Annotated in this window: 204 protein-coding genes, 9 tRNA genes and 6 pseudogenes (2 of these 219 cut by a window edge); 135 read left to right on the forward strand and 84 right to left on the reverse strand. The window is 55.4% G+C overall.

What is annotated here, in order from left to right:
* From pepP to QE396_RS21125, 7 genes are all read left to right on the forward strand, one after another.
* A protein-coding gene (gene pepP / locus QE396_RS21095) for a Xaa-Pro aminopeptidase (RefSeq protein ID WP_108648580.1) crosses the window boundary here: on the forward strand, window positions 1–56 show its 3' end. Its footprint begins 1,258 nt before the window's first position; the window shows 56 of its 1,314 coding nt (coding positions 1,259–1,314); its start codon lies off the left edge, out of view; its stop codon occupies window positions 54–56.
* Window positions 53–1,231 carry a 2-octaprenyl-6-methoxyphenyl hydroxylase gene (gene ubiH, locus QE396_RS21100; RefSeq protein ID WP_020883722.1) on the forward strand — a complete coding sequence of 393 codons (1,179 nt, stop codon included), beginning with the start codon at window positions 53–55 and terminating at the stop codon, window positions 1,229–1,231. Before pepP ends, ubiH begins: the two co-directional genes overlap by 4 nt.
* A 12-nt stretch (window positions 1,232–1,243) precedes the next feature.
* Entirely contained in the window at window positions 1,244–2,446 is a 1,203-nt protein-coding gene (ubiI, locus tag QE396_RS21105) for an FAD-dependent 2-octaprenylphenol hydroxylase (protein ID WP_020883723.1), read from the forward strand.
* Window positions 2,447–2,876: 430 nt separating this feature from the next.
* Window positions 2,877–3,971 carry a glycine cleavage system aminomethyltransferase GcvT gene (gene gcvT / locus QE396_RS21110; RefSeq protein WP_020883724.1) on the forward strand — a complete coding sequence of 365 codons (1,095 nt, stop codon included), beginning with the start codon at window positions 2,877–2,879 and terminating at the stop codon, window positions 3,969–3,971.
* Window positions 3,972–3,994: 23 nt separating this feature from the next.
* Entirely contained in the window at window positions 3,995–4,384 is a 390-nt protein-coding gene (gene gcvH, locus QE396_RS21115; RefSeq protein ID WP_020883725.1) for a glycine cleavage system protein GcvH, read from the forward strand.
* 124 nt (window positions 4,385–4,508) lie between these two features.
* Window positions 4,509–7,382 (forward strand): aminomethyl-transferring glycine dehydrogenase, encoded by a 2,874-nt coding sequence (gcvP, locus tag QE396_RS21120; RefSeq protein ID WP_309952369.1) that lies wholly within the window; start codon window positions 4,509–4,511, stop codon window positions 7,380–7,382.
* A 75-nt stretch (window positions 7,383–7,457) separates the two neighbouring features.
* Complete coding sequence (locus QE396_RS21125) at window positions 7,458–8,201, forward strand: SDR family oxidoreductase (protein WP_014171520.1); 744 nt, start codon at window positions 7,458–7,460, stop codon at window positions 8,199–8,201.
* 36 nt (window positions 8,202–8,237) lie between these two features.
* On the opposite strand, the gene bglA is transcribed toward QE396_RS21125, so the two are convergent.
* Both bglA and QE396_RS21135 read right to left on the reverse strand, forming a co-directional pair.
* Window positions 8,238–9,671 (reverse strand): 6-phospho-beta-glucosidase BglA, encoded by a 1,434-nt coding sequence (gene bglA / locus QE396_RS21130; RefSeq protein WP_032678925.1) that lies wholly within the window; start codon window positions 9,669–9,671, stop codon window positions 8,238–8,240.
* A 116-nt stretch (window positions 9,672–9,787) separates the two neighbouring features.
* Window positions 9,788–10,519, reverse strand: coding sequence for a MurR/RpiR family transcriptional regulator (locus QE396_RS21135; protein WP_020883729.1), 732 nt, complete (start codon window positions 10,517–10,519; stop codon window positions 9,788–9,790).
* Window positions 10,520–10,785: 266 nt separating this feature from the next.
* Between QE396_RS21135 and QE396_RS21140 the strand changes: the two genes are divergently transcribed.
* Window positions 10,786–11,445, forward strand: a complete 660-nt coding sequence (locus QE396_RS21140; protein ID WP_014171517.1) for a hemolysin III family protein — start codon at window positions 10,786–10,788, stop codon at window positions 11,443–11,445.
* Window positions 11,446–11,555: 110 nt separating this feature from the next.
* Here the strand turns inward: QE396_RS21140 and ygfZ are convergent, their stop codons facing one another.
* Entirely contained in the window at window positions 11,556–12,536 is a 981-nt protein-coding gene (ygfZ, locus tag QE396_RS21145) for a tRNA-modifying protein YgfZ (RefSeq protein ID WP_020883730.1), read from the reverse strand.
* Window positions 12,537–12,830: 294 nt separating this feature from the next.
* Between ygfZ and sdhE the strand changes: the two genes are divergently transcribed.
* Both sdhE and QE396_RS21155 read left to right on the forward strand, forming a co-directional pair.
* Window positions 12,831–13,097, forward strand: a complete 267-nt coding sequence (gene sdhE, locus QE396_RS21150) for an FAD assembly factor SdhE (protein WP_003863437.1) — start codon at window positions 12,831–12,833, stop codon at window positions 13,095–13,097.
* Window positions 13,078–13,488, forward strand: a complete 411-nt coding sequence (locus tag QE396_RS21155; RefSeq protein ID WP_014171514.1) for a protein YgfX — start codon at window positions 13,078–13,080, stop codon at window positions 13,486–13,488. Before sdhE ends, QE396_RS21155 begins: the two co-directional genes overlap by 20 nt.
* 6 nt (window positions 13,489–13,494) lie before the next feature.
* Here the strand turns inward: QE396_RS21155 and fldB are convergent, their stop codons facing one another.
* Window positions 13,495–14,016, reverse strand: a complete 522-nt coding sequence (gene fldB / locus QE396_RS21160) for a flavodoxin FldB (protein ID WP_014171513.1) — start codon at window positions 14,014–14,016, stop codon at window positions 13,495–13,497.
* Window positions 14,017–14,117: 101 nt separating this feature from the next.
* Here fldB and xerD point away from each other — a divergent pair, with 101 nt between their 5' ends.
* The 5 genes from xerD to lysS all read left to right on the forward strand — a co-directional run bounded on the left by xerD (window position 14,118) and on the right by lysS (window position 20,206).
* On the forward strand, window positions 14,118–15,014 hold the full coding sequence (gene xerD / locus QE396_RS21165) for a site-specific tyrosine recombinase XerD (protein ID WP_050737268.1): 897 nt from the start codon (window positions 14,118–14,120) through the stop codon (window positions 15,012–15,014).
* A 23-nt stretch (window positions 15,015–15,037) separates the two neighbouring features.
* Window positions 15,038–15,751, forward strand: a complete 714-nt coding sequence (gene dsbC, locus QE396_RS21170; RefSeq protein ID WP_020883731.1) for a bifunctional protein-disulfide isomerase/oxidoreductase DsbC — start codon at window positions 15,038–15,040, stop codon at window positions 15,749–15,751.
* Between the two features lie 5 nt (window positions 15,752–15,756).
* Entirely contained in the window at window positions 15,757–17,490 is a 1,734-nt protein-coding gene (gene recJ, locus QE396_RS21175) for a single-stranded-DNA-specific exonuclease RecJ (protein ID WP_020883732.1), read from the forward strand.
* Between the two features lie 90 nt (window positions 17,491–17,580).
* Window positions 17,581–18,679 (forward strand): peptide chain release factor 2 gene (gene prfB / locus QE396_RS21180; RefSeq protein WP_104440355.1). Its coding sequence is split into 2 segments (ribosomal slippage): window positions 17,581–17,655 and window positions 17,657–18,679, totalling 1,098 coding nucleotides; the frame shifts between segments, so codons are not numbered across the junction.
* A 9-nt stretch (window positions 18,680–18,688) separates the two neighbouring features.
* Window positions 18,689–20,206 carry a lysine--tRNA ligase gene (gene lysS, locus QE396_RS21185; protein WP_020883733.1) on the forward strand — a complete coding sequence of 506 codons (1,518 nt, stop codon included), beginning with the start codon at window positions 18,689–18,691 and terminating at the stop codon, window positions 20,204–20,206.
* A 39-nt stretch (window positions 20,207–20,245) separates the two neighbouring features.
* On the opposite strand, the gene idi is transcribed toward lysS, so the two are convergent.
* Window positions 20,246–20,788 (reverse strand): isopentenyl-diphosphate Delta-isomerase, encoded by a 543-nt coding sequence (idi, locus tag QE396_RS21190; protein WP_020883734.1) that lies wholly within the window; start codon window positions 20,786–20,788, stop codon window positions 20,246–20,248.
* A gap of 162 nt (window positions 20,789–20,950) precedes the next feature.
* Here idi and actS point away from each other — a divergent pair, with 162 nt between their 5' ends.
* From actS to QE396_RS21215, 6 genes and pseudogenes are all read left to right on the forward strand, one after another.
* The gene (actS, locus tag QE396_RS21195) at window positions 20,951–21,691 is read left to right on the forward strand and encodes an amidase activator ActS (RefSeq protein WP_020883735.1); all 741 of its coding nucleotides are present in this window, start codon (window positions 20,951–20,953) and stop codon (window positions 21,689–21,691) included.
* Window positions 21,692–21,771: 80 nt separating this feature from the next.
* A tRNA-Gly gene (locus tag QE396_RS21200) sits at window positions 21,772–21,845 on the forward strand.
* A gap of 395 nt (window positions 21,846–22,240) precedes the next feature.
* Window positions 22,241–22,602, forward strand: a pseudogene (locus QE396_RS23530) (hypothetical protein); the annotation flags it as partial.
* A 566-nt stretch (window positions 22,603–23,168) separates the two neighbouring features.
* Window positions 23,169–23,606, forward strand: a complete 438-nt coding sequence (locus QE396_RS21205) for a DcrB-related protein (RefSeq protein WP_020883737.1) — start codon at window positions 23,169–23,171, stop codon at window positions 23,604–23,606.
* Between the two features lie 17 nt (window positions 23,607–23,623).
* Window positions 23,624–27,886: an RHS repeat-associated core domain-containing protein gene (locus tag QE396_RS21210; protein WP_020883738.1), complete on the forward strand. Its 4,263-nt coding sequence runs from the start codon at window positions 23,624–23,626 to the stop codon at window positions 27,884–27,886.
* 33 nt (window positions 27,887–27,919) lie between these two features.
* On the forward strand, window positions 27,920–28,483 hold the full coding sequence (locus QE396_RS21215) for a hypothetical protein (protein ID WP_020883739.1): 564 nt from the start codon (window positions 27,920–27,922) through the stop codon (window positions 28,481–28,483).
* 536 nt (window positions 28,484–29,019) lie between these two features.
* Here QE396_RS21215 and QE396_RS21220 read toward each other — a convergent pair.
* The 6 genes from QE396_RS21220 to QE396_RS21245 all read right to left on the reverse strand — a co-directional run bounded on the left by QE396_RS21220 (window position 29,020) and on the right by QE396_RS21245 (window position 33,266).
* Window positions 29,020–29,232, reverse strand: coding sequence for a hypothetical protein (locus QE396_RS21220; RefSeq protein WP_014171502.1), 213 nt, complete (start codon window positions 29,230–29,232; stop codon window positions 29,020–29,022).
* A 69-nt stretch (window positions 29,233–29,301) separates the two neighbouring features.
* On the reverse strand, window positions 29,302–30,261 hold the full coding sequence (locus QE396_RS21225; RefSeq protein WP_025203317.1) for a LacI family DNA-binding transcriptional regulator: 960 nt from the start codon (window positions 30,259–30,261) through the stop codon (window positions 29,302–29,304).
* 77 nt (window positions 30,262–30,338) lie between these two features.
* Window positions 30,339–31,244 carry an ROK family protein gene (locus QE396_RS21230; RefSeq protein WP_020883742.1) on the reverse strand — a complete coding sequence of 302 codons (906 nt, stop codon included), beginning with the start codon at window positions 31,242–31,244 and terminating at the stop codon, window positions 30,339–30,341.
* Between the two features lie 41 nt (window positions 31,245–31,285).
* Window positions 31,286–31,615 carry a PTS lactose/cellobiose transporter subunit IIA gene (locus QE396_RS21235; protein ID WP_074148033.1) on the reverse strand — a complete coding sequence of 110 codons (330 nt, stop codon included), beginning with the start codon at window positions 31,613–31,615 and terminating at the stop codon, window positions 31,286–31,288.
* A gap of 2 nt (window positions 31,616–31,617) precedes the next feature.
* The gene (locus QE396_RS21240; RefSeq protein WP_014171498.1) at window positions 31,618–32,940 is read right to left on the reverse strand and encodes a PTS sugar transporter subunit IIC; all 1,323 of its coding nucleotides are present in this window, start codon (window positions 32,938–32,940) and stop codon (window positions 31,618–31,620) included.
* 14 nt (window positions 32,941–32,954) lie between these two features.
* Complete coding sequence (locus QE396_RS21245; protein ID WP_020883744.1) at window positions 32,955–33,266, reverse strand: PTS sugar transporter subunit IIB; 312 nt, start codon at window positions 33,264–33,266, stop codon at window positions 32,955–32,957.
* Window positions 33,267–33,437: 171 nt separating this feature from the next.
* Here QE396_RS21245 and QE396_RS21250 point away from each other — a divergent pair, with 171 nt between their 5' ends.
* The 5 genes from QE396_RS21250 (at window position 33,438) to manA (ending at window position 41,095) form a co-directional block, all read left to right on the forward strand.
* Complete coding sequence (locus tag QE396_RS21250) at window positions 33,438–34,709, forward strand: PTS sugar transporter subunit IIC (protein WP_020883745.1); 1,272 nt, start codon at window positions 33,438–33,440, stop codon at window positions 34,707–34,709.
* A 208-nt stretch (window positions 34,710–34,917) separates the two neighbouring features.
* A complete protein-coding gene (locus QE396_RS21255) occupies window positions 34,918–36,255 on the forward strand; it encodes a carbohydrate porin (RefSeq protein ID WP_025203318.1) in 1,338 nt (445 codons plus the stop codon).
* Between the two features lie 11 nt (window positions 36,256–36,266).
* Window positions 36,267–38,462 (forward strand): CBM35 domain-containing protein, encoded by a 2,196-nt coding sequence (locus QE396_RS21260; RefSeq protein ID WP_020883748.1) that lies wholly within the window; start codon window positions 36,267–36,269, stop codon window positions 38,460–38,462.
* A gap of 51 nt (window positions 38,463–38,513) precedes the next feature.
* Window positions 38,514–39,932 carry a glycoside hydrolase family 1 protein gene (locus tag QE396_RS21265; protein ID WP_020883749.1) on the forward strand — a complete coding sequence of 473 codons (1,419 nt, stop codon included), beginning with the start codon at window positions 38,514–38,516 and terminating at the stop codon, window positions 39,930–39,932.
* Window positions 39,929–41,095, forward strand: a complete 1,167-nt coding sequence (manA, locus tag QE396_RS21270) for a mannose-6-phosphate isomerase, class I (protein WP_020883750.1) — start codon at window positions 39,929–39,931, stop codon at window positions 41,093–41,095. The genes QE396_RS21265 and manA overlap by 4 nt, the downstream gene beginning before the upstream one ends.
* Before the next feature lie 77 nt (window positions 41,096–41,172).
* On the opposite strand, the gene QE396_RS21275 is transcribed toward manA, so the two are convergent.
* The 5 genes from QE396_RS21275 to QE396_RS21295 form a co-directional block, all read right to left on the reverse strand.
* Window positions 41,173–42,243 (reverse strand): ABC transporter ATP-binding protein, encoded by a 1,071-nt coding sequence (locus tag QE396_RS21275; protein WP_020883751.1) that lies wholly within the window; start codon window positions 42,241–42,243, stop codon window positions 41,173–41,175.
* The gene (locus tag QE396_RS21280) at window positions 42,236–44,005 is read right to left on the reverse strand and encodes an iron ABC transporter permease (RefSeq protein ID WP_020883752.1); all 1,770 of its coding nucleotides are present in this window, start codon (window positions 44,003–44,005) and stop codon (window positions 42,236–42,238) included. The genes QE396_RS21275 and QE396_RS21280 overlap by 8 nt, the downstream gene beginning before the upstream one ends.
* Window positions 44,006–44,083: 78 nt before the next feature.
* Entirely contained in the window at window positions 44,084–45,172 is a 1,089-nt protein-coding gene (locus QE396_RS21285; RefSeq protein ID WP_020883753.1) for an ABC transporter substrate-binding protein, read from the reverse strand.
* Window positions 45,173–45,340: 168 nt separating this feature from the next.
* Window positions 45,341–46,042 (reverse strand): response regulator, encoded by a 702-nt coding sequence (locus QE396_RS21290; RefSeq protein ID WP_020883754.1) that lies wholly within the window; start codon window positions 46,040–46,042, stop codon window positions 45,341–45,343.
* A gap of 3 nt (window positions 46,043–46,045) precedes the next feature.
* Complete coding sequence (locus tag QE396_RS21295; RefSeq protein ID WP_020883755.1) at window positions 46,046–47,683, reverse strand: sensor histidine kinase; 1,638 nt, start codon at window positions 47,681–47,683, stop codon at window positions 46,046–46,048.
* A gap of 178 nt (window positions 47,684–47,861) precedes the next feature.
* Here QE396_RS21295 and yjdI point away from each other — a divergent pair, with 178 nt between their 5' ends.
* A complete protein-coding gene (gene yjdI, locus QE396_RS21300; RefSeq protein WP_020883756.1) occupies window positions 47,862–48,092 on the forward strand; it encodes a 4Fe-4S mono-cluster protein YjdI in 231 nt (76 codons plus the stop codon).
* Window positions 48,093–48,102: 10 nt separating this feature from the next.
* Window positions 48,103–48,375, forward strand: a complete 273-nt coding sequence (locus QE396_RS21305; RefSeq protein WP_014171484.1) for a GNAT family N-acetyltransferase — start codon at window positions 48,103–48,105, stop codon at window positions 48,373–48,375.
* Between the two features lie 28 nt (window positions 48,376–48,403).
* Here the strand turns inward: QE396_RS21305 and QE396_RS21310 are convergent, their stop codons facing one another.
* Complete coding sequence (locus QE396_RS21310; protein ID WP_020883757.1) at window positions 48,404–49,015, reverse strand: LysE family translocator; 612 nt, start codon at window positions 49,013–49,015, stop codon at window positions 48,404–48,406.
* 116 nt (window positions 49,016–49,131) lie between these two features.
* Here QE396_RS21310 and QE396_RS21315 point away from each other — a divergent pair, with 116 nt between their 5' ends.
* Window positions 49,132–49,605 carry an Lrp/AsnC family transcriptional regulator gene (locus QE396_RS21315; protein WP_032670215.1) on the forward strand — a complete coding sequence of 158 codons (474 nt, stop codon included), beginning with the start codon at window positions 49,132–49,134 and terminating at the stop codon, window positions 49,603–49,605.
* Between the two features lie 32 nt (window positions 49,606–49,637).
* Here QE396_RS21315 and QE396_RS21320 read toward each other — a convergent pair whose 3' ends face one another.
* Both QE396_RS21320 and QE396_RS21325 read right to left on the reverse strand, forming a co-directional pair.
* Complete coding sequence (locus QE396_RS21320; RefSeq protein WP_020883758.1) at window positions 49,638–50,867, reverse strand: amino acid permease; 1,230 nt, start codon at window positions 50,865–50,867, stop codon at window positions 49,638–49,640.
* Between the two features lie 118 nt (window positions 50,868–50,985).
* A complete protein-coding gene (locus tag QE396_RS21325; protein ID WP_014171480.1) occupies window positions 50,986–51,447 on the reverse strand; it encodes a multidrug/biocide efflux PACE transporter in 462 nt (153 codons plus the stop codon).
* Window positions 51,448–51,550: 103 nt separating this feature from the next.
* Here QE396_RS21325 and QE396_RS21330 point away from each other — a divergent pair, with 103 nt between their 5' ends.
* The 3 genes from QE396_RS21330 (at window position 51,551) to QE396_RS21340 (ending at window position 54,690) form a co-directional block, all read left to right on the forward strand.
* Window positions 51,551–52,417, forward strand: a complete 867-nt coding sequence (locus QE396_RS21330) for a LysR family transcriptional regulator (RefSeq protein WP_014171479.1) — start codon at window positions 51,551–51,553, stop codon at window positions 52,415–52,417.
* Between the two features lie 93 nt (window positions 52,418–52,510).
* Entirely contained in the window at window positions 52,511–53,689 is a 1,179-nt protein-coding gene (locus QE396_RS21335) for an acetyl-CoA C-acetyltransferase (RefSeq protein ID WP_020883759.1), read from the forward strand.
* A gap of 317 nt (window positions 53,690–54,006) precedes the next feature.
* The gene (locus tag QE396_RS21340; RefSeq protein WP_014171477.1) at window positions 54,007–54,690 is read left to right on the forward strand and encodes a porin; all 684 of its coding nucleotides are present in this window, start codon (window positions 54,007–54,009) and stop codon (window positions 54,688–54,690) included.
* 152 nt (window positions 54,691–54,842) lie between these two features.
* Here the strand turns inward: QE396_RS21340 and QE396_RS21345 are convergent, their stop codons facing one another.
* Window positions 54,843–56,018, reverse strand: a complete 1,176-nt coding sequence (locus QE396_RS21345; protein WP_020883760.1) for an oligogalacturonate lyase family protein — start codon at window positions 56,016–56,018, stop codon at window positions 54,843–54,845.
* Between the two features lie 298 nt (window positions 56,019–56,316).
* On the opposite strand from QE396_RS21345, the gene kduI reads away from it, so the two are divergent.
* The 3 genes from kduI to QE396_RS21360 all read left to right on the forward strand — a co-directional run bounded on the left by kduI (window position 56,317) and on the right by QE396_RS21360 (window position 59,707).
* A complete protein-coding gene (gene kduI, locus QE396_RS21350; RefSeq protein ID WP_020883761.1) occupies window positions 56,317–57,153 on the forward strand; it encodes a 5-dehydro-4-deoxy-D-glucuronate isomerase in 837 nt (278 codons plus the stop codon).
* Window positions 57,154–57,216: 63 nt separating this feature from the next.
* Window positions 57,217–57,978: a 2-dehydro-3-deoxy-D-gluconate 5-dehydrogenase KduD gene (gene kduD, locus QE396_RS21355; protein ID WP_014171473.1), complete on the forward strand. Its 762-nt coding sequence runs from the start codon at window positions 57,217–57,219 to the stop codon at window positions 57,976–57,978.
* A gap of 295 nt (window positions 57,979–58,273) precedes the next feature.
* Window positions 58,274–59,707 (forward strand): sugar porter family MFS transporter, encoded by a 1,434-nt coding sequence (locus QE396_RS21360; protein WP_226777985.1) that lies wholly within the window; start codon window positions 58,274–58,276, stop codon window positions 59,705–59,707.
* Between the two features lie 38 nt (window positions 59,708–59,745).
* On the opposite strand, the gene QE396_RS21365 is transcribed toward QE396_RS21360, so the two are convergent.
* From QE396_RS21365 to QE396_RS21380, 4 genes are read right to left on the reverse strand one after another with little or no spacing between them, the layout of a single operon-like run.
* A complete protein-coding gene (locus tag QE396_RS21365) occupies window positions 59,746–61,032 on the reverse strand; it encodes an ABC transporter substrate-binding protein (protein WP_020883762.1) in 1,287 nt (428 codons plus the stop codon).
* 14 nt (window positions 61,033–61,046) lie between these two features.
* The gene (locus QE396_RS21370; protein WP_020883763.1) at window positions 61,047–62,174 is read right to left on the reverse strand and encodes an ABC transporter ATP-binding protein; all 1,128 of its coding nucleotides are present in this window, start codon (window positions 62,172–62,174) and stop codon (window positions 61,047–61,049) included.
* A gap of 12 nt (window positions 62,175–62,186) precedes the next feature.
* Window positions 62,187–63,089 carry a carbohydrate ABC transporter permease gene (locus tag QE396_RS21375; RefSeq protein ID WP_020883764.1) on the reverse strand — a complete coding sequence of 301 codons (903 nt, stop codon included), beginning with the start codon at window positions 63,087–63,089 and terminating at the stop codon, window positions 62,187–62,189.
* Window positions 63,082–63,972: a carbohydrate ABC transporter permease gene (locus QE396_RS21380; RefSeq protein WP_014171468.1), complete on the reverse strand. Its 891-nt coding sequence runs from the start codon at window positions 63,970–63,972 to the stop codon at window positions 63,082–63,084. The genes QE396_RS21375 and QE396_RS21380 overlap by 8 nt, the downstream gene beginning before the upstream one ends.
* A gap of 540 nt (window positions 63,973–64,512) precedes the next feature.
* Between QE396_RS21380 and wzz(fepE) the strand changes: the two genes are divergently transcribed.
* Window positions 64,513–65,637 (forward strand): LPS O-antigen length regulator Wzz(fepE), encoded by a 1,125-nt coding sequence (gene wzz(fepE) / locus QE396_RS21385; RefSeq protein ID WP_032670189.1) that lies wholly within the window; start codon window positions 64,513–64,515, stop codon window positions 65,635–65,637.
* 40 nt (window positions 65,638–65,677) lie between these two features.
* On the opposite strand, the gene QE396_RS21390 is transcribed toward wzz(fepE), so the two are convergent.
* Window positions 65,678–66,001 (reverse strand): cupin domain-containing protein, encoded by a 324-nt coding sequence (locus QE396_RS21390; RefSeq protein ID WP_020883766.1) that lies wholly within the window; start codon window positions 65,999–66,001, stop codon window positions 65,678–65,680.
* Window positions 66,002–66,137: 136 nt separating this feature from the next.
* On the opposite strand from QE396_RS21390, the gene QE396_RS21395 reads away from it, so the two are divergent.
* Window positions 66,138–66,830 (forward strand): aspartate/glutamate racemase, encoded by a 693-nt coding sequence (locus QE396_RS21395; RefSeq protein WP_020883767.1) that lies wholly within the window; start codon window positions 66,138–66,140, stop codon window positions 66,828–66,830.
* Here the strand turns inward: QE396_RS21395 and QE396_RS21400 are convergent.
* The gene (locus tag QE396_RS21400) at window positions 66,825–67,748 is read right to left on the reverse strand and encodes a LysR family transcriptional regulator (protein ID WP_014171464.1); all 924 of its coding nucleotides are present in this window, start codon (window positions 67,746–67,748) and stop codon (window positions 66,825–66,827) included. The two genes, QE396_RS21395 and QE396_RS21400, sit on opposite strands and share 6 nt — an antisense overlap.
* Window positions 67,749–67,870: 122 nt before the next feature.
* On the opposite strand from QE396_RS21400, the gene lysA reads away from it, so the two are divergent.
* The gene (gene lysA, locus QE396_RS21405; RefSeq protein WP_020883768.1) at window positions 67,871–69,133 is read left to right on the forward strand and encodes a diaminopimelate decarboxylase; all 1,263 of its coding nucleotides are present in this window, start codon (window positions 67,871–67,873) and stop codon (window positions 69,131–69,133) included.
* On the opposite strand, the gene QE396_RS21410 is transcribed toward lysA, so the two are convergent.
* Window positions 69,103–70,140 (reverse strand): LacI family DNA-binding transcriptional regulator, encoded by a 1,038-nt coding sequence (locus tag QE396_RS21410; protein WP_020883769.1) that lies wholly within the window; start codon window positions 70,138–70,140, stop codon window positions 69,103–69,105. The genes lysA and QE396_RS21410 overlap by 31 nt on opposite strands.
* A gap of 300 nt (window positions 70,141–70,440) precedes the next feature.
* On the opposite strand from QE396_RS21410, the gene QE396_RS21415 reads away from it, so the two are divergent.
* From QE396_RS21415 to QE396_RS21430, 4 genes are all read left to right on the forward strand, one after another.
* Window positions 70,441–71,766, forward strand: coding sequence for a PTS sugar transporter subunit IIC (locus QE396_RS21415; RefSeq protein WP_020883770.1), 1,326 nt, complete (start codon window positions 70,441–70,443; stop codon window positions 71,764–71,766).
* Between the two features lie 7 nt (window positions 71,767–71,773).
* Window positions 71,774–73,201: a glycoside hydrolase family 1 protein gene (locus QE396_RS21420; RefSeq protein ID WP_020883771.1), complete on the forward strand. Its 1,428-nt coding sequence runs from the start codon at window positions 71,774–71,776 to the stop codon at window positions 73,199–73,201.
* Between the two features lie 90 nt (window positions 73,202–73,291).
* Window positions 73,292–74,065: a GntR family transcriptional regulator gene (locus QE396_RS21425; protein WP_014171459.1), complete on the forward strand. Its 774-nt coding sequence runs from the start codon at window positions 73,292–73,294 to the stop codon at window positions 74,063–74,065.
* On the forward strand, window positions 74,062–74,538 hold the full coding sequence (locus tag QE396_RS21430; RefSeq protein ID WP_014171458.1) for a GNAT family N-acetyltransferase: 477 nt from the start codon (window positions 74,062–74,064) through the stop codon (window positions 74,536–74,538). Before QE396_RS21425 ends, QE396_RS21430 begins: the two co-directional genes overlap by 4 nt.
* On the opposite strand, the gene galR is transcribed toward QE396_RS21430, so the two are convergent.
* Entirely contained in the window at window positions 74,499–75,515 is a 1,017-nt protein-coding gene (gene galR / locus QE396_RS21435) for an HTH-type transcriptional regulator GalR (RefSeq protein WP_020883772.1), read from the reverse strand. The two genes, QE396_RS21430 and galR, sit on opposite strands and share 40 nt — an antisense overlap.
* 424 nt (window positions 75,516–75,939) lie before the next feature.
* Here galR and aas point away from each other — a divergent pair, with 424 nt between their 5' ends.
* A complete protein-coding gene (gene aas, locus QE396_RS21440; RefSeq protein ID WP_020883773.1) occupies window positions 75,940–78,099 on the forward strand; it encodes a bifunctional acyl-ACP--phospholipid O-acyltransferase/long-chain-fatty-acid--ACP ligase in 2,160 nt (719 codons plus the stop codon).
* Complete coding sequence (lplT, locus tag QE396_RS21445; RefSeq protein ID WP_025203340.1) at window positions 78,092–79,285, forward strand: lysophospholipid transporter LplT; 1,194 nt, start codon at window positions 78,092–78,094, stop codon at window positions 79,283–79,285. The genes aas and lplT overlap by 8 nt, the downstream gene beginning before the upstream one ends.
* Before the next feature lie 78 nt (window positions 79,286–79,363).
* Here lplT and QE396_RS21450 read toward each other — a convergent pair whose 3' ends face one another.
* The 4 genes and pseudogenes from QE396_RS21450 to QE396_RS21465 all read right to left on the reverse strand — a co-directional run.
* The gene (locus QE396_RS21450) at window positions 79,364–80,404 is read right to left on the reverse strand and encodes an NADP(H)-dependent aldo-keto reductase (RefSeq protein WP_309952397.1); all 1,041 of its coding nucleotides are present in this window, start codon (window positions 80,402–80,404) and stop codon (window positions 79,364–79,366) included.
* A 132-nt stretch (window positions 80,405–80,536) separates the two neighbouring features.
* Complete coding sequence (locus tag QE396_RS21455) at window positions 80,537–80,755, reverse strand: YgdI/YgdR family lipoprotein (protein ID WP_020883776.1); 219 nt, start codon at window positions 80,753–80,755, stop codon at window positions 80,537–80,539.
* A gap of 128 nt (window positions 80,756–80,883) precedes the next feature.
* The gene (gene mutH, locus QE396_RS21460; protein WP_032678891.1) at window positions 80,884–81,576 is read right to left on the reverse strand and encodes a DNA mismatch repair endonuclease MutH; all 693 of its coding nucleotides are present in this window, start codon (window positions 81,574–81,576) and stop codon (window positions 80,884–80,886) included.
* Window positions 81,577–81,730: 154 nt separating this feature from the next.
* Window positions 81,731–81,796 (reverse strand): annotated as a pseudogene (locus QE396_RS21465) (hypothetical protein); the annotation flags it as partial.
* Between the two features lie 463 nt (window positions 81,797–82,259).
* On the opposite strand from QE396_RS21465, the gene rppH reads away from it, so the two are divergent.
* The 12 genes from rppH to recD all read left to right on the forward strand — a co-directional run bounded on the left by rppH (window position 82,260) and on the right by recD (window position 100,610).
* Window positions 82,260–82,790 (forward strand): RNA pyrophosphohydrolase, encoded by a 531-nt coding sequence (gene rppH, locus QE396_RS21470; protein WP_013098553.1) that lies wholly within the window; start codon window positions 82,260–82,262, stop codon window positions 82,788–82,790.
* Window positions 82,791–82,802: 12 nt separating this feature from the next.
* Window positions 82,803–85,049, forward strand: a complete 2,247-nt coding sequence (gene ptsP / locus QE396_RS21475; protein ID WP_014171450.1) for a phosphoenolpyruvate--protein phosphotransferase — start codon at window positions 82,803–82,805, stop codon at window positions 85,047–85,049.
* Between the two features lie 213 nt (window positions 85,050–85,262).
* Window positions 85,263–86,138, forward strand: a complete 876-nt coding sequence (gene lgt / locus QE396_RS21480; protein ID WP_014171449.1) for a prolipoprotein diacylglyceryl transferase — start codon at window positions 85,263–85,265, stop codon at window positions 86,136–86,138.
* 6 nt (window positions 86,139–86,144) lie between these two features.
* Window positions 86,145–86,939, forward strand: coding sequence for a thymidylate synthase (thyA, locus tag QE396_RS21485; protein WP_020883778.1), 795 nt, complete (start codon window positions 86,145–86,147; stop codon window positions 86,937–86,939).
* A gap of 184 nt (window positions 86,940–87,123) precedes the next feature.
* Window positions 87,124–87,588, forward strand: a complete 465-nt coding sequence (locus QE396_RS21490) for a prepilin peptidase-dependent protein (protein WP_020883779.1) — start codon at window positions 87,124–87,126, stop codon at window positions 87,586–87,588.
* The gene (locus QE396_RS21495) at window positions 87,579–88,139 is read left to right on the forward strand and encodes a prepilin peptidase-dependent protein (RefSeq protein WP_020883780.1); all 561 of its coding nucleotides are present in this window, start codon (window positions 87,579–87,581) and stop codon (window positions 88,137–88,139) included. The genes QE396_RS21490 and QE396_RS21495 overlap by 10 nt, the downstream gene beginning before the upstream one ends.
* Entirely contained in the window at window positions 88,136–88,537 is a 402-nt protein-coding gene (locus QE396_RS21500) for a DUF2509 family protein (protein ID WP_020883781.1), read from the forward strand. The genes QE396_RS21495 and QE396_RS21500 overlap by 4 nt, the downstream gene beginning before the upstream one ends.
* The gene (locus QE396_RS21505; protein ID WP_014171443.1) at window positions 88,522–88,845 is read left to right on the forward strand and encodes a prepilin-type N-terminal cleavage/methylation domain-containing protein; all 324 of its coding nucleotides are present in this window, start codon (window positions 88,522–88,524) and stop codon (window positions 88,843–88,845) included. The genes QE396_RS21500 and QE396_RS21505 overlap by 16 nt, the downstream gene beginning before the upstream one ends.
* A gap of 12 nt (window positions 88,846–88,857) precedes the next feature.
* Window positions 88,858–92,232, forward strand: a complete 3,375-nt coding sequence (gene recC, locus QE396_RS21510) for an exodeoxyribonuclease V subunit gamma (RefSeq protein ID WP_047366609.1) — start codon at window positions 88,858–88,860, stop codon at window positions 92,230–92,232.
* 139 nt (window positions 92,233–92,371) lie between these two features.
* Window positions 92,372–95,254 (forward strand): pitrilysin, encoded by a 2,883-nt coding sequence (gene ptrA, locus QE396_RS21515; RefSeq protein ID WP_020883783.1) that lies wholly within the window; start codon window positions 92,372–92,374, stop codon window positions 95,252–95,254.
* Window positions 95,251–98,793, forward strand: a complete 3,543-nt coding sequence (gene recB, locus QE396_RS21520; protein ID WP_020883784.1) for an exodeoxyribonuclease V subunit beta — start codon at window positions 95,251–95,253, stop codon at window positions 98,791–98,793. The genes ptrA and recB overlap by 4 nt, the downstream gene beginning before the upstream one ends.
* Complete coding sequence (gene recD / locus QE396_RS21525; protein WP_020883785.1) at window positions 98,790–100,610, forward strand: exodeoxyribonuclease V subunit alpha; 1,821 nt, start codon at window positions 98,790–98,792, stop codon at window positions 100,608–100,610. The genes recB and recD overlap by 4 nt, the downstream gene beginning before the upstream one ends.
* 34 nt (window positions 100,611–100,644) lie before the next feature.
* Here recD and argA read toward each other — a convergent pair whose 3' ends face one another.
* A complete protein-coding gene (argA, locus tag QE396_RS21530; RefSeq protein ID WP_020883786.1) occupies window positions 100,645–101,976 on the reverse strand; it encodes an amino-acid N-acetyltransferase in 1,332 nt (443 codons plus the stop codon).
* A gap of 227 nt (window positions 101,977–102,203) precedes the next feature.
* Here argA and amiC point away from each other — a divergent pair, with 227 nt between their 5' ends.
* A complete protein-coding gene (gene amiC, locus QE396_RS21535) occupies window positions 102,204–103,457 on the forward strand; it encodes an N-acetylmuramoyl-L-alanine amidase AmiC (RefSeq protein WP_020883787.1) in 1,254 nt (417 codons plus the stop codon).
* Window positions 103,458–103,544: 87 nt separating this feature from the next.
* On the opposite strand, the gene QE396_RS21540 is transcribed toward amiC, so the two are convergent.
* The 3 genes from QE396_RS21540 to QE396_RS21550 all read right to left on the reverse strand — a co-directional run bounded on the left by QE396_RS21540 (window position 103,545) and on the right by QE396_RS21550 (window position 103,863).
* Window positions 103,545–103,621: transfer RNA gene (locus tag QE396_RS21540), tRNA-Met, on the reverse strand.
* Window positions 103,622–103,665: 44 nt separating this feature from the next.
* Window positions 103,666–103,742, reverse strand: a tRNA-Met gene (locus QE396_RS21545).
* Between the two features lie 44 nt (window positions 103,743–103,786).
* Window positions 103,787–103,863, reverse strand: a tRNA-Met gene (locus QE396_RS21550).
* A 209-nt stretch (window positions 103,864–104,072) separates the two neighbouring features.
* Here QE396_RS21550 and mltA point away from each other — a divergent pair.
* Both mltA and tcdA read left to right on the forward strand, forming a co-directional pair.
* Window positions 104,073–105,172, forward strand: a pseudogene (gene mltA / locus QE396_RS21555) (murein transglycosylase A).
* A gap of 76 nt (window positions 105,173–105,248) precedes the next feature.
* A pseudogene (gene tcdA / locus QE396_RS21560) lies at window positions 105,249–106,056 on the forward strand (tRNA cyclic N6-threonylcarbamoyladenosine(37) synthase TcdA).
* On the opposite strand, the gene csdE reads toward tcdA, so the two are convergent.
* Complete coding sequence (gene csdE, locus QE396_RS21565; RefSeq protein ID WP_020883789.1) at window positions 106,047–106,493, reverse strand: cysteine desulfurase sulfur acceptor subunit CsdE; 447 nt, start codon at window positions 106,491–106,493, stop codon at window positions 106,047–106,049. The pseudogene tcdA and the gene csdE overlap by 10 nt on opposite strands.
* Window positions 106,493–107,698 (reverse strand): cysteine desulfurase CsdA, encoded by a 1,206-nt coding sequence (gene csdA, locus QE396_RS21570; RefSeq protein WP_020883790.1) that lies wholly within the window; start codon window positions 107,696–107,698, stop codon window positions 106,493–106,495. Before csdA ends, csdE begins: the two co-directional genes overlap by 1 nt.
* Window positions 107,699–107,900: 202 nt before the next feature.
* Between csdA and QE396_RS21575 the strand changes: the two genes are divergently transcribed.
* The 4 genes from QE396_RS21575 (at window position 107,901) to rlmM (ending at window position 110,923) form a co-directional block, all read left to right on the forward strand.
* Window positions 107,901–108,128 carry a YgdI/YgdR family lipoprotein gene (locus tag QE396_RS21575; RefSeq protein ID WP_003862759.1) on the forward strand — a complete coding sequence of 76 codons (228 nt, stop codon included), beginning with the start codon at window positions 107,901–107,903 and terminating at the stop codon, window positions 108,126–108,128.
* Window positions 108,129–108,477: 349 nt separating this feature from the next.
* On the forward strand, window positions 108,478–109,395 hold the full coding sequence (gcvA, locus tag QE396_RS21580) for a glycine cleavage system transcriptional regulator GcvA (protein WP_014171433.1): 918 nt from the start codon (window positions 108,478–108,480) through the stop codon (window positions 109,393–109,395).
* Window positions 109,396–109,434: 39 nt separating this feature from the next.
* The gene (locus QE396_RS21585) at window positions 109,435–109,830 is read left to right on the forward strand and encodes a DUF423 domain-containing protein (RefSeq protein WP_008499646.1); all 396 of its coding nucleotides are present in this window, start codon (window positions 109,435–109,437) and stop codon (window positions 109,828–109,830) included.
* Window positions 109,823–110,923, forward strand: a complete 1,101-nt coding sequence (gene rlmM, locus QE396_RS21590) for a 23S rRNA (cytidine(2498)-2'-O)-methyltransferase RlmM (RefSeq protein WP_020883791.1) — start codon at window positions 109,823–109,825, stop codon at window positions 110,921–110,923. The genes QE396_RS21585 and rlmM overlap by 8 nt, the downstream gene beginning before the upstream one ends.
* Before the next feature lie 57 nt (window positions 110,924–110,980).
* Here the strand turns inward: rlmM and xni are convergent, their stop codons facing one another.
* The 5 genes from xni to queF form a co-directional block, all read right to left on the reverse strand.
* Window positions 110,981–111,736 carry a flap endonuclease Xni gene (gene xni / locus QE396_RS21595; RefSeq protein WP_020883792.1) on the reverse strand — a complete coding sequence of 252 codons (756 nt, stop codon included), beginning with the start codon at window positions 111,734–111,736 and terminating at the stop codon, window positions 110,981–110,983.
* A gap of 112 nt (window positions 111,737–111,848) precedes the next feature.
* Window positions 111,849–113,216, reverse strand: a complete 1,368-nt coding sequence (locus tag QE396_RS21600; RefSeq protein ID WP_020883793.1) for an L-serine ammonia-lyase — start codon at window positions 113,214–113,216, stop codon at window positions 111,849–111,851.
* Window positions 113,217–113,281: 65 nt separating this feature from the next.
* Complete coding sequence (locus QE396_RS21605; RefSeq protein ID WP_020883794.1) at window positions 113,282–114,577, reverse strand: HAAAP family serine/threonine permease; 1,296 nt, start codon at window positions 114,575–114,577, stop codon at window positions 113,282–113,284.
* A gap of 514 nt (window positions 114,578–115,091) precedes the next feature.
* A complete protein-coding gene (ppnN, locus tag QE396_RS21610; protein WP_014171428.1) occupies window positions 115,092–116,456 on the reverse strand; it encodes a nucleotide 5'-monophosphate nucleosidase PpnN in 1,365 nt (454 codons plus the stop codon).
* 116 nt (window positions 116,457–116,572) lie between these two features.
* Window positions 116,573–117,415, reverse strand: coding sequence for an NADPH-dependent 7-cyano-7-deazaguanine reductase QueF (gene queF, locus QE396_RS21615; protein WP_020883795.1), 843 nt, complete (start codon window positions 117,413–117,415; stop codon window positions 116,573–116,575).
* A gap of 69 nt (window positions 117,416–117,484) precedes the next feature.
* Between queF and syd the strand changes: the two genes are divergently transcribed.
* From syd to QE396_RS21655, 8 genes are all read left to right on the forward strand, one after another.
* A complete protein-coding gene (syd, locus tag QE396_RS21620; RefSeq protein ID WP_020883796.1) occupies window positions 117,485–118,030 on the forward strand; it encodes a SecY-interacting protein in 546 nt (181 codons plus the stop codon).
* Window positions 118,031–118,660: 630 nt separating this feature from the next.
* Window positions 118,661–118,990: a YqcC family protein gene (locus tag QE396_RS21625; protein WP_020883797.1), complete on the forward strand. Its 330-nt coding sequence runs from the start codon at window positions 118,661–118,663 to the stop codon at window positions 118,988–118,990.
* Window positions 118,987–119,772: a tRNA pseudouridine(65) synthase TruC gene (truC, locus tag QE396_RS21630; RefSeq protein ID WP_047366611.1), complete on the forward strand. Its 786-nt coding sequence runs from the start codon at window positions 118,987–118,989 to the stop codon at window positions 119,770–119,772. Before QE396_RS21625 ends, truC begins: the two co-directional genes overlap by 4 nt.
* 15 nt (window positions 119,773–119,787) lie before the next feature.
* Window positions 119,788–120,237, forward strand: a complete 450-nt coding sequence (locus tag QE396_RS21635; RefSeq protein ID WP_014171421.1) for a flavodoxin — start codon at window positions 119,788–119,790, stop codon at window positions 120,235–120,237.
* Window positions 120,238–120,609: 372 nt separating this feature from the next.
* Window positions 120,610–121,965, forward strand: a complete 1,356-nt coding sequence (locus QE396_RS21640; protein WP_020883799.1) for an MFS transporter — start codon at window positions 120,610–120,612, stop codon at window positions 121,963–121,965.
* Window positions 121,965–123,305, forward strand: a complete 1,341-nt coding sequence (locus tag QE396_RS21645) for an enolase C-terminal domain-like protein (protein WP_020883800.1) — start codon at window positions 121,965–121,967, stop codon at window positions 123,303–123,305. The genes QE396_RS21640 and QE396_RS21645 overlap by 1 nt, the downstream gene beginning before the upstream one ends.
* A gap of 15 nt (window positions 123,306–123,320) precedes the next feature.
* Window positions 123,321–124,658: a glucarate dehydratase gene (gudD, locus tag QE396_RS21650; RefSeq protein WP_309952414.1), complete on the forward strand. Its 1,338-nt coding sequence runs from the start codon at window positions 123,321–123,323 to the stop codon at window positions 124,656–124,658.
* Between the two features lie 77 nt (window positions 124,659–124,735).
* Window positions 124,736–125,881 (forward strand): glycerate kinase, encoded by a 1,146-nt coding sequence (locus QE396_RS21655; protein ID WP_020883802.1) that lies wholly within the window; start codon window positions 124,736–124,738, stop codon window positions 125,879–125,881.
* 46 nt (window positions 125,882–125,927) lie between these two features.
* Here the strand turns inward: QE396_RS21655 and barA are convergent, their stop codons facing one another.
* The gene (gene barA / locus QE396_RS21660; RefSeq protein ID WP_020883803.1) at window positions 125,928–128,687 is read right to left on the reverse strand and encodes a two-component sensor histidine kinase BarA; all 2,760 of its coding nucleotides are present in this window, start codon (window positions 128,685–128,687) and stop codon (window positions 125,928–125,930) included.
* A 57-nt stretch (window positions 128,688–128,744) separates the two neighbouring features.
* On the opposite strand from barA, the gene rlmD reads away from it, so the two are divergent.
* The 5 genes and pseudogenes from rlmD (at window position 128,745) to eno (ending at window position 136,430) form a co-directional block, all read left to right on the forward strand.
* The gene (rlmD, locus tag QE396_RS21665) at window positions 128,745–130,043 is read left to right on the forward strand and encodes a 23S rRNA (uracil(1939)-C(5))-methyltransferase RlmD (protein WP_020883804.1); all 1,299 of its coding nucleotides are present in this window, start codon (window positions 128,745–128,747) and stop codon (window positions 130,041–130,043) included.
* Window positions 130,044–130,094: 51 nt separating this feature from the next.
* Window positions 130,095–132,327, forward strand: a pseudogene (relA, locus tag QE396_RS21670) (GTP diphosphokinase).
* Window positions 132,328–132,396: 69 nt separating this feature from the next.
* The gene (gene mazG / locus QE396_RS21675) at window positions 132,397–133,188 is read left to right on the forward strand and encodes a nucleoside triphosphate pyrophosphohydrolase (protein ID WP_020883805.1); all 792 of its coding nucleotides are present in this window, start codon (window positions 132,397–132,399) and stop codon (window positions 133,186–133,188) included.
* Window positions 133,189–133,411: 223 nt separating this feature from the next.
* Window positions 133,412–135,049 carry a glutamine hydrolyzing CTP synthase gene (gene pyrG, locus QE396_RS21680; RefSeq protein WP_014171412.1) on the forward strand — a complete coding sequence of 546 codons (1,638 nt, stop codon included), beginning with the start codon at window positions 133,412–133,414 and terminating at the stop codon, window positions 135,047–135,049.
* An 82-nt stretch (window positions 135,050–135,131) separates the two neighbouring features.
* A complete protein-coding gene (gene eno, locus QE396_RS21685) occupies window positions 135,132–136,430 on the forward strand; it encodes a phosphopyruvate hydratase (protein ID WP_014885045.1) in 1,299 nt (432 codons plus the stop codon).
* Between the two features lie 51 nt (window positions 136,431–136,481).
* Here the strand turns inward: eno and QE396_RS21690 are convergent, their stop codons facing one another.
* Both QE396_RS21690 and QE396_RS21695 read right to left on the reverse strand, forming a co-directional pair.
* Complete coding sequence (locus QE396_RS21690; protein WP_020883806.1) at window positions 136,482–137,591, reverse strand: SDR family oxidoreductase; 1,110 nt, start codon at window positions 137,589–137,591, stop codon at window positions 136,482–136,484.
* 359 nt (window positions 137,592–137,950) lie between these two features.
* Complete coding sequence (locus QE396_RS21695) at window positions 137,951–138,775, reverse strand: MurR/RpiR family transcriptional regulator (RefSeq protein WP_020883807.1); 825 nt, start codon at window positions 138,773–138,775, stop codon at window positions 137,951–137,953.
* A 166-nt stretch (window positions 138,776–138,941) separates the two neighbouring features.
* On the opposite strand from QE396_RS21695, the gene QE396_RS21700 reads away from it, so the two are divergent.
* From QE396_RS21700 to queE, 3 genes are read left to right on the forward strand one after another with little or no spacing between them, the layout of a single operon-like run.
* Complete coding sequence (locus QE396_RS21700) at window positions 138,942–140,501, forward strand: maltose/glucose-specific PTS transporter subunit IIC (RefSeq protein WP_020883808.1); 1,560 nt, start codon at window positions 138,942–138,944, stop codon at window positions 140,499–140,501.
* Complete coding sequence (locus QE396_RS21705) at window positions 140,501–141,208, forward strand: N-acetylmannosamine-6-phosphate 2-epimerase (RefSeq protein ID WP_020883809.1); 708 nt, start codon at window positions 140,501–140,503, stop codon at window positions 141,206–141,208. Before QE396_RS21700 ends, QE396_RS21705 begins: the two co-directional genes overlap by 1 nt.
* A 54-nt stretch (window positions 141,209–141,262) precedes the next feature.
* Complete coding sequence (queE, locus tag QE396_RS21710) at window positions 141,263–141,934, forward strand: 7-carboxy-7-deazaguanine synthase QueE (RefSeq protein ID WP_020883810.1); 672 nt, start codon at window positions 141,263–141,265, stop codon at window positions 141,932–141,934.
* Window positions 141,935–141,962: 28 nt separating this feature from the next.
* On the opposite strand, the gene queD is transcribed toward queE, so the two are convergent.
* The gene (gene queD, locus QE396_RS21715; RefSeq protein WP_014171404.1) at window positions 141,963–142,325 is read right to left on the reverse strand and encodes a 6-carboxytetrahydropterin synthase QueD; all 363 of its coding nucleotides are present in this window, start codon (window positions 142,323–142,325) and stop codon (window positions 141,963–141,965) included.
* Window positions 142,326–142,631: 306 nt separating this feature from the next.
* Here queD and cysJ point away from each other — a divergent pair, with 306 nt between their 5' ends.
* The 3 genes from cysJ to cysH are packed head-to-tail and all read left to right on the forward strand — an operon-like array spanning window position 142,632 to window position 146,899.
* Complete coding sequence (cysJ, locus tag QE396_RS21720; RefSeq protein WP_020883811.1) at window positions 142,632–144,437, forward strand: NADPH-dependent assimilatory sulfite reductase flavoprotein subunit; 1,806 nt, start codon at window positions 142,632–142,634, stop codon at window positions 144,435–144,437.
* Complete coding sequence (cysI, locus tag QE396_RS21725) at window positions 144,437–146,149, forward strand: assimilatory sulfite reductase (NADPH) hemoprotein subunit (RefSeq protein ID WP_020883812.1); 1,713 nt, start codon at window positions 144,437–144,439, stop codon at window positions 146,147–146,149. The genes cysJ and cysI overlap by 1 nt, the downstream gene beginning before the upstream one ends.
* Window positions 146,150–146,164: 15 nt before the next feature.
* The gene (gene cysH / locus QE396_RS21730; protein ID WP_014171401.1) at window positions 146,165–146,899 is read left to right on the forward strand and encodes a phosphoadenosine phosphosulfate reductase; all 735 of its coding nucleotides are present in this window, start codon (window positions 146,165–146,167) and stop codon (window positions 146,897–146,899) included.
* 54 nt (window positions 146,900–146,953) lie between these two features.
* Here the strand turns inward: cysH and QE396_RS21735 are convergent, their stop codons facing one another.
* On the reverse strand, window positions 146,954–147,997 hold the full coding sequence (locus QE396_RS21735; protein ID WP_020883813.1) for an aminopeptidase: 1,044 nt from the start codon (window positions 147,995–147,997) through the stop codon (window positions 146,954–146,956).
* A gap of 246 nt (window positions 147,998–148,243) precedes the next feature.
* On the opposite strand from QE396_RS21735, the gene cysG reads away from it, so the two are divergent.
* From cysG to rpoS, 13 genes are all read left to right on the forward strand, one after another.
* Window positions 148,244–149,593, forward strand: a complete 1,350-nt coding sequence (gene cysG / locus QE396_RS21740; protein ID WP_217193211.1) for a siroheme synthase CysG — start codon at window positions 148,244–148,246, stop codon at window positions 149,591–149,593.
* Window positions 149,594–149,602: 9 nt separating this feature from the next.
* Complete coding sequence (cysD, locus tag QE396_RS21745) at window positions 149,603–150,511, forward strand: sulfate adenylyltransferase subunit CysD (protein ID WP_006811770.1); 909 nt, start codon at window positions 149,603–149,605, stop codon at window positions 150,509–150,511.
* A 9-nt stretch (window positions 150,512–150,520) separates the two neighbouring features.
* Complete coding sequence (gene cysN / locus QE396_RS21750) at window positions 150,521–151,945, forward strand: sulfate adenylyltransferase subunit CysN (RefSeq protein WP_020883815.1); 1,425 nt, start codon at window positions 150,521–150,523, stop codon at window positions 151,943–151,945.
* Window positions 151,945–152,550 carry an adenylyl-sulfate kinase gene (gene cysC / locus QE396_RS21755; protein ID WP_014171397.1) on the forward strand — a complete coding sequence of 202 codons (606 nt, stop codon included), beginning with the start codon at window positions 151,945–151,947 and terminating at the stop codon, window positions 152,548–152,550. Before cysN ends, cysC begins: the two co-directional genes overlap by 1 nt.
* A 58-nt stretch (window positions 152,551–152,608) precedes the next feature.
* Complete coding sequence (locus QE396_RS21760; protein ID WP_014171396.1) at window positions 152,609–152,935, forward strand: DUF3561 family protein; 327 nt, start codon at window positions 152,609–152,611, stop codon at window positions 152,933–152,935.
* A gap of 166 nt (window positions 152,936–153,101) precedes the next feature.
* Window positions 153,102–153,413, forward strand: coding sequence for a cell division protein FtsB (gene ftsB / locus QE396_RS21765; protein WP_008499609.1), 312 nt, complete (start codon window positions 153,102–153,104; stop codon window positions 153,411–153,413).
* A gap of 19 nt (window positions 153,414–153,432) precedes the next feature.
* On the forward strand, window positions 153,433–154,143 hold the full coding sequence (gene ispD / locus QE396_RS21770) for a 2-C-methyl-D-erythritol 4-phosphate cytidylyltransferase (protein WP_050737225.1): 711 nt from the start codon (window positions 153,433–153,435) through the stop codon (window positions 154,141–154,143).
* Window positions 154,143–154,622 carry a 2-C-methyl-D-erythritol 2,4-cyclodiphosphate synthase gene (ispF, locus tag QE396_RS21775; RefSeq protein WP_014171394.1) on the forward strand — a complete coding sequence of 160 codons (480 nt, stop codon included), beginning with the start codon at window positions 154,143–154,145 and terminating at the stop codon, window positions 154,620–154,622. Before ispD ends, ispF begins: the two co-directional genes overlap by 1 nt.
* Window positions 154,619–155,668 (forward strand): tRNA pseudouridine(13) synthase TruD, encoded by a 1,050-nt coding sequence (gene truD / locus QE396_RS21780; RefSeq protein ID WP_014171393.1) that lies wholly within the window; start codon window positions 154,619–154,621, stop codon window positions 155,666–155,668. Before ispF ends, truD begins: the two co-directional genes overlap by 4 nt.
* Window positions 155,649–156,410, forward strand: coding sequence for a 5'/3'-nucleotidase SurE (gene surE, locus QE396_RS21785; RefSeq protein ID WP_020883819.1), 762 nt, complete (start codon window positions 155,649–155,651; stop codon window positions 156,408–156,410). Before truD ends, surE begins: the two co-directional genes overlap by 20 nt.
* Entirely contained in the window at window positions 156,404–157,030 is a 627-nt protein-coding gene (locus tag QE396_RS21790) for a protein-L-isoaspartate(D-aspartate) O-methyltransferase (protein ID WP_020883820.1), read from the forward strand. Before surE ends, QE396_RS21790 begins: the two co-directional genes overlap by 7 nt.
* Window positions 157,031–157,146: 116 nt before the next feature.
* Complete coding sequence (gene nlpD, locus QE396_RS21795) at window positions 157,147–158,271, forward strand: murein hydrolase activator NlpD (protein WP_020883821.1); 1,125 nt, start codon at window positions 157,147–157,149, stop codon at window positions 158,269–158,271.
* A 59-nt stretch (window positions 158,272–158,330) separates the two neighbouring features.
* Entirely contained in the window at window positions 158,331–159,323 is a 993-nt protein-coding gene (gene rpoS / locus QE396_RS21800) for an RNA polymerase sigma factor RpoS (RefSeq protein ID WP_013098493.1), read from the forward strand.
* A gap of 52 nt (window positions 159,324–159,375) precedes the next feature.
* Here the strand turns inward: rpoS and QE396_RS21805 are convergent, their stop codons facing one another.
* On the reverse strand, window positions 159,376–159,753 hold the full coding sequence (locus tag QE396_RS21805) for a DUF4440 domain-containing protein (RefSeq protein ID WP_014171387.1): 378 nt from the start codon (window positions 159,751–159,753) through the stop codon (window positions 159,376–159,378).
* The gene (locus QE396_RS21810; protein WP_047366617.1) at window positions 159,750–160,958 is read right to left on the reverse strand and encodes an MFS transporter; all 1,209 of its coding nucleotides are present in this window, start codon (window positions 160,956–160,958) and stop codon (window positions 159,750–159,752) included. Before QE396_RS21810 ends, QE396_RS21805 begins: the two co-directional genes overlap by 4 nt.
* Before the next feature lie 107 nt (window positions 160,959–161,065).
* On the opposite strand from QE396_RS21810, the gene QE396_RS21815 reads away from it, so the two are divergent.
* A complete protein-coding gene (locus QE396_RS21815; RefSeq protein WP_020883823.1) occupies window positions 161,066–161,953 on the forward strand; it encodes a LysR family transcriptional regulator in 888 nt (295 codons plus the stop codon).
* On the opposite strand, the gene QE396_RS21820 is transcribed toward QE396_RS21815, so the two are convergent.
* Window positions 161,950–162,357, reverse strand: coding sequence for a MarR family winged helix-turn-helix transcriptional regulator (locus QE396_RS21820; protein ID WP_020883824.1), 408 nt, complete (start codon window positions 162,355–162,357; stop codon window positions 161,950–161,952). The genes QE396_RS21815 and QE396_RS21820 overlap by 4 nt on opposite strands.
* A 171-nt stretch (window positions 162,358–162,528) precedes the next feature.
* On the opposite strand from QE396_RS21820, the gene QE396_RS21825 reads away from it, so the two are divergent.
* From QE396_RS21825 to QE396_RS21835, 3 genes are read left to right on the forward strand one after another with little or no spacing between them, the layout of a single operon-like run.
* On the forward strand, window positions 162,529–163,131 hold the full coding sequence (locus tag QE396_RS21825) for a non-oxidative hydroxyarylic acid decarboxylases subunit B (protein WP_020883825.1): 603 nt from the start codon (window positions 162,529–162,531) through the stop codon (window positions 163,129–163,131).
* Window positions 163,121–164,548 carry a non-oxidative hydroxyarylic acid decarboxylases subunit C gene (locus tag QE396_RS21830; protein ID WP_014171382.1) on the forward strand — a complete coding sequence of 476 codons (1,428 nt, stop codon included), beginning with the start codon at window positions 163,121–163,123 and terminating at the stop codon, window positions 164,546–164,548. Before QE396_RS21825 ends, QE396_RS21830 begins: the two co-directional genes overlap by 11 nt.
* A 10-nt stretch (window positions 164,549–164,558) precedes the next feature.
* Window positions 164,559–164,795 carry a non-oxidative hydroxyarylic acid decarboxylases subunit D gene (locus tag QE396_RS21835; RefSeq protein ID WP_014171381.1) on the forward strand — a complete coding sequence of 79 codons (237 nt, stop codon included), beginning with the start codon at window positions 164,559–164,561 and terminating at the stop codon, window positions 164,793–164,795.
* 98 nt (window positions 164,796–164,893) lie between these two features.
* Here the strand turns inward: QE396_RS21835 and mutS are convergent, their stop codons facing one another.
* Together mutS and QE396_RS21845 are read right to left on the reverse strand one after the other, a co-directional pair.
* Window positions 164,894–167,455: a DNA mismatch repair protein MutS gene (gene mutS, locus QE396_RS21840; protein WP_014171380.1), complete on the reverse strand. Its 2,562-nt coding sequence runs from the start codon at window positions 167,453–167,455 to the stop codon at window positions 164,894–164,896.
* Between the two features lie 113 nt (window positions 167,456–167,568).
* Window positions 167,569–167,799, reverse strand: coding sequence for a SymE family type I addiction module toxin (locus tag QE396_RS21845; protein ID WP_020883826.1), 231 nt, complete (start codon window positions 167,797–167,799; stop codon window positions 167,569–167,571).
* 174 nt (window positions 167,800–167,973) lie between these two features.
* Here QE396_RS21845 and QE396_RS21850 point away from each other — a divergent pair, with 174 nt between their 5' ends.
* Entirely contained in the window at window positions 167,974–168,318 is a 345-nt protein-coding gene (locus QE396_RS21850) for a nitrous oxide-stimulated promoter family protein (protein ID WP_014171377.1), read from the forward strand.
* 66 nt (window positions 168,319–168,384) lie between these two features.
* Here the strand turns inward: QE396_RS21850 and flhA are convergent, their stop codons facing one another.
* The 6 genes from flhA to hypA form a co-directional block, all read right to left on the reverse strand.
* Window positions 168,385–170,457 (reverse strand): formate hydrogenlyase transcriptional activator FlhA, encoded by a 2,073-nt coding sequence (flhA, locus tag QE396_RS21855; protein WP_020883827.1) that lies wholly within the window; start codon window positions 170,455–170,457, stop codon window positions 168,385–168,387.
* 63 nt (window positions 170,458–170,520) lie between these two features.
* Window positions 170,521–171,531, reverse strand: a complete 1,011-nt coding sequence (gene hypE / locus QE396_RS21860; protein ID WP_020883828.1) for a hydrogenase expression/formation protein HypE — start codon at window positions 171,529–171,531, stop codon at window positions 170,521–170,523.
* Window positions 171,528–172,649: a hydrogenase formation protein HypD gene (hypD, locus tag QE396_RS21865; RefSeq protein WP_020883829.1), complete on the reverse strand. Its 1,122-nt coding sequence runs from the start codon at window positions 172,647–172,649 to the stop codon at window positions 171,528–171,530. The genes hypE and hypD overlap by 4 nt, the downstream gene beginning before the upstream one ends.
* Window positions 172,650–172,652: 3 nt before the next feature.
* Window positions 172,653–172,925 (reverse strand): HypC/HybG/HupF family hydrogenase formation chaperone, encoded by a 273-nt coding sequence (locus QE396_RS21870; RefSeq protein WP_014171373.1) that lies wholly within the window; start codon window positions 172,923–172,925, stop codon window positions 172,653–172,655.
* On the reverse strand, window positions 172,916–173,779 hold the full coding sequence (hypB, locus tag QE396_RS21875) for a hydrogenase nickel incorporation protein HypB (RefSeq protein ID WP_020883830.1): 864 nt from the start codon (window positions 173,777–173,779) through the stop codon (window positions 172,916–172,918). Before hypB ends, QE396_RS21870 begins: the two co-directional genes overlap by 10 nt.
* Before the next feature lie 3 nt (window positions 173,780–173,782).
* Window positions 173,783–174,133: a hydrogenase maturation nickel metallochaperone HypA gene (gene hypA, locus QE396_RS21880; RefSeq protein WP_014171370.1), complete on the reverse strand. Its 351-nt coding sequence runs from the start codon at window positions 174,131–174,133 to the stop codon at window positions 173,783–173,785.
* 210 nt (window positions 174,134–174,343) lie between these two features.
* On the opposite strand from hypA, the gene hycA reads away from it, so the two are divergent.
* From hycA to hycI, 9 genes are all read left to right on the forward strand, one after another.
* Window positions 174,344–174,808 (forward strand): formate hydrogenlyase regulator HycA, encoded by a 465-nt coding sequence (hycA, locus tag QE396_RS21885; protein ID WP_020883831.1) that lies wholly within the window; start codon window positions 174,344–174,346, stop codon window positions 174,806–174,808.
* A 70-nt stretch (window positions 174,809–174,878) separates the two neighbouring features.
* Entirely contained in the window at window positions 174,879–175,487 is a 609-nt protein-coding gene (locus QE396_RS21890; protein ID WP_014171368.1) for a 4Fe-4S dicluster domain-containing protein, read from the forward strand.
* Window positions 175,484–177,298, forward strand: coding sequence for a formate hydrogenlyase subunit 3 (gene hycC, locus QE396_RS21895; RefSeq protein WP_020883832.1), 1,815 nt, complete (start codon window positions 175,484–175,486; stop codon window positions 177,296–177,298). Before QE396_RS21890 ends, hycC begins: the two co-directional genes overlap by 4 nt.
* A 1-nt stretch (window position 177,299) precedes the next feature.
* Window positions 177,300–178,223: a respiratory chain complex I subunit 1 family protein gene (locus QE396_RS21900; protein WP_020883833.1), complete on the forward strand. Its 924-nt coding sequence runs from the start codon at window positions 177,300–177,302 to the stop codon at window positions 178,221–178,223.
* A gap of 15 nt (window positions 178,224–178,238) precedes the next feature.
* Entirely contained in the window at window positions 178,239–179,948 is a 1,710-nt protein-coding gene (hycE, locus tag QE396_RS21905; protein WP_020883834.1) for a formate hydrogenlyase subunit HycE, read from the forward strand.
* A 94-nt stretch (window positions 179,949–180,042) separates the two neighbouring features.
* Window positions 180,043–180,585 carry a formate hydrogenlyase complex iron-sulfur subunit gene (locus QE396_RS21910; protein ID WP_020883835.1) on the forward strand — a complete coding sequence of 181 codons (543 nt, stop codon included), beginning with the start codon at window positions 180,043–180,045 and terminating at the stop codon, window positions 180,583–180,585.
* Window positions 180,585–181,352: an NADH-quinone oxidoreductase subunit B family protein gene (locus tag QE396_RS21915; protein WP_020883836.1), complete on the forward strand. Its 768-nt coding sequence runs from the start codon at window positions 180,585–180,587 to the stop codon at window positions 181,350–181,352. Before QE396_RS21910 ends, QE396_RS21915 begins: the two co-directional genes overlap by 1 nt.
* Window positions 181,349–181,759 carry a formate hydrogenlyase maturation HycH family protein gene (locus QE396_RS21920; protein WP_020883837.1) on the forward strand — a complete coding sequence of 137 codons (411 nt, stop codon included), beginning with the start codon at window positions 181,349–181,351 and terminating at the stop codon, window positions 181,757–181,759. Before QE396_RS21915 ends, QE396_RS21920 begins: the two co-directional genes overlap by 4 nt.
* Complete coding sequence (gene hycI / locus QE396_RS21925; protein WP_014171360.1) at window positions 181,752–182,207, forward strand: hydrogenase maturation peptidase HycI; 456 nt, start codon at window positions 181,752–181,754, stop codon at window positions 182,205–182,207. Before QE396_RS21920 ends, hycI begins: the two co-directional genes overlap by 8 nt.
* An 87-nt stretch (window positions 182,208–182,294) precedes the next feature.
* On the opposite strand, the gene QE396_RS21930 is transcribed toward hycI, so the two are convergent.
* Together QE396_RS21930 and ascF are read right to left on the reverse strand one after the other, a co-directional pair.
* A complete protein-coding gene (locus QE396_RS21930; protein WP_020883838.1) occupies window positions 182,295–183,719 on the reverse strand; it encodes a 6-phospho-beta-glucosidase in 1,425 nt (474 codons plus the stop codon).
* A gap of 18 nt (window positions 183,720–183,737) precedes the next feature.
* Window positions 183,738–185,189 (reverse strand): PTS cellobiose/arbutin/salicin transporter subunit IIBC, encoded by a 1,452-nt coding sequence (gene ascF / locus QE396_RS21935; RefSeq protein ID WP_020883839.1) that lies wholly within the window; start codon window positions 185,187–185,189, stop codon window positions 183,738–183,740.
* A gap of 214 nt (window positions 185,190–185,403) precedes the next feature.
* Here ascF and QE396_RS21940 point away from each other — a divergent pair, with 214 nt between their 5' ends.
* From QE396_RS21940 to QE396_RS21955, 4 genes are all read left to right on the forward strand, one after another.
* Window positions 185,404–186,417 carry a LacI family DNA-binding transcriptional regulator gene (locus QE396_RS21940; protein ID WP_020883840.1) on the forward strand — a complete coding sequence of 338 codons (1,014 nt, stop codon included), beginning with the start codon at window positions 185,404–185,406 and terminating at the stop codon, window positions 186,415–186,417.
* 134 nt (window positions 186,418–186,551) lie between these two features.
* Window positions 186,552–187,097, forward strand: coding sequence for an electron transport protein HydN (gene hydN, locus QE396_RS21945; protein WP_023308960.1), 546 nt, complete (start codon window positions 186,552–186,554; stop codon window positions 187,095–187,097).
* A 6-nt stretch (window positions 187,098–187,103) separates the two neighbouring features.
* A complete protein-coding gene (gene hypF, locus QE396_RS21950; protein WP_020883841.1) occupies window positions 187,104–189,326 on the forward strand; it encodes a carbamoyltransferase HypF in 2,223 nt (740 codons plus the stop codon).
* A 1-nt stretch (window position 189,327) separates the two neighbouring features.
* On the forward strand, window positions 189,328–190,350 hold the full coding sequence (locus tag QE396_RS21955) for a HoxN/HupN/NixA family nickel/cobalt transporter (protein WP_020883842.1): 1,023 nt from the start codon (window positions 189,328–189,330) through the stop codon (window positions 190,348–190,350).
* A gap of 121 nt (window positions 190,351–190,471) precedes the next feature.
* Here QE396_RS21955 and norW read toward each other — a convergent pair whose 3' ends face one another.
* Together norW and norV are read right to left on the reverse strand one after the other, a co-directional pair.
* Window positions 190,472–191,605, reverse strand: coding sequence for an NADH:flavorubredoxin reductase NorW (norW, locus tag QE396_RS21960; protein ID WP_020883843.1), 1,134 nt, complete (start codon window positions 191,603–191,605; stop codon window positions 190,472–190,474).
* The gene (norV, locus tag QE396_RS21965; protein WP_020883844.1) at window positions 191,602–193,041 is read right to left on the reverse strand and encodes an anaerobic nitric oxide reductase flavorubredoxin; all 1,440 of its coding nucleotides are present in this window, start codon (window positions 193,039–193,041) and stop codon (window positions 191,602–191,604) included. Before norV ends, norW begins: the two co-directional genes overlap by 4 nt.
* A gap of 187 nt (window positions 193,042–193,228) precedes the next feature.
* Between norV and norR the strand changes: the two genes are divergently transcribed.
* On the forward strand, window positions 193,229–194,743 hold the full coding sequence (norR, locus tag QE396_RS21970; protein WP_020883845.1) for a nitric oxide reductase transcriptional regulator NorR: 1,515 nt from the start codon (window positions 193,229–193,231) through the stop codon (window positions 194,741–194,743).
* Here norR and gutQ read toward each other — a convergent pair.
* The 7 genes from gutQ to srlA form a co-directional block, all read right to left on the reverse strand.
* Window positions 194,740–195,705 (reverse strand): arabinose-5-phosphate isomerase GutQ, encoded by a 966-nt coding sequence (gutQ, locus tag QE396_RS21975; protein ID WP_020883846.1) that lies wholly within the window; start codon window positions 195,703–195,705, stop codon window positions 194,740–194,742. The two genes, norR and gutQ, sit on opposite strands and share 4 nt — an antisense overlap.
* On the reverse strand, window positions 195,698–196,471 hold the full coding sequence (locus QE396_RS21980) for a DNA-binding transcriptional repressor (protein ID WP_014171348.1): 774 nt from the start codon (window positions 196,469–196,471) through the stop codon (window positions 195,698–195,700). The genes gutQ and QE396_RS21980 overlap by 8 nt, the downstream gene beginning before the upstream one ends.
* A gap of 63 nt (window positions 196,472–196,534) precedes the next feature.
* The gene (gene gutM, locus QE396_RS21985) at window positions 196,535–196,894 is read right to left on the reverse strand and encodes a transcriptional regulator GutM (RefSeq protein WP_047366619.1); all 360 of its coding nucleotides are present in this window, start codon (window positions 196,892–196,894) and stop codon (window positions 196,535–196,537) included.
* A gap of 61 nt (window positions 196,895–196,955) precedes the next feature.
* Window positions 196,956–197,735: a sorbitol-6-phosphate dehydrogenase gene (gene srlD, locus QE396_RS21990; protein ID WP_014171346.1), complete on the reverse strand. Its 780-nt coding sequence runs from the start codon at window positions 197,733–197,735 to the stop codon at window positions 196,956–196,958.
* Window positions 197,736–197,750: 15 nt separating this feature from the next.
* Complete coding sequence (gene srlB / locus QE396_RS21995; RefSeq protein WP_032678837.1) at window positions 197,751–198,113, reverse strand: PTS glucitol/sorbitol transporter subunit IIA; 363 nt, start codon at window positions 198,111–198,113, stop codon at window positions 197,751–197,753.
* A gap of 12 nt (window positions 198,114–198,125) precedes the next feature.
* On the reverse strand, window positions 198,126–199,085 hold the full coding sequence (locus tag QE396_RS22000) for a PTS glucitol/sorbitol transporter subunit IIB (RefSeq protein ID WP_014171344.1): 960 nt from the start codon (window positions 199,083–199,085) through the stop codon (window positions 198,126–198,128).
* Window positions 199,082–199,645 carry a PTS glucitol/sorbitol transporter subunit IIC gene (srlA, locus tag QE396_RS22005; RefSeq protein ID WP_014171343.1) on the reverse strand — a complete coding sequence of 188 codons (564 nt, stop codon included), beginning with the start codon at window positions 199,643–199,645 and terminating at the stop codon, window positions 199,082–199,084. Before srlA ends, QE396_RS22000 begins: the two co-directional genes overlap by 4 nt.
* 274 nt (window positions 199,646–199,919) lie before the next feature.
* Here srlA and mltB point away from each other — a divergent pair, with 274 nt between their 5' ends.
* From mltB to QE396_RS22100, 19 genes are all read left to right on the forward strand, one after another.
* Window positions 199,920–201,020: a lytic murein transglycosylase B gene (gene mltB, locus QE396_RS22010; RefSeq protein ID WP_025203388.1), complete on the forward strand. Its 1,101-nt coding sequence runs from the start codon at window positions 199,920–199,922 to the stop codon at window positions 201,018–201,020.
* Window positions 201,021–201,268: 248 nt separating this feature from the next.
* A complete protein-coding gene (locus tag QE396_RS22015; protein ID WP_032678836.1) occupies window positions 201,269–201,922 on the forward strand; it encodes a metal ABC transporter ATP-binding protein in 654 nt (217 codons plus the stop codon).
* Window positions 201,919–202,779, forward strand: coding sequence for a metal ABC transporter permease (locus QE396_RS22020; RefSeq protein ID WP_047366620.1), 861 nt, complete (start codon window positions 201,919–201,921; stop codon window positions 202,777–202,779). The genes QE396_RS22015 and QE396_RS22020 overlap by 4 nt, the downstream gene beginning before the upstream one ends.
* Before the next feature lie 14 nt (window positions 202,780–202,793).
* A complete protein-coding gene (locus QE396_RS22025; RefSeq protein WP_047366621.1) occupies window positions 202,794–203,672 on the forward strand; it encodes a metal ABC transporter substrate-binding protein in 879 nt (292 codons plus the stop codon).
* Window positions 203,673–203,802: 130 nt separating this feature from the next.
* Window positions 203,803–204,300, forward strand: a complete 498-nt coding sequence (gene pncC / locus QE396_RS22030) for a nicotinamide-nucleotide amidase (RefSeq protein WP_020883854.1) — start codon at window positions 203,803–203,805, stop codon at window positions 204,298–204,300.
* A gap of 89 nt (window positions 204,301–204,389) precedes the next feature.
* Window positions 204,390–205,448 (forward strand): recombinase RecA, encoded by a 1,059-nt coding sequence (recA, locus tag QE396_RS22035; RefSeq protein ID WP_047366622.1) that lies wholly within the window; start codon window positions 204,390–204,392, stop codon window positions 205,446–205,448.
* Between the two features lie 68 nt (window positions 205,449–205,516).
* Window positions 205,517–206,017: a recombination regulator RecX gene (recX, locus tag QE396_RS22040; protein WP_014171334.1), complete on the forward strand. Its 501-nt coding sequence runs from the start codon at window positions 205,517–205,519 to the stop codon at window positions 206,015–206,017.
* A gap of 131 nt (window positions 206,018–206,148) precedes the next feature.
* The gene (gene alaS / locus QE396_RS22045) at window positions 206,149–208,776 is read left to right on the forward strand and encodes an alanine--tRNA ligase (RefSeq protein ID WP_014171332.1); all 2,628 of its coding nucleotides are present in this window, start codon (window positions 206,149–206,151) and stop codon (window positions 208,774–208,776) included.
* A 241-nt stretch (window positions 208,777–209,017) separates the two neighbouring features.
* Window positions 209,018–209,203 carry a carbon storage regulator CsrA gene (gene csrA, locus QE396_RS22050; protein WP_000906486.1) on the forward strand — a complete coding sequence of 62 codons (186 nt, stop codon included), beginning with the start codon at window positions 209,018–209,020 and terminating at the stop codon, window positions 209,201–209,203.
* A gap of 343 nt (window positions 209,204–209,546) precedes the next feature.
* Window positions 209,547–209,639, forward strand: a tRNA-Ser gene (locus tag QE396_RS22055).
* Between the two features lie 4 nt (window positions 209,640–209,643).
* Window positions 209,644–209,720, forward strand: a tRNA-Arg gene (locus QE396_RS22060).
* A gap of 64 nt (window positions 209,721–209,784) precedes the next feature.
* Window positions 209,785–209,861, forward strand: a tRNA-Arg gene (locus QE396_RS22065).
* A 29-nt stretch (window positions 209,862–209,890) separates the two neighbouring features.
* Window positions 209,891–209,967 (forward strand) — tRNA-Arg (locus tag QE396_RS22070).
* A 27-nt stretch (window positions 209,968–209,994) separates the two neighbouring features.
* A tRNA-Arg gene (locus QE396_RS22075) sits at window positions 209,995–210,071 on the forward strand.
* Between the two features lie 133 nt (window positions 210,072–210,204).
* A complete protein-coding gene (gene yqaB / locus QE396_RS22080; RefSeq protein WP_014171331.1) occupies window positions 210,205–210,771 on the forward strand; it encodes a fructose-1-phosphate/6-phosphogluconate phosphatase in 567 nt (188 codons plus the stop codon).
* A complete protein-coding gene (locus tag QE396_RS22085; RefSeq protein ID WP_032678833.1) occupies window positions 210,768–211,196 on the forward strand; it encodes a YqaA family protein in 429 nt (142 codons plus the stop codon). The genes yqaB and QE396_RS22085 overlap by 4 nt, the downstream gene beginning before the upstream one ends.
* A gap of 83 nt (window positions 211,197–211,279) precedes the next feature.
* On the forward strand, window positions 211,280–212,824 hold the full coding sequence (gene gshA / locus QE396_RS22090; protein ID WP_014171329.1) for a glutamate--cysteine ligase: 1,545 nt from the start codon (window positions 211,280–211,282) through the stop codon (window positions 212,822–212,824).
* A 152-nt stretch (window positions 212,825–212,976) separates the two neighbouring features.
* Window positions 212,977–213,492, forward strand: coding sequence for an S-ribosylhomocysteine lyase (gene luxS / locus QE396_RS22095; RefSeq protein ID WP_047366132.1), 516 nt, complete (start codon window positions 212,977–212,979; stop codon window positions 213,490–213,492).
* Window positions 213,493–213,546: 54 nt separating this feature from the next.
* Window positions 213,547–214,311 (forward strand): helix-turn-helix domain-containing protein, encoded by a 765-nt coding sequence (locus tag QE396_RS22100; RefSeq protein ID WP_032678832.1) that lies wholly within the window; start codon window positions 213,547–213,549, stop codon window positions 214,309–214,311.
* Here QE396_RS22100 and leuA read toward each other — a convergent pair.
* The 13 genes and pseudogenes from leuA to QE396_RS22165 all read right to left on the reverse strand — a co-directional run bounded on the left by leuA (window position 214,308) and on the right by QE396_RS22165 (window position 229,010).
* The gene (leuA, locus tag QE396_RS22105; protein ID WP_025203397.1) at window positions 214,308–215,957 is read right to left on the reverse strand and encodes a 2-isopropylmalate synthase; all 1,650 of its coding nucleotides are present in this window, start codon (window positions 215,955–215,957) and stop codon (window positions 214,308–214,310) included. The genes QE396_RS22100 and leuA overlap by 4 nt on opposite strands.
* 96 nt (window positions 215,958–216,053) lie before the next feature.
* On the reverse strand, window positions 216,054–217,601 hold the full coding sequence (gene emrB, locus QE396_RS22110; protein WP_020883860.1) for a multidrug efflux MFS transporter permease subunit EmrB: 1,548 nt from the start codon (window positions 217,599–217,601) through the stop codon (window positions 216,054–216,056).
* Window positions 217,602–217,617: 16 nt separating this feature from the next.
* A complete protein-coding gene (gene emrA / locus QE396_RS22115) occupies window positions 217,618–218,790 on the reverse strand; it encodes a multidrug efflux MFS transporter periplasmic adaptor subunit EmrA (RefSeq protein ID WP_020883861.1) in 1,173 nt (390 codons plus the stop codon).
* A 127-nt stretch (window positions 218,791–218,917) separates the two neighbouring features.
* Complete coding sequence (gene emrR, locus QE396_RS22120; protein WP_014171323.1) at window positions 218,918–219,448, reverse strand: multidrug efflux transporter EmrAB transcriptional repressor EmrR; 531 nt, start codon at window positions 219,446–219,448, stop codon at window positions 218,918–218,920.
* Between the two features lie 314 nt (window positions 219,449–219,762).
* Window positions 219,763–220,947, reverse strand: a complete 1,185-nt coding sequence (locus QE396_RS22125) for an MFS transporter (protein WP_047366131.1) — start codon at window positions 220,945–220,947, stop codon at window positions 219,763–219,765.
* 149 nt (window positions 220,948–221,096) lie between these two features.
* A complete protein-coding gene (gene proX / locus QE396_RS22130; RefSeq protein ID WP_047366130.1) occupies window positions 221,097–222,095 on the reverse strand; it encodes a glycine betaine/L-proline ABC transporter substrate-binding protein ProX in 999 nt (332 codons plus the stop codon).
* 9 nt (window positions 222,096–222,104) lie between these two features.
* A complete protein-coding gene (proW, locus tag QE396_RS22135) occupies window positions 222,105–223,169 on the reverse strand; it encodes a glycine betaine/L-proline ABC transporter permease ProW (protein WP_309952478.1) in 1,065 nt (354 codons plus the stop codon).
* Entirely contained in the window at window positions 223,162–224,364 is a 1,203-nt protein-coding gene (gene proV / locus QE396_RS22140) for a glycine betaine/L-proline ABC transporter ATP-binding protein ProV (protein WP_020883862.1), read from the reverse strand. The genes proW and proV overlap by 8 nt, the downstream gene beginning before the upstream one ends.
* A 333-nt stretch (window positions 224,365–224,697) precedes the next feature.
* Window positions 224,698–225,657 (reverse strand): class 1b ribonucleoside-diphosphate reductase subunit beta, encoded by a 960-nt coding sequence (nrdF, locus tag QE396_RS22145; RefSeq protein ID WP_020883863.1) that lies wholly within the window; start codon window positions 225,655–225,657, stop codon window positions 224,698–224,700.
* A gap of 9 nt (window positions 225,658–225,666) precedes the next feature.
* Window positions 225,667–227,811 (reverse strand): class 1b ribonucleoside-diphosphate reductase subunit alpha, encoded by a 2,145-nt coding sequence (gene nrdE, locus QE396_RS22150; RefSeq protein WP_047366129.1) that lies wholly within the window; start codon window positions 227,809–227,811, stop codon window positions 225,667–225,669.
* Window positions 227,784–228,195, reverse strand: a pseudogene (gene nrdI / locus QE396_RS22155) (class Ib ribonucleoside-diphosphate reductase assembly flavoprotein NrdI). The gene nrdE and the pseudogene nrdI overlap by 28 nt, the downstream one beginning before the upstream one ends.
* Window positions 228,192–228,431, reverse strand: a complete 240-nt coding sequence (nrdH, locus tag QE396_RS22160; RefSeq protein WP_047366127.1) for a glutaredoxin-like protein NrdH — start codon at window positions 228,429–228,431, stop codon at window positions 228,192–228,194. The pseudogene nrdI and the gene nrdH overlap by 4 nt, the downstream one beginning before the upstream one ends.
* 252 nt (window positions 228,432–228,683) lie before the next feature.
* The gene (locus QE396_RS22165) at window positions 228,684–229,010 is read right to left on the reverse strand and encodes a DUF883 domain-containing protein (RefSeq protein WP_014171314.1); all 327 of its coding nucleotides are present in this window, start codon (window positions 229,008–229,010) and stop codon (window positions 228,684–228,686) included.
* A 160-nt stretch (window positions 229,011–229,170) separates the two neighbouring features.
* On the opposite strand from QE396_RS22165, the gene QE396_RS22170 reads away from it, so the two are divergent.
* The gene (locus tag QE396_RS22170) at window positions 229,171–229,515 is read left to right on the forward strand and encodes a DUF2002 family protein (RefSeq protein ID WP_006811693.1); all 345 of its coding nucleotides are present in this window, start codon (window positions 229,171–229,173) and stop codon (window positions 229,513–229,515) included.
* A gap of 32 nt (window positions 229,516–229,547) precedes the next feature.
* Here the strand turns inward: QE396_RS22170 and alaE are convergent, their stop codons facing one another.
* Window positions 229,548–229,997 carry an L-alanine exporter AlaE gene (alaE, locus tag QE396_RS22175; protein ID WP_020883866.1) on the reverse strand — a complete coding sequence of 150 codons (450 nt, stop codon included), beginning with the start codon at window positions 229,995–229,997 and terminating at the stop codon, window positions 229,548–229,550.
* 493 nt (window positions 229,998–230,490) lie between these two features.
* Here alaE and stpA point away from each other — a divergent pair, with 493 nt between their 5' ends.
* Window positions 230,491–230,686, forward strand: the beginning of a protein-coding gene (gene stpA, locus QE396_RS22180) for a DNA-binding protein StpA (RefSeq protein ID WP_044858472.1). 209 nt of this gene lie beyond the right edge of the window; 196 of the gene's 405 nt are visible here — the first part of the coding sequence; it begins with the start codon at window positions 230,491–230,493; its stop codon lies off the right edge, out of view.

Raw genomic sequence — 230,686 nt, forward strand, 5'->3', positions numbered from 1 at the left:
GCGTCGTGAAAAATGCTGACGATATCGAGGCGCTGATGGCAGCGGCACGCGTATGAGCGTGATTATCGTTGGCGGCGGGATGACCGGAGCCACGCTGGCACTGGCCATCTCGCATTTTACGCAGGGAAAACTGCCGGTGCATCTGGTGGAGGCCGTTGCGCCAGAGGCCTCTGATCACCCCGGTTTTGATGCCCGCGCCATTGCACTGGCGCAGGGTACCTGTCAGCAACTCTCACGCATTGGCATCTGGCAGGAGATAGCCGACTGTGCGACGGCGATTAAAACCGTTCACGTCAGCGATCGCGGTCATGCCGGTTTCGTTACCCTGGATGCGCATGATTACCGTATAGATGCGCTGGGCCGGGTCGTGGAGCTGCACGACGTCGGGTTACGCCTGTTCCGCCTGCTTAAGGATGCGCCAGGCGTGACCCTGCATTGCCCGGCGCGTGTGGCCAGCTTTAGCCGCAGTGACGCGTCGGTCAACGTGGTGCTGGATAACGGTACCGTCCTTGAAGGCCAGCTTCTGGTAGCGGCAAACGGTTCGCGCTCTTCGCTCGGCACGCAGTGCGGCATGGAGTGGCGACAACAGCCCTACGGGCAGGTGGCCGTCATTGCTAACGTTTCGACAGCGGGCGCTCACAACGGCCGCGCTTTTGAGCGTTTTACCCAGCATGGCCCGCTGGCGATGCTGCCCATGTCCCACGATCGCAGTTCGCTGGTGTGGTGCCATCCGCAGGACAACGCGGCTGAGATACAGACCTGGTCTGACGAACGTTTTTGTACCGAGCTGCAAAAAGCCTTTGGCTGGCGGCTGGGACGTATTACCCACGCGGGAAAGCGGAGCGTATACCCGTTGTCGCTGACCACCGCCTCGCAGTCCATCTCCCATCGCATGGCGCTGGTCGGCAATGCTGCGCAGACATTGCATCCCATCGCCGGGCAGGGGTTTAACCTCGGGCTTCGCGACGTGATGAGCCTGGCAGAAACGCTTTCGCAGGCGTGGAGCGAGCAAAAAGACTGTGGTGCCTGGTCGGTGCTCAGCCATTACCAGAAGCGACGCCGGGCAGATAAAGAGGCGACGATTGGTGTGACGGATGGTCTGGTGCACCTGTTTGCCAATCGCTGGGCACCCCTGGTTGCAGGCCGCAATCTTGGGCTAATGGCGATGGAATTATTCATTCCGGCACGTGACGTGCTGGCGCAGCGGACTCTTGGTTGGGTCGCGCGTTAAGGAGTTATCACCGTGCAAAATGTTGATGTCGCCATTGTTGGCGGCGGAATGGTAGGACTGGCGCTGGCCTGTGGTTTACAGGGCAGCGGCCTGCGCGTTGCGGTACTGGAGCAAAACGTGCCTCAGCCTGTCGCGCAGGACGCGCCGCCGGAACTGCGCGTCTCGGCAATCAATGCGGCCAGTGAAAAGTTGCTGACGCACCTTGGCGTCTGGTCAGAGATCGTGGCGCAGCGTGCCAGCTGTTATCACGGCATGGAAGTGTGGGACAAAGACAGCTTTGGTCATATCGCGTTTGATGATGAAAGCATGGGCTACAGCCATCTGGGACACATCATCGAAAATGCCGTTATCCACCATGCTCTGTGGCAAAAGGCGCAGTCCTGCAGCGATGTCACGCTGCTGGCACCGGCGCAAATCCAGCAGGTCGCCTGGGGAGAAAACGACGCCTTTATCACCCTGCAAAGCGGTGACATGCTGACCGCGCGACTGGTCGTGGGCGCTGACGGTGCCAACTCCTGGCTGCGTAACAAGGCGGATATTCCGCTGACGTTCTGGGACTATCGCCATCATGCTCTGGTGGCAACGATTCGCACTGAAGAGCCGCACGGTGGGGTGGCGCGCCAAATCTTCCACAATGACGGCATTCTGGCATTCCTGCCGTTGAGCGATCCGCACCTGTGTTCGATTGTCTGGTCTCTGGTTCCTGATAAAGCGCAACAGATGCAGGAAGCGACTCCCGAGGCATTCAACCAGGCGCTGTGCGTCGCGTTTGATAACCGTCTTGGGCTATGCACCCTTGAGAGCGAGCGGCTGATGTTCCCGTTAACCGGACGCTATGCGCGTCAGTTTGCGGCGCACCGTCTGGCGCTGGTGGGTGACGCGGCACATACGATCCATCCGCTGGCCGGGCAGGGCGTGAACCTTGGCTTTATGGACGCGGCAGAGCTGGTAGAAGAGTTGCGTCGCCTGCATCGCGAAGGCAAAGATATCGGCCAGCATCTCTATCTGCGTCGCTACGAACGTAGCCGTAAGCACAGTGCAGCGGTGATGCTGGCAGGCATGCAGGGTTTCCGTGAGCTGTTTGCCGGCGCGAATCCAGCGAAAAAACTGCTGCGCGACCTCGGCCTTAAACTTGCCGATACCCTTCCGGGCGTAAAACCTCAACTCCTTCGCCAGGCGATGGGTCTTAACGACCTGCCGGACTGGCTGCGCTAATATAGACCCCCGTCACACTTTGTTTTCCCGGCCTCTGCGCCGGGGAAATTCGCTCGTTTGAAATAATCTAATTTCACCGCATTTTTCGCATTAGAAAATCTAATCTTACTATTTTTTTGTTACGGAAATTCCGCCCGTTTTTCCGCATGAAATATCACCATCTGCTAAATCCTGTTAGAGCAATGTTAATTTTATGCGGGTTTAATCGCAGTTTGCCAGTGAATAACTCTGTAAGCTTTTTCGTGTTTTTAGGTCATAAGCTAATGTGATGACCCGTTTTACCTTATGGTTAATCGCCGGTTTCGGTGGTAAGTTCAGGTAAAAGAGAACGTTTGCGTCGGGGTCCAGAAAGCGATCGCGGCGCCGGGTTTCGTGGCACTGTTCAGGTGTGCGAAACGCAAGACAGCCCTGCTTATTCAACGAGGAAAAGATGGCTCAACAGACTCCTTTGTACGAACAACACGTGTTATGCGGCGCACGCATGGTGGACTTCCATGGCTGGATGATGCCGCTGCACTACGGCTCGCAGATTGATGAGCACCACGCGGTGCGCACCGATGCCGGTATGTTCGACGTGTCACACATGACGATTGTCGACCTGCATGGCAGCCGCACCCGGGAGTTTTTACGTTATCTGCTGGCAAACGACGTCGCCAAACTGAAGACGCCAGGCAAAGCGCTCTACACCGGCATGCTGAATGCCTCCGGCGGCGTAATTGATGACCTCATCGTCTATTACTTCTCTGAAGATTTCTTCCGCCTCGTTGTAAACTCCGCCACCCGCGAAAAAGACCTCTCCTGGATTACCCAACACGCTGAACCTTACGCCATCGACATCACCGTCCGCGATGATCTGTCGCTGATCGCCGTACAGGGGCCGAACGCGCAGTCTAAAGCCGCCTCTCTGTTCAGCGATGAGCAGCGTAAAGCCACCGACGGCATGAAGCCGTTCTTCGGCGTACAGGCGGGCGATCTGTTTATCGCGACCACCGGCTACACCGGTGAAGCGGGCTATGAAATTGCCATGCCGAATGAGAAAGCCGCCGATTTCTGGCGTGCGCTGGTGGAAGCTGGCGTTAAGCCGGCAGGTCTGGGCGCGCGCGATACGCTGCGTCTGGAAGCCGGTATGAACCTCTACGGGCAAGAGATGGATGAAGGCGTGTCACCGCTGGCGGCCAACATGGGCTGGACCATCGCCTGGGAACCGGCTGACCGTGAGTTTATTGGCCGTGAAGCGCTGGAAATGCAGCGTGAAAAGGGCACTGAACAACTGGTAGGCCTGGTGATGACCGAGAAAGGCGTGCTGCGCGGCGAGCTGCCGGTGCGTTTTACAGATGCTGACGGCAACCCGCGTGAAGGCGTGATCACCAGCGGTACCTTCTCCCCGACGCTGGGCTACAGTATTGCACTGGCGCGTGTTCCGGCGGGCATTGGCGAAACGGCAGTGGTGCAAATCCGCAACCGTGAAATGCCGGTCAACGTGACCAAACCGATTTTTGTTCGCGCCGGTAAGCCGGTCGCCTAATCATTTTTATCAGGAGAACTTCAATGAGCAATGTGCCAGCAGAACTGAAATACAGCAAAGAACATGAGTGGCTGCGCAAAGAGGCGGACGGCACTTACACCGTAGGGATCACCGAGCATGCGCAGGAGCTGCTGGGCGACATGGTGTTTGTCGACCTGCCTGAAGTCGGCGCATCCGTGGAAGCAGGCGATGACTGCGCCGTGGCCGAGTCCGTTAAAGCGGCTTCTGATATCTACGCCCCGGTAAGCGGTGAAATTGTTGCCGTGAACGACGCCCTGAGCGACTCCCCGGAGCTGGTGAACAGCGAGCCTTATGAAGGCGGCTGGATCTTCAAGATCAAAGCCAGCGACGAATCGCAGGTCACCGCGCTGCTGGATGCCACCGCGTACGAAGCGCTGTTAGAAAACGAGTAAGCCTTAACCCTCTCCCCTTTGGGGGAGGGTAGGGTGAGGGGAACAGACGACACCCTCACCCCAGCCCTTTCCCTCCGGGAGAGGGAGAAAACACATTCACTGCACGTTTCAGGAACCATCGCTCATGACACAGACTTTAAGCCAGCTTGAAAACCGTGGCGCCTTCATTGAACGTCACATTGGGCCGGATGCTCAGCAACAGCAGGAGATGCTGAAGACAGTTGGCGCGGATTCATTAAATGCACTGATCGGCCAGATTGTGCCAAAAGACATCCAGCTTGCCACGCCGCCTCAGGTGGGTGAAGCCACCACTGAATTCGCCGCTCTGGCGGAGCTGAAGGCGATTGCCGGCCTGAACAAGCGCTATAAGTCTTACATTGGCATGGGCTACACCAACGTGCAGTTACCCCCGGTTATTCTGCGTAATATGCTGGAAAATCCGGGCTGGTACACCGCCTACACCCCGTATCAGCCAGAAGTTTCTCAGGGCCGTCTGGAAGCGCTGCTGAACTTCCAGCAGGTTACGCTGGATTTGACCGGCCTGGATATCGCGTCCGCTTCACTGCTGGATGAAGCCACCGCCGCCGCCGAAGCAATGGCAATGGCGAAGCGCGTGAGCAAACTGAAAAATGCCAACCGCTTCTTCGTGGCAGCGGACGTGCATCCGCAAACGCTTGATGTGGTTCGTACCCGTGCCGAAACCTTTGGTTTTGACGTGATTGTCGACGACGCCGACAAAGTCCTCGATCATCAGGATGTGTTTGGTGTGCTGCTGCAACAGGTCGGCACCACCGGCGACGTTCACGACTACAGCGCACTGATTGCTGAGCTGAAAGCCCGCAAAGTGGTTGTCAGCGTCGCGGCTGATTTTATGGCGCTGGTCCTGCTGACGGCTCCAGGTAAACAGGGCGCGGACATTGTTTTCGGTTCTGCACAACGCTTTGGTGTCCCGATGGGCTACGGTGGCCCACATGCGGCGTTCTTTGCCGCAAAAGATGAATTCAAACGCTCCATGCCTGGCCGTATCATCGGCGTTTCAAAAGATGCCGCCGGTAACACCGCGCTGCGCATGGCAATGCAGACTCGCGAGCAGCATATTCGTCGCGAGAAAGCGAACTCCAACATCTGTACCTCGCAGGTCCTGCTGGCCAATATCGCCAGCCTGTACGCTGTCTTCCACGGTCCGGTTGGCCTGAAACGCATTGCCAGCCGTATTCACCGTCTGGCGGATATTCTGGCCTGTGGTCTGCAGCAGAAAGGCCTGAAACTGCGCCACGCCCATTACTTTGACACGCTGTGCGTTGAAGTGGCTGACAAAGCCGCGGTGCTGGCTCGTGCTGACGTGGCAGAGATCAACCTGCGTAGCGACATCCATAACGCGGTAGGCATTACACTGGATGAAAGCACTACCCGCGAAGATATCGTTAACCTGTTTAACGTCTTGCTGGGCGATGCGCACGGCCTGGACATTGATACGCTCGATAAAGATGTCGCGCTCGACAGCCGCTCTATCCAGGAAAGCATGCTGCGTGATGATGCGATCCTGACTCACCCGGTGTTCAATCGCTACCACAGCGAAACCGAGATGATGCGCTATATGCACTCTCTGGAGCGCAAAGACCTGGCACTGAACCAGGCGATGATCCCGCTGGGCTCCTGCACCATGAAGCTGAACGCTGCGGCAGAGATGATTCCAATCACCTGGCCTGAATTTTCCGAGCTGCACCCGTTCTGCCCACCAGAGCAGGCGGAAGGTTACCATCTGATGATCAACCAGCTCTCCGACTGGCTGGTGAAGCTGACCGGTTACGATGCACTCTGCATGCAGCCAAACTCCGGGGCGCAGGGGGAATACGCGGGCCTGCTGGCAATTCGTCACTATCACGAAAGCCGCAATGAAGGGCATCGCGATATCTGTCTGATCCCAAGTTCTGCGCACGGCACCAACCCGGCGTCTGCCCAGATGGCGGGTATGGAAGTGGTGGTGGTGGCCTGCGACAAGAACGGCAACATTGACCTGGCCGATCTGCGTGCGAAAGCCGAGCAGGCGGGCGAAAAACTCTCCTGCATCATGGTGACCTACCCGTCCACCCACGGTGTGTACGAAGAGACCATCCGTGAAGTATGTGAAGTGGTCCATCAGTTCGGCGGTCAGGTTTATCTCGACGGTGCGAACATGAACGCACAGGTTGGCATTACCTCTCCGGGCTTTATCGGCGCGGATGTGTCGCACCTGAACCTGCATAAAACCTTCTGTATTCCGCACGGCGGTGGTGGTCCAGGTATGGGCCCAATCGGTGTGAAAGCACACCTGGCGCCGTTTGTCCCAGGCCACAGCGTAGTGCAGATTGAAGGCATGTTAACCCGTCAGGGCGCGGTCTCTGCGGCACCGTTCGGTAGCGCCTCAATCCTGCCAATCAGCTGGATGTATATCCGCATGATGGGCGCGGAAGGGCTGAAGCAGGCAAGCCAGGTGGCTATCCTCAATGCTAACTACATCGCAACGCGTCTGAAAGAAGCGTATCCGGTGCTCTACACGGGCCGTGATGGTCGCGTGGCGCACGAGTGCATCCTCGATATCCGTCCTTTGAAAGAAGAGACCGGTATCAGCGAGCTGGATATTGCTAAGCGTCTGATTGACTACGGATTCCATGCGCCAACCATGTCGTTCCCGGTGGCGGGTACGCTGATGGTTGAACCCACCGAGTCTGAAAGCAAAGTTGAGCTGGACCGCTTTATTGACGCGATGCTGGCTATCCGCACTGAAATCGAGCGCGTGAAAGCCGGTGAGTGGACGCTGGCTGATAACCCGCTGGTTAACGCACCGCACACCCAGAATGAGCTGGTCTCCGGGTGGGAGCACGGTTATACCCGTGAGCAGGCGGTGTTCCCGGCTGGCATAGCAAACAAATACTGGCCGACCGTGAAACGTCTCGATGACGTCTACGGTGACCGTAATCTGTTCTGCTCTTGTGTGCCAATGAGCGAATACCAGTAATCGTTCCGCGGTTATAACGTGTTACAGGCCGGGTCAGCGTTAACGCTACCCGGCTTTTTTTATAAGGAGACATAGATGGCAATTGCACTGGTCACCGGCGCCAGCCGCGGTATTGGTAAAGCCACCGCGCTGCAGCTGGCGCGCGAAGGCTACACCGTGGCGGTGAACTATCACCACAACATTAAAGCCGCGACGGATGTGATCACGATGATTACCGACGCGGGGGGTAACGCGTTTGCCGTACGTGCAGATATCAGTGATGAAGCTCAGGTGCTGGCGATGTTCGACAGTATCGATCGTGAAGCCGGACCGCTTACCGCACTGGTGAACAACGCCGGGATCCTGTTTGAACAATCCACGATTGAACACCTCTCCGCTGAACGGATCAACCGCGTGTTAGCCACGAACGTGACCGGTTATTTCCTCTGCTGCCGCGAAGCGGTAAAACGCATGTCGTTCAGACATGGTGGCAAAGGCGGCGCGATCGTGAACGTGTCATCCGCGGCATCGCGCCTCGGTGCTCCGGGTGAATATGTGGATTACGCCGCGTCCAAAGGTGCTGTCGATTCGTTGACGACGGGATTATCGCTGGAAGTGGCAGCGCAAGGGATCCGCGTAAACTGCGTGCGTCCCGGGCTGATTTACACCGAGATTCATGCATCTGGCGGTGAGCCGGGCCGGGTGGATAGGGTCAAATCCATGCTGCCTATGCAGCGTGGCGGTCAGCCGGAAGAGGTGGCGCAGGCGATTGTCTGGCTGCTGAGCGAGAAAGCCTCGTATGTGACGGGAAGTTTTATTGAGCTGGCGGGTGGGAAATAAACATCTCCTCTCCCCGTCGGGGAGAGGAGGGAAGCGTTAAAGCGTCTCGCCGTTGCTGGCAATCACGTCTTTGTACCAGTTAAAGCTCTTTTTCCGCGAGCGTGACATATCGCCGGTACCGTCGTCGTGCTTGTTCACATAAATAAAGCCGTAGCGCTTGCTGTACTGACCGGTAGTGAACGACACGCAGTCGATGCAGCCCCACGGGGTATAACCCATCAGATCCACACCATCATACGTGACGGCTTTCATCATCTCTTCCACGTGCGCACGCAGGTAGTCGATGCGGTAGTCATCATTGATGCTGCCGTCTTCTTCTACTTTGTCGTAGGCGCCAAAGCCGTTTTCCACGATAAACAGCGGTTTCTGATAACGCTCGTACAGTTCGCACAGGGAATAGCGCAGACCCACCGGGTCAATCTGCCAGCCCCAGTCAGAGGCTTTCACATGCGGGTTCGGTACGCTGCCTTCAAAGCCTGAGATAGCATCGCCAGTACCGCCTTCCGCTTTCACGGCGTTGGTCATGTAATAGCTGAAGCCCAGATAGTCACAGGTGCCTTCACGCAGGATCTGCTCGTCACCCGCTTCCATATGGATGGTGAAGCCACGGCGTTCCCATTCATTAAGCACATAGGATGGGTAGTAACCGCGCAGCTGGACATCGGTAAAGACATAGCGTTCACGCATGGATTCCTGTGCAAACATCACGTCCTCTGGTTTACAGGAGAACGGGTAGAGCGCCACCATTGCCAGCATACAACCGACTTTCATTTCCGGGTTAATGCGACGCGCCGCTTTCACCGCCAGCGCGCTGGCAACGAACTGGTGGTGCAGCACCTGGTACATGGTCTCTTCCGGATTGTCATGCTCGGTATAAACCACGCCTGAGCAGCAGTAGCCAAACAGCGGCGCACGCCAGTTACGCTGGTTGTTGATCTCGTTAAAGGTCATCCAGTATTTGACCTTATTTTTGTAGCGCTCAAACACCACTTCCGCGAAGCGCACAAAGAAATCCACCACTTTACGGTTGGTCCAGCCGCCGTACTCCTGCACCAGGTGCAGCGGCATTTCGAAGTGGGAGAGGGTAATGACCGGTTCAATATTGTATTTCAGCAGCTCATCGAACATGTCGTCGTAGAACTTCAGGCCTTCTTCATTCGGCTGTGTTTCATCCCCTTTCGGGAAGATACGCGTCCAGGCGATAGAGGTGCGGAAACATTTGAAGCCCATCTCAGCAAACAGCTTGATGTCTTCTTTGTAATGGCCATGGAAGTCGATAGCTTCGTGGTTAGGATAGTATTTCCCCGGCACGACTTCCTGCGTGATTTCGCGCGGCACGCCGTGCGCACCGCCCGTTAAGACATCACAGATGCTCGGCCCTTTACCGCCTTTGTTCCAGCCGCCTTCAACCTGGTGAGCGGCCACTGCACCGCCCCATAAAAAGTCTTTTGGTAGGGTAAGTTTTTTCATCGCTGCTATTCTCAGTAAATGACATATTGCGTTCGAGTCTAGCAAAGCGGAATTAAATGTCACGATATAACAATTCGCTGAAAATGTAATTTGTCACATCGAAAAAACAGGGTGTTTTATTCTGTCAGTTTCTTTGCCAGTTTCCGGCCAAGCGATTCGAGAATATAGATGACGGGTATTTGTGTGGTGATATCGTACACGCCGCCTATCCGCATCTGAGGGACATGCCAGGAGAGGTTAAAGTCCGCGAGCTTTGCCAGGCGCGAGTGCTCGTGGCTGGTAATGGAGAGCACTTTGCAGCGATGCAGGCTAAACTGGCTGGCAAAGCGCAGGATCTCTTCGGTTTCACCGGATACTGACAGCACAATCGCCAGTGCGTTTTTAGCCATATCATTGGTGACCGGGAAATAAGGATCGTCGATGTGGTTACTGAATTTACCGATATTCGAAAAGAAGCGTGCGCCATATTTTGCCAGCGAGCCAGACGTGCCCGCGCCGACAAATATAATACGTTCGGAAGATAAAATAATATCGACCGCCTCATCTAATAAAGCATCGAACTCTTCGTTATTAACGCCTTTAAAGAAGCTGATAATTTCACTGGCACCAAAATTTGCCTGCTGAGGTTCGTTCTGCTCTAAATAGAGCTTAAAGCGCACGCGGAATTCAGAGTAGCCTTCGCAGTTGAGTTTGCGGCAAAAGCGCAGGATAGTGGTCGTTGAGACGCCAGCCGCATCCGCCAGCTCGCGGATGGTCATGTACATGACTTTGTCACGATTTTTAATGACATAGTTGTAGACCATCATTTCCAGATTATTGAGACTGGCAATGGCGGCGTGGGTGAACATACTCACAATGGCGAAACTCTCATTCAGACATCATTTATCCATCATAACATGCAGCAAGTCGGCAGGATCCAATTTTATGCCCTTGATTCTTAATGATTAAATTTTAATGTGAACAAATGTTAGGTGAATAATTTGTTTATGTTCATGATTTATAGATAAAAATTATGTTTGTGAAATTATTTTAGCTAACAGGTGTTCACTGGAATCATTCTCAGTTAGCATAGACAGGTGATGAATATTCATCGTTAGTTTTCCCGGAGTTTTGTATGGTGAGCAGACCATTAATTGCACAGGGATATTCGCTGGCTGAGGAAATAGCCAACAGTATTAGCCACGGTATTGGCCTGGTTTTTGGGATTGTCGGTTTAGTGTTATTGCTGGTGCAGGCGGTGGATACGAATGCCAGCGCAATGGCCATTACCAGCTACAGTCTGTATGGCGGGAGTATGATCCTGCTGTTCCTGGCGTCGACGCTGTACCACGCTATCCCGCATCAACGGGCCAAGATCTGGCTCAAGAAATTCGACCACTGCGCTATCTATCTTCTTATTGCAGGTACCTACACGCCTTTCCTGCTGGTGGGTCTTAACTCGCCGCTGTCGCGTGGCCTGATGATTGTTATCTGGAGCCTGGCGCTGCTGGGGATCCTGTTTAAGCTGACCATTGCGCACCGGTTTAAGGTGCTGTCGCTGGTGACCTATCTCACGATGGGCTGGCTTTCGCTGATTGTGGTTTATCAACTGGCGATCAAGCTGGCGGTAGGGGGCGTGACGCTTCTGGCCGTTGGGGGCATCGTCTACTCGCTGGGCGTCATTTTCTATGTCTGCAAGCGTATCCCGTACAATCATGCTATCTGGCATGGGTTTGTGCTGGGCGGTAGCGTGTGCCACTTTTTAGCGATTTATCTCTATGTGGGGCAGGTTTAATTTCAGAACGTTGATCTTCTTGCCTCAGCCCTCTCTTTGTGAGAGTAAGCAAAAAAAAACGGTAACCGTCAGGTTACCGTTTTTTTATCTCGTCGCCGGGCAATGACGCCTTACTCTTCCAGCGAATACGGCAGTGGCTCAATGCTCAGCGTATTGGCATCGTCACGCACGCGGAACACGCTGTCGGCTTCCATATCGTTGTTCATGACGGCCTGAACCAGAAGGCGGCCATCATCCAGTTGAACTGCGGCTAACACCGTGCCGGTACGGCGCCAGTTCTCGCCCATCTTCAGCTCTAAATCTTCACCAGCGTCAGGCACGCGGCTGGCGTGGCCCGCCAGGGTCCACAGTGCGCGTTTGTTGGCTCCGCGGAATTTGGCGCGTGCCACCATCTCCTGGCCGGTATAGCACCCTTTCTTAAAGCTAATGCCACCCAGCGCCTGCAGGTTGGTGGCCTGAGGAATGAACTGCCCGCTGTTTGCGGCGTCAATCACCGGCAGACCGGCTTCAATGTTCAGCGCCAGCCACTGTTGGCTGTTATTAAACTGGGCTTCACCGCGCAGCGCCTCGGTGACGCGTTCGGCGGTCGCGGTATCCGTGACTAACAGAAAGCGTTCCGCCGGGTGTTCAAACCACAGGATAGACGTTGCGCCTTCGCTGACGACCTGTTTCTGGGCATCCGGGAGCTCACTGAAGAGATTTTTCAGCGCCGCACGGGCCTGGAAGCCTGCCACGCCCAGCAGAACGTGTTCATCATCCGCGGCGATAGTGACTTTTGAGAAGACCGCGTATTTTTTCAGCTCGGTAAGCTGCGCGTCCCGCAGGCTGCGGCGCTCAATAAAGGCAAAACCCTCCTGTCGACGGAACAGGCGCAGGTTGCTCCACATCTTCCCTTTTGGATCGCAGTGTGCGACCAGCAGATGCTGATGTTCGTCCATCTGGCTGACGTCGGCGGTTACCTGGCCCTGCAGGTATTTTTCGCTGTCTGCACCGGTGAGTGTCGCCAGCGCCCAGTCATCAAGAGTAATAAGCGTCAGCGGCAGACGCGCAGAGGCGGCGGGCTGGCGAGGAGAAAATGGTGTAAAGGCCATAACGATATCCTGAATTGCTTAACGCTTTGATAATGCCTAATGGTAAAAGAGCCTGCTGGCATTGCAAGCGCTTTCAACAGGCCATTTGTGCCATAACCCGGTTATGCGTAGTGCCACGCAAAATAGTGTAATCCGCTGTCTTTATAGGGTTTATTGTGGAAGCGCGCTCGTGGTTCGCAATATTCCAGTAAAGAAACGGTCAAAAACACGTTACACTAGCTGGTGTCCCCGCAGAGAAATCAAGAACACTGGACGGGGTGCCGACTGTGCCAAACGTAATGCAGGAAACAGAACATGGATATTAACAACAAGGCCCGTATTCACTGGGCGTGCCGTCGCGGCATGCGTGAACTTGATATTTCCATCATGCCTTTCTTCGAATATGAGTATGACAGCTTAAGCGATGATGATAAGCGTCTGTTTGTTCGCCTGCTTGAGTCTGACGATCCTGATTTATTTAACTGGCTGATGAATCACGGCAAACCCGCCGACACCGAGTTGCAACGGATGGTGCAATTAATTCAAACACGGAATCAGGAACGTGGTCCTGTGGCAATCTGACCTTCGCGTCTCGTGGCGCTCGCAGTGGATGTCGTTGTTGCTCCACGGCCTGGTCGCGGCCTTTGTGTTACTGATGCCGTGGCCGCTTAGCTATACGCCTCTGTGGCTGCTGTTGCTGTCGTTTGTGGTGTTTGACAGCGTGCGCAGCCAGCGCCGCATTCATGCCCGTCAGGGGGAGATCAAATTACTGATGGATTCCCGCCTGCGCTGGCAGGGAAAAGAGTGGGAAATTCTCGGTATGCCCTGGATGATCGCTTCCGGCATGATGCTGCGGCTACGTAGCGTGGACAGCGGGCGTCGCCAGCATCTGTGGCTGGCTGCGGACAGTATGGATAGCGCTGAGTGGCGGGACCTGCGTCGGATGTTATTACAGCAGCTGACGCAGGAGTAATTCGCGTTAGCTGAACTGTTCTGCCATTTCGCCCAGAATCTGCTCACACCAGCTTTGCAGGCGCTCATCGCTGAGATCGTACTGGTTGGTTTCATCCAGTGCCAGCCCGACAAACAGCTGCCCATCGGCAATAATCGGTTTCTTACTGGTGAACTCGTACCCTTCGGTTGGCCAGTAACCGATAAACGTGACGCCCTTCGGTGCCAGTTTGTCGTGCAGCATGCCGAGTGCGTCCAGGAACCACTCACCGTAACCCAGCTGATCTCCCATGCCGTACATGGCAATGATTTTGCCGTCGAGGTTAAGCGTATCAAGCTGGTCCCAGATGGCTTCCCAGTCTTCCTGTATTTCGCCGAAATCCCAGGTCGGGATGCCGAGGATCAGCACGTCGTACTGCTCCATCAGCGTAAGCGCGTCATCTTTCAGGTTATGCAACGTCACCAGTTCCGGGCCAATGATGTCCCGAATTTTCTCTGCCGCCATTTCGGTGTAGCAGGTGCTGGAACCATAGAACAGACCAATATTCATCGCGTGACTATCTCAATTCTTGCTTTGACTTTGCGCGTAGTGTACCAGAAACCGATCGCAATCAGGCATAATGGCCTGACTGCAGAATCAAAGGGGCTGATGTGGAAAAGGATCTCGCACTCATCGAACAGTTTCTCGATGCACTGTGGCTGGAGAAGAACCTGGCCGAGAATACGCTCAGTGCCTACCGGCGCGATCTCACCATGCTGGTGGAGTGGCTGGCGCACCGTGGGCTGTCGCTGGCGAACGCCCAAAGCGACGACCTGCAGGCGCTGCTGGGCGAGCGGATGGAAGGGGGCTACAAGGCCACCAGTTCCGCACGTTTGCTCAGCGCAATGCGTCGGCTGTTCCAGCACCTCAACCGTGAAAAAATTCGCGAAGACGATCCCAGCGCGCTCCTGGCCTCCCCGAAACTCCCGCAGCGGCTGCCGAAAGATCTCAGCGAAGAACAAGTTGAGAGATTATTACAGTCACCCGCAGTTGACCTGCCGCTGGAGTTACGCGATAAAGCCATGCTTGAGCTATTGTATGCTACCGGTTTGCGTGTTTCTGAACTGGTCGGCCTGACGATGAGCGACATTAGCCTTCGTCAGGGCGTGGTTCGCGTAATCGGTAAAGGAAACAAGGAAAGGCTGGTGCCGCTGGGTGAAGAGGCGGTGTACTGGCTGGAAACGTATCTGGAGCACGGTCGTCCATGGTTGCTTAATGGCGCTTCAATCGACGTCTTGTTCCCCAGCCAGCGCGCACAACAGATGACGCGGCAAACGTTCTGGCATCGCATCAAACATTACGCCACACTGGCGGGTATCGACAGTGAAAAGCTTTCGCCACACGTTTTGCGTCATGCCTTTGCGACGCATCTGCTGAACCACGGCGCCGATCTGCGCGTAGTGCAGATGCTGCTGGGACACAGCGATCTTTCCACGACCCAAATTTATACCCATGTCGCGACGGAACGGCTGCGGCAGCTACACCAACAGCACCACCCACGAGCGTGAGTGCCGACGAATTAGGATCTTATATGAAAAAGTCTTTCGCGCTGTTCACCCTGCTGGCAGCCTCATTTACCGGTTTTGCCCATGCGGATGACGCCGCTATCAAACAGTCTCTGGCGAAGCTAGGCGTCACCAGCAGTGATATCCAGTCTGCACCGGTTGCCGGCATGAAAACGGTTCTGACGAACAGCGGCGTGCTGTACGTGACCGAAGACGGAAAACACATTATTCAGGGGCCAATGTACGACGTGAGCGGTGCACAGCCGGTCAACGTAACCAACCAGCTGCTGATGAAAAACCTGAACGCGCTCGAAAAAGAGATGATCGTTTATAAAGCGGCGCAGGAAAAACACGTCATTACCGTCTTCACCGACATCACCTGTGGCTACTGCCATAAGCTGCATGAAGAGATGAAAGATTACAACGCGCTGGGGATCACCGTGCGTTATCTGGCCTTCCCGCGCGCGGGCGTTGAGAGCAAGCCAGAGCAGGATATGAAAGCTATCTGGTGTGCGAAAGACCGCAACAAAGCCTTTGATGACGCGATGAATGGCAAAGGCGTACAGCCTGCATCCTGCGACATTGATATCGCTAACCACTACGCGCTGGGTGTGCAGTTTGGCGTGAACGGTACGCCAGCGATTGTCCTGAGCAACGGCTATGTTGTTCCGGGTTATCAGGGACCTAAAGAGATGAAAGAGTTCCTCGACGCGCACCAGAAACAGTTTGGTGGTAAATAATTCGCGTGAAAGCCCCAATAAAACTGCGCCGCCGCGAGGCGGTTGAACATGCTGATTTGCCTGACGACCTCCCGCCGCTGCTAAAGCGGCTATACGCCAGCCGTGGCGTGCGTACCGCCGCCGATCTTGAGCGCAGCGTTAAAGGGATGTTGCCATGGCAGCAGTTAGACGGCATCGAAAAAGCCACAGAAATTCTCTACAACGCGCTGTGTGAAGGTACGCGCATTGTGGTGGTGGGGGATTTTGATGCTGATGGCGCAACCAGTACCGCGCTGAGCGTGCTGAGCCTGCGCGCGCTGGGCTGCGACAACGTGACATATCTGGTGCCGAATCGGTTTGAAGATGGTTACGGCCTCAGCCCGGAAGTGGTCGATCAGGCCCATGCCCGCGGCGCACAGCTTATCCTGACCGTAGACAACGGGATCTCTTCCCATGCGGGCGTCGATCATGCGCATCAGCTGGGGATCCCGGTGCTGGTTACCGATCACCACCTGCCGGGTGAAACGCTGCCTGCCGCGGAAGCGATCATCAACCCGAATCTGCGCGACTGCGATTTCCCGTCGAAATCACTCGCAGGCGTCGGCGTGGCATTTTATCTGATGCTGGCGTTACGCACGCTGCTGCGTGATAAGGGCTGGTTCGACGCCCGCGGTATTGCCGTGCCGAACCTGGCCGAGTATCTCGACCTGGTCGCACTGGGGACCGTCGCAGACGTGGTGCCGCTCGATACCAATAACCGTATTCTGACCTGGCAGGGCTTAAGCCGCATCCGGGCGGGCAAATGCCGTCCCGGTATCAAAGCGCTGCTTGAGATTGCTAACCGCGATCCGCTCAAGCTGGCGGCAAGCGATCTGGGCTTCGCTCTGGGGCCTCGCCTGAACGCGGCCGGCAGACTGGACGACATGTCCGTTGGCGTCGCGTTGCTGCTGTGCGACAACATTGGTGAAGCGCGCGTGCTGGCTAATGAGCTGGACGCCCTGAACCAGACCCGTAAAGAAATTGAACAGGGAATGCAGGTTGAAGCGCTGACCCTGTGCGAAAAACTGGAACGCAGCGGCGATACGCTGCCGGGCGGCCTGGCGATGTATCACCCTGAGTGGCATCAGGGCGTGGTGGGCATTCTGGCTTCGCGTATTAAAGAGCGTTTCCACCGCCCGGTCATTGCGTTTGCACCGGCTGGCGATGGCACCCTCAAAGGCTCCGGGCGTTCGATTCAGGGGCTGCACATGCGCGATGCGCTGGAGCGTCTGGATACCCTCTACCCGGGTTTGATGCTCAAGTTCGGCGGCCATGCCATGGCGGCAGGTTTGTCGCTGGAAGAGGCGAAGTTCGACGAGTTCCAGCGTCTGTTCGGCGAGCTGGTCACCGACTGGATTGACCCGGCCCTGCTGCAGGGCGAAGTGGTTTCCGACGGTGAACTCACGCCGGTTGAGATGACGATGGAAGTGGCACAGATGCTCCGGGATGCAGGGCCGTGGGGGCAGATGTTCCCGGAACCCCTGTTCGATGGCCGCTTCCGTCTGCTGCAACAGCGCATTGTTGGTGAGCGCCATCTGAAAGTGATGGTCGAGCCTGTAGGCGGTGGCCCGCTGTTGGACGGTATTGCCTTTAACGTCGATACCGCTGTCTGGCCGGACAACGGCGTGCGCGAAGTTGAGCTGGCATACAAACTGGATATAAACGAGTTCCGCGGTAACCGCACCCTTCAGATCATCATCGACAATATCTGGCCAATTTAGCGGCAGTAATCTCTATAAAAAAGGGCGTGGATTCGGTACAATCCCGCTCTTATCACCGCATTTTGACAAGTCCATAAAAGAAAACAGACCATGTTTGAAATTAATCCGGTAAAAAACCGTATTCAGGACCTCACGGAGCGCTCTGACGTTCTTAGGGGGTATCTTTGACTACGATGCCAAGAAAGAGCGTCTTGAAGAAGTAAACGCCGAGCTGGAACAGCCGGACGTCTGGAACGAACCTGAACGCGCGCAGGCGCTGGGTAAAGAGCGTTCCTCTCTCGAAGCTATCGTAGATACGCTGGATCAAATGGCTCAGGGGCTGGAAGATGTTTCCGGTTTACTGGAGCTGGCCGTCGAAGCTGACGACGAAGAAACCTTTAACGAAGCCGTGGCTGAACTCGACGTGCTCGAAGAGAAGCTGGCACAGCTTGAATTCCGTCGCATGTTCTCCGGTGAATACGATAACGCTGACTGCTATCTCGATATTCAGGCAGGTTCTGGCGGTACCGAAGCCCAGGACTGGGCCAGCATGCTGATGCGCATGTATCTGCGCTGGGCGGAAGCCCGCGGCTTCAAAACCGAAATCATCGAAGAGTCTGAAGGTGAAGTGGCCGGTATTAAATCTGTCACCATCAAGATTATTGGCGATTACGCCTACGGCTGGCTGCGTACCGAGACGGGGGTTCACCGCCTGGTGCGTAAGAGCCCGTTCGACTCCGGCGGCCGTCGTCACACCTCCTTCAGCTCCGCGTTTGTCTATCCGGAAGTTGACGAAGATATCGATATCGACATCAACCCGGCGGATCTACGTATCGACGTTTACCGCGCATCCGGCGCGGGTGGTCAGCACGTTAACCGTACGGAATCTGCGGTGCGTATCACCCACATTCCAACCGGGCTGGTGACGCAATGCCAGAACGACCGTTCCCAGCATAAGAACAAAGACCAGGCCATGAAGCAGATGAAAGCGAAGCTTTATGAGCTGGAGATGCAGAAGAAAAATGCTGAGAAACAGGCGATGGAAGATAACAAATCTGACATCGGTTGGGGCAGCCAGATCCGTTCTTACGTCCTTGATGACTCCCGCATCAAAGACCTGCGTACCGGGGTTGAAACCCGTAACACGCAGGCGGTGCTGGACGGCAGCCTGGACCAATTTATCGAAGCAAGTTTGAAAGCAGGGTTATGAGGAACCAACATGTCTGAACAACAAGCACAGGGCGCTGACGCGGTAGTCGATCTTAATAACGAACTGAAAACCCGCCGCGAGAAGCTGGCAGCACTGCGCGAGCAGGGCGTGCCGTTCCCGAACGATTTTCGTCGTGACCATACCTCAGACCAACTGCACGCTGACTTCGACGGTAAAGAGAACGAAGAGCTGGAAGCGCTGAACATCGAAGTGGCCGTTGCTGGCCGCATGATGACCCGTCGTATCATGGGTAAAGCCTCCTTCGTGACGCTGCAGGACGTTGGCGGCCGTATTCAGCTGTACGTCTCCCGTGACGACCTGCCGGAAGGCATCTACAACGAGCAGTTCAAGAAGTGGGACCTGGGCGATATCCTGGGGGCGAAAGGTAAGCTGTTCAAAACCAAGACCGGTGAGCTGTCTATCCACTGCACCGAACTGCGTCTGCTGACCAAAGCCCTGCGCCCGCTGCCGGACAAATTCCATGGCCTGCAGGATCAGGAAGCGCGCTACCGTCAGCGTTACCTGGATCTCATCTCCAACGATGAATCCCGTAAGACCTTCAAGATTCGCTCTCAGATCATGGCCGGTATCCGTCAGTTCATGGTTAACCGCGACTTTATGGAAGTGGAAACCCCAATGATGCAGGTGATCCCAGGCGGTGCGTCTGCACGTCCGTTCATCACCCATCACAACGCCCTCGATCTGGACATGTACCTGCGTATCGCGCCGGAACTGTACCTGAAGCGTCTGGTCGTCGGTGGTTTTGACCGCGTGTTCGAAATCAACCGTAACTTCCGTAACGAAGGCATCTCCGTGCGTCATAACCCAGAGTTCACCATGATGGAACTCTATATGGCGTATGCGGATTATAAAGATCTGATCGAGCTGACCGAATCACTGTTCCGTACCCTGGCGCAGGACATTCTGGGCACCACTAAAGTGCCTTACGGTGAAGAAGTCTTCGACTTCGGCAAGCCGTTTGAAAAACTGACCATGCGCGAAGCGATCATGAAATACCGTCCAGAAACCAACATGGCCGATCTGGATAACTTCGACTCTGCGAAAGCGATCGCGGAAAGCATCGGTATCAACGTTGAGAAGAGCTGGGGTCTGGGCCGTATCGTGACCGAGATCTTCGAAGAAGTGGCCGAAGCGCACCTGATTCAGCCGACCTTCATCACCGAATACCCGGCAGAAGTTTCTCCGCTGGCGCGTCGTAATGATATGAACCCGGAAATCACTGACCGCTTTGAGTTCTTCATCGGTGGCCGCGAAATCGGCAACGGCTTTAGCGAGCTGAACGATGCAGAAGATCAGGCTCAGCGCTTCCAGGATCAGGTTAACGCGAAAGCGGCGGGCGATGACGAAGCGATGTTCTTCGACGAAGACTATGTGACTGCGCTGGAGCACGGTCTGCCACCAACCGCAGGTCTGGGGATTGGTATCGACCGTATGGTTATGCTGTTCACTAACAGCCACACCATCCGTGATGTGATCCTGTTCCCGGCGATGCGCCCGGTGAAATAAGCCGTTAAGACAGTAAAAAAAGCCCCGAAAGGGGCTTTTTTATTGCGCCGCGAAGGCCCTGAGCGCATCGCGGGCGACCGTCGCTTCCTGCACCATCCACGGGCTAAAGCTCCAGGGGGCAGCGTCCAGTGCGCGGAACAACGCTTCCAGCTCGACCCATTCATACTCCATCACTTCATCGTGATTAATATGCAGTTCGCTGGTGACGCGTGCTGCGAATACCGGGCAAATCTCGTTCTCCACGATCCCCGAAGGATCGGCTTCACGATAACGGAACTCAGAGGCGATGGGAGTGATATTGGCGATCTCCGCGCCAACCTCAAAGCGGCAACGGCGGATGATAGCCTGTTCCGTCTTTTCACCAGACTGAGGATGTCCACAAACGGAGTTGGTCCAGACGCCTGGCCAGGCTTTTTTGCTTAAGGCGCGTCGGGTAACCAGACACTCACCTCTGGCGTTAAAAAGCCACGATGAGAAAGCCAGGTGCAGCGGGGTGTGGGCGGTGTGCGCGGCGTACTTTTCCTGAGTGCCAATCACCATTCCCTGGTCATTTACCAAAATAACGTGTTCTTGAATACTCATTGATGCTCCAGTGCCAACGATGCGGATGGCTCTGCACCATCAGCAGCTGCATTATACTGCATTCCTCCATGCGCCGTTTGCTCTCAAGAGCGGAAAAGGGCTGACCCATATCAGTCTGGGCTGGTATCATAGTGCGCCATTCACGCTGACCGAGGATCTGTTTTGTTTGCAGGAAGCCTGACGAGAAATCCCATTACCGCCGTTTTTTGTCTGACGCTGACGCTATTACTGGCAGGCTGTTCAGGAAGCAAGTCGTCGGATATGGGCAGCTATTCCGGTGCGGTTTATACCGTTAAGCGCGGGGATACGCTGTATCGGATTTCGCGCGCAACGGGGACCAGCGTGAAGGACCTGGCGCGTCTGAATAACATCTCTCCACCCTACACCATTGAGGTGGGGCAGAAACTGAAGGTTAACGGTGGCGCGTCTTCAACGAAGAAACCCTCAAAAGGCAAAACAGCTAAAGTGACGCCGTCTTACGCGGTGCCGCAGTCCTCATGGCCTCCGGTCGGCCAGCGTTGCTGGGTCTGGCCTGCCAGCGGCAAGGTCGTGTTGCCTTACTCCTTGTCTGAGGGAGGCAATAAAGGCATTGATATCGCTGCTGCGCGCGGCACGCCAGTCTATGCATCAGGGGCAGGGAAGGTGGTCTACGTCGGCAACCAGCTGCGCGGTTACGGTAACCTGATCATGATTAAACATGGGGAAGATTACATCACTGCCTATGCCCACAACGATACGATGCTGGTGAACAACGGGCAGAATGTGAAGGCTGGGCAGAAGATTGCCACCATGGGCAGTACCGGTACGGACTCGGTGAAGTTACACTTCCAGATCCGCTATCGCGCCACAGCCATCGATCCGCAGCGTTATCTTCCGGCGCCAGGCAGTAAGCCAAAGTGCTAAGTGATTATATATTCGCCATTTAGTTGCAAAGAGGCTTGTATGAAGAGGCGTAAGGTCTATAATGCCTTACGCACCTCAAAGCGGGCGTAGTTCAATGGTAGAACGAGAGCTTCCCAAGCTCTATACGAGGGTTCGATTCCCTTCGCCCGCTCCAGATTACTGATAAATAAGATTATTGTTTATCAGATAGTTAATTTTCTCCGCTAATGCAGATACCGCCGTAACTACACATTGCACGATCGCCGCGACTGTCGTGTGGTTGGTATGGAGTAGTCGGGAGCATAGCGATGGGCTGCTAGTTATTTCAACATTCTTTCTGCGACACTCTGGTAACCAACAAAAACCACCTACAGCATCATCCTGAAGACTTTTAGTGAAGTGCATTTTATCCCGATTCCCTTGCTCGATCGCCGCGAGATGCCGCAGGAAATAAACAGGTTTATGGTGTACACGGTACTTGCAGACCATATGCAAGCGTTGCCAACGGTTCGGCCTCGTTCCCATTGGGTTTATGGATCCTGATAAGTCTCGCTAATTGATATAACCCTGCTGAAGTTGTTGATGAAGTCGGTGACAATGTACGACTCAAAGTACTATCTAGGATTGCAGATTGCAGATTGCAGATTGCAGACATCCTGACTGGGGTTGCGAACTCCGGGTTTTTGCAGTATCTGAATACAAGGTTAGAACTATCAGTGGCTAAATAGCTTGCCTTTGCACGGATGGCTGCTCTGTTTGGCTGGTATATCTTCCATTACGATACGTTCCCGAATAAGAATTTTAATAGTTGGTATTTTCCACAAGAGGTGCGAGCTATACCGGGCCCCAGGAGTATTCGCCCAGATTATAGCGTTCCGGTGGTTAAGTGGGGGGAGCTGGTCTGCTCTACCATTAACACAAGATGGATGTGAGTGGAAAATTTGATGACTTACAATGAACCAGACCCCGTAACAAAACGTGTATTGCCGCGAGCTGAGTACACGAGAAACTATGTAGCAAAGTTGGCACAAATAGCGCGGATAAAACAGCTCACTGCGTATATGAATTGTTTTGCTGAGCGAGGTGATTGAAGCGCCCCGAATCCTTCTACGAAAGAAGACTCACTCAAGCTACTGCATGTACGCCAAATGCGTATGAGATAGGATGCAAGTGCTGGAGTGTAACTTTGAGGAACTGTACGAACATGCAGATGCTGGCTTGAAATGTGCTGGCGTGGAGAGACTTTTGAGTTGAAGAGTGGGCGGCTGAGTTTGATATTACTGAACTGAATGCGTTATAGGAGTGGTTCTTAAACTGTGCCAGATTTTTGTTGGACTTTTGCTGCATACCAGTAACCCTCCCTCGTCGGCTTCTCCGGTATGGGCAATGGCTTCAGCGGTCTGGTGACGGGGATTCTCTGAACTAAAAGGGAGTAGCCACTTACGATGCTGTTATGCGAAACTTACCGCTTCTGAAAAAATGTGGTGGGACCCGCTCAATGTCAGAACATTCTCCGCAATGTCTTTTTAATGAAGGACTCATAAATTTTCCTGATGGTTATCAGGATCGTACCGTCAATGTTTTCGTTCCGCCAGTTGCTGAAGCTCCGGCATTCAATATCTCCCGCGATACCCTCAATCCCGGCGAAGCGCTTGCAGCCTATATCGATCGCCAGTTAGCCCTGATGGAAAAACACCTCAAGGGCTGGAAACAGAGCGCGCGCAACGCTGTAACACTGGGCGATAACCTTTTACAGGGTGAAATCGTCCATGCCAGCTACCTGCGCGACGGTAAACGCATCTGGCAGCAGCAGGCCGTATTTAATGCCAACACTGATAAGGTGTTGGTTTTTACCATGACCTGTTCTCGCACACTGAGTGATGCTGACAGCACACTGCTAGGTGGTCTTCTCAGGAGCTTTCGCTTCCACAATTAACATCAGGGACAGTTGTTATGTTTGAAGCTGCGCGCGTTGATGATGATATCGGGCACTCCGGTGCACTGGCTGGGATGATTGCCGGAACGATTGTCGGCGGCCTGATTGCGGCAGCCGGGGGAATTCTGGCAGGCGCGATGTTTATAGCTGGCCTTGGTGCGTCTTGTCTTGGCGTGGGCATCCTGCTTGTTGGTGCCAGCCTTGCTGTCGGATATTACACCGGGGAGTTGGCGACCGCCGCCAGGGATAGTATTGCGGATGCAGGTGCATCGAGTATGACGAAAAAAGGCGTCATAACCTCCGGCTCGCACAATGTTTTTATCAACGGTAAAGCCGCCGGCATTGCCACTGACAGCACCGTCGATTGTTCTGACGACGGTTCGCAGCAGATGGCTGAAGGATCCTCGCGCGTCTCTATCAATAACATGCCTGCGGCGCGCATCGGAGATCGGACCACCTGCGATGCGAAGGTGATGACCGGTTCAAACAATGTCATTATCGGAGGTGACCCGCAGCAAACTCTGCCCATTCAGTCTGAGGTCCCCGAGTGGCTGTATAAAGTCTCGGATCTTACCCTGCTGTTCGCCGGACTGCTCGGCGGCTGGGGCGGTGCGGCCGGTAAAGTTGGGGCACTGTCGAAGCTGCTGGGTAAAATCCCCGGCATCAATAAACTGGCCCGTATCGCCTGCCGTGCCGGCACGCTTATGACCGGTGTTGCCGCGGCGGGGATCATTGCCCGCCCAGTGGATATCGTCAGTGGACAGAAGTTTCTCAGCGGGGATGATGAGCTGGATTTCGTCCTGCCTTCGCGTCTGCCCGTGCGATGGCAGCGCTACTGGCGTAGCGGCAACCCCAGTGACAGCGTTCTTGGTCGCGGCTGGAGCCTGTTCTGGGAAAGCCGTTTGGAGCATTATCAGGACGGCCTGGTATGGCGCGCACCGTCCGGCGATTACATTACCTTTCCGAGGGTGCCTAAAGGGCTGCGAACCTACTGCGAAAGTGAAAAAAACTGGCTTGAACATCACCAGGACGACAGCTGGTCGGTGTATGGCGTCAGCGGTGAGCGCTGGCACTATGCACCGCTGCAGGATGGTGCCCCGTCACTGCTGCAGCGCATCTCCGAACCCTGCGGTAGCGCTATCCTTTTCGAGTGGAATGCGGATAGTACCTTACATGCACTAACCGACAGCGCAGGCCAGCGTGTGGTCTGCCGCTACGACGGTGACAGGCTCGCCAGCACCTGGCTAGATGACGAGATATGCCTGGTCAGTTACGCTTATGATGAACAGCGCCAACTGGTCTCCGTGATCGGCCGGGGCGGCAGCGTGCGCCGATGCTTCCGCTGGCAGGACGGGCTGATGAGCGCCCATGAAGATCCCAACGGACTGCTGAGCGAATACCGCTGGCGGGAGATTGACGGTCTGCCGCGCGTGGTCGGCTTCCGCCATAGCGGCGGCGAACAACTGACGTTCGAATATGATTTTGAGAGTGGGATTCGTCGGGCCATCCGTGATGACGGCGCGCAGGCGCACTGGCTCATTGATGACGATGATAACGTCGCACGCTTCACGGATTACGACGGCCGCCAGACGACGTTTGTCTACCGCGACGGCGAACTTTGCGACGTCATTCTGCCCGGCGGTGCGATGCGCCGCAGCACGTGGGATAAATACGGACGCATGACCAGCGAGACGGACCCGGCTGGCCGCCGCACGGAATATCACTGGCATCGTCTGAGTGACCGTATCACCCGGACGGTGTACCCGGACGGTACATCCTTGCAGGCCATGTATGACTTCCGAGGTCGCCTGCTGTCGGAAACGGATCCGGCCGGTAACGCCACCGCGTATCGCTATCCCGATGATGAAGAAAGGCTGCCGGAGAGCATCATCGATGCCATTGGTGGCGTGGTGCATCTTGTCTGGAACCATCAGGGGCTGCTGATGCAACGCACCGACTGTTCCGGCAGCGTGACCAGCTTCACATATGACCGTTTCGGACAGTTGATAACCAGTGAGGATGCGGAAGGGAATATTACACGTCGGGAATGGAGCCGTGCCGGGCTGCTGAGTGCCGTGATCCACCCGGACGGAAGTCGCGAGTCGCTGATGTGGAACGAACGCGGCCAGCTCACGGGCTGGCGTGACCCACTGGAAAGCGAGGTAAGCTGGGCATATAACGCGCTCGGCCTCCCCATAAGCCTCACCGACCGAATTGGCCGCGTGCGCCGCTGGGACTACGACCCGCGCGGTAACCTGCTACGACTCGATAACGGCAACGGCGCGGAATACCGCTTCACTTATGACGCCGTGGGACGCCCACTCAGCGAAAGGCGCCCCGACGAGATCGTGCTCCATATGGAATGGGACGCGCGGGGTTTCCTCTGCGCGCTCGAAGAAAACGGACAGCCTGCCGCCGATGGTGGCATCGCCCGTCGCGTCCAGCAGTTCAGATATGACGATAGTGGGCTGCTGCTTGGGCGCACTCACCGCCACGCGGAGTATAGCTTCTTCCGCGACCTGAGTGGCCAAATCACCCGCATCAGCCGCACGCCTACGGCCGAAGGCGTTGCTTTGGGTATCGAAAGCGATGAGATCGCTTACCGCCACGATGCCGGCGGGCGCGTGCTGAGCGAATCCGGCATCAACGGCGAGGTGGGCTACGAATGGGATGCGCTGAGCAATCTGACCACCCTGAAGCTGCCCGGCGAACAAAAGATGTCCTGGCTGCACTACGGCTCCGGCCACGTCAGCGCCATCCGCTTCGGGCAGCAACTAGTGACCGAGTTTACCCGCGACCACCTGCACCGAGAAGTTCGCCGCACTCAGGGCGCGCGCGAGCAGTTCCGCCGGTATGACAGCCTCGGCAGGCGAACCATGCAGCGCAGCGAATTGAGTACGAACGTCACCCTGCCGGAGCAGTCGCTCCTCGAGCGCCTGTATCGTTACACCGCGCGTGGTGAGCTTTCGGGTGTCAGCGACACCTTGCGGGGCGAAGTAAATTATGGTTACGACGCAGAAGGGCGTCTGCAGAAGCACTACGAAGCCCGCCTGGGGCATAAAAGCGCGCATTTCAGCTATGATGCTGCGGATAACCTCGCAGCTAGCGATGAAGATGCGCCGGTAACCGATAACCGCTTGCAGCACTGGCAGGCGCTGTTTATGAAATACGACCACTGGGGTAACCTGGTGAGTCGTCGCAATGGGCTGTATGAACAGCATTATGCTTGGGATGCCGAGAACCGGCTGGTGTCCGCGCGGGGAACCGGACCGGAAGGACGGTTTGAGGCTCGCTATCATTATGACGCGCTGGGCCGCCGTACGCGCAAAATCGTCACCACGGCGCATGGCATCACCGAGACGCGCTTCCTGTGGCAGGGCTACCGCCTGCTGCAGGAGCAGCAGGAAACCGGGATGTGCAGCACTTATGTTTATGACCCGAATGAAGCCTGGAGCCCGCTGGCACGGGTGGACCATCTTCGTAGCCAGAGCAGCGGTGAGATTTACTGGTTTAGTACTGACCTGAACGGCGCGCCGCTGGAGGTGACTGACGAACGTGGCGCGGTGCGCTGGAGCGGCCAGTATGGCAGTTTTGGAGAAGTCCGCTATCAGACTGTAGGGGCTACAAAGTTTGTTCAGCGCACGGCGATGGCGATGCCGCATCAGCCGCTTCGTTATGCTGGGCAGTATGCTGACGGTGAAACGGGGCTACACTTTAACCTGTTCCGCTACTACGACCCACAGGTTGGGCGGTTTATTGTCCAGGATCCTATTGGGCTGAATGGTGGGTGGAACCTTTATCAGTATGCGCCTAATCCGTATGGGTGGATTGATCCGTGGGGACTTTCTGCGCAAGATTTGGTTCGTTACAAACCAGATCCCACTCTTAGCGCGCAGCCGGGCGCCAGGGCGACAGCAATAAGCCGAGCATGGGGAGAAGAAAGAGAACTGGTTGCAGCTGGAGGAGGAAGCCGGGACTGGACGGCCGCTGAACGCGAAGTAATACTAAGTACAAAAAATAATCGCCAATTATCGTCGGTTATGTCCGAAATGGGCTATACAGGCCATCATATCAATAGTGTGAAAGGGAACGGTGTTTTAGGAGGAAAATGGCAAGGCGATCCAAGGAATATTGTATTTCTCCAGAATGCTAATCATCCAAGCGGCTATGATGAACATTTACATGGTTTGCAAGGTCACCGAGGAAGTTATGACACTCCAGGTAAAGGTCGATTGATAGACCGTAACCTGACCCGTAAGAATTTAAAGAGCTGTCAATAATATCAGTGAATGTGATAAATATGAGGTGTTATTATGAGTGAAATTGAAGAGTCATTAAAAAAATTTGTTGCTATTTGCAATAAATTTTCACTGTCCGGGAGTTTCAATATCGTTAATGACATTGACAACGTATTCCCCTCCAACTTACCTCGCTCGGCAGAGTTGGATTATTTATATGGAAAAAATAATCCTGAGAAGTTAAAAATAGAAACAGGTTTTACGCCAATTAAATTTTATTCAGTCAGTGAACTTGCAAAAGCTCAAAGTGGTTATGAATACTTACCAGATAATTATCTTGTAATTGGCGATGATTTAGGTGGAGGTAAGCCTATAATTGCTGTTGTAGATGAAGGTAATACCTCTATTTATGCGTCTTATGACGTAGTTGAACCGTTTAAAATAGCTGACAATCTCTCTGGCTTTTTACTTTCTCTAACAGAGCTCATTGATTTGGTATATGGTTATTACGATATTTTTGATATAGCAGATGATAATGATGAAGTAAAAAAAGATTTTATGGATGAGTTAAAGGTAAGGGTTGTTCCATTTATCGGAGATGAAAATTTCAATGCATTTTATGATTATTTTTATGGATGAATCTCTGTGTTTCCTTTGATGGGGGATGTGGGGGTATAATTATACGGGCCGTCTTGTAGGTGGTCCGCCTGATTATTTTTGATCTATAATACGATGCTTGATATTATTTTCTTGGAGAAATTATATTATTCCACGTCAGATGAAAGGTCATGAGCTAGTCAGCAAGTTACAGTTGAGTTGATAAGAAAGTTTGACCCAGCCTGCGTGTGAATAACTGCACCCACTTTGCCTTCATCCCCATCTCCAGCGCTAATCGGGAGTTAGCCAATTCTACTACATCAATATCCGATTAGTCTCGCTTGATATCTACTGTAAGGACATTTCCCTTCGTAAATGCAAGCCTCATGCCGGTGCTAATTATTACTGGTACCTTTTCCGTATAGCTGCGATCGGTATATTGGGGGTAATATTCACGTTAAGAGCAAAAGACCGGTTCATTAATGAAGATGTAAATGTTTGCCGGTCAAATGACTTAGAAAGTGAAATAGGAACGGTATTTTGCTCCGCCCCCCAAAAAAACAGCATCCTATCTGCAATCAGGACTGTTTTGCCGCTTTACTCTGTGGGCAATCGTTGCCGCCCTGCATCACAACTTTTTCACTGCGCGAAGCATCGCCATACACGCATAACGTACCTTCATCGGTATGAATTTGCTCTTTCAGCGGCAGGGGCGTTTCCTGGGCGATGGCATAGCAGGAGAGCGCCGGGAAAAGGGTGAGGGCACTTATGAACAGAAAGGTTTTCATCATCTCGCTCCAGAACAGGGATAACGTTTATTGTGTTATCACACCCTTAAGCCGGCAATCGCTGCGTACCCGCTAGCTTTTTTCCATCACCGACTGGCGAGGTGTGAGTTTACCAATCACGGGGGAGAGCTCTGACGTGCGAACAGGTCGGCCATCCACCAGGCTTTTAATGCGCTCAACGCACTGAGTGAGCAACTGATCCATTGGCCACGAGATACAGGTCAGCTGTGGATAGAGCTGGGTTGCCAGAGGCGAATCTTCCAGACTCAGCAGCGATACTTCCTGCGGAACGGAAATGCCAAATTCCCGGAACAGACGCATCGCTTCAGCGGCATAGGCATCGCGTTTAACCACAATGGCGGAAAACTTGCTCAGGCTGTTGATAAGCGTCAGCAGCGCCTGTTCAACATCTTCATTCGCCGTTAACACCAGCTGGCGATTAAACGGCAAAGAGTAGTTTTGCAGGACGTTGCGATAGCCTTCCACCATCTTTTTACTGTTGTCATCGTGTTCGCTGTCAATCACCAGTGCGATATTGCGATGGCCCTTGCCCGTCATGTAACGACAGGCGCTTTCCGTCGCAAAGGCAAAGTCATATCCCTGAGGTTTCGCATCCACCACGGGACGATCGAAGGAGATAACATTCTCTGCGCTACCGGCCGCAACCGGCCCAAAGACTACGACAGCAACGCACTGGCGCTGAAGATCATCAACGGTGACAGCCTGCTCAACAGGATCATTTACGTACTCTACGATGAGCGTTTTATTCAACGCTTTCATGGCGCGGGAGAGCGCAGGCAGCAAACGTGCACCGCTGCTTTCATCCTTCGCAGAGAGAACCAGACCAACGTAGCTTGATGACTGACTTGCCAGGTTTTGCGCGGCAAAGCTTGGGCGATAATTAAGCTCTTCTACGGCGCGCAGCACGGCTTCACGGCTCTCTTCGCGCACGCCGCGCGTCCCCGTCAACACGCGTGAGACGGTTGCTCGTGAGACATTGGCTAATCGTGATACATCGTCAATCGTTGGCATAGCATTTTCTGCGTGGTGGGTTTTGGTTATCTTAACATAACCCACCTTAAGAATCTTAGCGCCCCCCACAGGCGGTTTCACGTCTGCGCGGCGTGCAAACCCGGTAGCCACGCCGCACCACGCACGCCACTGGCGTCGCCGTAACGGGCCGGGACGATACGGGTACGGCAGCTTTCCGAGAAGATGTAGGGCCTGATGGCGGCCGGAAGTTCGTCGTACAGTTGGCTGACATTTGATAACCCACCACCCAACACAATAACCTGCGGATCAAGAATATTGATCACCGAGGCCAGACTGCGGGCAAAGGCGTCGATAAAGTGGCGCCAGTGGGCCCGCGCGGTCAGGTCTCCCTGGGCCGCCGCTTCCATGATGGCCTGCGCGCTCAGTTCGCTGGGATAACGGCGGGCAAAGCCGGTGCCAGAGATAAAGGTTTCGATACAGTTATGTTTCCGGCAATAGCAGGACTGCGCCGGACCATCCGTCTCGGGGGCATAGCCAGGCAACGGGTTATGTCCCCATTCGCCAGCGATGGCGTTTGGCCCCTGAAGCAGACGCTTATGTACCGCCACGCCACCGCCGCATCCGGTACCGACAATTACGCCAAAGACGGTTTCTGCTTCTGCGCCTGCGCCATCAACCGCTTCAGACAGCGTGAAGCAGTCCGCGTCATTGGCTATCCACACGGGCTGATTGAGCTGCTTTGCTAAATCATGCTTCAGGTCTTGACCGTTGAGCACTAGGCAGTTGCAGTTTTTAATTAGCCCGCTTTGTGGGTCGATGGCCCCCGGCAGGCCAATACCGATACTGAATGGCACTTCACCTACCGCGCGCGCTTCACCGATAAACGCCAGCAGATGGTGCATAAAGGCGTCATAACTCTCTTTTTGCGTCGGACGACGCTCACGCCAAAGGCATTCGCCCTGAGGCGAAAGCAGGACGGCTTCCATTTTTGTGCCGCCAATATCGAGTCCAAGATAGTGCATACGTTCCTCGAAAAGGAGAGGCCAGCGCCTCTCCTGAATGGTTATGCCTGACGAGTGCGGTACAGTTCGATCAGCTCCGTCACCAGTTCTTTCGCCAGAATTGAGGTCATCAAATGATCCTGAGCGTGCACCATCACCAGCGTCATTTTGGTTTTGCCTTCCCCTTCGTCAGCTTCGATCAGTTGGGTTTGCACCAGATGCGCTTCACGGGCGAAGTGCGCCGCCTCTTTCATTCGCGCGTCGGCTGAAGCAAAGTCACCTTTTTTTGCGAAGCCAAGCGCTTCGTAGCAGAGACTGCGTGACTGACCGGCATTGATAATAATGCCCATAACCTGTTCTTCTAATTCCATCCGTAACCTCTGTGTTTTCACTATCAGGCGGACTGTGCCGCTTCTTCAGATTGTTCAACCGCATTTTCATGCTCTTGTTCCAGCAGCTGCTTCTCGTACGCTTTGAGGAACGGGAAGTACATGGCCGCTGAGGTAACCATACACAGCAGGCAGAGGATCACCGGGCTAAAGCTCCAGTTGGCCGCCCAGGATGCGCCGATAGGGGCAGGCGTTGTCCACGGTGTCATCGAGACCACGCGACTGACCAGGTCGAAATCAAGGGCAAAGTAGGCGAGGGTGGCATTGACCATCGGAACCAACACGAACGGCAGGAAAAAGAGCGGATTCATGATGATAGGGGCACCGAATAAAATCGGTTCGTTGATATTAAACATCCCCGGTACCACGCCCATACGCCCAATGGTACGCAGATGCACCGCTTTGCTGCGCAGCAGCAGTAACGCCAGCGGCAGCGTGGAGCCGACCCCGCCAATCAGCAGGTAGTGATCCCAGAATCCCTGAACGTAAATGTGCGGGATCGCCTGACCGGCAGCCATTGCTGCCTGGTTAACCGACAAGTTCGCCATCCAGAACGGGTTCATAATTCCGGTGACAATCAGCGCGCCGTGGATGCCCGCAAACCACAGAACCTGACACACCAGCACCGAGAGCAGAATGGCAGGCAGCGTATCGGAGGCGGCAACCAGCGGTTTCACCAGCGACATAATCGCTTCCGGAATAATCATGCCGAGCTGGGCCTCAATGAAGAGGTTGAGCGGGTGCAGAGTGACAACAATTGCCAGCACCGGGATCAGAATTTCGAACGAACGCGCAACGCCCGTAGGCACTTCTGGCGGCAGGCGGATGGTAATATTGTGACGCTTCAGGAAGGCATACAGCTCGGTAGAGTAGATAGCCACCAGAATGGCCGTGAAGATCCCTTGCCCGGAGAAATAGGCGGTAGAAATCTGCCCGTCTTTTAACGGCGCAGCTACCAGCAGAAATGCCATCAGCGACAGCATGCCGGCGGTAAGGGCATCCAGATCGTGATGTTTGGCCAGGCTCGCGGCGATCCCGACTGAAATGAAGATCGTCATGATCCCCATGCTGAAGTTGAACGGCAGCATCAGGGCTTCACGGTGATCCAACGAGAATTGCAGCCATGCCCGGGCGAAACCCCAGGACGTGTCGGGTGAGAAGGGCGGGAAAATAAACACCAGCATAAAGGAACCGACGATCATGAACGGCAGGGCGGTGATAAAGCCGTCACGAATCGAGGTCACATACTTCTGCTGCCCGACGGCGCCTGCCATCGGGGTAATTTTCTGTTCAATGACCTGGATAAGTTTCGCGTACAGAGAGCTCATGGGTTTTCCCTTCGTTATTTGTTATCTATCAGGGAGAGGGCGAAATCGAGAACGGCGCCCCCTTTTTGCATGCCGTAATCCATCATGTTGATAGGCTCAACACGGATCCCGTATTTACCAGCTTGTTTCTGAAGATCGCTTTGCATGTACTTCACCTGCGGTCCAAGCAGCACCACCTGATAGTGACCGACCTGCTCGGCGAATTCGGCCACGCCAAACGCTTTGATCTCCGCTTCCAGGCCACGCTTTTGCGCTTCGTCGACCATTTTTTTCACCAGCAGGCTGGTGGACATCCCGGCAGAACAACACAACATGATTTTTTTCATAACGTCTCCTTTGAACTTATGGCTGGAATATAGTCATCATGGAACAAAACGGAAAGCGCTTTCCATTGGTGGATAAGGTAATTGTGACCGCGATCACCTGAGGGAATCTTTCACTTTGTCCGGATGTGCGAGAGATCATCGCGGCTATTCACGAACTATTAAGGTCGAGTTATGAACATTCATTTGATGAATGTTGCTGTGGATTTGATTGAGCAACGTCTCACACCAGCAGCCAATATAATCACCAGAAATCAACATATTACTGCGATGCGGGACGGCTTTTCCCTCGCCATGCCTTTTGTGATTGTGGGAAGCCTGATGGTGCCACTGCTGTTTCCACCGTTCGCCATTTCAAGTGCATCGCGCCTCGGGCACGTCTATCTGCTGCTGCGTCCGATGCTGTTGCCAACCTTTGAGCTGACGCTCGGACTGGTGGCGCTGATTGTCGCGTTCGGTGCCAGCGCCAGTCTGGCCAAGCAGTATCAACTGCCGGAACGGCTGTGTGGACTCACCGGCTGCCTCTCCTTTTTGCTGTTCATTGGCTTTCGGGATAACGGTGCAACGAATATTTTTCTGGGCGGGATGGGGCTTTTTACTGCGCTCATTTCAAGCGCTTACTCTATTGAAATAATAAGGTTTTTCTACAAAAGAGGGTGGTGCATTCGTCTGCCGGAGGAGGTACCGGTGATGACGCGAAATGGTTTCCAGCTGCTGATGCCGCTGCTGGTGATCATGCTCTCCATTAGCGTAATGAATGCCGTGATGCTGCAGACGACCGGACAAATTTTGCCGCAGCTGATTGGCGAGGCGTTACGCCCGCTTATCGTGGCATCTGATACCCTTACGGCGGTGCTTATCTCCTTGTTTCTGTGTAATCTTTTATGGTTCGTCGGTATTCATGGCGCCCTGATCATTACGGGCATCATGAACCCGTTCTGGCTCACCTATCTGTTTGAAAACCAGCGGGCCCTGGCCGCCGGGGAAGCCGTGCTGCCCCATATTTATCTGCAGGGATTCTGGGATTTTTATCTGCTGATTGGCGGTATCGGCTCTACGCTGCCGCTGGTCTTTATGGCGATGCGAAGCCGATCCCGGCAGTTGAAGAGCGTCGGGAAAATTGGCCTTCTGCCGTCGCTGTTCAACATTAACGAGCCGATATTGTTTGGTTTTCCCGTCATCATGAACCCGGTTTTTTTACTGCCCTTTGTGTTTGTACCACTGATAAATGCCTGTATAGCTTGGTATTTAACCCAGCTTGGCGTGCTCGACAGAGCCGTCGCCATGCTGCCCTGGTCTATGCCTTCACCGCTGGGCGCAGCCTGGTCGGCGAACGGCAGCTGGAAAAATATGTGCATGTGCCTGTTCGCCTTTTTCAATGCATGGATGCTCTATCGCCCCTTCTTCAAGGTTCATGAACGCCAGTTGATGCAGCTGGAAAAATAATCCCCGCCTCCCTGCTTCTGCCCGTTCCTGATGGGCAGAAGATTATTTCGTGACATTCTTCACAAAAATTTTCTCTTTGATCTTAAATTTGTGATTCAATCCGGCAAACATGGAAAGCGCTTTCCGTTTGTGGATGTACATTTCCAGATTTGATCCTTACATTTCCCCTGCACGTTTAACCGTGAAAATAAAAATTCAAAGGGAACCTATGCAAACGTTAATGAAATCAATACCTCTGTCCTTGATTGCTCTTACTGTCATCAGCGGTTATGCCAGCGCCGATGAGAAATATGATTTCGCCCTCCACGGCTATTTACGCTCGGGTATTCTTGCCAATAGCGATGGCAACCGGGTCGATTCGGTGGGGCTGATGCCTGACGGGAAATGGCGTCTGGGTAACGAAGAAGATACCAAAATTGAGCTGATCCCGACGGTAACGCTGAAGTCGGATTCAGGCGCAGTCGCACGTATTCAGGCCAACCTGACGCACCAGACCAAATGTACCGCCGACTGGAACTGTACTGACGATGATGGCAAAGAGACCCAGTTCCGCGAAGGGTTTGCTGAATTAACGAATCTCGATTTTGCCCCGGACATGACCTTCTGGGCCGGTAAACGCTACAGCAGCTCCAACCTTTCCAGCCACCAGTTCGACTGGGAGTACATTCAGTACAACGGAACCGGGGGCGGGTTCGATAACCTGGACTTAGGCTTCGCGCGCTTTGATGCGGGTGTGTATGCCTTCTCGACCACCGACGAAGCCAAAGCTTATCCGGTAGATCTGGGGGATCAGGGCTATCCGGACGACTATTCGCTTAACCTGTGGTTTAAAAAGATTGGCGGCACCGGGCTCGACGTCGAACTTATCGGCCACCACATGAACCGCAATGAAAACCATCCTACCTCGGCTGAGAAGGGATACGGCGTGACGGCGCTGTACAACTTTGACAGCTTCTACGGCCTGACTAACGGGTACTCCCGCATCGCTTTCCAGTATGGCAAAGGCCTGGCCGCCGCAGATTCGCTGGGTAAAAACGGCTGGGGCTGGGCAAACCTTGAGGATACGCAATCCTGGCGCGTCGTGCTGGACAGCATGGCCAACCTGGGTGACGTGGAAGTATCGACCTTTGCGTTTTATCAGAAAGACAAAAACTACCGCTGGTGGACCAACGACGATGACGGCTGGGGACGGTCCATGTGGGTAGCGGGTATCCGTCCGTATCATCAGATAACCAAAAACTTCGCCATGCAATATGAGGTGGGCTACGAATATCTGGATGATAAAAACTACATGGGCGTAAACGGTAAAGGGAAAGGTGGCCTGACCAAGGTGACCATTGCGCCGACCCTGACCTTTGATTCAGGTTTCTGGAGCCGTCCGCAGCTGCGCTTCTTTGCCACCTACGCAAAATGGGATAAAGGCGTCTCGGATGCAATGGACAGAAATTACGACTGGAGCACTGGCACCCTGAGTCCGGGGGGATATTCACGTAGCGGCGATACCGATACGCTGAATTTTGGTGTGCAGGCTGAAGTCTGGTTCTGAGGAGAAAAGAGATGGCTTTCCCGATTCGAAAACTGCTTCTCGTCTCCTTACTCTCCGCGCTGGGAAGTGCGGGGGCTCTGGCGGCCGAGCAATCCCATTTTGAACACTTTATTACTCGCGATGGCGCAGCGTTAAAAGATGGCGATCGCGTCTTTCGCTTCGCCGGGATCCACGCCCCGGAGCTGCATCGTATAGAAGATGACGCGCGCGGAACCTGTAAGGCGGATCCGCGCGGCTGGGGGCAATACTTTAGATGGCCGACTGTTGAAGAGCAGGAGAACTGGATCAAAGCGCTGGTGCAAACCGGTGCTAAAGCACAGCGCGTATATGTGCTTTCCGTGCAGCAGGAAAATGATGCTGCCTGCGGACGTGAGACACATATTCTGGCACCGGCAACGCCGGACGGCATGCCGCGGCTGAATGAAACGGCCATGAAAGTGTATGACAACATGATTGCCGAGGCGGATAAGCAGGGGCTGCGCCTGATTCTGCCGTTTATTGACCACTGGTGGTGGTGGGGAGGACGCGAACAGCTGGCCGCGTTTTATCATGAAAAGCCGGAAGATTTTTATCGAACCGACAGTAAAACCTACCGTGCTTATCAGGATGTGATCCGTCAGGTGATTACCCGTACCAACACCATTACGGGACGCCATTACTACGATGAAAAGGCGATCATGGCCTGGGAAACGGGTAATGAGCTGGAAAACACCAATGCTGATTTCCTGCAGAAAACGTCGGCCTGGATCCGCAAGTGGGCGCCCCATCAGCTTGTCGTCGATGGTACCTATAAAAAGGTGAATGATTTCGCGCTCAACGATCCGAACGTCGACATCATCAGTAACCACTATTACACCAACGCCGAGAACAACCACCCCGAGCAGGTTCGTAAAGATCTGGAGGCGATTGGCGGCAAAAAGGTCTATCTGGTTGGCGAATTTGGTCTGCTCGATCAAAAAGACCTTAACACTATCATGCAGGCCATTGTGCATACCGAGGTCAATGGCGCGCAGGCGGCGGGGGGCTTTATCTGGGGCTTCCGTGGTCATCGTCATGATGGCGGTTTTTATTGGCACAAAGAGTTTACCGGGCACTACAGCTACCACCTGCCTGGCTTCCCGGTCGAGGGTAAAGCAAACCAGGAGATGGAGGTCGTCAATCTGGTGCGAACCGCCTCGGCGCAAATGGCGGGGCTGAGCCAGGCGCCGGCTCTGCCGGTCCCGGAAGCGCCTAAGCTGCGCGAGAGTAACTCACCGTTTGCCATTAACTGGATGGGATCCCCCGTCGGGCGTTATTACGATGTGGAGAGAGCGACTCAGCCACACGGCCCGTGGACCCGCGTTGGTCAGGATATCTCTGACGGCAAAAATGAGTGGGATCCGGCAAAAATGGATCTCTTCCGTGATGACTATCGCAGCCTGACGCTGGGCCAGACTTACTACTACCGGGTGATCGCAAAGAACGAAAGCGGTCAGTCTGCGCCTTCAAACGTGATTCGCCTTGAGCATACGCAGAAAAACCTGCCACCGGTCATCACTCTGCAGGATGCGCTCTCTACCACCGTGGATAAAGGCGTTCAGCTCACCGCGGCCTGGCAGGATGACAATCTGCCGGAGCCGAAGGTCAGCGTGGCATGGCATCACGAAGGCAAGGATAACGTCCACTTTTGTGACAGCACCAAAGCGGAAACCCGTGCCTGGTTCTCGGCTCCCGGTGACTATGCGTTGACCTTTACCGCTGACGATGGACTGCTGAAAAGCAGCAAGACGGTAAACGTTAGCGTGAAGGCCGCGGCGGGAGCCGTGCCGGCGGACTACTGTCATTTTGGCGGCGGAACGCTGGACGTCAGCAAGGGGAAACTGAACATCACCAAAAGCGATAAAGATACGTTAGCGATTGGTGAAGACGGTTTCCTTGGTCCTTTTGCCAATGACGGAGACAGCGTGACCTGGCAGGTTAACGCCCCCTGGGACGGTAAGTTTGCCCTGCACGTGAAATTTAACGGCAAATGGGGGAGTAAGAAAAACTCGTTCATTGTGAACGGCGGAACGCCGGTGAGCATTGAATTCCCGCAAACGGATGAGAAAGGCCAGACGATGATCGTACCGGTCATGCTCAGGGCAGGGGACAACACCATTAGCTTTGGCAAGTTCTCTGGCGACTGGGGATATATGTTCATCAAATCAATTGAAGTCACTGCAGAGTAGTTATTTGGCTGCCCTGTTCGGGGCAGCCCTTTTTTTCATTCAGGAGGCGTTATGAACCGGTATCAATTCCCGGAAGGTTTTTTTTGGGGCGCAGCGGCATCAGGTCCGCAGACGGAAGGCATAGCCAATAAGCCGCACCGTTCTGTCTGGGACAGCTGGTTTGCCGAACAACCGGAGCGTTTTTTTCAGCAGATTGGTCCGCAGCACGTTTGTGAAACCTACAGTAAATATAAAGAAGACGTAGCCCTGATGAAGCAAACGGGGTTTAACTCGTTTCGAACCTCTATTCAGTGGTCGCGTCTGATCGATGATTTCAAAACCGGACAGCCAAACCGCGACGCCGTCCGCTTCTATAACGATTACTTCGATGAAATGATTGCCAACGGCATCGAGCCCATCATCAATCTTTACCATTTTGATATGCCCGAGGCGCTGCAAAAAGCATATGGCGGTTTTGAGTCATCCTACGTAACCGAGCTTTTTGCCCGCTTCGCCCGCACCGCGTTCGAGCTGTTTGGCCATAAGGTGAAATACTGGATAACCTTTAATGAGCCGATCGTGCCGGTGGAAGGCGGTTATTTATATGACTTCCATTATCCGTGTAAAAAAGATGGCAAACTGGCGGCTCAGGTCGCCTTTAATATTATGCTGGCGCACGCCAGGGCGGTGAATGTCTACCGTGAAATGGGCTTGCCGGGTGAGATTGGTGTCGTGCTCAACCTCACGCCTTCTTATACCCGCAGCGACAGCGAGGCCGATAAAAAAGCGGCCTGGTATGCCGACCTGCTGTTTAACCGTAGCTTCCTCGACCCGCTGGTTAAACATGAATTCCCCAAAGAACTGTGCGAAATCTTAACTGCAAACGGCTGCTTACCAGAGGTTTCACGGCAGGATGTGGAGACGATCCTGCAGTCGAGAATTGATTTTCTGGGGGTGAATTATTATGTGCCGAGAAGGGTGAAAGCGCGGGAAAGCGTTTACGCGCTCGATTACTTCACGCCGGAAGTCTATTTCGAAAATTACGTCGATCCTCAGGGACGGTTTAACCCTTATCGCGACAATAACGAGATCCACCCGGAAGCTATCTATGACATTGCCTGCAATATTCGCGATAACTACGGCAACATCAAATGGTATCTGGCGGAAATTGGCATCGCGATGGATCTGCAGTCCGAAGGGCCGGTGCAGGCCGATGGCGTGATAGATGACACCTTCCGTATCGCTCTGATGGAGGAACATCTGGCTCAGCTGCATCGTGGTATCGCTGACGGCGCCAACTGTTTTGGTGTTCATCAGTGGACCTTCATTGATAACTGGTCCTGGATCAACAGCTTCAAGCGGCGATATGGCTTCTGGCGTCTGGATTTAGCTACCGGGGAGCGACAAATCAAACGTAACGCATTGTGGTTTGCGCAGCTGGCGGCTGAAAATGGCTTCACCCCTGGCGAATGTGAAAAGGATACGCAATGAGTCAGCCTTTTTACCGGATGCGTAACGGCATCAAAAATTACGCCTGGGGCAGTCGCGTAGCGCTTAATCATCTTTTTGGCCTGCTCAACCCTGACGATCAACCCCAGGCCGAGGTCTGGATGGGAAGCCACCCCGCAGGCTGCTCGGAGATTGAAACCGATACAGGGTTACGCTCTTTACAGGACCTTATTTCACAGAGGCCGGCAGAGATGTTGGGCGCGTGCGAGGGAGAAACTGCGGGGCAGTTGCCTTACCTGCTGAAGTTGCTGTCAGCGGAGCGCGCACTGTCGCTGCAGGTACATCCCAATAAGCGCCAGGCAGAAGACGGGTTCGCCCGTCAGTGCAACCTGCCCGGAGAGGATTACACCGATGCGAACCATAAGCCCGAGCTGGTTTTTGCCCTGACGCCTTTTATGGCCATGAACGGCTTCCGGCCGTATCAGGAGATTGCTAATCACTTTTTGCGCCTGGATGCCCCGGCCCTGACGTCCGCACTGTCGCTGTTTCGCAACAACCTGCATGCTGAAGGGCTTAAGGCCTTTTTTACGCGTCTGATGGCGCTTGAACCGGCGGAAAAAGAGGGCGTGCTGACGTGTCTGGAAGCGCGACTTGCATGCGGGGTGTTTGCTCCGGTAGCGCCCTTTATCGAACGGCTACTGCGAGACTACCCGGGGGACATCGGGGCTCTGGCCCCGCTGTATCTGCACTGCATTACGCTTGCGCCGGGTGAGGCGATGTTCCTGCGCGCCGGTACACTACATGCCTATGTGAACGGTACGGCGGTAGAAGTCATGGCCAGTTCTGACAACGTGCTGCGTGCGGGCTTAACCCCCAAGAACATCAATGTGGCAGAATTGGTGCGCTATACGGTGTTTGACGAAACCCCAGCCGACCGCCTCAGGATGCATCCGCAGCGGGAAGAGGGGATGCAGCAATACCCGATCCCGGTAACGGATTTTCGCTTTAGCGTCATTGAACATTGCGAGCAGCAAAGCATCCGGACAGACCGTGCGCAAATTCTGCTGGTGCTGAAGGGGAGTGCCACGCTCAGCCACGCCGAGGGTGCCACCATGACGCTGAACGCCGGTCAGTCCGCGTTCATCCCGGCGGTCACAACCTTATGGACGTTGACTCAGCGCGGGCAGTCTTGCCTGGTAAGCTGATGACGTAAGGCTTTCACTGCCGTGTGCAGGCAGTATGTCGGGTATAAAAAAGGCTGCTTATCGCAGCCTTTTTACATTTAGTTTTTCGGGAAGATCCACACGTGCTTTTCAGGCAGCGAAAGGTGGCAGTGCAGCGGGTCCCGGGCCTCGTGACCATAGGCGCGAATGACAAAATCATCCCCCGGCGTGCGGAACAGGTATTCCCAGCGGTCACCGAGATACATGCTGGTCAGTAACGGGAGCGCCAGCTGGTTTTCACCCGGCCCCTCGACCACCGCCACGCGCTCGACGCGGATCACCGCGGTGGCGTCTTCACCGCTTCGTACCCCTTCACCGGCCTGACCCCACAGCACCCAGCCTTTGCCTTCGATACGCGCTTTACCGTCACGTACTTCCGTTACTTTGCCGTGCAGGCGATTATTGCTGCCCATAAACTCAGCGGTAAACAGCGTTTTCGGCGAGCCGTACATCTCCTGCGGTGTGCCCTGTTGCTCGATTTTACCGTTGTTAAGCAGCAGGATACGGTCGGAAATCGACATCGCCTCATTCTGGTCGTGCGTTACCATCAGCGCGGATAAGCCCAGCTTGATAATCAGCTCACGCAGGAATACGCGAGCCTCTTCGCGCAGCTTGGCGTCGAGGTTAGAGAGCGGTTCATCCAGTAAAATGACCGGCGGGTTGTAGACCAGCGCCCGGCCAATTGCCACGCGCTGCTGTTGTCCACCGGAGAGCTGGTGCGGGTGGCGTTTGCCCAGATGGCCCAGGCCGAGCTGGTCCAGCACGTCCTGTACGCGCTGCTGGATCTCTTTGGCCGGAACCTTGCGCAGCTTGAGCGGATAGGCCACGTTTTCAAAAACGGTTTTGTGCGGCCACAGCGCATACGACTGAAACACCAGGCCCAGGTTACGCTCTTCCGCCGGGATCTCACTGCGCGGCGTGCCGTCATAGACTTTGTTTTTGCCAATGATAATCGAGCCCTGAGTCGGTTTTTCCAGGCCCGCCACCGCACGCAGCAGGGTGGTTTTCCCGCTGCCGGATGGCCCCAGCAGGGAAACCACTTCGCCGCGGTTGAGGTTCATGGAGACCCCTTTTAAAACAGGATTGTCACCGTAGGTCAGGTGCAGATCGTTAACCGCTAATTCAATCATGTATTTTGACTCCGAAACGAAGGGCAATGCCCAGACCTACCACCACCAGCAGGATGTTAATAAAAGAGAGCGCCGCCACAATATCAATGGCTCCCGCAGCCCAGAGGGATACCAGCATCGAGCCGATGGTTTCCGTGCCGGGTGAAAGCAGGTACACACCCGTTGAATATTCGCGTTCAAAAATCAGGAACATCAGCAGCCACGAACCGATAAGGCCGTAGCGGGAGAGCGGGATCGTGACATGGCGGGTGATCTGGCCACGTGTAGCCCCCGTACTGCGGGCAGCCTCTTCAAGCTCCGGCGCGACCTGCAGCAGGGTGGACGAGATGAGTCTCAGCCCGTACGCCATCCAGACCACCGTATAGGCCAGCCAGACGCTGAAAATGGTGCTGCGCAGTGAACGTAGCCAGACAATCAGGTTTTCGCGCATCCAGTCGCTCCAGGCGAACCCGGAAAGCCAGCCCGATTTCAGCGAGTTATCCAGCCACATTGGCAGGAACAGGAACACCCAGAGAAAAGCCAGACCCGCGAGCAGGCCAGGCACGGCGCGCGGCACCAGGACGCTGTAATCCAGAAAACGCGTGGTATTGTCCGGTTTGCGGTGCATGGCGATACCGACAAACAGGTAGCACGCCACGGCCAGCGCGCCGCCAATGACCCCAATGGACATGGAGTTGACGATGGCGCGCAGCAGGTTCGGCTGCGCCCATATCGTGCGAAAAGTACTCAGGGAAAGCTCGTCCCACAGCGAAACGCCCACGCCCCAGTTTGAGATAAACGCGCGCAACACCACGCCGAGCAGGGGAACGCCGATCGTGACGGTAAGCCAGAAGGCGACCACCGCGCCCGCCACCCAGCGCCATTTACCCAGAGGTAAGGCCCGGGCCTGGGACGCTTTGCCTTTCATGGTCACGAAACGGTTGGCGGTGCGCATCAGGCGACGCTGCAGCATGACCAGCGGAATGGTGATACAGATAAGCACCACCGCAACCGCCGCCATCAGGTGGTAGGAAGGGGTACCAAGCTTGTTGGTCAACTGGTACAGGTAGGTTGCCAGCACCATGTTGCCTTCCGGATCGCCGAGGACCAGCATCAGACCAAACACTTCAAGACCGAGGAAGAACAGCAGAACGATGGCGTACAAAATGGACGGGCGCACCATCGGCAGGCTGACCGAGGTCATCACCTGTAACGGCGACGCGCCCGCGGTACGTGCGGCCTCTTCCACATCGGAACCGACGCTTCGCAGCGCGGACGAAATATAGAGATAGGCATGCGGAACATGCGTCAGGCCAGCAATGACCACGATGCTCGACATGTCGTAGATATTCCACGGTACGAAACCAATCAGCGCCTGCGCCCAGAGGGATAAAAAACCCACCGGACCGGCGGCCACCACGTAGCCGAATCCCAGCACCATTGGCGACACGAAAACCGGCACGAGGATCAGCGGTTCAATCAGGCGGCGGCCGGGCAGGTCGGTACGCACCATCAGAAAGGCCAGCACGCCCCCTAACGGAATGGCGATGATGACCAGCCCGAAAGCGAGAATAAAACCGCTTTTCAGCGCCTTATAGAAATCAGGGTCGGTGAAGATAAAACCAAATGATTCAAGGCTCCACTCTTTTGCCGGTGAAAAGAACGGGGCGGACAAGAAGCTCTGTATCACGATAAACGACAGTGGCGTGTAGATAACCAGGGCGGTTATCAACACGACAATACCGCGCGGCAGGCTTTGCCACTTTCTGCGTAATGTATTCATGGGGTATCCCTGGTGTTGCAGCCCAGCAAAACGAACTCAGGTAACAGGAGCGCGACGACCCGCGTCGCGCTCAGACGCTTATTTGGCGGCGGCGGTACGCCACTGTTTGATGTACTCCAGGCGTTTTTTCGGCTGCAGATACTCCAGCAGGCTTTCATCAACCGGGATAGGTTTCAGCGCATTGCCGAGCACTTTCGTCAGGCCATCGATATCATTTTTGCCGTCGATATCGTTACGAATGGACGGGATATCCGCCTGGCTTGCCAGAATACTTTGTCCTTTTTCAGACAGGACGTAGTCCAGCCACAGTTTCGCGGCATTGCTGTTTTGCGCCTGCTGGCTGATGAACGACACGCGTGATAACACCAGGGTGTAATCTTTTGGATAGGCGATCCCCAGCGACGGATCGTTCTTCGCACGCGCTTCCGCGTAGGATCCGAGGATATTAAAACCGATCAGGTTTTCCCCTGATGACACCCTCTCCATCATGGTGCCGGTTGAAGACTGAACGGCTAAACCCCCTTTGGCGATATCGGCCAGGGTTTTGAAGTAGTTAGGATCGGCCTTGTGATCCTGCACCGAGAGCATAAAGCCCAGACCCGATTTTTCGATGTCGTAGGTGGTGACTTTGCTCTTGAATTTATCCGTCTGGCTGGCAATAAGCTTAGCCAGCGCCGCATGGGAATCAGGCACGTCGCCCGCCGGGATCAGCCGTTTGTTGTAGATAAACACGACGGGTTCATAGGTGGTGCCGTAGGCTTTATCTTTCCAGACCGCCCATTTCGGCAGCTGGCTTTGCTCCGGTGATTTGTACTCCATGGCGTAGTCGGTAGCGAGCTTCAGCCCGGTGTCCATGGAGGAGCTCCAGACCACATCGCCGCTTCCGCCACCCGAGGCCTGTTCGCTGATAAAACGGTTGTACAGCTCGGTGCTGTTCATGTCGTTATATTCAACTTTGATGCCCGGATAGGTTTTTTCGAAGCCCTCAATCAGCGGCCCGGCAGCTTTGGTGTCGGTGGTGGAGTAGATCACCACTTTGCCCTCTTTGGTCGCGGCATCGACCATTTTTTGATAGTCAGCAGGGTAGCCCTGCGGCAAAGCAGACAGTGCGGAAGCAGAACACAGTACGGTAGCGGTAATCAGAGAAATTCGGAAAATGTTCGACATTATAGTTAACCTTTTAGTTACATTTGAGGAACTAATTGTCAACATAGCGCATAGCTCCGCGCCGACAATAGGGGGGCGCGGGTTGCGGTTCCGAAGTGTGATTGTCGGCGTCGTTTCAGCAATTAACACCATAAAATCCGCGACGCTTAGCAAACGAACGGTTGCGGATTACGTTTTCTCTGCCGCTTTGCGGTAAAGCCTTCTGGGATGACCGATATTGCCATACAGCATTTCGATGCTGATTAACCCACTTTCCACGCAGTATTCCAGATAACGGCGGCCCGTGGTTTTGCTGATCCCGACGTATTCCACCACCTCTTCCACCGACATTGTTTTTTCGGGGTGTTCCGCAAATAAACGCTTAATACGGTCCAGGGTGTGGGGCTCAATACCCTTTGTGGACGGGGTCTGCGAGGTGTCCGCGGCGGGGAGGTTAAACAGGCGATCCAGCGCATGCTGGTCGACAACCTTCACCTGCTGCACGGTGTGGATGAAACGCATAAAACGCTCCAGCGAGGCGTGCAGACGCTGGAAAAAAACGGGCTTAATCAGGTAGTCAAACGCGCCGTTGCGCATGGCATGGCTACAGGTCTGCATATCGCTGGCTGCGGTGATAAAGATCACCGAGCATTCATAGCTTTTCAGGAGCGGGTTATCGATTAACGCCACGCCTTTACCGTCCGGGAGATAATTGTCCAGCAGTATCAGCCTCGGCTGATGCTGGCGTATCAGGTTACACGCCTGCTCAATCGACGCGGCAATGCCCACCACGCGCAAATGGAAATTTTGCTCGATATACTCGCGATGCAGTTCCGCCAGGTGCGGCTCATCCTCAACAATCACAACATCAAGTGCTCGGGTCGTGGTCATGCGTTAGCCCTGTCGAACGGGGAGTGGATTGGGAATAAACACAGAGAATATCGTGCCTTGAGGAGCGTTATCCGTTATCTCAATGCTGCCGCCCGCCTTGTTGATATAGCCTGCCACCAGAAACAGGCCAATACCGTGCTCTGTGCCAACAATGTCGTTCTCGCTTTCCGGCTTGCTGCTGAATCCCTGGCGGAAAAGATGCGGTTTCATCGCCTCATCCACCCCGCAACCCCGATCGGCCACCTCTATCAGCAACTCCTGGTTGCGATCGGAAATGTAAAGCTCTACAGGTGCGGGAACCGGGGCTTTCAGGGTGGCGTCAACGGCGTTATCCAGCAGGTTGCCAATCACCGACACCAGCTCCGTTTCCGTGATGCTGGCAGGCATGCGGGTGAGCTGGCAGGCGGGATCAAATTGCAGTTCAACGCCCTTTTCCCGGGCGCTGACATATTTCCCTAGCAGCAATCCGCACAGGGCCGGCGAGACAAAATGGGCTGAGACGAAGTCCAGCACGCGCTGCGCCCCTTCTGACTGTGCCTGGATGTAACGGATCGCCTCGTCATAGTGTTTCATCTGCAGCAACCCCACCAGCGTGGCGGTCCAGTTCAGTTGTTCATGACGCATAATGCGCAGGTTATCCGCATAGCGTTTAATCTGGCTTAGCTGGCTGCTGAGAGTGTTGATATCATTCTTGTCGCGAAAGCTGTAAACCCAACCGCTTTCAACACCAGGTTCAACCTCAATCGCCACGCGGTTCACAATCACCTCGCGCTGGTTAAGCACCGCAATCTGGTCGTGACTGCCGCGGCTAACCGAGGCGTAGCGCTGAGATAAAAAACCGGGGGACGTTTGCAGAACGTCTTCCAGCGGTTTGCCGATAAGCGCTTTCTCACTTTGATGAATATCCAGCATCTCTCTGGCGGCACGGTTAATTAAAATCAGCTGCTTTTCTTCATTGACGGCAAATACCCCTTCATACATTGCTTCCAGCAGCGCGCGTTGCTGTAAGACCAGTTGTGCAATATCTTTTGGCTCAAGGCGGAACATTTGCTTTTTAAGATTGCGGGTAAACAACCAGGAAAAAATAAACAGTAACAGCAACAGACCCATACCGTATAACCCGGACTGCCAGAGAATACGCGCATTGATATTCGCAATGTACGACGTCAAATAACCGACCGAGACAATCCCAATCACCTGATGCTGCGCATTAAAGATGGGCGCTTTGCTGCGCAGTGAAACCCCAATCCCACCCTTACGCACCGAAATAATTGTTTTGCCTTGTAATACCTCCGCATTATCCCCGCCGATCATCGGTAAATTGATGCGCTCCGGTGATTCTGAATGATAGAGATGCTGTTCCCGGGTATCGCCAATGACAATATAACTGGCATCACTTTCGGCCCGTATAGGCTGAATTAAACGGGCGATGGCGGGGATATTTCTGGACGCGACGTTTTCCGCCAGACCCGGCATCAACGCGATTTCGCTGGCCTGAACCCGGGCGCGCTGGCCGAGATCGTGATGCAATTGCCGGTCAATAAAATGAAACAGGATGGTTCCCAGCAGAACTAACAGCAGGCAGGAGAAGCACACCAGCGCTAAAAAAAGTTTTACCTGAAAAGAGAGTCTGCGTTTCATACGACCTGATGCGGGGAGTCTGATTAGAGCGGTCTGCGCAGACTGACATGAGGAAATGGGGGATGCAATCTGGCGAAAACAGAGTTGTGACCTGGCTTTTCGTTTTGGGGGTTATAGCTATCAGGATCGCGTAAGGCTATGCTTCATTCAGCACCCGAATAATTACAGAGGCAATGTCGTGGATAAAGCGCTACTGGATGCAGGCTACCGGGCCTATACCGGAGAGAAAATTGACGTTTACTTCAACACCGCGATCTGCAAACACTCAGGAAATTGCGTGCGCGGGAGCGCTAAGCTCTTCAACCTGAAACGTAAACCGTGGATTATACCGGATGAAGTGGACGTCGAAACGGTTGTACATGTGATTGATACCTGCCCGAGCGGTGCGCTGAAGTATCGCCAAAAATAAGCGAGGAACCATGGATATTCTGGAAGGCCATAACAAGTTTTACGTCAACGATGCTGACGGTAACCAGGTTGCAGAGATTGTCTTCGTACCGACCGGTGAACATCTGAGCATTATCGAGCACACCGATGTGGATCCGAGCCTGAAAGGGCAAGGTGTGGGTAAACAGCTGGTGGCAAAAGTGGTCGCGAAGATGCGCGGTGAAAATCGAAAAATTATCCCGCTATGCCCGTTTGCCAAACATGAGTTTGATAATACGCGGGAATATGACGATATTCGGGCGTAGAAACACACCGGCGATGGCCGGTGTTTTTTTATCTGATCTGTTCAAACAGCAGCACCACCGCAATCACTACCATCATTCCTCCTGATGCTCTGCTCACCAGACGCGCGGCCTGCGGGCGGGTGGCCAGGATGGCTTTTGAACCGTATCCCACCAGCAGATAGACCAGCGTACAGGTGATGAGGTGTAGCAAGCCCAGCGCGGACATCTGCATCGCAACCGACCAGCTTCCCGTCGGGTCAGTAAATTGTGGAAGCAGGGCCAGGAACAGCAAAAAAACTTTCGGGTTAAGGCCGCTGATACATAATCCCTTCACCGCCCACTGTTTCCAGTTTGCCGCCGAGGTTGTGGCGCTTTCCGGTGCGCCAGGAGCGCGTAACAGTGAGATACCAAGCCACAGCAAGTAAAGTGCGCCCGCTATTGTCAGCCCGGATAATGCCAGCGGATGTTGCGCCATCATGACGCCCACGCCCGCGACCACAATCAGTGTCGCCAGCAGATGCCCGGACATGAGGCCCATCACTGCGGGTACCACGCGCCGCCCGTGGATGCCGGCGCTAATGGCGTAAGCCCAGTCGGCGCCCGGTGTCATGATGAGCAGGAAAGACACCACCCAAAACCCGGCCACAATACTCATTTCCATCGTCTGTAAAACTCCAGAATTTCACCCGTCAACAGAGAGAAAGCATATCGGTATCCGGACGAAATGAGTTTTCAATGTTATGCTCAAAAGACGGTGAAATTGACAAAATCTTCCACATGGACAGCATCGATCGAAAAATTCTTGCGCAGTTGCAGGCTGATGGCCGTTTATCTCTTACGGAGCTGGCTGAACGGGTGAACCTGAGCCTCTCGCCGTGTCACCGGCGCGTGCGGGCACTGGAGCAGAGCGGGGCCATTACGGGATACCGGGCCAGTCTCGATCCCGCCAAAATGGGGTTTAACTTTCTGGCGATCGTGTTTGCGACGCTAAAAGAGGGCGACAGAAAGGCGGTGAGCGCATTTGAGGAGGCGGTGGAAGAAATCCCGCAAATTGTGCTGGCGCAGCGTTTATTTGGCGATCCTGATTATCTGATGCACGTCGTGACCCGCGACCTGCCGGCTTTTCAGAAACTCTATGATGAGAAGCTCTCTGCGATGCCCGGCGTTCAGCATCTTCGCTCAACGCTGGTCATGAAAACGGTCGTGCAGGACAGGCCGTTTCCGCTCGACATCTCAGGGCGTGACGAATAACGCGCCCGGCAGAACGCCGGGCGCAGGGGAGTTTAGCCTACAAACATCACTGACACGCACAGTACGCCAACGATCAGCGTCAGCAGGTTGCCGACAGATCGGTACGGTTTCAGGGACGGGATCAGGTACGTCGACAGCGTCGGCATGATAAACAGGATCATGGCGATAAGCGGACCGCTGATGGCATAAATCATCGAAATGGCATTCGGATTAATGCAGCACACCGCAAAGGTGATTAACGATACCCCCATGATGGAGATCGCGCGGTTAAAGGCGCGGCTCTTTTTCACGCCCACCTGGTTCAGCGATGACTTCACAATCTCCGTCGCCCCTTCGATCACCCCAAAATAGGTGCCGAGGAACGATTTCGACATGGCGATAATCGCCACAATAATCCCGGAAATCCCCAGCCATGCCGGAGAAGAGGGCATCATCGACAGCGCCGACAGAATGGTTACCCCTTCCTCTTTTGCCGAAACGATATAGGACGGTGGAATAGAGAGCAGGCAGCTGAACACGAAGAACAGCACGCTCAGGCAGATAATCAGGTACGCCACCTTCATGATTTTCTTGCACTTGTCCATGGCGGCGTCGCCAAACTTCTCACGGCGGTCAACGGCAAACGTCGAGATAATCGGCGTATGGCTGAAAGCGAATACCATCACCGGGATCGAAATCCAGACCTGATGCAGCGTATGGCGGTCAAATGCCATCTGGCTTGTGAGCAGCGCGGGTTGCCAGCTTCCGGTCAGATAGAGCGAGACAAACAGGAAGTAGGCGATCAGCGGAAACACCAGGAAGCCCATCACTTTTATGGTGATATGCCGTCCCATCAGGAAGATCAGATTTAACACCAGCACCACGCCAAAACTGACCAGCACGCGAACGGCGGTATCCACCGTCATGTGTTTTGCCAGCTGCTCAGTTAACGAGTTGGTGATGGCCACTGCATAAATCTGCACCACCACGAAGAAGGCGATGAAATAGAGCGTGGTGATCAGGTTGCCTATCTTCCTGCCGTAATAATGGGAAACGGCGCCGGTGATCCCTTCATTGCCTTTTGTTTTCGACGACAGGATGAATTGTGCCAGCGCGCGGTGCGGCCAGTAGGTTAATGGGTAGGCCACAAGGGCAGTGATAAACAGGACGATAGCGCCTGCGGAGCCCAGCTGAATGGGCAAGAACAGCGTTCCTGCGCCCACGGCCGTGCCATAGAGAGCGAAACTCCAGAGAGTCTCATCTTTTGACCAAATTTTCGACATTAGAGCAACGTATCAACTATCAAACCAACAGAATGGAGCGCAATTTACCATAATTATGGGTTGAGAGCGCAGTTGCTTCGACGGAGTTTGGCCGGAGCGGGCGTCCGGCCAGAGGGAATTAGCCTGCGAGGGCGCGTCGCTGCTGGCGACGTTTAAGGAATTTCTCGCGCAGCGTATCGTAAGCCCAGTTATAGAACATGGTGTACGGCAGGAAGAACAGGAAGAAACCAATTTCCAGTGTGAATGCCTGCAGCAGCGTGACGCCCAGCACCGCGGCGACTATCGACACGCCGATCACAATAAACCCGCACTCGAATCCCAGCGCATGCAGTGCGCGGATTTTTGCCGTGCGTGTGATGCGGTGAACCGGCCAGAAACGGTCGAAGCCGACGTTATAGATAATGTTCCAGAGCATGGCCGTGGTTGCCAGGATAATGGTCAACCCACCCATCTCCACCACGGAACGTTGCATAAGCCACGCCGCCGTCGGGGCGAGGATCGCCGTGGCAATCCCTTCGAAACAGACGGCATGAAAGATCCGCTCCGGCAGTTTACGTTGGAGTGCATCCTGATGTTGCATAGTTTTAGACCTCGTGAATACGCATTTTGGCGTTGATGCGGCCTATTGTTATCGCTAAAGGTGATATATTAAAGATGGTATCCATCGATAAAGTAGATAGTGCATGCGTTATTCACCTGAAGCCCTTACCGCATTCGTTGAGACCGTCGCGGCGGGCTCTTTTTCTGCCGCCGCGCGTCGGTTACGTAAAAGCCAGTCGACCGTGAGCACATCGATCGCCAATCTTGAAGCCGATCTGGGCTTCGATCTGTTTGACCGTTCGGCCCGTCAGCCGGTGTTAACCGCCCAGGGCGAACAGGTGCTGGGTTATGTGCAGGCGATCCTCGCGGCCAGCACGCGGCTTGACGAGCTGGCGGTGTCGTTAACGGCACAAACGGAGGCGCGCCTGACGTTTGTTCTTTCCGATACCCTCAACCCGGACGTGCTGGAAGACCTGATGAACCAGTTCGACCAGCGCTTTCCCCATACCGAATTTGAATGCCTGATTGGCGAGGAAGAGGACGTTATCGATCTGCTGCAGAAGTCGCGTGCGCAGGTTGGTCTCACGGAAGCGCGTGACAGTTATCCGACCGATATTGGTTTTACCCGGTTGCCGATACAGACCCGGATGGCAATCTATGTCGCGACCAACCATCCTCTGGCCGGGCAGCAAGAAATCCAGGCCGATGAGCTGCACGGCTGGCGGGAATTGCGGCTCAGCACCTATCTGGAGCGGGAGGCAACGCTCGCACGCGGACCCGTCTGGTCGGCACCCAACTACCTGTTACTGCTGAGTATGGCCGTGCAGGGATTTGGCTGGTGCGTGCTGCCGTGCGCGCTGGTGGATGAATTTGCCGCCGCGAAATCGCTGGTGCAGCTGAATGTCCCCGGCTGGCCACGGGCGATCGGTATCGATCTGCTCTGGAATAAACGATCCCCGCCCGGCGTTGCCGGAAGCTGGCTGCGGCAGTATCTGCAGGATGCGCGCTAATCCTTGTGATTAAACTCACTATTTTTAAACAATTAAGATAATTGCTAATAACAATCCACTACTATCGTCATGTCATTTAACACAGAGGTTGTGATGAAAGATGTCGTTATAGTGGGTGCGTTGCGTACGGCTATCGGCTGTTTTCAGGGGGCGCTTGCACGCCACTCGGCTGTTGATTTGGGCAGCGTAGTGGTGAAAGCGCTGGTGGAACGCAGCGGGATTGCAGCACATGAAATTGATGAGGTGATCCTGGGACAGGTGCTGACCGCCGGTGCCGGGCAAAACCCTGCCCGTCAGGCGGCGCTCAAGGGTGGCCTGCCCAATACCGTCTCCGCTATCACCATCAACGACGTCTGTGGCTCAGGGTTAAAAGCGCTGCATCTGGCGACGCAGGCCATTCAGTGTGGTGAAGCGGATGTCGTGATTGCCGGCGGACAAGAAAATATGAGCCGGGCACCACACGTGCTGACCGACAGCCGTACCGGCGCGCAGCTGGGCAACAGCCAGTTGCTCGACAGTCTGGTGCATGACGGTCTGTGGGATGCGTTCAATGACTATCATATGGGCGTGACGGCGGAAAATCTGGCACGTGAGTATGGTATCAGCCGTGAGTTGCAGGACGCTTACGCGTTAAGCTCGCAGCAAAAAGCGCGCGCGGCGATTGATGCCGGACGCTTTCGGGATGAAATCGTCCCGGTCAGCACGCAGCGTCAGAACGGTGAGGTTGCCGTGGTGGATACCGATGAGCAGCCGCGCACCGACGCCAGCGCTGAAGGGCTGGCGAGGCTCAATCCTGCGTTTGAAACTCAGGGCTCAGTGACGGCGGGAAACGCCTCCTCCATTAATGATGGCGCTGCGGCCGTGATGATGATGAGTGAAAGCAAAGCCCTCGAGCTGGATCTGCCCGTTCTGGCCCGCATTAAGGCATTTGCCAGCGTGGGTGTTGATCCTGCGTTAATGGGTATCGCCCCGGTTTATGCTACCCGTCGCTGCCTGGAACGCGCAGGGTGGCAACTCTCTGATGTGGATCTGATTGAAGTCAACGAGGCCTTTGCCGCACAGGCAATCTCGGTTGGCAAAATGCTGGAATGGGATCCCCTGCGGGTAAACGTGAACGGTGGGGCAATCGCACTGGGTCATCCTATCGGCGCGTCCGGTTGTCGAATTCTGGTATCGCTGGTGCATGAGATGAAAAAGCGCAATGCCCGCAAAGGCATTGCGACGCTCTGTATCGGTGGTGGACAAGGTGTCGCCCTCGCCATTGAACGCTAAAATCCCGCCCGCATAAAAGAGCCTCCCTTCAGGAGGTTTTTTTTTACATAACGTATGACGAATTAACCGTTATTAGCACACTCTCACTCTGTTATTGAATAATTACGGCCTTAATTATTATCGTTGTTAACATCTTAGTGTGATCCCCCTCCGGTAATTTCACGTTAATACACCCTGTTTGTTGATGGGTGTCACGTCCATCTTTGCCAAAAAAAATGAAACAAATAATTACGATCTTTGTCACTAAAATAATGTTCTTTAAAAAATAAACTGCAGTTTCATAAATAAGAAACATTATTTCAGTTGAGGGTTTTTTCATGTTTAAGAAATCTCTGGTCCTTACTTCCCTTATCGGTACGTCCTTCATGGCTCAGGCCGTTACCGTCGATCTGCGCCATGAATATATCGACAGTGGTGCCAATGCTGACCGTGTCTCGGTCTCACATCGCTTTGCTAACGGGGTCGGTTTTTCTGTAGAAGCTAAATGGAAATCCGGTGGTGATAAAGCCGACCAGCCGTTTGCGGATGTGGTGGGTAACGGGCATGAAGATCAAATTAGCTGGCGCTGGAAAGCGACTGAGAATATTGCACTGACGCCGGCGTTTACCCTTGAAAGTAACGACAGCCGCACAATATATAAACCGAATCTGCATCTGCAATATAGTTTCGACAATGGCTTCTACGTTGCCGCGCGTTATCGTTATGAATATACCCGCTACCCGTCAAGCTCGAATAAAGATGACGACAAAGTTAACCGTGGTGATGCCTGGGTTGGCTGGGTAATGGGTGACTGGCGTACCGAACTCAATTATGTTTATGCGAAGAGTTCTGAAGGTATGGTTCGTAATAATAACAAAGATTATTCCAACGAATATAACGCCAAGCTGGCGTATAAATGGGATAAAAACTGGGCACCGTATGTTGAAGTGGGTAACATCGGCGTGAAAGACACCGATGAACGCCAGACCCGCCTTCGTTTAGGCGTGGCCTATTCTTTCTGATATCACGTTATTCCGCTGAACATTGCCGGGTAGCGCCAGTGCCTACCCGGCTTTCCCATGTCTGATAAGCGCCGCCCAACGGGCAAAAGCCCACTGAAAAAAAAGCCCTCCGAAACGGAGGGCAAGGCCAGTTACAGAAACACAAACTCAAATCATGCATGCAACATTTCAGGTTGCTCAGGAAGTTTCGCGATATAGAGGGCGGGTTGACCGTCTTTATCGGAACTGAACAGCACCGCTTTCTCGTCCGGAGTAAAGGAGGGATGCGGGTGGGTGACCTGGCGGCTATTTGCCACCGTTGCCCAGGAGGTGTCGTGACGGGCAATGCGGAAGTAGCTTTTTTTCGCCACGTCAAAGGCGTACAGATAAGGATCGTTATCGATGGTGTAACCGTGCGTATCCTTCACATCAACCGGCGTGCCTGAACCGTCGCCCACCAGCAGGGAGCCGTCAACGTTGCTCATCAGATGGGAACAGGCGGGCATTGGCATGACTGCGTCATTGACGCCCGTATCCGGATTGAAGCTGCAGATGGTGCGGCCCTTTTGGCCCTTCAGATAAGAGACATACACAAGGGCAGAACCGTTCGGCACCCAGAATTCATGGGTACAGCTTTCGCCTTCCGCATGCGTTTTCACTTTGCGCACGTGCGTACCATCTTCGTTGACCAGCCACATGCGGGCGTCGACCAGGTCGTGCGGCCCTTCATGGCAAAACGCCACCGTGTTGTCATCAAACGGACGATAGATAGGGTGGCCAAGCCAGTTTTTCTCTTCGTGGATTGTGGTGCTTAAACCGGTTTTCAGATCCACCCGCAGCAGTCGACAGTGCGGCCCCTTATGGAAGAAGTCGTGGAAAATTTTCCAGTCGTTGAGCGGCGTCCAGTCACGTCGGGCGATTTCTATCCCAACCAGTTTGGTGCAGTCGCTGTTGGCGACCCAGGTACCGTAACCGACCCAGTCATCGGGGACACGGTACACCTCGCGTTCTACCAGGGTATGGAGATCCACCTCCAGCAGCGTGCGGTCGTTCTTCACATAGTAGAAGGATTTATCATCCGGAGAGAGGAACCCGCCAAAGGTATTATCCCCCGCGCCTTCCGTCAGCTGTACCGCTTCGGCCTTCTGCAGATCCAGCAGGTAGTAGTTCCAGTGACCGTCAAACGCTCCTGCGAACAGCAGGTGGCTGCCATCATTAAAGAAGCACTTCTGGTAGAAGTAGTTGCGGTGACAGGTCACGTCGGGTGGGGTCAGGCGGGTGACTTCCACGCCTGTATCCGGATCGTGGCTGACCTCGTAGTTCAGCTTGACCCGCATACCTTTAGCCATAATGCACTCCTTTGAACGATAAAAGTAGATTAAAAAGTGAGTATTAAATTATCAAAACAATGTTTCATTATGTGTGACTGATGGCGCACTTTGTCTGTTTCATTGGCGAGATTAATGTCTGGCTCTCTTTATCGTGATCCGAACGCCATTTCTGGTATAAACAAACAGAAAAAATGAAACGTTGTTTTAAATGTAATTGAAAACCCCCTTCTCTGGAGCTAGACTGTGCTCATCATTAAAACGGAACGTCGTTTCGTTAATTTTCTGCCTGCGGGCACGATCATTTCTGGAGGTTACGGTGGACGTCAGACAAAGCATCCACAGTGCGCACGCCAAAACGCTGGATACTCAGGGGCTGCGCAATGAGTTTTTAGTCGAGCAGGTGTTCGAGGCCGATAAGTACACCATGGTCTACAGCCATATCGACCGTATTATCATTGGCGGGATTATGCCGGTGACGCAGACCGTCTCCGTGGGCGGTGAAGTGGGTAAACAGCTTGGTGTGAGCTATTTCCTTGAGCGTCGCGAGCTGGGCGTGATTAACATCGGTGGCCCCGGCACCATCACTGTAGACGGACAGTGCTATGAGATAGGTCATCGCGACGCGTTGTATGTCGGTAAAGGGGCGAAAGAGGTCGTGTTCGCCAGCATCGACAGCGGTAAACCGGCGAAGTTTTACTACAACTGTGCGCCCGCACATACCCCGTATCCCACCAAAAAAGTGACCCCGGCGGATGTCGCCCCGGTGACGCTGGGTGACAACCTCACCAGCAACCGTCGTACCATCAATAAATACTTTGTTCCGGATGTGCTGGAAACCTGCCAGCTCAGCATGGGGCTGACCGAGCTTGCTCCGGGCAACCTGTGGAACACCATGCCGTGCCATACCCACGAGCGCCGTATGGAAGTGTATTTCTACTTCAACATGGACGAGGACGCCTGCGTGTTCCACATGATGGGGCAACCGCAGGAAACGCGCCATATCGTGATGCATAACGAGCAGGCGGTGATTTCGCCGAGCTGGTCTATTCATTCGGGCGTAGGCACGAAAGCGTACACCTTCATCTGGGGTATGGTCGGTGAAAACCAGGTCTTTGATGACATGGACCACGTCGCGGTTAACGAGCTGCGCTAGCCGCAGGCAGTTAAGCATAAACCTGCCTGTTGGTGACAGGCGCTGAAAGATTAAGGAACAAACATGATTCTGGATGCATTTTCTCTGCAGGGTAAAGTGGCTGTGGTGTCCGGTTGTGACACCGGACTGGGCCAGGGTATGGCGTTAGGGCTGGCGGAAGCGGGCTGCGATATCGTCGGGATTAACATTGTTGAGCCTACTGAAACCATCGAGCGCGTCACCGCGCTGGGGCGTCGTTTTCTGAGCCTGACCGCCGATCTGCGTAAAATTGACGCCATCCCTGAACTGCTGGATCGCGCGGTGGCGGAATTCGGCCATATCGACATTCTGGTGAACAATGCCGGACTGATTCGCCGTGAAGACGCGATTAATTTCAGCGAGCGCGACTGGGACGACGTGATGAACCTGAACATTAAGAGCGTGTTCTTTATGTCCCAGGCGGCGGCGAAACACTTTATTGCCCAGGGGAAAGGCGGCAAGATCATTAATATCGCCTCTATGCTCTCCTTCCAGGGCGGTATCCGCGTGCCGTCTTATACCGCATCCAAGAGCGCGGTGATGGGCGTTACCCGTCTGCTGGCAAACGAGTGGGCGAAGCACAACATCAACGTCAACGCGATTGCGCCGGGGTACATGGCGACGAATAACACTCAGCAGTTGCGTGCTGACGAACAGCGTAGCGCGGAAATCCTCGACCGTATCCCGGCGGGCCGCTGGGGCCTTCCGGACGATCTCAAGGGGCCGATTGTATTCCTGGCCTCTCCGGCATCCGATTACATCAACGGCTATACCGTGGCGGTCGATGGCGGCTGGCTGGCGCGTTAATTGCGTATTCCGTCTTAAACCTCTGCCGGTGGGTGGAGGTTTTTTTTGCCCAAAAATTGCCATTATCCATATGGCTCAAGACGAAAAATCCATACTAAAAAATCATAAATGATATGCATCACAGTTTTATTGCTTAAAAATTAAATGATTAATAAAAACTGGCGGTATTTCATCGTTAGTTGAAATTGTAATGTCCATCACAGATCGCTATGCCACAGCGAAATAATCCATATCTTCGCGAATTACGGCCTGACACTTTTCCGCGCTATCTCGTAATTTCAGTTAACGAATTTCGCTGTTCAGGCAGGAAAATATGACATCTATAAATGACTCTACCCTTATGCCCGCCGCGTTGCGTGATACCCGACGCATGAATCAGTTTGTCTCCATCGCGGCTGCAGTGGCCGGTTTACTGTTCGGTCTGGATATTGGCGTGATCGCCGGGGCGCTGCCCTTTATCACCGATCACTTTACGTTGAGTAACCGCCTGCAGGAGTGGGTGGTCAGCAGCATGATGCTGGGTGCGGCCATCGGCGCGCTGTTTAACGGCTGGCTTTCGTTCCGCCTCGGGCGCAAATACAGCCTGATGGTGGGGGCGATTCTGTTTGTCGCCGGCTCTATTGGGTCAGCATTTGCCACGAACGTGGAAATGCTGCTGCTCTCCCGCGTGCTGCTCGGCGTGGCGGTGGGGATTGCCTCTTACACTGCGCCGTTGTACCTCTCCGAAATGGCGAGCGAGAACGTGCGCGGCAAGATGATCAGTATGTACCAGCTGATGGTAACGCTGGGTATCGTGCTGGCGTTTCTGTCTGACACTTATTTCAGCTACAGCGGCAACTGGCGCGCGATGCTGGGCGTGCTGGCGCTCCCGGCGCTGGTGTTGATTGTTCTGGTGATTTTCCTGCCAAACAGTCCGCGCTGGCTGGCGCAAAAGGGCCGTCATGTGGAAGCGGAAGAGGTGCTGCGGATGCTGCGTGATACCTCAGAAAAAGCACGTGAAGAGCTGAACGAGATCCGCGAAAGCCTGAAGCTGAAGCAGGGGGGCTGGGCGCTGTTTAAGATCAACCGTAACGTTCGCCGCGCGGTGTTCCTCGGCATGCTGCTGCAGGCGATGCAGCAGTTCACCGGGATGAACATCATCATGTACTACGCGCCACGTATCTTCAAAATGGCGGGGTTCACCACCACGGAACAACAAATGGTTGCCACGCTGGTGGTGGGGCTGACCTTTATGTTCGCCACCTTTATCGCGGTGTTCACCGTGGATAAAGCCGGACGTAAACCGGCACTCAAGATTGGCTTTAGCGTCATGGCGCTCGGTACGCTGATCCTTGGCTACTGCCTGATGCAGTTTGATAACGGCACGGCCTCAAGCGGTCTTTCCTGGCTCTCTGTTGGCATGACCATGATGTGTATTGCCGGATATGCGATGAGCGCTGCGCCCGTCGTGTGGATCCTGTGTTCCGAAATTCAGCCGCTCAAATGCCGCGACTTTGGTATCACCTGTTCCACGACCACCAACTGGGTGTCGAACATGATCATCGGCGCGACCTTCCTGACGCTGCTGGATTCAATTGGCGCGGCAGGAACCTTCTGGCTCTATACGGTGCTCAACGTCGCGTTTATCGGGGTCACGTTCTGGCTGATCCCTGAAACCAAAGGTGTCACGCTGGAGCATATCGAGCGCAGGCTGATGTCCGGCGAGAAGCTGCGTAATATTGGCGTGTAATCTGTTGCCGGGTGGCGAAGAGGCCACCCGGCTTTTTGTTAGCGCATCGCGCGTTTCAGAATACGTTCAGCCTGACGCTGGAAGTCAGCGGCGGTCTCTTCCACGGATTTCTGTCCATAATCGATGTACTGCAGAGAGGTGCCGAACTGGGCCACAATCTGCGGATCGTCAAAGTAAGGTGACACGGAAAGTTTGGCCGGCAGAGACTGCGCCAGACGCAGCCCCGCGACCGACGGATCGCTCTCTTTGATGGTGCCGTCTTCGGTCAGGAACTGCACCGCGGCTTTACTCAGCGGCACGCCACGCTCCAGACCCAGCGTGTCTACTCCCTCTTTGCTGTTCAGCAGGAAGTTAATCAGTTTCGCCGCCGCTTCCGGGTTTTTGGTGGATTTACCAATCGAGAGCATCTGCGCCGGTTTGAAGAAAAGGCCCGCATCGGTTGCGCCCGGCAGCATCGGGTAACTACCCAGCACCAGTTTTGCCGGTGGCTTCAGGTTATCGGAATACTTATTGATGGTGGAGTTCCACATGTAGGTTCCCGCCCATTCTCCCTGGATCCACGGCTTCATCTCATACATGTTACTCTTACCAAACGACGCATAGTATTTGGTGTCCGGCATGACGTGGCTATCCACCAGCGTTTTGTAGGTCTGGAAGAATTCCACCCACTGCGCTTTGCTGTAGGCGAACTTCTTGGTTTTTTCGTCCACGGCAGGGATGTTGTACTTCTGAATCATGTACGAGTTCAGCAACGCCAGCGTGTCCTGATGCTCCAGCACGACCGGGTAATACTGCTTGCCGAGTTTACTCTCGAAGGTTTTACCCGCCGCCATTAGCTCGTCCCAGGTTTTCGGGTATGCAATACCGGCTTTTTTCCAGGTCTCGTCGTTGAAGTAGAACACGCGTGCGGTGACGGAGATCGGAATGCCGTTCAGCTTGCCGTTGATGGTGGTGGACTGAAGTTCTTTGGGATCGAACTGGGTCAGGTCGATCACGTCTTTCATTTTGTTCAGGTCGTAGAACCCGTCGCCGGTTTTCGAGAAGATTGGCAGCCAGTTCCAGTTGGTCTGCATCACATCCGGCTCGGTGCCGCCCGCAATTTGAGTGGTCAGGCGGGAGAGGTGCCCATCCCAGCCGGTGTACTCTGCCTTAACGTTGATATCCGGGTTCTGCTTATGGAATTCCTCCAGCGCTTTCAACGTCACCTGATGGCGGCCATTACCGCCCCACCAGGACATGCGTAATTCGACATCTTGCGCCATCGATGGCAAAGCGGTAAGGCCCAGCGTCGCGGAGATTGCTGCGCTTAAAAGCACTTTTTTCATTTTTATAAACTCCATCAGAGAGAGAGGTTCTGTTCAGTTTTTGCGTCAAAAATATGACATTTATTCATATCAAATTTGAAATACACCTTGCGATGAAGGCCTTTATCAATCATTGGCTTAGCTTCATCGGATGGAATTCTGGCGGTCAGTTCGTAGTCCGCAACCTTCAGATAGACGAAGAATTCGTGGCCCATGTTTTCCACGCGAACCATTTCGCCACTGCAGCCCCCGTCAACGAATGGTGCGTCGGAGAGGGAAACGAATTCCGGACGTACGCCGTAGTAAATGGCCTGCCCGGCATAAGCGGAGACTTTCTCCTGCATCCCGGCGTTCAGCGGCATGGTTTCATTGCCGATGGCGATGTGCAGTTTCCCGGCGTTTTCCACCAACTGGCTTTGACGAATGTTCATCTCCGGCGCGCCGATAAAGCCTGCCACGAACATGTTTTTCGGCTTGTGGTAGAGGTTGTCCGGGGTATCAACCTGCATGATGTGGCCGAGTTTCATCACGCAGATGCGGTCGCCCATGGTCATCGCTTCGGTCTGGTCGTGGGTGACGTAGACGGTGGTCGCCGGTTTACCGGATTTCTTCAACTGCTTGTGCAGGTCGGAAATACGAATGCGCATTGAGGCGCGTAGTTTGGCGTCGAGGTTTGACAGCGGTTCGTCGAACAGGAATACATCCGGCTTTTTCACAATCGCACGGCCTACCGCCACGCGCTGTGCCTGGCCGCCGGAAAGCTGGCGTGGCAGGCGGTCGAGTAACTCTTCCAGCTCAAGGATTTTGGCCGCTTCGTTGACCTGAGATTCAATCTGATCTTTTGGCAGTTTGCTCAGCTTCAGACCAAAGGCCAGGTTTTCGCGCACCGTCATGTGGGGATAGAGCGCGTAGTTCTGGAACACCATCGCAATCCCGCGCTCTTTCGGCGCGAGGTTGTTCACAATCTTATCGCCGATGCGGACTTCACCTCCGCTGATGGTTTCCAGGCCAGCCAGCATGCGCAGGGTGGTGGATTTGGCGCAGCCGGAGGGGCCAACGATCACCATGAACTCTCCTTCAGCGATTTTCAGGTCAATGGCATGTACCGCTTTAAAGCCGTTGGAGTAGACCTTTTCCAGTTTGTTGAAGATAACTTCAGCCATAATATTTCCCTCTTAACCTTTAATTCCGCTGCTGGTAACGCCCTGGACGAAGTAGCGCTGTGCCAGGAAGAAGACAATGATGGATGGCAGAATGGAGATGCTCGCCATTGCCAGAATTTCGTTCCACGGCGCCCCTTCGGTGACGTCGATGGACATTTTCAGCGCCAGTGCAATCGGGTATTTATCCACGCTGTAGACATAAATCAGCGGCCCGATAAAGTCGTTCATTGACCACATGAACTGGAACAGGGCGACGGAGATAATGGCCGGTTTCAGGATCGGCACCACCACGTACCACAGCACCTGAAGCGAGTTACAGCCGTCAATTTGTGCCGCCTCCTCCATGTCACGCGGCACGCCGCGCAGGAACTGGATAAGCATGAAGACGAAGAACCCCTGGGTGGCGAAGGCCAGCGGCAGGTACAGCGGCATATAGCTGTTGAGCATGCCCATTTCACGGAACATCAGGTACTGCGGGATCAGCAGCACGGTGCTGGGGAGCAGCATGGTGGTGATGAGGGTGGCGAACCAGAATTTCTTCCACGGTATTTCAAAGCGCGCAAAGCCGTACGCCACGATGGTGGAGGAGATAATGGTCAGGATCACTTTCGGGATCACATACTTAAAGGTGTTCAGCATGTAATGGCCGAAGTTGTATTCGGTGCCGGTTTTCCAGCCATTCACAAAACCGTCCCAGGTCGCATGGGCAGGCCACAGGCTGAGAGTGGTGAAAATCTCGTGGTTCGGTTTGAACGACGCTGAGAACATCCACACCAGCGGATAAAGCATCAGCAGGCCGACAAACAGCAGGATCACGTAGCGCACAGCGGCGTTAATTTTCTCTCTGCGCAGCGTGCGGGCGACTTCACGCTCGGCAATCGCCCTCGCTGTGGAAAGTTGTTGGATATCAGCCATTTTTGCCTCCTTTATCGGCGGAGTAGAACACCCAATATTTCGATGACTTAAAGGCGATACCGGCAAAAATGGCCACCACCAGGAACAGGATCCACGCCAGTGCTGCGCCGTAACCCATGTCAAAGTATTTAAACGCGGTGTCGTAGATGTAGAGTGAGAACAGGTAAGTGGAATACGTTGGCCCGCCGCCGGTAATGACATACGGTCCGGTAAATTCCTGGAACGCCTGGGTGGTCTGCATAATGAAGTTGAAGAAAATCACCGGCGTGATCAGCGGCACGGTCACTTTCGTGAACATTTGCCATTTGGATGCCCCATCGATCATCGCCGCTTCATACTGCGACTGCGGAACGTTTTGCAGCGCGGCCAGGAAGATGACCATCGCGGAACCGAACTGCCAGACGCGCAGCAGGGTGACCGACATCAGGGCCAGCGAGGGCTCACCCAGCCAGTTCACCGGGTCAAAACCAAATACGCCAATAAAGCTGTTCAGCAGACCATCAATGGCAAAGAGCGCGCGCCACAAAACAGCAATGGCCACGGAGCTGCCGAGGATCGACGGAATATAGTAGGCGGTACGGAAGAATCCAATACCGCGTAATTTAAAGTTCAGAACAAACGCAATCCCTAATGCAAAGGCGAGCTTCAGGGGAATGGTCAGAAATACATACGCAAACGTCACTCCCATTGATGTCCAGAAGAGCGTGTCTTCCGTAAACATGTAGCGATAATTTTCAATGCCGTTAAATACCGGCGGGCTCATCAGGTCGTAATCCGTAAAACTCAGGAAAAACGATGAGACGAAGGGGAAAGCCGTAAAGAGTATCAACCCAATGATGTAGGGTGATATCCACGCGAGCCCCAGCAGCTTGTTTTCATTCATACTTACCTACCTGGTAATCAATGGTTTAAAACGGAATCTGCGTCTGTAACAACCTTTCAGGCTGTCGAAACCGAGCCTGAACGGCAATGTTCTGGGTAATACGTGTCACGGTTACTTCATTTAACTTTGTTTTATAAGACTTTTTCCGATTTCATCGTTGAGCGAAACGCCTGGGTTTCAATACGGTAGAACTCGTGTTCCTGGATAATAAAACGCCGTTTTATTTTATATTATTGCTATTTGTTTCTGCGTCATTCGCTTAATAGCGGAAATGTGATCAAAGTCGAAACGGTGTTTCAATAAGGTGATGAGGATGGCATTTTTGCGCTATTTCAGGCGTTCAAAGAAGAGAGAGGAGGGCGGGCGGAAAGAACCGGATGATTAATAAAGACAATACCGTGGAGAAACTAACTACTAATTCTGATAGCAGGTCTACAGCTGGATCATTCTTTCGTTCAGATAATTCTTACTTTCTTGTATCATCGGACCACTGTAACCAATCAGGCAGAAATGGTCTGCACCCTCAAAAGAAGAATGGCTATGTCAGCAATGGATTTCAAAAAAAATACGGATCTCGACTTCCCCCATTACGCGGCCCCGGCAGTCAGTTCCAAAGAAATTGACCTTCTGGGACTGTTAGAAGTTCTTCTGGCGGCAAAAAAACGTATCGTCGTGATTGCCTTCGCATTCGCACTGGTTGGACTGGCCATCGCGTTCTTACTGCCACAAAAATGGACCAGTAAAGCGGTGATCACACCGGCGGAACAGACGCAGTGGAACCCGCTGCGCCAGATGATGGTCGCCCTGCAGGTGCTCGACGTGGACGTGAAAATTACCCGTCCGGACGTGTTTAACCAGTTTATTAAAAAGTTCCAGTCGCAGTCGTTGCTTGAGGAGTACATGAAATCCTCACCTTACGTGATGGCACAGCTGGAAGGCACTGATGTGGATCCGCTTGAGCTGCATCGTGCGGTGGTCAATATCTCCGAAAAGATGAAAGCGGTAGATAACACCCTGGCAAAAGACGCGGATAAAGCGCCGTACGTCTCGTGGACATTGAGCTTCACCGCGCCGACGGCGGGGGATGCGCAAACGGTTCTTAAAGGTTACGTGGATTACATCTCGCAGATTGTTGAGCAGGAAACCATGGAGAATATCCGTAACCAGATCACCCTGAAAACCAAAGTGGTGGAGCAGCAGCTGGAGCTGGATCGGGTACGTCTGACGAATGTTCACAACACCAATCTGCAGCGTCTTAACTATTCTCTGGAAGTGGCCAACGCGGCGGGCATCAAAAAGCCGGTCTACAGCAACGGTCAGGCGGTTAAAGACGATCCGGATTACTCCGTCGCGCTCGGTGCCGACGGTATCGCGCAAAAACTGCAGATTGAAAAAAATCTCAAGGACATCGCTGAGCTGAACGCGGACTTCCAGAACCGGGAATACTACCTGGCGCAGCTGAAAAAGCTGTCTGTCGAAGACGTCAAACTTGAACCGTTCAAGTATCAGCTCTCTCCATCCATGCCGGTGAAAAAAGACGGTCCGGGCAAAGCCCTGATTGTGATCCTGGCGGGACTGCTGGGCGGGCTGTTTGCCTGTGGCAGTGTATTACTGCGTGAGGCCATGCTCAGCCGCAATCCTCTGGTCGAGCCTGTAACGGAATAAAAAACGCAGACGAGAAGGGCGCTGTCATCAGCGCCCTTTTTTATTTCAAAAAATCCTCACGTACCGGCGTGAAGGTATCCAGCAGCGTGCCGGGTTTAAGACACACGCAGCCGTGCATCACATGTGGCTTTTTGTAGAGGGTATCCCCGGCCGTCACCACATGTTTTTCATCTCCAATCGTGAACTCAAACTCGCCGGACAGCACATAGGTTAACTGTTCATGAGGATGGTTATGCAGTGGGCCTGTCGCGCCCTGTTCAAAATTCACCTCCACCGCCATCATTTTACCGCCATGGGCAAGAATACGGCGCGTCACGCCGTTCCCCAGATCGTCAAGCGTGGTTTCGTTGTGGAAAATAAACATATCGTTACCCCCGAATGTATTAAAACAATGTTTCATTTAATTTATATCACCAGGGGTTAAAAAGAAACGACGTGACAAAGAACTGGAAACACGATCACAAGTTTGCTTCACTGGGATAAACACATAAGGAGGGATGATGAAAACGATCGGCCTGTTAGGGGGGATGAGCTGGGAATCGACAATCCCCTATTACCGCCTGATTAATGAAGGGGTGAAGCAACGTCTGGGGGGCCTGCATTCTGCCAGCCTGCTGCTGCACAGCGTAGATTTCCATGAAATCGAAGCCTGCCAGTCGAGCGGTGAATGGGATAAAGCCGGGGAAATACTGGCCGAGGCCGCGCTGGGGCTGGAGCGTGCGGGAGCAGAGGGGATTTTGCTCTGTACCAACACTATGCATAAAGTCGCGTCCCATATCGAAGCGCGCTGTTCGCTGCCCTTCCTGCACATTGCCGATGCAACCGGGCGGGCCATCACCGCATCCGGGTTACGTCGTGTGGCGCTGCTGGGAACGCGCTACACCATGGAGCAGGATTTTTACCGCGGTCGGTTGAGCAGCCAGTTTGGCATTGAAAGCCTGATCCCGGATGAGGCAGACCGGGCCCGCATCAACCAGATTATCTTTGATGAACTCTGCCTCGGCACCTTTAGCGAATCATCCCGGGCATATTACGTCAGCGTGATTGAAAAACTCGCGCAGCAGGGGGCGGAAGGGGTGATCTTCGGCTGTACGGAAATCGGTTTACTGGTGCCGGTTGAGCAAAGCCCGATTCCGGTCTTCGATACCGCCGCGATTCATGCCGCCGATGCCGTGGAGTTTATGCTGTCATAAACTTTGCCGATCGGATAAACGAAGCGCCACCTGACGGGCATGGGCTATCAGGTGCTCCGTAAACGCCTCCACCAGCGCTGAGACCGGGCGATGGAGGGGGCGGATCAGGCTCACGGTGAACGGGACTGACAGGCTAAACGGGCGGATGACAATATCGCGCCCGGCGTAATCCAGCGCCGTCAGTGGATTCACCACCGAAACGCCCACCCCGGCGCGCACCATGGCGCAAATGGAGGCCGCACTGTGGGTCTCGACCACCATCCTGCGCTTCACCTGATGCTCAGCAAACAGTGAATCCAGCAGCTGCCGGTAGCTGTCGGTTTGTGACAGGCTAATGTAGTTCTCACCGTGAAAATCCGCTGGCGTCAGAATCTGCTTGCGGGCAAGCGGGTGCCCGGCTGGCAGCACGCACACCTCATCTAAAGAGAGCAGTTCCGTGCGTTCCGTTCCAGCGGGCGTAGAGAGGGTTTCGGTCAGGCCTAAATCATGGCGCTGTGCGGAGAGCCACTCCTCAAGCAGCGGTGACTCCTGCGGGACAATCGTGAGATTCACCTCCGGATATCGGGCCAGAAAAGGCTGGAGCAGCGTCGGCAAAAAAGACTGTGAAAAGACGGGCAGGCAGACAATCGATAGCTCGCCCTGCCGAAACTCGCGCAGGCTTTCCGCCGCACTGACAATGCGATCCAGGCCATACCATGAGCGCTGCACTTCCTCGAACAGGCGCAGCCCCTGTACCGTTGGGTGAAGCCTGCCCCGTGTGCGTTCGAACAGCTTCAGTCCCAGCACTTTCTCGAATCGCGCCAGCTCGCGGCTGACCGTTGGCTGCGAGGTATGGAGCATCTGCGCAGCCTCGGTGAGGTTGCCCGTGGTCATCACGGCGTGAAAAATCTCGATATGGCGTAAATTGACGGCGGGCATAGGTCACCTGAATACAGAGAACTGTCCATATCATTTTTGCATAGACTCGCGATAAAACGATATTTTTTATTCTCTTCCTGCTGTGGCGTAATCATAAAAAAATATCACCCCGGAGAAAGACCATGCCACGCCCGCTTAACCAGACTGATACCGATTTGAATGCCGAAAACCTGCTACGCCTGCCTGCCGAGTTTGGCTGTCCGGTGTGGGTCTACGACGCGCAGATTGTTCGCGAGAAGATTGCTGCCCTGCATCAGTTTGACGTGGTGCGTTTTGCCCAGAAGGCGTGCTCCAATATCCACATTCTGCGTCTGATGCGTGAGCAGGGTGTGAAGGTCGACTCCGTCTCCCTGGGGGAGATTGAGCGCGCGCTGGCGGCCGGGTTTGATCCGAAAACCGATCCTGACGCGATTGTGTTTACCGCCGATGTGATCGACGACGCCACGCTTGCTCGCGTCCATGAGCTACAGGTGCCGGTAAACGCCGGGTCCGTGGATATGCTGGAACAGCTTGGGCAAGTTTCTCCGGGCCACCGCGTCTGGCTGCGCGTGAACCCTGGCTTTGGTCACGGTCATAGCCAAAAAACCAATACCGGGGGCGAAAACAGCAAGCACGGTATCTGGTATGCCGATATGCCCGCTGCCCTGGACGTACTGCAGCGTTACAATCTGAAGCTGGTGGGGATTCATATGCACATCGGCTCCGGCGTGGATTACGCGCACCTTGAGCAGGTCTGTGGCGCAATGGTGCGCCAGGTGATCGAGTTTGGTCAGGATCTGGAGGCGATCTCCGCCGGGGGCGGTCTTTCCATTCCTTACCGTGAAGGGGAAGAGGCGATCGACACCGATCACTATTACGGCCTGTGGAGCGCCGCGCGTGACCAGGTCGCCGCGCATCTTGGTCATGCCGTGAAGCTGGAAATTGAGCCGGGTCGTTTCCTGGTGGCTGAATCCGGGGTGCTGGTGGCGCAGGTTCGCAGCGTGAAAGAGATGGGCTCGCGCCACTTTGTGCTGATTGACGCGGGCTTTAACGATCTGATGCGCCCGTCAATGTACGGCAGCTATCACCACATTTCGGCTCTGGCTGCCGATGGCCGCGATTTAACTCACGCGCCGCGTATCGAGACGGTTGTTGCGGGCCCGCTGTGTGAGTCTGGTGATGTCTTTACCCAGCAGGAAGGGGGGAAAGTGGAAACCCGCGCGCTGCCGGAAGTTAAACCAGGCGACTATCTGGTGCTGCACGATACCGGTGCCTACGGGGCGTCAATGTCCTCAAACTACAACAGCCGCCCGCTGCTGCCAGAAGTGTTGTTTGATAACGGCAAGGCGCGGCTGATCCGCCGCCGCCAGACCATTCAGGAGCTGCTGGCGCTGGAACTCGTCTGAGTGAAGTACGGCCCCGTCGTGACCGAGTCGCGTAATACCAGCGTACCGGTGAACGGCGGGATCGCGTCGACCGGTTGGTTTTTTGCCAGCCGGATCGCCTGATCGATAGCCGTAACGATCATATTGTCGATAGGCAGATAAACCGACGAGAGCGCTGGCTCCAGCCATTTCGCGCATGGGGCATCGTCAAAGCCAAACAGGGAAATATCCTGTGGGATCCGCAGCCCCGCCTGGTGTAGCGCCTTGGACGCACCCAGCGCCATATCATCGTTACAGGCAAACAGAGCGCTAAACGCTATACCGTCGGCAATCAGCTCTTTGCAGAGCTCATATCCTCGCGTCATTCCCGCATCGCCATACTTAATCCGCTGCTCGTCCAGACGAATGCCGTGCTTTTCCAGCGCCTTACGGTAGCCCATTAGCCTCGCTTTCCCGGTTGGCGTGTGGATCGGGACGGTGATACAGGCGATCTCCCGGTGGCCCTGGTTGATCAGGTAATCCACGGCCTTAAAGGCGGCATCCTGCTGTTCGAAGAACACGCAGCGATCGGGCGCCTGGCTGACTTCACGATTGATGACCACCAGCGGGGTTTGCACCGAATGGATCAGCTTCATGATCGCTTTTTCGCTCATGTAGCGGGTGTAAAGCACGATGGCATCGCATTTGCGATCGGCCAGCATTTGTACCGCCTGCTCTTCCTGCTCCGGGGCGTCGTGACCATCCGTGACGATCAGCTGCTTGCCGTGGGTTTCCGTCTGTCGGGAGGCCTGCTGAAGAAGACGACCAAAGTAAAAACCATCAAAGGTAGAGACCACCAGACCAATGCTGTTGCTGGTCTGGTTCGCCAGCGAACGCGCGAGAAAATTCGGGCGGTAGCCCAGCTCTTCCATCGCATTAAACACCTGCTGACGCGTACTCTCTTTAACCTGACCTGTGCCGTTCAGCACGCGCGATACCGTGGCTTTCGACACGCCCGCGCGCAATGAGACATCCAGCATTGTTGCCATTAGACATTCCTGATTCCACGTAACGATCTGCAGTTTAACACAGACCATCCGGTGCATAAGCGATGCGGGAAGGGCAAAACTTCCAGCACGATCACGCTTTTAGGTAACGATCGGTCAGTTCGAAATACAGGATTTTAAGTGGTATGCCAAAATCGATATAAACCGCATTTTGGAATACCTGTTACGTCGTTGAGAGCTTAATCACAGAACAAAACCCGACATGAAGCTATTTTTGGTATGCCAATAGTATCCGGCTGTACACCTTATCCAATAAAAGCCCTTTTACTGAGGTATTACCCTATGGCATTACAGGAAAAACTGATCGACGCTCTGGGCAGTTTTGCCACAAAATTCAACAGTTATCGCTATATCATGGCGATCAAGTCTGCCTTTATTACCTTAATGCCGGTCATCATCGTTGGGGCATTCTCTGTCTTGATCTCCAATATGGTACTGGATCCGAAAAATGGCCTGGCGAGCTTCCAGTCCCTCTCTTTTCTCGCCACGCTAAAACCCATCACCAGCGCGCTCAATTACGCCACCCTGAATTTCCTTAACATTGGCGCGGTGTTCTTAATCGGCATCGAACTGGGCCGCATCAACGGGATCAAATCCTTATTCCCTGGCCTGCTGGCGGTGATCTGCTTTATCTGCGTGACGCCGACAACCGTTGAGATGCTGGTGGATGGTGAAATGCACGTGGTGAAAGACGTGCTGCTGCGTCAGTTCTCTGATACCCGCAGCCTGTTCCTCGGTATGTTTATCGCGATTCTGTCGGTAGAAATTTACTGCTGGCTGGAAAACCGCAAGGGGCTGAAGATCAGGATGCCGGACACCGTACCGCCAAACGTGGCGGCATCGTTCTCCGCGCTGATCCCGGCGATCATCACCACTACCGCGATTGCCACATTGGGTTTCGTCTTCCATCAACTCACCGGCATGTATCTCTATGACGCGGTCTATCAGGTGGTGCAACAGCCGCTGGAGCGCGTGGTGCAAAGCCTGCCGGGCATTCTGCTGCTGATGTTTGTCGCACAGCTTTTCTGGGTGATTGGTATTCACGGCAACCAGATGATCAAGCCGATCCGCGAGCCGCTGCTGTTAGGCGCCATCACCGTTAATATGAGCGCCTTTGAGCAGGGCAAAGAGGTGCCGAATATCATCACCATGCCGTTCTGGGATGTGTACATGAGCATCGGCGGGTCGGGGCTGACCATCGGCCTGCTGATCGCGGTCATGATTGCCACCAAACGCAAAGAAATGAAAGAGATCGCCAAGCTTTCCATTGGTCCGGGGCTCTTTAACATCAACGAGCCGGTGATCTTCGGCATGCCAATCATGCTTAACCCGATCCTCGCCATTCCTTTCATTATCACGCCGCTGGTGACCGGCTCTATCGGTTACTTTGCCACTGTGACCGGCTTTGCCGGTAAAGCCGTGGTGATGGTGCCGTGGACCACGCCGCCGCTGATCAACGCCTGGCTCTCCACCGCCGGATCGATGGGGGCGGTCATCACTCAGCTTATCTGCATTGTGACTGCCGTCATTATCTACCTGCCGTTTGTGAAGATTGCTTCACGACGTGCCGAACAGGCCGCGCTGCAACAGGCGACCGACAATGCATGAGGATGTGATGACGACAAAACAGATAACCATTCCGCAGGATTTCATTCTGGGCGCGGCTGCGTCAGCCTGGCAAACCGAAGGCTGGAGCGGCAAAAAGGCGGGGCAGGATTCGTGGATCGATCTCTGGTACAAAAACGATCGCCACGTCTGGCACAACGGCTATGGCCCGGCGGTGGCGACCGACTTTATCAACCGCTTTCGCGAGGATGTGGCGCTGATGAAGCAGGCAGGGCTGACGCACTACCGAACCTCGATTAACTGGTCACGTTTTTTAACCGACTATGAAAAAGTGACGGTGGACGAGGAGTACGCCGCCTATTACGACGCGTTGTTCGATGAGATGCACCGTCAGGGCATTGAGCCGATGATCTGCCTTGAGCATTACGAGCTGCCGGGCGTGCTGCTTGACACTTACGGCGGCTGGGCTTCCAAGCAGGTTGTCGACCTGTTTGTCCGCTATGCGGAAAAAGTCTTTGAACGCTACCACGGTAAAGTCACCCGCTGGTTTACCTTCAATGAACCGATCGTGGTACAGACCCGCGTTTATCTCGATGCGCTGCGCTGGCCCTACGAGCAGAATACCGGTAAATGGATGCAGTGGAACCACCATAAGGTTCTGGCGACGGCAAAGGTTGTACAGCTGTTTCGCGCCAAAGGCTACCCTGGCTCGGTTGGCTGTATTCTCAACCCCGAAGTCACCTATCCTCGATCGTGCGCACCGCACGATGTTAACGCCGCAGAGAAGTACGATCTGTTCTATAACCGCGTATTTCTCGATCCGCTGGTGCACGGGCGCTACCCGCCAGAACTGTTTACGCTGCTGGAACAGCATCAGGTGGCGTGGGACTACACCGCAGAAGAGCTGGAACTGATTGCGCAGAACACCGTCGATGAGCTGGGGATAAACCTCTATTACCCGCATCGAGTGAAAGCGCCGTCTCGTGCCTGGCACCCGGAGACACCGTTCCACCCGGCGTACTACTACGAACCGTTCGAACTGCCAGGACGGCGAATGAATAAATCCCGCGGCTGGGAAATCTACCCCCGAATTATCTACGATATGGCGATGCGGATAAAAAATGACTACCGCAATATCGACTGGTTCGTGGCGGAGAGCGGGATGGGCGTGGAGAACGAAGCGCAATTTCGCAACAGTGACGGGGTCATTGACGACGAGTACCGCATTGCGTTCATTCGCGAGCACCTCTATTACACGCTGCTGGCGCGGGAGGAGGGGGCAAACTGTCATGGCTATATGCTGTGGGCCTTCACGGACAACGTATCGCCGATGAACGCCTTCAAAAACCGCTACGGGCTGATTGAGATCGATCTTAATAACAATCGCGCCAGGCGGGCGAAAAGGTCGGCGAGCTGGTTCCGGCAGCTGCGCGATGCGTGCGCGCTCACGCTCCCGGTCGATGATGAATGGAAGTAAGCGAAAACCATGCTGGTTCTGGTAAAATAGCGCACAAACTGGCCGGGAGGACGCCCGGCCTGCGCATTAACTGAAAAAACAGGTGAAAACGTGGATAAGGCTGTCATCCTGCCGGAAAAAAAACAGTACCAGGAAATTGGCGAGGATTTACGGGCGCAAATTATCCAGGGGCACTATCCCGTAGGTTCCCGTCTGCCGCCCGAGCGTAATATTGCTGAGAAGTACGGCGTAAGTCGTACCATCGTGCGTGAGGCATTGCTGATGCTGGAGCTGCAGGGCACGGTGGATATCCGCCAGGGGTCTGGCGTTTATGTGATGCGCATTCCTGAAGAACACGAAAACGAAGAAGAACGTTTTCTGAACAGCGACGTCGGCCCCTTTGAGATCCTGCAGGCGCGCCAGCTTCTCGAAAGCAACATCGCCGCGTTTGCTGCCAAAATGGCGACACGCGCAGACATCGACAATCTGCGCCGTATTATTGAGCAGGAGCAGCGCGCCATTGCCGCCAACGATAACAGCCAGGACAATAATAAAATGTTTCACCTGGTGCTGGCGGGGGCAACGCAAAACCAGATGCTGCTGGCAACGGTAGAAAGTATCTGGCACCACATGGACAGCAGCCCGCTGTGGCAGCAATTCAATGGGCATATCGCCAGCCGTGCATACCGCCTGAAATGGCTGGGCGACAGGCAAACTATCCTCGCGGCGCTTCGTCGTCGTGACGTGATGGGTGCCTGGCAGGCGATGTTCCAGCATCTGGAAAATGTGAAAAAGAGCTTACTTGAACTCTCCGATGAAGATGCGCCGGATTTTGACGGTTATCTTTTTGAATCTGTGCCCGTGTTTCAGGGGAAGCTGGTGTGACTATTCTGCCTCTCTATGCCGCGCCTCAGTATGCGGAACAGGTAACTGACTGGATCTGGCAGGCGTTCGGTGACGGGCTTACGCGGGCGTTTTTCCAGAGCATCGTTGAACATAGCCAGACGCCGGGCGCGTTACCGTTGACCTTTATTGCTCTGGAGGGCGAACAGCTTCTGGGTACGGTTGGGATCTGGCGCTGCGATTTAATCACCCGACAGGATCTTTGTCCGTGGCTGGCTGCGCTGTACGTTGATGAAGCGGCGCGTGGTAACGGACTGGCGGGAAAACTGCAGCAGCATGTTATCGCCTATGCCGCACAGGCCGGGTATCACGAACTGCATCTGTGGTCTGCCTGCCGCGACTTCTACGAACGTTACGGCTGGCAGTACATTGGCGATGCGCTCGAATACCCGAACAAAACGGTACATCTGTATCGCTATTCCTCTCCCGCTTCTGCTGGCGAACCTACAGAGTGACGGCGGACTAAGGTGGGGCTGAACAGGTGGGTGATATCCGGTGGCTGGCGTTGTTCGGCCAGCGCCAGTGCCAGCTCCGCAGCCTGCGTTGCCATTGTGATAATCGGGTAACGTACCGTGGTCAGGCGGGGACGCACGTAGCGGGACACCAGCACATCATCAAAGCCAATGAGTGAAATTTCTCCCGGCACCTCGATTCCGTTGTCATTTAACACCCCCATTGCCCCGGCGGCCATCGAGTCGTTATAGCTGGCAACCGCCGTGAAATTCCGTCCACGCCCCAGCAGTTCTGTCATTGCCTGTTCGCCGCCACTCTCATCCGGCTCGCCGTAGGCCACCAGCCGGTCATTACACGGCAAACCGTTTTCGCGCAGGGCATCGTAGTAGCCCTGCAGGCGATCTTCGGCATCGGAAATCGGGTGATTGGAGCAGAGATAACCAATGCGGGTATGGCCCTGCTGAATCAAATGGCGGGTAGCAAGCCAGGCGCCGTAGCGGTCGTCGAGTGCCACGCAGCGTTTCTCAAAACCGGGAATAATTCGATTGATGATCACCATGCCGGGGATCTGCTTCATCAGATGAATGAGTTCAGCATCGGGGATCATTTTGGCGTGAACAACCAGCGCAGCGCAGCGGTGGCGCATCAGCTGTTCGATAGCCTGGCGTTCTTTTTGTTCGTTGTGATAGCCATTGCCGATCAGCAGAAAATTGCCGGTCTGATAAGAAACCTGTTCAACCGCTTTTACCATGGCGCCAAAAAACGGGTCAGACACATCGCCCACCACCAGTCCGATGGTTTCAGTAGACTGTTGGGCAAGGGCGCGGGCGTTGGCATTCGGATGATAATTCAATGATTCCATGGCGTTTTGCACCGCCTGGCGTGATGCGTCACTGGCTTTAGGGGAGTCGTTAATCACGCGTGAGACGGTCGCCACGGAAACACCAGCCAGACGGGCCACATCCTTTATTGTCGCCATTACATACCTTCTTAGTGGGGGTAAGCGTTTACACACGAAATAGTGTTGCGGAAAAGCGCGGTGCATTCAAGGGGCGCGGGGGTTCGCCCTCCACAAACGTGACGCAGCACAACCCTGGCCGTGTAATCGTTACACGGGCAGTCATGTCTGAATAATGTCAATCTGAACCTTTAGTTACACTTTGCCTCAGGCTGTTGCGATTGTCCGATGGCGAGGATGAGGGGGAGATTGATAGAGTCGAGATCCCAGAGGTATTGATTGGTGAGAATTCTTAGTACGGTTTCGTACTCTTCTCTTGCACCAACCTGCGCGGATGCGCAGGTTTTTTTTCGCCTCAACTTTGCAGTCGCTCCCGTATCACTTCTCGTGTAATCTGCCACCATTTACTATCAACCCTTCACACTGGCTGGCAAAGGGAGTTGAGATGCTTTTTGGGTTCTTCCGTACACTCTTCCGTATTCTCTTTCGCATTCGCGTCACTGGCGATGCTCAGGCGCTTCGCGGCGAACGCGTTCTTATCACACCAAACCATGTTTCCTTTATCGACGGCATTCTGCTGGCGCTATTTCTGCCCGTGCGTCCGGTGTTTGCGGTTTATACCTCCATCAGCCAGCAGTGGTACATGCGCTGGCTCACGCCGCTGATTGATTTTGTGCCGCTCGACCCGACCAAACCGATGATGATTAAACATCTGGTGCGTCTGGTAGAGCAGGGGCGTCCGGTGGTTATTTTCCCGGAAGGGCGCATCTCGGTGACCGGTTCACTGATGAAAATCTACGACGGCGCCGGGTTTGTCGCGGCGAAGTCAAAAGCAACCGTGGTGCCACTGCGTATTGAAGGGGCGGAGCGCTCCTATTTCAGCCGTCTGAAAGGGCTGGTAAAGCAGCGCGTGTTCCCAAAAATTACGTTGCATATCCTGCCGCCAACGTCGTTACCGATGCCTGACGCGCCCCGTGCACGCGATCGCCGTAAAATTGCCGGAGAGATGCTGCACCAGATTATGATGGAAGCGCGTATGGCGGTCCGCCCGCGCGAGACGCTGTATGAATCCCTGCTGTCGGCACAGCACCGCTACGGCGCGAAGAAAAACTGCATCGAAGACATCAACTTTACCCCGGATACCTATCGCAAGCTGCTGACCAAAACATTGTTCGTGGGCCGTATTCTTGAGAAGTACAGTCAGCAGGGCGAAAAGATTGGCCTGATGCTGCCCAACGCAGGCATCAGTGCGGCGGTGATTTTTGGTGCCGTTTCTCGTGGCCGTATTCCGGCGATGATGAACTACACGGCGGGCGTGAAAGGGCTGACCAGCGCCATCACGGCAGCGCAAATCAAAACCGTCTTTACCTCCCGCCAGTTCCTCGACAAAGGCAAACTGTGGCATCTTCCTGAACAGCTTACCCAGGTACGCTGGGTCTTCCTGGAAGATCTTAAAGCGGACGTGACGACAGGCGACAAACTGTGGATTTTTGCTCATCTGCTGATGCCGCGTCTGGCTCAGGTGAAACAGCAGCCGGAAGACGACGCGATTATCCTCTTCACCTCTGGCTCTGAAGGCAACCCGAAAGGCGTCGTCCACAGTCACAAGAGTATTCTGGCGAACGTTGAGCAGATCAAAAGCATTGCCGACTTTACCGCGAAAGACCGGTTTATGTCAGCGCTGCCGCTGTTCCACTCTTTTGGCCTGACGGTGGGGCTTTTCACGCCGTTGCTGACCGGTGCCGAAGTCTTCCTTTATCCAAGCCCGTTGCATTACCGCATTGTGCCTGAGCTGGTGTATGACCGTAACTGTACCGTGTTGTTTGGAACCTCAACCTTCCTCGGAAACTACGCGCGTTTCGCCAATCCGTATGACTTCTTCCGCGTGCGCTACGTGGTTGCTGGCGCGGAAAAACTGCAGGAGAGCACGCGACAGATCTGGCAGGACAAATTTGGTCTGCGTATCCTCGAGGGGTATGGCGTGACAGAGTGTGCGCCGGTGGTCTCTATCAACGTGCCAATGGCGGCGAAACCGGGGACAGTCGGCCGAATTCTGCCTGGGCTGGATGCTCGTCTGCTGGCGGTGCCTGGCATTGAAGACGGTGGACGTCTGCAGCTGAAAGGGCCAAACGTGATGAACGGCTATCTGCGCGTGGAAAACCCCGGCGTGCTGGAAGCACCGACCGCAGAAAACGTTAATGGCGAGATTGAAACGGGCTGGTACGACACCGGCGATATTGTACGTTTCGATGAGCAAGGCTTTGTGCAGATCCAGGGGCGTGCAAAACGCTTTGCCAAGATTGCGGGTGAAATGGTCTCGCTTGAGATGGTTGAACAGCTGGCATCGGGCGTCTCCGCCGACAAGATGCATGCCACGGTTGTGAAGAGTGATGCAAGTAAAGGCGAGGCGCTGGTGCTGTTCACCACCGACAGCGAGCTTAAGCGCGACCAGTTACTGAGCTATGCCCGCGAGCACGGCATCCCGGAGCTGGCGGTACCTCGTGATATTCGCTACCTGAAACAGCTTCCGGTGCTCGGCAGCGGTAAGCCCGACTTCGTGACCCTCAAGGGCATGGTTGAACAGGCGGAACAACATAATGCGTGAGTCAGTACACACTAACACCTCTCTGCGCTCAAAAGGCATGATGGCGGTGATTGCCGCCCAGTTCCTCTCCGCCTTTGGCGATAACGCGCTGCTGTTTGCCACGCTGGCACTGCTCAAGGCTGAGTTTTACCCCGACTGGAGTCAGCCGGTTCTGCAGATGGTGTTTGTGGGCGCTTACATTATCTTTGCACCGTTTGTCGGACAGGTTGCGGACAGCTTCCCGAAAGGCCGGGTAATGATGTTTGCCAACGGTCTGAAACTGCTGGGAGCCGCCAGCATTTGTTTTGGTTTCAATCCATTTATTGGCTATACGCTGGTCGGCATTGGTGCCGCAGCCTACTCCCCGGCGAAGTATGGCATCCTCGGGGAGCTGACCACCGGTGATAAGCTGGTGAAAGCCAATGGGCTGATGGAGTCCTCCACCATTGCGGCAATCCTGCTTGGCTCCGTCGCAGGCGGTGTCCTCGCTGACTGGCACGTGCTGGCGGCCCTCGGCGTGTGTGCCGTGGTGTACGGTGGTGCGGTAGTCGCTAACCTGTTTATTCCGAAACTGCCGGTGGCGCGTCCGGGGCAATCCTGGCGCTTTAAGCCGATGACCGGCAGCTTCTTCAATGCCTGCCGCGTGCTGTGGCGTAACGGTGAAACGCGATTCTCTCTGATGGGCACCAGTATGTTCTGGGGCGCTGGCGTTACGCTGCGCTTCCTGCTGGTGCTGTGGGTGCCGGTGGCGCTGGGGATCACGGACAACGCGACGCCAACCTACCTTAATGCGATGGTGGCGATCGGGATTGTGGTGGGCGCGGGGGCAGCGGCAAAACTGGTGACGCTCGACACCGTTGCTCGCTGTATGCCGGCAGGGATCCTGATTGGCGTTGCGGTACTTTTTTTCGCGCTGCAACACGCGTTATTGCCAGCCTACGTACTGCTGATCCTGATTGGTATTCTGGGGGGCTTCTTCGTGGTGCCGCTGAATGCCCTTTTGCAGGAGCGTGGCAAGCAGACGGTCGGGGCGGGCAATGCTATTGCGGTGCAAAACCTCGGTGAAAACCTGGCGATGCTGCTGATGCTGGGCCTGTATTCGCTGGCGGTTAAAGCCGGTGCGCCGGTGGTAGGGATTGGCGTCGGGTTCGGTGGACTGTTCGCGCTGGCGATTGCCGGCTTGTGGGTCTGGCAGCGCCGCCGCTGATTCGGGTCGTCTTCAGCGCCTTTTCACAAGCGGGTGCAAACATTAAAAACGGCAACAGGGGTTGCCGTTTTGCTTTTTTTACGGTGCCGGATAGGTATAAACCTGATGCACCGCGTCAATCTCCGCCAGCACATCCTCGCTCAGGTCCAGATGGAAACTCTCAATGTTGGTTTTCAACTGTTCCATCGTCGTTGCGCCCAGCAGGGTGCTGGCCACAAACGGCTGACGGCGTACGAAGGCCAGTGCCATCTGGGCAGGATCGAGCCCGTGACGCTTCGCAATATCAACGTAGGCCGCGACGGCTTTCTGCGTCTGCTCGCCGCTATAGCGGGTAAAGCGGCTGAAGAGCGTATTACGCGCGCCGGCTGGCTTCGCACCGTTCAGGTATTTACCCGTCAGCGTACCAAAGCCCAGGCAGGAATAGGCAAGCAGCTCAACCTCTTCATATTGCGTCACTTCGGCCAGACCCACTTCGTAACTGCGGTTGAGCAGGCTGTAGGGGTTCTGGATGGTGACAATGCGCGGCAGATCGTGTTTATCAGCCAGGTGCAGGTAGCGCATAACGCCAAAAGCCGTTTCGTTAGACACGCCGATGTAGCGGATTTTGCCCGCTCGCTGGCATTCGGTCAGCGCTTCCAGCGTTTCAAGCAGCGTAACGGCGGGAGCGCTTTCGTTCCAGTTGTAGCCGAGCTTACCAAAGCAGTTGGTTGGACGCTGCGGCCAGTGTACCTGGTAGAGATCAAGATAATCGGTTTGCAGGCGCTTCAGGCTGGCATCCAGCGCGGCACGGATATTCTTGCGATCGAGGATCTGGTTTGGGCGGATCCCGGCATCGCTGTTACGCGCAGGGCCGCTGACTTTCGAGGCGATAACCAGTTTTTCGCGGTTGCCGCGTTTTGCCAGCCAGTTGCCGACGTAGGTTTCGGTAAGCCCCTGCGTTTCCGGGCGTGGAGGAACAGGGTACATCTCTGCGACATCAATCAGGTTAATGCCCTGGCTGACGGCATAATCGAGTTGTGCATGGGCATCGGCTTCGCTGTTTTGTTCACCAAATGTCATCGTGCCCAACCCCAGTTGGCTTATCTCCAGAGAGCTGTGGGGGATACGGTGATAATGCATAGCCGGCTTCCTTCAATAGACATGTAGACCGCGTCAGGAACCTCCCGACAAAGGAATATAAACATGGCAGAGGGGAAGCAAAAGGGGAAGAAAAAAATCAAAAAGGCCAGCAAGGTACTGACCTCTCTCTGTTTATCGCTCGATAATTTGCGAGACTTCGTCGCGATTGATCTGCATTTTATTCCCGGACTGATCGCGGTAGCTGACCAGACCGGTGTCATCATCGACTTCCGGCTTGCCGTCTGTCAGGATCATCCGGCCATCTTTTGTCGCCATCACGTAATCGCTGCTACAGCCCGATACTGCAAACGCTAATCCGACTGCTGAAATTAACACTGCCCATTTTTTCATCGTTATCGTCCTCACCTGGCTCGTATCAAATCATAGTGTAGTAATAACCCGATATTTCGACAGGAGGAAGCGGTAAAATCTTAAAAACCAGGTGATTATGTTTGAGAGCTCTCAAAATAAGTAAAAAACTACGTTTTGAGTAAGAAATGGCGAGCAAGCAGCGCCCCGGTAAAGTTCTTTTTGAGATAAAAACCGCGTGGCAATGTCAGTATCGGCTCGCCCCGGGCACCGATTGCTTCCGTGAGCGCTTTACTGTTCGCCGCCTTTGGCCGCAGCTGTAACACCTCTCCGTGTCGGGCGGTGATGCGCTCAACCTGACCGAGGACAATCATATCCATCAGCTCTTCCCAGTCCAGACGCAGCTGATGCTCTTCATCTTCATCCGGACTCCACAGCAGCGGTGCGCCAACCCGGCGTTCAGCCAGCGGGATCTGACGTTCTCCTTCTACGGGGACCCAAAGCACGCGCTTCAGTTTATGGCGAACGTGACTGGTTTCCCACGTCACACCGGTATTCCCGGTTAACGGTGCAACGCAGACAAATGTCGTTTCCAGGGGCTTACCAAGGCTATCGATGGGAATGGTTTTTAACTCTACGCCCAGGGCGGCGAAATCCTGCTCCGGTTTACTCCCTGCGCTTGCACCCAGCCACAGCTCCAGCAGCATGCCGATCCAGCCTTTATCCCGCTTCAGATCCTGAGGGATCGGCAGGCCAGCCATTGCCGCCAGCTCGCCAAGCGAAAAGCCAGCCAGACGCTGCGCCTGCTGTAGCAACTGGGTTTCGCTGGACGGCGGTGAAAGCAAGGGTAAAAGCGAATGCATGAAGGTAACCTTTTGATTAAAAAATACACTAAGAAATTGTCCCCTGTGGATAGAGTTTAACTTTTTCTGTACGAATATGCCATGTGCATGATTTATAGGTTTTTTTAGCACACTAAAAATGGATGGCGAGGGACAAAAATTCGGTTGTTCAATTCTGGTCACTGACAATGAACAGGATCTTACACCATGTTATCCACAGAAAAGTGGGATAACTGGGCATAACCCTGACTACTGTTTCAATTTACAGCCTTGACGTGCGACGAAAATCCAATTTTCAAACAAATTGTGCCTAACTTATTGGCACAATCTGTGGATAAAACCGACGCTGTTCGATCTTTCATCAGCACAACGATCCCTGATGTGACGATCGTCACGCTTAAGCGGTGTGGGTTGGTTTTATGACGATTAACTTTATGAAAGTAATGATTTTATTTTTTATTGGTAATGGAGGGAGATTGACGGCGGCTGAGGTTGTTCATCGGTAATCAGACACTTCTTCACAACTATATCCACAGAAAAGGTGAATAAAATTCCCCTCAGAGCCGCTCATCTGTTTATAACTCTGCCTGTATTTGTGAGTTATTCAAATGTTATTAGGTTGCAGCCCTGTAAGAGAGTGGTTTACCGCCTCCCTGTAGTGTGAAACAATCATTCATATATAAGGTTTAGTTTGGGGTAGTCCGGTGATTGATGACGATGGCTACCGCCCGAACGTAGGAATAGTAATTTGTAATCGTCAGGGCCAGGTGATGTGGGCCCGTCGATATGGTCAGCACTCCTGGCAGTTCCCGCAAGGCGGGATCAACCCGGGAGAGTCCCCAGAACAAGCGATGTACCGGGAGCTGTTTGAAGAGGTTGGTTTAAGCCGAAAAGATGTTCGCATCCTGGCTTCGACCCGCAACTGGTTGCGTTACAAGTTACCGAAACGTTTGGTGCGTTGGGACACAAAGCCGGTTTGTATCGGCCAGAAACAAAAATGGTTTCTACTGCAGTTGGTGGGCAACGATTCAGATATCAATATGCAAACCAGCAGTACGCCGGAGTTTGATGGCTGGCGTTGGGTGAGCTATTGGTATCCTGTTCGTCAGGTCGTGTCATTTAAACGCGATGTTTACCGTAGGGTGATGAAAGAGTTCGCAAGTGTTGTCATGCAGCTTCAGGAGATCCCGCCTAAGCCGCAGAGCGCACCTGCCTGGCGACGTAAAAGAGGTTAAGCTACGCAAATCATGCTCACCCGCTTGCGAGAAATAGTCGAGAAGGTGGCCAGTGCGCCGCGTCTGAATGAGGCGCTGAACATTCTGGTTACCGACATCTGTCTTGCGATGGAGACCGAAGTCTGTTCGGTGTATCTGGCCGACCACGATCGGCGTTGCTATTACCTGATGGCGACCCGTGGTTTGAAAAAGCCACGTGGACGCACCGTAACGCTCGCGTTTGATGAAGGTATCGTTGGTCTGGTTGGGCGACTCGCCGAACCTATCAACCTTGCCGACGCGCAAAAACACCCCAGCTTTAAATATATCCCCTCCGTAAAAGAAGATCGTTTCCGCGCCTTCCTGGGCGTGCCGATTATTCAGCGCCGTCAGCTGCTTGGTGTGCTGGTGGTACAGCAGCGTGAGTTGCGTCAGTACGATGAAAGCGAAGAGTCTTTCCTCGTCACGCTGGCCACGCAGATGGCCGCGATCCTCTCCCAGTCCCAGTTGACGGCACTGTTTGGTCAGTACCGCCATACGCGTATTCGCGCGCTTCCGGCGTCGCCGGGCGTCGCTATCGCCGAAGGCTGGATGGACGCCACTCTGCCGTTGATGGAGCAGGTGTACGAAGCCTCAACGCTTGATGAAGCGCTTGAGCGTGAGCGTCTCACCGCCGCGCTGGAAGAGGCGTCGAATGAGTTTCGTCGTTACAGCAAGCGCTTTGCCGCTGGGGCGCAAAAAGAGACGGCGGCCATTTTTGACCTCTACTCGCACCTTCTCTCCGATGCACGTCTGCGCCGCGAGCTTTTTGACGAAGTCGATAAAGGTGCGGTTGCGGAGTGGGCGGTTAAAAAGGTCATCGAAAAATTTGCCGAGCAGTTTGCGGCACTGACCGACGGTTACCTGAAAGAGCGGGCCGGTGATTTACGCGCCCTGGGGCAGCGTTTACTGTTCCATCTTGATGACACTATTCAGGGCGCGAATGCCTGGCCAAAACGTTTTGTTCTGGTTGCCGATGAACTCTCCGCGACAACGCTGGCTGAACTGCCTCATGACCGCCTGGCGGGCGTAGTGGTACGCGATGGCGCGGCGAACTCGCACGCGGCCATTATGGTGCGCGCGCTGGGAATTCCCACCGTTATGGGGGCGGATATCCAGCCATCGGTGCTGCACCGACGCACCCTGGTGGTCGACGGTTATCGCGGTGAGCTGTTGGTTGATCCTGAGCCGGTTCTGCTTCAGGAATACCAGCGCCTTATCAGCGAAGAGAATGAATTAAGCAAGCTGGCAGAGGATGACGTTAATCTGCCCGCGCAGCTCAAAAGCGGCGAGCGAATCAAAGTCATGCTCAACGCAGGTTTAAGCCCCGAGCATGAAGAGAAGCTCGGCAGCCGCATCGACGGTATCGGCTTATACCGCACCGAAATCCCGTTCATGCTGCAAAGTGGCTTTCCCTCTGAAGAGGAGCAGGTCGCGCAGTATCAGGGCATGCTGCAGATGTTTAACGACAAACCGGTCACCCTGCGCACCCTTGATGTCGGGGCAGATAAACAGCTGCCGTACATGCCGATCAGTGAGGAAAACCCGTGCCTGGGCTGGCGTGGGATACGCATTACGCTCGATCAGCCTGAGATCTTCCTGATCCAGGTGCGTGCCATGCTGCGCGCGAATGCGGCGACGGGTAACCTCAGCATTTTACTGCCGATGGTCACCAGCATTGATGAGATTGACGAGGCGCGGCGGCTGATTGAGCGTGCCGGTCGTGAAGTCGAAGAGATGATTGGCTATGCGATCCCCAAACCACGAATTGGGGTGATGCTTGAAGTGCCGTCTATGGTCTTTATGCTGCCGCAGCTGGCTAACCGTGTCGACTTTATCTCGGTCGGTACCAATGACCTGACGCAGTATATTCTGGCCGTCGACCGTAACAACACGCGTGTTGCCAGCATCTATGACAGCCTGCACCCGGCGATGATCCGGGCGTTAGCGATGATCGCGCGAGAAGCCGAACAGCACGATATTGATTTGCGCCTGTGTGGTGAAATGGCCGGAGATTCGATGTGCGTTGCAATCCTGATTGGGCTGGGGTACCGCCACCTCTCCATGAACGGCCGTGCGGTTGCCCGCGTGAAGTACCTGCTGCGGCATATCGATATTGAGGATGCCCGCGAGCTGGCTGAACGCAGTCTTGAAGCGCAGCTGGCCGCCGAAGTGCGTCATCAGGTGGCTGCTTTCATGGAACGACGCGGTATGGGCGGCCTGATTCGCGGCGGTCGCTAATACGTACTTTTCCCCTCACTCCGTCCTCGTCCTTTGTGACAGGGCGGAGGTGAGGATATAACACACTCCTCTATACACATCTTTTACATCTCTGGCGCATCCTCCGCGTCCGCCTTATGCTATGATTCGCAACTTTGGAGCCTCTGCTAACAGCAGAATCGCATTTCTACCGCTGTCCACTTTCAGCGGAATAACAACATCTTGTGGTGACAGATGAACAGTGGTTATCTGCATTTTCCGGAATTTGATCCGGTCATTTTCTCAATAGGACCTGTTTCGCTTCACTGGTACGGTCTGATGTACCTGGTCGGCTTCATTTTTGCCATGTGGCTTGCTGGCCGTCGCGCCAGTCGTCCCGGCAGTGGCTGGACCAAAAACGAAGTCGAGAACCTGCTGTATGCAGGCTTCCTTGGCGTGTTCCTGGGCGGCCGTATTGGGTATGTTCTGTTCTATAACCTCCCGGTATTCCTGAACGATCCACTCTACCTGTTCCGCGTCTGGGATGGCGGCATGTCCTTCCACGGCGGGCTGATTGGTGTGATCCTGGTGATGGTGATTTTTGCCAAACGCACCAAACGCAACTTCTTCCAGGTGTCAGATTTTATCGCGCCACTGATCCCGTTTGGTCTGGGAGCAGGACGTCTGGGCAACTTTATCAATGGTGAGCTCTGGGGGCGTGTCGACCCGAGTGTCTCCTTTACCATGCTGTTCCCGGGCTCGCGTGCAGAGGACATGGCGCTGCTGCCGTCTCATCCTGAGTGGCAATCCCTGTTCGATACTTACGGTGTTCTGCCGCGCCACATGTCTCAGCTTTACGAGCTGGCGCTGGAAGGTGTGGTGCTGTTTATCATCCTGAATCTGTTTATCCGTAAACCGCGTCCGATGGGGTCTGTCTCCGGTCTGTTCCTGATTGGCTACGGTGCATTCCGTATCATCGTCGAGTTCTTCCGCCAGCCGGATGCACAGTTCACCGGCGAATGGGTACAGTACATCAGCATGGGGCAGATCCTCTCCATTCCGATGATTGTCGCGGGTGTCATTATGATGATTTGGGCGTATCGTCGTCGTCCACAGCAACAACTTTCCTGAGGAACCATGAAACAGTATCTTGAACTGATGAAAAAAGTGCTCGATGAGGGCACGCCGAAAAATGACCGTACCGGTACCGGCACGCTCTCCATTTTTGGCCACCAGATGCGCTTCAATCTGCAGGAAGGTTTTCCGCTGGTGACGACAAAGCGCTGCCACCTGCGCTCGATCATTCATGAACTGCTCTGGTTCCTGCAAGGCGATACCAACGTTGCGTATCTGCATGAAAACAACGTCTCTATCTGGGACGAATGGGCAGATGAAAACGGCAACCTGGGCCCGGTGTACGGTAAGCAGTGGCGCGCATGGCCTACGCCGGATGGCCGCCATATTGACCAGATCACCACCGTGATGAACCAGCTGAAAAACGATCCGGACTCGCGCCGTATTATCGTTTCCGCCTGGAACGTCGGCGAGCTGGATAAAATGGCGCTGGCACCGTGCCATGCGTTCTTCCAGTTCTATGTGGCAGACGGCAAGCTCTCCTGCCAGCTCTATCAGCGCTCCTGCGACGTGTTCCTCGGCCTGCCGTTCAACATTGCCAGCTATGCGCTGTTAGTGCATATGATGGCGCAGCAGTGCGATCTGGACGTGGGCGATTTCGTCTGGACCGGTGGGGATACCCATCTCTACAGCAACCATATGGAACAGACGCATCTCCAGCTGACCCGCGAACCGCGCACCTTGCCTAAGCTGATTATCAAACGCAAACCGGAATCCATTTTTGATTACCGCTTTGACGATTTTGAGATTGAGGGTTATGACCCTCATCCAGGCATCAAAGCGCCCGTCGCTATCTGAGGCCGTCAATCGTGACATAACCGGTGCTGTTTAGCGCCGGTTTTTTTTCGCCTTCTTCCCGCTTTCCGACGCGTTATCCAGAACGTATGCAACACACTGCAACCGCTTAACTTTCCTTGATAAGGGCTCGTAAAACGCTCCTCCGTTGCTCGTCAATTCCAGGCCATTTCGCCACACTCCCGGCATGAAAAAAGAGAACGGTTTTACGCTTATCGAAACCCTGGTGGCTATCTCGCTGGTGGTCATTCTCAGCGCCTCCGGGCTATACGGCTGGGACAACTGGCAACGGCAGCAACGGCTCTGGCAAACCGCCGGGCAGGTGCGCGATTACCTGGCATTTCTGCGCAATGACGCAAACCGGCACAACCGTGACCACCAGGTCACACTGCGGCGCGACAGGGGCGTCACCTGTCTGATGAGCGCATTCGTGCAGGGCTGTGATAAGGGCAGTCCGTTTGTATTTATTCCCCTGTGGCCGGAGGTCACGGTAAGTGAAATAACGCCGTTATTTGGCTTCTATGGACTCAGGGATACGGCATGGGCAGGGCGAATACGCCTGCAAAGTCGTGCAGGAGAATGGCTCGTCATTGTCTCGAATGGAGGGCGAATCAGGATGTGCAATGTCACAGGAGAAGGTTCATGTCCCTAAACCAGCAGGGTTTCTCACTGATGGAAGTTTTGATTGCCACGGCGATCAGCAGTCTTTTACTGATAAGCGCCTCGCGCTTTTTACCGGGCTTGCAGCGGGCTGTTTTACAGCAATCCGGTCAGCGGGAGCTTGAGGAGGAGGTGTGGCAACGCCTTTTTTCCCTTGGCAAACAGCTTCAGCGTGCGGGGTATTGCGCCGGAAACTGTGCGGGGCAGGGACTGACGATCGGCAGGCAAGGTCGCTGTGTCATTGTACGGTGGGATGCAAACAGTAACGGTAACTGGGATAGCTCGTCTTCGGAAAACGACAGCACAGGTTTTCGTCTGGAATCAGGTGCACTGGAGATCCTGCATGGGGCGACCTCGTGTGAGGGTAAAGGATGGGAGAAACTCACTGACCCCAACAGGCTTCTCATCCAGCACTTTGTGGTGAGTCAAGTTGAGCATGCGGGGTTTGCCCCCCAGTTGAATATTGAAATGACCGCCCTTCGTCAGGGCGAGCAGGGGGCCCCCTGTCAGGCTTTTTATGGCGTCACGGGGTACAACCTGTGAACCGGCAGCGCGGGATGTCCTCGCTGGCGCTGGTATTACTTTTACTGGTGTTGGGCACGCTGATCCTCACCGGCCTCAATCAGCAGCTGACCACGTTTAGCGCACTGGTGGGCGGTGAGAGCCGCTCGGTTCAACAGCAGGCATCCGTGCAGTCAGCGCTTGAATGGGGACGCGTTCAGAGCTGGTTATCTGAGCCTGAGATCCAGTGCAAAAAGGTATCGGCGTGGCGAGTTTGCCTGCGACTACTGAATGAAGCGCGTGTGCTGCTTATCGCCGGGAGTGATGACCTGCTGCTATGGCGCAGAGGCGAAATCATCGACGGTAAGATCTATTTCTCGCCACACGGCTGGAGTGATTTTTGTCCGCTTAAGGAGAATGCGTTATGCCAGCTGCCGTGAGCAGAGAAAAAGGCTTTAGCATGGTTGAGGTATTACTGGCGATGATGCTGCTGGTGATGATCGTCACGGCACTGTCGGGTTATCAGCGAGCACTGGCGACGCGGTTCTCTATGTTTAATCAGTATCGTCAGCTCTGGCACCATGCCTGGAATCAGTCTCAGCTTTCAACAATTGCTCTCCCGGCAGGCTGGCAGGTCAGTCGGGGGCAGACAACACTCTCTGGATGTGTCAGCATCACGGTTACACTTATTTCTCCTCTGGGGCGGCGCGGCGAGATGACGCGTCTGCATTGCCCGGTTAGCCAGTAGTCGGGAGCGTCTATGTTAAGGGTCTACCACTCAAATCGTCTGGATGTGCTGGAAGCGCTGATGGAATTTATCGTTGAGCGCGAGCGGCTTGACGATCCTTTTGAGCCAGAAATGGTGCTGGTGCAGAGCACCGGTATGGCACAGTGGCTGCAGATGTCGCTTTCGCGTAAATTCGGCATTGCCGCAAATATCGATTTCCCGCTGCCCGCGAGTTTTATCTGGGAGATGTTTGTCCGCGTGTTGCCGGACATCCCGGAACAGAGTGCCTTCAACAAGCAAAGCATGAGCTGGAAGCTGATGGCATTGTTGCCGGACATGCTGCAGCATGATGAATTCGTCATGCTACGCCACTACCTCAATGACGACACCGATAAACGCAAGCTGTTCCAGCTGGCATCGCGCACCGCCGATCTCTATGACCAGTATCTGGTGTATCGCCCGGAATGGCTGACTCGCTGGGAAACGGGCGAGCGGGTCGACGGGTTACCGGAGGCGCAAGTCTGGCAGGCGCCACTCTGGAAAGCGCTGGTGGAACACACTGAGAAACTTGGCCAGCCGAAGTGGCACCGTGCAAACCTCTACCAGCGGTTTATCTCCATACTGGAAAACAGCGCTGAGCGACCAGCCCGGCTGCCCTCTCGCGTGTTTATCTGCGGCATCTCGGCGCTGCCACCGGTGTATTTGCAGGCGCTGAGTGCGCTGGGTAAACACATCGACATACATATCCTCTTTACCAATCCGTGTCGCCAGTACTGGGGCGACATTCAGGATGAACGCTGGCTTTCGCGGCTGGTGTCTCGCCAGAGACGACGCCTGTTTGAAGAGCGTACCGTGCCACTGTTTAAAGACAGCGCGTCTGCCGCACAGCTATTTGATGAGCACGGCATTCAAAACCTGCCAAACCCGCTGCTTGCCTCTTGGGGAAAGCTGGGCCGTGACTACATTCACATGCTCTCAGACATCACGTCGTCAGGCGAAGGGGATGTGGATGCCTTCGTCGAGATCGCTCCGGATAGCCTGCTGCATAATATCCAGCTCGACATTCTGGATCTCGAAAACCGCGCCGTCATGGGCGTTACGGCGAAAGAATTTGAACGCAGCGACAGTAAGCGCAAGCTGGACGGCGACGATCGCAGCGTCACGATCCACGTTTGCCACAGCCCGCAGCGCGAGGTTGAAGTCCTTCACGATCAACTGCTGGCGATGTTGCAGGACGATCCTGAGCTGACGCCACGTGACATTGTGGTGATGGTGGCGGATATCGACAGTTACAGTCCCTTTATTCAGGCTGTTTTTGGGAGTGCGACGGGTGAACGCTACCTGCCGTACGCCATTTCTGACCGACGGGCCCGCCAGTCTCATCCGGCCTTGCAGGCCTTTATTACTTTGCTTTCATTACCGGATAGCCGGTTTATCTCCGAAGATGTCCTGGCATTACTGGATGTCCCAGTCCTGGCCGCACGTTTCAATATTAATGAAGAGGGGCTGCGCTACCTTCGTCAGTGGGTTAACGAGTCCGGCGTACGCTGGGGCATTGATGATGACAACGTTCAGGCGTTCGAGCTTCCTCCTACCGGCCAGCACACCTGGCGGTTTGGCCTGACGCGTATGCTGCTGGGCTATGCGATGGAAAGCAGCCAGGGCGAGTGGAATGAAGTCCTGCCCTACGATGAGTCCAGCGGGTTGATCGCTGAGCTGGTTGGTCATTTAGCTTCCCTGCTGATGCAACTTAACCGCTGGCGGCTTGAGTTGATGCAGCCGCGTCCGCTGGATGCGTGGCTCCCGGTTTGCAGGGCATTGCTCAATGATTTCTTCCTGCCGGACAGTGATACCGAAGCCGCTATGGCGCTCATTGAAACGCAGTGGCAGGCGATCGTCGAAGAGGGCGTGAGTTCCCACTATAACGAGGCTATTCCGTTGTCATTGCTGCGCGATGAGCTGACGCAACGGCTCGATCAGGAGCGAATTAGCCAGCGTTTCCTGGCAGGCCCAATCAATATTTGCACCCTGATGCCAATGCGTTCTATCCCGTTCAAAGTGGTGTGCCTGCTCGGAATGAATGACGGTATTTATCCACGCGCCTTGGCGCCGCTGGGTTTTGATCTGATGAGTGCGAATCCAAAGCGGGGTGATCGTAGCCGTCGTGACGATGACCGCTATCTCTTCCTTGAGGCGCTCATTTCGGCTCAACGTCAGCTGTATATCAGCTATATCGGCCGCTCTATCCAGGACAACAGCGAGCGCTTTCCTTCTGTTCTGGTGCAGGAACTGGCGGATTATATCGGGCAGAGCCACTATCTGGCGGGGGATGAAGCCCGTAACTGTGATGAAAGCGCGCAGCGAGTGAAGGCGCATATCACCCGCTTCCATAGCCGCATGCCGTTTGACCCGGTGAACTACGTGGTCAGCGATCATCAGAGCTATGCCCACGAATGGCTGCCTGCGGCGAAAAAAGAGGGGAGAGCGCATACCGATTTCATTCAGGAGCTTGATCCTCGCCCGATAGACACCCTGACCTTTGAACAGCTTCAGCGGTTTTGGGGGCATCCGGTACGCGCTTTCTTCCAGCAACGGTTGCAGGTCAATTTCCGTTCTGAAGAGAGTGAAATTCCTGATGCAGAGCCATTTACGTTGGAAGGGCTGGAGCGGTATCAGTTAAACCAGCAGCTGCTGAACGCGCTGGTTGAAGAGGAAGATGCCGACAAGCTTTACCGCCGCTACCGTGCTGCGGGGCAGTTACCCTACGGGGCGTTCGGAGAAATTGTCTGGGAGGCGCAGCGCCAGGAGATGGAAGCTCTGGCAGAACGCGTGAGGGAATGCCGGCAACCCGGAACCAGTCTTGAAATCGATCTCAACTGCCAGGGTGTGCAGCTCACGGGCTGGCTAACTCAGGTACAGCCGGATGGGCTCCTGCGCTGGCGTCCTTCCATGCTTAGCGTTTCACAAGGTTTGCAACTCTGGCTCGAACATCTTGTCTACAGTGCTGGCGGCCATAAAGGCGAAAGCCGTATTTTTGTCCGCAAAGAGGGCGAATGGCGCTTTCCACCGATGGACGCAGAGCAGGCGTTACGTTATTTATCCTTGTACGTTGAAGGCTACCTGCGGGGAATGAATAAACCGCTCCTGCTACTGCCCGAGAGCGGTGGCGCCTGGATAAAAGCTTGTTATGACGCACAGAATGATGCCATGTTAACGGATGACGCTTCACTGCAGAAAGCACGGAGTAAATTCATGCAGGCGTATGAAGGTAACATGATGGTGCGCGGCGAAGGTGAGGATGTTTGGTATCAACGTTTATGGCGAACGCTTGAGCCTGAATACTTCGAGGCTATCACGGAAGAAGCACAACGCTACCTGTTACCGTTGTTCAAATTTAATCAGTCCTGAGTGCTGTATAAAAATTGCGCAGCATGGGGTGTTCATTTATGATGCACTTCTTATCACGGACTGATGTACCCAAAGAAAGAGATGTTGGTGAGTCCAGCACGCAGTTTGTTAATGATGTAGCCGTGATAAAGAGGTCGTAATGCCAGGCAGCACCTTGTTCAAAGCGTTTGTTTTGTTTGTCGCCCTTTGGGCACCTTTCACTCAGGCAGGCTCCGGTTGGCAACCCATTCAGGAAACTATCCGTAAGAGCGAAAAAGATACCCGTCAGTATCAGGCTATTCGCCTTGATAACGGGATGACTGTGCTGCTGGTTTCCGATCCGCAGGCGGTAAAATCCCTGTCGGCACTGGTGGTGCCGGTTGGGTCGCTGGAAGATCCGGAAGCCCACCCTGGGCTTGCACACTATCTGGAACATATGACGCTTATGGGTTCCAAAAAATACCCACAGCCAGATAGCCTGTCCGAATTTCTCAAAATGCATGGCGGCAGCCACAACGCCAGCACGGCGCCGTACCGTACAGCCTTCTATCTCGAAGTTGAGAATGATGCGCTGGGAGGTGCAGTGGATCGTCTGGCGGATTCTATCGCGGCTCCCCTGCTGGATAAAAAATACGCTGACCGCGAACGCAATGCCGTTAATGCTGAACTGACCCTTGCCCGTACGCGAGACGGGATGCGCATGGCGCAGGTGAGTGCAGAAACCATTAACCCGGCGCACCCGGGATCGCGTTTTTCCGGTGGTAACCTGGAGACGCTGAGCGATAAACCGAACAGCCCGGTGCTGGATGCCCTGCATGCTTTTCGCGATAAATACTACTCCGCCAATCTGATGAAAGCGGTCATCTACAGCAACAAACCGTTGCCTGAGCTGGCAAGCATGGCGGCACAGACGTTTGGCCGGGTACCGAATAAAAATATCGACCTGCCGCAGATAAACGTTCCTGTGGTCACGGACGCGCAAAAAGGGATCGTTATCCACTACGTTCCTGCACTGCCGCGTAAAGTGTTACGCGTTGAGTTCCGCATTGATAACAATACGGCGCAGTTTCGCAGCAAAACCGATGAACTGGTCACCTACCTGATTGGCAACCGTAGCCCGGGAACACTTTCTGACTGGCTGCAAAAACAAGGGCTGGTGGAAGGTATCCGTGCCGACTCCGATCCGGTTGTGAATGGCAACAGCGGCGTGCTGGCGATCTCCGCCACCCTGACTGACAAAGGTCTGGCTCACCGTGATGACGTCGTGGCGGCTATCTTCAGCTACCTCTCTTTGCTGCGCGATAAAGGCGTCGATAAACGTTACTTTGATGAACTGGCGCACGTGCTGGATCTCGATTTCCGTTATCCGTCCATTACCCGCGACATGGATTACGTTGAGTGGCTGGCGGATACCATGATCCGTGTGCCGGTGGAACATACCCTCGACGCGGTCAATATTGCCGACCAGTATGACGCCGACGCGGTAAAAGCCCGCCTGGCGATGATGACGCCGCAGAATGCCCGCGTCTGGTATATCAGCCCGAACGAACCGCATAACAAAATGGCCTATTTTGTCGATGCCCCTTACCAGGTGGATAAAATCAGTGACCAGACCTTCGCCGACTGGCAGAAAAAGGCTGGTGAGATCGCGCTTAAATTGCCGGAGCTGAACCCCTACATTCCGGATGATTTCTCGCTGATTAAAACCACGAAAGCTTATCCGCACCCGGAACTTATCGTTGATGAGCCGACGCTGCGCGTGGTGTATACGCCAAGCCGCTATTTCGCGAGTGAACCGAAAGCCGATGTGAGCGTGGTTCTGCGTAACCCAAAAGCAATGAACAGCGCTAAAAATCAGGTGATGTTTGCGCTCAATGACTACCTTGCCGGTATCGCACTCGATCAGCTTAGCAATCAGGCGGCCGTCGGCGGGATAAGCTTCTCGACCAACGCCAATAACGGTCTGATGGTCAATGCCAACGGCTACACCCAGCGTCTGCCGCAGCTGTTCCAGGCGTTACTGGAAGGTTATTTCAGCTATACCCCGACGGAAGAGCAACTTGAGCAGGCCAAATCCTGGTATGCGCAGATGATGGATTCTGCCGAGAAGGGTAAAGCGTATGACCTGGCGCTCATGCCGACGCAAATGCTTTCGCAAATTCCCTATTTCCAGCGCGAAGATCGCCGGGCGCTACTGCCCTCTATCACCTTAAAAGATGTGCTGGCGTATCGTGATGCGCTGAAAACGAACACGCGTCCGGAGTTCCTTATCGTCGGAAACATGAGTGACGTACAGGCTAAAACACTGGCAGAAAATGTCCGTACGCAGCTTGGTTCGAAAGGCGACGAGTGGTGCCGCAACCAGGACGTACTGGTTGAGAAAAAACAGAATGTGATTTTTGAAAAGGCGGGTAACAGCACGGATTCAGCCCTGGCCGCTGTGTTTGTACCCACGGGTTATGATGAATTCACCAGTACCGCGCAGAGTGCTGTGCTGGGGCAGATTATTCAGCCGTGGTTCTACAACCAGCTGCGTACAGAAGAGCAGCTTGGTTACGCGGTCTTTGCCTTCTCCATGAACGTGGGTCGCCAGTGGGGGCTGGGCTTCCTGCTGCAAAGCAGTGATAAACAGCCTGCTTATCTCTGGCAGCGTTATCAGGCATTCTTCCCACAGGCGGAAGCGAAGCTGCGGGCGATGAAGCCGGAGGAGTTTGCTCAGATTCAGCAGGCCGTCATCGCGCAGGTGATGCAGCCGCCGCAGACGCTGGGTGAAGAAGCATCACAACTGAGCAAAGATTTTGATCGCGGTAATCTGAAATTTGATTCGCGTGATAAAGTAGTGGCCGAGATAAAACAGCTGACGCCGCAGAAGGTTGCTGATTTCTTCCACCAGGCGGTGGTTAAACCGCAGGGAATGGCGATTCTGTCGCAGGTTTCCGGTAGTCAGAACGGGAAAACGGACTACGTTAACCCGAAAGGCTGGACGATCTGGAAGAGCGTCAGCGCGCTGCAGCAATCTATGCCCTGGAGTAAGAAAGAATGACCGATACCGCTGAGCCCCTTAATCCCTTACGTTTACCTCTACAGGGTGAACGATTGATTGAAGCCTCAGCGGGAACGGGAAAAACCTTCACCATTGCCGCGCTCTATCTGCGTCTTCTGTTAGGGCTTGGTGGTAACGCCGCTTTTCCACGTCCGTTAAGTGTGGAAGAGCTGCTGGTGGTCACCTTCACCGAGGCTGCTACCGCTGAGCTGCGCGGTCGTATTCGTGCCAATATTCATGAGCTGCGCATCGCCTGCCTGCGCCAGACCACGGATAACCCTCTCTACGCCAGCCTTCTTGAAGAGATTGCAGATAAGCAACAGGCCGCCCAGTGGCTGCTGTTGGCGGAACGGCAGATGGACGAAGCGTCCGTTTTCACCATTCATGGTTTTTGTCAGCGCATGCTGAGCCTGAATGCATTTGAATCCGGAATGCTGTTTGAACAGCAGCTCATTGAAGATGAATCTGTGCTTCGCTATCAGGCCTGTGCGGATTTCTGGCGTCGCCACTGTTACCCTTTATCGCGCGATATCGCTGAAGCGGTCCATGCGTTGTGGAAAGGTCCCGAAGAGCTTCTTCGCGCTATCGACCGTTATCTTCAGGGCGAAGCGCCGGTTATCAAATCTCCGCCGCCTGCAGACGAAACGCTGGCTTCACGTCATGAAAAGATTGTCGGAAAAATTGCTGCGCTCAAGCAACAATGGAATGCGTCCGTCGGTGAGATTGAGGCGATCATCGAAAACTCCGGGATCGACAGGCGTAAATTTAACCGCGGCAACCAGGGTAAATGGATCGAGAAGATCAGCGCCTGGGCGCAGGAAGAGACGCGCGGTTATCAGCTTCCGGACGCACTGGAGAAATTCTCGCAGCGTTTTTTGATTGAGCGGACTAAAGCCGACGGCATTGTGCCTGAGCATCCCCTGTTTGTTGCGATTGAATCGCTGCTCGCTGAGCCACTCACGCTCAATGACCTGATGATCACCCGCGCCATGACGGAAATTCGCGAAGCCGTATCACGTGAGAAACGTCGCCGTGGCGAACTGGGTTTTGACGATATGTTGAGCCGCCTTGATGCGGCGCTGTGCAGTGAAAACGGCGAAGCCCTTGCCTGCGCGATCCGTACCCGCTTCCCGGTAGCGATGATTGACGAATTTCAGGATACGGACCCTCAGCAGTACCGTATTTTCCGCCGCATCTGGCGACAACAGCCCGACACCGCGCTGTTGTTAATCGGCGATCCGAAACAGGCCATTTACGCCTTCCGCGGTGCGGATATTTTCACCTACATGAAGGCCCGCAGTGAGGTAGAGGCGCACTATACGCTGGATACCAACTGGCGCTCTTCCCCGGGCATGGTGCAAAGCGTCAATGCGCTGTTTAGCCGCATGGATACGGCGTTTATGTTCCGTGAGATCCCCTTTCAGCCGGTAAAGTTTGCCGCAAAAAACAGCTCGCTGCGTTTCGAATTCAACGGGGTGACGCAGCCAGCCATGAACTTCTGGCTGCTTGACGGTGAAGGCTGTGGCGTCGCGGACTATCAAAATGCCATGGCTCAGCATTGTGCCGCGCAGATCCGTGACTGGCTCAGCGCTGGTGCGCGTGGCGAGGCGCTGTTGTGGAAGGAAAATGAGTCAGCCCCCGTGAAGGCGTCTGATATCACGGTGCTGGTGCGCAGTCGTCAGGAGGCGTCGCTGATCCGCGATGCGCTTACCCTGCTGAACATCCCGTCCGTGTACCTCTCAAACCGTGACAGCGTTTTTGAAACCTTGGAAGCACAGGAGATGTTGTGGCTGCTTCAGGCCGTGCTGTCCCCGGAGCGCGAAAGTACGCTTCGCAGTGCACTAGCCAGCGCCATGCTCGGTCTGAACGCCCGTGACATTGATGCACTCAATAATGACGAAGCCGCATGGGATGTGGTCGTCGAAGAGTTTGTTCACTACCGTGAACGATGGCAGAAGCGCGGTGTGATGGCGATGGTGCGTGAGCTCATGGCGAAGCGACACCTTGCGGAGAATATGCTCGCGACAGCAGGCGGTGAACGCCGTCTGACCGACATTTTACATATCAGTGAGCTGTTGCAGGAGGCGGGCACGCAGCTTGAAAGCGAACATGCTCTGGTGCGCTGGCTGGCGCAACAGATTGCCGACCCAAACAGCAACGCCTCCAGCCAGCAGATGCGTCTTGAGAGTGATAAACATCTGGTACAGATCGTCACGATTCACAAGTCGAAAGGCCTGGAGTATCCACTGGTCTGGCTGCCGTTTATCGCCAATTACCGCGTGCAGGATCAGGCCTTTTACCACGATCGCGAGTCGTTCGACGCGGTGCTCGATCTCAGTAAAGCGGAGTCCAGCGTTGAGCTGGCCGAGGCCGAACGTCTGGCGGAAGATTTACGCCTGCTCTACGTGGCATTGACCCGTTCGGTCTGGCACTGCAGCCTGGGCGTGGCGCCGCTGTTCCGCCGTCGTGGCGACAAGTCGGGGGAGAGCGATTTCCACCTGAGCGCGCTGGGGCGACTCATTCAGCTCGGCGAGCCCAAAGATGCTGCCGGATTGCGCCAGTGCATCGAGTCGCTGTGCGGCGAGCATGTTGCCCTGCACATTCCGTCGCCACCCGATAACAGCCGCTGGCAGATGCCGGACTGGCGGGAATCTGAACTGGAAGCCCGGCAGATTCTGCGCACCATTGCCGACGACTGGCGCGTTACCAGCTACTCCGGGTTACAGCAGCACGGGCAGAGCATTGCGCAGGACCTGATGCCAAAGCTGGATATTGATGCCGCCGGAGCCGGTAGCGTGCCGGTTGAGCCTGCGCTTACGCCGCATCAATTTCCACGCGGCGCGTCACCGGGAACCTTTTTGCATAGCCTGTTTGAAGAGCTGGATTTTACCCAGCCGGTCTCTGACGAATGGGTCCTGAAGATGTTACAGAGTGGGGGCTATGATGCACAATGGCAGCCGGTCCTCACCGAGTGGATCCGCGCTATTCTGCACGCCCCGCTCACGGCAGAGGGCCTCTCTCTCAGCCAGTTGACCGCCAAAGATAAACAGGTGGAGATGGAGTTTTACCTTCCCATCGCCAGCCCGCTGCGGGCTGACGCGCTTGATGCGGTGATCCGCGAGTATGACCCGTTGTCCGCCGGTTGCCCGCCGCTGAACTTCCGCCAGGTGCAGGGGATGTTAAAAGGCTTTATCGACCTGGTTTTCCGTCACGAAGGGCGCTACTACCTGCTGGATTACAAATCAAACTGGCTGGGTGAGAACAGCGAAGCCTACACCCAGCAGGCGATGGCATCCGCCATGCAAATGCATCGCTACGATCTGCAGTACCAGCTCTATACTCTGGCGCTGCATCGTTATCTGCGCCATCGCATTGCTGACTACCGTTACGAAGAGCACTTTGGTGGGGTGATTTACCTTTTCCTGCGCGGTGTGGATGCGGCTGACCCGCGTTCAGGCATCTTTAGCACACGCCCGCATGCGGCACTGATTGAGAAAATGGATAACTTATTTGCAGCAAACACGGAGGAAGTGGCATGACGATGCAGGAATTGTTGCTGGAAGCGGTAGAACAGCGACTACTGCGCCACCTGGACGTACAGTTCGCCATGATGGTGTCCGGTGATGAGCCTGCCGTGATGCTCGCCGCTGCCATCCTGAGTAAAGACGCAGGGGAAGGGCACGTTTGCCTGCCGCTTTCGCGTCTGGTGATGGATGAGAAAATGCCCGCGGCCCTGCAGTCCTGTTTTGCACTGCTGGGAGAATCCGTGGACTGGCCGACGGTGTTGCACCGTTCGCCTGCCGTCAGCGCAGCCGATAGCCAGACACCCATGATCCTGACGGGCGATCGTTTGTATCTCAACCGACTGTGGCGTAATGAACTGGCGGTCGCGCGTTTTTTCAGCGAGACCAATGCGCCTCTTCCCTGCGATGAAGCCCAACTGCGGCAAACGCTGGATACCTTGTTTACCTCTGTTGAGGCGACAGACTGGCAGAAAGTGGCGGCAGCCGTGGCCTTAACACGGCGGATCTCCGTCATCTCTGGCGGCCCGGGAACCGGTAAAACCACCACCGTGGCCAAACTGCTTGCCGCCCTGATTCAGTTATCAGGTGAGCAAAAGTGCCGTATTCGTCTGGCGGCCCCTACCGGCAAAGCGGCGGCGCGCCTGACCGAGTCGTTAGGTGGTGCGCTGCAGAAGTTGCCACTCACCGGGGAGCAGCTTGCCCTTTTCCCAAACGAAGCCAGCACGCTGCACCGGCTGCTGGGCGCTCAGCCGGGAAGTCAGCGTCTGCGCTATCACGCCGGTAACCCGTTGCATCTGGATGTGCTGGTGGTGGATGAGGCGTCAATGATCGACCTGACGATGATGGCGCGGTTGATTGATGCTCTGCCAGCGCACGCCCGCGTCATTTTCCTGGGCGATCGCGACCAGCTTGCCTCGGTGGAAGCCGGGGCGGTGCTGGGAGATATCTGCACTTATGCAAGCCTGGGATATACCGCTGAACGCGCTGAGGAGCTGTCCCGTCTGACCGGCTGTTCGCTCGCCAGTGAAAACCATTCCCTGGCGGGGGCGCTGCGCGACAGCCTGTGCCTGCTGCAAAAAAGCTACCGTTTCGGCAGCGACTCGGGCATCGGTCAGCTGGCTTCGGCTGTGAACAGAGGCGACCGGCAGACGACCTGTGCGGTATTTGACGGTCAATTCACCGATATCGAGAAAAAATCGCTGCAAACCGGGGAAGAGTATCAGGCGATGCTTGATGACGCCCTGCAGGGGTATCAGCATTTCCTGACGGGTGTACAACAGCAATGCACGCCGGCACAGGCGCTCGCCGCCTTTGGCGAGTATCAGCTACTGTGCGCACTGAGGGAAGGGCCATTTGGCGTAAGCGGTCTGAACGACAGGTTCGAACAGCTCCTGGGCCAGAAACGCAAAATCCACCGCACCCCGCACTCGCGCTGGTATGAGGGACGCCCGGTGATGATCGCCCGCAACGATAGCGCGCTGGGGCTGTTTAACGGGGATATCGGGATTGCCCTCGATCGTGGACTGGGGCTGCGCGTCTGGTTCCAGATGCCGGATGGAAGCGTGAAATCCGTTCAGCCCAGCCGTCTGCCTGAACATGAAACGGCCTGGGCAATGACGGTGCATAAGTCTCAGGGCTCCGAGTTCAACCATGCGGCGCTGATCCTGCCGACACAGCTTTCGCCCGTCATTACCCGCGAACTGATTTATACCGCCATTACGCGCGCGCGTCAGCGCCTGTCGCTGTATGCCGATGAACGTGTGCTGCTACAGGCGATTGCCACCCGCACGGAACGTCGAAGCGGCCTGAGCGCGATATTTGAATCCCTTTAAGCGATAGCCCCCACCGGGTGGTGAGGGCTTCGTATTATCCCAGATCGGCCATCAGCACTTTTGATCGGCGCTGATAGTTGTACATCTCTTTCTTACTCTCCGGCAGTGATTCAATGTCCACCGGTGTAAATCCGCGCTCCTGGAACCAGTGAATGCTGCGCGTAGTCAGCACGAACAGCTTGTTCAGCCCCATCTGACGCGCCTGAGCCGCCACGCGCTCAAGCAGCATTTCACCCCGTGAAGAGCTCCGGTAGTCAGGATGCACCGCCACGCAGGCCATTTCTCCGATCTGCTCTTCCGGGAACGGGTAGAGGGCGGCGCAGGCAATGGTCAGGTTATCGCGCTGAATAATGGTGAATTTGTCGATCTCCATCTCCAGCTGTTCGCGGGAGCGCCGAACCAGAATGCCCTGCTGTTCCAGTGGGCGAATCAGCTCCAGAATTCCGCCGATATCATTGATGGTGGCGCGACGGATTTGCTCCGCGCTCTCCATCACAATCTGGGTGCCGATACCATCGCGGGAGAACAGTTCCTGCAGCAGGGCACCGTCTTCCTGATAGCTGATCAGGTGGCTACGACGCACGCCGCTGCGGCAGGCCTTCACGGCACCGCGCAAAAAACGCACGGTACCCGAGTGGTAATCCCCTTCGGCTTCCAGCGCTTCCACGCGAGCCTGGGCCTCATTCGGGAAGAGCTCTGGCACAATCACCCCTTCATCATTCACGACGCCCTGGGAAGAGCAAAACCCAATCATTTTCTCCGCCTTCAGCTTGATGGCCAACTGAGTGGCAATCTCTTCTGAGGTGAGGTTAAAGCTTTCACCGGTCACGGACACTGCCACAGGCCCCATCAGCACGATGGCACCGCTGTCCAGCTGGCGGTGAATGGCTTCTTCATCGATACGACGAATACGTCCGCTATGGCAATAGTCCACGCCATCGTCCACGCCGAGAGGCTGAGCGATGATAAAATTGCCGCTCACAACGTTGATGTGCGCGCCCTGCAGCGGTGTGTTGTTAAGGCTCATCGACAGGCGAGCGGTGATATCCAGCTGCAGCAGACCCGCCGCCTGTTTCACCAGCTCAAGGGTTTTCGCATCCGTGACGCGGGTATGTTTATGGTAAATCGGCTCGTGGTGATGCGCGGCCAGGTTGGCATCAATCTGCGGGCGCGCGCCATACACCACAACCAGGCGGATCCCGAGGCTGTGCAGCAGGCCAATGTCATTGACGATGCTGGAAAAGTTTTCATGCTCAATGGCTTCGCCGCCGAGCATGATGACAAACGTTTTTCCCCGATGGGCGTTGATATAGGGAACAGAATGGCGGAATCCCTGGACCAGTTCGGTTCTACGTTCCTTCACCATGACACAACCCTTAATGAATGTTTATTCGTAATTTCTGTATTTTTATTCGATTGTGGCCGTGTGTGCAAGCCTAAATTTTCTGCGACCCACAGAAATTGATAAGTAATCCGTGCGTTAGCGTATGAATGTTTACCCTTTTATAGATGACAGTTTATGCGTCATTCGTTAAAGTTTTCGGTCAATTTAGCGATTTTGTAAATCAGTCACTTTTCTTGCTCGGGAGAAGCATGTCGGGATCCAATTCAGCAATAAGCCGCCGCCGGTTGTTAAAAGGGGCAGGGGCGATGTGGTTGCTTAGCGTCAGCCAGGTGGGTCTTGCCGCCACCAGTCAGGTGGTGGCGGTGCGCGTCTGGCCGTCGTCGACCTATACACGTGTCACGGTAGAATCCAATCGGGTGCTGAAATATAAGCAATTTGCCCTCAGCAATCCTGAGCGTGTGGTGGTGGATCTCGAAGGTGTTAACCTCAACTCTGTGCTTAAGGGAATGGCGGCGCAGATCCGCGGCGACGATCCGTTTATCAAATCGGCGCGCGTGGGTCAGTTTGATCCGCAAACCGTGCGCATGGTGTTTGAGCTGAAGCAAAACGTTAAACCGCAGCTGTTTGCCCTGGCACCTGTTGCGACGTTCAAAGAGCGTCTGGTCATGGATCTCTATCCGGCGAATGCGACGGATATTCAGGATCCGCTGCTGGCATTACTGGAAGACTACAACCAGGGCAACCTGGAGAAGCAGGTGCCACCGGCCCAGAGCGGTCCGCAGCCCGGAAAAGCAGGGCGCGATCGCCCGATTGTGATCATGCTTGATCCTGGCCATGGCGGCGAAGACTCGGGCGCAGTGGGGAAATATCGTACCCGGGAAAAAGATGTGGTGCTGCAAATCGCCCGCCGGCTGAAGGCGCTGATCGATAAAGAAGGCAATATGCGCGCCTATATGACGCGAAACGAAGATGTCTTTATTCCACTGAAAGTCCGCGTGGCGAAAGCCCAGAAGCAGCGTGCAGACTTGTTCGTCTCGATCCATGCCGATGCGTTTACCAGCCGCCAGCCGAGCGGTTCGTCGGTGTTTGCGCTCTCGACTAAAGGGGCAACCAGCACCGCCGCAAGATTCCTGGCTGACTCTCAGAACGCCTCGGACCTGATTGGCGGCGTGAGCAAAAGTGGCGACCGCTATGTCGACCACACCATGTTTGATATGGTGCAGTCGCTGACCATCACTGACAGCCTGAAATTTGGTAAAGCGGTGCTGGGCAAGCTAGGCAATGTTAATAAGCTGCACAAAAACAGCGTTGAACAGGCCGGGTTCGCGGTGCTGAAGGCCCCGGATATTCCGTCGATTCTGGTCGAGACCGCGTTTATCAGTAACGTGGAAGAGGAGCGTAAGCTCAGGACGGCAAAATTCCAGCAGGAAGTGGCAGAGTCGATTCTGGCAGGGATCCGGGCGTATTTCTCAGATGGGGCGACGCTGGCAAGGCTTGGGTAGTTGAGTGCGCCGGGTAAACGCCCGGCAGTTTCACACACCGCAGATACAAAAAAACACCCTGAAGGGTGTTTATTGTTTTAGAAGTGTTGGTTGCGGGGGCCGGATTTGAACCGACGACCTTCGGGTTATGAGCCCGACGAGCTACCAGGCTGCTCCACCCCGCGTCCGTCTTTCTACTCTTGTAGAAACTTACTTCTTCAAATTTGATTGGTTGCGGGGGCCGGATTTGAACCGACGACCTTCGGGTTATGAGCCCGACGAGCTACCAGGCTGCTCCACCCCGCGTCCGTCTTCCTACTGTCGTAGAAGATACTTCATCAAATTTTAATTGGTTGCGGGGGCCGGATTTGAACCGACGACCTTCGGGTTATGAGCCCGACGAGCTACCAGGCTGCTCCACCCCGCGTCCGTGGAAGCGCACTATACTCGGTTAGGTTTGTGATGCAACCCCTTTTTCACATAAATCATTAACTTTGTATGTAAATTGAACGGCGTTGCGATATTTGGACTATTTTTTGCTCAGAATTTGCCAAAGGGCATGTGATTCCGTTTCTTTAGAACAGTGGGTTTGTTATCTTCATCACGCGGTAATGGGCAACTTTAAGACGAGATATAATGAAAGGACGTTGGGCGAAGTATCTAATGACAGGGGCAATGGTAGCCATTCTTGCGGCCTGCTCTTCTAAACCGACCGATCGCGGTCAACAGTATAAAGACGGGAAGCTATCCCAGCCTTTCTCTTTAGTTAATCAACCTGATGCCGTTGGCGCACCGATCAACGCCGGAGACTTTTCCGAGCAGGTTTACCAGATCCGCAACGCGTCGCCACGTCTGTATGGCTCACAGAGCAGCGTTTATAACGCGGTACAGGACTGGCTACGCGCGGGCGGTGATACGCGCAATATGCGCCAGTTTGGTATCGACGCCTGGCAGATGGAAGGTGGCGGATAACTATGGCAACGTCCAGTTTACCGGTTACTACACCCCGGTTATCCAGGCGCGACACTCGCGTCAGGGCGAGTTCCAGTATCCCATTTACCGAATGCCGCCTAAACGCGGTCGTCTGCCGTCCCGCGCTGAGATCTACTCCGGTGCGCTGAGCGAAAACTACGTTCTGGCCTACAGCAACTCGCTGATGGACAACTTCATCATGGATGTTCAGGGCAGCGGCTATATCGACTTTGGCGATGGCTCCCCCCTGAACTTCTTTAGTTATTCCGGTAAAAACGGTCATGCCTATCGCAGCATTGGTAAAGTGCTGATCGACAGAGGCGAAGTGAAAAAAGAAGACATGTCGATGCAGGCGATCCGCGAGTGGGGTGAAAAACACAGCGAAGCCGAAGTGCGTGAGCTGCTGGAACAGAACCCGTCGTTTGTCTTCTTTAAACCGCAAAACTTTGCGCCAGTGAAAGGGGCAAGTGCCGTTCCACTGATTGGCCGCGCCCTCGGTAGCTTCGGATCGTTCTATTATTCCTGCGGGCACCACGCTGCTGGCGGAAGTGCCTCTGCTGGATAACAACGGCAAATTTAACGGTCAGTACGAGCTACGTCTGATGGTCGCGCTGGATGTCGGCGGTGCGATTAAAGGTCAGCACTTCGATATTTATCAGGGCATTGGCCCGGATGCGGGGCACCGTGCAGGCTGGTATAACCACTATGGGCGCGTATGGGTGCTCAAGGCAGCCCCTGGTAGCGGTAACGTATTCAGCGGCTGATTGTGGTATTCTGAGTCGTACTGAATTAACAGAGAAGGGTGAGGAATAACCTCACCCTTTTGACATCTGAGGTTTTATGTCTGTAGTAATCAGCGATGCCTGGCGTCAGCGTTTTGGCGGCACGGCACGTCTATATGGTGAAAAAGCCCTGCAGCTGTTTGCGGATGCGCATGTCTGCGTCGTGGGGATTGGCGGTGTTGGCTCCTGGGCGGCGGAAGCGCTGGCGAGAAACCGGCATTGGCGCGATCACGCTGATTGATATGGATGACGTTTGCGTCACCAACACCAACCGTCAAATCCATGCCCTGCGCGATAACGTCGGGCTGGCGAAATCTGAGGTGATGGCGGAGCGTATTCGCCTGATTAACCCGGAATGCCGCGTGACGGTGATCGATGACTTTGTGACGGCAGATAACGTCGCCGAATACATGAGTAAAGGCTACAGCTATGTCATCGACGCGATTGACAGCGTGCGTCCAAAAGCGGCGTTGATTGCCTACTGTCGGCGTTACAAGGTTCCTCTGGTTACCACCGGGGGGGCTGGCGGGCAAATCGATCCCACGCAGATTCAGGTGGCCGATTTGGCAAAGACGATTCAGGACCCGCTGGCGGCCAAGCTGCGCGAGCGCTTAAAAAGCGATTTTAACGTCGTGAAAAACAGCAAAGGCAAGCTGGGCGTTGACTGTGTCTTTTCGACTGAAGCCCTGGTCTACCCGCAGGCTGACGGTTCGGTGTGTGCGATGAAAAGCACGGCGGAAGGGCCAAAAAGGATGGATTGCGCCTCAGGCTTTGGCGCGGCCACCATGGTGACCGCCTCTTTCGGCTTTGTAGCCGTCTCTCACGCCCTGAAGAAAATGATGGCGAAGGCGGAACGTCAGGCCTGAGCCTGACGCGCGGCATCCTGTACCGCCTCACTGAGTGCGACCAGGCCCTGACCGCGCGAGGCGCTGAGCTGCGCCCGTAGCCCCAGTTCATCGAACAATGCCAGCGGCGAGTGCGTCAGCAGCTCCGCCGCGCTCTTCCCTTCCACAGTGGTTAACAGTACCGCCAGCAGCCCGCGAACGATACGTCCTTCGCTGTCGCCAAAGAAATGCAGTTTTTCACCGGATACCGTGCATCCCAGCCAGACGCGGTTCTCGCAGCCGGAAATCTCTTTCGCCTGCGCTTTGCGTTCGTCTGACAGCGCCGGCAACTGCTTGCCGAGCAGGATCAGCTGGCGATATTTGTCTTCCCATTGCAATAGCGGGGCAAAAGTCTGTTTTAAGGTCTCTTCTGTGATAACCGTGCCAAACGGATGTTCGGCTAACGCTGAACTCGTCATTAATCCACCAGTATTTCAAGGGCGCGGTCAACGGCATCAACCAGCGCATCCACATCGCTTTGCGTATTATACGGCGCAAACGATGCACGCAGCGTACCGCTAACACCCAGTGCGGCCAGTAATGGTTGCGCGCAGTGCTGGCCGGCACGCAGGGCAATGCCATACCCGGCAAGCAGCGTAACCATATCGCTATGATGAACGCCGGCAAAATCAAAGGCCAGCAGGCTTGAGTCCTGCACGCGGAACGATCGAAAACCCGGACGTTTCTGCAGCGCCTCTTCTGCAAGCGTCGCCAGACCCCGGCTCCAGCGTTCTGCCTGAGCGATATCCGTTTCAGCCAGCCATTCAAGCGCGGCACTCAGGCCGATGACGCCTGCGACGTTCGGCGTTCCGGCTTCCAGACGGTAAGGGACATCCTGAGTTTTAAAGCCCTCAAAGGTCACCTCGGTGATCATTTTGCCTCCCCCAAGCCACGGTGTCATTTGCGCCAGCAGGGCCGGTTTTCCGTACAGCACTCCGATCCCGGTTGGGCCGTACAGCTTATGTCCTGAGAAGGCATAAAAATCAATATCCAGCTTTTGTACATCAGCGGGGAAATGCACCACGCCCTGGGCACCGTCGACCATCACCACCATGTCGTTAGCGTGGGCCACGTCGATGGCCAGAGCCAGATCCGGGCAACCCCCTGTGACGTTCGACATTTGTCCGAGTGCCAGAATGCGGCTGCGGGGGGTAATGAACTCAGATAAGCGCGCTACGTCTGGCAGAAGATCTGCACCCAGCGGCAGTTTCACAATGCGCGCGCCCGTTTGCTCAGCCACCATCAGCCATGGAACCAGGTTGGCGTGATGTTCTGCCTCGCTGACAATAATTTCATCACCGGGCTTAAGCCGCGGGCGCGCATAGCACTGGGCTACCATGTTAATGGCTTCAGTTGTGCCTCGCGTCCAGACGATGTTTTTCCCGCTTTCGGCGTTGATCAGGCGTGCGACCTGATCGCGTGCGGCTTCATAGCGCGCGGTTAATCGCTGTGCTTCGGCAAACTGGCTACGGTGCACGTTCCCGGCGCTCAGGCTGTAGAACTGCTGCGTCGCCTCAATGACTGCCTGAGGCTTAAGGGCTGTGGCAGCGCTATCAAGGTAAATACCGGCATCGGCCAGCGCCGGGAACTGTGCGCGAAACTGCGCGGGACTGAAAGCGTTCATGGAATTCCTCATCTCAATAGTGAGATCGTCGCGCAATTTCATCGGCAGGGCAAGGAGGTTGATATCTATCAGATTTGTCTGCTAATCCTTACTTATCCTGGCGACTCTGAAAAAGCAGGTTATGCTAAATAAGGTTAGGTGAATGTTTAAGCCTGTTATAAATCGATGTTTGAATAGCATTAATTGCTAAAGGAGAATAAGCATGAAAAAGACAGCCGCCATTATCTCTGCCTGTGCGTTGACCTTTGCCCTGAGCGCCTGTTCCGGTAACAACTACGTAATGCATACTAACGATGGCCGTTCTATCGTCTCTGAAGGGAAACCGACAACCGATAACGACACCGGTATGATTTCGTATAAAGATGCGAACGGGAACAAGCAGCAGATTAATCGCACTGACGTGAAGGAAATGAAAGAAATCGAGCATTAATCGATCGCAGGCGAAAAAAAAGCACCGCAAATTGGCGGTGCTACATTAATCACTATGGACAGACAGGGTAAATGTACAGGAAGTGAAAAATTGGTAGCGTTGCTACCGTGGTCTGAATCGCAGACCAATTGCAAACACAACAACACAACATCACAACCGTAAGCCAAAAGCCCTTCAGAACACGCATTCCGAAAAAAGCTCTTCGTTCCGGCTCAGGAAGTGCCGCCACTATAGGTATTTGCTGGTAGTTCCTCAACGGACAAATTATAATGGCTCAGATAAAAAAAACTAATAGGTTAAACATTGTTTCCTGTTTGTTAAATCTCGTTAACATCTAAGCCAGATAACCATGTCGAAGCGATTGCCACCCCTAAATGCATTACGTGTTTTTGATGCAGCAGCACGTCACCTGAGTTTCACGCGCGCAGCCGATGAGCTTTTTGTGACACAGGCCGCAGTAAGTCACCAAATCAAGTCTCTGGAGGATTTCCTGGGCCTTAAGCTGTTCCGTCGGCGCAACCGTTCATTACTGTTGACCGAAGAGGGGCAGAGCTATTTTCAGGATATTAAAGAGATTTTTTCCCAGCTCACGGAAGCCACGCGCAAGCTGCAGGCCCGCAGTGCAAAAGGCGCGCTGACGGTAAGTTTATTACCCAGTTTTGCCATTCAGTGGCTGGTGCCAAGACTCACAAGCTTTAACTCAGCTTATCCGGGAATCGACGTTCGAATCCAGGCGGTGGACCGTCAGGAAGACAAGCTGGCCGATGATGTGGACGTCGCCATTTTTTATGGCCGCGGTAACTGGCCAGGCTTGCGTGTGGAAAAATTATACGCAGAATATCTGCTGCCGGTCTGTTCACCGCTGCTCTTAACGGGCGAAAAGGCGCTGAAGACCCCCGCTGACCTGGCACGACATACGCTTTTACATGATGCTTCTCGCCGTGACTGGCAAACTTATACCCGTCAATTAGGTCTTAATCATATAAACGTGCAGCAGGGCCCCATTTTTAGCCACAGCGCAATGGTGTTACAGGCTGCCATTCACGGGCAAGGCGTGGCGTTGGCGAATAACGTCATGGCGCAGTCCGAAATTGAGGCAGGCCGTCTGGTTTGTCCATTTAATGATGTGCTGGTCAGCAAGAACGCGTTTTATCTGGTTTGTCATGACAGTCAGGCAGAACTGGGTAAAATAGCCGCTTTCCGACAGTGGATTCTGGCGAAAGCGGCGAGTGAGCAAGAAAAATTCCGCTTCAGGTATGAACAGTAACTTTTGTGTGCCGGGCACGCATCACTTTAGGATTTAAACATGACCAGCCGATTCATGCTGATTTTTGCCGCGGTGAGTGGCTTTATTTTTGTTGCACTGGGCGCCTTTGGCGCACATGTATTAAGCAAGTCGTTGGGGGCGGTAGAAATGGGCTGGATCCAGACCGGCCTTGAATACCAGGCATTCCACACGCTGGCGATTTTTGGGCTGGCGGTGGCAATGCAGCGCCGCATCAGCATCTGGTTTTACTGGAGCAGCGTATTCCTGGCGTTAGGCACCGTGTTGTTCAGCGGTAGTCTGTACTGCCTGGCGCTTTCGCATTTACGCCTGTGGGCGTTTGTTACACCTGTCGGCGGCGTCAGCTTCCTGGCAGGTTGGGTATTAATGTTTATCGGAGCCATCCGTCTGAAACGCAAGGGCGTTGTTCATGAATAAGGTTGTTTTATATTGTCGCCCGGGGTTTGAGAAAGAGTGCGCCGCGGAAATTACTGATAAAGCGGCGAAGCGCGAAGTCTTTGGCTTTGCACGCGTTAAAGAAAATGCCGGCTACGTCGTATTCGAGTGCTACCAGCCTGAGGATGCGGATAAACTCGCGCGTGAGCTGCCGTTCAGCTCACTGATCTTCGCTCGCCAGATGTTTGTCGCCGGTGAACTGTTAAAAGATCTTCCGCCGGAAGACCGCATCACGCCGGTTGTGGGTATGCTACAGGGCGTCGTGGAAAAGGGTGGCGAGCTGCGTGTTGAAGTCGCGGACACCAACGAAAGCAAAGAGCTGATGAAGTTCTGTCGTAAGTTCACCGTACCGCTGCGCGCTGCACTGCGTGACGCAGGCGTGCTGACAAACTACGAAACGCCAAAACGTCCGGTGGTGCATATATTCTTTATCGCCCCCGGCTGCTGCTATACGGGTTACTCCTACACCAATAACAACTCTCCCTTCTTCATGGGCATTCCGCGGCTGAAATTCCCTTCAGATGCGCCAAGCCGTTCGACCCTGAAGCTGGAAGAGGCGTTCCACGTGTTTATCCCGGCGGATGAGTGGGATGAGCGTCTGGCGAACGGCATGTACGCGGTCGATCTCGGCGCGTGTCCGGGCGGCTGGACCTATCAACTGGTAAAACGCAACATGTGGGTCTCTTCGGTTGATAACGGCCCGATGGCCCAAAGCCTGATGGATACCGGACAGGTCACCTGGCTGCGTGAAGATGGTTTCCGCTATCGTCCCACCCGCAACAACATCTCCTGGATGGTATGCGATATGGTTGAGAAGCCGGCAAAAGTGGCCGCGCTGATGGCCTCCTGGCTGGTGAACGGCTGGTGCCGTGAGACTATCTTTAACCTCAAGCTACCGATGAAAAAGCGCTATGAGGAAGTCTCGCAAAACCTGGCCTATATCCAGGCGCAAATGGATGAGCACGGCATTAACGTGGAGATTCAGGCGCGCCAGCTGTATCACGACCGCGAAGAAGTGACGGTGCACATTCGTCGCTGGTGGGCTGCTGTCGGCGGACGTCGCGACGAGCGATAATACGCGTTACATTGCCCGGTGGCGTTTTGCTTGCCGGGCGATTCATCTGAAAACGATTTAACGTTCTAAGCGCAACTGCTGCAAGTTCCCGTCCAGCTGCAAATCCGTCTGTAACGTCGCCACATCCCGGCAGATAAAGGCCATCTCTTTATGCGCCTCCAGCTTCTTGCGCCATTTTTCCGGGACCTCGTCCAGCCTGGCGTAAATCCCTTCCAGACTCTGAAAATCCGTCAGCAGTTGGGCGGCACTCTTCGGCCCGATGCCTGCCACTCCCGGAACCTTCGAGCTGCTTATTCCGGCCAGCCCCCAGTAGTCAGGAAGTTGTTCCGGCGAGACGCCAAACTCACTGGCGATAAAGGGGGCATCAAGCCAGCGCTTCTGGAAGTAATCGCGGATGCGGACGGTGGGCGAAAGCAGCTGGCAGTAGCCTTTATCGGTTGAGACGATGGTGGCCTGATGCCCGGCGTTCGCGACCTTGACGGCTAACGTGGCGGCCAGATCATCGGCTTCATTGCCATGGGCTCCCCAGCAGGGAACGCCGCGCTGTTCAAAGGCGGCGCGAATGGCCGGCATTTCGGCATGCAAATCGTCAGGCATCGGTGCGCGCCCGGCCTTGTAGTCGGGAAGGCGCTGGTGTCGCCAGCCGCTGTTACGCGCTTCGTCATCAAAAACGGCAACCACATGGGTCGGTTCGCTATGGCGGATAAGTTGCTCCAGCGCGTGCAGACACGTGTCCTTACAGGGTGTACCTTGCACCGCATGGATCCGGCGAATGAGGTTGAGCGCATCGACGATAAGCAAATGAACAGCCACAGATAATCTCCCTTCTGTTTAATGGGGGAAGGGTAACATTGTCAGCGGTGGGAAACTATGTGCGGTGGGGAAAACAGGAAGAAGCCTCGCAAAACGAGGCTTCCTGAAAGGCTCAATCGCAGGTCACAATCTTCATCGCCAGACCGCCGCGAGATGTTTCGCGGTATTTGGCGTTCATATCTTTACCTGTTTCGTACATGGTTTCGATAACTTTATCGAGGCAAACGCGCGGTTCACTGGTACGACGCAGCGCCATACGTGCGGCGTTGACCGCCTTCACGGAGGCGATGGCGTTACGCTCGATGCAAGGCACCTGTACCTGTCCGGCAACCGGGTCGCAGGTCAAGCCCAGGTTATGTTCCATGCCGATTTCAGCCGCAATACAGACCTGTGTCGGGCTTGCGCCCAGCAGTTCTGCCAGACCCGCCGCAGCCATGGAGCAGGCGACGCCAACTTCACCCTGACAGCCTACTTCTGCACCGGAAATGGAGGCGTTCATCTTGTACAGTGAACCAATCGCACTGGCGACCAGCAGGTAGCGTGCCAGCGAGTTGGCGTTCACTTCGCGGATAAACTTGTCGTAGTACGCCAGTACCGCCGGAACGATACCGCAGGCGCCGTTAGTCGGTGCTGTCACCACGCGGCCACCCGCAGCGTTCTCTTCGTTTACCGCCAGCGCGAACATATTGATCCAGTCAACGACCGCCATAGGGTCCGTGGTCGTTTTGTCGGTGCTCACGAGCATCCGACGCAGCGCTGCCGCACGGCGTGGTACGCGAAGCTTACCGGGCAGAACGCCTTCGGTAGTGATCCCGCGTTCGATACCGCCGCGCATGACTTCCCAGACGCTGGTGAAGTGCTGCTCCAGTTCCGCTTTGCTATGCAGGGCCAGCTCGTTTTTCATCATCAGGCCGGAAAGGGAGAGCCCCGTTTCCTGGCAGTGACGCTGAAGATCTGCCGCGGTTTTGTACGGATAAGGCACGTCAACGGAAGATGTGCTGGTTTCACCAAAGTGGTCTTCGTCGACGATAAACCCGCCGCCGATAGAGTAGTAAGTCTGGCTGTATACCGCTTTGTCGCCTGCCAGTGCGGTAATACGCATTCCGTTTTCGTGCAGTGACAGGTTGTCTGCATGGAAATTCATGCAATGATCAACCGGGAATTCCACTTCATGTTCGCCATTTGCCAGCAGCAGGCGACCGTGGGTATTGACGTCCTGGATGAAACCAGGGATCGCATCAATATCAACGGTATCCGGCAGGTTTCCTGCCAGGCCCATGATAATGGCGATATCGGTATGGTGGCCCTTACCTGTCAGGGAGAGAGAGCCGTACACATCGACAACCACGCGGGTTACGTCGTGCAAAATGCCGCGCGCAATCAAGTCATCCGTGAACTGCTTACCGGCTTTCATTGGTCCGACGGTGTGAGAGCTGGAAGGACCAATACCGATTTTGAAAATATCGAATACGCTAATCATGATGCGTCCATTGCTTTCAGTCAGAGGGGGAGGAGTGCGCCGTCCTGAGACGGCGCGGGTGATAATCAGAACATGGTGTACAGGGAGTAGAAGATTGCGGAGATAGCGATAAGCCCCATGATAACCACGAAGATATTGCTAATCTGACCGCTGTACTTGCGCATGGCAGGTACTTTCTGAATCGCGTACATCGGCATCAGGAACAGAATCATCGCGATAACCGGGCCGCCCAGGGTTTCAATCATGCCCAGGATGCTTGGGTTCAGCGTGGCAACTGCCCAGGTGGTGACCAGCATGAACAGCGCGGTCATCTTGTTCAGTTTGTTGACTTCAATGCTCTTACCTTTACCGCGCAGAGATTTAATCACCATACCGTTGAAGCCTTCACGTGCGCCCAGGTAGTGGCCGAGGAAGGATTTGGTAATGGCGATGATCGCGATGATAGGTGCCATCCACGCGATGACCGGTGCGTTAAAGTGGTTCGCCAGGTAAGACAGAATGGTGATGTTCTGCTCTTTCGCTGCTGCCAGATCCGCCGGGGAGAGGCTCAGTACGCAGCTGAAGACGAAGAACATAACGGTCAGCACCATCATGATGTGTGCACGCGCCAGGATGCTGGAGCATTTCTTCTCTGCACCGTCGCCGTACTCTTCACGCTTCGCCACGGCGAAGGAGGAGATGATCGGTGAGTGGTTAAAGGAGAATACCATCACCGGGATCGCCAGCCACAGGGTCATCAGCAGGCCGTTACCGGTTGCAGATGCGCTGCTCAGGGAGAGCGTTTCCAGCGCGGCACCGTGCCACTGTGGAATCAGATACAGCGCCAGTACCATCAGTGCAGCCACAAACGGGAACACCAGGATGCTCATCGCTTTCACGATCATCTGCTCACCGAAACGGACAATGGTCATCATGCCCACAATCAGGATCAGAGACAGAATGGCACGCGGTGGTGGCGTCATGTGCAGCTGGTGCAACATGAAGCTTTCAACGGTGTTAGTGATTGCAACGCTGTAAACCAGCAAAATGGGGTAAATCGCGAAGAAGTAGAGCAGGGTAATCAGTTTACCTGCGCCCACGCCAAAATGTTCTTCAACGACTTCAGTAATGTCTTCGCCAGGATTTTTACCGGACAGCACGAAGCGGGTCAGGCCGCGGTGCGCAAAGTAGGTCATCGGGAAGGCAATGATAGCCATGATGATCAGCGGAATCAGACCGCCGACGCCTGCGTTAATAGGAAGGAACAATACACCAGCGCCGATAGCTGTGCCGTAAAGGCCAAGCATCCACATGGTATCTGATTTGCGCCAACCACTTCGGGATTCAATCGAAGCAACGGTGCTGGTTTGAGTGGTTTCCATCTGTATCTCCTGGAGGAAGCAAATTGTCAGGTTTGTAGTCAAATCCGATGAAAAAGTGCCTGACGGTAATATGAAATTCGTTCAGTGACGGTTTTTTAATAATTTTCGCCCGTAACTATTGGCGGGCGGAAAGATACATTCTCGTTATGAATCTATCAGTGATCCCGATCCCAATTGCAATAATCCACTTTTGATGTGGGCATCTTTAGACCATTTATCTATTAAAAAAACATCGAATAGGATTTACGGGCGCGAAGGCTACCATCAACAACATGTGAGCTAAAAGAGAACCCGCGAAGATAGGTGTCTTACGCTGTAAAGAAATGGGTTTTTAGGATTTTCTGGCAGGTAATTTAGTTTAAGGCTGATAATTTACGGTTGTAAAAACGAGGTAATCGTTTGCGTGGCTTCATAGTTTGTAAAAGGTATAAGCAATATCTATGAGTTGTTTCGGTAATAAAAAAGCCGGGCCCCACAGCATCGTGGCCCGGCTTTTATCAGGAGAGTGAAAATGTTACGTGCAGATTTCGTAGCAAGGAATGTACGCTGACCCGGGTAGCTTCATGCGGTGCTGGGCAACAAAGCCCTGCAGCATGTCATCCATGCGGCGCATCATTTCGCGATCGCCATGAATCTTATACGGACCATACTTCTCGATAGCACGGATGCCCATCTCTTTCACGTTACCCGCCACGATGCCGGAGAAGGCGCGTCGCAGGTCGGCAGCCAGGACTTCTACCGGCTGGTCCGGGTACAGTTTCAGGTTGGCCATGTTTTCGTGCGATGGTTCGAACGGGATCTGCAGGTCTGGCGCGATGCGGATTGACCAGTTAAAGCTGTAGGCATCTCCGGTGTCGCGACGGTTCTCTTTAACCAGCGGCATCGCTTTTTTCATCTGACGCGCCACTTCTGCCGCATCGTCAATGATGATGCGATAGTGACGACGCGCGGTTTCCCCCAGCGTATGCACGATAAACTCGTCCAGTACGCGGAAGTAGTCAGCGCTCTCTTTCGGCCCGGTCAGGATCAACGGCAGAACCTGATCTTTGTTAGCCGGGTTCATCAGAATACCCAGCAGGTAGAGCAGCTCTTCTGCGGTTCCCACGCCGCCCGGGAAGATGATTATCCCGTGGGCGATACGGACAAACGCCTCAAGGCGCTTCTCGATATCCGGCATAATAATCAGTTCGTTAACCAGCGGGTTAGGTGGCTCAGCGGCGATGATCGACGGCTCGGTCATGCCGATAAAGCGCCCTTCTTTGTAACGCTGCTGAGCGTGTCCCACTGCCGCGCCTTTCATTGGCGCTTCCATCGCCCCGGGACCACAGCCGGTACAGATATTCAGCTCACGCAGGCCGAGTTGGTTACCCACCCGACGGGCATAGAGATATTCGGTTTCGTTAATCGAGTGACCACCCCAGCAGACGACCATATTAGGGGCTTCGCCCACATGCAGGGCGCGGGCGTTACGTAAAATGGAGAACACCAGATTGGTGATATGTACCGAGCTTTCCAGGTCGAGATGCTGGAAGCGGCCTGCGTTGTGGATCTGCCCGTTAACAAACAGGATGTCACGCAGCACGGCAAACAGGTTGGCCTGAAGGGAGCGAATGATGCGCCCGTCCACAAAGGCCTCTTCCGGCGGGTTGATCACTTCAAGTTTCACGCCACGCTCGCGGCGCAGCACGTTGATATCAAAGCTTTCGAAGCGGGACAGCAGCTCTTTACTGTTGTCGGTCAGGCTTCCGGAGTTCAGTACGGCAAGTGAACAGTTACGAAACAATTGATAAAGATCGCTGCTGGCCGTGCGTTTAAGCATGTCCACTTCCAGCTGCGACAACATATCCATTGAGCCAAGAGGGCTAATATGTGTAATCAAGTGAGCTCCTTACGGGACGATTATCGTCTTTCCCTGTTGATTACAATAGCCCTGGCTTACGACGTTTCACAACCTAAAGCGCGGAATAGACCGCGCATATTGCGAAAATATTTAGGTTACTGGCGTACAAGACGGCCGGTGGCAGGCACAAAGTCTGTGTTGGTGCGCCATGGATTGATATCCAGACCACCGCGGCGGGTGTAGCGCGCATAAACGCTTAACGTTTCGGGATGACAGAAACGCTGAATATCATTAAAGATGCGCTCCACGCACTGCTCGTGGAATTCGTTGTGATGGCGGAACGACACCAGGTAGCGCAGCAGTTTTTCCCGGTCAATCTTCGGACCGCGATACTGGATCTGCACGGAGCCCCAGTCCGGCTGATGGGTGATCAGGCAGTTGGATTTCAGTAAATGACTTACCAGCGTCTCTTCAACGGTCTTTCCGCTTGCCGCATTTTCGAGGTAATCGGTACTGAATTCGTAATTATCCACTGCGATATCCTGATCGTCGATGCAGGTGCCGTTGAAGTGGGCAACCGGCTGCCCTTCCAGCTCATTCAGACGATAGAGTGACACGCTCACCTTGCCCTGTGCGCAGGCGCTTAAATCCCGCTCCAGGGTATGCTGAACCTCTTCCTGACTGTCAAATTTGGTCTGGTTAAAGCTGTTGAGATAGAGCTTAAAGCTTTTGGATTCCACCAGGTTTTGGCTGGCATAATCCAGTTCAACATGGCCCACAGCAACCTGCGGCAGACCGCGGGCGTTGAGCCAGGAGAGCTCGTACAGCGTCCAGATATCACCGCCAACAAACGGCAGCGCGTCAGCGCGCAGGCCCAGAGGATCGCGATTCAGACTGCGCGGTACGCCCTGCAGCAGGCTTGCATCGTAGGTGTCGCGGTAATCGGTCGATTTACCCAGCGTTAAGCCCGTTAACGCCTGATGATTTTCGTAAGACATGTTTCATAGCCACTTTACAGGTACACTTATGGGCTGAGTTTATCCTGTCTTACAAGAAGAGAGAAATCGGTGGACATCGAAACTGCAAATGCCCTCACTGCCTTCACGACCCGCTATTGCGATGCATGGCATGAAACGCACGGCACATGGCCGCAAAGCACTGACTTATATGGTGTACCTTCGCCATGTATTATCTCTTCTCCGGATGATTACGTTATCTGGCAACCGCAACCCCCGACGGGTGAGCAAAATGTAAATGCGGTTGAACGGGCAATGGACATTGTGGTACAACCAGCGGTTCACGCGTTTTATACCACGCAATTTGCAGGGGATATGCCTGCGCGATTTGCTGATATCACGCTGACGCTGTTGCAGACCTGGAGTGAAGACGATCTGCAGCGTGTTCAGGAAAACCTGATTGGTCATCTGGTCACGCAAAAACGCCTTAAGCTTTCTCCGACGCTCTTTATTGCCACGCTGGACAGTGAACTGGACGTTATCTCAGTCTGCAACCTGTCTGGTGAAGTGGTTAAAGAGACCATCGGTACCCGCAATCGCGAGACTCTCGCCCCCTCACTTGCGGAATTCCTCACCCGACTTGAGCCACTTCTGTAATCCACGATGCCATCGCGCGTGTGAGAGATCTCTTACAGAGTTGTGAGAGATCGCTGGATCATTCAGTATTGCCTTATTTAATTAAGATTAACATTACTCTATTTTTCAATACGTTAATGAGATATCGCCGCGTCCAGGGGGGCACGGGACGGCTTACAGCGCTGCCAGCATGGGTTGTAAGACGAAGCAGAATAGCGGATTCTAGTTGTGTCGACAGGACGCCGACACGAGAAACGAACATCAGGATGATGGCGTTTCTCACCAGGAACACGTCAGGATGACGCTGCAGGAAGGCTTCAGGATGAAGCAAAAGGATCGCGCAGGATGCGTAAGGGACACCTCCAGGAAGGGAGAATGAGAGCCGGTCAGGATGGTCGGTGGGTCAGGATGGCCAGGACGTTTCAGGATGAAACAAACACATCAGGACGATGTGAGCAGGATGCATAAGGTGAAGGATGACCAGGCCTTCGGGCTTCAGGAAAAGTTGTCACGGATGAGCAGGGAGCACGAATTGTAGCTGGATTGCTGCGGAACGAACCGGGAGCACTGTTTTTACAGTGCTCCCTTTTTTTATTTCTGCCTCCTGCAATGCTATGCTGCGCGCCGTTCACTTTTTCAGTTGAGGTTACTATGACGCAACACGATAGCGTTCGTGCCCGGTTGCACGCCATCGAGGCATTATTGCGCCAACATCAGCTGTGGCAGGAGACCGCGCCGCAGCCAGAAGCCTTCGCAAGCACTCAGCCGTTCTGTCTGGATACGCTGGCACCGTTCGAATGGCTCCAGTGGGTATTAATTCCGCGCATGCACGCGCTGCTCGACGGCGGCCACCCGCTGCCGCAGGCGTTCGCTGTTGCGCCTTATTATGAAATGGCGCTGGACGCGACCCACCCTGCGCGCGATGTCATGCTGATTGAGCTGGAAAAGCTGGATGCTGTGTTTGTCGGTGAAGATGCATGACGCTTGAGATCCTCTATCAGGATGAGTGGCTGGTCGCGGTAAACAAACCGTCTGGCTGGCTGGTGCACCGAAGCTGGCTGGACCGCGATGAAAAAGTGGTGGTGATGCAAACCGTGCGCGACCAGATTGGTCAGCACGTCTTTACGGCTCATCGTCTCGACAGGCCAACCTCCGGTGTGTTGCTGATGGGGCTTTCCAGCGAAGCGGGCCGCCTGCTGTCGCAGCAGTTTGAACAGCACCAGATCCAGAAACGCTACCACGCGATCGTTCGTGGCTGGCTGACGGAGAGCGCCACGCTCGATTATCCGCTGGTGGAAGAGCTGGACAAAATTGCCGATAAATTTGCCCGCGATGACAAAGGCCCGCAGCCTGCCGTGACGGATTACCGCGGCATGGCCACCACGGAAATGCCGGTGGCAACCAGCAAGTTTCCGACCACCCGCTACAGTCTGGTTGAGCTGTTGCCCAAAACCGGGCGCAAACACCAGCTCCGCCGTCATCTGAAACATCTGCGTCATCCGATTATCGGTGACAGCAAGCACGGCGATTTGCGCCAGAACCGCAGTGCTGCCGAACATTTTGGCTGCGACCGCCTGATGCTGCATGCCAGTGAACTGAGCCTGACACACCCGTTTACTGGCGAACCGCTGACTCTCTATGCGGGGCTGGATAACGTCTGGATGCAGGCCCTGTCACAGTTTGGCTGGCTGGGGCAACTCCCCGAAAATGAAAGGGTTGAGTTTGTATCGGGCAACGTTCAGGATGAACAGCAAGCGCAATAATCAAGGAAATACATCATGGCTGAAGTGGGCATTTTTGTCGGCACAATGTACGGCAACTCGCTGCTGGTAGCAGAAGAGGCTGAGGCGATACTCGCAGGTCAGGGCCATAAAGCCACGGTCTATGAAGACCCGGAACTGGCAGACTGGGAAAAGTACAAAGATAAATACATTCTGGTGGTTACCTCCACTACCGGGCAGGGCGATCTGCCGGACAGCATCGTGCCGCTTTTCCAGGCAATCAAGGATCAGCTTGGCTATCAGCCAGATGTTCACTACGGCATCATTGCTCTGGGCGACAGTTCTTACGCCAATTTCTGTGGTGGCGGTAAGCAGTTCGATGCGCTTTTGCAGGAACAGAGCGCGCAACGCGTCGGTGAGATGCTGCTGATTGATGCCGGTGAACACCCTGAGCCAGAGAGTGAATCGAACCCGTGGGTTGAACACTGGGCCACGCTGCTTAAATAACCCTCTGGCCGGGCAGCCCTTCGCATACCCGGGCCCCCGCGCCCACGTGGCGCGAGCGCAAACACAAAACGGTAACGTCGGTTACCGTTTTGCTTTTCTCCCGCCTTCCGGCGAATTCCGTGAACTACCTTCCACTGCTTTGGGCTTATGCCCCAAACAACTTCTCATTGACCCCTCAATGTTGTGTTCATGCACGGTGAGGGACAGAGGCACTTCTCCCTATACTTTTCCGGTCAGTCATCAAAAAGGCAGTGCGCACTATAAAACGGCATCAAGCCGTACCAAAACTGCCAAATACTAACCCTCATTCTGGTTACCCTACCGGTGCTGTACAGAATGAACTGGCGAGAGCCTGGATTCAGGAGTGCAACAATGAGTACATTAAGCCACGCGGCGAGCAGCGCTGAGAAGCGCACAAATGCGCGCTACTGGATAGTGGTGATGCTGTTTATCGTCACATCCTTTAACTATGGTGACCGTGCCACGCTGTCGATTGCCGGTTCTGAAATGGCAAAAGACATCGGTCTTGATCCGGTTGGCATGGGCTACGTTTTCTCCGCATTTTCATGGGCCTACGTTATAGGCCAAATTCCTGGCGGCTGGCTGCTTGATCGTTTTGGCTCCAAACGCGTCTATTTCTGGTCCATCTTCATCTGGTCGGCATTTACCCTGTTGCAGGGCTTCGTCGATGTGTTCAACGGATTTGGCATCATCGTTGCGCTCTTCACCCTGCGCTTCCTGGTGGGCTTAGCCGAAGCACCTTCCTTCCCCGGTAACAGCCGTATTGTGGCGGCGTGGTTCCCGGCGCAGGAGAGGGGAACGGCGGTGGCAATTTTTAACTCTGCGCAATACTTTGCGACGGTGATCTTTGCACCCATTATGGGCTGGCTGACGCATGAAGTGGGCTGGTCACATGTCTTCTTCTTTATGGGTGGGCTTGGGATCATCATTAGCTTCGTCTGGCTGAAAGTGATCCACGAACCGAACCAGCATCCCGGCGTGAATAAAAAAGAGCTGGAATACATTGCTGAAGGCGGGGCGCTGATCAACATGGATCAGAAATCGGCAAAAGCAAAAGTGCCGTTCAGCCAGAAATGGGCGCAGATCAAACAGCTCGTCGGCTCGCGCATGATGATCGGCATCTATCTGGGCCAGTATTGCATTAACGCCTTAACTTACTTCTTCATCACCTGGTTCCCGGTTTACCTGGTGCAGGCGCGCGGGATGTCGATCCTGAAAGCGGGCTTTGTGGCGTCAGTCCCGGCTATCTGCGGTTTTGTAGGGGGCGTGCTGGGGGGCGTGATTTCCGACTGGCTGATGCGTCGTACAGGCTCTTTGAATATCGCGCGTAAAACGCCGATTGTGCTCGGTATGCTGCTCTCCATGACCATGGTGTTCTGTAACTACGTCAGCGCTGAGTGGATGATTATTGGCTTTATGGCGATGGCCTTCTTCGGTAAAGGGATCGGTGCCCTCGGCTGGGCGGTCATGGCGGATACCGCACCGAAAGAGATCAGCGGCCTGAGCGGTGGACTGTTCAATATGTTTGGCAACATCTCCGGGATTGTGACCCCCATTGCCATCGGCTACATCGTGGGAACCACCGGCTCCTTCAACGGCGCGCTGATTTACGTTGGCGTACACGCGCTGGTGGCGGTCCTGAGCTACCTGGTTCTGGTGGGTGATATCAAGCGAGTGGAACTTAAACCTGTAGTGGAGCGCGGCTGATGACGACTCAATCAAGCCCGGTGATTACCGACATGAAGGTCATACCGGTGGCCGGACAGGACAGTATGCTGCTCAACATCGGTGGCGCACATAACGCCTGGTTTACCCGTAATATCGTGGTGCTGACGGACTCCGCGGGCCACACCGGCGTTGGGGAAGCGCCGGGTGGCGAGGTTATCCACCAGACGCTGGTAGACGCCATTCCGCTGGTCGTCGGGAAGGAGGTAGCTCGCCTCAATAACGTGGTGCAGCGGGTGCACAAGGGCAATCAGTCGGCAGACTTTGACACGTTCGGCAAAGGCGCCTGGACGTTCGAACTGCGCGTCAACGCTGTCGCCGCGCTGGAGGCTGCTCTGCTTGATTTACTGGGTAAGGCGCTGAAGGTCCCGGTCTGCGAACTGCTGGGGCCAGGAAAACAGCGCGACGCGGTGACGGTGCTCGGTTATCTGTTTTACGTTGGCGATCGCAACAAAACCGACCTGCCTTATCTGGCGCATTCCCCTGGCGACCACGAGTGGTACCACCTGCGTCACCAGGAGACACTTTCCGGTGAGGCGGTGGTTCGGCTGGCGGAAGCCGCGCAGGATCGCTACGGATTTAAAGATTTCAAGCTGAAAGGCGGCGTATTGCCCGGCGAGCAGGAGATTGAAACTGCCCGCGCGCTCAAAAAACGCTTCCCGGATGCGCGCATCACGGTGGATCCGAACGGTGCATGGCTGCTGGATGAGGCCATTGCCTTATGCAAAGGGCTGGACGACGTGTTGACCTACGCGGAGGACCCGTGCGGGGCCGAGCAGGGCTTCTCGGGCCGTGAAGTGATGGCGGAATTCCGGCGTGCCACCGGTCTACCGGTGGCCACCAATATGATCGCCACCAACTGGCGTGAAATGGGCCACGCGGTGATGCTGAACGCGGTCGATATTCCGCTGGCGGACCCGCATTTCTGGACACTCTCAGGTGCCGTTCGCGTCGCACAGCTCTGCGACGACTGGGGACTGACCTGGGGTTGTCACTCCAACAACCATTTCGACATTTCGCTGGCGATGTTCACGCACGTTGGCGCGGCGGCTCCGGGCAACCCGACCGCCATTGATACCCACTGGATTTGGCAGGAGGGAGAAGCCCGCCTGACGAAAGAACCGCTGGTAATCAAAAATGGCAAGATTGCCGTACCAGATGCACCGGGGCTGGGCGTTGAGCTTGACTGGGATCAGGTTCATCACGCACATGAGGCGTATAAAAAACTGCCAGGTGGCGCGCGTAACGACGCGGGGCCGATGCAGTACCTGATCCCCGGCTGGACATTTGATCGTAAGCGCCCTGTTTTTGGACGTCACTGATAAAAGGATTGAACGATGAGTACTTTTACTACCCCTGTAGTCACTTCCATGCAGATCATTCCGGTCGCCGGCCATGACAGCATGTTGATGAACCTGAGCGGAGCGCATGCGCCGTTTTTCACCCGCAATATTGTCATTATCAACGATAACTCCGGGCATACCGGCGTGGGTGAAATCCCCGGTGGTGAGAAGATCCGCAAAACGCTGGAAGAGGCCGCTCCGCTGGTGGTGGGAAAAACGCTGGGCGAATATAAAAATATCCTCAATACCGTGCGAAGCACCTTCGCTGACCGTGATGCCGGCGGTCGTGGCCTGCAAACCTTCGACCTGCGAACCACCATTCACGTGGTCACCGGTATCGAAGCCGCGATGCTGGATCTGCTGGGCCAACACCTGGGCGTTAACGTTGCGTCGCTGCTGGGCGAAGGCCAGCAGCGCAGTGAAGTGGAAATGCTGGGCTATCTGTTCTTCGTTGGCGACCGCACGCTGACGCCGCTGCCGTACCAGAACCAGGCGGATGAAAAATGTGACTGGTACCGACTCCGCCACGAAGACGCGATGACCCCGGATGCGGCGGTGCGCCTGGCGGAAGCCGCGTACGAAAAATATGGCTTTAACGATTTCAAACTGAAGGGCGGCGTGCTTGCGGGTGAACAGGAGGCGGAAGCCATTACCGCACTGGCAAAACGTTTCCCGCAGGCGCGCGTCACGCTCGACCCGAACGGTGCCTGGTCTCTGGATGAAGCTATCCGCATTGGTAAACAACTGAAAGGCGTGCTGGCGTACGCGGAAGATCCGTGCGGGGCTGAGCAGGGCTTCTCGGGCCGTGAAGTGATGGCGGAATTCCGTCGCGCCACCGGTTTACCCACCGCGACCAATATGATTGCCACCGACTGGCGTCAGATGGGGCACACCCTGTCGTTACAGTCTGTCGATATTCCGCTGGCAGACCCCCACTTCTGGACGATGCAGGGGTCGGTGCGTGTGGCACAGATGTGTCATGAATTTGGCCTGACCTGGGGCTCGCACTCCAATAACCACTTTGATGTCTCGCTGGCAATGTTCACCCACGTGGCCGCTGCTGCACCGGGCACGATCACCGCTATCGATACCCACTGGATCTGGCAGGAAGGAAATCAGCGACTGACCAGAGAGCCGTTTGAGATCAAAGGAGGCATGGTGCAGGTGCCAACTACGCCGGGTCTGGGCATTGAGCTGGATATGGATCAGGTGATGAAAGCCCACGAGCTGTATCAAAAACATGGTCTGGGGGCACGCGACGATGCGATGGCCATGCAATATTTGATACCTGACTGGAAATTCGACAATAAACGCCCGTGCATGGTACGATAAACGCATTGGGACCGCTCCCATGGGCGGTCGTTTACGTGGTGTATGCTTAACGTAATGACTATGCGTAAGGATGGCTTATGAAGATTGTTATCGCACCGGATTCGTATAAGGAAAGCCTGAGTGCCCTTGAGGTAGCCACCGCGATTGAGCAGGGTTTTCGCGAGATTTTCCCCGCGGCTGACTTTGTGAAATTGCCGGTCGCCGATGGTGGAGAAGGTACCGTAGAAGCTATGGTGGCGGCGACGCAGGGGCGCATTGTCCATGCCTCTGTCTCAGGCCCGCTGGGTGAGCCTGTGGACGGGTTCTATGGCATTTCCGGTGACGAACAGAGCGCGTTTATTGAAATGGCGGCGGCAAGCGGTCTGGAGCTGGTCGCGCCTTCGCAACGCAATCCCCTTCTTACCACCTCCTGGGGGACCGGCGAGCTTATCCGACACGCGCTGGATGCGGGCGTTAAGCATATTATTATTGGCATTGGCGGCAGCGCCACCAATGACGGTGGTGCCGGCATGGTGCAGGCGCTGGGGGTAAAGCTGCTGGATACCAACGAGCAGCCCCTTGGACAGGGGGGCGGCGAGCTGGCAAAACTGGCCCGTATCGACCTGAGCGGGCTGGATAAGCGTCTGGCGGAGTGCCGGATTGAAGTCGCCTGTGACGTCACTAATCCGCTCACCGGAGACGAAGGGGCATCCGCGGTCTTTGGCCCGCAAAAAGGCGCCACGCCGGAGATGATTGTGACCCTGGATAACGCCCTGGCGCATTACGCGCAGGTCATTGCCCGGGATCTGGATATCGACGTCATCAACCTTGCCGGCGGCGGTGCGGCGGGTGGGATGGGGGCGGCACTCTACGCTTTCTGCGGTGCGCAGCTTCGTCAGGGGATTGAGATTGTCACCGATGCGCTGCATCTGGCAGAGCAGGTGGCTAACGCCGATCTGGTGATTACGGGAGAAGGGCGCATTGACAGCCAGACGATCCACGGCAAAGTGCCGGTGGGCGTCGCGAAGGTGGCTAAACGCTTTAATAAACCGGTCATCGGTATTGCGGGTAGCCTGACGGCGGATGTCGGGGTGGTACATAATCACGGCATCGACGCGGTATTCAGCGTGATTTATACCATCTGTTCGCTGGAGGACGCGCTGGAAAATGCCAGCGACAATGTGCGGATGGCCGCTCGCAATATCGCTGCAGTGCTGAAAGTGGGGCAGGCGTTCAGGCTCTGAACGGCGGGCAATCCTGTTTGCCCTCTCCCGGCGGGAGAGGGCAACGCTAGTTACCTAACACCTTCATGGCTTCCCGCGTCACATTATCCATCTCGTCCAGCAGCTCCAGAAATTCCGGTTCAAGCTCTGTTTCCGGCGTGCCCGCGCGAAGCTGTTGCTCCAGCAGCTGGCAGAGATTCTTCAGCCGCGGCACACCGCTGTAGCCGCAGCTACCGTGCAGCTTATGAATGGCTTCCAGCAGATCTTCCGGGTTTTCACCCACCAGCTGCTCTTCGACCTTATTACGAATTTCTGGCAGAAACGCGACCAGCATTTGCAGCATATCGCGGGCCAAATCAGGCTTACCCGCCGCCTGGCGCAGCGCAAGCTGCCAGTCAAAAGTGGCGTTTTGATTGACGCTGATTTCCACCGGTTCGGACGATACCGTGTACGTTCCGCCGATATGCCCCGGCTTATAGCGTAACAGCAGGCTATGCAGCTTCTCTTCGTCGATAGGTTTGGCCAGATAATCATTCATTCCGGCGCTCAGCAGCTTCTCTTTCTGACCGGCCATCGCGTGGGCGGTGACCGCAATCACCGGCGTTTGCTGCTGATGCGGGAGCTGACGGATCAGCTCGCAGGCACGAATGCCATCCATGCCGGGCATTTGAATATCCATCAGAATTAAATCGAACTGCATCTGTTTCGCATGCTCAACCGCCTGCGCACCGCTGGTACACAGCTCTACGTGCTGAACCTGATCTTCAAGCAACACGCCAATCAGCTTCAGGTTGGCCGGATTATCATCCACCGCCATTACGCTCATCGGCAATTTTTGTTCATCGTCAATCAGCGGCAGGGCGTGCTGGCTCAGACGACAGTATTCCGTCAGTGCTGGCAGCAGGCGGGTCGCGGTAAGTGGCTTAAGCAGGCAGGCGGCGGCCCCGTCATTTTTTAACTCTTCTGCATTGATCTGGGCATGACACGGCAGGGCCAGCAGCAGGTAGTCGGTCATCGATGCGGCTTTCGCCAGCCGTTCCTGTTGCATGGTGAGCTCGCCGGTAAAGGTGACCGGGACCCCCAACAGCAGGATGTCGTAATGCTCCACGGCAAGCGCTGAGAAGGTAGGGCTGTAGATCACCTCCAGCGGCGTGGTGCTTAAGATATCAAGCGTACACTGCGCCGCTGCGGCGTTCGGCTCAACGTAGGCAAGGCGCATTCCTTTCAGGCAATTGGTTACCGGACCGTCGGTCAGCACGTTCGGGTTAAGGTCCAGATTGATATGGAACCAGAACGTGGAGCCCCGGTTTGGCTGGCTGTGGAAAGAGATATCTCCCCCCATCTCCTTAACCAGTTTCTGTGTGATAACCAGACCCAGCCCCGTGCCGCCATGACGTCTGGAAATACTTGCATCGGCCTGACGAAACGCCTGGAACAGACGGGACTGATCCCGCTCCGGAATACCGATGCCGGTATCGCGGATCTGAACTTCAATCTGAACCTTGTTATTACTGATGGAGCGCTTTTCCACCAGAATATCAATGTTGCCGCTTTCGGTGAATTTGATGGCGTTACCGACAAGGTTTGTAATCACCTGCTGCAGGCGCAGCGGGTCGCCAATGACGTTATCCGGCACGTCATTTTTAATGTTGAGCGTCAGCTCCAGGCCTTTATCGTGCGACGAGTGTGCGAGCAGCGTCACCACTTCATCGAGCGTGCTGCGCAGCGGGAACGGGATGCTCTCCAGGATCAGCTTGCCGGCTTCCAGCTTGGAGAAGTCCAGCACATCGTTGATGATCGCCAGCAGGTTGTTGGCCGAGCGCTCAATGGTGTGCAGATGATCGCGCTGGGTTGGGTTCAGCTCGCTTTTTAGCGTCAGACGGGTAAAGCCAATCACGCCATTGAGCGGCGTACGCAGCTCGTGGGACATATTCGCGAGGAACTCGGATTTGATACGTGCGGCTTCCTGCGCGCGTTTTTTCGCCAGATCCAGCTCAACGTTCTGAATCTCCATCTGCTCCAGGGTTTCGCGCAGGTCAGAGGTCGCCTGGTCGACGTTGTGCTGCATCTCTTCGTGATACGCTGCCAGCGACATCGCCATCGAGTTAATGCCGTTTTTGAGCATATCGAGCTCGCCCAGCATAAACCCTTCCACCCGGCTGTCGAGCTGGCCCCGGCGAATGCGGTCGACGGTGTTAACCATGTTGCGAATGGGCCCCGTCACGTCACGCATCAGGCGCCAGCCGAAGATAAGTGCAATCCCGATACAGAACAGCATCATAACGCCGGAGATGAAAATTTCTTTGTACTGCTGCAGACGCACCGACTTGAGATCCAGCTCCAGCGCCACATATCCGAGCATATTGTCGCTGGATTTGGCGTCAGACTGGGCGGATTCATCGGGTGAGTAGCTTTCCGAAATAATCGGGGTGCGCAGGATCATGATATCGCCGCGTCGCAGCACGGTGAGGTGGCGCGGGAAGGGCGTACCGTCAGGAATTTTCAGGGCCGCTGGATCCAGATGAAAATTCGAGGTGACAAAGAGGCGGTTATGCTCGTCGTAAACGGAGATGGCACGCACGATATCCGAATGACGGCGGTGCAGCACGCTGATTAACTGACCTATCGATTCGCGGTTTTGCAGGTTCATCCCATACTCACTGGAGACGGCCAGCGGTTCGATAATGCTGGCACCGGCATCTTCCAGTTGCCGCTGCAAATCGTTATAGCGGTGCACCACAAAAAAGATACTCAGCAGCAAACCGATGAGAACGGTGGGGGCGAGGATCAAAATCATCATGCGCGCGCGCAGGCTGTAGTTGGTCATGGCGTTCCGTTATGGGACAATTAGGATAATTATGTTTATGTGAGAAAAATCTCGGCGATGGCGCAATTCTACTCTGCAAAGCGACGCGTGACGACGCGTCAGATCATAACTGTTGAAGCCACTGACCTCGATCCCTTTGGCCAGGGGGTTGCGCGTCATAATGGTAAGACACTGTTTATAACAGGTTTACTGCCAACAGAACGAGCAGAAATTACGCTGACGGAAGATAAACGCCAGTTTGCACGCGGGCAGGTTAAGCATCGTCATAACGATAGCCCGGACCGCGTGAAGCCTCGCTGCCCGCATTTTGGCGTCTGTGGTGGCTGCCAGCAACAGCATGTCAGCACAGAATTACAGCAAAAAAGTAAAAGCAGCGCCCTGGCCCGCCTGCTTAAGCACGACGTCAACGAGATCATCGCCGACCAGCCCTGGGGCTATCGTCGTCGCGCGCGTTTGAGCCTGAGCTATCAGCCAAAAACTGAGCGGCTGGAGATGGGGTTTCGCAAAGCCAGCTCCAGCGATATCGTCGATATCAGGCAGTGCCCCATTTTGGTGCCCCGTCTTGAGGCATTGCTTCCTGACGTGCACGCCTGCCTCTGCGGACTGGACGGCGTTCGTCACCTCGGGCACGTCGAACTGGTCATGGCCAACAATGGCCCGCTGATGGTGCTGCGCCACACCGCGCCGCTGTCGAAAAAAGATCGCGAAAAACTGGAACGCTTTTCGCATTCCCACGAGCTGGCGCTTTTCCTTGCCCCCCAAAGCGAGATACTTGAGCAACTGACAGGTGAAGCGCCCTGGTATGCGTCAAACGGGCTACGCTTAACGTTCAGTCCGCGCGATTTCATTCAGGTAAATGATGGCGTCAATCAGCAAATGATTGAGAAAGCGCTGATGTGGCTCGATGTGCAGAAGAGCGATCGGGTACTTGACCTGTTCTGCGGAATGGGCAATTTCACGCTGCCTTTGGCCCGGCAGGCGGCAAGCGTTGTGGGCGTCGAAGGCGTTGAGGCGCTGGTGGCTAAAGGGCAGGAGAACGCACGACAGAACGGCTTGCAAAATGTGACATTCTTTCACCAAAATCTTGAGGAAGATGTGACACAGCAGCCGTGGGCGACGCAGGGGTTTGACAAAATTCTTCTCGACCCGGCGCGCGCAGGTGCGCCGGGTGTAATGCAACATATAATTAAACTCGCGCCCAGGCGCGTGGTCTATGTTTCCTGTAACCCGGCAACGCTTGCCCGAGACAGTGAGGCATTAATCCGTGCGGGTTACCAGATTCAGCGTCTGGCAATGCTGGACATGTTCCCGCACACTGGGCATCTGGAATCGATGGTGTTGTTTGAGCACATCTAATTAGTTTGGCTTGTCGACTTCGACAGGCCCTGGTCCCTAAAGGAGAGGACAATGGTTGCGGTAAGAAGTGCACATCTTAATAAAGCTGGGGAGTTTGACCCACAAAAATGGATAGCAAGTCTGGGGATTTCCAGCCAGCAGTCGTGTGAACGCTTAACCGAAACCTGGGCCTACTGTCAGCGCACCACTCTGGGGCATCCTGACGCCGAACTGTTATTGTGGCGCGGCGTGGAGATGGTTGAAATCTTATCCATGCTGAACATGGATATCGAAACGCTGCAGGCCGCGCTTTTGTTCCCTCTTGCCGATGCGGATGTCGTCACTGAAGACGTGCTGCGCGACAGCGTCGGGCAATCCGTCGTGGCGTTGATCCACGGCGTACGGGATATGGCGGCAATCCGCCAGCTCAAAGCCGCACATACCGATTCCGTCTCCTCAGAGCAAGTTGATAACGTTCGCCGGATGCTGCTGGCCATGGTGGACGATTTCCGCTGCGTGGTCATCAAGCTCGCTGAACGCGTTGCCCACCTGCGCGAAGTAAAAGATGCGCCGGAAGACGAGCGCGTACTGGCCGCGAAAGAGTGTACGAACATCTATGCACCGCTGGCGAACCGCTTAGGGATTGGTCAACTGAAATGGGAGTTGGAGGATTACTGCTTCCGTTACCTTCACCCGGCAGAATATAAGCGGATTGCAAAACTCCTGCACGAGCGCCGCATTGACCGCGAGCACTATATTGAGGAGTTCGTCAGCGGATTGCGCCAGTCGATGAAAGAAGAGAATGTGCGGGCTGAAGTCTATGGTCGACCCAAGCACATCTACAGCATCTGGCGCAAAATGCAGAAGAAACATCTCGCCTTTGATGAGCTGTTTGACGTGCGCGCCGTGCGCATCGTTGCGGAGCGTCTGCAGGATTGCTACGCCGCGTTAGGGATAGTACATACTCACTTCCGCCATCTGCCAGATGAGTTCGATGACTATGTCGCGAACCCGAAACCTAACGGTTATCAGTCTATTCATACCGTGGTGCTGGGGCCTGGCGGCAAAACGGTCGAGATTCAAATTCGTACCAAACAGATGCACGAGGACGCTGAGCTTGGCGTCGCGGCGCACTGGAAATACAAAGAGGGGACGTCAGGTGGCGTGCGCTCTGGTCATGAAGACCGCATTGCCTGGCTGCGTAAGCTGATTGCGTGGCAGGAAGAGATGGCGGATTCCGGCGAAATGCTGGATGAAGTGCGAAGCCAGGTCTTTGACGACCGGGTCTACGTCTTTACGCCGAAAGGTGACGTGGTCGACCTGCCAGCAGGCTCCACGCCGCTGGACTTTGCCTATCACATCCACAGTGATGTGGGGCACCCGCTGCATCGGGGCGAAAATCGGCGGGCGTATCGTACCGTTTACCTATCAGCTGCAGATGGGCGACCAGATTGAAATCATCACGCAGAAGCAGCCTAACCCGAGCCGTGACTGGCTTAACCCGAACCTGGGCTATGTTACCACCAGCCGCGGGCGCTCAAAAATTCACGCCTGGTTCCGTAAGCAGGATCGTGACAAGAACATTCTTGCCGGTCGCCAGATCCTCGACGACGAGCTGGAACATATCGGCATAAGCCTGAAAGAGGCCGAGAAATTCCTGCTGCCGCGCTACAACTTCAACGAGCTGGATGAGCTGCTGGCGGCGATTGGCGGCGGTGATATCCGTCTTAATCAGATGGTGAACTTCCTGCAGGCGCAGTTCAACAAGCCAAGCGCGGCGGAGCAGGATGCGGCGGCGCTGAAGCAGCTGCAGCAGAAAACCTATGCGCCACAACAGCGCAGCAAAGACAATGGCCGCGTTGTGGTGGAAGGGGTGGGTAATCTGATGCACCACATTGCCCGCTGCTGCCAGCCAATCCCGGGTGATGATATCGTTGGCTTTATCACTCAGGGACGCGGGATTTCCATTCACCGTTCAGACTGCGACCAGCTTGCTGAGCTGCAGTCGCATGCACCGGAACGTATTGTGGAAGCGGTCTGGGGCGAGAGCTACTCGGCGGGGTACTCGCTGGTGGTTCGCGTCACCGCAAACGACCGTAGCGGCCTGCTGCGTGATATTACGACCATTCTCGCGAACGAAAAGGTCAACGTGCTGGGCGTGGCCAGCCGCAGCGATACGCGCGAGCAGCTTGCCACCATCGATATGACCATCGAAATATACAACCTGCAGGTGCTGGGCCGCGTGCTTGGCAAACTGAACCAGGTCCCGGATGTGATTGACGCACGTCGTCTGCACGGCGGGTAAGCCCACCTTTCTGTAAGCCGGGTAAGGCGTAGCCTTTACCCGGCATTTATTTTTAATCAGGACAGAATTATGACCCAAATCGACCGCCTGCTTGGCATCATGAAACGCCTGCGCGATCCGGAAAACGGCTGCCCGTGGGACAAAGAGCAGACTTTCGCCACCATCGCCCCGTACACCCTCGAAGAGACCTATGAAGTGCTTGACGCCATTTCACGCGAGGATTTTGACGACCTGCGTGGCGAACTGGGTGACCTGCTGTTCCAGGTGGTGTTCTATGCGCAAATGGCGCAGGAAGAGGGGCGTTTTAACTTCGAGGACATCTGCGCTGCCATCAGCGACAAACTGGAACGCCGTCATCCGCATATCTTTAGCGATGCCACCGCAGGTGATAGCGCGGAAGTGCTGGCGCGCTGGGAACAGATTAAAAGCGCCGAGCGCGCGGAGAAATCCCAGCACTCGGCACTGGATGACATTCCCCTGAACCTGCCTGCGCTGATGCGGGCGCATAAAATTCAGAAACGCTGCTCCGCGGTTGGCTTTGACTGGACGTCTCTTGGCCCGGTGCTGGAAAAAGTGCATGAAGAGATCGACGAAGTGATGCACGAAGCGCAACAGGCCGTGGTAGATGAAGCAAAGCTTGAAGAAGAGATGGGCGATTTGCTGTTCGCGACCGTCAACCTTTCTCGCCATCTGGGTGTAAAAGCGGAAACCGCCCTGCAAAAAGCCAACATTAAGTTCGAACGACGCTTTCGCGAAGTTGAGCGGATTGTGGCCTCGCGCGGCCTGGAAATGAGCGGAATTGACCTCGATGCGATGGAAGAAGTCTGGCAAGAAGTAAAACGCCAGGAAACTGATCTCTAACGAAATTTTGCGATCAAGCGCAATTTGTGTGATTTTTTAAATGACAAGCGCTTGATTTGCGTCAAAAACATTTACCCAAAAGGGGCTATTTTCTCACTCCTTATGTTTGTCATTGGCTGAACAGGAGACGGAGAATGAAAGTTTGTGGCGCTCGCCGTGTTCGGGTATACTACTTTCCCGTCCTGGTTATTCCATCGTTTCACCCTAACTTCTCAGGTTCAGCATGACAACGAACTATATTTTTGTGACCGGCGGGGTCGTATCCTCTCTGGGTAAAGGCATTGCCGCAGCCTCCCTCGCAGCCATTCTTGAAGCCCGTGGCCTCAATGTGACCATGATGAAACTGGATCCGTACATCAACGTCGATCCGGGCACCATGAGTCCAATCCAACACGGGGAAGTGTTCGTTACTGAAGACGGCGCTGAAACCGATCTGGATCTTGGCCACTACGAGCGTTTCATCCGCACTAAAATGACCCGTCGTAACAACTTCACGACAGGCCGCATCTACTCCGACGTTCTGCGTAAAGAGCGCCGTGGTGATTATCTTGGTGCTACCGTTCAGGTTATCCCACACATCACTAACGCTATCAAAGAACGCATTATTGCGGGCGGCGAAGGCCACGACGTGGTGCTGGTTGAAATCGGCGGTACCGTGGGTGATATCGAATCCCTGCCATTCCTGGAAGCGATTCGTCAGCTGGCGGTTGATATTGGCCGTGAAAACGCGCTGTTCATGCACCTGACGCTGGTGCCTTACATGGCAGCCGCAGGTGAAGTGAAAACCAAACCTACTCAGCACTCCGTTAAAGAGTTGCTCTCCATCGGTATTCAGCCAGACATCCTGGTTTGCCGTTCCGATCGCGCGGTTCCGGCGAACGAACGCGCGAAAATTGCATTGTTCTGTAACGTGCCGGAAAAAGCCGTTATTTCAATGAAAGATGTCGATTCCATTTATAAAATCCCGGGCCTGTTGAAATCACAGGGCCTGGACGATTATATTTGTAAACGATTCAGCTTGAACTGTCCGGAAGCTAACCTGTCTGAATGGGAACAGGTTATTTACGAAGAAGCGAATCCGGCTGGCGAAGTGACTATCGGCATGGTTGGCAAGTACATTGAACTGCCAGATGCCTATAAGTCAGTTATCGAAGCGCTGAAACACGGTGGTCTGAAGAACCGCGTCTCCGTTAACATCAAGCTGATTGATTCGCAGGATGTTGAAACGCGTGGCGTTGAAATTCTGAAAGATCTGGATGCGATCCTTATCCCTGGCGGCTTCGGCTACCGTGGTGTAGAAGGCAAGATCGCCACCGCACGCTATGCGCGTGAAAACAATATTCCATACCTCGGTATCTGCCTGGGTATGCAGGTTGCGCTGATCGAATTTGCGCGCAACGTAGCGGGAATGGAAAACGCGAACTCTACGGAATTTGTGCCAGACTGTAAGTACCCTGTCGTGGCGCTTATCACTGAATGGCGCGACGAAGAAGGTAACGTCGAAGTCCGTACCGAGAAGAGCGACCTGGGTGGCACGATGCGTCTTGGCGCACAGGCCTGCCAGCTGTCCGACGATAGCGTCGTTCGCAAGCTGTATGGCGAGCCGGTTATCACCGAACGTCATCGTCACCGCTATGAAGTCAACAACATGTTGTTGAAACAAATTGAAGCTGCGGGTCTGCGTGTTGCGGGCCGCTCCGGGGATGATCAGTTAGTCGAGATCATCGAAGTGCCAAACCATCCGTGGTTTGTCGCCTGCCAGTTCCACCCGGAATTTACTTCAACGCCACGTGACGGGCATCCGCTGTTTGCAGGCTTTGTGAAAGCCGCCAGCGATTACCAGAAGCGTCAGGCGAAGTAAAAAAAGTTAGAACGGCAACGCGTACCTCTGGTACGCGTTGTTTGTCTGGAGTTTTAGTTTAACTTGTACTGAGGAAAATCTAATGTCCAAAATCGTTAAAGTCATCGGTCGTGAAATCATCGACTCCCGTGGTAACCCGACCGTTGAAGCCGAAGTTCACCTGGAAGGTGGTTTCGTCGGTATGGCAGCTGCTCCGTCAGGTGCTTCTACTGGTTCCCGCGAAGCGCTGGAACTGCGCGATGGCGACAAATCCCGTTTCATGGGCAAAGGCGTACTGAAAGCTGTTGGCGCCGTAAACGGCCCTATTGCTCAGGCAATCATTGGCAAAGACGCTAAAGACCAGGCTGGCATCGACAAGATCATGATCGATCTGGACGGTACTGAAAACAAATCTAACTTCGGTGCTAACGCAATCCTGGCTGTTTCCCTGGCGAACGCCAAAGCTGCAGCGGCTGCTAAAGGTATGCCACTGTTCGAACACATCGCTGAACTGAACGGCACTCCAGGCAAATACTCCATGCCTGTACCGATGATGAACATCATCAACGGTGGTGAGCACGCAGACAACAACGTTGATATTCAGGAATTTATGATTCAGCCAGTTGGCGCGAAATCCCTGAAAGAAGCAGTACGTATGGGTTCTGAAGTGTTCCACAACCTGGCTAAAGTTCTGAAAGCTAAAGGTATGAACACTGCTGTTGGTGACGAAGGTGGCTATGCGCCAAACCTGGGTTCTAACGCAGAAGCACTGGCTGTTATCGCTGAAGCGGTTAAAGCAGCAGGCTACGAGCTGGGCAAAGACATCACTCTGGCGATGGACTGTGCAGCGTCTGAATTCTACAAAGACGGTAAATACGTTCTGGCTGGCGAAGGCAACAAAGCGTTCACCTCTGAAGAGTTCACTCACTTCCTGGAAGACCTGACCAAACAGTACCCAATCGTTTCTATCGAAGACGGTCTGGACGAATCTGACTGGGATGGCTTCGCATACCAGACTAAAGTACTGGGCGACAAAATCCAGCTGGTGGGTGACGACCTGTTCGTGACCAACACCAAGATCCTGAAAGAAGGCATCGAGAAAGGCATCGTTAACTCCATCCTGATCAAATTCAACCAGATCGGTTCTCTGACCGAAACGCTGGCTGCGATCAAAATGGCGAAAGACGCTGGCTACACCGCTGTTATCTCTCACCGTTCTGGCGAAACTGAAGACGCTACCATCGCTGACCTGGCTGTTGGTACCGCGGCTGGCCAGATCAAGACCGGTTCTATGAGCCGTTCTGACCGTGTTGCTAAATACAACCAGCTGATTCGTATCGAAGAAGCACTGGGCGAAAAAGCACCATACAACGGTCGTAAAGAGATCAAAGGCCAGGCATAATCGCTAAGCCTTAAAATGAAAATGCCAGTCGCAAGACTGGCATTTTTTAGGCTATTTAAAATCGACCGCCATTTGTTCCGGAATGGTCAGCCCCTGAGTGGTTTGCACGCAGCGGGCAATATAGTCCGTAAAGCGGGGTGGCTTAGGCATGCCCATGCTAAGCAGCTTATCATTGCTGAAGCGCACGTTGAGTGTGGCAAAAGCACCGTATAAACGCATTGCTTTCAGCATCAGGCGCTCGTTGCACGGCCCAAAAATATCCTTCAGTTCGCGGCGCATTCTGACCAGCGTTTCGTAACTCACCTGGGCGTATCGATCTCCGACAGGGGCTTTCTCCAGCGCCTGCGCCATTGCCTTATCAATATCAGCAAAGCGAACGCTGTTCTCTTCCCCGGCAGAAATATGTACCACTTCCCCTGAACGTGCATTACTGGTAAGCAGCATTAACAGCGCGTCGGCACAATAGTCCACCGGAACGACATCGATTTTGTCTTCCATCGAACACATGAATTTTTGCAGCATTAACCCCATGCTAAAGACCCAGAAAATACTGCTTGAAGGTGTGCAGCCGTGACGGGTATGGCCGACGACGATAGACGGGCGGGCGATGAGCAGCGGCAGGTCAGGACAGTGCTGGCGCATCAGCTGTTCAATGGTGGATTTCGAATAGGTATATTCCACCAGATGCTCGGCGTTCTCTCTGAATTCTGCACTTTCGGCGACCAGCGAATCCTGCTCCGGCGTGCAGGACATCGCCGTGCCAACGTGCAGGAAGCGCTGTAGGGTCGACACCCGTTCCATGCGGCGCGCCAGCGCCAGGGTTCCCTCGACGTTCACCTTCCAGATAAGCGGGTTGTTGCCAAATGACGCGACGGCCGCGCAGTTAACGACATGCGTCACCTGTTCAAGGCGCGGATCGTTCAGGAAGGCTTCCGGCTGGCTGAGATCACCAATGAGGATATTCTCCACGCTCAGCGAGGCCAGTGCATGCTCAGGCACGTTGAACTTACGCATATTCTCCTGCACTCGCGCCAGCCCACCTTGCGGGTCACTGGCGCGCGCAAGCAGAAGTAAATTTACGGCGCTTTCGCCGGTCAGGATTTTTTCAAGTACTGCACCACCCAGAAATCCGGTCACGCCTGTAATCAGTAAGGTTTTCATTGATACCGTCTCATTATGATTGATGAGGCGGATTGTAGGCGGGCGAAAGTAAACGGCGTTTAAATAAAAAAATGGGCAGCCTTACCGTTTCTTAAGCTTATTTTAAGGTAAGGAATTCAGGGGGTGAGATTGGACATTGCAGGAGGGAAGAAAATTCAATTTATAAAGATATTTATTTTAAATTACTGATTTATATATTATTAATGTGCTTCCTGTGTCGTGGGAATATTAAGTCAAAATGTAATTATAAAAATACTTTGTAACATCATTCATTGATGCGGTAAATAATTTAACGGATGCTTAAGTACACTTAAAATAACGAACTCGCAGGCTATTGATATATAGCCTGCGAAGGTTTTTTACAGCAACAGCGGAAGCGTTGCGCTGGCGGTTTGTTGGCTGACCTCGCCGTAATGACCGTCTATTGCAATAAGGGAGTGGGTAAGCAACTCGACCAGCAACATAACGCCCACTTTGGCATTGAGTGCGCCTGCGCTAAGAGGCCCCTCGGGTTTGGCTGCAACCAGTAGCATATCGCTCAGGGACGCCAGCGGGCTACGCGGCGTATTGCTGAGCGCCAGCACGGGGACGCCACGTTTGCGCGCAAGTTTTACGACGTGAAGTAAATCCCGCGTTGAGCCTGAACTGGAGATGGCTACCACCAGCGACGCTTTAGAGAGGGTGGTCGCATTCATGGCTGCACGGTGCATATCGCTGAAGAGCTGCACAGGTTTGCCCAGGCGCAACAGCTTATAATGCAGATACTCGCCGAGGATCGCACTGGCAGCGACCCCATAAATCTGGACTGACTGCGCCTGATGCAGTGCCTGCGCCGCCTTTTCCAGCAGCGCTCTGTCGAGCAGTCTGGCGGTATCCTGCAGAGCCTGTACAGACTCTTCCACTACGCTATCAATTTCATCCCCGGCCTGACGCTCTGGCTGACCCTGCTGAATGTCCAGCGCAAGTGCCATTTTGAATTCCGTGTACCCCTTACAGCCCAGCGTGCGGCAAAGACGCGTCACGCTGGCTTCGCTGGTATGACTTTCGCGCGCCAGCTCAGTGATCGTCAGGTAAAGCACCCGGGCAGGATCGTTGAGGACAAACTCACCCAGTTTTCGTTGTGTTGGGCTGTACCCGGAAGCCTCCTGGCGTAGCTTCAGCAGCAGGTTTTCATGGTCTGACATGCGAGATCCTTAATGCATTCTTCTGTCGACTAGTGTGGCGGAAAGCGGGGGAAAGATGCCAGTCATTTCGAAAAAGTATGATCGTCCTCCTGGTTATTGATGATAATTTTCACTATTAATAATTAATGTGGTAAAAATTTTCATCTATACACGAGGGGATGAAAAAATGATGCAAATGTTCAGTGGGGCTTCTTCTGGCGGATGGTTTGAGAAAGCGCAGCGCTTTGGCAAATCATTTATGTTGCCCATCGCCGTCTTGCCCGCGGCGGGTTTGTTGCTGGGGATTGGAGGCGCGTTATCAAACCCCAATACCCTCACGGCCTACCCGTTTTTAGATGTTGCGTGGCTGCAGGCCATCTTTACCATTATGAGCAGTGCCGGTTCGATTGTGTTCGCCAACCTCTCGGTGCTGTTTGCTGTCGGGGTCGCCGTCGGGCTGGCAAAAAATGATAAAGGAACCGCGGGGCTGGCGGCATTGCTCGCTTTTCTGGTGATGAATGCCACCATCAATGCGCTGCTGATCCTGACCGGAAAACTGGCGCTTGAGAACCCGGGTGCCGTAGGGCAGGGAATGACGCTGGGGATCCAGACGCTGGAAACCGGCGTATTTGGTGGGGTCGTCATCGGGCTTGTGACCTGCGCGTTACATCATCGGTTCAATAAGATCGCGCTTCCGCAGTTCCTGGGTTTCTTTGGCGGCTCACGTTTTGTACCGATCGTCAGCTCGCTGGCGGCAATACTTGTCGGGGCATTAATGACCGTCATCTGGCCGCATTTCCAGAAGCTGATCTTCGGTCTGGGCGGGCTTGTGGATGCCACCGGTTATCTGGGGACGATGCTGTACGGTTTCATTTTGCGCATGCTCGGGCCGTTTGGTTTACACCACATCTTCTATCTTCCCTTCTGGACGACCGCGCTTGGCGGCAGCGAGATCGTTAACGGTCAGTTGGTTGAAGGTACGCAGCGGATCTTCTTCGCCCAGCTTGCCGACCCGACAACACGCCAGTTTTATGAAGGCACGTCGCGTTTCATGTCCGGACGCTTCATCACGATGATGTTTGGTCTGCTGGGTGCCTGCCTCGCGATGTACCACACGGCAAAACCGGAGAACAAAAAACGCGTCGCGGGGCTGTTACTTTCGGCGGCATTGACCTCGTTCCTGACGGGGATTACTGAACCTATTGAGTTCTCATTCCTTTTTGTTGCTCCTGTGCTGTACGTCATTCACGCCCTGTTTGACGGGCTGGCGTTTATGCTCGCCCATATTTTACACATCACTATCGGGCAAACCTTCTCAGGCGGTTTTATCGACTTCGTGCTGTTCGGCATTCTCCAGGGCGAGGCCAAAACCCACTGGATGTTCGTACCGCTGGTAGGGGTGCCGTGGTTCTTCCTTTATTACTTTACGTTCCGTTATCTGATTAATCGCTTTGATTTTGCCACGCCGGGGCGTGAGAAAGAGGCGATGGCGGATGAAGTGACCTTTTCGCAGAGCGAGCGTGCCGTTGCAGTGATCGCCGGGTTAGGTGGCAAAGACAATCTCGAAGAGGTGGACTGCTGCGCGACGCGTCTTCGCGTCACGGTGAAGGATGGCAGCAAAGTGAATGAATCGGCGCTGAAAGCGACCGGCGCGCGCGGCGTTATCGTCCGCGGCAACGGTGTTCAGGTCATTTATGGGCCGCATGTCACGATTATTAAAAACGAAGTGGAAGAGATCTTATCGTAATGAAAACTGTACTGGATAACCTGAAGGGAAAATTGGTCGTCTCCTGCCAGGCGCTGGAGAATGAACCTCTGCATAGCGCGTTTATTATGTCACGAATAGCGCTGGCCGCCGCGCAGGGTGGGGCGGCAGCGATCCGTGCCAATAGCGTGGTGGATATCGAAGCCATCAAGCAGCAGGTAGCTCTGCCGGTTATCGGCATCATCAAACGCGATTATCCGGATAGTGAGGTGTTTATCACCGCCACGATGAAAGAGGTGGATGAGCTGATGACGGTTTCTCCGGAAATCATTGCCCTGGATGCGACTGCGCGACAGCGCCCTGGCGGCGAAGACCTGGCGACGCTGGTCGCGCATATCCGCACGCGGTACCCGTCGGTACGCCTGATGGCGGATATTTCCACAACAGAAGAGGCCGTGACGGCGCAGGCGCTGGGTTTTGATTGTGTGGGGACCACGCTTTACGGTTATACGACAGAAACCGCAGGCCATGCGCTACCGGACAATGACTGCGCGTTTCTGAAAGAGGTGCTGGCTGCCGTCGACATTCCCGTGGTGGCCGAAGGCAACGTTGATACACCTGAACGGGCGGCGAGGTGCCTGGAACTTGGTGCCTTTATGGTCGTTGTCGGCGGGGCCATCACCCGTCCACAGCAAATTACTGCACGGTTTATGGCAGCGATTGGCGCTCAAAGCACCGATGGAGCATGACCATCTGACGGGGATCTGCGATACTTATCGTTTATCCCCTTAACTGAGATGACTATGCAGTACCCGATTAACGAGATGTTCCAGACCCTGCAAGGCGAGGGTTACTTTACCGGCGTTCCCGCCATCTTTATTCGATTACAGGGATGCCCGGTTGGCTGTGCCTGGTGTGATACCAAACATACGTGGGATAAACTCGCAGATCGGGAAGTGTCGCTGTTTAGCATTCTGGCTAAAACCAAAGAGAGCGATAAGTGGGGCGCGGGAAGTGCAGAAGATCTGCTGGCGATCATTGGCCGTCAGGGCTGGACGGCGCGCCACGTGGTGATTACCGGGGGTGAACCCTGCATCCACGACCTGACGCCGCTGACCGAGCTGCTCGAAAAGAACGGCTACAGCTGTCAGATTGAAACCAGCGGCACGCATGAAGTGCGCTGTTCTCACACCACCTGGGTGACGGTTTCGCCGAAAGTTAACATGCGCGGCGGCTACGATGTACTCTCTCAGGCGCTGGAGCGTGCTGATGAGATCAAACACCCGGTTGGCCGCGTGCGTGATATCGAAGCGCTGGATGAACTGCTCGCCACGCTGACGGATGAAAAGCAGCGGATCATCGCGCTGCAGCCTATCAGCCAGAAAGAGGATGCCACGCGCCTGTGTATTGAAACCTGTATTGCCCGCAACTGGCGGCTGTCGATGCAGACGCACAAGTACCTGAACATCGCCTAAAAAAAAGCCCGGATATTCCGGGCTTTTTTTACTCACCGCGATAGATACAGCCCGCGGTGCAGGTCTCTTTGATCATCACCGCGCTCAGCAGAGGCACCTGCGGTTTCATCTGATCCCAAATCCATTTAGCCAGCACTTCACTGGTCGGGTTTTCAAGGCCCGGGATATCATTCAGATAGTAGTGATCCAGACGATCGTAGGTCGGTTTGAATGCCGCCTTCAGCTCGGCAAAGTCCATGATCCAACCGGTATGCGGATCGACGTCACCGGTTATCTCAAGACGCACCATAAACGAGTGCCCGTGCAGACGGCCACATTTATGCCCTTCAGGAACATGCGGAAGGTGGTGGGCGGCTTCGAAGGTGAAATCTTTAAACAGTGTGGTGGACATTATTGCTCTCAGTAATGCGGAAAAAACCGCCGCATAGTACCGGAAAGCACAATTTTTATCATTAACTAAAACGGCTCTGTTGCCGCAACGTGGTGCATACGAGAAAGGACTACCGTTTTATTAATAAATTTCAATGCGTTAGTTAATCGTTTTTATCGTTAAGAACGATAACTAAAACAGGTTAGTCCATTTGGTTATTTATTATTTCCATCCCTTCTTTAATTGTTATTATCCTCGCCGTTAACCTTATCTTCAGTTTGGATTTATTCGCTTAAAGTCCGCTTGGCTACTGGAACATAACGACGCATGACAACACAGGCCCCACCTTCAAATTTGCTTCCCCTGAACCCGGAGCAACTGGCGCGCCTTCAGGCTGCCACCTCTGATTTTTCTCCCACCCAGCTTGCCTGGGTCTCCGGCTATTTCTGGGGAATGCTTAACCAGCAACCGGGCGCTGTGGCTGCTGCACCGGCAACTGCGGTAGAAATTCCGGCGATTACGCTGATTTCTGCCTCGCAGACGGGCAATGCTCGCCGTGTGGCCGAAGCGCTGCGCGACGACCTGCTGGCCGCCAAACTGAACGTGAACCTGGTGAACGCCGGGGACTATAAATTTAAACAGATCGCGTCCGAAAAACTGCTGGTGGTGGTGGCTTCAACCCAGGGTGAGGGTGAGCCGGCTGAAGAAGCGGTGGCCCTGCATAAGTTCCTGTTCTCGAAAAAAGCCCCAAAACTGAACGGGACGGCGTTCGCCGTGTTTGGCCTGGGCGACACCTCCTACGAATTTTTCTGCCAGTCCGGTAAAGATTTCGACAGCAAACTGGCGGAACTGGGCGCTGAGCGCCTGCTGGACCGCGTTGATGCGGATGTGGAATACCAGACCGCCGCCGCTGAATGGCGTGCGCGCATCGTTGACGTGCTGAAAGCACGCGTGCCAAAAGAGACGCCAGCGCAGGCTGCCGTCACCGCGGCGGGTGCAGTCAATGATATTCACACCAGCCCGTATACCAAAGAGGCACCGCTGGCAGCGAGCCTGGCGGTTAATCAGAAAATTACCGGTCGCGCCTCTGAGAAAGACGTGCGGCATATTGAAATCGATCTCGGTGATTCCGGTCTGCGTTACCAGCCGGGCGATGCACTTGGGATCTGGTACCAGAACGATCCGGCGCTGGTTAAAGAGCTGGTCGAACTGCTGTGGCTGAAAGGCGATGAGCCTGTCACCGTCGACGGTAACACGCAGCCGCTTTCTGAGGCGCTGCAGTGGCATTTCGAGCTGACGGTCAACACGCCAAACATCGTTGAAAATTACGCCACCTTAACGCGCAGTGAATCGCTGCTGCCTCTGGTGGGGGATAAGGCGAAGCTGCAGCATTACGCCGCGACGACGCCGATTGTCGATATGGTGCGTTTCTCTCCGGCACAGCTGGATGCGGATGCGCTAATCGGCCTGCTGCGTCCGCTGACGCCGCGCCTCTACTCCATTGCCTCTTCGCAGGCCGAAGTGGAGAGCGAAGTGCATATCACCGTGGGCGTGGTGCGTTATGACATCGAAGGCCGTGCCCGTGCGGGCGGGGCATCAAGCTTCCTGGCCGATCGCGTGGAGGAAGATGGTGAAGTGCGCGTGTTTATCGAGCACAACGACAACTTCCGTCTGCCTGCGAACCCGGAAACACCGGTCATCATGATTGGGCCGGGGACCGGTATTGCACCATTCCGCGCCTTTATGCAGCAGCGCGCTGCAGATGAGGCGCCGGGTAAAAACTGGTTGTTCTTCGGCAACCCGCACTTTACGGAAGATTTCCTCTACCAGGTTGAGTGGCAGCGTTACGTCAAAGAAGGCGTCCTGACGCGCATCGACCTGGCCTGGTCCCGCGATCAGCAAGAAAAAGTATACGTACAAGACAAACTGCGCGAACAGGGCGCAGAGCTGTGGCGCTGGATCAATGACGGTGCCCACATTTATGTCTGCGGCGACGCCAATCGCATGGCGAAAGACGTTGAGCAGGCATTGCTGGAAGTGATTGCCGAATTCGGCGGTATGGATGCCGAAACGGCGGATGAATTTTTAAGTGAGCTGCGCGTTGAGCGCCGTTATCAGCGAGATGTCTACTAATGAGCGAAAAACATCCAGGGCCACTGGTGGTCGAAGGTAAACTGACAGACGCCGAGCGCATGAAGCTGGAAAGCAACTATCTGCGCGGCACCATTGCTGAAGATCTGAATGACGGTCTCACCGGCGGCTTTAAAGGCGACAACTTTCTGCTGATCCGTTTCCACGGTATGTATCAGCAGGACGACCGTGATATCCGCGCCGAACGTGCAGAACAGAAGCTGGAGCCGCGTCATGCGATGCTGCTGCGCTGCCGTCTTCCGGGCGGGGTGATCACCACGAAACAGTGGCAGGCGATCGATAAGTTTGCGGGTGAAAATACCCTTTATGGCAGCATCCGTCTGACCAACCGTCAGACCTTCCAGTTCCACGGCATTCTGAAGAAGAACGTGAAGCCGGTACACCAGATGCTGCACTCTGTCGGGCTGGACGCGCTGGCCACGGCCAACGACATGAACCGTAACGTGCTCTGCACCTCGAACCCGTACGAGTCCGAGCTGCACGCCGAAGCCTATGAGTGGGCGAAGAAGATCTCTGAGCACCTGCTGCCACGCACCCGCGCCTATGCGGAGATCTGGCTCGATCAGGAAAAAGTGGCCACCACCGACGAAGAACCGATCCTCGGCCAGACCTATCTGCCGCGTAAGTTCAAAACCACCGTGGTGATCCCGCCGCAGAACGATATCGATCTGCACGCCAACGACATGAACTTCGTGGCGATTGCCGAAAATGGCAAGCTGGTGGGCTTTAACCTGCTGGTGGGCGGCGGTCTTTCCATCGAACACGGTAACAAGAAAACCTATGCCCGCACCGCAAGCGAGTTTGGTTTCCTGCCGCTGGAGCACACGCTGGCCGTGGCTGAAGCGGTTGTCACCACGCAGCGCGACTGGGGTAACCGTACGGACCGTAAAAACGCGAAAACCAAATACACCCTGGAGCGCGTGGGCGTAGAGACGTTCAAAGCGGAAGTGGAGCGTCGCGCGGGGATTAAGTTTGAGCCGATCCGTCAGTATGAATTTACGGGACGTGGCGATCGTATTGGCTGGGTTAAAGGCATCGACAATAAATGGCACCTGACGCTGTTTATTGAAAACGGCCGTATTCTTGATTATCCGGGCCGCCCGCTGAAAACCGGTCTGCTGGAAATTGCGAAGATCCATAAAGGTGAATTCCGTATCACCGCTAACCAGAACCTGATCGTTGCCGGCGTGCCGGAAAGCCAGAAAGCGAAGATTGAGAAACTGGCGCGCGACCATGGGTTGATGGACGCGGTGAAGCCGCAGCGTGAAAACTCAATGGCCTGCGTGTCGTTCCCGACCTGCCCGCTGGCGATGGCGGAAGCAGAACGTTTCCTGCCGTCATTCACCGATAAGGTGGAAGCGATTCTGGAAAAACACGGTATTCCGGACGAGCATATTGTTATGCGTGTCACCGGCTGCCCGAACGGCTGTGGCCGTGCGATGCTGGCCGAGCTGGGTCTGGTGGGTAAAGCGCCGGGTCGCTATAACCTGCACCTCGGCGGCAACCGTATCGGAACGCGTATTCCACGCATGTTCCGTGAGAACATCACCGAGCCGGAAATTCTTGATTCTATCGACGAGCTTGTCGGGCGCTGGGCGAAAGAGCGCGAAGCGGGTGAAGGCTTCGGCGACTTTACGGTGCGTGCGGGCATTATTCGCCCGGTGCTCGATCCCGCAAGGGATTTCTGGGAGTAAACACGAGAGGTAATTATGTCCGTACTCGATCTAAACGCCCTAAACGAACTGCCAAAAGTCGATCGCATTCTGGCGCTGGCAGAAACCAATGCGCAGCTTGAAAAGCTCGACGCCGAAGGCCGCGTGGCATGGGCCCTGGAAAACCTGCCGGGTGATTATGTGCTCTCGTCGAGTTTTGGTATTCAGGCAGCGGTGAGTTTGCATCTGGTGAACCAGATTCGTCCGGACATTCCGGTGATCCTGACCGATACCGGCTACCTGTTCCCGGAAACCTACCAGTTTATCGATGAGCTGACGGACAAGCTCGGGCTGAACCTGAAAGTCTACCGCGCGGAGCAAAGCGCGGCCTGGCAGGAGGCGCGGTATGGCAAACTGTGGGAACAGGGCGTTGAGGGCATTGAGAAATACAATGAGATCAACAAGGTCGAGCCGATGAACCGGGCGCTGAAAGAGCTTAACGCGCAGACCTGGTTTGCGGGGTTACGCCGCGAGCAGTCCGGAAGCCGCGCCACGCTCCCGGTGCTGGCGGTTCAGCGCGGGGTGTTTAAAGTGCTGCCGATCATCGACTGGGATAACCGTACGGTTTACCAGTACCTGCAAAAACACGGACTGAAATACCACCCGCTCTGGGACCAGGGTTATCTGTCAGTGGGCGATACCCATACCACGCGTAAATGGGAACCGGGCATGGCGGAAGAAGAGACGCGATTCTTTGGACTCAAGCGCGAGTGCGGATTGCACGAAGGGTAAATTCTGTTCCCTTTTCCCTCACCCTCTTACAAAGGGTGAGGGACATGTTCTGTTCTACGCTTTCCCAGCTTTTGCCAGCTCTTTCACCAACGGCAGCATCACTTTAACCACATCCCGACTGCGGTGTTCAACTCGCTGCGGCAGTGCGCTATCAATATGCTGCTGATTATCCAGCAGCACGTTATGCCAGCTCGTCCCGTCCGGGAAAGCCTTCGATTTCACCCGCTGCTGATAACCGTCTTTCTTACCCAGCATCCAGTTAGTGGCTTCCACGTACAGAACAGGAATGCCCGCTTTATCGAACACTTCACCATCGTTACAGCAGCCAGTTCCGCGAGGATAATCGGGATTCCCGCCCGGGTTGCTGGTGGCATACACCCCATGGCTGCGGGCAATCGCCAGCGCGCGGTCGCGCGTCAGTTTACGCACGGTACCCGGCGTACTCTGTCCGCTGTTGAAATAGAGCTTATCGCCGACGATCAGGTTATCGAGGTTAATCACCAGCAGCGTATTTTTCCTCTCCTCGGCACTCATGCGTTTCAGGAGATTCTCCGCGCCAAGTTTTCCCTCTTCTTCACCGCTGGTGGCAACGAAACGGATCCCGTATTGGGTTGGAATGTCTTTCATTCGCTCTGCCAGTTCGAGCATCACACCCAGACCCGCCGCGTTATCGTCCAGCCCCTGTAACGTCAGCCCGCCGAGATTATTGTCGGTATCGGCGTCGCTCATTGGCGCGTAGGTGTCCAGGTGCGCCATGATAATGATCTGTTCCGCCGCGCTACCTTCATGGGCCGCAATGACCGTACTGCCGGTCACGTTATGCCAGTTTTTTGTTTTATTGCGCGAGGTATAGACGTAGCGGCTGTGAAACGATCGGATATCGCTCTGGTAACCCATGTCAGCAAATTGCTGGCGAATATAATCGGCGGAAAGCATTTCCGCTGGCGTGCCGGTCATACGACCCGGAAAGACGGTCGCAATATGCCGCGCCTGCATATTCGCGATTTCACCATAGGGCTGATTTTTTGCCTGGGCCGGAAGGATAAAGCAAACGCCGAGCGCCAGGGCAGCGATACGGTGGCGCGTTGCGGAAAACATAGTGAGTCCTTAAAAACAGAGCAAAATTTTAACCCGCCTAGTATGAAACTGTGATCGACCATACACAATTTGAATTGCTCTTAAATGCCCGAAAATTCGCGTGTTAAGCACTTTTTGATCTTTGCTTTTCCACGGCGTTATTCCATTGAGTAACTACTCATTCCAATTCGTAATTTCATTCGATCTAAGCCGCCCCCTATAGTCCCACTATTCCTTGTTGTTAGTGAGTTGTAGCTTGTGGACTATCTGCCCCTTTTTGCCGCGATAAAAGACAGACCTGTGCTGGTAGTCGGCACCGGTGAGGTTGCCGATCGCAAAATCGCGTTTCTGCAGCGAGCGGGGGCGCAGGTACGGGTAGTCGACGAGGCGGATTTCGACGAGTCGCAAATCGACACCGTGGTGCTGGTGATTGCGGCAACCGATAATCGTGAGCTCAACCGCCGTATTTCAGAGGCGGCTCAGGCCCGTCACCGTCTGGTGAACGTGGTGGACGATCGGCCGCTGTGTTCGTTTATCTTCCCGTCGATTGTTGACCGTTCGCCATTGCTGGTGGCCATCTCCTCCGGCGGGACCGCGCCGGTGCTGGCACGCGTGCTGCGGGAAAAAATCGAAGCGCTTTTGCCTACCAGCCTTGGGCGGATGGCGGAGAAAGCGAGCTTCTGGCGCAACCATCTGAAAACGCGCCTGAACAGCGTGACGGAACGCCGTCGCTTCTGGGAGCGCGTGTTCCGCGGTCGATTTGCCAGCCTGATGCATGCCGGAAATGAAACGGCGGCGCAGCAGATCCTCGAAGATGAGCTGGATAACCCTGGCAGTAGCGGCGGCGAGATCATTCTGGTCGGTGCGGGGCCGGGTGATGCCGGGCTGCTGACCCTGCGCGGCCTGCAGGTGCTTCAGGATGCCGATGTGGTGTTCTATGACCATCTGGTCACCGACGGGGTGCGCGAATTGATTCGCCGTGACGCAGAACAAATCTGCGTTGGCAAACGGGCGGGCGAGCACTCTGTACCGCAGCATGACACCAACCAGATGCTGGTGGCGGCGGCAAAAGCGGGCAAAACGGTGGTGCGGCTTAAAGGTGGCGACCCGTTTATCTTTGGTCGCGGCGGGGAAGAGCTGCAGGCGGCGGCTGAAGCGGGCGTGCCGTTCCAGGTCGTCCCGGGTATCACGGCGGCTTCCGCAGTGACGGCCTACGCCGGTATACCGCTTACTCACCGCGATTACGCCCAGAGCGTGACCTTTGTCACGGGCCATTACAAGGCGGACAGCACCCCGTTTGACTGGTCGCATCTGGCCCAGAGTCGTCAGACGCTGGCTATCTATATGGGCACGATGAAGGCGGCGGACATCAGTGAACAACTTATTCAACACGGTCGAGAGGCAACCACGCCGGTCGCCGTAATTTCTCGCGGCACGCGCGTCGATCAGCATGTGGCTATCGGTACGCTACAGGATCTTGCCACCCTGGCGAAAGAGGCCCCTATGCCCGCGCTTATCGTGGTAGGGGAAGTGGTGCACCTGCACAGCACACTCGCCTGGTTTCAACATACAACAGACTCAGAGGGGTTTGGCTCCTCTGTGGTGAATCTGGCTTAAGGAACGGTTATGGACCAAAAACGACTTACTCACCTGCGGCAGCTCGAAGCGGAAAGTATCCATATTATCCGCGAAGTGGCAGCCGAATTCTCTAACCCGGTGATGATGTATTCCATCGGTAAAGATTCCAGCGTGATGCTACACCTGGCGCGTAAAGCGTTTTACCCGGGTACGCTGCCGTTCCCGCTGCTGCACGTTGATACCGGCTGGAAATTCCGTGAAATGTATGAATTCCGCGACCGTACGGCAAAAGCCTACGGCTGCGAACTGCTGGTGCATAAAAACCCGGAAGGGGTGGCGATGGGCATTAACCCGTTCGTGCACGGTAGTGCCAAACACACTGACATCATGAAAACCGAAGGGCTGAAGCAGGCGCTGAACAAATACGGTTTTGACGCGGCCTTCGGCGGCGCACGTCGTGACGAAGAAAAATCCCGTGCGAAAGAGCGCATCTACTCTTTCCGCGACCGCTTCCACCGCTGGGATCCAAAAAACCAGCGTCCGGAGCTGTGGCATAACTACAACGGCCAGATCAACAAGGGCGAAAGCATTCGCGTGTTCCCGCTCTCCAACTGGACCGAGCTGGATATCTGGCAGTACATCTATCTGGAAAATATCGAGATCGTGCCGTTGTACCTGGCCGCTGAACGTCCGGTGCTGGAGCGTGACGGCATGCTGATGATGATCGATGACGATCGCATCGACCTGCAGCCAGGCGAAGTGATCAAAAAACAGATGGTGCGTTTCCGTACCCTCGGCTGCTGGCCATTGACCGGTGCAGTGGAGTCCAGTGCGCAGACGCTGCCGGAGATCATTGAAGAGATGCTGGTGTCGACCACCAGTGAGCGACAGGGCCGCGTGATTGACCGCGACCAGGCAGGCTCCATGGAGCTGAAGAAACGTCAGGGTTATTTCTAAGGAGCCGCCATGAACACGACCATTGCTCAACAAATTGCCAATGAAGGCGGCGTAGAAGCTTATCTGCACGCGCAACAACACAAAAGCCTGCTGCGCTTTCTGACCTGCGGCAGCGTCGATGACGGGAAAAGCACGCTGATCGGCCGTCTGCTGCACGATACGCGTCAGATTTACGAAGATCAGCTCTCGTCCCTGCACAACGACAGTAAACGTCATGGTACCCAGGGCGAGAAACTCGACCTGGCGCTGCTGGTGGACGGCCTGCAGGCCGAGCGCGAGCAGGGCATCACCATTGATGTGGCGTATCGCTATTTCTCCACCGAGAAGCGCAAATTTATTATTGCCGACACCCCGGGGCACGAGCAGTACACCCGTAACATGGCGACCGGTGCGTCTACCTGTGAACTGGCGATCCTGCTGATTGACGCCCGTAAAGGGGTACTGGATCAGACTCGTCGCCACAGCTTTATCTCCACGTTGCTGGGGATCAAACACCTGGTGGTGGCGGTCAACAAAATGGATCTGGTGAACTTCAGCGAAGAGAAGTTTGATGAGATCCGCCAGAGTTACCTGACGTTTGCTGAACAGCTGCCGGGTAACCTGGATATTCGCTTTGTGCCGCTCTCTGCGCTGGAAGGCGACAACGTGGCTTCCCAGAGCGCGAACATGCCGTGGTATAGCGGCCCGACGCTGCTCGAAGTGCTGGAAACCGTGGAGATCCAGCGCGTGGTCGACACCCAGCCGATGCGCTTCCCGGTTCAGTACGTTAACCGTCCTAACCTTGATTTCCGCGGTTTCTCCGGCACTATCGCGTCGGGCACCGTGGCGGTCGGTCAGCGCGTTAAAGTTCTGCCGTCTGGTGTGGAATCCACCATCAGCCGTATCGTCACCTTTGATGGCGATCTGCCGCAAGCCGGTGCGGGTGAAGCGGTCACGCTGGTATTGAAAGATGAAATTGATATCAGCCGCGGCGATCTGCTGGTGGACGCTCAGGAGACGCTGGCAGCGGTGCAGGGGGCTTCCGTTGATGTGGTGTGGATGGCTGAACAACCGCTGAGCGCCGGTCAGAGCTACGACATTAAAATCGCGGGTAAGAAAACCCGTGCCCGCGTGGACGGTATCCAGTTCCAGGTGGACATCAATAACCTGACCCAGCGCGACGTCACCGAACTGCCGCTGAATGGCATTGGTCTGGTCGACGTGACCTTTGACGAGCCGCTGGTGCTAGATCCCTACCAGCAGAACCCGGTAACGGGTGGGCTGATCTTTATCGATCGCCTCTCCAACGTGACCGTGGGTGCCGGTATGGTGCGTGAGCCAAATGAACAGGCTACGGTGGCCTCTGAGTTCAGCGCTTTTGAGCTGGAGCTGAATGCGCTGGTGCGTAAGCACTTCCCGCACTGGGGTGCGCGCGATCTGCTGGGAGGCAAGTAATGGCCGCCCATGATGAGAACGTCGTCTGGCATCCTCATCCGGTCACCGTCGCGCAGCGCGAGAAACTTCACGGTCATCGTGGCGTGGTACTGTGGTTTACCGGGCTATCCGGCTCTGGTAAATCCACGGTAGCGGGCGCGCTGGAAGAGGCGCTACACCAGCAGGGGGTCAGTACCTACCTGCTGGATGGCGACAATGTGCGCCACGGCCTGTGCAGCGATTTGGGCTTCAGCGACGACGATCGTAAAGAGAATATTCGCAGGGTGGGGGAAGTGGCCAGCCTGATGGCGGATGCCGGGTTAGTGGTACTGACCGCGTTTATCTCACCGCATCGTGCCGAACGCCAGATGGTGCGCGAGCGCGTCGGGCAGGATCGCTTTATCGAAGTGTTTGTTGATACGCCGCTGGAAATTTGCGAAGCGCGCGATCCCAAAGGGCTATATAAGAAAGCGCGTGCGGGAGAGCTGCGAAACTTCACCGGCATTGACTCGGTGTACGAAGCGCCTGAATCGCCTGAAATTCACCTGGAAGGTCAACAATTGGTAACAAATTTAGTAAGCCAATTATTAGACCTGCTCAGACGGGACGATATTATCAGATCCTGAGACGGTATCGTTCGGGAGCTGTCTTCCCGAACGATCAGTCACGGTCACAGGATCAGCTATGCGCAACAGTGAGAACTACATTATTACCACCGGGTCGGAGCCGTTAGCGACCGACGACGAGACGACCTGGTCCTTTCCTGGGGCCATAGTCGGCTTCGTCTCGTGGTTGCTGGCCCTGGGCATCCCTTTTCTTATCTATGGCGGTAATACGCTGTTCTTCTTTCTCTATACCTGGCCTTTCTTCCTGGCGCTGATGCCTGTGGCGGTTGTCGTCGGTATTGCGCTGCACTCGCTGCTTAATGGCAAACTCCTTTACAGTACCGTGGTCACGATTGTGACGGTGGTTCTGATGTTTGGTCTGTTATTTTTGTGGCTCATGGGCTAACTTCAGCCATAATTCAAACCGTAAACAACTGTGTGACGATATTGAGCAAGGCGATTCTGCGGAAAAAATGTGGTACATTTGCCCGCGATGTTGCGGCATCTCTGTTACCCCGGCAAAAAGATCTGGGGGCGTTTTGGGATGATGATGCCGTTTTTCAGGGGGCAGGATGGGTAAACTAACGCTGCTGTTGCTGGCTTTGCTGATCTGGCTGCAATATTCGCTGTGGTTCGGTAAAAACGGACTGCACGACTATAGCCGGGTAAGCGATGACGTCGCGGCTCAGCAGGCAACAAACGCCAAACTTAAGGCGCGAAACGATCAACTCTTTGCTGAAATTGATGACCTCAATGGTGGGCAAGAGGCGATTGAGGAACGCGCACGCAATGAACTCAGTATGACTAAGCCGGGCGAAACTTTTTATCGTCTGGTTCCGGATGCGTCTAAACGCAATCAGGGCTCAGCACAAAACAATCGATAATCAGGCCCAGGATTACGACATGGCAGTAACTTTTTCGGACGTATGCGCCGTGGTGCCGGCTGCGGGTTTTGGCCGGCGCATGCAGACAGAATGTCCCAAGCAATACCTCTCTATTGGCGATAAAACGATCCTCGAACACTCTGTGGCGGCGCTGCTGGCGCATCCGCGGGTGACGCGCGTGATTATCGCTATCAGCCCGGGTGATGCGCGTTTCGCGCAGTTACCGCTGGCAAATCATCCGCAGATTACCGTTGTTGACGGCGGCGCCGAGCGTGCCGATTCCGTGCTGGCGGGCATTCAGGCCGCCGGTGATGCACCATGGGTTCTGGTCCATGACGCTGCCCGTCCGTGCCTGCATCAGGATGACCTTGCGCGCCTGCTGGCGCTTAGCGAAACCAGCCGGGTAGGCGGTATTCTTGCCGCCCCGGTACGCGACACCATGAAGCGCGCTGAGCCGGGCAAGCAAGCTATCGCGCACACCGTTGAGCGCGTCGATTTATGGCACGCGCTGACCCCCCAATTTTTCCCCCGCGAATTACTTCACGACTGCTTAACGCGTGCGCTTAAAGAAGGTGCGACCATCACGGACGAAGCCTCGGCGCTGGAGTATTGCGGTTTCCATCCTGAGCTGGTTGAAGGACGCGCTGATAATATAAAAGTGACGCGTCCGGAAGATTTACAGCTCGCGGAATTTTATCTTACCCGTTCGACCCATCAGGAGAAGGCATAATGCGAATTGGACACGGTTTTGATGTACACGCCTTTGGCGGAGAAGGCCCAATTATCATTGGCGGCGTACGCATTCCTTATGAAAAAGGGCTGCTTGCGCATTCTGATGGCGACGTAGCATTACATGCCCTGACCGATGCATTGCTGGGTGCTGCGGCACTGGGCGATATCGGTAAGCTGTTCCCGGACACTGACCCGGCCTTCAAAGGTGCGGACAGCCGTGCGCTGCTGCGTGAAGCCTGGCGTCGTATTCAGGCGAAAGGCTACACCCTCGGCAACGTGGATGTGACGATCATCGCTCAGGCCCCCAAAATGCTGCCGCATATCCCGCAGATGCGCGTGTTCATTGCAGAAGATCTGGGTTGCCACATGGATGATGTTAACGTCAAAGCGACGACGACAGAGAAACTGGGCTTTACCGGTCGTGGTGAAGGGATTGCCTGTGAGGCCGTGGCGCTGCTGGTGAAGGCAAGCCAATGACGGACTTCGACAACCTGACCTGGCTGCACGGTAAACCGCAGGGGAACGGGCTGCTGAAAGCCAGCCCTGAAGATTTTGTTGTGGTGGAAGACCTGGGATTCGCGCCGGATGGCGAAGGCGAACATATCCTGGTACGCATTCTGAAAAATGGCTGCAATACCCGTTTTGTGGCCGATGCGCTGGCAAAATTCCTCAAAATTCATGCCCGCGAAGTGAGCTTTGCCGGGCAGAAAGATAAACACGCCGTCACCGAACAGTGGCTCTGCGCGCGCGTGCCGGGTAATACGATGCCTGATTTAAGCAAATTTGAGCTTGAGGGCTGTAAGGTACTGGAATACGCACGCCATAAGCGCAAACTGCGTCTGGGCGCGTTGAAGGGCAACCATTTTACGCTGGTACTGCGTGAGATTTCGGACCGTGACGATGTGGAAAAACGCCTGAACGCTATCAATGCGTGCGGCGTACCAAACTATTTTGGCGCACAGCGCTTTGGTATCGGCGGCAGCAACCTGCTCGGCGCACTGCGCTGGGCGCAAAGCGATGCCCCGGTTCGCGACAGGAATAAACGCAGTTTTTGGTTGTCGGCGGCCCGCAGTGCGTTGTTTAATCAGATTGTGAGCGAACGGCTGAAAAAACCGGACGCGAATCAAGTTGTTGTCGGCGATGCGCTACAATTAGCGGGACGCGGGAGCTGGTTTGTGGCAACGGCTGAAGAAATGGCCGATGTGCAGTCGCGCGTGGATACTCAAACGCTGATGATTACCGCAGCCTTGCCCGGCACGGGCGACTGGGGTACGCAGGGCGATGCGCTGGCTGCTGAGCAGTCTGCCGTCGCTGATATGCAGGCATTACAAACACTGCTGGTGCGGGAAAAAGTCGAGGCGGCACGCCGTGCGATGCTGCTCTATCCGCAACAGTTGAGCTGGAACTGGTGGGACGACGTAACCGTCGAGTTACGCTTCTGGCTGCCGGCAGGTAGCTTTGCCACCAGTGTTGTCAGGGAACTTATCAACACGTCGGGTGATTATGCGAATATTGCTGAGTAACGATGACGGGATCCATGCGCCGGGTATACAGACCCTGGCGAAACACCTTCGCGAATTTGCGGAAGTGCAGGTCGTGGCCCCCGATCGTAACCGCAGTGGAGCGTCTAACTCTCTGACGCTGGAGTCGTCGCTTCGCACCTTTACCTTTGAAAATGGTGATATCGCCGTCCAGATGGGCACGCCGACCGACTGCGTTTTTCTGGGCGTGAACGCGCTAATGCGCCCGCGCCCGGATATCGTCGTCTCCGGTATTAACGCCGGGCCCAATCTTGGCGACGATGTGATTTACTCCGGAACCGTGGCCGCCGCCATGGAAGGGCGCCATCTGGGGTTCCCTGCGCTGGCCGTTTCGTTAAACGGCCACACGCACTACGACACGGCGGCAGCGGTGACCTGTTCTCTCCTGCGGGCGCTCAATCGCGAGCCGCTGCGTACCGGGCGCATCCTCAATATTAACGTGCCGGATCTGCCGTTGAGTGAAATCAAAGGCATTCGCGTAACGCGTTGCGGAAGCCGACACCCGGCTGACCAGGTGATCCCGCAGCAGGATCCGCGTGGCAATACGCTTTACTGGATTGGTCCTCCTGGCGACAAGTGTGACGCCGGACCGGATACCGACTTTGCCGCCGTTGATGAAGGATATGTCTCGGTTACGCCGCTGCATGTAGATTTAACCGCGTATAGTGCGCATGATGTGGTGTCGGGTTGGCTGGATCGCGCAGGAGTGAACGCGCAATGGTAAGCAAACGTGTACAAACTCTTCTGGAACAGCTACGCGCTCAGGGGATACGCGACGAGCATGTGCTCGACGCGCTCGCCCAGGTGCCGCGTGAGAAATTTGTAGACGAGGCGTTTGAACACAAAGCGTGGGAAAACGTGGCGCTGCCTATCGGGCAGGGCCAGACGATTTCACAGCCTTACATGGTGGCGCGTATGACGGAGCTGCTGGAGCTCACGCCCCATTCGCGCGTGCTGGAAATTGGCACCGGGTCGGGGTACCAAACCGCGATCCTGGCGCATCTGGTGCATCATGTTTGCTCCGTTGAGCGTATTAAAGGTTTGCAGTGGCAGGCGCGTCGTCGCCTGAAACAACTTGATTTACATAACGTTTCGACACGACACGGTGATGGATGGCAGGGTTGGCAGGCACGCGCCCCGTTTGACGCGATCATCGTGACGGCTGCTCCACCTGAAATTCCCGCTGCTCTGTTATCGCAGCTGGATGAAGGCGGCATTCTTGTTCTGCCTGTCGGGGACGAGCAACAGCTCCTGAAGCGCGTTCGTCGGCGTGGCGGCGAGTTTATTATCGATACCGTGGAAGCCGTGCGCTTTGTTCCTCTGGTAAAGGGGGAGTTGGCCTGAGACTCAGAATTATCCAGGGTTATTAAGGCAAATTCAGCGTATGGTGTGGCGCGAAAGATTCGTGTCATCACGGTAAATTTTAAGTCACTGGTAGTTAACACATTCCTGGGGGATAAATGAGCGCGGGAAGCCCTAAATTCACCATCAGCCGTGTTGCGGCATTATCACTGGTTTCGCTCTGGCTGGCAGGCTGTACAAGTTCTAATAATGCACCTGCGCCCGTCAGTTCCGTGGGGGGATCCAGCAGCTCGGGTAACACGTCCAGCGGAATGTTGATCACGCCTCCGCCTAAAATGGGCACTGCTGCGGCACAACAAAATCCGCCCATTCAGCCAATGCAGCCTCCTGTTACGCAGCCAACACAGGTTCAGCCAGTGGAACACCCTGTGCAGACTCAAAATGGCCGCATAGTGTATAACCGCCAGTATGGGAACATTCCGAAAGGTAGCTATACCGGTGGGAGCACCTATACCGTAAAACGCGGCGACACGTTGTTCTATATTGCGTGGATCACCGGGAACGATTTCCGTGACCTGGCGCAGCGTAATAACGTCCAGGCCCCGTATGGTCTGGAAGTCGGCCAGACGCTCCAGGTGGGCAATGCGACGGGTACGCCGCTCACGCCTGGCAACACCGTTTCAGCGGCCGATGTCACTGCGCAAAATAACAGCGTTAAGCCTGCACAAAAATCCACCACGGTGGTTGCTTCACAACCGGTAATTACGTATTCTGAGGATTCAGGTGATCAGACTGCTAACAAAATGTTGCCGAATAATAAAGGGACTGCGACTGTTGTCACAGCACCGACTACGGCACCTGTGGTTAGCTCTACTGAACCGACTGCCAGCAGTATGACCTCCAGTTCGCCAATTTCTGCATGGCGCTGGCCAACTGACGGCAAGGTTATCGAAAACTTCTCTTCCTCCGAGGGAGGAAATAAAGGGATCGATATCGCAGGGAATAAGGGACAGGCTATTATCGCGACCGCAGACGGTCGTGTTGTATATGCCGGTAACGCTCTGCGCGGTTACGGTAATCTTATTATCATCAAACATAACGATGATTACCTGAGTGCCTACGCCCATAACGACACAATGCTGGTCCGGGAACAACAAGAAGTTAAGGCGGGGCAAAAAATCGCTACCATGGGTAGCACCGGCACCAGTTCTACACGCTTGCATTTTGAAATTCGTTACAAGGGGAAATCCGTAAACCCGCTGCAGTATTTGCCGCAGCGATAAGTTGACGGGGCATGCCAGCCAGGGTGTCTCGTTCAGGGATCACGGGTAGGAGCCACCTTATGAGTCAGAATACGCTGAAAGTTCATGATTTAAATGAAGATGCGGAATTTGATGAGAACGGAGCAGAGGCTTTTGATGAAAAAGCCTTAGTAGAAGAGGAACCCAGTGATAACGATTTGGCTGAAGAAGAGCTGTTATCGCAGGGCGCCACACAGCGTGTACTGGACGCGACTCAGCTTTACCTTGGGGAGATTGGTTACTCCCCACTGTTAACGGCCGAAGAAGAAGTCTATTTCGCACGTCGTGCTTTGCGTGGTGATGTTGCCTCGCGCCGTCGCATGATTGAAAGTAACTTGCGTCTGGTCGTGAAAATTGCCCGTCGTTACGGCAATCGAGGTCTGGCTCTGCTGGACCTGATTGAAGAGGGCAACTTAGGTCTCATCCGCGCAGTTGAGAAGTTTGACCCGGAACGCGGGTTCCGTTTCTCAACCTACGCGACCTGGTGGATTCGTCAGACCATCGAACGGGCGATTATGAACCAAACCCGTACGATTCGCCTGCCGATTCACATCGTCAAAGAGTTGAACGTCTATCTGCGTACTGCGCGCGAGTTGTCCCATAAACTGGACCACGAGCCAAGCGCGGAAGAGATCGCCGAACAACTTGATAAACCGGTTGATGACGTAAGCCGTATGCTGCGTCTCAACGAGCGCATTACCTCCGTTGACACCCCGTTGGGTGGCGACTCCGAAAAAGCGCTGCTGGACATCCTGGCCGATGAAAAAGACAACGGTCCGGAAGACACCACGCAGGACGATGACATGAAACAAAGCATCGTCAAATGGCTGTTCGAACTGAACGCCAAACAGCGTGAAGTGCTGGCACGTCGTTTCGGTTTACTGGGGTATGAAGCTGCAACACTGGAAGACGTCGGCCGCGAAATTGGCCTGACCCGTGAACGTGTTCGTCAGATTCAGGTTGAAGGTCTGCGTCGCCTGCGTGAAATCCTGCAGGGACAAGGTCTGAATATCGAAGCGCTGTTCCGCGAATAAGCAATCTTTCATCAAAAAAGGCCCGTCGTGAGACGGGCCTTTTTCTTTTGCGTTACGGTTGTGCCGTTTCGTGCAGCAAACGCCACGTTATCTTGCCATCCTTCTGATTGAGCACGGCGGTTGACCAGCGCACATTGACGGGCTGATCCGGGCGAGTTTGCGTTTCCCGGTAGTGAAGCACTGCGCCGTTGGCCCACGTCTGTAGCGTCGTTATCTCATCAAGAACAATCTCCAGACCAGGACGGCTGCCGCGCTGAAGGTCCAGGAAACCGACAAGCGCGTTATAGTCAAAATGGACGCCACCTGGGGTGAGCATCATAAAATCCGGCTGAAAGTGGGCAAGCAGGGCGTCAACATCCCCTTCGCCCTTACCCAACCAGTTCTCCAGCATAACGTGAACGTCGATAATGTCCTGTTCGAAATGGGTCATGGTTTCTCCTGTTGCACCTCTGAAAGCACCTGCGTGTTGTTAAGACGAAAGACGTACACGACGGGCAGTAATGTGATGGCCGCAGCAACACTAAACATCCCGTGCCATGCGGCGAGCGGCGTGAAAAACGCCAGTGTCAGGTTCAGCACCTGCGAGAGCAGGAATGCCCCGGCAAAAAAACTGATCTGACGATTAAGATTCCATAGCGCGCTGGCGTCAGGCATATCGTCGCGCGCCGTCGTTAAAAATGCGCTGCTTTGCGCCGTACTGCTGCAAAGACTGCCGCCCGCGCCCATTAACGTAAACGCGACGCCAGGTAACAACACTGTGGTAGTCGGGCTGACGTTAAACAGCAGTAAAACGCCCAGCGCCTGTAACAGGCAACCCACGACAATGAGAGGCCGGGGACCCACGCGGTTAAAATAACGTCCGGTCGCGGTGATCGCCATAAACGAGGCCAGAGACCATGGCAGCATCAGCATCCCCGTTGCGGCAGGTGTCATGTGCGCCTCGCTCTGAAGATAATACATCCCCGTGACGTTCACCCCAATAAACATGCCGGGTACGCACAAATAGACAAGCATGGAAAAACGCAGCAGCGGGTCGGCCAGCAGGGGCAGGTTTAACAGCCTGCTCGCTTTCACGGGGGGGCTCTCATTCTTAAGCCACACGCAGGCCAGGAAAAACGTCACGGCGGCGACAGGCGTTGTGGCAAAAAATATCCATCGCCAGCTGAGTGCCTGAACCAGCACTCCCCCCACGGCGGGTGAGCATGCAGGCGCAAGCAATGCAACCAGCATGACCGCTGAGGAGAGCCTGGCACGCTCATGGGGTTTAAACTGTTGCCAGGTCAGCGCTTGTCCGACCGGGATCAGTAAACCCCCTCCCATGCCCTGCAGCACTCGCCAGGCAATCAGGCTCTCAAGTGAGGATGACAAACCTGCCGCAACGGAGGCGGCGCTAAAGAGAAAAAGCGAAAGCAGAATGACATGCTTCGGCCCGAGCCTGCGCGTCAGCAGGGTACTGAAGGGGATGACGAGCGTCAGACCGGCAATATAGCCGTTACTGACCCAGGCAAGCGATGAGGGCGTGGCGTTGAACGCCTGAGCCATTGCCGGGAAAGCGACGCTGGCGATAAACATATTAATTAAATCAAGAAAAAAGCCCAGCAGATAGACAACGGCGACTTTGCTGCGATACGACATGGCGGCACCTCCAGTGAGGGGCGTATCGTATCGGGCAGGGAGGTACGGATAAACGTTATAAAGCGCGATATACTGTCAAAAAATTTTTGACAGTAATAGGGCTGACAATGATTAATTTGCAGCGTACCGCGATGTTTGTCGCCGTCGCAGATACCGGGAGTTTCACCGCCGCAGCAGAGGCAATGGGGCTGACAAAAGCGGTGGTCAGCTTCAATATCCGCCAGCTGGAAGATGAACTGGGTGTCACCCTGTTGCTGCGTTCCACCCGTCGACTGACGTTAACCGAGGCAGGGAGGCTTTTCCATCAACGGAGCGTCGCGCTTTTAAAGGACGCGGAACGCCTGAAGGACGACGTCCGTGCAAACCATGCAGGTCTTACGGGGGAGTTGCGGATCACCACCACACCGGAGTACGGCTCGCAGGTTGTGGTCCCGTTACTGGCTGAGTTTAGCCAGCAACACCCGGACCTTCGCGTGCGTCACGTTTCGTCTTCACTGCATGCCGATTTGATTTCAGAGCGCTTTGATGTCGCCATCCGGCTGGGAACCCTTGCCGATTCACGCTACCACGCGGCATTGATAACGCAGTTCACTATTTTCCCCGTAGCGACGCCCGGCTGGCTGCGTAACCATCCTGTAGAATCGCTTGAACAGCTGGCGAAAGCTGACTGGATTATTCATGAGCGCTTAGCCTCGCCGCTGCGCGGGCAGGTGAACGATGCCAGCGGTGAGCCCGCCACGCTGGAAATTAAAAAAGCACCGCGTTTGTTTGCGGACAGTGCTCAGGCGCTGATGGCTTTTGCGCTCGCGGGATGTGGCGTGGCGCTGTTGCCGGCGTGGCTGGTGCGCCATGCGCTTGATGACGGCAAGCTGGTGTCGGTTTTACCGGAATATACCTTTGCGCGGCAGGGCATCTATGCGGTTTATCCCGATGCCACGCATGTGCCTGCGAAAGTGCGCACCTTTATCGACTTTATGCGCACCCGGGTTAACTAGTCGCGCATCATTTTTTTGACGAGTGCGGAGAATTGCGCCCGCTCGTCGTTGCTCAGCCGCCCTAAAAACGCCTCGTCCACGTCATTGCCGAGCGGTTTACAGCTGGCAAGCAGCGCTTCACCTTCCGGCGTCAGGAAGACGAAACGACGGCGCTTGTCCGCCGGATCGTGCTCGCGTTTTACCAGTCCACGCGCCTCCATGCGGCTCAGCATCTCCGCGAGCGTCGCCTTTGTGCTGACCGCCACTTCTGTCAGCGCAACTTGCTCAATCCCCGGATTTTCGGCAATAGACCGCAATACCGCGTACTGCGGTTTGGTCAGTTCCGGCAATGCATGTTGCCAACGGGCAGTATGCTGTTGAAAAAGCTGGCGTAACAGGTGAAACGCCTCTTGTCTCAGTTCCATGAACACTCCGACGAAAAATTCTCTCCCTATGATAGCCGCTCTTGCCCAGGATTTTAACGCGGCAATTTTTAGCAATTAATGTGATCGTGTACGAACAATGTTGTCAGAAACAGGATCCGGGAGTAACGTACCTAACATGTTCGTATGCGAACGAATTAATTGAGGTGCTGAATGAGATTGATAGTTGGAATGACGGGTGCAACGGGCGCGCCGCTGGGCCTAGCGTTGCTGCAGGCATTACGTGACATGCCGGCGGTGGAGACCCATCTGGTCATGTCGAAATGGGCAAAAACCACCATTGAGCTGGAGACACCCTACACCGCACAGGATGTGGCTGCGCTGGCCGATGTTGTCCATAGCCCGGCCGATCAGGCTGCCACTATCTCATCCGGCTCGTTTCGCACCGACGGCATGATCGTCATTCCCTGCAGTATGAAAACCCTGGCAGGCATTCGCGCAGGCTACGCCGAAGGACTGGTGGGCCGTGCGGCAGATGTGGTGCTGAAAGAGGGGCGCAAACTGGTGCTGGTTCCTCGTGAAACCCCGCTCAGCACCATTCATCTCGAGAATATGCTCGCACTGTCCCGTATGGGCGTGGCAATGGTGCCGCCGATGCCCGCGTATTACAACCACCCGCAGACCGCCGACGATATCACCCATCACATTGTGACCCGCGTGCTCGACCAGTTTGGTCTGGAGCACAAAAAAGCGCGCCGCTGGAACGGGTTGCGGGAAGCAAAACATTTTTCACAGGAGAATAAAGATGGCATTTGATGATTTGAGAAGCTTCCTGCAGGCGCTCGATGAGCAAGGGCAACTGCTAAAAATTGAAGAAGAGGTGAATGCAGAACCGGACCTGGCCGCGGCAGCCAATGCCACAGGCCGTATTGGTGACGGCGCACCGGCGCTGTGGTTCGATAATATTCGCGGGTTTACCGATGCCCGGGTGGTAATGAACACCATTGGTTCCTGGCAGAATCACGCCATTTCTATGGGACTGCCCGCGAACACCCCCGTCAAAAAACAGATTGATGAGTTTATTCGCCGCTGGGATAAATTCCCCGTCACGCCAGAGCGCCGTGCAGATCCCGCCTGGGCTCAAAATACGGTGGAGGGTGAAGGCATTAACCTTTTCGACATCCTGCCGCTGTTCCGTCTGAACGACGGTGACGGCGGTTTTTACCTCGACAAAGCGTGCGTCGTTTCGCGCGATCCGCTTGATGCGGATAACTTCGGCAAGCAGAACGTCGGTATCTATCGCATGGAAGTGAAGGGAAAACGCAAGCTGGGTCTGCAACCGGTTCCGATGCACGATATCGCCCTGCATTTGCATAAAGCGGAAGAGCGCGGTGAAGATCTGCCGGTCGCGATTACGCTTGGCAATGATCCGATTATTACACTTATGGGCGCGACGCCGCTGAAATACGATCAATCTGAGTATGAGATGGCCGGTGCGCTGCGCGAAAGCCCCTATCCCATTGCGACGGCACCGCTGACCGGCTTTGATGTACCGTGGGGATCTGAAGTCATTCTGGAAGGGGTGATTGAAGGCCGCAAGCGCGAAATCGAAGGACCCTTTGGTGAGTTTACCGGGCACTACTCTGGTGGCCGTAACATGACGGTGGTGCGTATTGATAAAGTGTCTTACCGCACAAAACCCATTTTTGAATCCCTCTACCTCGGCATGCCGTGGACCGAAATTGACTACCTGATGGGCCCGGCTACCTGTGTACCGCTCTACCAGCAGCTGAAAGCAGAATTTCCGGAAGTGCAGGCGGTCAATGCCATGTATACCCACGGTTTGCTGGCGATTATCTCCACCAAAAAACGCTACGGTGGCTTTGCCCGTGCAGTCGGCTTACGTGCTATGACCACGCCGCACGGCCTGGGCTATGTGAAGATGGTGATTATGGTGGATGAAGACGTTGACCCGTTCAACCTGCCGCAGGTGATGTGGGCGCTGTCCTCGAAGGTGAACCCGGCGGGCGATCTGGTGCAGTTGTCGAATATGTCGGTGCTTGAACTGGACCCGGGCTCCAGCCCGGCAGGCATTACCGACAAACTGATTATTGATGCCACCACGCCTGTTGCACCCGACAACCGGGGCCACTTCAGCCAGCCGGTACAGGATTTACCTGAAACCAAGGCCTGGGCCGAAAAACTGACTGCGATGCTGGCTGCACGCCAATAAGGAGGAAAAGATGATATGTCCACGTTGTGCTGATGAGCATATTGAGGTGATGGCAACATCACCGGTGAAAGGGGTCTGGACTGTCTATCAGTGCCAGCATTGTCTGTATACCTGGCGTGACACGGAGCCGCTACGCCGGACCCACCGCGATCATTATCCGCAAGCGTTTCGCATGACGCAGAAGGATATCGATGACGCACCTCAGGTACCGACGATCCCGCCGTTACTGGCCGACGATAAGCGCTAAAAAAAAGCCGGGAGGCGGTTTCGCCTTACCCGGCCTGTTTGTTTCAGATATCGCTACTTCCCGGCAGGCCCGGTAAGCATTGCGCCACCGGGTGCAGACTACACCAGGCTTTTCAGGCGATAAATCCACTCCAGCGCCTGACGCGGCGTGAGCGAGTCCGGATCGAGATTTTCCAGCGCCTCAACGGCCGGTGACGTCTCTTCTGCCGGGGCTAGCAACGACATTTGCGTGCCATCAATCTGCGTGGCCGCGGCATTCGGTGACAGGCTCTCCAGCTCACGCAATTTCTGGCGCGCACGTTTGATCACCTCTTTGGGAACCCCCGCCAGCGCGGCCACGGCCAGACCATAGCTCTTGCTCGCGGCACCATCCTGTACGGTGTGCATAAAGGCGATGGTATCGCCGTGTTCCAGCGCATCGAGGTGGACGTTTGCCACGCCTTCCATCTTTTCTGGCAACTGTGTCAGCTCGAAATAGTGGGTTGCGAACAGCGTCATTGCCTTGATCTTATTGGCAAGGTTTTCAGCGCAGGCCCATGCCAGTGACAGACCATCATAGGTTGATGTTCCGCGCCCGACTTCGTCCATTAACACCAGGCTGTATTCGGTCGCATTATGCAGAATATTGGCGGTTTCGGTCATCTCCACCATAAAGGTTGAGCGACCGCTGGCCAGATCGTCCGCTGCCCCGACACGGGTAAAGATACGGTCGATAGGGCCAATCTCCACTTTTTGCGCAGGAACGTAGCTGCCGATATAGGCGAGGAGGGCGATAAGCGCCGTCTGGCGCATATAGGTACTTTTACCGCCCATGTTTGGACCGGTAATGATCAGCATTCTTCTCTGCGGCGACAGGCTTAGCGGGTTGGCGATGAACGGCTCGTTCAGCACCCGTTCCACAACCGGATGACGGCCTTCGGTGATGCGAATACCGGGTTTATCGGTAAAGGTCGGGCAGGTGTAGTTCAGCGTTTCAGCGCGTTCTGCCAGGTTGACCAGCACGTCCAGCTCTGCCAGCGCGCTGGCGCTTGACTGCAGGTCTGCAAGGTGCGGCATCAGCATGTCGAACAGCTCTTCATACAGCTGTTTCTCCAGCGCCAGCGCCTTGCCTTTCGAGGTGAGAACTTTGTCCTCATACTCTTTCAGTTCAGGGATAATGTAACGCTCAGCGTTTTTCAGCGTCTGGCGGCGCACGTAGTGGATGGGGGCCAGATGGCTTTGTCCACGGCTGATCTGAATGTAGTAACCGTGAACCGCGTTATAGCCCACTTTGAGGGTATCGAGCCCAAGGCGTTCGCGCTCGCGAATTTCCAGCTTATCCAGGTAGTCCGTGGCACCGTCGGCCAGCGCACGCCATTCATCCAGCTCTTCGTTGTACCCCGGGGCAATTACACCGCCGTCACGCACCAGAACCGGAGGTGCGTCAATAATGGCGCGTTCGAGCAGCTCGCGCAGCTCGCTAAATTCACCCATGGTTTCACGCAGTTTCTGCACCGGCGCGCTATCCACATCGGCGAGCAGGCTGCGCAATTCCGGCAACTGCTGGAAGGCATGACGCATGCGGGCGAGGTCGCGCGGACGTGCCGTACGCAGTGCCAGACGCGCAAGAATACGTTCCAGATCGCCGACCTGACGCAGCACGGGCTGCAGTTCACTGTAGCGATCCTGCAACGCGGCAATCGTCTGCTGACGACAGGTAAGCGTGTCGGTATCGCGAATGGGCATATGCAGCCAGCGTTTTAACATACGGCTGCCCATCGGCGTCACCGTGCTGTCGAGGACGGAAGCGAGGGTGTTTTCCACGCCTCCGGCCAGATTCTGGGTGATCTCCAGATTTCGACGCGTCGCGGCATCCATAATGATGCTGTCCTGCTGACGCTCCATCGTGATCGAGCGGATATGCGGCAGGGTGGTGCGCTGAGTATCTTTGACGTACTGCAGAAGGCAACCCGCGGCACACAGTCCGCGCGGGGCGTTTTCCACACCAAAGCCAATCAGATCGCGGGTGCCAAACTGCAGATTCAACTGCTGGCGCGCGGTATCAATTTCGAACTCCCACAGCGGACGACGGCGCAGACCGCGGCGGCCTTCAATCAGCGCCATCTCGGCAAAATCTTCGGCATAGAGCAGTTCTGCCGGGTTCGTGCGCTGCAATTCAGCCGCCATCGTTTCACGATCTGCCGGTTCGCTCAGACGAAAACGTCCGGAGCTGATATCCAGCGTCGCATAACCGAAACCTTTGCCGTCCTGCCACAGTGCTGCCAGCAGGTTATCCTGACGCTCCTGCAGCAGGGCTTCGTCGCTGATCGTACCAGGCGTGACGATGCGCACGACTTTGCGCTCAACCGGCCCTTTTGAGGTTGCCGGATCGCCGATCTGTTCGCAGATGGCGACTGACTCACCCTGATTCACCAGTTTCGCAAGGTAGTTTTCTACCGCGTGATGCGGAATACCGGCCATGGGAATGGGCTCGCCTGCAGATGCGCCACGCCGGGTCAGCGAGATGTCGAGCAGCTGCGACGCACGTCTGGCATCGTCATAAAATAGCTCGTAAAAATCGCCCATACGGTAAAACAGCAAGATTTCCGGATGCTGTGCTTTCAGCTTCAGGTACTGCTGCATCATCGGCGTATGTGCGTCGAAATTGTCGATTGTGCTCATGGAGTTATGATGTCCATTTCTTTGAAAATAATACGCTTTGGGCGGCTCAGTGGCCGTTAGTTCCTTCTATTGTCGCATGAAAAAAAGGTACGGCGCAGAAAAATGTCGCGGCTTTACGAGGTGCCTTCCTGCACTAACTCAATGACAATTTTTCCATGCTCAACCCCCACTCTGACCTGCGAATGGGTGGTAAACCCCGCTTTTTCAAGCCAGTCGCCCTTTAAGCTCAGCGCCGCATGCACGCTGTAGCGTTTGGGTATCTTGGTGTTACGGTCTTCATGACGCTTTCTGAAATATCCCACTTTCAAATGACGATAGGATTTGGTGATAGCGATCTCGTGCATACGGCCTCCGGACAACGTGGACAAGGGTCATTTCTGATGCTGTATAAAATACCAGTGATTTACTGCAGGCGTGGGCTTAATACTGGAATCAGCCTTCAGAAAACAGAATGCAACACCTGAAATCAGTATCTGAAAGGCGTATTATAAATGCACTTTATTGTCTGGTGAGCCGTTATGTCCGGAAAACGCATTGCACGTGAGAAAGAGACGATCGCGAAAATGATCGCGCTGTATGAAACACAGTGTCCTCAGGCTTCGCAGGAAGAGGGGCATTATCAGGCGCTGAAAGCGTATGCCAATAAGCGCCTGGATAAATGCGTTTTTGGTGAGGAAAAACCCGCCTGTAAACAGTGCCCTGTTCACTGCTATCAGCCTGCCAGGCGCGAAGAGATGAAGCAGGTGATGCGCTGGGCTGGACCACGCATGTTATGGCGTCATCCCATCCTGACGGTACGCCACCTGATGGATGACCGTCGCCCGGTACCGGAATTACCGGAAAAGTATCGCCCGAAAAAGTAACCGTTCAGGCGCTTCGCTGACAACCGTATCCCAACGCCTGCATGCGGGATCTCAGCCAGAATGACGCTACACCAGGCTCTCTTTATCAATCCCCAGACGCTTCATCCTTGAGAGCAGCGTGGTGCGTTTTAGCCCCAGACGTTGGGCGGCACCTTTCGGCCCGGCCACGACACCGTTAGTCTCTTTCAGCACGCGCATGATCAGCTGATATTCGTCTTCACCTTCCTGCGCCACGTCGGTGGCTGTAACCGGGGTTTCAGGCAGGGAAACTTCGGGCAGGGAGAGTTGCAGTACGTTACCGCGCGTCAGCAATACCGCACGTTCAATGACGTTTTCCAGTTCACGGACGTTACCCGGCCACTCCATCGAGGAGAGGGTACGTAGCGTCTCGGCGGGGATACTGTCGATGTTGCGGCCCATCCGGCGGGCTATTTTGGCGGTAAACGCTTTGACCAGCAGAGGGATATCTTCCGGCCGTTCACGCAGGGGCGGCAGGCAGATTGGGAAGACGTTCAGGCGATAATAGAGGTCGCTTCGAAACTCGCGGTCGGCGACCATTTTTTTCAGGTCGCGGTTGGTGGCGGCAATGAGCCGGACGTCTGTCTGGATAAGTTTGTTACTGCCAAGACGTTCAAACTCCTGCTCCTGCAGGACGCGAAGCAGTTTGGGCTGCAGCTCCAGAGGCATGTCACCCACTTCATCAAGGAACAACGAGCTTTTGTCCGCCAGCTCGAAACGGCCCAGGCGCTGGCTGCTGGCACCGGTAAACGCGCCGCGTTCGTGGCCAAAGAGATCGCTTTCCAGCAGGCCTGCGGGCATAGCGGCGCAGTTCATCTTCACCATGCGGCGGCTGTTACGGTTGCTGAGGTTGTGGATCGCACGGGCAATCAGCTCTTTACCGGTGCCGGTTTCACCGAGGATCAGCACCGTACTGTCACTTTGCGCCACCATCTCCACCTGTTTCAGCACGCTGTACATGGCATCGCTGCGGCCGATGATTTCGCCAAACTCGCTGTCCACGTTATTGAGCTGTTCCGTCAGCGCCAGGTTTTCATCCACCAGCCGTTCTTTCAGACGGTGGATCTCCTGATAGGCCAGCGCGTTATCCAGTGCGATGGAGATACGCTCGGCAATCTGGCGCAACAGTTTCAGGTTGGCGGTGGTAAAGACGCCCTCTTCACACTGCGCCAGCTTCAGAACACCAAGCATAGTATTGCCGGACATCAGCGGCAGCAGGCACAGCGTCTGGATTTTATTCCCCCAGGTGTTAAACAGCATCCGCTCATAAGGCGCGAGCGCATCCTGCTCGTTGAGGTTGAGCAGCAGGATCTCTTTGCTTTTAAATACCCGCTCAGAGAGCGTGCCCGCCTCATCCACTTCACTCTGTTCGTGGGCGGGGTTTGCCTCATCAAGATAGTGGGTGGAGTAGATGTTCAGCTTGCCTTTCCGGTGCCCCCGGAGCGCAATACTGATGGCGTCGATTTTGAAATAGTGGTGGATCTCTTTTGAGACTTCGCTGACCAGCTCATCCATATCGAGGCGCGAAAGCACCGCGTTGGTGATGGCCACCAGAATCCGGAAATTGTCACGTTCGCGGCTCAGCAGGTCATAATCCACATTATTGGTGACGCGGCTTTGAATTTGCTCTGCGACCACGGCCACAATCTGGGTAAAGGTGTGCAGACGCTCGTATTCCGCCTCGCTCCACGGCTGGTCGGTGTGACGAATAAACTCGCAGCCGCCGAAGATATGCCCTTCCACCGCCAGTGGCAGCAGGCTGTAGTGGCCGAAAGGCGGGTATAACTGACTCTGCGCCAGCATCGGCCACGCTTCGCGGAATTCCTCAAAATTGCAGTGCAGCGCCTCCGGGCGGGAAAGAATACGCCGGACAGGACCATGAGCGAGGTAGGTTTCATCCTCGTACTCAAACGCTTTGCCATTGTCGCGCGTTGAATAGTAGCTCGCGCGATGGCTTGCGCTATGCCAGAGCACAATTGCGGCGCTGTCTGCCAGCGCTGATTGCCTGACCAGCCGCGTCAGGGCATCGCTCAGCGCGCCAAGATCGGGCTGCTGTAAAAGCGTGCGCGTAATGTCAAACAGGCCCTGCTGTCCAAGATCGCTCATCGGTGTATACGGCATATTGCTTTCCAATAGAAACTGGCAAAAAAGAGAAAGTCAGTGCTGACCGCTTTTGGCGCGGTTCTAGCAAATGCGGGGTAAAGGTTCCGCGTGCGGCAGATCCAGCGTCCGCTTGACGCCATACAGCCCGGTCAGGCGCACCCCTTTGCGCTCAACCACTTCACCAATCAGCGCGGCCTCTTTCCCGAAAGGATGTGCCCGCAGCTGTTCGAGTACGGATTCGGCCGCCGCGCGCTCCACGCCAATGACCAGCTTGCCTTCATTTGCAAAGTTTAGCGGGTCGAGCCCGAGGAGTTCGCACAAGCCGCGAACGGCAGGCTTAACGGGCAGCGCGCGTTCAGTGAGTTCGATACCCAGACCGCAGCGCGCCGCGAACTCATGTACCACGGCGTTAACCCCGCCGCGGGTCGCATCGCGCAGGGCTTTCACGCCTGGAAGGGAACGCAGGGTCTGGATAAGCGGGGTCAGTACCGCGCAATCACTGCGTAATTCTCCGTCCAGCCCCAGGCCTGCACGCAGGTTCAGGATCGTCGCCCCGTGGCAGCCCAGCGATCCGCTGACGATCAGCACGTCGCCGACGGCAAGCTGCTGCGCGCCCCAGTGAATGTCGGCAGGGATCGCCCCCATGCCGGCGGTATTGATGAACAGTTTGTCGGCTGCGCCACGCTGGACCACTTTGGTGTCGCCGGTGACGATGGCGATACCCGCCTCGCGTGCCGTGTGCGCCATGCTGCTGACGACCGCAGAGAGCGTCTCCATCGGCAGCCCCTCTTCAAGGATAAAGCCGCAGGAGAGAAAGCGCGGAACAGCACCGCTGACGGCCACGTCGTTTGCCGTACCGCAGACCGCGAGCTTGCCGATATCACCGCCCGGGAAGAACAGCGGGTCAATCACGTAGCTGTCGGTGGAAAAGGCCAGCCTGTCGCCCTGCGCGGTCAGGGTAGAGAGGTCAATGCGGGCCTGATCCTCCTGTTCCGCCAGCCAGGGGTTATCAAACGCGTCCATAAACAGACGGTTAATCAGCTGCTGCATCGCCAGGCCGCCGCTGCCGTGTGCCATTTCAACCGTATTCATGCTTCAGACTCCTGATTGCGATACTGATACCACGCGGCACACGCCCCTTCGGAAGAGACCATCAGCGCGCCAAAAGCCGTTTGCGGGTTACAGGTGTTGCCAAATAACGGGCAGTGATGGGGTTTGCATTTGCCGGTGAGCACTTCGCCACAGCGGGCCCGCGGGTCGTCACACACCTGTTGCGGCTGCGGGCGGAAGTGGGCTTCGGCGTCGAACGACCGGTATGCTGGCGTCAGGCGCACGCCGGACTCTGCAATCAGCCCCAGACCACGCCATTCGCTGTCGCCCTCGACGCTAAATACCTCGGCTATCGCCTGCTGGGCCACCACATTTCCACTGTCGGGGACGACACGGCGGTACTGATTTTCTACTGCACTCTGGGCTGCTATTTTCTGCTCAACCAGCATGGTCACGCCTTGCAGTAGATCAAGAGGTTCGAAACCAGCCACCACTAAAGGCCGTTCGAACTGTTCAGCGATAAAGCCGTAGGCCGCCGTCCCGATAACCATGCTGACATGGCCCGGCGCCAGAAAAGCGTCAATTCCGTTGTCCGGCTCTTCAAGCAGGCTGCGTAACGTCGGAATGAGCGTAATGTGCTGGCAAAAAAAGAAAAAGTTATCAATGTTGCGGGCTTTGGCCTGCTGCAGCGTGATGGCCGTGGCGGGCATGGTGGTTTCAAAACCAAGTCCGAAAAAGACGACCTTGCGACCGGGGTTATGGGTGGCCAGCGTCAGGGCGTCCATCGGCGAGTACACGATCCTGATATCCGCGCCCCGGGCTTTTGCCTGCAGCAGCGAGCCGTTTTTGCCCGGCACGCGCATCGCATCGCCAAAGGTACAGAAAATCACGTCAGGCTGGTGGGCTATCTCAAGGCAGGCGTCGATGCGTCCCATCGGCAGGACGCACACCGGGCAGCCGGGGCCATGGATAAACTCGATGTTTTCCGGCAGAAGCTGGTCGAGGCCAAATTTAAAGATGGCATGCGTGTGCCCGCCGCAGACTTCCATAATACGCAGCGGCTTTTCGGCGGTATAGCTCAGCCGTGCCGCCCGTGTTTTCAGATGTTCAATCAGCTGCATCACCTGCTCAGGCGCGCGATATTCATCAACGTAGCGCATGGTTTACCGCTCCTCGCCGTACAGCAATGCCCCGACGTCCGGCTCCACGTCGAACATATTCTGAAGGGCATCAAGCGTGTCGCGGGCCTCCGCTTCGTTGATGATGCTCATGGCAAACCCCACGTGCACCAGCACCCACTGACCGAGGCGTGAGGCGCCGGTTTCGTCGGTGCTGCCGACGAGCGTCAGGTCGACGTCGCGCAATATGCCGCACACTTCAACGCGGGCCTGATTCCCGTCAATGGCGTGAATTTGTCCGGGGACGCCTATGCACATCGTTCGCTCTCCAGCCAGTTCAGCCAGGCGTCCATCCCGTCACCGCGGGTGGCGGACACCAGCATGATGTCAATCTCCGGGTTCACTTCACGGGCATAGGCCATGCATTTATCCACGTCGAAATTCAGGTACGGCAGCAGGTCAACTTTGTTCAGCAACATCAGCGAAGCGGCGGCAAACATATGCGGATATTTAAGCGGCTTGTCTTCACCTTCGGTCACCGAGAGCACCGCGACCTTATGTCGCTCACCGAGATCGAAGCTGGCCGGACAGACCAGGTTGCCCACGTTCTCAATAAACAGGATGCCGTTGTCCGCCAGCGGCAAGCGCGGCGTGGCGTCGGCAATCATTTGTGCATCCAGATGGCAGCCTTTACCCGTATTAACCTGAATGGCGGGCGTGCCGGTTTCGCGTATACGCGCGGCGTCGTTCACCGTCTGCTGATCGCCTTCGATGACCGCGCAGGAGATGCGCCCGTTCAGGCGGTGGAGCGTTTGTGTCAGCAGCGTGGTTTTGCCGGAGCCGGGGCTGGAGACCAGGTTCAGGACCAGCTGTTTACGCGTGGCAAAGCGGGCGCGGTTGCGTGCTGCAATCTGGTTGTTTTTATCCAGAACGTTGATTTCCACCTCCAGCATCTGACGCTGGCTGAGCCCCGGCGCGTGGGTACCGGCGACGCCATGCCCGTAATGCAGGTCGCCCGCAGCGGAGTGTTGGGGGGCGAAGGTGATACCGGTTAATGCCGCTGCAGGACGAGGGGCAGGTGAAAAGGGTGCGGAGCGAAACGCGGCGTGAGGACGGTGTTCATCCCCTTCTATATACAGGTTGCCTTCAGCGCAACCGCAGGTACTACACATATTTTACTCCTTCTCGATTTCGAGACGTTGGATCTGCATGCCGTCATCCGCCACGATGCGAAGCTCGCTGCTCTGGCACTGCGGACAGCGCTGAACCTTCGATGAAAGCAGAGTGACGTATTGCTGACACTGCGCGCACCAGCACTCCGCCTGCTGTTCTTCAATATGAAGTTCACAGCCTTCCGCCAGCGTGCCGCGGCACACCAGCTCAAAGCAGAAGGTCAGGGCGCTGGTTTCAACGCAGGAAAAGGCCCCGACCTGTAGCCAGACACCGGTGACGCGTTTTGCATTGTTTGCCCGCGCCTGCTGTTCAATTAACTCGACGGCCCGCTGGCAGAGGGTGATTTCGTGCATGACGCCTCCTCAATGAATTGCCCCGATAATGCAATAACGGTGCCAGCTTGATTTTTGTTAAGGCGTGACGATGTCAATGCTGTCGAAATGACACGTCGACACGGCGCGATTGACACGCTTCTTTTGATTAAAATAGTTAAAAATCAATGCATTAAAAACTGGCATGGAATCTGCTTAACAGCCGCTATCTCCATTAACCGGATACCTTTTATGACTATTTGGGAAATTAGCGAAAAAGCGGATTACATTGCGCAGCGCCATCAGCAGTTACAGGAGCAGTGGCACCTTTACTGCAACTCTCTGGTTCAGGGCATCACCCTGTCAAAAGCCCGTCTTCACCACGCCATGAGCTGTGCAGCGCAGGGGGATATGCGCTTTGTGCTCTTCGGCCATTTCACGATAAACGTCACCCTGGCAGACACCTTCAACAGCCACACCATCGAGTACTACGTCGAAACAAAAGAAGGTGAAAAACAGTGTATTGCGAAGGCGCAGCTGATGGCCGACGGGATGGTCGATGGTCACGTCAGTAACCGCGATCGCCAGCAGGTGCTGGAGCACTATCTGGAAAAAATCGCGCCGGTTTATAACGGCCTGTACGCCGCTGTTGAACACGATCTCCCGGTCAACCTGAAACAGCTGATGGATGGAAATACCTCAGCGAACGTGGCCTGACCATTGCGTGTCGAGAAGTGTCGACAAGACAGTTTTTCGTCAAAAATGACTATCACCAGAGGATGACCCGGTGAACCGTTTTGTAATTGCTGACTCGACGGTCTGTATTGGCTGTCGAACCTGTGAGGCGGCCTGTTCGGAAACGCACCGTCAGCACGGGCTACAGTCCATGCCGCGCTTGCGCGTCATGCGTAATGAAAAAGAGTCTGCGCCGCAGCTCTGCCACCACTGTGAAGATGCCCCCTGCGCGGGAGTCTGTCCTGTTAATGCCATCACCCGTGTCGAGGGGGCGGTGCAGCTGAATGAAAGTCTGTGCGTGAGCTGCAAACTGTGCGGCATTGCCTGCCCGTTCGGCGCGATTGAATTTTCCGGCAGCCGTCCGCTGCATATCCCGGCGAATGCCAACTCCCCGAAAGCGCCGCCAGCGCCACCTGCGCCGGCGAAGGTGAGCACGCTGCTTGACTGGGTTCCCGGCGTGCGTGCCGTTGCGGTCAAATGCGACCTGTGCAGCTTTGATGAACAAGGGCCAGCCTGTGTGCGCACCTGCCCGACGAAGGCGCTGATTCTGGTCAATATTCGCGACATCGTTCGCACCAGTAAACGTAAGCGTGAGCTGACCATTAACAGTGATTTCGGCGATCTTTCTCTGCTTCAGGCGCTGAACGAGGGGGCGAAATGAACGCGGTGATGATGATTACCAGCGCGGTGGCCTATTTTGCCGCCGCCGCTGTGTTGGCCTTGATCTTCTCTTTCCATAAAACCCTGAGCGGCTGGATAGCCGGTATCGGCGGGGCGGTTGGCAGCGTGATGACGCTGGTGGCCGGTGGCCTCGTGTTAACAGGCGGACAATCCGTCGAAGCGGTGATGCCGCTGATACGGCACACCGTTGAAATTACGCCGCTGAATGCCATCTGGCTGGTGACCTTTGGTCTGTGCGGCGTGTTTATCAGCCTGTTTAATATTGACTGGCACCGCCATCAGCACACCCAGCCCAACGGTCTGCTGGTCAATCTGCTGATGGCCGCGGCGGTCTGTACCGTGACTGCCAGCAACCTCGGCGCGCTGGTGGTGATGGCCGAGATCATGGCGCTGTGCGGCGTATTCCTTACGGGCTGTAGCACCTCCGGCAAACTGTGGTTTGCGCTGGGGCGTCTTGGCACGTTGCTGCTGGCACTGGCCTGCTGGCTGGTGTGGCAGCGCTTCGGCACGCTGGACTTCTCCGCCCTTAACGGTCAGTCGCTGGGGAATGATGTCTGGCTCCTTGGCGTGATCGGCTTTGGCCTGCTGGCCGGGATTATCCCGCTGCACGGCTGGGTGCCACAGGCACATGCACATGCCTCCGCGCCTGCCGCAGCGCTCTTCTCGACGGTTGTCATGAAGGTTGGTCTGTTCGGCATTCTGACGATAACGCTCACCGGTGGGCAGCCACCGCTGTGGTGGGGCGTTGTGCTGCTGGTCGCCGGGATGATCACCGCCTTCGTCGGCGGCCTGTACGCCCTGATGGAGCACAATATCCAGCGTCTGCTGGCGTACCACACCCTTGAGAACATCGGCATTATTCTGCTGGGTATTGGCGCAGGCGTTACCGGGCTGGCGCTCAATCAACCGGCGCTGATTGCGGCCGGCTTTATCGGCGGCCTGTATCACCTGATCAACCACAGCCTGTTTAAAAGCACTCTGTTCCTCGGGGCCGGTAGCGTCTGGTTCCGCACCGGTCATCGCGATATCGAAAAACTCGGCGGCATCGGCAAAAAAATGCCCGTTATCTCTCTGTGCATGCTGGTGGGGCTGATGGCAATGGCTGCGCTGCCGCCGCTGAACGGCTTTGCCGGTGAGTGGGTTATCTATCAGTCCTTCTTCGCACTCGGTCAGAGCGAAGTGTTTATCGCCCGGTTGCTCGGCCCGCTGCTGGCGGTTGGGCTGGCGATAACCGGTGCGCTGGCGGTGATGTGTATGGCTAAAGTTTACGGCGTGACCTTCCTGGGTGCACCGCGCACGCGTGAGGCCGAAAACGCCTGCTGTGCACCGGCATTGATGGGGGCGAGCGTTGTCGCGCTGGCGCTGTGCTGCATCGCGGGCGGGGTGGCCGCCCCGTGGCTTCTGCCGCTGCTGGGTAACGCCATTCCTCTGCCGCTCACCACGGCGCATACCACGGTGTCCCAGCCGATGATTGCGCTGCTGCTGATTGCCGCGCCGCTGCTGCCGTTCATGCTGATGCTGTTCTTCAGACGCGACCGTCTCTCCTCCCGCGCACGCGGTACCGCCTGGGCTTGCGGTTACGCACACGAGCAATCCATGGTGATCACAGCGCACGGCTTTGCCATGCCGGTCAAAGAGAACTTTGCCGCGGTGCTGAAACTGCGGGACTGGCTTAACCCGGTGGGGTGGGTGCCGGGCTGGCAGCGCGCTGCCGTGCCCGTGCTGTTCCGCCGACTGGCGTTGATCGAGCTGGCGGTACTGGTTGTGATTGTGATTTCACGAGGAGCCTGACATGAGTCTGTTACTGGCAATACTTCAGGCGCTGGTGCTATTTGCCATGGCGCCGTTGCTCTCCGGGGTGAGCCGCGTGGCGCGTGCCCGGATGCATAACCGTCGCGGGCCTGGTGTACTCCAGGAGTACCGTGATTTGTTCAAGCTGATGGGACGTCAGAGCGTTTCCCCGGACGCGGCAGGATGGGTCTTTCGCCTGACACCGTTTGTGCTGGCTGGCGTCATGCTCACCATCGCCACGGCGTTACCGGTCGTCACCGTCGGGTCGCCGCTGCCGGTGCTGGGCGATCTCATTACGCTTATCTACCTCTTCGCTATCGCGCGTTTCTTCTTCGCGATTGCCGGCCTCGATACCGGCAGCCCGTTTACCGGGATTGGTGCCAGCCGCGAGGCCATGCTCGGCGTGCTGGTTGAGCCGATCCTGCTGCTCGGCCTGTGGGTCGCTGCGCAGGTCGCGGGGTCAACCCATATCAGCTTTATCACTCATACCGTGTATCACTGGCCCGTGGACCGTTCCCTTCCGTTGCTTTTGGCGCTCTGCGCCTGCGCTTTCGCGACGTTTATCGAGATGGGCAAACTGCCGTTCGACCTCGCGGAAGCGGAGCAGGAGCTGCAGGAAGGTCCGTTGACCGAGTACAGCGGTTACGGCTTTGCGGTGCTGAAATGGGGCATCAGCCTCAAACAGCTGGTGGTGCTGCAGATGTTTGTCGGTGTCTTCTTCCCGTGGGGGCAGATGACGCACTTTTCCGCGGCCGGCCTGGTGCTGGCGGTGGTCGTTGTCGCGCTCAAGCTACTTGTCGGCGTGCTGGTGATTGCCCTGTTTGAGAACAGCATGGCGCGTCTGCGTTTTGTGGCGACGTCGCGCATCACCTGGGCCGGTTTTGGTTTTGCATTTTTAGCGTTCGTCTCCTTGCTGGTGGCGTGATTAAAGAGAGTTTTTATGTCTGAAGAAAAGAAAGGTCAGCAGTATCTCGCCGCGTTGCACCAGGCCTTCCCGGGCGTGGTGCTGGAGGAGTCCTGGCAAACCAAAGACCAGATAACGGTGACCGTGAAAGTGAACTACCTGCCGGAAGTGGTGGAGTTTCTCTACTACCAGCAGGGTGGCTGGCTGTCAGTGTTGTTCGGCAACGACGAGCGTCAGCTGTGCGGAAACTATGCGGTTTACTACGTGATGTCGATGGAGCAGGGCGAGAAGTGCTGGCTCACCGTGCGTGTCGAAGTGGATCCCAACAAACCGGAATACCCGTCTGTCACCCCGCGCGTGCCCGCCGCCGTCTGGGGCGAGCGTGAAGTGCGCGATATGTATGGTCTGGTCCCGGTTGGGCTTCCGGATGAGCGCCGTCTGGTGCTGCCGGACGACTGGCCAGACGAACTCTATCCCCTGCGTAAAGACAGCATGGATTACCGTCAGCGTCCGGCCCCGACCACCGACAGCGAGACTTACGCGTTCATCAATGAGCTCGGCAGCAAAAAGAACAATGTGGTGCCGATAGGCCCGCTGCACGTCACGTCTGACGAGCCGGGCCACTTCCGCCTGTTTGTCGACGGCGAGAATATTATTGATGCCGACTACCGCCTGTTCTACGTCCATCGCGGGATGGAAAAGCTGGCGGAAACCCGGATGGGATATAACGAAGTGACATTCCTCTCTGACCGCGTGTGCGGCATCTGCGGGTTTGCCCACAGTACCGCCTACACCACCTCGGTGGAGAACGGCATGGGGATTGTGGTGCCGGAACGCGCGCAGATGATCCGCGCCATCCTGCTGGAAGTGGAGCGTCTGCACTCGCACCTGCTGAACCTCGGTCTGGCCTGTCACTTTGTCGGTTTTGACTCCGGCTTTATGCAGTTTTTCCGCGTACGTGAAGCCTCCATGAAGATGGCGGAGATCCTGACCGGGGCGCGTAAAACATACGGTCTGAACCTGATCGGCGGGATTCGTCGCGATCTGCTGAAAGATGACATGATCCAGACCCGCCAGCTGGCGCAGCAGATGCGTCGCGACGTTCAGGAGCTGGTGGATATGCTGCTCAGCACGCCGAACATTGAGCAGCGTACCGTCGGTATTGGCCGGCTGGATCCGCAAATCGCCCGCGATTTCAGTAACGTTGGCCCCATGGTTCGTGCCAGCGGCCACGCCCGCGATACCCGCGCCGATCATCCGTTCGTCGGCTACGGCCTGCTGCCTATGACCGTGCACAGCGAGCAGGGCTGCGACGTTATTTCGCGTCTGAAGGTGCGTATCAACGAGGTCTTCACCGCGCTGAACATGATCGACTTCGGTCTGGATAATCTGCCGGGCGGTCCGCTGATGGTTGAGGGCTTCACCTACATTCCAAACCGCTTTGCGCTGGGGTTTGCCGAAGCCCCGCGTGGAGACGATATCCACTGGAGCATGACCGGTGACAACCAGAAGCTCTACCGCTGGCGCTGCCGTGCGGCAACCTACGCCAACTGGCCAACCCTGCGCTACATGCTGCGCGGCAATACGGTATCCGATGCGCCGCTGATCATTGGCAGCCTCGATCCGTGCTACTCCTGCACCGACCGCATGACGGTGGTGGATGTGCGCAAGAAGAAAAGCCAGGTGGTGCCGTACAAAGAGCTGGAGCGCTACAGCATCGAGCGTAAGAACTCGCCGCTGAAATAGGGGATTTTGTGCAGGCTGATGCCCTCACCCTGACCCTCTTTTTGATGAGAGATCCGGGGTGCGGAGCACAGGCAGCACATAAGCAGGAGTCAACATGTTTACCTTCATCAAAAAAGTGATCAAAACCGGGACGGTGACCAGCCGCTATCCGCTGGAGCCGGTGCCGGTCGATAAAAACTTTCGCGGCAAGCCGGAGCACAACCCGCAGCAGTGCATCGGCTGTGCTGCCTGCGTTAACGCCTGCCCGTCAAATGCCCTGACGGTGGAAACCGATCTGAAAACGGGCGAGCTGGCCTGGCAGTTCAACCTCGGGCGCTGCATTTTCTGCGGCCGCTGCGAGGAGGTTTGCCCGACGGTGGCGATCCGTCTTTCGCAGGAGTACGAGCTGGCGGTCTGGAAGAAAGAGGATTTTCTGCAGCAGTCGCGTTTCGCGCTGTGCAACTGCCGTGTCTGCAAACGCCCGTTTGCCGTACAAAAAGAGATCGACTACGCCATCGCGCTGTTGCAGCACAACGGTGATGCCCGCGCGGAGCATCATCGCGAAAGCTTTGAAACCTGCCCGGACTGCAAACGGCAGAAATGCCTGCTGCCGTCGGACCGCATCGATATTACCCGTCATATGAGAGAGGCCAGCTGATGGAAAACCTGATCGGCCCACGCGGCGCTAACGGCATTCCGGTGCCGATGACGGTGGAGGAATCCATCGCCAGCATGAAGGCCTCGCTGCTGAAAAACATTAAACGTTCGGCCTATGTGTACCGCGTGGACTGCGGCGGCTGCAACGGCTGTGAGATTGAGATCTTTGCCACGCTGTCGCCCTTGTTCGACGCCGAGCGCTTCGGTATTAAAGTGGTGCCTTCGCCGCGTCATGCGGACATTTTGCTGTTTACCGGTGCCGTTACCCGCGCCATGAGATCGCCAGCATTGCGTGCCTGGCAGTCCGCACCGGATCCAAAAATCTGTATCTCTTACGGTGCCTGCGGCAACAGCGGCGGCATCTTCCATGACCTGTACTGCGTCTGGGGCGGCACCGATAAAATTGTTCCGGTGGATGTCTACATTCCCGGTTGTCCGCCAACGCCTGCGGCCACGCTGTACGGTTTTGCCATGGCGCTCGGGCTGCTGGAGCAGAAAATACATGCCCGTGAACCGGGTGAGCGCGACAACCAGGCTGCCGCAATTCTGCACCCGGATATGGTGCAGCCGCTGCGCGTGAAGGTCGATCGCACGGCGCGCCGGCTCGCGGGGTATCGCTATGGTCGCCAGATTGCCGACGATTATCTGCGTCTGCTGAGCCAGGGCGATCATCAGGTCACGCGCTGGCTGGAGGCGGAAAACGATCCTCGTCTTAATGAGATCGTCGCGAACCTGAATCAGGTGGTGGAAGAGGCGCGTATCCGATGAGTGAAACGGTGGTGTTCAGTCAGCTGAGCCGTAAGTTTATTGATGAGAACGATGCCACGCCGGATGCGGCGCAGCAGGTGGTCTATTACAGCCTGGCCATTGGGCATCACCTCGGGGTGATAGATTGTCTCGAAACGGCATTAAGCTGCCCGTGGCCTGACTATCTGGCGTGGATCGCCACGCTGGAGGAGGGCAGTACGGCGCGCCGCAAAATGGAAGGCGTGCCGAAGTACGGTGAGATCGTTATCGACGCCAACCACATTGCGATGCTCGCCAGTGCCTTCGACGCCGCGCTGAGCGTGCAAACCCCGCAGCAGCAGGCCTGGAGCAAAATTTTGCTCAGCATGCTGCATGATATTCATCAGGAGAGTGCCATCTACCTGATGGTGAGGAGATTACGTGACTGATGTTTTACTGTGTGTCGGCAACAGCATGATGGGCGACGACGGCGCGGGCCCGCTGCTTGCACAAATGTGTGCCGCGCATCCGCAGGGCGAATGGGTGGTTATTGACGGCGGCAGCGCACCGGAAAACGATGTGGTGGCGATCCGTGAGCTGCACCCGGACAGGCTGCTGATTGTGGATGCAACCGATATGGGACTTAATCCGGGGGAAACCCGCCTGATTGATCCGGATGACATCGCCGAGATGTTTATGATGACCACCCACAATATGCCGCTGAACTATCTGGTCGATCAGATTAAAGACGACGTGGGAGAGGTATTGTTTCTGGGCATTCAGCCGGACATCGTTGGGTTTTATTATCCGATGACGCCGCCGGTGAAAGAGGCCGTCGAAGAGGTTTACTCCCGGCTTGCCGGATGGCGTGGGGACGGCGGTTTTTCCCGACTGTGAGCAGTGCCGGGTGGTGGTAGCTTCCACCCGGCCTGGACACCTCCTCGCCCGCATCCTGTGGGAGAGGGCGGGGGAGAGAGCAACAGGCTACGCCAGATCCGCGCCGTTACTTGCAATGACCTTCTTATACCACCAGAACGATTTCTTACGCGTTCTGTCCAGCGTACCGTTGCCCGCGTCATCGCGGTCAACATAGACAAACCCGTAGCGTTTGCTCATCTCGCCCGTGGATGCGGCCACCAGGTCAATGCAGCCCCAGGTGGTGTAGCCCATCAGCGGCACACCGTCTTCTATGGCATCGCCCATCGCACGAATATGTTCGCGCAGGTAGCTGATACGGTAGTCGTCATTAATCTCACCGTGTTCATCCATGACGTCTTTCGCGCCGAGGCCGTTTTCCACCAGGAACAGCGGCTTCTGATAGCGGTCGTACATCATGTTCATGGTGATGCGCAGCCCCAGTGGGTCGATACCCCAGCCCCATTCGCTGACCTGGATGTGCGGGTTGCGCAAGGATTTCACGATATTCGCCGCATTGGTATTACTGGCGTTCATGTCCGCCGACGCGCAGCGCGAGGCGTAATAGCTGAACGACACAAAATCGACGGTGTTTTTCAGCAGTTCATCGTCGCCAGGGTCTTTGACAATCACCACCCCTTTTTCGCGGAACACGCGGGCAGAATAGGCCGGGTAGCTGCCGCGCGCCTGCACGTCGATAAAGAACAGGTTTTCGCGGTCTTTCTCCAGCGCCATCCACACGTCTTCCGGCTTGCAGGAGTAGGGGTAGAAGTTGCCGCCGGCCAGCATACAGCCGACCTGGTTTTCCGGGTTCACCTCATGGGCGATTTTGGTCGCCAGCGCGCTTGCCACCAGTTCGTGATGCGCGGCCTGATATTTCACCTGATCTTCGTTCTCACCCTCTTCAAACACCAGACCCGCGCCGGAGAACGGGCTGTGCAGCATGATATTGATTTCGTTGAAGGTGAGCCAGTACTTCACCAGACCGTTAAATTCTTCGAAACAGGTACGGGCATAGCGGGCGAAGAAATCGACCATCTTGCGGTTGCGCCAGGATCCATACTCCGTGACCAGATGCATCGGTACGTCGAAATGGCACAGGGTGACCAACGGTTCGATGTTGTATTTTTTGCACTCTTCGAACACTGCGCGGTAGAAGGCAATCCCCTCTTTATTGGGCAGTGGCTCATCGCCGTTCGGATAGAGGCGGCTCCAGGCAATCGAGGTACGAAATACCGTAAAGCCCATCTCCGCCATCAGGGCGATGTCTTCTTTGTAGCGATGGTAAAAATCAATCGCCTCGTGGCTCGGGTAAAACTCGTCGTCACGCAACGTAAAACGTTTTTCCTTACCGACCTTCACCGCCAGACGATTCGCGCCGTGGGGGATCATATCGACCGTCGTCAGTCCTTTGCCGCCTTCACGGTAAGCCCCTTCACTCTGGTTGGCGGCAAGCGCGCCGCCCCATAAAAATCCTTGTGGAAAAACAGACATCTTTACCTCGCTATAAATTTAGACTTGTGCTGCTTTGGCCTGAACCGGAGCGCTCTGCAGGGCGCGTGCTTTCTCAGCGTCGTCTTCGACCGGGATATCTTCAAAACCTAAAATCAGGGTCAGAACAAACGAGAGCACAACCGCCAGCGCCATGACCCCGAATACCCAGACGATGGTCATTGGGTTGGCCGGATCGAAGAACTGTACGCTGGTAAACAGCCCCGGCGCCGCCATTGAGTGGCTGGCAAGACCGGCTATGCCAGCCACTGCCCCGCAGATGAAGCCGCTGATAAGGCTCGCAATCAGCGGGCGTTTCAGACGTACCGCCACACCATAGAGGGCAGGTTCTGAAATGCCTGCCATGATGGCAGAAGCCGCTGCCGCCAGCGCCGTCTGGCGCAGTTCCGGGTTTTTCGTTTTCCACGCCACCGCCAGCGATGAACCGCCGAGCGACAGGTTGGCTCCGATTTCCGACGGCATAACCATTCCCTCTTTGCCCGTCTCGGCAATGGTCTGAATGATCGTCGGCGTAAATACGCGGTGCATCCCGGTCATCACCAGCAGCGGCCAGAGGGCACCCATAATGGCCACGGAGAGCCAGCCCAGATAGCCGTGAATAGTGTAGACCAGCGCTGAAATCGCGCTCCCGATCCAGATCCCGAGCGGCCCTATCAGCACAATGGCGAGCGGGGCGGCAATCAGAACGATCAGCATCGGTTTAAGGAAGTTTTTCGTGACCGCCGGCGTAATACGATCAACCCAGCGCTCGATGTACGACAGGCACCAGGTCATCACCAGCGCCGGGATGACCGTGTAGGTGTATTTCACTGCCGTCACCGGAATAAAGGCGAATTCAACGTGCTCGCCCTGTGCGGCTTTCGCCATCAGTTCGATAAAGCCCGGGTGTACCAGCACGCCCGCGATGGCAATCGCCAGCGACATGTTGGTTTTGAATTTCACTGCGGCAGAGGCGGCGACCATCAGCGGCAGGAAGAAGAACGCGCCATCGCCAATCAGCGTCAGAAGGGTGAGCGTCGGTGCCCCTTTTTCCAGCGCGCCGGTCATCTCCAGGATCATTGCCAGCAGTTTGACCATTGAACCGCCGATGATCGCCGGGATCAGCGGTGACATGGTGCCGATCAGCGCATCGAGGATCCCGGCACCGATGCGGCGCAGGGTCATTTTTTGCGGGCCTTCCGGTACGGCAGGCTGCAGGTCGGTGGGCAGCAGGCTTACCACTTCGCGGTAGGCCTGAGACACGGTGTTGCCAATGATCACCTGGCACTGGTTGTCGTTGCGGACCACGCCGAGCACGCCGTTAATGCTTTTCAGGCGCGGGGCATCGGTGAGGCTTTCGTCTTTGAGGACGAAACGCAGTCGCGTCATGCAGTGGGTGACGGCGACGATGTTGTCTCTGCCGCCGAGCGCGCTGACAACGTCATTCGCCAGCGCAGCGTAATTTTTGGCCATCGGATGTAATCCTGTTATCGTTGTGAGAAATGTAGGAAACCGGTTCCACATAATCATCAATAGTTTCTTTGAATGAAACAAGATCACATTTTGTACATTTTTTCATTTCGTGATGATGATCACCTGAAGGGGTAAAAAGCGTGATATCGCCGCTGCGACAATTTTTCTGCAGTGCAGTACACTGCGCCCTGGTAGTTTCAAACGGAAGATTACGATGACCACGATGCTTGAAGTCGCGAAGCGGGCAGGCGTTTCGAAAGCGACGGTTTCCAGGGTATTGTCGGGCAATGGCTACGTCAGCCAGGAGACCAAAGACCGGGTGTTTCAGGCGATTGAAGAGAGCGGCTATCGCCCGAATTTGCTGGCACGAAATCTGGCGACCAAACGTACCCAGACGCTGGGTCTGGTGGTCACCAACACCCTTTATCACGGCGTCTATTTTAGCGAACTGCTCTTTCACGCCGCCCGCATGACGGAAGAGAAAGGGCGGCAGCTGATCCTGGCGGACGGTAAGCACAGTGCGGATGAAGAGCGCGAGGCCATTCAGTATTTGCTCGATATGCGCTGTGACGCGGTGATCATTTACCCGCGTTTCCTGAGCGTGGATGAGATGGACGATATCGTTGAGAAATGCGAACAGCCGATTATGGTCCTCAACCGCCGCTTACGGAAAAACAGCAGTCACAGCGTCTGGTCAGATCATAAAGCCTCCTGCCAGGACGCCGTGTCGCAGCTTATTCAGAAAGGGCACCGGGAGATTGCGTTTATCACCGGTTCGCTGGATTCCCCCACGGGCGTTGAGCGTCTCTCGGGCTACAAAGACGCCCTGGCACAACACCAGATCCCGCTGCGCCCGTCGCTGATTGCGCAGGGGAAATGGAACCCGGCCAGCGGTGCGGCAGCGGTGTCTGAGCTGCTTTCGCGCGGTGAAACCTTTTCGGCGCTGGTGGCGAGTAATGACGATATGGCGATAGGGGCCATGAAACAGCTGCATGAGCGCGGGATCGCCACCCCGGATGCCGTGTCGGTGATTGGCTTTGACGATGTGGCCATCGCCCCCTACATCGTCCCCTCGCTCTCCAGCGTGCGCATTCCGGTGACGGAGATGATCAAAGAGACCATTAGCCGCCTGATCTTCCTGCTGGATGGCGGTGAGTTTAAGTACCAGCAAACCTTCTCCGGCGAGCTTATCCTGCGTGACTCGGTTACTGACGGGCCTCACCGCTGATGTCGACAGCTGTCATCGTCACTTCTGACGATGACAGCCCTGCTGTCATTTTATAAACCGCATAAAATCAACAGGTTAATAATTGGCACGGTTTATGTATATCTCCGCGCAGGACTGTAATGCTGGAGAAGCAGATGAACCGTTTTATTATGGCCGATGCCAGTAAATGCATTGGTTGCCGTACCTGTGAAGTGGCGTGTGTGGTTTCCCATCAGGCGGAGCAGGATTGCGCGTCGCTCACCCCTGATACCTTTTTACCGCGGATCCACGTCATTAAAGGCGTGAATATCTCCACGGCCGCTATTTGTCGCCAGTGTGAGGATGCGCCGTGCGCTAACGTCTGCCCAAACGGGGCCATCAAACGTGAGAAAGGATTCGTGCATGTGATGCAGGAGCGCTGCATCGGCTGCAAAACCTGTGTGGTTGCCTGCCCGTACGGTGCGATGGAAGTCGTGGTGCGTCCGGTTGTGCGCAACAGCGGCATGGGGCTGAGCGTGCGCGCGGAAAAAGCGGAAGCCAATAAATGCGACCTCTGCTACCACCGTGATGCCGGCCCGGCCTGTATGGAAGCCTGCCCGACGCACGCCCTGGTCTGCGTGGATCGCGACAAGCTTGAGCAGATGAGCGCGGAAAAACGCCGTCGTGCCGCGTTCGACACGTCATCGTCACTGCTGTTTTAAGTCGCGATGGGCGATAACGGCGTACAGTTGCGGGTGCGCGGCAAGGTGCAGGGGGTAGGGTTTCGTCCCTTCGTCTGGCAGCTGGCGCATCAGCTACAGCTGACGGGTGACGTTTGTAATGACGGAGAGGGCGTGCTGGTGCGTCTCGCGGGTAATGGGGGGGCCTTTACCGCGAGGCTGCATCAGGACTGCCCACCGCTGGCACGTATCGATGCTGTCGACAGCCAGCCGTTCACCTGGGCAACGGTGCCGCAGGCGTTCACCATTCGCCATAGCGCGGGCGGAGCGATGGACACCCAGATTGTGCCGGATGCCGCTACCTGCCCGGCGTGCCTGGCTGAAATGCGCGATCCCCGAGCGCGGCGTTATCGCTATCCGTTTATCAACTGTACCCATTGCGGTCCCCGTTTTACCATCATTCGCGCCATGCCCTATGACCGCCCGGCCACGTCAATGGCGGCATTTCCCCTCTGTGAACCGTGTGAAACCGAGTACCGCAATCCCGCTGACCGCCGTTTTCACGCGCAGCCGGTAGCCTGTCCGGATTGTGGACCCGAGCTGGAATGGCGCGCGGGCGAGACCGTTGCCACCCGCGAGTCTGCGCTGAGTGCGGCGGTCCACATGCTCAAACATGGCGGGATTGTCGCCATCAAAGGGCTGGGCGGTTTTCACCTTGCCTGTGACGCAGCCAACGCGCAGGCGGTGGCAACCCTGCGGGCGCGCAAACAGCGCCCGATGAAGCCACTGGCGGTCATGATCCCGCAGGCGGAGGGACTGCCGGAATCAGTGCAAACGCTGCTGCGCTCGCCTGCAGCGCCCATCGTGCTCACGCCAAAAGCATGGTGTCCTCCGCTTCCTGACGCGATCGCGCCAGGGCTGGACACCGTTGGACTGATGCTGCCCGCTAACCCGCTACAGCATGTGCTGATGATGGACTGTCAGCGCGCACTGGTGATGACCTCCGGCAACCTCAGCGGGCGTCCGCCGGCCATCACCTGCCAGCAGGCACTGGATGAACTGGGCGACATCGCTGACGGATTCCTGCTGCACAACCGCGACATCCTGCAGCGTATGGATGATTCCGTGATGGATCAGGACGGTATGATGCTGCGTCGCGCGCGCGGTTTTGTGCCGGATGCCATCACGCTGCCCGCCGGTTTCAGCGCTGTCCCGGCGATGGTGTGCACCGGTGCTGATATGAAAAATACCTTCTGTCTGGTGCGCGGTAACCAGGCGGTACTGAGTCAGCACTTTGGCGATCTGAGTGACGACGGTGTCGAGGCCCAGTGGCGTTCTGCGCTGTCGATGATGCAGCAGATCTATGCGTTTCAGCCGCAGCGCGTGGTATGCGACGCCCATCCGGGCTATCACGCCCGACAGTGGGCGCAAGCCCAGGCTTTGCCGATCGACACCGTGCTTCACCACCACGCTCACGCGGCGGCATGCATGGCAGAAAACGGCTGGCCGCTTGAGGGCGGAGATGTCATTGCCCTGACGCTGGATGGGATCGGCATGGGCGAAAACGGCGCGCTGTGGGGCGGAGAGTGCCTGCGGGTAAACTATCTCGACTGCGAACGTCTGGGCGGTCTGCCTGCGGTTGCGCTGCCGGGCGGAGACAGGGCTGCCATGCAGCCGTGGCGCAATTTACTTGCCCACTGCCTGGCGTTTGTGCCGGACTGGCAGCAGTACCCGGAAACGCGTGACGTTCAGCGGCAAAACTGGCCGCTGCTGGCTACGGCCATTCAGCGCGGTTTAAACGCGCCGCTGGCCTCATCCTGCGGCCGTCTGTTCGACGCGGTGGCCTGCGCGCTCGGCATCACGTCAGAAACCCAGAGCTATGAAGGTGAGGCCGCCTGCCGGCTTGAAGCGCTGGCCGCGCAGTGCCACGACGTTCAACATCCGGTTACGCTTCAGGCCGAAAACCTTACGCGCTTCTGGCAACAGTGGCTGAACTGGCAGGCGGAACCCTGCGAGCGGGCATGGGCGTTTCACGATGCGCTGGCGAAAGGGCTGGCGGAGCTTGTCACCTCCCATACCCGGCGACTGGGGCTTTCCACCGTATGCTTCAGCGGCGGCGTGTTACATAACCGTCTGCTGCGCGCGCGACTGCGCCATTACCTCTCAGACTTCACGCTGCTTTTTCCTCATCATCTGCCGTCAGGTGACGGCGCTATCTCCTTCGGGCAGGCGGTAGTTGCTGCCGCCCGGTCATGTTCACAAAGGATGTAAAATGTTACGACTCTTACGCAATGAACCCCGCGCGGCGTTTCTGCTGCTGGCTCTGGTAATGGCTAATCTTCTGGCATGGGGCTGGGCATGGCAAACCTTCAGCGGCAGTACGGCGCTGATGGCCGCCAGCCTGCTGGCCTGGTGTTATGGACTCCGTCATGCGGTGGATGCCGACCACATCGCGGCCATTGATACCGTCACGCGTAAGATGATGCAGCAGGGTAAACGCCCTTCCGGCGTGGGGGCGTGGTTCTCTCTGGGACACTCCACCATTGTGGTGCTGGCCTCCATTGCCATTGCGGCCACCGCCACGGCGTTTCAGAAGAATATGGCATGGTTTCATGAAACCGGCAGCCTGATTGGCACCGCCGTTTCTGCAACGTTTCTGCTGGCGATGGCGCTGGTCAATCTGGTGATTTTGCGCGGCGTGTGGCGTAATTTTCAGGCGCTGAAGAACGGTCAGGTCACGCGTGACGACATCACGCTTCCGGCATCAGGCGGAGTCATGAACTGGCTGTTTGGCGCAACGTTCCGCCTGGTGAACAAGAGCTGGCAGATGTACCTGGTCGGTTTCCTGTTTGGTCTGGGGTTTGATACCGCGACGGAAATCGGTGTGCTTGGGATTTCAGCCGCCAGCGCGTCAAACGGGATGTCAGTCTGGTCCATCATGATCTTCCCGGCGCTGTTTGCCAGCGGTATGGCGCTGGTCGATACCCTCGACAATCTGCTGATGGTCGGCGCTTACGGCTGGGCGTTTAACAAGCCGCAGCGCAAGCTTTACTACAACATGACCATCACCGGCACCTCCGTGGTGGTGGCGCTGTTTATCGGCGGGCTGGAAGCTTTGGGTCTGTTGATGGATAAGTTTGCCCTCAGCGGAGGCCTCTGGGATCGCATTGGCGCAGTTAATGACAACCTCGGTAACGCCGGGTTCGTGGTGGTCGGGCTGTTCGTTGCCTGCTGGCTGATTTCCATGATCAACTATCGCTGGCGCGGCTACGATACGCTTGTCGTGCGTTCCTGACGCGGCGTCTGAACATCATTGTCGTTATCTGGCTAAACGACGTTGAAAAAAAAGCCCCGGGACATCGGGGCTGTGGACCATAAAATCCAAAGGTTACGTTAGCGTGGCAGGCGAATCAGCGTTAAGCGGGTAATGATTTCAGCAGAGCGAAAGCCTCTTTCATCCTGTCTTCGCTCACCACAAAGGCGCGCATCTGTCCTTCGCTGTCGCACCCACGAGCCACCATTCCCTGAGGTTCAATGGAGAGTTGCCAGTGCAGGTCCGGACGCTCGGTTTCGCCTGCCAGGTGTAGCGGGAGTGCCGGCGTTTTTACTTTTACCAGCATGGCGGGTAATTTCAGTGGCACACTGCCGCCAGACAGGTTTTTCGCCAGGTACATGGCGCTCAGTTGAATGGGCTGCAGGAAGGGCAGGACCTGTCCGTTAATTTCAGCGCAGTCACCCAGGGCGTAAATATCGGGCTGCGTGGTTTGCAGGTAGCTGTCTACCTTCACGCCACGGCCTGTTTCCGCACCGGCGCGATGCGCCAGCGCCGTTTCCGGACGCAGGCCCGTGGCGGCAACCACCACATCCACCTCAACGCTGCGGCTGCGGTCGAGCGTTACATGAATCCCACTCCCGGTTTTCTTCAGGCTTTGCAGCTGGGATTTCAGCAGCAGATGTACGCCCATATCGGTCAGACGATGCTGTAAGCGACTACTTACTTCTGCGGGCATCAGCGCCGACAAAATGCTTGCCGCATGGTCGGCCAGGGTGACGGTTTTGCCCGCCCGGCTAAAGTCCATCGCCAGCTCTGTGCCAATCAACCCTGCGCCGACAATCATCACCCGCTTTGCGTCACGCAGCAGGGTTTCACTGGCCTGATACGCCTGCTGGCTGTTGAGGGTGATCATCAGTTCCCGGCCTTCCACCGGCGGCACAAAAGCAGACGCCCCTGTCGCCAGCACCAGTTTGTCGTACTGCCAGGTTTTGTCTTTTGCTTTCACCACATGGGCGGCGGCGTCGATATCGGTTATCCAGGTGTGCGGAAATAACCGCAGACTAAACTGTTCCGCGAACGCCCCCGCGGTCTGGCGGGTGAGGTCTTCGGCTCGCTGATTCTGGCTGATAACGTGGCTTAAATCAGGCTTGTTGTACTCGTCCATGCTGTCGGCGGCAATGAGCGTCAACGGCACGCTGGCGTCTTGTTTGCGAATGTTTTTCACCAGCTGGCGGGCGGCAAAGCCCGAGCCGATGATAACGATACCGTGGTTCATTGTGCCTCCGTCGCCAGTTCGTCAAAGACCTCTTTTCCCAGGGAACATTCCGGGCAGAGGAAATTGTCCGGCACGTCGCACCAGGGGGTACCGGGGGCAACATCCTGCAGCGGCTCGCCCTGTGCCGGGTCGTAAATCCACTGGCAGACGCTGCACTGCATGCGAGGGCCACCGTCAGCGACCGCTGTGGCGCAGGCTTGCTGCGGCGCGGGGTTTTTAGCGTTCATATCGGGGAGCGGCGCGAGCGCCCACTGACGCGCAATGTCACGGCCATGCTGGCGGCACAATTCAAGCGCGTCGATGTCCGGACGCCATTTCGCCTTCAGGCTCATGGACATCTCAAAACCGGCGTCCTGCAAACGTGTGGAGAGCCGGTCTACTGCGCCGCCGCTCCAGCCGTGGGAGCCAAATGCGCTGGCCCGTTTATTACGAAAGCGCAGACCGGTCATCTCTTCTACAAGGCCCGCAATTTTTGGCATCATCACGTTGTTCATCGTGGAGGTGCCCACCAGCACGCCCTTGGAGCGGAAGACGTTGGTCAGGATCTCGTTTTTATCGCTACGCGCCACGTTGAAGATTTTCACCGCCACGTTCGGGTCGACTTCATTAATACCCTGCGCAATGGCGTCCGCCATCATGCGGGTATTATTAGACATGGTGTCGTAGAAAAGCGTGATACGGTCTTCCTGGTAATCCGCGGCCCATTTGAGGTACAGCTCCACGATCTGGGTGGGGTTTTCGCGCCACACCACGCCGTGAGAGGTGGCTATCATATCCACGGGCAGGTTAAAGCCGAGGATTTCGGTGATTTTTGGCGTCACCAGACGGCTGAACGGCGTCAGGATATTGGCGTAGTAGCGCTGACATTGTTCAAATAGCTCAGTTTGATCCACTTCGTCGTTAAACAGGCGCTCGTCACAATAGTGCTGGCCGAAGGCATCGTTGCTGAACAGCACCGCATCGCCGGTCATGTAGGTCATCATACTGTCGGGCCAGTGCAGCATCGGGGTTTCAACGAAGATCAGCTGTTTGCCGTTGCCGATATCCAGCGTGTCGCCGGTTTTGACGGTGTTGAAATTCCACTCCGGGTGGTGATGGTGGCCGTTAATCGAGTCGATGGCGTTGGTGGTGCAGTAAATCGGGGTGTCGGGAATGCAGGACATTAACTCGGTCAGCGCCCCGGCATGATCCTCTTCCGCATGGTTAATGATGATGTAGTCGATATCCGCAAGATCGATTTCACTGCGCAGATTTTGCACGAACTCCCGGCTGAATTTGTGATCGACGGTATCGATGAGCACGTTTTTGCCTTCACGGATGAGATAGCTGTTGTAGCTGCTGCCGCGCAGCGTTTTGTACTCCGTTCCGTGGAAGTCACGCACTTCCCAGTCACGTTGGCCAACCCAATGAATGTTATTTTTAACCAGAATAGACATAGCAACCTCAATTAATACGGCGTTTTTCAAATAAGATGTCTAGCCTTTATCAAGTTGCGTGCCAGTTTTTCATGTTGCTGTTTTTTATGGTTTTTTAATTTTATCATCCGTAATGGGTAGTCAATATGACTATCTGATTTATGGTCATTGTGACAATATGAATGGTCAAAATGACAGTGAGGCGCAGATGAGCTTTTCCGTGGACGTACTGGCAAAAATTGCCATTGAACTGCAAACCGGTATCGGTCATCAGGACCGTTTTCAGCGGCTGATTTCGACGCTGCGCCAGGTGCTGGCGTGCGATGCGTCGGCACTGCTGCGCTACGACGCCCGGCAGTTTATTCCGCTGGCTATCGACGGGCTGGCGCAGGACGTTCTTGGGCGACGCTTCTCCCTGGAAGGCCATCCGCGTCTGGAAACCATCGCGCGGGCCGGTGACGTGGTGCGCTTTCCGGCGGACAGTGATTTGCCCGACCCTTACGACGGGCTGATCCCGGGGCAGGAGAGCCTGAAAGTTCATGCCTGTATCGGTCTGCCGCTGTTTGCCGGACAAAACCTGATTGGGGCATTAACCCTCGACGGCCTGTCGCCGGATCAGTTCGACACCTTTAGCGATGAAGAGCTGCGGCTGATTGCCGCGCTGGCCGCCGGTGCGCTGAATAACGCGCTGCTGATCGAACAGCTTGAGAGCCAGAACATCCTTCCCGGCAGCCCGTCGGCGTTTGAACCGGTGGCACACACGGAGATGATTGGGCTGTCACCGGGGATGGTGCAGCTAAAAAAAGAGATCGATATCGTGGCGGCCTCGGATTTAAACGTGCTGATTTTCGGGGAAACCGGCACCGGTAAAGAGCTGGTGGCGAAGGGCATCCACGAAGCCTCGCCGCGCGCGGTCAACCCGCTGGTGTACCTCAATTGCGCCGCGCTGCCGGAAAGCGTGGCGGAAAGTGAACTGTTTGGTCACGTCAAAGGGGCGTTTACCGGGGCGATCAGCAACCGCAGCGGCAAATTCGAAATGGCGGATAACGGCACGTTGTTCCTCGATGAAATTGGCGAACTGTCGCTGTCGCTTCAGGCCAAACTGCTGCGCGTCCTGCAGTACGGCGATATTCAGCGCGTCGGCGACGATCGCAGCCTGAGAGTCAACGTGCGTGTGCTGGCGGCAACCAACCGCGACCTGCGCGAAGAGGTGTTGGCCGGGAATTTCCGCGCTGACCTGTACCATCGTCTGAGCGTGTTTCCGCTTACCGTGCCGCCGCTACGCGAGCGCGGTGACGATGTGGTGCTGCTGGCGGGTTTTTTCTGCGAGCAATGTCGGTTACGAATGGGCCTTTCCCGCGTGGTATTAAGCCCCGGCGCGCGAGCCCATCTGATGCGCTACGGCTGGCCGGGTAACGTACGCGAACTGGAACATGCGATTCACCGCGCCGTGGTGCTGGCGCGGGCGACACGTTCGGGAGATGAGGTGGTGATCCACGCGCGGCATTTCGCATTGCACGATGACACCGCTTCGTTCGTTACGCCTGCCGCGCCGGAAATGGCCCATGAGAACCTGCGGGAAGCAACAGAAGCGTTTCAGCGTCAGACGATCGCCCGCGCGCTGGAGCAGAATAACCGCAGCTGGGCGGCGTGCGCGCGAGCGCTGGAAATGGACGTCGCCAACCTGCACCGGCTGGCGAAACGTCTGGGACTCAAAGGTTAAATAATCCCGGCCTGGTAGAAATCCTGCAGGTTGATGGCGCCGCACAGCTTGCCGTGCTCATCCACCACCGGCGCGGCGGTGATTTTGCGTTTCATCAGCACCTCTTTGGCTTCGATGGCGCGGCTCTCGGCGTTCAGGGTCAGCCCGCCCCGGGTCATCGCTTCCGAAACCTGGGATTCCAGCTTGCCGCCGCCCACCAGCCAGCGGCGCAGGTCGCCGTCGGTAAACACGCCTTTAACGCTACCGGTTTCATCGCATACCGCTACCAGACCCAGCCCGGTGCGGCTCAGTTCCAGCATCGCATCCATTACGCTGGTGTTGAGTTTGACCTGCGGAATGGCCTCGTCGGTCCGCATCAGATGATGAACTTTATTGAGCAGTCGCGCTCCGAGCGCGCCCGCCGGGTGCGAGCGGGCAAAATCTTCTTCGTTAAAGCCGCGTGCCTGCATTACCGCCATTGCCAGCGCGTCGCCCATCATCAGCGTATTCACGGTGCTGGAGGTGGGGGCGAGGTGCATCGGGCAGGCTTCGCGCTCAACGGAGATATCAAGCGTGGCCTTGGCCGCCAGTGCCAGCGGTGAGCGGGATTTACCGGTCATCGCCAGCAGCGCGACCGATTTTTCCTGCAGACGCGGGATGATGAGATCCAGCTCTTTGGCCGAACCGGAGTAGGAGATAAACAGCATCACGTCGCGGCTTTCAATCATCCCCAGATCGCCGTGCAGCGCTTCGGCCGGATGCACGAAGAACGCCGGTGTGCCGGTGCTGGCAAGCGTAGCGGCAATCTTTTTGCCGATATGACCGGACTTGCCGATCCCGGAGACCACCACTTTACCTTCGCACTGGATAATGGTGTTTGCCGCGCGCACAAAATCCTCGCCCAGACGTTCCGGCAGGCGGCTGGCTTCCTGCAGCTCCAGCATCAGGGTCTGGCGGCCTGCGTTTAACAGAAAATCACTCATCTCTCTCTCCGGTTACAATCACGTCGATCCCTTTCTCTTCCAGCGCTTTTTTGAACGCCGGGTCGATACCTGCGTCGGTAATGAGCTTATCGACGCTTTCAAGGCTGCAGACAATGTTGGGACTTTTACGGCCAAACTTCGACGAGTCTGCCATCAAAATCACTTCGCGCGCGGCGTTGCACATCGCTTTGCTGACGCTGAACACCTCGTTAAAGGTCGTCACACCGGCGTTCAAATCGATGCCGTCCGTGCCCATAAAGAGTTTATCAAAGCTGAAGTGTTCAAAGGCGTTTTCCGCCAGTTGACCGTGAAACGACGCAGATTTTTTACGGAACGTCCCGCCGGGCATCAGAATGGTTTGCTCGCTGTCGAATTCCGACAGGGCGTTGACGATATGCAGACTGTTGGTCATCACCGTGATGTTGTTGAAGCGGCTGAGCATCGGGATCATCTGCAGCACGGTGCTGCCTGCATCAAGGATAATGGAGTCGCCATCATGGATAAATTTTACGGCGGCCTCGGCAATCAGCGCTTTCTGGTGAGTATTGATCAGCGTTTTGTGATCGATAGGCGGGTCGGCTTCATCTTTGTTGAGCATCACGCCGCCGTAGGTTCGGATGACTGCACCAGAGTTTTCGAGCAATACCAGATCCTTTCGTATTGTCGTGCCGGTAGTGTCAAAGTAGTGGGCCAGTTCTTCTACCGAGCATTTTCCCTGCTTTTGCAGATGCTCCAGAATGGCCGCCTGACGCTGACGTGGTTTCATAGGCGCTCAATTCCTTAGGTTGCGAAATGATAATTTCGCAAGCTTATCGCGTTCACAACGAAATTATCCATGTTTCAGATTAAGCGCTAATGATAGAGCATTCTGACAGAGCGAATCATGGGGAAAGATCACATCGGGTTGTAATTCCTGCAGCGATATCCCGTTAATCGCCTGGATTTTCGCCGGGCGGGCAAAAACGGTCATCCCGCGCATGATGAGGGAATCGCAGACCGTATTGTGTTCGTCCAGCGCAATGGCAACCACCACGCGCGGTTTGAAACGCCCGCCGGAACGCCCGACGCCCACGCGCCCTTTCTGACACAGGGCATCAAACGCGCGGTTAAACTGGCGGATTTGCCAGCCGCCAAAGATCAGCTGGCACATCCAGGCGATGGCGGCAACGGTAATGAGTGCGGTAACCATACGAGCTCCTTGTTGTTCCCTCTCCGGAAGGAGAGGGGGATACGGGCATCAGCGTGTTCGATCAGAACATCACCTGCCCGCCGGTGACATTAATGGACTGCCCGGTGCAGTAAGAGGCTTTGGGGCTGGCATAAAACAGCAGCATGTTCAGCACGTCCTGATAATCGCAGCCGCGCTTCAGCGGCACTTTGTCGATGTAATACTGCTCCACTTCCTCTTCTTTCAGCCCGAGCTTGGTGGCATATTGCGGCAGCAGGGACTGGAACATCGGCGATTTCAGCAGGTTGCCCAGCATCAGCGAGTGAACGGTAATGCCATATTCGGCCAGATCGAGGGCCAGAGATTGCGTCAGCCCTACGCCGCCAAATTTCGCCGCGCTGTAACCGGAGTTGTGTTTGCTGCCCACTTTGCCCGATTTCGAGTTGATCTGGATGATGCGCCCCTGAATGCCATCGCGGATCATCAGACGGGAAAACTCGCGTGCGCAGAGGAAATAGCCCACCAGGTTAACCTGCAGGGAGCGGTCGAAGTCCCCCAGTTCGAAATCGCTGATAAAGGCCGCTTTGGCTATTCCTGCGCTGTATACCAGCAGGTCGGTACGGCCAAAAATCTCGTCCACGCCGCGGGCCAGCGCCATTACGCTCTGCTCGCTGGTGGCATCAGCACCAAATCCGTAGGCCATCCCTTCACCCAATTCGGTGTTGATGGTGTCCGCCACGCGTGCGGCTTTTTCACTCTGAATATCCACTACCGCCACGCGGTAACCCTCTGCAGCAAGCCCACGGCAGAGGAACTCGCCTAAGGTTTGTCCCCCACCAATGACAACGGCAACCTGACTCATATCTTTCTCCTTAAATTACGCAACAAACTTCAACGTGCAGCCTGGGGTGACAGCCTGCGGAACCGGGCCATCCACATGAACCGTACCGGGATATTCCGCCTGCGGCTGGCCATCAAAACGCAAAGTGATATGGCCGAGCTCCCGCAGGTTTTGTTCGGCCACGTCGCCGACGGCGGTCACGGCGTAGCGCGCGTCACCCAACTCCAGCTGGCTCCCGGCCTTCAGCTCACCGTTCATCTCGCCGTGACAGTGGATAAAGCAAAACTCTTCGATATCCGCGGGCGCACCTTCGCGGAAGGTAATCAGCATCTTGTCGCTGAGCGCATCGGCCGCGCTCTGGCCAATGCGGGTGATGGTGGTCTGGTAAATTACGGTCATCACAGGAACCTCTTATTGGTAAATAAAGCCGGAGACAAACCAGGCGATCAGCACCGTCGGTGCGCCGGTCAGGAAACGGCTGACCAGTACAGACGGCACGCCAACGCGTACGGTGTCCTGGCGCGCTTCCGCCAGCGACAGCCCGACAGGAATGAAATCACACGCCGCCTGGGCGTTAATGGCAAACAGGGCGGGCAGAGCCAGATGCGGGGGAATGTTGCCAAGGCCAATCTGCACGCCAATCAGCACGCCGATAACCTGCGCAATGACCGCGCCTGGGCCGAGAAACGGCGACAGCAGCGGGAAGGAGCAGATCAGCGCCAGCGTCACCAGCCCGAGCGGGTGGCTCGCCAGCGGGGCGAGGCCATGGGCAATCCAGTCGCCAAGACCCGAGGCCATGATGATGCCGATCAGCGCCGAAACGAATGCCATAAACGGCAGAATGGTTTTCAGCACCGTGTCGATGGTGTCGCGCCCGGACTGGAACAGCACGGCCACGGCAGAGCCCATCCCCATTCCGACTTTTGCCAGCAGGCCGTCACTCTGTTCGGTGATTTTTTTACTCGTGTCGTAATCACGCGGGGCCGCTTTCTGAGGGGCAGCAGACCCCTGTGCCAGGTGAATGTTTTCCTCCTTCACGCCGGAGACATAAATGTCCTCCAGGATGTACTGCGCCAGCGGACCTGATTTACCGGTGGAATGGATATTCACGGTAGGAATACGCCGCTTGGGGTAGATGCCGCAGCGCAGCGTGCCGCCGCAGTCAATCACCGCCACGCCAATTTCCGCTTCAGGCGGTTCGCCCTCTTTGAAGCCGTCGACCGCTTCCCAGCCGGTCAGCTCACGCAGTTTGTCGACAATGGCCGGACGTGTGCCTGCGGTGATATAGACGATTTTTTTGCCTTCAGTGGCGTCGAATTCCAGTGGGCCGCCCCAGCCGCCCGTTCCTTTTTCAATGCGAATACGGCTCATGCTGCGGCTCCTGAAAGATGGACTTTCTGTTCAAGCTGGATACCCATTTTCTTCTCGAAAATGGCGGTGGTGAGGTCCGTGACCCAGCCGCGGAAAAAGTTGGTGACCAGACCGACCAGCAGATAACTCACCGCCAGCGGACCGAGCGGCAGGCCAAGCGTGGTCAGGCCGCTGGCAATGCCCAGATAGACAAACAGCTCGCCGGGGTTGATATGCGGGAACAGGCCATTCATGGAGTGGCAGCTGTAGGAGGCTGCGGCGTAATAGCTGGGTTTGTACTTTTCAGGCATAAAGCGGCCGAGGCTCAGCGTCATCGGGTTGCAAAAAACAAACGTACCGATGAAGGGCAGAACCAGGTAACGGGACAGCGGATTGCCGGCGCAGCGCTGGGCAAAACGTTCAATGCGTTGCTGGCCGATAAAGTTAATCAGCGCGTTCATGATGACCAGCAGGCTAATCAGCAGGGGCAGGATCCCGGTCACCATGCCGGTGAACACTTCTCCGCCTTTCTGAAACAGCCCGATGAACCACTCGGCGCCGTGGGTGATGGTTTCTATCATTCTTCTCTCCTGTGGGGCTTTTTTGTTTTTGTATAACCGAGGCTAATAATAATCACTTTGAAAGGTTTTAAAGTGTTAATTAGATCTCACAATGAAAGAAAAATGGATTATTTTGAAAGTTAATTGCCGTCGGGAGTCTTGGGTGGACGAAAATTGCACAGATTTGCGATGGGGAGCGTAAAGATTTGGTGGGGGAGGTGCGTACCACTTCCTTGAGGTGTTGCGGATGCTTTACCATACTGGGTTCTTATCGAACCCGTTAAATGGATGTCACATGTTCAAGCGTCGTTATGCAGCGTTGTTACCTGCGCTTATTCTGCTGTCTGCCTGTAGTAGCAAACCCAAGACCGAAGCCGTGCAGCAAACGGCTGGCGCGCCTTCCGGAGGATTCCTGCTGGAGCCGCAGCATAATATGATGCAGATGGGCGGCGACTTTGCGAATAACCCGGCGGCCGAGCAGTTCATCGATAAAATGGTGAGCAAACACGGTTTTGACCGCCAGCAACTGCATGAAATTCTGTCGCAGGCGAAGCGACTGGATTATGTTCTGCGTTTGATGGATCGCCAGGCACCGACGGCTCAGGTACCGACCGGGCCAAATGGCGCATGGCTGCGTTATCGCAAACAGTTCATTACGCCGGATAACGTGCAAAATGGCGTGGTCTTCTGGAACCAATATGAAGATGCGCTGAACCGTGCGTGGCAGGTGTATGGCGTACCGCCTGAAATCATCGTCGGGATTATCGGCGTGGAAACCCGCTGGGGCCGCGTGATGGGCAAAACCCGTATCCTCGATGCGCTGGCGACGCTCTCCTTTAACTACCCGCGTCGCGCTGAATATTTCTCGTCTGAACTGGAAACCTTCCTGCTGATGGCGCGCAATGAACAAGATGACCCGTTAGATCTCAAAGGCTCGTTTGCCGGTGCGATGGGCTACGGCCAGTTTATGCCGTCCTCCTATAAGCAATATGCCGTCGACTTTAACGGAGATGGTCATATCAACCTGTGGGATCCGGTGGATGCCATCGGCAGCGTGGCGAACTACTTTAAAGCGCACGGCTGGGTGCCGGGCGGTCAGGTGGCGGTGCAGGCTAACGGCCAGGCACCAGGGCTTGAGAACGGCTTTAAAACCAACTACAGCGTTTCGCAGCTGGCCGCTGCAGGCTTAACGCCAACGCAGCCGCTGGGAAATACGCAACAGGCGAGCCTGCTGCGTCTGGATGTCGGTACGGGTTATCAGTACTGGTACGGACTGCCTAACTTCTACACCATCACCCGCTATAACCACAGCACCCACTATGCGATGGCCGTATGGCAACTGGGGCTGGCGGTGTCACAGGCGCGCGTGCCTGCCGCGTCGCCGTTCAGTCAGTAACGCTTGATGTTCAACCCTCTTCCGCCGGGAGAGGGTTGGGCTGATATCCAGAAACATTTCGCCACACTCCCGGTAATCTCCGCTCATTTACATCCGCATTATCTTTCATTATTGTTATGTTATAACATTAGATGTGGTGATGAGATGTCTACTTCCTTTTTTTCTCTGTCTGCGCCGGTCCGGCTTCTGATGGCGCTGGCGCTGATTGTCTTTATCGGGCTGGCCGTGTGCTGGGCGGTGGCATTGCCATGATTGTGATGAATCAACTCACGGCGGGTTACGACCGCGAGCCGGTCACGCGTCCTCTGTCCGGGGTGATTGAATGCGGGAGCATGACCGCCATCCTCGGGGCCAACGGCTGCGGTAAATCAACGCTTCTGAAAACCCTCGCCGGGTTTATCCCGCCGGTAAGCGGCAGTTTTCACTGGCAGAAAAAACGTCCGGTAATGGGCTGGCTGGCACAGCGTCATGCCCTGGAGGCGCAATTTCCGCTAACCGTACAGGATGTGGTCAGCATGGGCTGCTGGCCTGAAGCATCGCTTTTTTCTGGCCTTCGCCGTGAAATGCGGCTGCGCATTGCCGGCGCGCTTGAGCGGGTGGGGCTTGGAACGATGGCGCTAACGACCATTGATGAGCTCTCCGGCGGTCAGTTTCAGCGCATGCTGTTCGCGCGGGTATTGGTGCAGCAGGCACCGCTGGTCATGCTCGATGAGCCCTTTACCGGCGTTGATGAAGCTACCTGTAATGTGCTGATGGACCTGATGCTGGAAATGTATATGCAGGGGCAAACGGTGCTTGCGGTGCTGCACGACAGCGAGCGTGTATCGCGCCACTTCCCGCAGACGTTACGGCTGGACGCTGACATTCCCCAGTGGAAAACCGAGCGGGTGAGGGTGGCATGATCTGGCATATCTTTTTTCAGCCTTTTATTGAGTATGGCTTTATGCGCCGCGCGCTGGTGGTTTGCCTGGCGTTGTCCGTCAGTACCACTGCTCTGGGCGTTTTCCTTCAGCTGCGCCGGATGAGTCTGATGGGCGATGCCCTCTCTCACGCCATTTTGCCCGGTGTCGCGGTGGGGTATTTGCTCAGCGGTATGTCGCTGCTGACCATGAGCGTGGGGGGCTTTATTGCCGGTATTACCGTGGCGCTGGTGGCCGGGCTGGTCAGCCGTCGAACGCCGCTTAAAGAGGACGCCAGTTTTGCCGGGTTCTATCTTGGCTCGCTGGCGCTGGGCGTCACGCTGGTATCACTGCGCGGTTCGAACGTCGATCTTCTGCACCTGCTGTTTGGCTCCATCCTGGCGGTGGATAACGATGCCGCGCTGTTTGTGGCAGGCGTTTGCATGTTCACCCTTATCACGCTGGCGATTTTCTACCGTGGGCTGGTGACCGAGGCCTTTGACACCGCCTGGCTGCAGGTAAACGCCCGCCATGTTCCCGGCTTATTACACGGCCTGTTTCTGGCGCTGCTGGTGCTTAACCTCGTTGCCGGTTTTCAGGTGCTTGGCACGTTGATGGCGGTCGGGCTGATGATGCTCCCTGCGGTAGCGGCACGCTGCTGGGCACGCACCTTACCCCGACTGCTATTGATGGCGGGTATCAGCGGTATTTTCTGCGCGTGGCTCGGACTCAGTCTCTCCTGGGCCGCCAGCCTGCCCGCGGGGCCGTCCATCGTGCTTACCGCCAGCGCGCTGTTCTTTATTTCCATTTTATTTGGCACGCGCAGCAGGCTGGCTGGCAGCCTGCGTGCGCTTTTTTAACGGAAGGGGAAACGATGAAACGTACGGGATTCGTAGTGGCGCTCGCGCTGGGGATGATGTCGCAAACGGTGATGGCGAAAACGCTCAATGTGGTGACCAGCTTTTCCATACTGGGGGATATGACCCGGGAGGTGGGCGGTGACCATGTGAACGTCACGACGCTGGTGGGTCCGGACGGCGATCCGCATACCTTCGAGCCCTCGCCAAAAGATAGCGCGGCGCTAAGCAAGGCAGATGTTGTGGTGGTCAATGGTCTGGGACTGGAAGGGTGGCTGGATCGCCTGGTGAAAGCCTCCGGGTTCAAAGGCCAGCTGGTGGTGGCGTCGCGTGGTGTGCAGACGCATACCCTCGAAGAAGAGGGCAAAACCGTCACTGACCCGCACGCCTGGAACAGCGCGGCGAACGGGGCGCTGTACGCGCAAAATATTCTCAACGGGCTGGTGAAAGCCGACCCAGAAGATAAAACCGCGCTGGAAGCGACCGGAAAACCGTACATCGCGCAGCTTAAGCAGCTGGATAGCTGGGCCAAAACGCGTTTTAGCCAGATCCCGCTGGTGAAACGTAAAGTGCTGACCAGCCATGACGCGTTCGGCTATTTCAGCCGCGCCTACGGGGTGACGTTTATGGCGCCCCAGGGGTTGTCGTCAGAGAGCGAGGCCAGCGCGGCACAGGTTGCTGAGATCATTAATCAGATTAAAGCGGACGGCGTGAAAAGCTGGTTTATGGAAAACCAGCTCGACCCGCGGCTGGTTAAACAGATTGCTACAGCCACCGGCGCGCAGCCGGGAGGCGAGCTTTACCCGGAAGCGCTCTCGGCAAAAGGGGGCGTGGCAGAGACCTACGTTAAGGCGTTCCGCCACAATGTGGATACCCTCGCTGACAGCATGAGATAATCCTCGCCACCGCCGGTGCGCTCGCATCGGCTTTTTTCTGAAGCCCCCTCGTAAATCCTGCAGCGCATCCCCATATCTGACGAGAAAGTGCTATCTTGTGCTGCATGTTTTTCTAAGGCCTGGAGCGAGAATGACTGACCATGAATTGATGCAGCTTAGCGAAGTGGTAGGGCTGGCGCTTAAGCAACGCGGGGCGACCCTCACCACCGCGGAGTCCTGCACCGGCGGCTGGGTGGCGAAAGCGATTACCGATATTGCCGGCAGTTCCGCCTGGTTTGAACGTGGTTTTGTGACCTACAGTAATGAAGCTAAAGCGCAAATGATCGGCGTGCGGGAATCTACGCTCGAACAGCATGGCGCGGTCAGCGAGCCGGTGGTGATTGAGATGGCTATTGGTGCGCTCAAAGAGGCGCGCGCGGATTATGCAATATCGATTAGCGGCATCGCGGGCCCGGACGGGGGCAGTGACGTGAAGCCTGTCGGCACCGTCTGGTTTGGTTTTGCTACCGCCAGAGGTGAAGGGATCACCCGCCGGGAGTGCTTTAGCGGCGATCGCGAAAGCGTGCGTCGTCAGGCAACCGTTTATGCATTAAAAACGCTCTGGCAACAATTTCTACAAAATACTTGATACTGTATGACCATACAGTATAATTGCACCAACAGAACAGAAATCCACGGTGAAGCACAGTCGCTTCTCCCGGCATGACAGGAGTAATAATGGCTATCGACGAAAACAAACAGAAAGCGTTGGCGGCAGCACTGGGCCAGATCGAAAAGCAATTCGGTAAAGGCTCCATCATGCGCCTGGGTGAAGACCGTTCCATGGATGTGGAAACTATCTCCACCGGTTCGCTTTCTCTGGATATCGCGCTGGGCGCTGGCGGCCTGCCAATGGGCCGTATCGTAGAAATCTACGGGCCCGAGTCCTCAGGTAAAACAACCCTGACGCTGCAGGTTATCGCTGCGGCACAGCGTGAAGGTAAAACCTGTGCGTTTATCGATGCCGAGCACGCGCTGGACCCTGTTTATGCTCGTAAGCTGGGCGTTGATATCGACAACCTGCTGTGTTCTCAGCCGGACACCGGTGAACAGGCGCTGGAAATTTGTGACGCGCTGGCACGTTCCGGTGCGGTTGACGTTATCGTGGTCGACTCCGTTGCTGCTCTGACGCCAAAAGCTGAAATCGAAGGCGAAATTGGTGACTCTCACATGGGCCTCGCGGCACGTATGATGAGCCAGGCAATGCGTAAGCTGGCCGGTAACCTGAAGCAGTCCAACACGCTGCTGATCTTCATCAACCAGATCCGTATGAAAATTGGTGTGATGTTCGGTAACCCGGAAACCACTACCGGTGGTAACGCGCTGAAATTCTACGCTTCTGTCCGTCTGGATATCCGCCGTATCGGCGCGGTGAAAGAGGGTGAAAACGTGGTGGGTAGCGAAACCCGCGTGAAGGTTGTGAAGAACAAAATCGCAGCGCCGTTCAAACAGGCTGAATTCCAGATCCTCTACGGTGAAGGCATCAACTTCTACGGCGAACTGGTTGACCTGGGCGTGAAAGAGAAGCTGATTGAAAAAGCGGGCGCATGGTACAGCTACAACGGCGACAAGATTGGTCAGGGTAAAGCAAATGCAATCTCCTGGCTGAAAGAGAACCCGGCTGCGGCGAAAGAAATTGAGAAGAAAGTGCGTGAGCTTCTGCTGAACAACCAGGACGGTACGCCTGATTTCGTGGTGGATAACGCGAGTGCTGAAGAAACCAACGAAGATTTCTAATTCTCTCGTTTAAAGATGAAGGGCTGCTAATGCGGCCCTTTTTGCATTTCTGAATCAGCAGGTTTTTTATGAGTGAATCGACTTCACGCCGCCCTGCCTATGCACGCTTACTGGACCGTGCGGTGCGCATTCTTGCCGTCCGTGACCACAGCGAACAGGAGTTGCGGCGAAAACTGTCGGCCCCCGTCATGAGTAAAAACGGGCCGGAAGAGATTGATGCGACCGCGGAAGATTACGACCGCGTCATTGCCTGGTGCTATGAGCACCGCTATCTGGATGACGAGCGTTTCGCTTCCCGGTTTCTTGCCAGCCGCGGCCGCAAAGGATATGGCCCCGCGCGTATCCGCCAGGAGCTGAACCAGAAAGGGGTCGCCCGTGAAACCATTGAAAAGGCCATGCGCGAATGCGACACAGACTGGTGCGCGCTGGCAAAAGAACAGGCCATTCGCAAGTACGGCGAACCCTTGCCACGTGAATTTTCAGAAAAAGTTAAAATCCAGCGCTTTTTGCTCTACCGCGGCTTTCTGATGGAAGATATTCAGGATATCTGGCGTAATTTTGCGGATTGAACGCATGCGGGATTTTACTTCCCACTAAAGAAAACTTATCTTATTCCCACTTTTTCCAGTAGCTGGTCTGTCCAACGTTTTACCGATACAGGCTTGCTACGACATTTCGTTAGCTTGATTTCAGGATAATTATGAGCAAGAGCACCGCTGAGATCCGTCAGGCGTTTCTCGATTTTTTCCATAGTAAGGGACATCAGGTAGTTGCCAGCAGCTCCCTGGTACCGAACAACGATCCGACTCTGCTGTTTACCAACGCCGGGATGAACCAGTTCAAGGATGTGTTCCTTGGTCTCGACAAACGTAATTATTCCCGCGCCACAACCTCACAGCGTTGCGTGCGTGCGGGCGGTAAACACAACGACCTGGAAAACGTCGGTTACACCGCGCGTCACCACACGTTCTTCGAAATGCTGGGTAACTTCAGCTTCGGCGACTATTTCAAACACGATGCCATTCAATATGCGTGGGAACTGCTGACCGGTGAAAACTGGTTCAACCTGCCGAAAGATCGTCTGTGGGTTACCGTCTATGAAACCGATGACGAAGCCTACGAAATCTGGGAAAAAGAGGTTGGTATCCCGCGCGAGCGTATTATTCGCATCGGTGATAACAAAGGCGCACCTTATGCGTCTGACAACTTCTGGCAGATGGGCGATACCGGTCCTTGCGGTCCGTGCACCGAGATCTTCTACGATCACGGCGACCATATCTGGGGTGGTCCTCCAGGCAGCCCGGAAGAAGACGGCGATCGCTACATTGAGATCTGGAACATCGTCTTCATGCAGTTCAACCGTCAGGCTGACGGTACGATGGAGCCGCTGCCGAAACCGTCCGTTGATACCGGTATGGGTCTGGAGCGTATCGCGGCTGTTCTGCAGCACGTTAACTCCAACTACGAAATTGACCTGTTCAGCACTCTGATTAAAGCCGTTGCGCAAGTGACGGGTGCAACCGATCTGAACAACAAATCGCTGCGCGTTATTGCAGACCATATCCGTTCCTGCGCGTTCCTGATTGCCGACGGCGTGATCCCGTCGAATGAAAACCGTGGCTATGTGCTGCGTCGTATCATTCGTCGTGCTATCCGTCACGGCAACATGCTGGGCGCGAAGGACACCTTCTTCTATAAACTCGTTGGGCCACTGATTGGCGTGATGGGCGCAGCCGGTGATGAGCTGAAACGTCAGCAGGCGCAGGTTGAGCAGGTTCTGAAAACGGAAGAAGAGCAGTTTGCTCGTACTCTGGAGCGCGGACTGGCGTTGCTGGATGAAGAGCTGGCGAAACTTAAGGGCGATACGCTGGACGGCGAAACCGCTTTCCGCCTGTACGATACCTACGGTTTCCCGGTTGACCTGACGGCGGACGTTTGCCGTGAGCGCAACATTAAAGTGGACGAAGCAGGCTTTGAAGCCGCAATGGAAGAGCAGCGCCGCCGTGCGCGCGAGTCCAGCGGTTTTGGTGCTGACTACAACGCGATGATCCGCGTTGATGGCGCATCAGAATTCAAAGGCTACGAAAATCTGGAACTGACTGGCAAAGTGACCGCCCTGTTTGTTGACGGTAAAGCCGTAGACAGCATCAACGCGGGTCAGGATGCGGTTGTCATTCTGGACAAAACGCCGTTCTACGCGGAATCCGGCGGCCAGGTTGGCGATAAAGGCGAACTGAAAGGCAACGGTTTCAGCTTCAGCGTAAGCGACACGCAGAAATACGGTCAGGCGATTGGCCATCAGGGCAAACTGACTGCCGGTTCTCTGAAAGTGGGCGAGGGTGTCCAGGCGAACGTTGATGAAGCTCGTCGTGCGCGCATTCGTCTGAACCACTCAGCTACGCACCTGATGCACGCTGCCCTGCGTGAAGTTCTGGGAACGCACGTTGCACAGAAAGGTTCTCTGGTTAATGATAAAGTGCTGCGCTTCGACTTCTCTCATTTTGAAGCGATGAAGCCGTCAGAAATCCGCGCGGTGGAAGATCTGGTGAATGCGCAGATCCGTCGTAACCTGCCAATCGAAACCCATATCATGGATCTCGAGGCGGCGAAGAAGAAAGGCGCGATGGCACTGTTCGGCGAGAAATACGACGACCGCGTTCGCGTGCTGAGCATGGGCGACTTCTCGACTGAGCTCTGCGGCGGGACGCATGCCTCCCGTACCGGCGACATTGGTCTGTTCCGCATTGTTTCCGAATCAGGAACGGCGGCGGGCGTGCGTCGTATTGAAGCGGTAACCGGTGAAGGCGCGATTGCCAGCCTGCATGCGCAGAGCGATCAGCTGCACGACATCGCGCAGTTGTTGAAAGGTGATAGCCAGAACCTGGGCGAGAAAGTGCGCGTTGCGCTGGATCGTACGCGTCAGCTGGAAAAAGAGCTGCAGCAGCTGAAAGAGCAGGCTGCGGCGCAGGAGAGTGCAAACCTCTCCAGCAAAGCTGTAGACATTAAGGGTGTTAAACTGCTGGTCAGCGATCTGGCGGGCGTTGAGCCTAAGATGCTGCGTACTATGGTCGACGATCTGAAGAACCAGCTCGGTTCCACAGTTATCGTGCTGGCGACAGTGGCAGAAGGTAAGGTTTCTCTGATTGCGGGCGTCTCTAAGGATGTGACCGACCGCGTAAAAGCAGGGGAACTGATTGGTATGGTCGCCCAGCAGGTGGGCGGTAAGGGTGGCGGTCGTCCGGACATGGCGCAAGCCGGTGGTACGGATGCGGCGGCACTTCCTGCGGCATTGGCCAGTGTTGAAAGCTGGGTGAGCGCGAAACTGTAATAACTACAAAGCACAAGCAGACGCCATAGCGGTAACGTTATGGCGTCTTGTTCACTGCGCTATCGATAACGATAAAGTCAGGTTGAGTTTGTGTATATCGGCTAAACTTACGTTTAACAGAATGTGATGCCGTGACTGCTTACACTTTACGTGTTTGTCATCGCTTACTTTTTGGCGTTATATGATGGATAATGCCGGGATACAAGAGACCCGACTCTTTTAATCTTTCAAGGAGCAAAGAATGCTGATTCTGACTCGTCGAGTTGGTGAGACCCTCATGATTGGGGATGAGGTCACCGTGACAGTTTTAGGGGTAAAGGGTAACCAGGTACGTATTGGTGTAAACGCTCCTAAAGAAGTATCTGTCCACCGTGAAGAGATCTACCAGCGTATCCAGGCTGAAAAATCCCAGCAGTCCAGTTACTGATATTGTCGCGTCTCGCTGTCGGGCGAGACGCAACCTCTCCCGCCATTTTTCCTGCTTAAAGTTACCGTTTAATTTCAATCGCTCTGTTTTTAACCACTCTCTTACTCTTAACTCGCCTCAACATCACTATTCTGTCATCAGTTTTCTGAGAAGATGCCTGCAAAATCCGCTTATAAAACACCCTCTTTGCAGCTTTTGCATGCGAATTGCGTGTGATTTGTGCAAACGATAAAAGCTTTTGGAAAATTGTTTGACTTATAAGTCCCAGAAAGTAATATATGCGCCACGCAGCGACGAGAAGCTCTTAACGAGTTACTCGGAGCACTCGAAAGAGGCGTTGTGTGGTGAGGTGGCCGAGAGGCTGAAGGCGCTCCCCTGCTAAGGGAGTATGCGGTCAAAAGCTGCATCCGGGGTTCGAATCCCCGCCTCACCGCCATTTTGCATCCGTAGCTCAGCTGGATAGAGTACTCGGCTACGAACCGAGCGGTCGGAGGTTCGAATCCTCCCGGATGCACCATCTATTACTTCATATTGCTTTCGAAGTGATATGAATATCGAGTAGTACAATAGTAAATCCCGATGCATCCGTAGCTCAGCTGGATAGAGTACTCGGCTACGAACCGAGCGGTCGGAGGTTCGAATCCTCCCGGATGCACCATTTACTATTTCTGAAAGCAGTACCCTGATGCATCCGTAGCTCAGCTGGATAGAGTACTCGGCTACGAACCGAGCGGTCGGAGGTTCGAATCCTCCCGGATGCACCATTTACTGTTTCAAAAGCATTTCCCGATGCATCCGTAGCTCAGCTGGATAGAGTACTCGGCTACGAACCGAGCGGTCGGAGGTTCGAATCCTCCCGGATGCACCATCTTCTTTTCTGTATCACTCTCTTTCTCCCTGGTTATTCCTTCGACGTTCCGTCAGCAATCATTTCTCTTTGAGCGACAAAAACCACCGTTTACGATAAAGTAATGCTTTGTTAATCGTTTAGCGAGAGCACGATGTACGCACAGTATGACGGTTTGATCTTCGATATGGATGGCACTCTCCTGGATACCGAACCCACGCATCGTCAAGCCTGGACTGATGTCCTTGCTCGTTACGGTATGCGTTTCGATCTTCAGGCGATGATCGCCCTCAACGGAGCCCCAACCTGGCGTATAGCGCAGGCCGTGATTGAACGTAATCATGCCGATCTCGACCCGCACCTTCTGGCCCGTGAAAAAACCGATGCGGTAAAAGCGATGCTTTTAGATACCGTGCGCCCGTTACCGTTAATTGACGTCGTAAAAGCATGGCACGGGCGTCGCCCTATGTCCGTTGGCACGGGCAGTGAAAGCGCTATTGCGGAAGCGCTGCTCACCCATCTTGGCCTGCGCCATTATTTCTCTGCGGTGGTTGCCGCCGATCATGTTCAAAATCACAAGCCCGCACCGGACACCTTCCTGCGTTGTGCAGAACTGATGGGTGTGCCTGCGGTGAAATGTGTTGTGTTCGAAGATGCTGATTTTGGTATTCAGGCCGCGCGCGATGCCGGGATGGATGTTGTGGACGTCCGCTTACTGTGAGTGACGCGCTGTCACTTTTATCATTATTCGCCAGCAGTTTTTTAAGCGCCACGCTCTTGCCGGGAAATTCGGAAGTGGTGCTGGTAGCGATGCTGTTGTCTGGCGTGAGTCAGCCCTGGTTGCTCGTGTTAATAGCAACAATGGGTAATAGCTTTGGAGGGCTGACTAACGTTATTCTTGGGCGTTTCTTTCCGCTGCGTGAAAAATCGCGCTGGCAGGAAAAGGCAGTCGGCTGGCTAAAACGCTATGGCGCTGCCACGCTGTTATTAAGCTGGATGCCTGTAATAGGTGATTTACTGTGCCTGCTGGCGGGATGGATGCGCATCTCCTGGGGGCCAGTGCTCTTTTTTTTGTGCCTTGGCAAGGCGTTGCGCTATGTTCTCGTGGCATGGGCAACACTACAGGGTATGACGTGGTGGCACTAATTGGTGGAATGAATACGCGACCTTCAATCGTCAACCATTACAATTATGCTGAGTAACAATACTTTGACAGGCGGGAGGTCAATTTGATCCCGGACGTATCTCAGGCGCTGGCCTGGCTGGAAAATCACCCTCAGGCACTGAAGGGTATTCAGCGTGGTCTTGAGCGTGAAACGCTGCGCGTTAACGCGGACGGTAGCTTAGCGACAACGGGTCACCCGAAGGCGTTAGGCTCGGCGCTGACACATAAATGGATCACAACCGATTTCGCTGAAGCGCTGCTGGAATTCATCACGCCAGTGGATGGTGATATTGATCATATGCTAACGATTCTGCGCGACATCCATCGCTACACTGCCCGCAATCTGGGTGATGAGCGTATGTGGCCGCTCAGCATGCCGTGCTATATCGAACAAGGCCAGGAGATTGAACTGGCGCAATACGGCACGTCAAATATCGGTCAGCTGAAAACGCTCTATCGTGAGGGGCTGAAAAACCGCTACGGTGCGTTGATGCAGACCATCTCTGGCGTGCATTACAATTTCTCTTTACCCATGGCGTTCTGGCAGGCGAAGTGCGGCGAAACGGATAAAGACGCGATCTCCGCGGGTTATTTCCGCCTGATCCGCAACTACTATCGTTTTGGCTGGGTCATTCCGTATCTGTTTGGCGCATCGCCTGCGATATGCTCGTCATTCCTGCAGGGGAAACCGACCACGCTGCCGTTCGAGAAGACAGAGTGTGGAATGTACTATCTCCCGTACGCCACCTCTCTGCGTCTTAGCGATCTGGGTTATACCAATAAGTCGCAAAGCAATCTCGGTATTACGTTTAACGAATTGCATGAATATGTGGCAGGATTGAAGCGGGCGATCAAAACGCCGTCGGAAGAGTACGAGAAAATCGGCCTCGAAAAAGACGGTAAGCGCCTGCAGATCAACAGCAATGTGCTGCAGATTGAAAATGAACTGTACGCGCCTATTCGTCCGAAGCGCGTTACGCGCAGCGGTGAAACCCCGTCGGATGCACTGCAGCGCGGCGGGATTGAATACATAGAAGTGCGCTCGCTGGATATCAACCCGTTCTCACCCATCGGCGTTGATGAGCAGCAGGTTCGCTTCCTGGATCTGTTTATGGTCTGGTGCGTACTGGCGGATGCGCCGGAAATGAGTTCAGAGGAACTGCTCTGTACCCGTACCAACTGGAACCGCGTGATTCTGGAAGGGCGCAAGCCGGGTCTGACGCTGGGTATTGGCTGCGAAACAGCGCAGTTCCCGCTGACGAAAGTGGGTAAGGATCTGTTCCGCGACCTGAAGCGTGTTGCCCGGACCATGGACAGCATTGACGGTGGGGAAGCCTATCAGAACGTGTGCGACCAGCTGGTTGAATCGTTTGATAACCCGGAACTGACGTTCTCAGCGCGTATTCTGCGTTCTATGATTGATCAGGGTATTGGCGGCACCGGGCGTTCGCTCTCTGCGGAATACCGCGAGATGCTGAAGCAGGAGCCGTTAGAGATTCTGAGTGAAGCCGATTTTGTGGCGGAACGAGACGCGTCTGTCGTGCGTCAGAAAGAGGTTGAAGCGGCGGATACGGAGTCGTTTGAGGCGTTTCTGGCGAAACAGGCTTAACAGAAAAGAAAAAGGCCACATCGCTGTGGCCAAAATATACATCTCTGAATTCAGGGATGATGATAACAAATGCGCGTCTTTCATATACTCAGACGTGCATTTTGTAGAAGAGTTCAGTTTATTTTAAAAAAAATCACTATCGGAGGTGACGTATGCCGTTATTAGATAGCTTTACTGTCGACCATACCCGTATGGAAGCACCTGCAGTACGTGTGGCGAAGACCATGCACACCCCGCACGGCGACACGATCACCGTATTCGATCTGCGCTTCTGCGCGCCCAACAAAGAAGTGATGCCAGAGAAAGGCATTCACACCCTGGAGCACCTGTTTGCCGGGTTTATGCGTGACCACCTGAACGGTAATGGCGTGGAGATCATCGATATCTCTCCGATGGGTTGCCGTACCGGTTTCTACATGAGCCTGATTGGTCAGCCTGAAGAGAAACGCGTCGCGGATGCCTGGAAAGCGGCAATGGAAGATGTGCTGAAGGTGAAAGAGCAGAACCAGATCCCTGAGCTGAACGTATATCAGTGCGGAACTTACCAGATGCACTCTCTGGAAGAAGCCCAGGAGATCGCGCGTCATATCATCGAGCGTGACGTTCGCGTAAACAGCAACGAAGAGCTGGCGCTGCCAAAAGAAAAACTGCAGGAACTGCACATCTAGTGCACCTTTTCCCTCTCCCTCAGGGAGAGGGTAGGGTGAGGGGCGTTTAACCTCATGACCACAACCTCAACCTTCTCCTTTACCCATCGCCCACTTGTTCCTTATGCCCATGATTACCTTCATGGCGACAGCGAGCCGTGGCATCAGCATGACTGCGCGCAATTGCTGCACACCCTGAGTGGGGTGGTGAGAGTCGATACCGCATCAGGTTGTTGGGTGGTGCCGCCCGGACGCGGCGTCTGGCTACCCGCGGGCACTCCGCACTCTTTGCGTATTACCGGCAACGTTGCGGCGCGCACGCTGTTTATCGATCCCCTGGCGCGAGCCGATCTTCCGGCAACCTGTCAGATAGTCCAGATCTCCGGTCTGTTACGCGAACTTATCCTCACCTCGCTGACGCTTGAGGCGTCCTACTCGCCAGGCAGTCGTGATGAGCGCGTATATGAGCTCATTCTGGATGAAATCCGCACGATGCGGGTGCTGCCGTTTCACCTGCCTGAGCCGGAAAGCGAGCCGTTGCGTACCCTTTGCCAGCAGATCCGGCGGTTGCCGGGGGAAAGCTGGGGCAGCATGCAGGCCGCAAACACGCTTGGTATGAGTGAACGTACGATGAACCGCCATTTCAAGCAGCAGACGGGGTTAAGCTACGGTGAGTGGCTAAGAAGGGCGCGCCTGCTGGAAGCGCTGCTGCGCCTGGGACAAGGTCAGCCAGTGCTACGTGTGGCGCTGGATCTGGGCTACGGCAGCCACAGTGCCTTTACGGCGATGTTTCGCCGGGTGATGGGGATATCACCCAGCGATTATTTCAAAGACAGCTAGCTGACAGCATTGAACAGGGCCTGAAGAGACGCGCGGGCCACGTCGCTGTCAATGCCGACGCCCCAGCGGCTGCTACCATCCTGAAACAGACAGCGGATATACGCCACCGAGCGGCTGTCGCTGCGCTCCCCAAGCGTATGTTCGTGATAGTCCTTAATCACAAACGGGGTCGTGACCCAGCGGCTTATACCATTGGCCGCCGCGGATAACAGCCCGTTGCCTTGCCCCTCCAGCTGGCACATCCCGCCCTGCGTCGTGACGCTTGCCGTCAGATGCAACTGCCCGTCCTGCTGGCTGTCGCTACGGTAAGCGTGCAGGGCAAAGCCCGGCGTCTCTACCAGCCCATAACGTGTGCGGAACAGTTGCCACAGCGCATGCTGCGTCATTTCTTTACCGTGCTGGTCGGTTTCCTGCTGTACGTGCTGGCTAAAGTCCTGCTGCAGGGCGCGGGGTAATTTCAGACCATGGTTTTGTTCAATAAGCCACGCGCTGCCGCTTTTTCCTGACTGGCTGTTAACCCGGATCACAGCTTCGTAGGTGCAACCAATATCCTGTGGGTCAACCGGCAGATAGGGCATCTCCCAGCGTTCGTCAGGCTTGCGGGCATCAAAGCCTTTCTTGATGGCATCCTGATGTGAACCCGAAAATGCGGTATACGCCAGCCGTCCTGCCCACGGATGGCGCGGATGCACCGGCAGCTGGTTGCAGGTTTCTACCACCTCCACCACGTGATTCATGTCGCTAAAGTCCAGATTCGGGCTAATCCCCTGGCTGTAGAGGTTCATCGCCAGCGTGACCAGGCAGACGTTACCGGTTCGTTCGCCGTTCCCAAACAGACACCCTTCGACACGGTCTGCACCGGCCATCAGGGCCAGCTCCGCGCTGGCGACACCGGTGCCGCGGTCGTTATGCGGATGGACGCTGATGCAGACATCACTGCGGCGGCTGAAATGACGGCAGAAATACTCAATCTGATCGGCATACACATTCGGTGTACTGACCTCAACGGTGGCCGGTAAGTTGATCACCATCGGGCGTTCGGCGCACGGCTGCCAGATGTCCGCCACGGCTTCGCAAATCTCCAGCGCAAAGTCCGGCTCGGTAAAGCAGAAAGTTTCCGGAGAGTATTCGTATTGCCAGCGGGTGGCGGGATTCTCTTCGCACAGCGTGCGGATAAGACGCGTGGAACGGGTCGCCAGCTCAACGATTTGCGCTTTCTCCATGCCGAACACCAGGCGGCGGAACAGCGGGGCGGTGGCGTTATACAGGTGTACGGTGGCCTGCTTCGCCCCGCGCAGCGACGCAAAGGTACGCAGGATAAGGTCTTCTCGCGCCTGGGTTAATACCTGAATGGTGACGTCATCCGGAATGCGGTTTTCGTCGATCAACTGACGCACAAAATTGAAGTCCGTCTGTGAGGCAGAGGGGAAAGCGACTTCGATTTCTTTGAATCCGCAACGCAGTAACAACGCCCAGAACTGCAGTTTGCGGTTGCTGTCCATCGGCTCGGCAAGGGCCTGATTACCGTCGCGTAAATCGGTGGAAAGCCAGCGTGGCGCCTGCGTGAGGCGTTGCTCAGGCCAGCGGCGATCGGGCAGGGAAATAGCAGGTTGAGGTTGGTATTTGTCGGAAGGTGTTTTCAGCATGGTGCGCTCCTGTTGTCTTTTCACTATCGTGAATCGATTTCAGGAGCGCTGCTTTATCGTTACTGACAATCGCTGTCGCGATCTGGACACCGCACGTTAGTGCGCACCGCCGCCACCGCCTCCGGCGCCAAACGGTGGTCGGGCAAACCATACCAGTCCCAGCAGGATGATAAAGATCCCCGCCGATATCCAGAATATCTCGTTTGCCGAGATAATCAGGCCCTGGTTGGTGATCTGCTGGGCGATCCAGCCGGATGCCTGCTGCTCCGTCATCCCCATTCCCTGAAGCTGACTGTACATCTGCTGCGAGTTAGGGTTGAACGGGTTCACCGCTTCGGTCAATTGCGCATGGTGCATCGACTCGCGGTTGGTCCAAAGGGTCGTGGTGATCGACGTCCCGATGGAGCCTGCCAGCGTACGCGTAAAGTTCGACAGGCTTGATGCCGCCGCCATGCGCTCAGGCGGCAAGCCGGAAAGCGTAATGGTCGTCAGCGGCATAAAGAAGCACGCCACGGCGAAGCCCTGAATGAACTGCGGCCATGCGGATGCGCCAAAGTCCATGCCCGGCTCGAACGTATACGCGCGCCAGTAGAAGCACACCGCGTACATGATAAAGCTGAAGGTCACCAGCCTGCGCATGTCGAGCTTGTGAGCGAAGCGGCCGATAATCGGCGACAGCAGGACCGGAATTAACCCCACTGGCGCAGAAGCCAAACCTGCCCAGGTTGCGGTGTAGCCATATACCTCCTGCAACAGCTGCGGCAGCAGAACGATTGCGCCGAAGTAGAGCATGTAGGCCAGGCTGATACACAGGCAGCCGATGGTGAAGTTTCGCGACTTAAACAGCGAGAGATCGACGATCGGATTATCGTCCGTCAGCTCCCAGACGATCAGGAAGCTCAGCGATATCACCGCCACAACGGTCAGGATGATAATCTCTGTCGAGTTAAACCAGTCCAGCTCTTTACCCTGATCGAGCATCACCTGCAGGCTACCGATCCCGACCACCAGCAGTGCCAGGCCAATGGCGTCAATTCGCCGCTGCTCTGTTCGGGTTTCGCGACCGCGCAGCGTTTGCAGGGTCAGCATCACCACCAGCGCACCAATTGGCACGTTGATGAAGAAGATCCAGCCCCAGTGGTAGTTGTCGCTGATATAGCCGCCGAGGATAGGCCCGCAAATCGGTGCGACAATCACCGTCATTGACCACAGCGCCAGCGCGATAGAGCGCTTAGCGGGCGGATAGTTGTTCAGCAGCAAACTCTGCGACAGCGGAATCAGCGGCCCGGCCACAATCCCCTGAATGACGCGGAAGATGATCAGCATCGTCAGGCTGTTGGACATGCCGCACGCCCAGGAGGCGAGCACGAACAATACCGTTGACCACAGGAACAGCTTTACTTCACCGACGCGCTTCGCCAGCCAGCCGGTGATAGGGATGGAGATGGCGTTTGCCACCCCAAACGAGGTAATGACCCAGGTCCCCTGGCTCAGTGACGAGCCAAGGTTACCGGCGATGGTTGGGATCGCCACGTTTGCGATGGTAGAGTCCAGCACCTGCATGAATGTCGCCAGCGACAGCGCAATGGTCATGATAACCAGTTGCGCCCCCTCCAGCGGTTTTTGCGGCTTTTGCTGTTGCATAACGCTCACCTTCGGATTAACCGGCGTTTGCCTTCACGATGTCATCGATCAGTTTATTGACCGGATCGAGGCTAATTTCACGGGCGTTACTTTCATAAGCCGGGGTGCTGCGCACCTGACTTGCCAGGATCTGACCATCGCGGTTGGCGGTATCAACCGTTACCAGCGTAGAGAGGCCAATACGCAGCGGATGGTCCGCCAGCTGTTTTGCATCCAGTTCAATACGTACGGGCAAGCGCTGAACCACTTTGATCCAGTTCCCGGTGGCGTTTTGCGCTGGCAACAGGGAGAAGGCACTGCCGGTCCCCATATCCAGGCCGACCACTTTCCCGGTGTACTTCACGTCATCACCGTAAATATCGCTGATCACCGTCGCGGTCTGGCCGATACGCATATGGGCAAGCTGCGTCTCTTTAAAGTTCGCATCAACCCACAGGTTGTCCGCCGGAACGACCGCCATCAGCGGCGTGGTTGGGCTAATTTGGGCGCCAGGCTGGACGGAACGACGAGAGACGTAGCCGGTCATCGGGCTGACAATTTTAGTACGCTGCAGGGCAAGCCACGCGTTGCGCACGTCGGTGGCAGCCTGTTGCACGGCAGGCTGGTTTTCCAGGCTGGTGCCCAGCACCATCGCCTGGTTGGCGTTGTACTGTTGAATCGCCACGTCCAGCTGCGCCTGTGCGCTGGCAACGGCATCACGCGCGTGCTGCAGCTCTTCACGGCCAATCAGGTTGGCAGTGCCGAGGGGAACGCGACGGTTCAGGTCGCTCTGCGCCTGCGCCAGTGCGGTTTTCTGCACGTCGATGTTGGCCTGCAGCTGCTTGCTGTTGATCATCAGCTGGCGGGTCTGACGGACGCTGGAGGCCAGCGCGGTCTGGGCTTTTTCAAAAGCCTGTTGGGCGTCGGTCGGATCGAGCGTGACCAATACATCCCCTTTTTGCACAAAATCGGTGTTATCAGCCCAGACTTTCGTCACGCTGCCCGATACCTGCGCCATAATTTGTACCTGGTTCCCTGCCACGTATGCATCGTCTGTCTCTTCAGCATGACGCAATACTAAAAACCAATAGATCCCATATGCCACGGCAATAATAATAAAGAGCAATGTCAGTACAATAAGGGCGCTTTTGCGTTTGCCCTTTTTATTGACCGGTTGCTGCGGGGTAGTGCTCTCCGCATTTGCGCTCATTGTTGTTCTCCACGATCTTCTTATTTTCACATCGGCTGAGCCGAGCTGTTGTCAGAAAGGCCAGCAGTGTGACGTGCTGGCCTGTCGGTTTTCTTATGAGTCTGGGATTGTTGAGCGTGTTGTCGCGTTAGCGCAGCGCCTCTAGAACAGCGCCGTCTTCATCCATCTGGTCCAGACGGGTCAGCAGCTTGCGAGTAATGTGCTCAAGCTGGTCGCGCTCGGTGGTGCTGAGGGCAGACCACAGTTGATGCAGGCAATTATGCTGAGGTGGCAGCACCTCACGCAGGAATTGGTGACCTTTGTCGGTCAGCTGCAGATGCAGGCAGCGGCGATCGTTATCGCTTTCACGGCGTTCAATCCAGCCGCGTTTTTCCAGTTCATCGGCAATACGGGTGGCATTAGTACGGGATGAACCCAGCGCGCAGCTCAGCTCTGACGGCTGAATGCTGTGATTTTCCTGAGACTCCAGCGTAATTAACGCCATAAACAACGTCTCGTTAATCCCTTGAGCTTTCAGCATTTTATTACGATTTTCCAGTAGCTTACCCTGCATGTGCATGCACAGGCGGGTCAGCAGGATCTCCTGATACGGGAAGTCCTCATGACGACTGGCGCGGAATTTAAGCATTTGTTCAATGGGCGTAAACGAACTATCCATTTGGGCATAACCTCATTAATTACAGCCGATATAGTAACGATAGTGACAAATAATGTAAATGAATTATTTGTGCGGTTATATCCGCCAAACTTATGTCACCATCAGAAAGCGCCGGGTAAGTCCGTGACCCGGTGAGCACAGAGAGCGTTGGGAGTGAACCCGCGGAAGAGAGGATGTGAGGACGGGGGTCTGAACTATTCATGCCGGTAGAAAATATGTCACCCACATTAAAATTTCTGGGATAAATGATTACGTTTACATTAACAGACTGCAGGGCCCCTTTACACCCTAAGAGGCCCAAAGCAATGTAAAACTTAGTTAATTACGTCCTGGCGATGGTACCCACGCCACCATACTAGCAGATTCAGCGCGGCGACGATTGCCCCTATCCCACACACGCCTGACCAACCGGCATGCTGCCACGCCGAGGCTGAAATTAACGAACCCGCTGCGCCGCCAATAAAATAGCTGGTCATGTATCCGGCCGTGAGGCGGTTACGCGCCTCTGGCTTCACGCGGTAGATGACGGTCTGGTTAGTGATATGCACACCCTGCACGGTGAGGTCGAGTACCAGAATACCGACGATCAGCGCCAGTACAGAGGTATGGCCATACCAGATGGCTGCCCAGGAGAGCAGGAGCAGAATCAGCCCGGCAGAGGTCGTCAGATGGGATTTGCCTTTATCCGCCAGTCCGCCCGCCGGACGCGCGCCCAGAGCTCCCGCAGCGCCCGCCAGACCAAACAGACCAATCACCGCTTCGGAATAATTGAACGGCGGCGCGGCCAGCAGAAACGCCATTGAGGTCCATAAGATGCTGAAGTTGGCGAAGGTCAAACAGCCCAGCAACGCACGCGTACGCAGCAGTTTATCGTGTGTGAAGAGGCTGAAAACGGAGGCGAGAAGCTGTGGATAATTAAGGTGATTTTCCTGCTTCACCTTTGGCAGCCCGCGCCACAGGGCAAGCGCCATCACGGCCATCAGTACGCTCGCCACCCAATACACGGTACGCCAGCCACCAAGACTCGCCAGCAGCCCGGCGACGGTCCGCGCCAGCAAAATCCCCAGCAGCAGGCCGCTCATGATTGTTCCCACCACCTTGCCGCGCTTTTCCGGTGAGGCGAGAGTGGCGGCGAGCGGAACCAGAATCTGCGCCACGACGGAGAACAGACCCGTTAACGCGGTGCCGATAATCATCATCGTTAACGAGTGGCTGCTGGCGGTGATCAGCATCCCGCCTGCGGCCAGCAAGGTCATGGAGACAATCAGCATCCGACGCTCAAACATATCGCCCAGCGGCACGAGGAAAAGCAGCCCGGCGGCATAGCCAAGCTGCGCGGCGGTGACAATAAAGCCAGCGGAGCTGGCAGAAAGGTTAAACGCGCGGGCGATGGTATCGAGCAGTGGCTGCGCGTAGTAGTTACTGGCGACGGCCAGACCCGTTGCCACGGACATTAAAAGGATGAGTGCCGGGCTAAGCCCTTGAGTTGTTTTAGTCATCAGGTTCAGGAATCGTGAGTTAAGTGATTATTTTTCCGTGAACCATAATAGCGAATGATTGTGAATGTGGTGGGATTGTTACGTGCTGGATTGTGCGGTTTAGGGGAGTTAACCCTCTCCCGTGGGGAGAGGGCAGGTCTGAAGGGCTCTTATGACTTCTGCGCATCCATCGCTTCTTTTACCCAGCCATCAAACTGCTGCTGGTGGGCTTTGATCCAGCCATCCACGTGGCCTTTGATGTCAGCTTCGGACGATTTCCCCGCGTGCATCATTGCGTTCTGGGCGTTGATGTCCGCCAGAGGCAGTTTCATCACCGAGAACAGCTTCGCTGCCGCCGGGTTTTTCTCAGCCCAGGCTTTGTTAGCAACGATATGCATCGTGTTGACCGGGAAGCCATAGTTCATGCCGTTTGGCAGTTTGGTGTCGATATCTTTCTGCTCGCCCGGCAGGGAAGAGAAGGGGACCTGCAGCCACACCACGTCTTTCCCCGGCTTCAGCACGTCGCTCACCCAGTACGGTGTCCAGGTGTAATAGATAACCGGTTTACCCTCTTTGAAGCGGGCAATGGTGTCGGCCATCATCGCCGAGTAGTTACCGTGGCTGACGTCGACCGTTTTCGCCAGGTCAAAGGCTTTGTTCTGGTGATTAATCACCGCCTCACAGCCCCAGCCCGGCGAGCAGCCGATCATGTCAGCTTTGCCGTCACCGTTAGTGTCGAACAGTTTGGCAATCTTCGGATCTTTCAGCTGCTCGATATTGGTGATGTGGTACTGGTCGGCTGTTTTCTTGTCGATCAGATACCCCTGCGCTGCGCCGGTCACGAAGGTGCCTTCGCGGTAGAATTTCTTATCCCCGCCGGCGGCGGCATACATGTCGTCGTGCAGCGGCTGCCAGTTGACGGCGGTAAAGGTGGCATCACCGGAGGCAATCGAGGTGTAGCCCACGTTGTAATCCACTTCACTTGGGGTGTTGACCGTATAGCCCAGTTTTTCCAGCGCGCGGCTGACTAACAGCGTCTGGAAGGTCTCTTCTGAAATGGTGCTCTGCACCGGTTGCACGGTAATGCCTTTGCCCGGCAGGTCTGCAGCAAACGTGCTGGTGGAGACAAGGGTGGCAAACGCTGTGGCAAAAAGTACGCGATGTCGCATCGTTGTTCCTTATTTTCTGAATGGGCGGGTGATTAACCCGACAGGGCCGGTGCTATACCAGCGACGGTTGCCGCGACTGCGTGAATCACGACCGACAGCCTGCGTCAGGCGGTCAAGGATAATGGCGAGGATCACAATGCCGACGCCGCCCACGGTGGCCAGTCCCATATCAAGACGACCAATGCCGCGCAGCACCATCTGACCCAGTCCGCCGACGGCAATCATTGAGGCAATTACTACCATGGAGAGGGCCAGCATCAGCGTCTGGTTGACACCCGCCATGATGGTTGGCATCGCCAGTGGAAGCTGAACTTTAAACAGCATCTGGCGCGGGCTGGCACCAAATGAACGCGACGCCTCGATAAGATCGGCCGGTACCTGGTTAATCCCGAGTATCGTCAGACGAATGACCGGCGGCAGGGCGAAGATAATGGTCACCACGACGCCCGGCACGTTGCCGATACCAAACAGCATCACGATCGGCACCAGGTAGACAAACGCGGGGGTGGTCTGCATTGCATCCAGCAGCGGACGAATAATCTTCGCCGCCCGCGGACTGCGCGCCAGCCAGATCCCCATCGGCAGGCCGATAGCGACGCAGAAGAGCAGGGCGGTGAGCACCAGCGCTAAGGTGATCATTGCCTGCGACCAGGCGCCAATCGCGCCGATGGCAATCAGTGAGATCAGCGTGGCGACACCCATGCCGGCGCTGCCAAACTGCCAGGCAATCAGGGAGAAGAGCACAATAGCGACCGGCGCGGGCATGCCGAGCATCAGCTGCTGGAAACCGTTCAGGATGTAATCCACCGGTACGCGGATCCCCTGGAAGACCGGACGGAAGTGAGTCACTACCCAGTCGATCCCCTCCGTGACCCAGCTATCCAGCGGGATCAGCGTCTTATGAAACGGATCCATAATATTGAAGTGCTCTGGCGCAGGAGCCGGTGCACTGTTGAGCCAGTCCGCCGCGCCGCCATCGGTTGGCGCAGACGTGGAAGACCCCCACGCATCGGCAGATTGAGCAGCGCTGTCCGCCGCCTCGGTGGTTCCCCACGGGTTAGATTGATCAGCCATTGTTTGTCCCCTCGCGATCTAAAGCCTGCAGCAACATGCGTTTTGAGATGATGCCGACGTACTGTTGTTCCTCACTGACTACCGGTACGGCACACGGGGCCTGACCAACGTGAGAGAGCAGCTCGCTGAGCGGCGTTTCGGCGTCCACGGCAAGCGGGGAGTCGATAACCGCCGCATCAATGCCCTGATTTTCGCTGAGTGCGGTTTTCAGGGAGTCGATGGAAACAATGCCAACAAATTTATTACCGCGTTCGATCAGATAACCGTATTCCCGATCTTCATCCTGCAACAGTTTCAGTGCAGAGCGCGGACCAAAGCCCGGTGTTTTGCGGATAAGACCGTTCGGTGAACGACGGGCGATATCTTTCGCACTAAAGACCTGACTAATATCCACGCCGCGGAAGAAGGTGCGCACATAATCATTGGCCGGATTATTCAGAATTTCATCCGGCGTGCCGACCTGCACCACTTCACCATTTTGCATAATGGCAATACGGTCACCAATACGCATGGCTTCATCAAGATCGTGGGAAATAAAAACAATGGTACGTTGATGTTTAGCCTGTAATTTTACCAGCTCATCCTGCATCTCGGTGCGAATTAATGGATCGAGTGCCGAGAAGGCTTCATCCATTAATAAAATGTCTGGGTTAATGGCTAATGCGCGGGCTAATCCGACACGCTGGCGCATCCCGCCAGAAAGCTCATCCGGGTAGGCATGCGCATAATTCTCGAGGCCCACCTGACGTAATGCATCCAGCGCTTTTTCCTGACGTTCATTAGCGGTAACGCCCGCTAATTCCATGCCAAAGGCGGCATTATCCAGCACCGTCATATGCGGCATCAGCGCGAATGACTGGAACACCATTGCAATCTTCTTTCTGCGCACCTCGCGAAGTTCAGCCTCTGATATTCTGGCGATATCAACACCATCAATCAGTACCTGTCCACGGGTGGGTTCAATCAGGCGATTGAGAAGGCGAACCATAGTGGATTTACCCGAACCGGATAACCCCATGATGACAAAAATCTCGCCTTCTTCAATGGCCAGACTGGCGTCTTTAACGCCAAGCGATAGCCCGGTTTTTTCCAGAATTTGCTCTTTTGAAAGGCCTTTCTCAATATATTTGAATGCGCGCTGAGGATGCTCGCCAAATACTTTATAAAGATTTTTCACTTCTAATTTAATTGCCATGCAATAGAGAGTGTCCTGTTATTTGTTTATGTCGATATCATTACCATGGTAAATAGTTAACTGGCATTACCCTAACATACTGAGAATCTGAGACAACCCTGGGTTTGCTTATGGCAGGAATTTTGCCGTAAGCGAAACGGCTGAATTTCCCATGAGTAAAGGGCTGAGCGTGGTTTGAATTTTTCTGAATTTTTTGCTTTTGCACAGCGAAATTTCGCCTGAATCGGAGTGATTCAGGCGAATATGAACGGGGAATTACAGTGTAGTTGCCCGTGAAATATTAGGGAGGAAATTGTTAGATTTATATTAAATTAATGAACGTTAATCCGCTCATTAAAAATCCCAGTCCTCATCTTCGGTCTCCACCGCTTTGCCCATCACATACGACGAACCAGACCCGGAGAAGAAATCGTGGTTTTCATCGGCGTTGGGTGACAGTGCCGCCAGGATCGCTGGGTTCACGTCGGCCATTTCCGGTGGGAAAAGCGCTTCGTAGCCGAGATTCATCAGCGCTTTATTGGCGTTGTAGCAAAGAAACGCTTTTACCTCCTCCTCCCAACCGGTACCGGCGTACAATTCTTCGGTATAACTCAGTTCGTTCTCGTACAAATCCATCAGCAAATCGAGGGCAAAACCTTTTAACGCTTCGCGCTTTTCTTCGCTGACGTTCTCCAGCCCTTTCTGATATTTATAGCCGATGTAGTACCCGTGTACGGCTTCATCACGAATGATGAGGCGAATTAAATCGGCGGTGTTGGTCAGCTTGCCGCGGCTGGACCAGTACATCGGTAACCAGAAGCCCGAATAGAACAGGAAGGATTCGAGAAACACGCTGGCAATTTTCTTCTTCAGCGGTTCGTCGGCTTGATAATACTCCAGCACCAGGCTGGCCTTTCGCTGCAATGACTCGCTTTCTTCGCTCCAGGTGTATGCCGCGTCCACATCTTTGGTCTGGCACAGCGTCGAAAAAATCGAGCTGTAGGAGCGGGCATGGACCGCCTCCATAAAGCTGATGTTCGACATCACCGCCTCTTCGTGAGGCGTCAGCGCGTCGGCCATCAGCGCAGGGGCACCGACGGTATTTTGAATGGTGTCCAGCAGCGTCAGACCGGTGAACACACGGATCGTCAGCTGCTGTTCGGCGTGGCTGAGGGTTTGCCAGGCCGGAATATCGTTTGAAAGCGGGACTTTTTCCGGCAGCCAGAAGTTGCTGGTCAGGCGGTTCCACACCTCCAGGTCTTTATCATCCTGAATTTTATTCCAGTTAACGGCACTCACGCGTGACAGTTTCATCCTTTCTCCTTACAGCGCGCAGGACACGCAGCCTTCAATTTCGGTACCTTCCAGCGCACGCTGGCGCAGGCGAATGTAGTAGAGGGTTTTGATCCCTCTCTTCCAGGCGTAAATCTGCGCCCGGTTGATGTCGCGCGTGGTGGCGGTGTCCGGGAAGAAGAGCGTCAGCGACAGCCCCTGATCCACGTGTTTTGTCGCCTCGGCGTAGGTATCAATAATTTTCTCAGGGCCAATCTCATACGCGTCCTGATACAGGGCCAGATTGTCGTTGGTCATAAACGGGGCAGGGTAGTAAACGCGCCCGGTCTTACCTTCCTTGCGGATCTCAATCTTCGACACAATCGGGTGGATACTCGACGTGGCGTGGTTAATGTAAGAGATTGACCCGGTTGGCGGTACGGCCTGCAGATTCTGGTTATAGATGCCGTAACGCATCACATCGTCCCGCAGCTGCTGCCACATCTCGCGGGTAGGCAGGAGAACCCCGGCATCGGCAAAAAGCTGGCGCACTTTGTCGGTTTTCGGCTGCCAGTCTCCTTCCAGATATGGCCTGAAGTACTCACCGCTGGCGTAACGCGACTGTTCAAAGCCCGCAAAGCGCTGGTTACGCTCGCGCGCCAGCATCATTGAGGTATGCAGCGCATGCCAGGTAATGGTGTAAAAATAGAGGTTGGTGAAATCCAGTCCTTCCGGGCTACCGTAGGCGATACCTTCCCGCGCCAGATAGCCGTGGAGGTTCATCTGCCCAAGGCCGATGGCGTGCGAGGCGGCATTACCGGCTTCAATGGACGGCACGCTGCGGATGTGGCTCATGTCTGACACCGCGGTCAGCCCGCGAATGGCGGTTTCCACCGTGCGGCCAAAATCGGGGGAATCCATGGTGTGGGCAATATTCAGCGACCCGAGGTTACAGGAGATATCTTTGCCGATGTCGGCGTAGTCCAGGTTTTCGTCATACGTGGATGCGCTGTTCACCTGCAATATCTCCGAGCACAGGTTGCTCATATTGATTCGCCCGGCAATCGGGTTCGCACGGTTGACCGTATCTTCATACATGATGTACGGATAGCCGGACTCAAACTGAATTTCGGCCAGCGTCTGGAAGAAATCGCGGGCGTTAATGTACTTCTTACGAATGCGATCGTCGGCCACCAGATCGTGATACAGGGCGCTTATCGCCACATCACCAAACGCTTTCCCGTAAATACGCTCAATGTCGTATGGGGAGAAGAGCGCCATCTCGGCATTTTCTTTGGCGAGCGCAAAGGTGATATCCGGAATCACCACCCCAAGCGACAGGGTCTTAATGCGGATTTTTTCATCGGCGTTTTCACGTTTGGTATCCAGGAAGCCCAGGATATCCGGATGGTGCGCGTGCAGATAGACAGCCCCCGCGCCCTGACGCGCCCCCAGCTGGTTGGCATACGAGAAAGCATCTTCCAGCATTTTCATGACCGGAATCACGCCGGAGGACTGGTTTTCAATGCGCTTAATTGGCGCACCGGCTTCACGCAGGTTCGACAGCAGAAATGCCACCCCGCCGCCGCGTTTAGAGAGCTGCAGCGCCGAATTCACCGCGCGACCAATCGACTCCATATTGTCTTCGATGCGCAGCAGGAAGCAGGAGACCAGCTCGCCGCGCTGGGCTTTTCCGCAATTGAGAAAGGTCGGTGTGGCGGGCTGGAAACGGCCGGAGAGCATCTCATCCATCAGGCGTTCAGCCAGGGTTTCATCGCCCTGCGCGAGCGTCAGGGCAACCATCACCACGCGGTCCTCGAAGCTTTCAAGATAGCGTTTGCCGTCGAACGTTTTCAGGGTATAGCTGGTGTAAAACTTCCATGCGCCAAGAAACGTCTGGAAACGAAAACCGCGGCTATGGGCCTGCCCGAACAGCGTCTCCACAAAGGCACGATCGTACCGGGCCAGCACGCGCTCTTCGTAATAGCCTTCCTTGACCAGATAATCGAGACGTTCATTCTGGCTTGCAAAGGTCATGCTGTTGGGGCGGACGTGGGTGGCGATAAACGCCTCCACCGCCTCATGATCTTTGCCAAACTGAATGTGCCCCTCACGGTCATAGAGGTTCAGCATCGCGTTTAATGCGTGGTAATCCGGTGTCGCCTGAATTACACGTTCTGCGGTTGTCGTTGCCAAAATTCGTTCACTCCTTTACGCACGTTCTCTACGTCCTGCTGTGTCCCCATCAGTTCAAAACGATAGAGATACGGCACGCCGCATTTTTTGAGAAATGACATCCCCGGCACGGCCAAAGGCATCGCCGAAATTGCGATTGCCCGCCGCGATAACGCCGCGAATAAGCTGTCGGTTGTGGGGATCGTTGAGAAAGCGGATCACCTGACGAGGCACGGCCCCCGCGGTGCCACCTCCACCATAGCTCGGGACCACCAGAATGTAGGGGGCGTCTGCCCGGATTCGTTCCCGCTCATTAAGCGGGATACGTATCGCAGGCAGCCCGACGCGCTCAATAAAGCGGAGCGTGTTTTCCGAGCTGCTGGAGAAGTAGACCAGCCCACTCATGCCCTGGTGGCCTGGGCGGCGAGGCGGTTAATCATGTCGGGGCGAAAGCCGGACCAGCTGGTCTCCCCGGCGACGACGACCGGCAGCTGGCGAAAACCTTGCGCCCGCAGGGTATCGGCAGCTTCGGGCTGCAGGTCTATGTTCACCATCTCAAAGGCCACTCCACGGCTTTCCATTGCACGTTTTGTCGCGTGGCACTGAACACAATCGTTACGAGTGTAAATAATAATGCTCATGATTCGTATTTCCATTTAAAATGAGAGAGCGGCGCGAATCATCGCGTCAGGTTGTGTGTATCTTGCTAAAGGGAATACTAGATGTAGTTGTCTTAAGATTCAACCATACAAGATATGGGAATTTCAGATTAATATGGCCCCGATGATGAGCACAGCGGGGCAGGGCGGGCTGTACGGCTTTTTCAGGCGCGCAGGCAAAGAAAAGCCCCGGGGGCTGACGCGACCGGGGCGGATACGGACAGGCTGAGACGACTATTTGCGCAGGCTAAGCAGCGCCCCCACGAAGATACCCACCGCGGCTACCGTACCAAGCGTACAGAGGGGTTTTTCGCGAACGAAGGTATTGGCACAGCTGATGGCATCGCAGGCAGCCTGCGTGGTGCGCGAACGCCCATTCATGCGGGCGCGGGTTTCACGTAGCAAAGACTGAGCCTTACGTTTTGCGGCATCCGCTTCGTCCTTCGCACCGGAACCCCAGGATTTCAGCACTTCTTCCAGCGAGTCCGCTAATTGGCTGACATCGTTACGAATATCCTGTGTGTCGTCGTTAATATCGTTTCGGTTCGGTCTGTTAAACATACGATCCTCCGTAATTTTGCGTTCCCGTTTAGTTTAGTCCAGAAATTTAATATCTGAAGCGCGTCACGCGTTATCTGGCAGTTTATGGAATATTCTGAAAGCCCTGCTAATGCTGAATACTGTAAGGTTGCCGGGCAGGAAAAGATAACGAGGAAAAGATATGTATTTACGACCTGATGAGGTGGCGCGCGTTCTTGAAAAAGAGGGATTCACCATGGATGAGGTGACATCAAAAGCGTATGGATATCGCCGTGGCGAGAATTATGTTTACGTTAATCGTGAAGCAAGAATGGGACGTACCGCTCTCATTATTCACCCGACGCTGAAAGACAGAAGTTTGTCCTTTGCTGAGCCTGCCTCGGATATTAAAACCTGCGATCATTATCAGCAATTCCCACTGTATTTAGGTGGTGAAACGCATGAACATTATGGTATTCCGCATGGCTTCAGTTCGCGTATGGCGCTGGAGCGGTTTTTGAAGGGACTGTTTGGCGACGTACAGTAAATCTGCGACTGGCATTCGCCAGTCGCCTCACATCATGCTTTGGCCTGGCTGTACTGGCTGACCTTAAACAGGCGGCGACAGTAGTCGAGAAAATAGCCATACACCGCACCCATCAGCATTGAAATCACGATATTTGAACTGACCGCAGCGACGATTTGATGCCAGTCTGCGCCCACTGTCAGCAGAATAGCCACGTAAACCGGCGACTGGAACGTCACGTATGCCAGAACGTCGGCGAGGTTTTTCACCCACCCTGACGGGCTAATACGACGCGCAAAGCGCATGACCGCATCGCGGTATAATCCATAAGGCCACGCAATAATAATGTTGACCGGAATTGCCACCAGACGAGAAGAAAGTGACTGCTCAAAGGACATTCCGGAGAGGAAAATTTCGATCAGCATGTTCACGACGGAACAGTAAACAACCATCGCGAAGGTATCCGCTACCGCATGGCGCAGGCGAGATTGCGGTGAGAACATGTCTGAACTCCTTGAGAAGAACACAATAGAAACGATTTTCCCTCAGCGGTTAGTGCTTTAGGTTGGTTTGTCAAGCGTGTATAGCGTATATCTCTGCCTTTGAACTAACAACTAGTTATTAATTTTTATTTAGTCGCGTTTTGTCCACAAAATTCTCTAAAATTGCGTGTTTTTTGTTCGGTTCGTTATAATCTGTCCCTGCCGTCAGTTTTTGTATGTAAATCAATCTGTTGATCTTGAGCGTGTCGAAGCGAACGTTCTGCCCGAACGACGGCAGTGCGGCATGCTTTGATTTGGATTAAATCTAACCGTTTATACTGAGATAAAGATTGAATCCGGCGGTATCGACAGTTATCCGCGGATATTATTAAACGCGATATTTTAAAACATTTACATTTTTAGCAAGACGTGCCCGCGGGTAGATATTCCAGGCGAAATGAATTATTCTCTTGTCGATTTTTCGATTTACCCTAAAGAAAAGGTTTTCAAATATATGTCTTTGACGTTACAGAATCTTAATAATATCCGAACTCTGCGTGCGATGGCGCGTGAATTATCCCTGGACGTTCTTGAAGAAATGCTGGAAAAAGTCAGGGTCGTTGCTGAAGAGAAACGGAGTGAGCTGGCGGAATTAGAGCAACAACGCGCTGAGCAGCAGGAAAAAATTAATGCCCTGCTGGAACTGATGA

This window comes from Enterobacter sp. SORGH_AS_0287, assembly GCF_031453695.1.
Classification (GTDB): domain Bacteria; phylum Pseudomonadota; class Gammaproteobacteria; order Enterobacterales; family Enterobacteriaceae; genus Enterobacter; species Enterobacter ludwigii.

Coding starts and splice junctions, on each gene's coding strand:
- QE396_RS21495 (WP_020883780.1), top strand. CDS start 87,579: ATGTCCCTAAACCAGCAGGGTTTCTCACTGATGGAAGTTTTGATTGCC.
- emrB (WP_020883860.1), bottom strand. CDS start 217,601: ATGCAACAGCAAAAGCCGCAAAAACCGCTGGAGGGGGCGCAACTGGTT.
- QE396_RS21265 (WP_020883749.1), top strand. CDS start 38,514: ATGAACCGGTATCAATTCCCGGAAGGTTTTTTTTGGGGCGCAGCGGCA.
- ubiH (WP_020883722.1), top strand. CDS start 53: ATGAGCGTGATTATCGTTGGCGGCGGGATGACCGGAGCCACGCTGGCA.
- QE396_RS21285 (WP_020883753.1), bottom strand. CDS start 45,172: ATGTCGAACATTTTCCGAATTTCTCTGATTACCGCTACCGTACTGTGT.
- srlA (WP_014171343.1), bottom strand. CDS start 199,645: ATGATAGAAACCATCACCCACGGCGCCGAGTGGTTCATCGGGCTGTTT.
- ptsP (WP_014171450.1), top strand. CDS start 82,803: ATGCTCACCCGCTTGCGAGAAATAGTCGAGAAGGTGGCCAGTGCGCCG.
- QE396_RS21315 (WP_032670215.1), top strand. CDS start 49,132: ATGGACAGCATCGATCGAAAAATTCTTGCGCAGTTGCAGGCTGATGGC.
- gudD (WP_309952414.1), top strand. CDS start 123,321: ATGAGTACTTTTACTACCCCTGTAGTCACTTCCATGCAGATCATTCCG.
- QE396_RS21410 (WP_020883769.1), bottom strand. CDS start 70,140: ATGGCAACAATGCTGGATGTCTCATTGCGCGCGGGCGTGTCGAAAGCC.
- ygfZ (WP_020883730.1), bottom strand. CDS start 12,536: ATGGCCTTTACACCATTTTCTCCTCGCCAGCCCGCCGCCTCTGCGCGT.
- QE396_RS21835 (WP_014171381.1), top strand. CDS start 164,559: ATGATATGTCCACGTTGTGCTGATGAGCATATTGAGGTGATGGCAACA.
- QE396_RS21575 (WP_003862759.1), top strand. CDS start 107,901: ATGAAAAAGACAGCCGCCATTATCTCTGCCTGTGCGTTGACCTTTGCC.
- recA (WP_047366622.1), top strand. CDS start 204,390: ATGGCTATCGACGAAAACAAACAGAAAGCGTTGGCGGCAGCACTGGGC.
- ispD (WP_050737225.1), top strand. CDS start 153,433: ATGGCAGTAACTTTTTCGGACGTATGCGCCGTGGTGCCGGCTGCGGGT.
- cysN (WP_020883815.1), top strand. CDS start 150,521: ATGAACACGACCATTGCTCAACAAATTGCCAATGAAGGCGGCGTAGAA.
- emrA (WP_020883861.1), bottom strand. CDS start 218,790: ATGAGCGCAAATGCGGAGAGCACTACCCCGCAGCAACCGGTCAATAAA.
- manA (WP_020883750.1), top strand. CDS start 39,929: ATGAGTCAGCCTTTTTACCGGATGCGTAACGGCATCAAAAATTACGCC.
- QE396_RS21980 (WP_014171348.1), bottom strand. CDS start 196,471: ATGAAACCACGTCAGCGTCAGGCGGCCATTCTGGAGCATCTGCAAAAG.
- QE396_RS21640 (WP_020883799.1), top strand. CDS start 120,610: ATGAGTACATTAAGCCACGCGGCGAGCAGCGCTGAGAAGCGCACAAAT.
- QE396_RS21305 (WP_014171484.1), top strand. CDS start 48,103: ATGGATATTCTGGAAGGCCATAACAAGTTTTACGTCAACGATGCTGAC.
- flhA (WP_020883827.1), bottom strand. CDS start 170,457: ATGCCGTATACACCGATGAGCGATCTTGGACAGCAGGGCCTGTTTGAC.
- eno (WP_014885045.1), top strand. CDS start 135,132: ATGTCCAAAATCGTTAAAGTCATCGGTCGTGAAATCATCGACTCCCGT.
- alaS (WP_014171332.1), top strand. CDS start 206,149: ATGAGCAAGAGCACCGCTGAGATCCGTCAGGCGTTTCTCGATTTTTTC.
- QE396_RS21700 (WP_020883808.1), top strand. CDS start 138,942: ATGATGCAAATGTTCAGTGGGGCTTCTTCTGGCGGATGGTTTGAGAAA.
- QE396_RS21505 (WP_014171443.1), top strand. CDS start 88,522: ATGCCAGCTGCCGTGAGCAGAGAAAAAGGCTTTAGCATGGTTGAGGTA.
- QE396_RS21810 (WP_047366617.1), bottom strand. CDS start 160,958: ATGTCGTATCGCAGCAAAGTCGCCGTTGTCTATCTGCTGGGCTTTTTT.
- srlD (WP_014171346.1), bottom strand. CDS start 197,735: ATGAGTCAGGTTGCCGTTGTCATTGGTGGGGGACAAACCTTAGGCGAG.
- bglA (WP_032678925.1), bottom strand. CDS start 9,671: ATGAAAAAACTTACCCTACCAAAAGACTTTTTATGGGGCGGTGCAGTG.
- gutM (WP_047366619.1), bottom strand. CDS start 196,894: ATGGTTACCGCACTCATTACCGTTGCCGCCATCGCCTGGATGTGCCAG.
- QE396_RS22100 (WP_032678832.1), top strand. CDS start 213,547: ATGACCACAACCTCAACCTTCTCCTTTACCCATCGCCCACTTGTTCCT.
- QE396_RS21845 (WP_020883826.1), bottom strand. CDS start 167,799: ATGCACGAGATCGCTATCACCAAATCCTATCGTCATTTGAAAGTGGGA.
- lplT (WP_025203340.1), top strand. CDS start 78,092: ATGCGTGAGTCAGTACACACTAACACCTCTCTGCGCTCAAAAGGCATG.
- QE396_RS22165 (WP_014171314.1), bottom strand. CDS start 229,010: ATGTTTAACAGACCGAACCGAAACGATATTAACGACGACACACAGGAT.
- QE396_RS22020 (WP_047366620.1), top strand. CDS start 201,919: ATGATCTGGCATATCTTTTTTCAGCCTTTTATTGAGTATGGCTTTATG.
- QE396_RS21920 (WP_020883837.1), top strand. CDS start 181,349: ATGAGTGAAACGGTGGTGTTCAGTCAGCTGAGCCGTAAGTTTATTGAT.
- hydN (WP_023308960.1), top strand. CDS start 186,552: ATGAACCGTTTTATTATGGCCGATGCCAGTAAATGCATTGGTTGCCGT.
- sdhE (WP_003863437.1), top strand. CDS start 12,831: ATGGATATTAACAACAAGGCCCGTATTCACTGGGCGTGCCGTCGCGGC.
- QE396_RS21220 (WP_014171502.1), bottom strand. CDS start 29,232: ATGATGAAAACCTTTCTGTTCATAAGTGCCCTCACCCTTTTCCCGGCG.
- QE396_RS21135 (WP_020883729.1), bottom strand. CDS start 10,519: ATGTTCACCCACGCCGCCATTGCCAGTCTCAATAATCTGGAAATGATG.
- lysS (WP_020883733.1), top strand. CDS start 18,689: ATGTCTGAACAACAAGCACAGGGCGCTGACGCGGTAGTCGATCTTAAT.
- QE396_RS21805 (WP_014171387.1), bottom strand. CDS start 159,753: ATGACCCATTTCGAACAGGACATTATCGACGTTCACGTTATGCTGGAG.
- gcvT (WP_020883724.1), top strand. CDS start 2,877: ATGGCTCAACAGACTCCTTTGTACGAACAACACGTGTTATGCGGCGCA.
- ptrA (WP_020883783.1), top strand. CDS start 92,372: ATGCCAGGCAGCACCTTGTTCAAAGCGTTTGTTTTGTTTGTCGCCCTT.
- QE396_RS21210 (WP_020883738.1), top strand. CDS start 23,624: ATGTTTGAAGCTGCGCGCGTTGATGATGATATCGGGCACTCCGGTGCA.
- mltB (WP_025203388.1), top strand. CDS start 199,920: ATGTTCAAGCGTCGTTATGCAGCGTTGTTACCTGCGCTTATTCTGCTG.
- QE396_RS21820 (WP_020883824.1), bottom strand. CDS start 162,357: ATGGAACTGAGACAAGAGGCGTTTCACCTGTTACGCCAGCTTTTTCAA.
- rlmD (WP_020883804.1), top strand. CDS start 128,745: ATGGCGCAATTCTACTCTGCAAAGCGACGCGTGACGACGCGTCAGATC.
- QE396_RS21825 (WP_020883825.1), top strand. CDS start 162,529: ATGAGATTGATAGTTGGAATGACGGGTGCAACGGGCGCGCCGCTGGGC.
- fldB (WP_014171513.1), bottom strand. CDS start 14,016: ATGAATATTGGTCTGTTCTATGGTTCCAGCACCTGCTACACCGAAATG.
- QE396_RS21915 (WP_020883836.1), top strand. CDS start 180,585: ATGGAAAACCTGATCGGCCCACGCGGCGCTAACGGCATTCCGGTGCCG.
- QE396_RS21420 (WP_020883771.1), top strand. CDS start 71,774: ATGACGACAAAACAGATAACCATTCCGCAGGATTTCATTCTGGGCGCG.
- emrR (WP_014171323.1), bottom strand. CDS start 219,448: ATGGATAGTTCGTTTACGCCCATTGAACAAATGCTTAAATTCCGCGCC.
- QE396_RS21645 (WP_020883800.1), top strand. CDS start 121,965: ATGACGACTCAATCAAGCCCGGTGATTACCGACATGAAGGTCATACCG.
- QE396_RS21635 (WP_014171421.1), top strand. CDS start 119,788: ATGGCTGAAGTGGGCATTTTTGTCGGCACAATGTACGGCAACTCGCTG.
- QE396_RS21415 (WP_020883770.1), top strand. CDS start 70,441: ATGGCATTACAGGAAAAACTGATCGACGCTCTGGGCAGTTTTGCCACA.
- QE396_RS21205 (WP_020883737.1), top strand. CDS start 23,169: ATGTCAGAACATTCTCCGCAATGTCTTTTTAATGAAGGACTCATAAAT.
- cysH (WP_014171401.1), top strand. CDS start 146,165: ATGTCCGTACTCGATCTAAACGCCCTAAACGAACTGCCAAAAGTCGAT.
- barA (WP_020883803.1), bottom strand. CDS start 128,687: ATGACCAACTACAGCCTGCGCGCGCGCATGATGATTTTGATCCTCGCC.
- QE396_RS21125 (WP_014171520.1), top strand. CDS start 7,458: ATGGCAATTGCACTGGTCACCGGCGCCAGCCGCGGTATTGGTAAAGCC.
- gcvH (WP_020883725.1), top strand. CDS start 3,995: ATGAGCAATGTGCCAGCAGAACTGAAATACAGCAAAGAACATGAGTGG.
- gcvA (WP_014171433.1), top strand. CDS start 108,478: ATGTCGAAGCGATTGCCACCCCTAAATGCATTACGTGTTTTTGATGCA.
- QE396_RS21705 (WP_020883809.1), top strand. CDS start 140,501: ATGAAAACTGTACTGGATAACCTGAAGGGAAAATTGGTCGTCTCCTGC.
- QE396_RS21695 (WP_020883807.1), bottom strand. CDS start 138,775: ATGTCAGACCATGAAAACCTGCTGCTGAAGCTACGCCAGGAGGCTTCC.
- mutH (WP_032678891.1), bottom strand. CDS start 81,576: ATGCATTCGCTTTTACCCTTGCTTTCACCGCCGTCCAGCGAAACCCAG.
- kduD (WP_014171473.1), top strand. CDS start 57,217: ATGATTCTGGATGCATTTTCTCTGCAGGGTAAAGTGGCTGTGGTGTCC.
- surE (WP_020883819.1), top strand. CDS start 155,649: ATGCGAATATTGCTGAGTAACGATGACGGGATCCATGCGCCGGGTATA.
- idi (WP_020883734.1), bottom strand. CDS start 20,788: ATGAGTATTCAAGAACACGTTATTTTGGTAAATGACCAGGGAATGGTG.
- QE396_RS21870 (WP_014171373.1), bottom strand. CDS start 172,925: ATGTGCATAGGCGTCCCCGGACAAATTCACGCCATTGACGGGAATCAG.
- mutS (WP_014171380.1), bottom strand. CDS start 167,455: ATGAGCACAATCGACAATTTCGACGCACATACGCCGATGATGCAGCAG.
- lysA (WP_020883768.1), top strand. CDS start 67,871: ATGCCACGCCCGCTTAACCAGACTGATACCGATTTGAATGCCGAAAAC.
- QE396_RS21215 (WP_020883739.1), top strand. CDS start 27,920: ATGAGTGAAATTGAAGAGTCATTAAAAAAATTTGTTGCTATTTGCAAT.
- QE396_RS21830 (WP_014171382.1), top strand. CDS start 163,121: ATGGCATTTGATGATTTGAGAAGCTTCCTGCAGGCGCTCGATGAGCAA.
- QE396_RS21815 (WP_020883823.1), top strand. CDS start 161,066: ATGATTAATTTGCAGCGTACCGCGATGTTTGTCGCCGTCGCAGATACC.
- hycA (WP_020883831.1), top strand. CDS start 174,344: ATGACTATTTGGGAAATTAGCGAAAAAGCGGATTACATTGCGCAGCGC.
- ftsB (WP_008499609.1), top strand. CDS start 153,102: ATGGGTAAACTAACGCTGCTGTTGCTGGCTTTGCTGATCTGGCTGCAA.
- QE396_RS21310 (WP_020883757.1), bottom strand. CDS start 49,015: ATGGAAATGAGTATTGTGGCCGGGTTTTGGGTGGTGTCTTTCCTGCTC.
- galR (WP_020883772.1), bottom strand. CDS start 75,515: ATGGCGACAATAAAGGATGTGGCCCGTCTGGCTGGTGTTTCCGTGGCG.
- QE396_RS21490 (WP_020883779.1), top strand. CDS start 87,124: ATGAAAAAAGAGAACGGTTTTACGCTTATCGAAACCCTGGTGGCTATC.
- QE396_RS21275 (WP_020883751.1), bottom strand. CDS start 42,243: ATGATTGAATTAGCGGTTAACGATCTGCACCTGACCTACGGTGACAAT.
- cysI (WP_020883812.1), top strand. CDS start 144,437: ATGAGCGAAAAACATCCAGGGCCACTGGTGGTCGAAGGTAAACTGACA.
- gutQ (WP_020883846.1), bottom strand. CDS start 195,705: ATGAGTGATTTTCTGTTAAACGCAGGCCGCCAGACCCTGATGCTGGAG.
- norW (WP_020883843.1), bottom strand. CDS start 191,605: ATGAACCACGGTATCGTTATCATCGGCTCGGGCTTTGCCGCCCGCCAG.
- argA (WP_020883786.1), bottom strand. CDS start 101,976: ATGGTGAAGGAACGTAGAACCGAACTGGTCCAGGGATTCCGCCATTCT.
- QE396_RS21290 (WP_020883754.1), bottom strand. CDS start 46,042: ATGACCACGACCCGAGCACTTGATGTTGTGATTGTTGAGGATGAGCCG.
- gcvP (WP_309952369.1), top strand. CDS start 4,509: ATGACACAGACTTTAAGCCAGCTTGAAAACCGTGGCGCCTTCATTGAA.
- luxS (WP_047366132.1), top strand. CDS start 212,977: ATGCCGTTATTAGATAGCTTTACTGTCGACCATACCCGTATGGAAGCA.
- QE396_RS21140 (WP_014171517.1), top strand. CDS start 10,786: ATGGTGAGCAGACCATTAATTGCACAGGGATATTCGCTGGCTGAGGAA.
- QE396_RS21400 (WP_014171464.1), bottom strand. CDS start 67,748: ATGCCCGCCGTCAATTTACGCCATATCGAGATTTTTCACGCCGTGATG.
- pyrG (WP_014171412.1), top strand. CDS start 133,412: ATGACAACGAACTATATTTTTGTGACCGGCGGGGTCGTATCCTCTCTG.
- QE396_RS21375 (WP_020883764.1), bottom strand. CDS start 63,089: ATGGCTGATATCCAACAACTTTCCACAGCGAGGGCGATTGCCGAGCGT.
- csrA (WP_000906486.1), top strand. CDS start 209,018: ATGCTGATTCTGACTCGTCGAGTTGGTGAGACCCTCATGATTGGGGAT.
- lgt (WP_014171449.1), top strand. CDS start 85,263: ATGAACAGTGGTTATCTGCATTTTCCGGAATTTGATCCGGTCATTTTC.
- QE396_RS21325 (WP_014171480.1), bottom strand. CDS start 51,447: ATGCAACATCAGGATGCACTCCAACGTAAACTGCCGGAGCGGATCTTT.
- QE396_RS21245 (WP_020883744.1), bottom strand. CDS start 33,266: ATGAAAAAAATCATGTTGTGTTGTTCTGCCGGGATGTCCACCAGCCTG.
- QE396_RS21600 (WP_020883793.1), bottom strand. CDS start 113,216: ATGATTAGCGTATTCGATATTTTCAAAATCGGTATTGGTCCTTCCAGC.
- QE396_RS21340 (WP_014171477.1), top strand. CDS start 54,007: ATGTTTAAGAAATCTCTGGTCCTTACTTCCCTTATCGGTACGTCCTTC.
- QE396_RS21910 (WP_020883835.1), top strand. CDS start 180,043: ATGTTTACCTTCATCAAAAAAGTGATCAAAACCGGGACGGTGACCAGC.
- QE396_RS21330 (WP_014171479.1), top strand. CDS start 51,551: ATGCGTTATTCACCTGAAGCCCTTACCGCATTCGTTGAGACCGTCGCG.
- ispF (WP_014171394.1), top strand. CDS start 154,143: ATGCGAATTGGACACGGTTTTGATGTACACGCCTTTGGCGGAGAAGGC.
- QE396_RS21655 (WP_020883802.1), top strand. CDS start 124,736: ATGAAGATTGTTATCGCACCGGATTCGTATAAGGAAAGCCTGAGTGCC.
- queD (WP_014171404.1), bottom strand. CDS start 142,325: ATGTCCACCACACTGTTTAAAGATTTCACCTTCGAAGCCGCCCACCAC.
- csdA (WP_020883790.1), bottom strand. CDS start 107,698: ATGAACGCTTTCAGTCCCGCGCAGTTTCGCGCACAGTTCCCGGCGCTG.
- QE396_RS21790 (WP_020883820.1), top strand. CDS start 156,404: ATGGTAAGCAAACGTGTACAAACTCTTCTGGAACAGCTACGCGCTCAG.
- QE396_RS21370 (WP_020883763.1), bottom strand. CDS start 62,174: ATGGCTGAAGTTATCTTCAACAAACTGGAAAAGGTCTACTCCAACGGC.
- QE396_RS22000 (WP_014171344.1), bottom strand. CDS start 199,085: ATGAGCCGTATTCGCATTGAAAAAGGAACGGGCGGCTGGGGCGGCCCA.
- truD (WP_014171393.1), top strand. CDS start 154,619: ATGACGGACTTCGACAACCTGACCTGGCTGCACGGTAAACCGCAGGGG.
- QE396_RS21690 (WP_020883806.1), bottom strand. CDS start 137,591: ATGAAAACCTTACTGATTACAGGCGTGACCGGATTTCTGGGTGGTGCA.
- QE396_RS21450 (WP_309952397.1), bottom strand. CDS start 80,404: ATGCATTATCACCGTATCCCCCACAGCTCTCTGGAGATAAGCCAACTG.
- rpoS (WP_013098493.1), top strand. CDS start 158,331: ATGAGTCAGAATACGCTGAAAGTTCATGATTTAAATGAAGATGCGGAA.
- hycC (WP_020883832.1), top strand. CDS start 175,484: ATGAACGCGGTGATGATGATTACCAGCGCGGTGGCCTATTTTGCCGCC.
- cysC (WP_014171397.1), top strand. CDS start 151,945: ATGGCCGCCCATGATGAGAACGTCGTCTGGCATCCTCATCCGGTCACC.
- QE396_RS21900 (WP_020883833.1), top strand. CDS start 177,300: ATGAGTCTGTTACTGGCAATACTTCAGGCGCTGGTGCTATTTGCCATG.
- QE396_RS21250 (WP_020883745.1), top strand. CDS start 33,438: ATGAACATTCATTTGATGAATGTTGCTGTGGATTTGATTGAGCAACGT.
- QE396_RS21255 (WP_025203318.1), top strand. CDS start 34,918: ATGCAAACGTTAATGAAATCAATACCTCTGTCCTTGATTGCTCTTACT.
- hypF (WP_020883841.1), top strand. CDS start 187,104: ATGGGCGATAACGGCGTACAGTTGCGGGTGCGCGGCAAGGTGCAGGGG.
- aas (WP_020883773.1), top strand. CDS start 75,940: ATGCTTTTTGGGTTCTTCCGTACACTCTTCCGTATTCTCTTTCGCATT.
- queF (WP_020883795.1), bottom strand. CDS start 117,415: ATGTCTTACGAAAATCATCAGGCGTTAACGGGCTTAACGCTGGGTAAA.
- QE396_RS21335 (WP_020883759.1), top strand. CDS start 52,511: ATGAAAGATGTCGTTATAGTGGGTGCGTTGCGTACGGCTATCGGCTGT.
- QE396_RS21735 (WP_020883813.1), bottom strand. CDS start 147,997: ATGTTTTCCGCAACGCGCCACCGTATCGCTGCCCTGGCGCTCGGCGTT.
- nrdF (WP_020883863.1), bottom strand. CDS start 225,657: ATGAAACTGTCACGCGTGAGTGCCGTTAACTGGAATAAAATTCAGGAT.
- norV (WP_020883844.1), bottom strand. CDS start 193,041: ATGTCTATTCTGGTTAAAAATAACATTCATTGGGTTGGCCAACGTGAC.
- rlmM (WP_020883791.1), top strand. CDS start 109,823: ATGAATAAGGTTGTTTTATATTGTCGCCCGGGGTTTGAGAAAGAGTGC.
- proX (WP_047366130.1), bottom strand. CDS start 222,095: ATGCGACATCGCGTACTTTTTGCCACAGCGTTTGCCACCCTTGTCTCC.
- QE396_RS21260 (WP_020883748.1), top strand. CDS start 36,267: ATGGCTTTCCCGATTCGAAAACTGCTTCTCGTCTCCTTACTCTCCGCG.
- QE396_RS21240 (WP_014171498.1), bottom strand. CDS start 32,940: ATGAGCTCTCTGTACGCGAAACTTATCCAGGTCATTGAACAGAAAATT.
- QE396_RS22170 (WP_006811693.1), top strand. CDS start 229,171: ATGTATTTACGACCTGATGAGGTGGCGCGCGTTCTTGAAAAAGAGGGA.
- proW (WP_309952478.1), bottom strand. CDS start 223,169: ATGGCTGATCAATCTAACCCGTGGGGAACCACCGAGGCGGCGGACAGC.
- hypE (WP_020883828.1), bottom strand. CDS start 171,531: ATGAATACGGTTGAAATGGCACACGGCAGCGGCGGCCTGGCGATGCAG.
- truC (WP_047366611.1), top strand. CDS start 118,987: ATGACGCTTGAGATCCTCTATCAGGATGAGTGGCTGGTCGCGGTAAAC.
- yqaB (WP_014171331.1), top strand. CDS start 210,205: ATGTACGCACAGTATGACGGTTTGATCTTCGATATGGATGGCACTCTC.
- QE396_RS22025 (WP_047366621.1), top strand. CDS start 202,794: ATGAAACGTACGGGATTCGTAGTGGCGCTCGCGCTGGGGATGATGTCG.
- norR (WP_020883845.1), top strand. CDS start 193,229: ATGAGCTTTTCCGTGGACGTACTGGCAAAAATTGCCATTGAACTGCAA.
- srlB (WP_032678837.1), bottom strand. CDS start 198,113: ATGACCGTAATTTACCAGACCACCATCACCCGCATTGGCCAGAGCGCG.
- recD (WP_020883785.1), top strand. CDS start 98,790: ATGACGATGCAGGAATTGTTGCTGGAAGCGGTAGAACAGCGACTACTG.
- QE396_RS21395 (WP_020883767.1), top strand. CDS start 66,138: ATGAAAACGATCGGCCTGTTAGGGGGGATGAGCTGGGAATCGACAATC.
- proV (WP_020883862.1), bottom strand. CDS start 224,364: ATGGCAATTAAATTAGAAGTGAAAAATCTTTATAAAGTATTTGGCGAG.
- QE396_RS21225 (WP_025203317.1), bottom strand. CDS start 30,261: ATGCCAACGATTGACGATGTATCACGATTAGCCAATGTCTCACGAGCA.
- hypD (WP_020883829.1), bottom strand. CDS start 172,649: ATGCGCTACGTTGATGAATATCGCGCGCCTGAGCAGGTGATGCAGCTG.
- QE396_RS21230 (WP_020883742.1), bottom strand. CDS start 31,244: ATGCACTATCTTGGACTCGATATTGGCGGCACAAAAATGGAAGCCGTC.
- ascF (WP_020883839.1), bottom strand. CDS start 185,189: ATGGCCAAAAATTACGCTGCGCTGGCGAATGACGTTGTCAGCGCGCTC.
- QE396_RS21365 (WP_020883762.1), bottom strand. CDS start 61,032: ATGAAAAAAGTGCTTTTAAGCGCAGCAATCTCCGCGACGCTGGGCCTT.
- QE396_RS21955 (WP_020883842.1), top strand. CDS start 189,328: ATGTTACGACTCTTACGCAATGAACCCCGCGCGGCGTTTCTGCTGCTG.
- cysD (WP_006811770.1), top strand. CDS start 149,603: ATGGACCAAAAACGACTTACTCACCTGCGGCAGCTCGAAGCGGAAAGT.
- QE396_RS21940 (WP_020883840.1), top strand. CDS start 185,404: ATGACCACGATGCTTGAAGTCGCGAAGCGGGCAGGCGTTTCGAAAGCG.
- recX (WP_014171334.1), top strand. CDS start 205,517: ATGAGTGAATCGACTTCACGCCGCCCTGCCTATGCACGCTTACTGGAC.
- QE396_RS21625 (WP_020883797.1), top strand. CDS start 118,661: ATGACGCAACACGATAGCGTTCGTGCCCGGTTGCACGCCATCGAGGCA.
- nrdH (WP_047366127.1), bottom strand. CDS start 228,431: ATGAGCATTATTATTTACACTCGTAACGATTGTGTTCAGTGCCACGCG.
- QE396_RS21345 (WP_020883760.1), bottom strand. CDS start 56,018: ATGGCTAAAGGTATGCGGGTCAAGCTGAACTACGAGGTCAGCCACGAT.
- QE396_RS21380 (WP_014171468.1), bottom strand. CDS start 63,972: ATGAATGAAAACAAGCTGCTGGGGCTCGCGTGGATATCACCCTACATC.
- alaE (WP_020883866.1), bottom strand. CDS start 229,997: ATGTTCTCACCGCAATCTCGCCTGCGCCATGCGGTAGCGGATACCTTC.
- amiC (WP_020883787.1), top strand. CDS start 102,204: ATGTCGGGATCCAATTCAGCAATAAGCCGCCGCCGGTTGTTAAAAGGG.
- QE396_RS21320 (WP_020883758.1), bottom strand. CDS start 50,867: ATGTCGAAAATTTGGTCAAAAGATGAGACTCTCTGGAGTTTCGCTCTC.
- QE396_RS21850 (WP_014171377.1), top strand. CDS start 167,974: ATGTCCGGAAAACGCATTGCACGTGAGAAAGAGACGATCGCGAAAATG.
- QE396_RS21930 (WP_020883838.1), bottom strand. CDS start 183,719: ATGTCTGTTTTTCCACAAGGATTTTTATGGGGCGGCGCGCTTGCCGCC.
- thyA (WP_020883778.1), top strand. CDS start 86,145: ATGAAACAGTATCTTGAACTGATGAAAAAAGTGCTCGATGAGGGCACG.
- hycE (WP_020883834.1), top strand. CDS start 178,239: ATGTCTGAAGAAAAGAAAGGTCAGCAGTATCTCGCCGCGTTGCACCAG.
- hypB (WP_020883830.1), bottom strand. CDS start 173,779: ATGTGTAGTACCTGCGGTTGCGCTGAAGGCAACCTGTATATAGAAGGG.
- QE396_RS21605 (WP_020883794.1), bottom strand. CDS start 114,577: ATGGAAACCACTCAAACCAGCACCGTTGCTTCGATTGAATCCCGAAGT.
- dsbC (WP_020883731.1), top strand. CDS start 15,038: ATGAAAAAGTCTTTCGCGCTGTTCACCCTGCTGGCAGCCTCATTTACC.
- queE (WP_020883810.1), top strand. CDS start 141,263: ATGCAGTACCCGATTAACGAGATGTTCCAGACCCTGCAAGGCGAGGGT.
- nlpD (WP_020883821.1), top strand. CDS start 157,147: ATGAGCGCGGGAAGCCCTAAATTCACCATCAGCCGTGTTGCGGCATTA.
- QE396_RS21455 (WP_020883776.1), bottom strand. CDS start 80,755: ATGAAAAAATGGGCAGTGTTAATTTCAGCAGTCGGATTAGCGTTTGCA.
- QE396_RS21585 (WP_008499646.1), top strand. CDS start 109,435: ATGACCAGCCGATTCATGCTGATTTTTGCCGCGGTGAGTGGCTTTATT.
- QE396_RS21390 (WP_020883766.1), bottom strand. CDS start 66,001: ATGTTTATTTTCCACAACGAAACCACGCTTGACGATCTGGGGAACGGC.
- QE396_RS21280 (WP_020883752.1), bottom strand. CDS start 44,005: ATGAATACATTACGCAGAAAGTGGCAAAGCCTGCCGCGCGGTATTGTC.
- mazG (WP_020883805.1), top strand. CDS start 132,397: ATGACCCAAATCGACCGCCTGCTTGGCATCATGAAACGCCTGCGCGAT.
- QE396_RS21295 (WP_020883755.1), bottom strand. CDS start 47,683: ATGAAACGCAGACTCTCTTTTCAGGTAAAACTTTTTTTAGCGCTGGTG.
- QE396_RS22015 (WP_032678836.1), top strand. CDS start 201,269: ATGATTGTGATGAATCAACTCACGGCGGGTTACGACCGCGAGCCGGTC.
- cysJ (WP_020883811.1), top strand. CDS start 142,632: ATGACAACACAGGCCCCACCTTCAAATTTGCTTCCCCTGAACCCGGAG.
- csdE (WP_020883789.1), bottom strand. CDS start 106,493: ATGACGAGTTCAGCGTTAGCCGAACATCCGTTTGGCACGGTTATCACA.
- hypA (WP_014171370.1), bottom strand. CDS start 174,133: ATGCACGAAATCACCCTCTGCCAGCGGGCCGTCGAGTTAATTGAACAG.
- QE396_RS22125 (WP_047366131.1), bottom strand. CDS start 220,947: ATGACTAAAACAACTCAAGGGCTTAGCCCGGCACTCATCCTTTTAATG.
- recC (WP_047366609.1), top strand. CDS start 88,858: ATGTTAAGGGTCTACCACTCAAATCGTCTGGATGTGCTGGAAGCGCTG.
- leuA (WP_025203397.1), bottom strand. CDS start 215,957: ATGCTGAAAACACCTTCCGACAAATACCAACCTCAACCTGCTATTTCC.
- recB (WP_020883784.1), top strand. CDS start 95,251: ATGACCGATACCGCTGAGCCCCTTAATCCCTTACGTTTACCTCTACAG.
- pncC (WP_020883854.1), top strand. CDS start 203,803: ATGACTGACCATGAATTGATGCAGCTTAGCGAAGTGGTAGGGCTGGCG.
- QE396_RS21760 (WP_014171396.1), top strand. CDS start 152,609: ATGCGCAACAGTGAGAACTACATTATTACCACCGGGTCGGAGCCGTTA.